This is a genomic window from Ruegeria sp. HKCCA0235A (genome assembly GCF_013033235.1).
In the GTDB taxonomy this organism is placed as follows: Bacteria; Pseudomonadota; Alphaproteobacteria; order Rhodobacterales; family Rhodobacteraceae; genus Ruegeria.
Map to the genome: position 1 here is coordinate 1 of NZ_WQDQ01000006.1, position 223710 is coordinate 223710.

Consider the following 223710-nt stretch of genomic DNA (forward strand, 5'->3'; position numbering starts at 1 on the left):
CTTCGGTCGCTTGTTTGCCATTCTCAGTCCTCCGTTTCCTAAACATAACGGTGGACCCGTTCAGTTGGGGAGGCTCATATCGCAACTTCAAAGAATGTCTGCCATCCGCCTTGTTCTTTAGAAAAACAAAGTGTTCTGGCGCAAAGAGTTACGGCGCAGCCCACACCGCCGCACATCTTTTGGGGACAGTGGGATTTGGACAAGCCAAACGCCCCTGTCCATCAGGGGTAAGACGCTGCCTTCCCCCTCGGGCAACCCTATTAGACAACACCGTGTCCTCGGCTGCGCCTGCGGGCCGCACCACTATTGTCGAATAGCATTGCCTCGCCCCCATCCGCGTTCGCCACGTGGCAGATCAGCAGGAACAAGCGCCTTCGGCGTCTGATCCGCAAATCAGCCCTGATTATCCCAAATGGGAAGTCAGGATCATTGAAATCGGTCTAGGTGCTGGATGAAGGAAGTGAGGCGAAAATGGCAAGGTTCTGTCGCTGGTGGCAGAACTATGTGTCGCCTGACACAAAGGAAAGTGGCGGACCGAGGAGGATTCGAACCCCCGACCCCTTGATTCGTAGTCAAGTACTCTATCCAGCTGAGCTATCGGTCCGCGTTGGTGAGGCGCTGTTTAGACCTGCTGCCCGAGACGTGCAAGCCGATTCTTCAAAAAAAAATCAAAAAGTCATGTCCCCGCGCGGAAGGCTGATTTCGAAGACAGTTCCCTCGGGTCCGGTCTCTTTCAAAACCAGATCCCCGCCATGGCCGCGCACCAGCTCCTGCGAGATTGCCAGCCCCAGACCCGAGCCACCCTTTCGGACCCCGCCCTGGAAAGGCGTGAACAGGTTTTCGCGCGCCTTGGGGGGAAGACCCGGCCCCGTGTCACGGATTTCGATGCACCAAGCATCGTCGTTTTCACACCCCGCAATGGTAACCCGGCCAGGTTTTCCGGAGGCAACCAGAGCCTGTCTTGCGTTGCGCACGAGGTTCATGATGACGCGGTACAATTGTTCGGGGTCGGCGCGGGCCACAAGCGCGTCCGGCACTTCGTTCACGATTTCGACGCAGGCATCGGCGACGGCGAGTTGTTCGCTGGCCGCGACATCCGCCGCGATTGCGCGGATCGGAACCATAGTCAGAGTGGGCGCGGGCTCTTCCGCGCGGCCAAAGGCCAATGTGCTTTCACAAAGGGACACGGCCCGGGTGATGGAATTCACCAGTTTCGGCGCCATCCGCCGCACCAGCGGATCATCGCTGGCCTCGATCCGATCGGTAAACAGCTGCGCCGACGTCAGGATATTGCGCAAGTCATGGCTGACTTTGGCTACGGCCCCCCCAAGCTGCGCCAGCCTTTCCCGCTGTTTGAGCGCCTGGGTCAGGTCCGTTTGCAGCATCTTCAGTGCCTCCTCGGCCTCTCGCAGCTCCGTCACCTTCGAATTCGGCGAGATTATGCCACGCGCGTCCTCTGGCGCACTGGCATAGCGCTGCATGTAGCCGACGACGCTTTTGATGGGCCGCACAAGTACGACGCGTACGGCGAGAAACAGGAAAAACGCCGTGATGATGGAGATCACAAAGGACAGACCGAGAATACGCAACCCGTAGTCAATCATCGCCGTTCGCAACGGTATGCTGTCCATGGTGACTTCGATCAGAAGGCCTGCCCCCTTGACCGGTTCTCCGATGACCCGGATGACTTCGTTTTCGGGTTTGAGAAAGCGGCTGATCGCATCCCGGATAAGAATCCAGGGGCTTGCATCCCGCAAATCGAACGTGCCGGCGATTGGATCGGGAATCGGCGACGACAGCATCAGTTGCCGAACCTCATCCCGTCGCAATACGACATTGTAGACGCCTGCGTTTGCCAGCAGTTCCGCCTCAAGATCTTCGGCCAGCATATCATCCGCCAGCAAAGCCAGCGAGGCGATCTGCGCGCGTTCGAGCCTGTTCAGCAGAAAGTCCTCGCGGAACCGAGCGATCGACGGGACAAAGATCAGAACCTCGGCCAACATGACGAAGACCGTCGTCAGGATCAGAAATCGGCCCGAAAGCGAGTTCAATTTGCGCCCCTCCTCAGGTCAGGGAATCCAGCGCTGGACGAACCTGACCACTCGTTTAACTGTCTGATTCTCAAACAGCCTTGGCGAGAAATAAGCACCCGCCACACGTTTGTTAAGCTCTCCGATCGTCGGATAGGGTGAAACCATGGCGGCGATCTGCCCCATCTTCAGGTTATTGGCCAAAGCCAACGACCACAAGTTGATCAACTCACCCGCCTGATGCCCGACGATTGTGGCGCCGACGGGTCGGCCTTTCACGACCATGACCTTGACGAAGCCTTTGGTTTTGCGCTCGGCAATCGCCCGGTCATTGTGGAGATAGTCAAAGCGGGCGATTTCGAGCTTTTTACCATGCACCTCGCGGGCCTGAGCTTCGGTCAGTCCGATCTGGGCCAGCTCCGGGTCCGTATAGGTGGCCCAAGGAATATGTTCCGTTTTCGCCCTGGACGGCAGACCGAACAGGGCCGAACGAATGATGACACCTGCATGATACCCTGCAACATGGGTGAATTGCAGGCCACCGGCCACATCTCCGATCGCATAGACGCGGCGATTGGTCGTGCGCAGCGCATCATCCGTCATGATGCCGGTTTTCGTGCGTTCAATTCCGGCTGCCTCCAGGTTCAGACGCTCGATATTGGCTTTGCGACCGGCAGCGATCAAAAGATGAGAGCCCCGGTGAATTTCACCGTTTTCGGCAACGACTTCCACAGCGCCCTCTGTTCCGCGCACCTGCGCGATCATGGCGTTTTCCCGGATGTCCACGCCTTCACTGCGCAGGGTATCCAGCACCACGGAGGCAGCCTCGGGATCGTCTTTGCCCAAGGCTTTGAGCCCTTCGACGACCGTCACCCTGCTGCCGAGGCGTATATGGGCCTGCGCCATCTCCATCCCGATCGGGCCGCCCCCGATGATCAGCAGGTGATCTGGCCGCTCTCTCAAGTCAAAGATGGTTTCGTTCGTATAGTAGGGCACCGTGTCCAACCCCGGAATCGGCTGCACCAGCGGTGATGAACCGGTCGCGATGACGATGCGACGTGCACAGATGACATGATCCCCGGCCTGCACCTTTTCAGGGGATAAAAACGTGCCATATTCGCGGATGACCTTCACGCCGAAGCCTTCGAACCGCTGCTGACTGTCCATCGGTTCGATCTGCGCGATCACATCATGAACATAATCCTTTACTGCGGCGTAGTCGACCTGAGGGATTGTATCAGCGATGCCAAAACGAACGGAATGCGCCTGAGCATGGGCCGCTTTGCCACTTGCGATCAGCGCCTTCGACGGGACACAGCCGAAATTCAGGCAATCCCCACCCATCTTGTGCCCTTCCAGCAGGACAACATCCGCGCCCATCTGGCTGACGCCCGCAGCGACGGACAATCCTCCGGACCCGGCGCCAATGACCAGGAGATCGGTTTTCAACTCTTTCATGGTTCAGGTGCCTCTTTTCGCGCGCAGTGCTTTGAAAACGATGGGCAAGGCGGCCAATACGCACAACCCTGTAATCGGCCCGATCACGAACGGTTCCCACAGCAACGAAACATCAGGCGTTTCCCCACGGTCGAATACACCGCCCAAACCGACCCCGATCCACGTGTACACGATACCTCCGGGGATGATGCCCAGCGCGGTCGTCAAAAGAAAATTGCGGAACTTCACACCGACCAAAGCCGGCACGAGATTGGCAACAAAGAACGGCACGACCGGCACCAGTCGCAGCAGAAACAACACCGAGATTTCGTTTTCCCGCAGACCGTCCTTCAGTTTCCTGACCGTGCCTTCTGATGATTCCAAGCGCGACGTCAGGGCTTCGCCCAAGCCCCAGCGCGCCGCCAGAAAGATCGCCGACGCACCGATGGTGGCGGACACGACATTGAAAACGGTTCCCGCAAAAAGACCGAAAAGAAAACCGCCCGTCATCGAAGCCACCGCGGCACCGGGAAGTGAAAAGGCCACAATGACGATGTAAATGGCGACAAAAGCGGCTGCCATGATCCAATAGTGACCGTCCCGCCACGCCAGAAGCGCCTCGCGATTGTCCCGCAAGGTCTCGAAAGTCAGGTAATCCCCAAGTGTGAAAAAGCCGACAACGGCAACGCTCAGGATTACAAGCAACGGAATGTGGCGCGCGAAACCATTGCGCGGCGCCTGGATTGTGTCGGACATCAGATTTTCCGGTTCTTTGTGCTTCATCTTGTGCCCAAGATGCGCTGACTGACGGGCCAGCAACAGGGGGATCACGGGGCCTTGATCTTTGTGGCACCGAATGTGAGAGATTTCGGCGATAAACGGGTATTTTGAAACCTTTTGCCGTTGCCGGTAACAGAATTGTTGCAAAAGCTGCGAAAACCTGGCCGTTGGGGTTTGACTTACCCCCCGCTTGGCAGTAGAGGACGGGCTTCGAACACTAGGGCCAGGCGAATCCGCGCCGCACCCGACCGCTATAGATTGGAGACGGAGCGATGAAACGCACCTATCAGCCTTCGAACCTGGTTCGCAAACGCCGCCACGGTTTCCGCGCGCGCATGGCCACCAAGGCCGGCCGCAAGATCCTGAACGCACGCCGCGCACGCGGCCGCAAATCGCTGAGCGCGTAAACCGCTCACCGATCAGGTTATGAACATGACGCCGCCGGAGGCCCCTGAGGTTGGTAGGAACCACCCCGGGAACAAGCCCCCGGCGGCGTCCGTTTGTGCATCTGCACCCCTGACCGTTCTCAAGAAGCGGTCCGACTTTCTGAAAGCGGCGCGTGCCCGCCGACAAGGCACGTCTTCGATGATGGTTCAGGCCCGCAAGCGCGCGCCCGGCGAGGGCGTCGGGATTCGCGTGGGCTTCACTTGCTCGAAAAAAGTGGGCAATGCCGTGGCCCGCAACCGCGCCAAGCGCCGTCTGCGCGAAGCCGCGCGGGCCGTGTTGCCCGAAGCCGGCCGCGACGGGTGGGATTACGTCCTGATCGGCCGCGCCGAGGTTACCGCCAACCGCCCCTATGACGCACTGTTGGACGACCTGCGCTATGCGCTCCGCAAGGTGCATGCGGCCGAAAAATGACCTTCCTGTCCCATATCGTCGCCCTGCCTGTTCGGGCGTATCGGCTGATCTTCAGCCCATGGGTCGGTTTCAACTGTCGCTACCAACCCACCTGTTCCGCCTATGCGCTTGAGGCGCTGGAGAAACACGGGGCGGTCAAAGGATCCTACCTGGCCGCTCATCGGATCTGCCGTTGCCACCCTTGGGGCGGCGACGGATACGATCCGGTACCTGACGACAAGCATAACGACCCTTCGTCCTGACCCCTCGTCAGACTTGACCGGCAAGTGCCGCGCCTGAACAGTTGGACCAGTCCAACCCGAGGTCCCGATGAAATCCCCAGCGCGCGATACCCTGCCAACCCACGATGTCCTGAACCAACCGCCCGCGCGCGGCGGCACCGATCTTTGGCTGTCTGATCCGGTCCTGCAAGACGCAGCAAAGACAGCGGGCGCGCGCGCTTTGGAGCTGGCGGCATATGGCAAAACACTCGGAACCGAAGAAACGCGGGAACTGGGGCGGGAAGCCAACCGGCATCCTCCAGAGCTGCGGCTGTTCGATCCCGGCGGTAGGCGCCTGGACGAGGTGCGCTTTCACCCGGCCTATCATCAGATGATGCAGATCAGCCAATCGGCGGGCTATGCCGCACTGGCCTGGGATGGACAGCCCGGAGGGCACGCGACCCATGCGGCGATGGTCTATTTGGCCGGACAGGTCGAACCCGGGCATTGCTGCCCGATGACCATGACCTATGCAGCAATCCCTGCACTGGCCGCCAATGAACACATTGCCTCACTCTGGCAGCCAAAACTCATGGCCCGCCACTATGATCCTTCGAAGAAACCGATCGGTCAAAAGACCAGCGTGACGCTGGGGATGGCCATGACCGAGAAACAGGGCGGTTCGGACATACGCGCTAATACGACCATTGCGACCCGCGACGGGGATCACTGGCGCTTGCGCGGGCACAAGTGGTTCTGTTCCGCGCCAATGTCGGATGGGTTCCTGACACTGGCGCAGGCGCCCGGCGGGTTGACCTGTTTTCTGGTGCCCCGCTGGCTCGAGAGCGAACGCAATGCGATCCACCTGATGCGTCTGAAGGACAAGCTGGGCAACAAATCCAACGCATCTTCGGAAATCGAGTATCATGACGCGCTGGCCTATCAGTTGGGCGAAGAAGGCGCGGGCGTGCGCACCATACTGGAAATGGTGCACCACACGCGGCTTGATACAGCCATGGCGCCGGCCGGGCTGATGCGTGCCGCGCTCAGCGCAGCGCATCATTGGGTGGAACACCGCAGCGCATTTCAGCGCCGATTGATTGATCAACCGCTGATGCGAGCGGTCCTGTCCGACCTTGTTCTGGACTGGGAAGGCGCTGTGACCCTGGGAATGCGTGTGGCGCAGGCATTTGACGGCCAGACACCCGAAGACAAGGCCTTTGCCCGGATCAGCGTCGCATTGGCCAAGTTCCTGAACAACAAGCGCTGCCCGGTCGTCGTCGTCGAGGCGATGGAAGTGCTGGGCGGCATGGGGTACGTCGAAGACACGCCCTTGCCCCTGATCTACCGTGAAGCGCCCCTGAACAGCATCTGGGAGGGGTCAGGCAATGTGATCTGCCTCGATATCCTGCGCACCCTGACGCGTGAGCCGCAGGCCGCCGAGGTTCTGGGAGCCGAATTGGATGCGGTGAGAGGCACGGACAGAAGATATGACGCAGCACTGACCGCGCATCGCAGCCGCTGGCCCGGTCTGCCGCCCGAGGCCGAAGCGCGCTGGTACGCTGAACGCACGGCACTGCTGCTGACGGCCTCGCAATTGCTGCGCCATGCGCCCGGCGCTGTGGCTGATGGCTTTGTTGCCACACGTCTTTCCGGTGACAGCGGCCGCATTCCCGGAGCAGTAGCCGGGTTGGATACCGGCGCCCTGCTGGCGCGGCTTGGCTGACCCGCCACTTGCCCGGTTGCGCCATCTGCTGTAGGGGCAGCGCATGTTTGATGATGCAGACGATATCCACCCGCTCTTTGCCGGCGCGCCCTCGACCACCGAGTTCAAGAAACTGCGCAAACGCATCGTGCGCCAGACCCGCGAAGCGATCGAGCAATACGGGATGGTGGACCCCTCCGCCCATGACAAGACCGGCACACCGCCGCGTTGGCTTGTCTGCCTGTCGGGCGGCAAGGACAGTTATACGCTGCTGGCCGTCCTCTACGAACTCAAATGGCGCGGATTGCTGCCTGTCGATCTTCTGGCTTGCAATCTGGATCAGGGACAACCCGGATTTCCGGCAACGGTCCTGCCAGAGTTTCTGGACCGCATGGGTGTGCCACACAGGATCGAGTATCAGGACACATACTCTGTTGTGATGGACAAGGTTCCGCAGGGCCGAACATATTGCGCTCTGTGCTCGCGACTGCGCCGCGGCAACCTGTATCGCATTGCCCGGGAAGAAGGCTGTTCCGCCGTCGTGCTGGGCCACCACCGCGACGATATTCTCGAAACGTTTTTCATGAACCTCTTCCACGGAGGCCGTCTGGCCACCATGCCACCGAAACTGGTGAATGAAGAGGGAGATCTTTTTGTCTTTCGCCCGCTTGCCCACGTCGCCGAAGCCGACTGCGAGAAATTTGCCAAGGCCATGCAGTATCCGATCATCCCCTGCGATTTGTGCGGCAGTCAGGACGGGTTGCAACGGCAGCAGGTCAAACAGATTCTCGATCAATGGGAATCGAACAGTCCGGGTCGGCGTCAGGTTATGTTCCGCGCGTTAACAAATGCACGCCCGTCGCACCTTCTGGATGCGAAACTCTTTGATTTTGTTAATCTTTCCGTAAACTCCGACGAAAAAGCGGAAAATTTGGAAGAAATACCGCTTCTGCGTTAACGACTGACTCAGACTGGTTTCCTAGGCTCGGCATACCATTCATGCCCAAGGTCAGGACCCGATGTGGAATCATCCTTTCGTCGACCGTATTATTGAAGCTTTGAGAAACGTGGCATACGGCCCAGCCGTTCTTGCCTTTGTTCCGGCAACAAGCCTGGGGGCGTTCTGGCTTGGCGGTGAACGCGCTTTGGTCGCGGTGGCCCTGGGCTTGCCCCTGATGATTGCCGGTATAGGCGCAATGGCCCCCAACCCGGCAGACAGGAAACGGCAACAGGGTGGCCTGCTGCCGAATGACCAGTTCGAAACCGTTCTGGCAGAGGTGCTCACGGATAGTCGCCGCAGCGGTGAAACGTCGGCCTGTTTCGCTGTGATCCTGGACGACTATATGCAAATGCTCGATCTGCATGGCCAAGCAGCAGCAAACCATGTGGCACAGCAATTCTGCTCTCGTGTCATGTCCATGATCCGCGCCAGTGACTCCGCGACCCGGATCGATGGAAACAAGATGATGGTTGTTCTGCACCCGGCGCAACAGCTTGATCTGGAAACCTGCATTCAGATGTCGGGACGAATGCAATCCGCGGTCGAAGACCCCATCATGCTGAACGGAACCGGAGTTTACTTGTCCTGCTCTATCGGTTTCTGCCTCAGCAGCAATGTCCCCGACGGCACCGCGGCGGATTGGTGCAACGCTGCAAACAACGCGCTGCAAGAAGCACAGCAAAACGGGCCGTCGACGATTCGTGCCTTTTCGTCCGAAACACGTCGCCGGGCTCAGGTCAGAACCAATCTGCGCAAGGAATTTGATGCGGCGCTGGAAAGCGGTGAAATTCGTCCATGGTTTCAACCGCAGATCTCGACGGATACCGGGCGCGTGTCCGGGTTCGAGGCTCTGGCCCGCTGGGAACACCCGAAAAAAGGAGTGCTGGGTCCCAATGTCTTTCTGCCCTTTGCCGAACAGGCGGAGTTGATGGGCAAACTGGGGCAGGCGATGCGGCATCACGCCTTTTGCGCAATGCGCGAATGGGATCGCGCCGGTCTGACCGTACCACGCATCGGCATCAACTTTTCGTCGGACGAATTGCGTGACCCGGGGCTGATCGACCGCCTGAAATGGGAATTGGATCAATGCGATCTGACCCCGGACAGATTGGCGGTCGAAGTATTGGAGACCGTGTTTTCCAGAGGGCCGGATGACGTAATCACCCGCAATGTCACGGGCTTGGCCGCGATGGGGTGCTGTATTGATCTGGACGATTTCGGCACAGGGCATGCCTCGATCGCGTCAATCAAGCGGTTCAACGTGTCCCGGATCAAAATCGACCGCTCTTTCGTGACAAAGGCGGACCAGGACCCAAGCCAGCAGCAGTTGGCCAGCGCAATTCTGACCATGGCAGAACGGCTGAACCTGGAATCCCTTGCTGAAGGGGTCGAGACACCCGGGGAGCACGCCTTGATGGCGCAATTGGGATGTGACCATGTTCAGGGGTTTGGCATCGGCAAGCCCATGCCTTTCGAAAAAACCAAGGGCTGGATCACGTCTCATTGCAACAAGATTGACGGAATGCGCAAAATCGGGCGGCAAACCGGCTGAAGAACCGGAAACTGCGCCACAGAAGACCAATCCGTGACGAAATGACGAGCGATTCCGCTTGACCTTTGGGCCTGCACTCTGTTGAACCCTGCGGGTGTCTTTCACTGCTCAAGGTGGCTGTCCCAGATGGACGATCAGAACAAGAATCTCATCCTCGCAACCGCGCTCAGCTTTCTCGTGATCCTGGTCTGGTTCGTGCTGTTCCCCCCGCCGGAACCCACACCAACCACGGAACAGGCTGAAATCGCCAGCATCGAAGGGAATGAGGTTCAGACGCCCAGCGCCGCTGATACCGGTACGGTCGGCGAAGCAACTGCAAGCGCCACTGAAGCCGAAGCCGAACCCGAGGCGCCCCGCGTCAGCATCGACACGCCCCGCCTGACGGGCAGCCTGTCGCTTGCCGGTGGCCGAATTGATGAGCTGTCTCTGAAGGATTACAAGGTTTCACTGGCCGAGGATTCTCCGATCGTCGAACTTCTGTCCCCAGTTGGAAGTGACTCGGCCTATTATGCGCTTTATGGCTGGGCCCCCGGCGCGGGCCTTTCGGTCACGGACGTTCCCGGCCCGAACACTCTTTGGACGCTTGAGCAGGGCGAAACTCTGGGTGTTGACACTCCGATCACGCTGGCCTGGGACAATGGAAACGGCCTCACCTTCCGCCGCACCATTGCCGTTGATGAAGACTATATGTTCTCGGTCACCCAGTCGGTCGAGAACACCACGGACGCCGAAGTCGGCATGGCCCCCTACGGCATTCTGGCCCGCCACGGCATGGGCGAAGACGGTGATCTGCCGGGCCTGAAGAACTTCTTCATTCTTCACGAAGGCGTCATGGTCATGTCTGACGGCGTTCTGGATGAGATCGACTATGGCGATGTGCGCGATTTCGATATCGACCCCAATGAACGCGCACAGGCCGAGGTCTATCAGGTCAAAGAAGGCGGCTGGATCGGGTTCACGGATCACTACTGGATGACCACCCTGATCCCGGCCGAGGGTGCAGCGTTCAAGGCCGCTGCCAAATACGATTCACGTCGCAAAATCTATCAAACGGAAACGGTGCTGCCGACACTGACAGTCGCGCCCGGTACGACGGAAGAGGTCACGACCAGACTGTTCGCCGGTGCCAAGGAGTGGGAAACCATCCGGGAGTATCAGGCAGAAGGTGTTCAGAAGTTCATCGACAGCATCGACTGGGGTTGGTTCTACTTCCTGACCAAGCCGATCTTCTGGCTGCTGCACAACATCAATGCCCTGATTGGAAACATGGGCTGGTCAATCATCGGCCTGACGCTGATCATCAAGGCCATCCTGTTCCCGCTGGCCTTCAAGTCCTACGTCTCGATGGCGAAGATGAAGGAATTGCAGCCGCAAATGGAAGCCCTGAAAGAAGCCGCAGGCGATGATCGCCAGAAAATGCAGCAGGGTATGATGGAGCTGTACAAAAAGGAAAAGGTGAACCCTGCCGCAGGCTGCTTGCCAATTCTGTTGCAGATTCCGATCTTCTTCTCGCTGTACAAGGTGATTTTCGTGACGATCGAACTGCGTCAGGCCCCATGGTTCGGCCCGTTCCAGGACCTGAGTGCGCCGGATCCGACGTCGATCTTCAACTTCTTTGGCTTGCTGCCTTGGGCCGCACCTGCACCCGAAAGCCTGATGGCGCTGATCTTCATCGGTATTCTGCCGCTGCTGCTGGGTATTTCGATGTGGTTGCAGCAGAAACTGAACCCGGCGCCAACCGATCCGACGCAGGCCATGATCTTTGCCTGGATGCCTTGGGTCTTCATGTTCATGCTGGGTGGTTTCGCCAGTGGTCTGGTCGTGTACTGGATCGCGAACAACACTATCACGTTCACACAGCAATATCTGATCATGCGCAGCCAGGGCTATAAGCCGGATGTATTCGGAAATATAAAGTCCGGTTTCAAGCGGACGCCAAAAACGGACAACAAATGAGCGGAACGGTCTCAAGCCTTTGGCGCCACCCGATCAAAAGCCATGGGCGAGAAGCCCTGAGCCAAGTCACACTCATCCCCGGGCAGACCATGCCCGGGGATCGCGTTTGGGCGGTCGCTCATGAGGCCGCCAAAACCGATGGTTCGGAATGGGCACCCTGTTTCAATTTCAGCCGCGGTTCAAAAGCGCCTCAGTTGATGGCCATTTCGGCCGAATTGCAGGGCGACCGGGTTACATTGCGCCACCCGCAGCGACCGGATCTCGGTTTTGCGCCGGACACCGAACAAGAGGCTTTTCTGGACTGGGTAAAGCCACTTATGCCGGCGGACCGGGCCGCATCTGCCCGGATCGTTCGGGTTCCGGGGCGCGGTATGACGGACAGCGACTTTCCATCGATCAGCCTGTGCAACATGGCATCGCATCGCGCAGTCGAACAGAAACTGGACCGGACTCTGTCCATTGTTCGATGGCGCGGCAATATCTGGTTCGAAGGTCTGCCGTTATGGGATGAGTTTGACTGGCTGGGTCGTGACGTGCGCATTGGCGAGGCCGTGCTTCGCGTCCGCGAGCGGATCACGCGATGTATGGCCACCACCGCCAATCCCGAAACCGGTGAGAGGGACGCAGACACCCTGCGCGCCCTGAACAGTTGGGACCATCAGGATTTCGGCGTTTACGCCGAGGTAGTCCAGGGTGGCGAAATCCGCGTCAACGATGAGGTGCAGCTGCTATGACCGCGCTTCCCTTCCCCCTGGCCGAAGACCCGGATGAATTCGCCCAGGAGCGAGGCCGCAAACTGTTTGCAGGCCCGTCCGAGTTCGTCAAAGGCGTTGTCGCCATGAATGGCCTTCCCGCCCCTGACCGGTTGGAAGTCTGTTTTGCGGGGCGTTCGAACGTGGGCAAATCCAGCCTGATCAATGCCTTGACCGGCACGAAGGGTCTGGCCCGCGCATCCAACACGCCTGGCCGCACGCAAGAGATCAACTTTTTCACCCAAGGCCCTGAACTCTATCTCGTGGACCTGCCGGGCTATGGCTATGCAAACGCCCCGGTGAAAGTGGTCGAGAAGTGGCAGAAGCTGCTGAAACAATATCTCAGCGGGCGCCAGACACTGCGCCGCGCCTTTGTCCTGATCGACTCGCGCCACGGGGTAAAACCGGTCGATGACGAAATCATGAAGTTGCTGGACACCAGCGCCGTGACATTTCAATGCGTTCTGACCAAGGCAGACAAGGTCAAAGCCAAGGATCGCGAGAAGGTGCTGGAGCAAACCCGGGCCGCGTTGTCCAAACATCCCGCGGCTTTTCCGGAAATTGTACTTACCTCTTCCGAAAAGGGTGATGGCATCGCGATCCTGCGGTCCATCATTGCGCATCTGGAATAGCTTCGCCCTTGGCAGCGTGGGGCAAAGGTCCTAACACGGTTTTCCAGAAGGACTTTAGCTATGAAGACACGAGATATGAACCGGGACTGGATCGCCACCGCAGCCACACTCAACAGTGCCCTGCCCTATCTGCAGCGCTATGATGGAGCCATCGTCGTCATCAAACTTGGCGGACACGCCATGGGCAGCGATGAGGCGATGGAAAGCTTTGCCCGGGACGTGGTTCTGATGCGCCAGGTGGGTGTGAACCCGGTGGTCGTCCACGGCGGTGGTCCGATGATCAATGCAATGCTGGGCAAGTTGGACATTCAATCCGAATTCGTGAACGGCAAGCGAGTGACCGACAAGGCCACGGTTGAAGTGGTCGAAATGGTTCTGTCCGGACTCGTGAACAAGCGCATCGTACAGGCGATCAATGATCAGGGCGGATCAGCCGTGGGCCTGTCCGGCAAGGACGCAGGCCTGATGGTTTGCGATCAAACGGATGCGTCGCTGGGCTTTGTCGGCACCCCTGCCGAGATGAATCCGAAGATCCTGCATGATCTGTTTTCACATGACGTAATCCCGGTCATCGCCCCGCTTGGTGCAGGCCGCGACGGTGAAACATTCAACGTCAATGGTGACACGGCAGCCGGAGCAATCGCTTCTTCGCTCAAGGCAGACCGTCTGTTGCTGCTGACGGATGTTTCCGGTGTCAAGAACGCGGCGGGCGATGTCGTGACCGAACTCAAGGCCGGTCAGATAAGGGAAATGACCCGCGAAGGCACCATTGCAGGCGGTATGATACCCAAGACAGAAACCGCACTGGACGCCCTGCACAGCGGCGTTCGGGCTGTCGTCATACTTGATGGGCGCGCACCCAATGCCGTGCTGCTGGAGCTGTTCACGGAACATGGGGCCGGGTCGCTGATACGCCCGGACTGATCCCCGCAAGAGAGGAGGAGGAGACATGACACATCTTGCACAGCCTTCCTCTGATCCTGACGCGACGCCTTATGAACAGGTTGAAAACGCCGCCCGTGATGCTGGATTGTTGGTCATGGGAGCGCTGCATCCTCGCCACGTTGCAGCCAAAGACCTCGAAACCGGCACGCTGATCCTGTTGGGGGCCGGGCCGGAATTCTGGCCCGTACTAAAGGCCTCACCGGAATGGCACCAGGCCGACCCCGTTGACCGATGGTCGCAAAGGATCGTCGGTCAGATGGCCGAAAGGCTCGGCGCACAGGCGTATTTCCCGTTCGGCGGCCCTCCGTACACGCCATTCATTGACTGGGCGCTCAAATCTGGGCGGACGTTCAGCAGCCCGGTCGGGGCATTGGTGCATGATACCGTTGGGATGATGATTTCCTATCGGGGCGCACTGCATTTTGCCGAAGAGTTCGCCATCCCGGCCCCTTCAGGCGTGTCGCCTTGCGAAAGCTGCGCCGCGCCTTGCACGACGACCTGTCCGGTCAGCGCGCTGAACGCGCAGGAGTTCTATGATGTCGCTGCATGCCACGACTATCTGGGCACCGCTGAAGGTCAAACCTGTATGGCGGGCGGGTGTCTGGCCCGCCTAGCCTGCCCTCTGAGCGCGGGCGCAGGACGCGACGCGGAACAATCGGCCCATCACATGAAAGCCTTTCATCCGTCATGACCCGAATTCTGATCCTGACACGTCATGCGAAATCCAGCTGGGATAGCCCGGGTCTTGGCGATCATGACCGCCCGCTGAACAAGCGTGGACGAAAGTCAGCCCCGGCCATCGCTGCTTGGTTGCGTCACCACGGTTGGTTGCCGGATGAAGTCCTAAGCTCTACATCAACTCGCACCCGCGAGACATGGGATCGCATGGGTTTGCAGGCCGATAAAGTCAGCTTTCACAGCGCGCTCTACCACGCTGATTCAAAGGTCATGCTGCGAGAGCTTTCAGGTGCTACGGAACCGGCGGTATTGATGCTGGGCCACAATCCCGGGATCGCCGATTTTGCCAACCGTCTGGTGCGACAACCGCCAAATCATACACGCTTTTTCGATTATCCAACCTGTGCAACAACCGTCATGTCGTTCGACTTAAACAGCTGGGCCGAGGTCCGATGGCAAACCGGGACGGTGCTGGGGTTCACCATCCCGCGTGAGTTGATCGAATAGAAAAAGGCGGGGCAACACCCCGCCATAATTCTTTCAGCCTTTGTGCAGGTCAGTGACCCAGAATCTGGCTCAGGAACAGTTTGGTCCGCTCGCTTTGCGGGTTGTTGAAGAACTCTTCGGGTTCGTTCTGTTCCACGATCTGACCGGCATCCATGAAGATCACGCGGTTGGCGACCTGGCGGGCAAAACCCATCTCGTGAGTCACGCACAGCATGGTCATGCCTTCCTCGGCCAGTTCGATCATGGTGTCGAGCACCTCTTTGATCATCTCGGGGTCCAGCGCCGATGTCGGTTCATCGAACAACATGATCCGTGGCATCATGCAGAGCGAGCGGGCGATCGCCACACGCTGCTGTTGACCGCCGGATAGCTGACCGGGAAACTTGTCAGCCTGCTCGGGGATTTTCACCTTTTCAAGGAAATGCATTGCACGCTCTTCAGCCTCTTTCTTGGGCGTCTTGCGCACCCAGATTGGGGCCAGCGTACAGTTTTCCAGAATGGTCAGATGCGGGAACAGGTTGAAGTGCTGGAACACCATTCCGACCTCGGAGCGAATCTTGTCGATGTTCTTCAGGTCATTCGACAGCTCGATCCCGTCCACCACGATCTTGCCTTGCTGGTGTTCTTCCAGCGCGTTCAGGCAGCGGATCAGGGTGGACTTGCCCGAACCCGACGGGCCCGCGATCACGATCCGCTCGCCCTGATTGACGGTCAGATTGATGTCGCGCAGCACGTGGAAGGACCCGTACCACTTGTTCATTTGGTTGATTTCGATGGCGACCTCGTCGCTCACCTGCATCTTGGAGCGGTCGATTTCGCGGTCGATTGCAAGTTCAGACATGTGTTGAACTCCTTAACGATGATCTGTGGCAAGGCGACGCTCGAGCCACTGAGAATATTGAGAGATGCCGTAGCAGACGACGAAGAACAGAAGCGCGGCAAAGCCCAGAAGCTCCCAGTAGACGCCGTTCCATTCGGTCGACGCCAGGATGGGTCCCCGGATCATGCCCACCAGATCGAACATCGAAATGACCGAAACCAGTGTCGTATCCTTGAACAGGCCCACGGCCACGTTCACAATCCCGGGGATCGAGATCTTCAGCGCCTGCGGCAAGATGATAAGCCGCATCGCCTGCGGATAATCCAACCCAAGACTGTCTGCGGCCTCGTACTGCCCGCGCGGAAGCGCTGCCAGGCCGCCGCGGATCACCTCGGCGATATAGGCGGACGAGAACATGGTGATCATGATCACAACGCGCAGGAACAGGTCGACCGTGCTGTCAGGCGGGAAGAAATAGGCCAGCATCACCGAAGCCACGAACAGCAGCGTGATCAGAGGCACGCCGCGGATGAACTCGATGAAGATGACGCAGACCCACTTGATCAGCGGCATGTTCGACTGTCGCCCCAAGGCCAGTGCGATCCCAAGTGGTACCGACAGCGACACACAGGTCACGCCCAGCATCATGTTCAGCATGAAACCGCCCAAATCACGGCTGGGAACGGCCGTCAGCCACGCGTTTTCTGATGCGCCTTCCGGGATCAGGGCCCCTCCGACGTTCCAGATGACCAGTGCCGTCACAATCGCTCCGAAGAACCCGGCGGCAAAGTTGTTGTTGCCCAGCTTCTGGAAGACACCACCGGCGGCCATGCAGCCAACAAGCGCAACCAGAGGCACGAGGATCGTGCCACCCCAGATCAGCCAGAAAGCCAGGAAGGGATAGACCGCAGTGAACAACAGCATCTTGCGAGGCAAGTCAAAGAACAGCACCGGCGCAATCGCCACCAGCATCAGCACAAAGGCCAGGTTCGGCCGCCAATAGGCATCGACGGGGTACTTGAACCCATAGATCAGCTGCGGCCAGCGTTCCGTCAGAACCGCGAAACAGGCTCCGGTCTTGTCCCCCAGAATCTCGCGGCATTCCGCGAGCGAGTTGGCATTCCACACTCCGTTCAGAATCCATGGCAAGGTATTCTTGAGAAGAATGTAGATCAAGATCAGCGACAGAACTGTCAGGATCGAGTTGACGACCCCTGAAAACAGATTCTCGCGCAGCCATTTGATGACGCCGGTCTCATTTGCCGGCGGCGGTGAGGGCGGGATGGTGCCTTCGGCCACGAAGGCGATCGGGTTTGTTGCTTGATCACTCATGGCTCAGCGCTCCTTCAGCTTGACGGAAGCGTTGTAGATGTTCATCCCCGTCGAAATCAGCAGCGAGGCCGTGAGGTAGAACAACATCAGCAGAAGAACGCATTCAATCGCCCGGCCGGTCTGGTTCAGAGTAATACCACCCAGTGTTGCGGTGATATCCGCATAGCCAACGGCAATCGCGAGAGACGAGTTCTTGGTGATATTCAGATACTGCGAGATCAGCGGCGGGATGATGACCCGCAATGCCTGGGGCAGGATGACCAGTTTCATGATCCGTCCCTGACGCAGGCCCAGCGCGGCGGCAGCCTCGGTCTGACCTTTGCTGATCGCCTGAATACCCGCACGCACGTTTTCCGCGATAAAGGCACCGGTATAGATCGACAGGGCAAACCACAGCGCAATCAGGGGGCCGCCGGCATTCATTCCACCGCTGAAGTTAAAGCGCTTCAGTTCGGGGACATCCCAGGTCAGGCCCATGATGATCATCAACAGCACAAAAGGCACCAGCCAGATTGCCAGTTTCGGCAACAGCGTCGCGGGACGCTCGCCGGTTTCCTCCTGCTTCTTGGTCGCGCGTTTTTCGACTTCGCCACTGACGAACCACGATCCGATCAGGACGGCGATGACCAGCAACCAGTTCAGGGCTGTCGATGCAAACAGGCCATTGGCGAACTCGGGACGGGGAAAATAAATGCCTCGATTGGTAAAGGCAAAGGACCCAAACAGCATTGAAGACGTCGGGTTTTCCCCCCGGAACGCGCTGGGCGCCGGCAACACGGCCGTCATGATCGTGAAGATGATGATGATCCAGATCAGAACCGGGATGTTCCGAAAGATCTCGACATATACTGCCATCAGCTTCGACACGAGCCAGTTGTTCGACAGTCTCAGAACACCCGCGATCACACCGAAAACCGTTGCGGTGATACAGGCCAGGAAGGCCACGAGCAAAGTGTTCAGCAAACCGACAAGTGCCGCGCGTGCATGCGATGACTGACTGTCATATTCAACAAGACGCTGGTTGATGTCGTACCCGGCGGAATCGCCGAGGAAAGCATAGGAAATATTGAGCCCTGCGGCCCTGAGGTTCTGGATCAGGTTGTTGCCCAGATACCAGATGGAAAGCGCAATGACGATGGCCGCAATCACCTGAAATGTAAGAGAGCGATAGCGGGTATCGTTTATGAGCATAGACAACCGAAAATCAGCTTTCGGTGGGTCAGTCATAGTCGACATATTTTGGGATCCCCGTGGCTTGCGAGCTGTTTCATTTCGGCGAGGTTTTCCCCGCTCTGCATCTGCCCGCAGCAATTTATTGTAGAAGAGGGCGCAGGTTGCCCCGCGCCCTCTTCCATTGATGCCTTAACGGAACGGCGGCGAGTACAGCAGGCCGCCTTCGGTCCACTGTGCGTTCAGGCCGCGCGCCAGGCCGATCGGTGTTTCTTCACCGATGTTCTTGGCGAAGATTTCACCATAGTTGCCGCCAGCTTTGATCGCTTTGGCCGCCCAGTCGGCGTCCAGACCCAGCATTTCACCCAGAGTGCCTTCTGTACCCAGCAGGCGGTTGATTTCCGGGTTGTCGGTGCCAGCGCTCAGCTCGTCGATATTTGCCGAGGTCACGCCCAGCTCTTCAGCCGAAATCAGTGCGTTCAGGGTCCAGCGAACAACGTCGCCCCACTCGTGGTCGCCATGACGGACCAGCGGGCCCAGCGGCTCTTTCGAGATGATTTCGGGCAGCAGGATGTGCTCGTCCGGCGCTTCGAAGGTGGCGCGGGTTGCGGCGAGGCCCGATGCATCGGTGGTGTAAACGTCACATGCACCAGCCAGGTACTGCTGCTGCGCTTCGGCGTTGGTTTCGATCGGAACCGGCTCGTAGCTGATGTTGTTGGCGCGGAAGAAATCGGCCAGGTTCAGCTCGGTGGTGGTGCCGGTCTGGATGCAGACACGGGCGCCGTCCAGTTCCTTGGCCGAGCTGACGCCCAGCGCCTTGGGAACCATGAAGCCCTGACCGTCATAATAGTTCACACCGGTGAATTCGAACTTCAGGTCGACGTCGCGGCTGAAGGTCCAGGTGGTGTTCCTTGCCAGCATGTCGATCTCGCCCGAGGCCAGAGCGGTGAAACGTGTCTTACCAGTGGTCGGAACGAATTCAACGGCGTTGGCGTCACCCAGAACGGCAGCAGCAACGGCGCGGCACAGCGATACGTCAAAGCCTTGCCATTCGCCATTTGCGTCGGGCGCAGCAAAACCAACCAGACCGGTGGTCACACCACAATTCAGCTTGCCGCGTGCTTTAACGTCGTCAACGGTCCCTGCCATGGCTGCGCCAGCAGCAAGACCGGCAATCGTTGCCGCGCCCAAGATTACGGATTTTTTCATTTTTACCTCTTCCTGATTTTCCGCCCCGTCCGAGACGGCTCTGCCCGGCAAGTGGATGCCGGATAGGTTACCCCAAAGGTGTCTCCCCTTTAGTGGCACCGAGTTTGGGCGTATTCATAAACAAACGTCAAGGGCCGGATCATCGAAATCGATGGATCAGGCCCCAAGCTGTTTACAGATTTGCTCAAAAAACCGGAATTTAGGATCAAACCGATAATTCAAAGAAGCGTTTGGCATGCATAAAGGCTGCTTTCTTGGCCTCGGCAACCTGATGGGCTTCTTCGTCATGGCCCCATTGTTCAATCTGCCAGGTTTCATCCAATCTTGAAATGCGCCATATTTCGTCCGGATTGCGCCAATTCATGGCGGCCGCAAAGCCAAGAATCAATGACCCCGACAAGCTGACAAGATCGTGAAAAGCGGCCAGTTGGAACGCATCCAGCCCGTGCACTCGAGAACGCAATGTCGCCAGGGCGGATTCCGGCTGCGGTTGATGCAGGACGCCCGCAACCGGAACCAGACGGGCAGACAGCGCGGTCTCGGCCCAATCCAGGGCGGGGTCCCATTCGGCGCTCTGACGATCCTGCAACTCCTGCGGGTGGGTTGCGCGATAACACAATAAATCGGAATCGCCGTAATCGGCCAGCATGTCGGCCACTTCCCCGTGCTGGATGCGGACTTTGTCAATCGCTGCATTTGCAGAACGGGTGAACGGCATCACGGCAGGATCAACTTCTTTTTCCTGCGCGTCCCATTCCCCTGCCACCGCTTCGGCCATGGGGCGGGTTGGCAGGATCAGGTCTGCCTTGGCGGGTGTTTTGACCCTGCGGCCATCCAGTTCGACGGTGAAGCCGCCATCAACCGCGACAACGGTGCTGTCCTTCCAAAAGCGTTTCGGTTTCCAGTCACTCATCTTTCAATCCCACATCCCAGCCAGCGCATTGGGCAACTGGTCAAAGGTTTCGATAATGCAAGAAGCTGCGGTCAGAGCCGATCGGTCATGATAGCCCCAGGTGACGCCGATGCCGCGAACACCGGCGGCCGCGGCCATATCCATGTCAAAGCTCGTGTCGCCGATCATCACTGCGCAGGCCGGATCGACCCCGGTTTCCGCCAATGCGGTCTGCACCATGGACGGATGCGGCTTTGACGGGTGGTGATCCGCGACCTGCCGGGTCACGAAATACGGTTCCAGCCCGTAGGCTTCGATCAATGCGTCCAACCCGCGCTGCGACTTGCCGGTTGCCACGCCAAGAAGCACTTCGGGCACGGCATGCAACGCTTCAATCGCCTCGCGCGCACCGGGGTACAACGGCGAACTTGCCGCGCCCAATTCAAGACGATGGGCGTGATAGGCCTCTTTATACCCGTCGACCAGATCGTTCTGGACCGAAAGAGGCTGTTCCGGCGCCAACCGGGCGATGGCATGCGGCAGCGACAAGCCGACAATGGACAGGATCGCCTTTCGCGTCGGAACCGGCACGGAGGCGGCCTGAAAGCTGGCGGTCATGGAATGAACGATGCTGCCCTGACTGTCGACCAGAGTGCCGTCGACGTCGAACAGGACCAGCCGCAAGGGTGCGCTCATTGCAGCGCCTCAAACGGGTCGTCGGCCGCCAGATCCTCGCTCCATCCGAACGTGTCCCAGCTATGCTTCATATGCTCGGGCAAGGGCGCCGTCACGGTCACTGGTTTCCGCGTCACCGGATGCAGGAAGGATAGCCGCCGTGCGTGCAGATGCAGCTTTTTGCTGATGATCCCACCCAGTTGCGCGCCCCATCCGTCGCCAAGGTTTTCCTGACCCGAACCGCCGTATTTTCCGTCGCCGATAATCGGATGTCCGATTGCGGCCATATGCGCCCTCAATTGGTGCGTACGTCCGGTGATCGGCTCCATCGCGACCCAGGCGGCGCGGCCGGCAACGCGATAGAGTGTTGCGTAATGCGTATGCGCGCGTTTTGCGCCCGGAGTGCTGTCAATTTCGTTCATATGCACGGGGATCATCTTTTCACCCTCGCCGTGCTTGCCATGACCGGTCGCCTTGACAAGGCCGGTCTTGATCTCACCCAGGTACGGCGTTGGAACACCGGCAACCAGCGCCCAGTAGATCTTGCGCGTATCACGGTGACGGAAAGCGGCCGTCAAACCCTTGGCGGCCTCACGCGTGCGTGCCAGCAGCAGAACACCTGACGTGTCCTTGTCCAATCTATGAACCAGCCGAGGGTTCTCGTCATAGCCGAACCGCAGCGCTTCGGACAAGCTGTCAACATGCCTTGTCTGCCCGCTGCCGCCCTGCACCGGCAGACCATGCGGCTTGTTCAGCGCCAGAATGTGATCGTCGCGGTAGATCACGCAAGATTGGATCATCTTGGCATCCGCATCCGAGATGTGATGCTTGACCTCAGCCGGTTTGTGATCAGCGTCCGGCAAAGGCGGCACGCGAACCACCTGCCCTGCCTCCAGCCGCGTCGAGGCCTTGGCGCGGCTTCCGTCAACACGCAATTCTCCCTTGCGGCACATCTTTTCAATGCGCCCCTGGCTGACATGCGGAAACAGGCGGCGCAGCCAGCGATCCACGCGCTGGTCCCCATCCCCTTCAGCGACTGTAATCATCTGCACGCCACTCATGCCATTACCCCTTGTTCCGCGCGGGTGATCCGCCCAGATTGCGTATTTATCCGTGTCCCAGAAATCATGGGCGTCTGTCGCGCGCAACGCGGCAAGAGTCAAGGTATCTGGCTCTGGATCTCAGATGTTCGAGAAGTCGCCGTGCCGCCCTGCTCCGTCCCGAAAACGGGTCGCACCAGCGGTTCCTTCGCGGCGAATGGCATCCAACCCGTTGGCCCATTCGACCTTGAGAGCGTCACGAACCGGCATTCCACGGGTTTCGATGATCGACCGGCGGTCTGCCCGAACGGCCTCTTGCGGGAAACGGGCGATATCATGTGCCATGTCTTCAGCCGCCTTTCGTGCTGTGCCATGCGGAACGACCTTTTCCGCCAGCCCAATCCTGTAACACTCCTCCGCCTCGACCTTGCGCCCGGTCAGAGCAATCTCCAACGCCTTGCCCTGCCCCACCAGACGCGGCAACCTGACCGAACCACCATCCATCAGGGTAATCCCCCAGCGGCGGCAAAACACACCCAAGTAAGACGTTTCCGCCATGACCCGGATATCGCACCACAAGGCAAGCTCCATTCCTCCGGCCACTGCCGCGCCCTCTATCGCGCCTATGACAGGTTTCGAAAGCTCCAGCCGCGACGGCCCCATGGGCCCCAGCGTTGACGGGGCCGAACCGATGGGAAAGCCATGTTTGTCGAAATACGCCTCGCGCCGTTCGGGATCGGCCAGCGATGTGGCAAGTTTCAGATCCCACCCTGCACAGAAATTGCCACCTTTGCCCCAGAATACCGCAGCCTTGGCCGAACTGGCCTCGAAACTCAGAAATGCCTCGACCAGAGCCTCGGCATGTTCCGTATCAACGGCGTTCCGCGCATCCGGCCTGTCGTGAATGACGGTCCAGACATCTTCGGATTTTTCGATTGAAACCGGCATATCAAGTCCTCCCCTGCAAGCGTTGACCCAAGGGAAGCGTCCAATTTCAATCCTGTCGCCTGTGACGCCGCGGAACCTTTACGACTGACCCTGCGTTACTCGCTGTTCCGCTGTGTCCGCAGCTTGGCAAAGTAATCGAGGCGTTTCTTTAGCTCACGCTCGAAACCGCGCTCGACCGGCTGATACAACACCGGGCGTTTCATCGTCTCGGGGAAGTAGTTCTGACCGGAAAACCCGTCCTCGGCATCATGGTCATAGGCATAGCCCGCGCCGTAACCCTGATCCTTCATCAAAGAGGTCGGCGCGTTCAGGATATGCTTGGGCGGTGGCTCGCTGCCGGATTGCTTGGCCAGCCGCATTGCCGCCTTGTAGCCGACATAGGCGCCGTTGGATTTTGGCGCCAGGGCAAGATAGACCAGCGCCTGAGCAAGCGCCAACTCGCCCTCGGGTGAACCCAGACGTTCGTAGGTTTCCCACGATTGCAAACAAATGGCCTGCGCCTGCGGATCGGCCAGGCCTATGTCCTCGACCGCCATGCGTGTGATCCTGCGCGCAAGATACCGCGGGTCTTCACCCCCGGTCAGCATGCGCGCAAACCAATACAAGGCCGCATCAGGGTCAGATCCGCGCACCGATTTGTGCAGGGCCGAGATCAGGTTGTAATGCTCATCACCAGACTTGTCGTATTTTGCAGCCCGCCGCATCAAACGCGTAGACAGCGCATCGGGGCCCAGCGGCTCGTCTACTTTCCACGCCGAAACCTGTTCGATCAGGTTCAGCAAAGCCCGACCGTCGCCATCGGCCATTTCTTGCAACGCATCGCGGGCGGCAGGCGTCAATGGCAACGCGTGGCCCAACTCTTTCTCAGCCCGCTGGGTCAAACGCTCCAGATCGGCAAGGCTCAGCCGTTCCAGCACCAGCACCTGCGACCGGCTCAGCACAGCGGCATTCAGCTCGAATGACGGATTCTCGGTGGTTGCGCCGACCAACAGGATGGTCCCGTCTTCCATATGGGGCAGAAACCCATCTTGCTGAGCCTTGTTGAAGCGGTGAATCTCGTCCACGAACAACAAGGTACCCTGCCCGTTCTGGCGGCGTATCTTCGCGGCCTCGAAGACTTTCTTCAGATCCGGCACACCGGTAAAGATCGCACTGATCTGAACGAAATGCAGATCGGTTTCCTGTGCCAACAGCCGTGCAATCGTGGTCTTTCCAACTCCGGGTGGGCCCCAGAAGATCAGGCTGGACAAACTGCCTGCCGCCAGCATGACACCCAGAGGGGCCTCGGGGCCCAGCACCTGCTCCTGCCCGATCACCTCGGCCAGGGATCGAGGCCGCAACCGGTCAGCCAGAGGCTGGTGAGGAGAAGCGGCAGGTTCCGCCGCCCCGGTATCGAACAGATCACTCACAGGTCACAACCGGAACCGCAAAGAGACGGACCGCCCCCCGCGCACCAGACCTATCTGCACGTAACGGCCCGGATCGGTCAGCGCGGTCTCAACGTCCCGAGGGCGCTGGATCTCATCGGCATTGATGCTTTCAAGAATATCACCGGTTCGCAAACCCGCCCTTCCGCCATACGGGCCGGGATCCACCACGACGACACCGGTCAGCGACAGCGACAATCCCATCCTGGTGATCACCGCGGGATTGACCCGCGACACCACCAACCCCGGAAGAACGGTTCTGTCATTCAACGTCGTTTCTTCGGCGGCCGGAACATCGGGGGCTTTGATAAGCGCCACCTCGACACTTTCACTTTGGTCGCCGCGTAGACGGGTCAGAACCGAGGTTCCGCCCACTCCGGCGACCGACATCCGAAACTTCATCTCGGCGGGTGAATTGACCTCATCCCCGTCCACATGGGTTACCACGTCTCCCACTCTGAACCCTGCGTCGCGCAAAGGGCTGAGCTCATGCAGATCAGAGATCACAACGCCCAACGGGATGGCCAGACCAAGGGATTCCGCGATATCCGCGCTCATGTGTTGACCCGACATTCCCGCCCACGGGCTGACGAAGGTTTCGTTTCCCTGCTGCGCCTGCTTGAGGAATTGCGCCACCAGATTGGCGGGGATGGCAAAGCCTATTCCGTTTGACCCACCCGATCGGGTCAGAATCGAGGTATTGATCCCGATAAGCTGGCCATTCACATCGATCAGCGCCCCGCCGGAGTTGCCCGGGTTGATTGCCGCATCCGTCTGGATGAAATATCCGCGGCCATTCCCGGTTGCCGTGCCCGTGCGCGCCAGCCCCGAGATGATGCCGGACGATACCGTCTGCCCCACCCCGAACGGGTTTCCGATGGCCAGCGCCAGCTCTCCAACCTCGACCTGATCGGAATCGCGAAGGGTCAGATAGGGCAGATCTTCGGCCTCTTTCAGCCGCAGGATCGCGATATCGCTTTCCTCATGGCCCAGCACAACCTCGGCCGAAAACTCGCGCCGATCCGTGGTGACAACCCGGATCTCGGTCGCGGATCCGACCACGTGATAGTTGGAAACAACATACCCATCGTCAGACAGAATAACCCCAGAACCCAGCGAGTTTTGAACACGCTGACGGGGTTCGCCAAATCCCCGGCCAAAGAAATCCTGAAAGAACGGGTCCGAGAAAAACGGGCTAGCCCGGCCCTGCCGGACGATCTTGGCATAGATGTTCACAACCGCCGGCGATGCCTGTTTCACGACCGGGGCAAATCCCAACGAAATCTCGGCCTGTGACTGCGGAACTTTCGTTTCGGCCATTCCTTGCGTCGCGCAGGTCAAGGCAACAAGGGTCAGCATTACGCGGATCATGGTGGCTCCGTTTTTTGCGATTGGCCCAGATATGCTGACACAAAATCTGAATTGCAAGTCGGCGGTCGGGTATGCCCCGCAACATGTCGGACATGCCATAACGAAAAAACCTCCGTCCGGTTTCCCGAACGGAGGTTCGACCGTGACCTTGGGTCAGATCTTATTCTTCGTCTGCTGCCTCTTCGACGGCAACGCGGGCTTTGTCGGCCGCGCCCTTGGCGTCGACGTCACGATCAACGAATTCGATGATCGCCATCGGGGCCATGTCGCCATAGCGGAAGCCAGCTTTCAGGATGCGGACATAACCGCCCTGACGCTCGGCGTAGCGGGGACCCAGAACTTCGAACAGCTTCGCTACGTCTTTGTCTTCTTTCAGCTGCGAAGCGGCCTGACGGCGGGCGTGCAGGTCGCCGCGCTTGCCCAGAGTGACAAGCTTTTCGATGATCGGGCGCAGTTCTTTTGCCTTGGGCAGAGTTGTTTTGATTTGCTCATGCTCGATGAGCGAGCCAGCCATGTTCGCAAACAGCGCCTTGCGGTGCTCATGAGTACGGTTCAGGCGGCGATAACCACGTGCGTGACGCATTTTCTAGTTCCTTCTTTTGCGTTTTGCTTTGTCTGGCCGGCGATGCGTGTCACCGGCTCTCCTTGGGGCGGGAATGCCCATATGGTCCCCGGATATTCCCACTTCGGGCCGGGCATTGGGGAAGACGCGCTTAGAACGCGTCTTCGAATTTCTTGGCCAGATCTTCGATGTTGTCCGGCGGCCAATCCTCGACGTCCATGCCCAGGTGCAGGCCCATGCCGGACAGCACTTCCTTGATCTCGTTCAGCGACTTGCGGCCGAAGTTCGGGGTGCGCAGCATCTCGGCTTCGGTCTTCTGGATCAGATCACCGATATAGACGATGTTGTCGTTCTTCAGGCAGTTTGCCGAACGGACCGACAGTTCCAGCTCGTCCACCTTCTTCAGCAGCAGCGGGTTGAACTCCAGACCATCGTCTTCGTCCTGGCGGCTTGCCGATTCCGGCTCGTCGAAGTTGACGAAGATCGACAGCTGATCCTGAAGGATACGAGCGGCAAAGGCCAGCGCGTCTTCCGGCGTGATCGAACCGTCGGTTTCGATTTTCAGAGTCAGTTTGTCATAGTCCAGAACCTGACCTTCACGGGTCGGCTGAACGTCATAGGCGACCTTTTTGACCGGCGAATAGATCGCATCAATCGGAATCAGGCCGATGGGTGCGTCTTCGGGCTTGTTCTTCTCGGCCGAGACATAGCCCTTGCCGGTGTTGACGGTCAGCTCCATGAACAGGTCAGCGCCATCGTCGAGGTGGCAGATGACGTGATCGCGGTTCAGAACCTCGATGCCGGCGCTTTCGCTGATGTCACCCGCAGTGACGACCGCGGGGCCCTTGGCATTGATCGACAGGCGCTTGGGGCCCTCGACTTCCATGCGCAGGGCAACCTGCTTGAGGTTCAGGATGATGTCGGTGACGTCTTCACGAACGCCTGCCACGCTCGAAAACTCGTGCAGGACGTTGTCGATCTGCACGCTGGTGATGGCCGCACCTTGCAGCGAGCTCATCAGGACGCGGCGCAGGGCGTTGCCCAAGGTCAGACCAAAGCCACGCTCCAGCGGTTCGGCAACCAGGGTGGCTTGACGTGCAGGATCATTGCCCGGCTTGGCTTCCAGCTGGGTCGGCTTGATCAATTCTGCCCAATTCTTGTGGATCATGTAATCCCTCCATTCCTGTCCGCGCCCCATGACCAACAAGGTGCAGACGCCCGAGGTTCAAAATGACGTGCTGGGGCCGTGCAGAAACACAGCCCCAGCTCAATTCAAAATCGCTTAGACGCGACGACGCTTCGGCGGACGGCAGCCGTTGTGAGCAATCGGTGTCACGTCGCGGATCGACGTGATGTTGAAGCCCACGGCAGCCAGCGCGCGCAGTGCCGATTCACGGCCCGAACCGGGGCCCTGAACTTCGACTTCCAGCGTCTTGACGCCATGTTCCTGCGCTTTCTTGCCTGCGTCTTCGGCAGCCATCTGAGCGGCGTAGGGGGTCGATTTCCGCGATCCCTTGAAGCCCATGGTACCGGCAGACGACCACGAGATGGCGTTGCCCTGTACGTCCGAGATCAGGATCTTGGTGTTGTTGAAGGTCGAATTCACATGGGCAACGCCCGATGCGATGTTCTTACGCTCTTTGCGCTTAACGCGAGTCTTGTCACGTGCCATCGGTCAGACCCTCCCTTATTTCTTCTTACCAGCGATGGCCTTTGCGGGGCCTTTGCGGGTACGAGCGTTGGTGTGGGTACGCTGACCGCGAACCGGCAGGTTGCGGCGGTGACGCAGACCGCGATAGCAGCCCAGGTCCATCAGGCGCTTGACGTTCATCTGAACTTCACGACGCAGGTCACCTTCAACGGTGAAATTTGCATCGATGTGCTCGCGGATGGCCAAAACTTCGGCGTCGGACAGTTCGTTGACGCGACGGTGCGCTTCAATACCTACGGCTTCGCAGATTGCTTTGGCCGAAGTGTTTCCGATACCGGTGATATATGTGAGGGCGATAGGTACCCGCTTTGCAGTCGGGATGTTTACGCCGGCAATACGTGCCACGTGTCACTTTCCTTTTCGTTGCGGTTCCGTAACTCCAGAACCTTTTTTCACAACGCTTTACCGTGGCAGTGTAGCCAGAGGGTTCAGCATTATTCGAGGTGGTCGGGGCGGTTGGGACGAATCCCGCACGCGGTCTTGATTCCCTTTAGGGATGGGGGTCGATATGGGCTTTTGGCGGTGCCGTCAAGCCCATATTGAAATCAGCCGAGAACGGCCTCGATCGACGCTGTGACTTCCTTGATGTCCGCCAGCCCGTTCACGGGGCGCAGATCGCCCTTGGCGTAGTAATAGCCGATCAGCGGAGAGGTCTTCTTGTAGTACTCCATCAACCGCGTGCGCAGACTGTCTTTGTTGTCGTCGGCGCGACGAACGAAGTCATTTTCCTTGCCGCAGTTGGTGCACTTGCCGTCAGCCGGGATCGGCTTGGTCTTGTCGTTATAGACCTCACCACATCCGCCGCAGGTTGACCGTGCGGTAATCCGCTCCACCAGAGCATCGTCATCCACGCGCATCTCGATCACGGTGTGCAGGGACTGGCCCAGCTTGGTAAGCAGAGCCGACAGCGCGTCGGCCTGCGCCAAAGTGCGGGGGAAGCCGTCAAAGATGAAACCGGCGCCCTTTTCGGTGGTCAGTTTCTCTTCAATCAGGCCGATCACGATCTCATCGGTGACCAGCTTGCCCGCGTCCATGATCGCAGCAACCTTCTGGCCCATTTCGGTTCCGCTGGTCTTGGCCTCGCGCAGCATATCCCCGGTGCTGAGCTGCACCATCCCGCGGGTCTCTACCAGGTGACGCGCCTGCGTTCCCTTGCCTGCCCCCGGGGGGCCCAGAAGAATGATGTTCATCGACGAGCAGCTCCCTTTCTGCCGCGTTTCTTGCCTTTGCCGCGCAGCTGGGACTTTTCGATAAGCCCTTCATATTGATGCGCCAACAGGTGGCTCTGGACCTGCTGGATCGTGTCCATGGTCACAGAGACGATAATCAGAACCGAGGTGCCACCGAAATAGAACGGAATGGCAAACTGGCCCCGCAGAATTTCGGGCAGCAGACAGACCGCCGCCAGATAGGCCGAACCCAGAACCAGCACGCGGTTGACCACGTATTCCAGATACTCGGCGGTTTTCTTGCCGGGCCGGATGCCGGGCACAAAACCGTTCTGCTTTTTCAGGTTGTCCGCCACATCGTCCGGTTTGAACGACACGTTGAACGTATAGAAATAGGCGAAGAACACGATCATCGAGGCAAAGAACAGAAGGTAAAGCGGCTGTCCGGGGCCGAAATTGGCCAGCAGCCACGACATGACCGGCCCGTTGGCAGCACCGGACGAGAAGGTCGAGATCGTGACCGGCAGCAGCAGCAGCGAGCTGGCGAAGATCGCCGGAATAACACCCGCAGGGTTGACCTTGACCGGCAAGTGGCTTGAGCCGCCTTCGTAGACTTTCATACCGGCCTGGCGGCGGGGATACTGAATGTGGATCTTGCGCAGGGCGCGCTCCATGAACACCACGAAGGTGATGACCGCGATGACCATGACGATCACGCCAACAATCACGGCAGGGCTGATCGCACCGCTGCGGCCGCTTGCAAAGAACTGCGCCAGAGCAGCCGGAACCTCGGCAATGATGCCGACGAAGATGATCAAAGAGATACCGTTGCCGATCCCGCGTGCAGTGATCTGCTCACCCAGCCACATCAGGAACATGGTACCGCCAACCAGCGTTATCATGGTCGACATGCGGAAATAGAGCCCCGGATCAGTCGCCAGATCGCCCGATTCCAGCGAAACGGCCAGACCATAAGCCTGAACGGTGGCCAGAGCCACGGTGCCGAACCGGGTATACTGGTTGATCTTCTTGCGCCCCTGCTCGCCCTCTTTCTTGAGCTGTTCGAGCGCGGGAACCATGGATGTCAGAAGCTGAACGATGATCGAGGCCGAGATGTAAGGCATGATGCCGAGGGCAAAGATACCCATCCGCCCCAGCGCCCCGCCGGTAAACATCGAAATCATGCCGCCGATGCCCTGCCCCGCCTGTTCCATGAATTCGCGCAAAGCTGCTCCGTCAATCCCCGGCACCGGAATAAAGGTGCCCAGACGATAGACGATCAGCAAACCCAGCGTGAACAGGATGCGGTTGCGCAGATCGGTGGCCTTGCCCAAAGCAGCCCAGCTTGTGTTGGCTGCCATTTGTTCTGCTGCTGATACCATAAATCGGTCTCTCTTATGCAAACGCCGCCCGGAACCGTTTTCCGGCTCGGACGGCGTCTTGGAAAACTCTGAGGTCTATGTAAGCGGGTCTTTGCCCGCTCACAAGCGATTACTCTGCCGCAGCAGCTTTTGTGACCTTCAGTGAACCGCCCGCTTTCTCGACTGCCTCGACGGCAGATTTCGAAGCACCGGTCACTTCCAGGTTCACCTTGGCGCTGATTTCGCCTTTGGCCAGAACGCGGATACCGTCCAGCTTGCGGCGCACCAGACCGGACGCAACCAGAGCGTCTTCGGTGATCGCAGCCGAAGCGTCCAGCTTGCCGGCGTCGACGAATTTCTGGATCAGACCCAGATTGATAACGGCGAATTCCTTGCGGTTCGGCTTGTTGAAGCCGCGCTTGGGCAAACGCTGGTACAATGGCATCTGGCCGCCTTCGTAGCCATTGATGGCCACACCCGAACGGGATTTCTGGCCTTTGATACCACGGCCACCCATTTTACCTTTGCCGGAACCCGGACCACGGCCAACGCGGGTGCGTTTCGGGCTGGCGCCTGGATTGTCGCGCAGTTCGTTCAGTTTCATGTCGCTTCTCCTAAGCCGGATATGACCCCGAAGCGTGATGGGCCAAACACGGCATTTCTTGGTTTTGATTCTCGTGGCGGAAAGCCACCGCAGGCGTATAGGCCCGATAACCGCACTTGACAAGCCTGTAGATTGCCTTGCGCCGCGGGATGCCGGCATGAGGTCTTGAGCCCAGTGTTACGCAAAGGGCACCTCTGCCGGCCTTTGACCGAAAAGTGACCGTGAAATGCAGCAACTTTTGCAAAAACCGCTTGCTATGTCGGGGTGGTCGTCTATCCGGTGGCCAGCAAACACTTGACTGGCAGGCGTATGACTGAACCCTCTCTCTCGCTCCGCGACAAGCCGGAGACCACCGCCGCACGTGACTGGGTAACAACGCTTGCCAAATATCGCGAACCGGACCAAATGCGCAGCGCTTTTGAGCTGGGTGTAAGCATTATCCCCTTTATCGGACTGTGGGCATTGTCCTGGATGTCACTTTCAGTCAGCTATTGGCTGGCCTTTGTGATTTCCGCCCTCAATGCGGCCTTTCTGTTGCGCTTGTTTGCCATCCAGCATGATTGCGGGCACGGCGCATTCTTCAAAAACCGGGCCGTCAGCGACTGGATCGGGCGCGGCATCGGAGTTCTGACACTGACACCATATGATGTCTGGCGCCGCACGCATTCCACGCATCACAACAGTTCCGGCAACCTGGACAAGCGCGGGATGGGCGATGTCCACACCCTGACCGTGGCGGAATACCGCGCCAAAACATCACTGAACAGGTTCTGGTACCGCGTGTACCGGAACCCGATCACTCTGTTCGTGCTTGGCCCCGGTTATCTGTTTCTGTTTCAAAACCGCCTTCCGCTGGGCCTGACAGACAGCGTCAGGTTCTGGGTCAGCGCGATGGCGACCAATCTTGCCATTCTGATTGCCCTTGTGGCCATCTACTATTTTGGCGGGCTGATGCCGATGTTGCTGATCTTTCTGCCGTCGACTCTGATTGCCGCAACGGCCGGAGTTTGGCTGTTTTATGTACAACACCAGTTCGAGAACACGCATTGGGACGCCGATGCAGACTGGCAACTGCATGAAGCAGCGCTGCACGGAAGTTCGCACTATATCCTGCCCTCAGTGTTGCAATGGTTCAGCGCCAATATCGGCATCCACCATGTACACCACCTCTACAGCCGCATTCCGTTCTACCGCCTGACCGAGGTGCTGCGCGATCATGAAGAACTGGCAAACAGCAACCGGATGACCATCCGGGAAAGCCTCGCCAATGCGCGGCTTCACCTGTGGGACGAGAAGAACCGTCGCCTGTTGTCCTTCGCCGAAGCCCGCGCACTTTATGGGTAACAGGCATGCCTAGCGCTTTCGTTTCTGGAATCGCAGCGCGTGCCTTGCGTCAACGGCAGGCGTGTGGCGCGGGACAGCCTCCATCCATCGCGACGACTTTCTCGGGCGCGATTTTGACAAAGAATGCGCGCGTCACAAACCGGTATTCTGCCGGTGCAAACGCAGGCGCGACTAAGGTGCCTTCATCCCGATCGTGACTGGCTTGATCGCCCACGCCTGAACAGGAAAGCGATCGCGATTGGCGCCAACCGTATCGCGACCTGCATTGCTGCGAAAAGGGCGCGTGACCATCTGCCGACATGAACACCACTCTGCACGGTTTCTGTGATGACCAAATGCAGCCGTTCAACCTGTTCGTCGATTCTGGGCAAGGCTGCGGCACCTTGAAAGAATACGCGGCCCCCGGGCATGTGGGCACGGCGGAAATCGCTCATACCCATGCACAAACCCAACAAAATCCCTTGTCACACCCCCGCCCCGATGCCATATGAAAAGAGCTTACGTTTATCTATTCGACCTACTGTCTCCTTCATCGGCAGTCAGTCTATCGATACAGACCGACGACGCCAGGCTGCCGCAACTCCGTGGGCAGCACTCAAACAGGAGACACGGATATGCCAGCAGGCACCGTAAAATGGTTCAACACCACCAAAGGCTTCGGCTTCATCGCACCGGAAGAGGGCGGCAAAGATGTATTCGTACACATCTCGGCTGTCGAACGTTCGGGCCTGACCGGTCTGGCCGACAACCAGAAAGTCACGTACGAGCTGCGCGCCGGTCGTGACGGCCGCGAAAGCGCCGACAGCATCCAGCTGGCCTGAGCTTGATTTCGGGTGAGGGGATCCCCCTCGCCCCTTTCCCGCCACCACCTCGGGTGGCAGGCAGGACACATCACGTCCACGTGATGTCTGCCCTAGAATTGACCAAATATCGTATCATGATGAAATTGGTTTCAGTTTCTTTGGTCATTCGACGAGGGTTTCGATGTTTACACGCCGTGTTTTTCTGGCCGGAACAGCAGCAAGCATGTTGCCGGGCATCGCCCGCGCCAAAAAGGCGGTCGAGTATGATCCGACACCGCAATTCGTGCGCATCAAGAAACAGTTTGTACCAGGTCAGCTGCTGGTCGCGCCCCGGTCGTTCTATCTTTACTTCGTCACGGAACCTCGCAAGGCGATCCGCTATGGATGCGGCGTCGGAAAAGCGGGGTTGGAGTTTACCGGCACGGCCACCATCGATGTGAAAAAGGAATGGCCGACCTGGCGCCCGACCGATGAGATGATCGAACGTGATCCCGTCGCTTACGCCAAATTCAAGGACAATGACTATGTCCAACCCGGCGGCGGAGATAACCCGCTGGGCGCGCGCGCGCTGTATCTGTTCCAGAACGGTGTCGATACCTATTTCCGCATCCACGGCACGACGCAGCCGCAGACCATTGGCCGGGCGGTGTCCAACGGGTGCATACGAATGCTGAACGAGCATGTGATCGATTTGTACAACCGGGTCCCGATCGGAACCGTTGTCACGGTCGTCTAGGTGCCCATGGATGGGCGCCTATTCCGCTCGACCCGCCTGATCAACCAGCTTCAGAACGGACGGCCCCAGTGATTCAACGATCTTTGCCACCCCATCCGCGTTTGGATGTATTCCGTCCGGCTGCATGAACTGCGATACCGCACCGGGGTCGCCCTCGGCCGCAAGACCTTCAAAGAAACTGGCGGCGAAGAGGACGTCGAACTCATTTGCCAGGTCTGGGTACATTCCGTCGAAAGCTTGCTTGTAATCGGCCCCGTAGTTGCCCGGCGCCTGCATACCGATCAGCAGAACCGGTACATTCGTGCCCCGCGCCACGTCCAGGATCCTGCGCAGATTGGCCTTTGATACGGCAGGGTCGATCCCCCGCAGCAGGTCGTTGCCGCCAAGGGCAACGATCATGCCATCCACATCCGGTGTCAGGGTCCAGTCCACACGTGCGGCCCCACCCGCCGTCGTGTCACCCGAAACGCCTGCGTTGATGACGCGGACATCCGCGCCCTGCGTCTGCAACCAGCGTTCAAGCTGTGGAACAAACCCGCTTTCCTCCACCAGCCCATAGCCCTGAGTCAGCGAGTCCCCTAAAGCCGCAATCACCACTTGTTCGGCTGTGGCCGCAAAACCGCACCACGTGAAAAGGCCTGCCATCAAAGCCTTGCGCAACGTGGTGATCGCTCCATATCCCAAAAGACCGCTCCTTTTTCGGGTAGACCCATGACGACTGCTGTTCTCGCCCTCCAAGATGCCTCTTTGTCCCTGGATGGCAATGCCGGGCGGGTCGATATTCTGCACGACATCACTTTGACTGTGAACAAAGGCGAGACGCTGGGGCTTATCGGGCCTTCTGGCTCGGGCAAGTCTTCGCTGCTGATGTTGATGGCGGGGTTGGAGCAGGCGACGCACGGTCAAATCATGGCGCTGGGTCAAGACCTGACCGACATGGATGAGGACGCTCTGGCCCGGTTTCGGCGCGACAGTATGGGGGTGGTGTTTCAGAACTTCCACCTGATCCCGACGATGACCGCGCTTGAAAACGTGGCAACCCCACTGGAACTGGCAGGGCACAAGGATGCGTTCGACCGGGCCAAGCAAGAGCTGGACGCCGTTGGCCTGTCGCACCGTCGCGATCATTACCCGGCGCAACTGTCGGGCGGAGAACAACAGCGTGTTGCCTTGGCACGAGCATCTGCACCGCGTCCCAAAATCCTGTTGGCTGATGAACCGACCGGGAATCTGGACGAAACCAACGGGGCCGCAATTGTTGATTTGCTGTTTGGTCTGCGCCGGAAATACGATGCAACCCTGATTCTGGTGACCCACAGCCATTCATTGGCCGAAAGATGTGATCGGGTCGTTCGGTTGCGTGACGGCAGGATCGCCGAAGAGACCCGGCAGGAGGCCGCGGAATGAGCCTGCGGATGGCCGGGCGGCTCGCCCGCCGCGAGCTACGCGGAGGCCTGAGCGGTTTTCGGATCTTTCTGGCCTGTTTGGCGTTGGGGGTCGCCGCCATCGCAGCCGTCGGGTCGGTGCGGCAAGCCATACAGGCTGGGCTTGCGCAAGAAGGGGCCTCGCTGTTGGGGGGCGATGCCGAACTTGAATTCACCTATCGTTTTGCCGATGAGGCAGAGCGCTCCTGGATGCAACAGACATCCGTCCAGATGTCCGAGGTTGTTGATTTCCGCTCGATGGCCGTTGTGCCCGGCGCGACAGGTCCGGAACGAGCGCTGACTCAGGTCAAGTCGGTCGACAACGCGTACCCACTTGTCGGCTCGGTACGGCTGGAACCCGAGATCCCGCTGGAAAACGCCCTGAACGGCAGTTCCGGCTTGCCCGGGGCCGTGATGGAACCTGTGCTGATGGACCGGCTTGGGTTGTCCGTCGGTGATCGGTTTTCACTTGGGACGCAAGAGTTCATCCTGACGGCTGCCTTGCTGGACGAGCCCGACAGCGCGGCGGATGGGTTTGGCCTTGGGCCGCGCACTCTGGTGCGAACCAAGGCGTTGCAGGCGTCCGGTCTGCTGGAACCCGGAACACTGTTTTCAACAAAGTACAGGATGATCCTGCCCCGGAACGCAGATCTTTCGGATGTATCCGCAAGGGCTGACGCGGCATTCGAAGGCACGGGAATGCGCTGGACGGATGCACGCAACGGTGCCCCCGGGATATCCGAGTTCGTCAATCGCCTGAGTGCATTTCTTGTCCTTGTCGGGCTGTCCGGGCTTGCCGTCGGCGGCATCGGCGTTTCTGCCGCCGTGCGTGCTTATCTGGCGCAGAAGACAGAAACGGTTGCGACTCTGCGTACCTTGGGGGCCGATCGCGCCACCATTTTTCAAACCTACATGATTCAAATTGGCGTTCTGTCCGTCTTCGGGATCGCGATCGGCCTGACGCTGGGTGGATTGGCGCCGCTTGTTCTGGCCCCGCTGCTGGAAAGCCAATTGCCGGTTCCAGCAGTGTTTTCCCTTTATCCACAGCCGCTGATCGAGGCAGCAATATACGGTCTGCTCACAGCGTTCCTGTTCACCCTTTGGCCATTGGCCCGCACCGAAGATGTGCGCGCCGCGACGTTGTTTCGCGACGCGCTGAGCTCGGCCCGCCCCTTTCCACGTCTGATTTACGTCGTGGCAACCGGTGCCGGGCTGTTGTTGCTGATCGCCCTGGCATCATGGTTCAGCGGCTCGACGTGGCTTACTGTCTGGACCGGCGGCGGGCTTGTCGGTGCACTGGCGCTGTTGGCCCTCGCCGCTTATGCCATTCGCAAACTGGCCCGGGCTGGGACTTCGTTGGCCCGCGGGCGACCCACAGTCAGATGGGCGTTGTCGGCCATCTCGGACCCACGCGAAGGTGCAGGATCTGTGGTTCTGTCACTGGGGCTGGGCCTGTCGGTGCTGGCTGCAGTCGGGCAGATCGACGGGACCCTGCGCAACGCCATTTCGGGCAACCTGCCGGATGTTGCGCCGTCGTACTTCTTTGTGGACATCCAGAAAGATCAAATGCTCGGCTTCACCGAACGCCTGCAAAACGACCCCGCGGTCAGCCGCATTGAAAGCGCGCCGATGTTGCGCGGGATCATCACGCAGATCAACGGCCAGCCCGCTCGGGACGTGGCCGGAGGTCACTGGGTGCTGGAAGGGGATCGCGGCGTGACCTATTCGGTTCAACCGCCGCTGAACGCACGCCTGACCGCAGGGGAATGGTGGGCCGAAGATTACGCAGGTGCACCCCAGGTCAGCTTTGCCGCAGAAGAAGCCGAAGAGATGGGCCTGAACCTGGGCGACCAACTGACCGTCAATATCCTGGGGCGAGACATCACGGCAGAGCTGACGTCCCTGCGCGAGGTGGATTTCTCTACCGCGGGAATGGGCTTTGTCATGTCGATGAACCCCTCTGCGCTGGCTGGTGCGCCGCACAGCTTTATCGCGACGGTCTATGCCGAAGAACAGGCCGAGGCGGCCATCCTGCGGGATCTTGCAGGCCAGTTCCCCAATATCACGGCCATCCGGGTGCGCGACGCCATTGATCGTGTCTCGGGCCTGCTGGCAGGCATCGCCGCAGCAACCTCGTACGGTGCAGGAGTATCGCTGCTGACCGGATTTCTGGTTCTGATCGGCGCTGCGGCGGCAGGCGAACCTGCCCGCAGATACGAAGCAGCGATCCTCAGGACATTGGGTGCAGATCGTGGCCGTATCCTGCGCAGCTTCGGCCTGCGATCCGTTCTGCTTGGGACCGCTGCGGGTTGCGTCGCGCTGTTCGTTGGCATTCTGGGCGGCTGGGCCGTTGCCACCTACATCTTCGACACAGAGTTCACGGTCATCTGGTCATCGGCCTTCGGCATCGTACTGGCCGGGATAGGCGTCACGTTATGTGCTGGGCTGGCATTTGCCCTGCGTCCACTTTCGGTGCGTCCGGCGCGCATATTGCGAGCGAGCGATTGAAATCAGCGCACGCAGGCCACGGGCTGCAAGAGCCTCAGCAGCGGATCATTGTCACATACCAGCGCATCCAGTGTAACATCGTCCAGGGACGCATAGAACACCTCTGCCGCGTCCTGAAGCGCAAGCCTCAGCCGGCAGGCATCCGTAAGAGGGCACGTGTTGTCCGCGTCGGCGAAACACTCGGCAATAGGCAAAGCCCCTTCAACATGCCGGAACACCGCACCGATGCGGATCTGATCCGCGGGGCGCGCCAGCGACATGCCACCGTTTCGACCGCGCTGCGTGCTCAGATAGTTCAGCTGGCTCAGCTGATTGATCACCTGCGCCAGATGGTTTTCCGAAATGTTGCACACTTCGGCGATTTCGGATTTCGTGACCAGCCTGTCCGGGTGAGCTGCGCAATACATCAACAGGCGCACAGCGATATTCGTCCTTTTGGTAATCCGCATGAGGGCCTCCCTAAATTCAAGATGCAACCTTATTGCATGTCCGGGAAAAAAGCGGTTTGACATACATCAATCGACCCAAAGGACACTTCTTGGATGGCCGACCCCTATTTCTTTGGCTATGGCAGCCTCGTGAACCTCGCGACGCATGATTTCCCCGATCCGCGCCCCGCGCGACTGAAGGGTTGGCGGCGGGCCTGGCGGCATACCGATCTGCGACCCGTGGCGTTTCTGACTGCCGTGCCCGACCCGAAGTCGGAGATCGAAGGCATGATTGCGCATGTTCCCAATAATGACTGGGCCGCGCTGGATGAACGGGAATGGGCGTATGACCGAATTCCCGCAACGCAGTCGGTTTCACATCCCCTGACGCACGACGTCGAAATAGCTGTCTACGCCGTCCCGCAGGATCGGCACAGCCAGCCCAGCAATCACCACCCGTTGCTGCTCAGCTATATCGATGTTGTCGTGCAGGGTTACTTGCGGGCATTCGGCGAAGACGGCGCGGATCGATTCTTTGAGACGACAACAGGCTGGGATGCCCCGATCCTGAATGATCGCGCCGAACCGCGTTATCCACGCCATCAGCAACTCAAACCTGTCGAACGTGATTTTGTCGATGACCGCCTGACAAGTTTATCGGTGCTGTTCGTACAGCCGGCGTAACAAAAAAAGGGCCACGCCGATGACGTGGCCCAGAAAATTGGTGTGCCACCACGTTAGCCGCGCGCGCGGATCACCTGTAGCAACGGCATCAGCGCAGCCATTTCCGGGCCGCGCTCCATGCCGGTCAACGCTTTGCGCAGTGGCATGAACAGGCCTTTGCCCTTGCGACCGGTTGCCTCTTTCACGGCCTTGGTCCAGGTGCCCCACGTGTCACCATCGAACGGTCCTTCGGGCAGCAACGCCATCGCCTGGGCAATAAATTCCCGATCTTCATCGGCGATCAGGGGATCGGCCCCGTCACGGCACAGCTCCCACCAGCCCTTGAGATCGGCCAGGGTGGTGATGTTTTCGCGGGCCATGGCCCAGAAAGGTTCTGCCAATTCATCGGGAACACCGGCATCCGCAACGGCACTGGCCACCTCGGACAGCGGCAGCGATTGCAAATGCCTGGCGGTCAGCGGGAACAGGTCCTGTACATCGAACTTGGTCGGCGCGGCGCCAAACCGGTTTACATCGAACCCTTCGATCAGCTCGGCCATTTCCGAGCGCAGCTCAACCGGATCAGACGAGCCCAGTCGCGCCATAAGGCTCAGCAATGCCATCGGTTGCACACCCTGTTCGCGAAGATCGCGCAAGGCCAGCGTGCCCAGCCGTTTCGACAATGCCTCGCCCTGCGGACCAGTCAGCAGAGAATGGTGCGCAAAGCGCGGACAACGCCCGCCCAGCGCCTCGATGATCTGGATCTGCGTCGCCGTGTTGGTCACATGGTCCGAACCCCGTACAACATCCGTCACGCCCATTTCAGTATCATCCACAACCGACGCAATCGTATAGAGAACCTGACCATCGCCACGGATCAGAACCGGATCGGAAACCGAAGCCGCATCAATCGAGATGTCGCCAAGAATGCCGTCATTCCATTCGATACGTTCATGATCCAGCTTGAAGCGCCAGACGCCGTTGCCACGTTCGGCGCGCAGCTTCTCTTTCTCGGCCTCGGACAGGTTCAGCGCAGCGCGGTCATAGACCGGCGGCTTGCCCATGTTCAGTTGCTTCTTGCGTTTCAGATCCAGCTCGGTCGGCGTTTCGAACGCTTCGTACAAACGACCCATCGCGCGCAGCTTGTCGGCCGCTTCGGCATAGCGGTCCAGACGGTCCGACTGACGCTCGACCCGGTCCCAATGCAAACCCAGCCATTCCAGGTCCTGCTTGATGGCATCGACATATTCTTCTTTCGACCGCTCGGGGTCGGTATCATCGATGCGCAGGATAAACGTACCGCCTGCCTTGCGGGCAATCAGATAGTTCATCAGGGCGGTGCGCAGGTTGCCCACATGGATGTAACCGGTGGGCGACGGGGCGAAACGGGTGGTTGTCATGGGTGTCTCCTGTTGGCGCGGCTCTTGTCACATGGGGGCGTTTTTGTCCAGCCGCCGCTTGATCCATCAGGTGATTCAGAAAGGTTTCACCGGCCACACCCTGTCGAGGTCGTCCAGTCCGGCGCGAATGAGTTCGCGCAAAACGCCCGTGTCGATATCCGCCAGTTTGTTGACGTAAAGACAGGACTTGCCCAACTTGTGCTTTCCCAATCTGGCCATGAGATCCGCAAAATCTGCGTAACCCGGCATGATGTAAATCACCAAAGCTGATTTGCGCGGCGAAAAACCGGTTGCCAGAAAGACCCCTTCACGACCCGATTTGTAGCGATAGTGGTAGCGGCCGTACCCGACGATCGACGGGCCCCACATGACCGGGCTAAACCCGGTGGTGGCGCGAAACAATTTGTCAAGCTGGTGCGCGTCTTCAGCACGGCGCGCCGGTTGAACCGTTCTCAGGAAATTCTCGACGCTTTGATCTGTCGGAACTGTCTTGTTGTCTGATCGCGCCATGAACAAAAATTAACACGTAATATTCATCCATGCACCCCATCTGAATGGCGTATACACTGGCAACAGACTCTCGACGCCCTAACTGCAACAATGATGTCCTGACAGGGAGAACGAAGATGACAATAAAACTTACACGCCGCGCCGCTTTGGGAACTGCCGCCGCCTTGCCGTTTGCAACCGCAGCTGCACCGGTTCTGGCCGCAAGCCCGGAAACCAAAGCAAACTCGACCATCGCCAAGTCATTTCATGTTGGCGACTTCACGGTCACGACCCTGCTGGATGGCAGCTTTCCACGCGACGGAGCCAAAGAGATTTTTGGGGACGGTGCGACGGACGAAGAATTCGCCAAGGTTTCGGCTGAGAACTTCATTCCCGCAGACGTCGCACAGTTTTTCTTTACCCCCTCACTGGTCAACACAGGCTCAGAGCTGGTTCTGTTTGATACCGGTCTGGGGCAAGGTGGCATACAGGCCGCGCTGGCAGATGCGGGTGTAACCCCGGATCAGATCGATGTGGTCGTGATAACGCATATGCACCCTGACCATATCGGTGGCATGACCACCGAAGGCGCGCCCACCTTCGCCAATGCGCGCTACGTGACGGCTTCTCCGGAATATGATTTCTGGGCTGCGCAGGACGCAGGCAATCGCGTGGGCGATCTGGTCGCTGAAAAAGTCACACCACTGGCCGAGAAAATGACCTTTGTCGAAGACGGGGGCGAGGTTGCCTCGGGCATTACCGCGGTTGCCGCTTATGGCCATACACCGGGCCACACGGTCTATCATCTGGAAAGCAACGGGCAACGTCTGGTGCTGACGGCGGATCTGGCCAACCACTATGTCTGGTCTTTCGCTCATCCCGAATGGGAAGTCCGGTTTGACATGGACAAGGCCGCAGCAACTGCCGCGCGCCGCAATGTCCTTGGCATGCTGGCTGCCGACAAAGTGCCTATGGTCGGCTATCACATGCCTTTCCCCGGTGCAGGCTATGTTGAGGCACGCGGAGAAGGCTTCCGCTTTGTCCCGGTCAGCTACCAGATGATGGGTTAGGCTGTCAGTACCCCGGATCCGGTCGCACTTTTGAACCGTCGCTGAACCGCGACAGGCGAAAGGCAGCCGGGTCCACGCAAGGCACTGTTTCTGAAACCAGATCAGCCATCAGCCGCCCCGCCCCGGGTCCGATCCCAAAACCATGGCCTGAAAACCCGGTGGCAATGTACATTCCCGGCAGATCATCCACACCCGAGATGACGGGAATGGCATCCGGCGTCACATCGATCATACCTGCCCAGCTTTGTACGATCTCGCCCGTTTGCACAGCGGGATATCCCTTGCATGCACTGGCCCAGGCGCGTCGCAACGTTTTTTGCGACGGCTCAGGGTCCAGGATCCGGCACTTTTCGAATGGTGTCACATCGGTTGGCAGCCATCTCCGGTCCTGTTTTGCTTCGATCGTCCAGCGTTTGGACAGGCGAAAGCGCAGAGATTTCCACTCCTGCACAAATGCCGGCAGGAACTGCATCGCCAATCGAAAACTGTCTGGCACGATGTCAACGGTATTCTCATGACCGGACGCAATTGTGTAACCGCCATCGGCCCGCTTTCGGATCGCAAAATCATCCGACCACAACGCCGCCTCAGGCCCCTCTGCGATGGGGGATGTGCGCAGGACCGTATTCAGAACTTTCAGCTGCGGCAGTTCGATCCCCGCATTGCCTGCAAACAGGCGCGACCACGCGCCCCCGGCCAGAACGACGCGCCCGCTGGCAACTCTGCCGCGTTCGGTGAAGACACCGGCGATACGTCCAGCCTGAACGTCCACGCTGCGCACGGCGCAATTCGTCATGATCACCGCGCCCCGAGCCCGCGCAGCTTCGGCAATGGCGGGGGCTGTCCACTGTGGTTCTGCACGACCATCCTGCGGCATGTACAGCGCTGTTTCAAAGCCCGTTTGGTTGCCGCGCAAAAGGTCTGCCAACTCACCGCCCGAAACCATCCGCGCGCCGGTCTGCAAACCCTCCACGTGGTACAGCCAACGCTCCATGTTCCCCGCATCCCGCTTGCCCGATGCGCCAAAAAGGATACCGGATCGGGTATAACCTGTCTTGCGGTCCAGCCGGTCATCCAGCGTCTGCCAGATGCGCAACGATTCCTGCATCAGGGGTATCTCTCTTGGGTCCCGCATCCCAAGACGGACCCACCCCCAATTGCGAGAACTCTGTTCGGCGGCAATCTGCCCTTTTTCGCACAAAAGAACCGAGGCACCCCGCTCGGCCAGTTCCAACGCGGTTGAAACGCCGATGATTCCGCCGCCGATGACCACGACATCAACGGTTTTGGGCAGGGCAAGATCAGGTTCTACAGGAGTCGGTTTGGGCGCGGTCATCGATAGGCCTTACTCTGTCACTTGGACCGTTATGGAGACCAAGAGACAAAGCATAGGCAATACAAACCGTCACCGCGACCACGCGAATTTTGGCATCTGTGACCCAGACGCCCGAGGCTATGATTGCGGGCCGAAGGTTACGCTGCGCCGGACAGTTCCGCCCATTTCTGACGCAAGATCGAGGACAACCGGTTTTCCTTCAGCGCAGCTTGCGCAGACACATCTTCCTGTGGAAGCAATTGCGGAAACTCTGGCCGCAACATCGCCACTCTCTGATCTTCCGACTGCCGCTGCTCATTCAACAAATCGGCAATTGCTGCATCCAGCTTTTCTTCATCCAATTCTTGCGGCGGAGATTCCATCGTACGCCACTTCAAAGGCGCATGAAGCGATCTTTCATAATCCTCGTACATTTTAACACCAAACCATTCACTCAGACATCCAACCCCGGATACGCTGCGTTCGTCACATTTAGCCTTCGCCATCAACGGCAATGCGTCGCATCCGCCCCACATTGGGCAACTTCCAAGCAAAAATGTGTCAGAAAAATGTCACCCAAGCAAGCCAGGGATGGCCTTTTTCGCCCGGTTGCACGGGCTTTGCCCCTCGATCAGGGAACAATGCAAAGCACCGAAACTTCACTGTTTCCGATCTGACGAGTTTGGCTTCGATTTCAGTGACGATCACGCCAGCGATTTACGATCGGGTACCGCCGGTCCAGCCAGAATGCCCGCTTACTCAAGCGCGTGCCCGGAGCGGACTGGAATCGTTTGTACTCGCTGATATAGATCAGGTGCTCGACCTTTCGCGCGTCCGCCTCGTCAAATCCGGCGGCGACGCAATCCGCGATGGAGCCATCCTGATCGACCAGAATGTCAAGTATCGCGTCCAGCACGGGATAGTCCGGCAGACTGTCACTGTCTTTCTGATCTTCGCGCAGTTCGGCGCTGGGGGGTTTGTCAATGACGGACGGGCGAATGACCTCTCCGTCAGGCCCCATCATCCAGTCTCGATGATTGGCGTTGCGCCAGCGGCAGGTTTCGAACACGCGGGTCTTGTACAGATCCTTGATCGGGTTGTAGCCGCCATTCATGTCGCCATAGATCGTGGCATAGCCCACCGCAACCTCGGACTTGTTGCCGGTGGTCAACAGCATTTCACCAAACTTGTTCGAGATCGCCATCAGCAAAAGCCCGCGCAGGCGCGACTGAATGTTCTCCTCGGTCAAGCCTTCGTCCAACCCCGCAAATAGCGGAGCGAGCGTGTTGGTGACGGCAGCCCGGCTTTCCGAAATCGGCACATGGTCATAGTGCACACCCAGCGCCTTGGCGACGGCCTCGGCATCGTCCAATGACGCTTGGCTGGTGTATTCCGACGGCAACATCACGCAGCGAACATTGTCGGCCCCGATGGCATCCACCGCGATGGTCGCCACCAAGGCGGAATCGATCCCTCCGGACAGTCCCAGAAGTGCCTTTTTGAAACCGGTCTTGCCAAAATAGTCCCGCAGGGACTGCACCATCGCGCGATAATCCTGCTCCCACACATCCGGCTGGGGCACGATTTCTGCCGGCACAATGCGCCAGCCATCATCGCCGCGCTCAAGATCCACCTGAGAAACCACTTCGTCGAATACCGGCATCCGGAAGGCCAACTCTCCGCCCGGGTTGAGACCGAAGCTGGCGCCGTCAAAGACCTGATCGTCCTGCCCGCCGACCATGTTCAGGTAGATCAGCGGCAGGCCCGTTTCGACCACGCGCGCGACCATATGGTTCAGACGTACATCGTATTTGTTCCGAAAATAGGGCGACCCATTGGGGATCAGCAGAAACTCGGCACCGGTTTCCTCAAGCGTTTCCGCCACATCCGGGTGCCAGCCATCCTCGCAGATGGGGCTGCCGATCCGGAAGTTGCCAACCGAATACGGACCGCCCAGAGGACCCGCATCATACAGGCGCACTTCGTCGAAAACAGTCTCATTCGGCAGGTGGTGCTTCAGAACCTTGCTGGTGATCCGCCCCCGCTTCAGGATCAGATAGGCATTGTACAACTTGCCATCATCGACCCACGGACCACCCAGGGCAATCGCGGGCCCATCGGCGCATTTCGCCGCCAGAGACTCGACCGCATCCATGGCCGCGCGATGAAACACCGGCTTCAGCACCAGATCCTGCGTGTTGTATCCGGTGATGAACATCTCGGGGAACGCCACCAGATCGGCCCCCGCCGCCTTGCCCTGTTCCCACGCGGAAACGACCTTGGTCGCATTGCCGTCGATATCCCCTAAGGTCGGGTTCAGTTGCGCCAGAGTGATGCGGAAACGGTCGGCCATGCTGCCCTCTTGCCTCGTCAGTCCTATTGCCATTTAGCAGATCATCGCGCGAGTAAAAGGCCAATGCGGCAAAACCCGTTGCCCTGCCCGCGACGGTACCCTAGTTTTGCGCCCAGGGATGCAACCAACGATGATCCGGCAGGCAGGACCAAAATGAACGTGATCCGAAACTCAATTGGGGCTGTGGCCATGAGCCTGGCAGCTGCGACCGCTTTTGCACAGGACGGCACGATTATCGTCAAGGATGACGAAGTGGGCGGCGTCTACGAGGGCACTTATGAGAATGGCCTGCGCCACGGGACGGGTACGTATCGGCTGCCCAACGGGTTCGAATACACCGGCCAGTGGGTGGAAGGCGAAATTCAGGGCCAGGGCGTCACCAAGTACCCGGATGGATCGGTTTATGAAGGCGCGTTCGTCAAAGGTCAGCCGGAAGGGCGCGGCAAGATCGTTTACGCCAATGGCAGCAGCTATGATGGAGAATGGTCCAACGGATCCATCAACGGCACGGGCGTCGCTGAATTTGCCAATGGCTCGCGATATGAGGGTGAGTTCAGGAACGCACAACGGCACGGCAAGGGCAAACTGACCTTTCCCGACGGATATGTCTACGATGGCGACTGGGTGGACGGTCAGCGGCAAGGCAAGGCCACGATCACCTATGCCGATGGCAGCGTTTACGAAGGCGATGTCAACGCCGGCTTGCGCGATGGCACGGGCACCCAGACAATGCCTGACGGAATGGTATACGAAGGCGAATGGACGCAGGACCAGATCACCGGGACAGGTCGCCTGACCTATGCCAATGGCGATGTTTATGAAGGCGAGCTTGTGCAGGGGCGCCGTCAGGGCAAAGGCAAAGTAACTCACGCGTCAGGGGACGTCTACGAGGGCGATTTTGTCGATGATCGCCGCCATGGCACAGGCACGTTCACCGGAACCGATGGTTTTGTGTACACCGGCGACTGGAACCAGGGTCAGATAGAAGGCCTGGGTGAGCTGACCTATCCCGACGGTTCGGTCTATGTGGGCGATTTCGTGGCCGATCTGGCGGAAGGAAACGGCCGCATCACCTATCCCGACGGCTCCACTTACGAGGGTGAGTGGATCGCCGGCGTCATCGAAGGCCAGGGTACGGCGACCTATGCCACCGGCATGATCTATAAGGGTCAGTTCAAAAACGCGCAAAGCCACGGCAAGGGTGTGATGACCCGCGCGGACGGTTCGATATATGACGGAGACTGGGTCAACGGGGTTCGTCAGGGAAAAGGTAAGGCGACATACTCTGACGGCACGGTCTACACCGGGGACTTCGTGAACGGAAAGCGTCACGGCAAAGGAGAAATCGTGACCCGTGCCGGGTTCAAGTATGTCGGCGACTGGTCCGAAGGCAAAATCAACGGCGAAGGCATAGCGACCTATTCGAACGGCGACGTCTATGAGGGCAACTTTGTCGACAACAAAAGGCAGGGCAGCGGAACCATGCGCTATGCCAACGGGCAAGAAGAAACCGGTATCTGGGAAAACGGTGTTTTGCCAAATCAAACCCTGGACCAGCAGGGCGGCGTAGACGCTCCGGCACAGCAGACAGACCCGGACTCAGAGACGGCACAGCCAGATCCGTCTGGCGAATGATCGCTCACCAGGGAACTGGTTTTCCGGCCCAGTCAAAGAACCCACCGGTATCCGCCGGGCGCAACCCGCCGATCACGGACATCAGGTTGCGCGCGGCTTCACCGGGTTCAACGGCAGGATGCCGTCCCAGATATTTCCGAGTAAACTCTGTCTTGACCGTGCCGGGATGCAGCGCAACACATATCGCCTGTTTATGGGTCCGGGCCAATTCAATTGCCGAAGTATGGACGATTTGATTGACCGCGGCCTTGGCCGCGCGGTAGCTGATCCAGCCGCCCATCCGATTGTCGCCAATGGACCCGACCCGCGCGGACAATACAGCAAATACGGAACGCCGATATCGCGGCAACAACTGATGGGCCCGGCTTAGCACCAACGCCGGACCAACGGCATTCAGAGCAAACTGGTCCATCATTGCCCTTGCCGAAACAGATCGAATGGTCTTTTCGGGCGCATTGCCTGAAATTTCCAGCGCCCCGGAAGCGACGAGAACAAGATCGAACGGGCCCGATAGGCGATCAAGCATCCGGCTTGCTCGATCTGGCTCCATCAGATCGAACCCCTCGACAGAGCGCGAGAGGCACGTCACCGCAACGCCCTGTGCCTCCAATTGCTCGCGTACGGCCGCACCAATCCCGCCGGACGCACCAATGATCAAAGCAGTATCCATCTGCGACCAGCTAGCGGCATGGACGGATCAATCAAGGGACGGGAATTTCCAACCCCGTACACCGCAACTTGTCGAAAATTGGTTCTTTTCATTCCCGGCGGCGTCTGTATAACCTCAAACCCATGATCAACTGCGCAGATATCCCTTTTGCCAAAGCCGCCCCTCACGGCGCGGTTCTGCGTGGCCTACTGATCCTAATCCGCCTCTGAGCGTGCCATCCGGCGCGCCCGCTCAGAGGAGGACGCCAGCGCGCCAACAGGCTTTAGGACAGACAAGAAAGAGATTCCCATGACCAACGTGACCGACCAAGACCGCGTCTTGATCTTTGATACCACTTTGCGCGACGGCGAGCAGAGCCCCGGCGCGACCATGACCCATGACGAAAAGCTCGAGATTGCCGAACTGTTGGATGACATGGGCGTCGACATCATCGAAGCGGGTTTTCCGATCGCATCCGAAGGTGACTTCAAAGCGGTGTCCGAGATCGCACAACGATCGAAAAACAGCCGCATCTGCGGTCTGGCCCGCGCCAATTTCGCCGATATCGACCGCTGCTGGGAGGCGGTCAAACACGCGGAACAGAACCGCATTCACACATTCATCGGCACCTCTCCGCTGCACCGCGCCATTCCGAACCTGACACAGGACGAGATGGCTGACAAAATTCACGAAACGGTCAGCCACGCGCGCAACCTGTGCGAAAACGTGCAGTGGTCGCCGATGGACGCGACCCGGACCGAGTGGGATTACCTGTGCCGCGTCATCGAAATCGCGATCAAGGCCGGGGCAACCACCATCAACATCCCCGACACCGTGGGATATACTGCGCCTCTGGAATCCGCTGACCTGATCAAACGCCTGATCGAAACGGTTCCGGGCGCAGATGAGGTGATCTTCGCCACCCATTGTCACAACGACCTCGGCATGGCGACAGCGAATTCGCTGGCGGCGGTCATCGGTGGCGCACGCCAGATCGAATGCACCATCAACGGCCTGGGCGAACGCGCTGGCAACACCGCCCTGGAAGAGGTCGTAATGGCTATGCGCACGCGCAATGACATCATGCCCTTCCACACCGGGATCGACACGACCAAGATCATGCATATCTCGCGCCGGGTCGCTACGGTGTCGGGCTTCAACGTTCAGTTCAACAAGGCCATCGTCGGCAAGAACGCGTTTGCCCACGAAAGCGGCATCCATCAGGACGGCATGCTCAAGAACCGCGACAATTTCGAGATCATGCGCCCCGAGGATATCGGCCTGTCGGGCACATCCCTGCCTCTGGGCAAGCACTCGGGCCGCGCGGCTCTGCGCGACAAACTGGAAACGCTGGGCTTTGAAGTTGGCGACAATCAACTCAAAGACATCTTCGTGCGGTTCAAGGATCTGGCGGATCGCAAGAAAGAAGTGTTCGACGACGATCTCATTGCGCTGATGACGTTGGACGAGGCGGACGACTATCTGCAATTGGTGTCGATGAAAGTCACCTGCGGCACCGGCGGGCAGGCGGAATCGACGGTTGAGCTGGAAGTCGACGGCAAGGACGTCATCGCAACTGAACATGGCGACGGGCCGGTAGACGCGACCTTCAAGGCAATCCGTGCGATTCACCCCAACACGGCCCGTTTGCAGCTGTATCAGGTTCATGCGGTGACCGAAGGCACCGATGCGCAGGCCACGGTTTCGGTCAGGCTGGAAGAAGATGGCATGATCGCCACGGGTCAGTCGGCGAACACGGATACCGTCGTGGCTTCGGCCAAAGCCTATATCCACGCGCTGAACCGCCTGATCGTGCGCCGGGAAAAGACCGGCCCGGGCGCGGATGCCCGCGAAATCAGCTACAAAGACCTGACCTGATCCAAAGTGGCGCGGTGAGGGGCTCCCGCACCTGCGGTTGCCCGGCTGCGCCGAGCACCCTTGCAGCTTTGGGCCCGGCAGCGCGCCTGCGGCGCGCTGCCGGGCCCAACATGCTTGACGGCATCTCTGATGCAGGCAAACAGGGCAGGAGTATCGGTTGCATTTCTGGTGGCTGACCTCAGAGGCTTGCAAATAGCTGCGACAGGCGTGTCGTTTCTTCCTCGATGCCGAATGGTGCGTTCAGAATGAACATCCCTGATCCCACCATCCGATGCCCTTCGCGCACCGGTGGAAATGTCACCTCATGACAAATGGCCTTGGGGAAGTTTTGCGCTTCAAGCGTCGCGATCATCCGGGCGTGGCGTTTGTCCGTCAGAACCGGGTACCACAGCGCGATCACCCCGACATTCCATTTCCGGTGCAGTTTGGCAATCACTCCGGGCAGTCGATCGTAATCGGTCTTCATCTCATAGCTTGGGTCAATCAGCAAAAGCCCCCTTCGCGGCGTCGGAGGCATCAGGGATTGCACCAGTTCAAACCCGTCCTGCCGATACACCTTCGCCCCGAACGGTGACATTGCCAAAGACAGCGCGGCATGTTCCTGGGGGTGCAGCTCGGCAAAATGCAGACTGTCCTGATCCCTCAACAGATGTGCTGCAATCATCGGCGATCCCGGATAGGCCGCGTCGCCGTGCCGGGCCTGTATGTTTTTCAGAACCCGCGCCATCGGATGTCCGGGGCCGAACCACCCTTCTCGTTTCGCGCGCTCGATTCCCGCCGCCGCCTCGCCCGTCCGCATGGATTCGTCCGCGTCCAACTGGTACAGCCCCCGTCCAGAATGCGTTTCGACATAGCTGAGCGGCTTGTCCTTCTGCGTCAAATAATTCAGCACCCAGGCCAGCAATGCGTGCTTTTGGACATCAGCCAGATTCCCGGCGTGGTAAATGTGTTGATAAGAGAGCATTTTGCCTTCTAAAGTCCCATTCAATAAGGCGGAAAGGTGCTGATTGTCGCGGAATCAGCCCTTTTACCGGGCGTGATGGCACCCTATAAGTCATCCGTCCCGGAACCGTCGAGTCGCGGGCAGTAGAAAAACCGACATACAGGATCAGGGGAAACATGGGGATCTTTGGCAATCTGGGCGGCCTGTTCACAGCGGACATGGCCATCGACCTTGGAACGGCGAACACGCTGGTTTACGTCAAGGGGCGCGGTGTCATCCTGTCTGAGCCTTCGGTCGTAGCCTATCACGTCAAGGACGGCGTGAAGAAAGTTCTGGCTGTCGGCGAAGATGCCAAGCTGATGCTGGGCCGGACGCCCGGTTCTATCGAAGCCATCCGCCCCATGCGCGAAGGTGTGATTGCTGACTTCGATACAGCCGAAGAAATGATCAAGCACTTCATCCGCAAGGTTCACAAGCGTTCGACTTTCTCGAAGCCCAAGATCATCGTCTGCGTCCCCCATGGCGCGACACCCGTTGAAAAGCGGGCGATCCGTCAGTCGGTTCTGTCCGCTGGTGCCCGCCGCGCCGGCCTGATCGCCGAACCGATCGCCGCCGCCATCGGCGCGGGCATGCCGATCACCGACCCGACCGGCAACATGGTCGTCGACATCGGTGGTGGTACAACCGAAGTGGCGGTTCTGTCGCTGGGCGACATCGTCTATGCCCGCTCGGTCCGCGTGGGTGGCGACCGCATGGATGAAGCCATCATCTCGTACCTGCGTCGCCAGCAGAACCTGCTGGTCGGTGAATCCACCGCCGAGCGGATCAAGACCACCATCGGCACGGCGCGGATGCCTGATGATGGACGCGGCCAGTCGATGCATATTCGGGGTCGTGACCTGTTGAACGGCGTACCCAAGGAAATCGAGATCAGCCAGGCCCAGGTCGCCGAGGCACTGTCGGAACCCGTCCAGCAGATCTGCGAAGCGGTGATGACTGCGCTGGAAACCACTCCACCCGATCTGGCCGCCGATATCGTGGATCGGGGCGTGATGTTGACCGGCGGTGGCGCGCTTCTGGGTGATCTGGATCTGGCCCTGCGCGAACAGACCGGCCTGGCCGTGTCGATTGCCGACGAAAGCCTGAATTGTGTGGCTTTGGGCACCGGCAAGGCGCTAGAATACGAAAAACAGCTGCGCCACGCGATTGACTACGAAAGCTGAGGCGCGCACCTTTTAGGGGCAGTCTGAATTCGGCACGAGCAGCACGGGAAGGTAACCTGTGGCAAAAGACCGATCACAGCGCGATGACTACACGACCCCTCTGCGCCGCTTGTTGCTGGGGATCGTCATCCTGTGCTTGCTGGGCATCTTTCTGGTCTGGCGGATCGACAGCCCGCGCGTCGAGCGGTTCCGCGCGCAGGTGGTGGACGCGGTCGTACCGTCGATGGATTGGGCCATGGTGCCCGTGACCGCCGCTGTGAACCTTGTGCGCGATTTCCAAAGCTACCAGCGTCTGAGCGAGCAAAACCGCGAGCTGCGCAGCGAACTGCGCCTGATGCGTGCCTGGAAAGAGGCCGCACTGCAATTGGAGCAGGAAAATGCGCGGCTGTTGGATCTGAACAATGTCCGCCTCGACCCGCGCCTGACATACATCACGGGTGTTGTGATGGCCGACAGCGGATCACCCTTCCGGCAGTCCGTCCTGTTGAATGTGGGGGAACGCGACGGGATCGTTGATGGCTGGGCCACGATGGATGGCATCGGGCTGGTTGGCCGAATTTCCGGCGTCGGACCAGATACGGCTCGGGTGATCCTGGTGACGGACGCCACCAGCGCCATTCCGGCAACGATTCAGCCTTCTGGCCAGACCGCGTTGATCAAAGGAGACAATACTCCGGCCCCAGTGGTCGAGTTCCTGGAAAACCGAGAGCTGGTCCGCCCCGGTGATCGGGTGATCACATCCGGCGACGGTGGCGTTTTTCCGGCAGGCCTTTTGATCGGCCAGATCGCCGCGGATCCGGGCGGCCGTTTGCGCGTTCGCCTTTCAGCGGATTTTGAACGGCTCGAGTTTCTTCGCGTTCTGCGCTTCCATTCGCCCCCGCCAATTCAGGATCCGGGTGGGATCGTCGGGCCAACTCGGCCCGAAACTGCGCTTGTACCGGATGAGGTCAGCGATGGATAGGCCCGCCTCATACAACTGGGCAATGCGCGGCCTTTACGTTGCGCTGGCCTTTGTCGTGCTGTTTCTGCATTTGCTGCCGCTTGATGCGCAACCGGATCGCTGGCCTTTTCCTGATGTATTGATTGCGCTGACCTTTGCCTGGGTATTGCGGCGCCCCGATTATGTGCCCACTCTGTTGGTCGCGTTTGTCATGCTGATGGCGGATCTGTTGCTGCAACGCCCGCCCGGCCTTCTGGCTGCGCTGGTGGTGTTTGGCACAGCCTATCTGCGCTCTGCCGCTCCGGGTATGAAGGACACCGGATTTGTCGGAGAATGGATGTCTGTCGGTGTGGTGATTTCCATGGTCTTTTTGACGAATAGAGTCGTTTTGTCGATCTTGTCTGTGCAGCAGGCCGCTTTGTGGCCAGTCGTGATGCAACTTGTGCTGACAATCGCCTTCTACCCGTTCATCGTGCTGTTGAGCCAAAGCGTATTTGGCGTCCACCGTCTGTCTGCTGCGGATGCCGGAGCCGTAGGGGGCGGAGCATGAAACAACGCAAGCCTAAGTCGCAGGGCCTTGCCTATAAACGGCTGCCACGCCGGGCGCTGCTGCTGGGCGGTTTGCAGGCGGCTTTTATCGGCGGGCTGGCCGCACGGATGCGTTTCATGCAGGTGGATCAGGCCGACGAATACCGCCTGCTGGCCGAAGAAAACCGCATCAACATTCGACTCATCCCGCCAACCCGTGGACGTATCTATGACCGCAATGGTCAGATCATCGGTCAGAACTCACCATCCTATCGAATCGTCATCGTGCGTGAGGATGCGGGAGACGTCGACAAGGTGATTGCCAAATTGTCGGAACTCATCCCGCTGAACGATGATGAGATCCAACGCGCCCGGACCGAAATGCGCCGATCAGCGCCGTTCCTGCCGGTGACTCTGGCGGATCAGGTCACTTGGGAAGACATCTCGAAAGTGGCGGTCAATGCCCCGGCCCTGCCGGGTGTGACGCCCGAGGTCGGCCTGACACGGCAATACCCACGCTATGAGGATTTCGCCCATATCGTCGGCTATGTCGGCCCGGTCAGCGACTACGATCTCAGCAAACTCGAAGACCCCGAGCCGGTTTTGCGAATTCCCAGGTTTCAGATTGGCAAGGTCGGGTTGGAAGCCAAGCAGGAAATTGCCTTGCGTGGCAAAGCCGGCGCAAAGCGTGTCGAAGTCAACGCCACAGGGCGCGTAATGCGCGAGCTGGACCGGCAGGAAGGTCAGCCGGGTGCGGACTTGCAATTGGCGATCGATGCCGACCTGCAACAATATGCGCAAGCGCGGCTGGCAGGTGAAAGCGCGGCTGCAATTGTTCTGGATTGCGAAACCGGGGACCTGCGCGCTGTCAGCTCTACACCCAGTTTCGATCCTAATCTGTTTGTGCGCGGTATCTCGGTCGCGGATTATCGGGCTTTGACGGGGGACAAGTATCGCCCTCTGGCCAACAAGTCCGTACAAGGCACTTATCCTCCGGGGTCGACGTTCAAGATGGTCACCGCATTGGCCGCGCTGGAGGCCGGCGTAATAGGCCCTGGAAACACAGTGTATTGCCCCGGACATCTGAAGGTCGGCAGCCGCAGGTTCCACTGCTGGAAGCGCGGTGGGCATGGTACGGTCGATCTGAACCTGTCGCTTAAACGCAGCTGCGACGTCTATTACTACGACGTGGCTTTGCGGGTCGGGATCGACAAGATATCCGAAATGGCCCGTACATTGGGGCTGGGCGTCAAGCACGATATTCCGATGTCGGCGGTTGCCGCTGGACTTGCCCCCAATCAGGAATGGAAGCAGCGGACACACGGTCAGGATTGGCTGGTGGGCGACACGGCCAACGCGTCCATCGGGCAAGGGTTCATGCTGGCATCACCGCTTCAACTGGCCGTCATGACGGCTCGTATAGCCACCGGCCGATCGGTGACACCGCGCCTTGTACGATCGATCGACGGTGTCGAGCAGCCTTCGGGCGCAGGGGAACCGCTGGACATCAACGCCTACAATCTGGAACAGGTGCGCAAGGCCATGTACTCGGTCTCGAATGATCGGCGGGGGACGGCCTATCGCAGTCGCATCATCGCAGACGAGTTCCGCATGGCCGGCAAAACCGGCACCAGCCAGGTCCGCAACATCACTAAGGCCGAGCGTGCCGCCGGCGTTATACGCAACGAAGACCTGCCATGGGAACGTCGCGACCACGCCTTGTTCGTCTGCTTCGCGCCCTATGACAATCCGAAATACGCGGTTGCCGTGGTCGTTGAACATGGCGGCGGCGGGTCCAAGGCGGCGGCACCGGTCGCCCGCGATATCATGCTTCAGGCGCTCTATAACGGTACTCCGCCGCTTGAAGCATATCCGGTTGCCGACCGCGAGCGCATCAAGGAACAGCAAAAACGGCTCGAGGGCGACCGTCGCCCCAAAGCGCGTCCCGATGGAAAGGACCGCGCATGAGCTATCTTGAATATGCCGTGAAATCCACGCCGTCGGGGTTTCGGAAATTCCTGTACATGAACTGGCCGCTGACCCTGTTGCTGATCAGCACGGCCAGCGCAGGGTTCCTGATGCTGTATTCGGTTGCAGGCGGGTCGTGGACACCCTGGGCAGAACCGCAGATGGAGCGGTTTGGGCTTGGCCTGATCGCGATGTTCATCATTGCTTTGGTTCCGATCTGGTTCTGGCGCAACATGTCCGTGCTGGCCTATCTCGGGTCGGTTGCGTTGCTGGTCTTCGTGGAATTGTTCGGCACCATCGGCATGGGTGCGCAGCGTTGGATCGACCTTGGGTTCATGCGCCTGCAACCCTCAGAAGTCATGAAGGTGGCCCTGGTCATGGTTCTGGCGGCATATTACGACTGGCTGCCATCGCACAAGACGTCGCGCCCTCTGTGGGTCTTTATTCCCGTGGCCCTGATTGTCCTACCAACCCTGCTGGTTCTGAAGCAGCCGGATCTCGGCACGTCGATCCTGCTGTTGGCTGCCGGTGGCGGGCTGATGTTTCTTGCGGGTGTCCACTGGGCTTACTTTGCAGCCGTCATTGCCGCCGTCGTGGGCCTGATCGCCGCCGTGTTCAACAGTCGCGGGACCGAATGGCAGTTGCTCAAGGATTATCAGTTCCGCCGGATCGACACGTTTCTTGACCCTTCTACCGATCCTTTGGGTGCCGGATATCACATCACGCAATCCAAGATCGCCCTTGGTTCCGGCGGCTGGAACGGGCGCGGTTTCATGCAGGGTACGCAATCCCGGCTGAACTTCCTGCCCGAGAAACACACCGATTTCATCTTCACCACCCTCGCAGAGGAGTTCGGGTTTGTCGGTGGCATCACGCTCTTGATTCTCTATGCCCTGATCCTTGTGTTCTGCATGGCGACCGCACTGGCCACCAAGGATCGGTTCTCGTCACTGGTTACTCTGGGCATCGCGCTGAACTTCTTCTTGTTCTTTGCCGTCAACATGTCGATGGTGATGGGCATGGCACCGGTTGTGGGCGTCCCTCTGCCAATGGTCAGCTATGGCGGATCGGCCATGCTGGTGCTGATGGCCGCGTTCGGCATCGTCCAAAGCGCTCATATCCATCGTCCCCGCTGATCTGAAAGGCCCCCGATGCCCGTAAACGTTCTGTTTTCCGCGCGCCCTGCCCTGTGGCCCGTCTATGAACCGCTGCTCACTCGATACCTTGCGGAAACTGGCGTTGAGGCGCGGCTCGGTACGGAATTTGACCCGGATCAGGTCGATTACGTTGTCTACGCTCCAAATGGCGGGTTACTGGATTTTTCGCCCTTTACACGCCTGAAGGCGGTTCTGAGCCTCTGGGCCGGGGTTGAAAAGATCGCGGACAATGACACGCTGACCGTCCCCTTGGCGCGAATGGTGGATCACGGGCTGACGCAGGGTATGACCGAATGGGTGGTGGGCCATGTGCTGCGCTATCATCTGGGAATGGATCGCCACATCACCATCCAGGATGGCGTCTGGGCCCCGGATGCCCCACCTTTGGCGCAAGAGCGCAAAGTGTGCATTCTGGGCCTCGGCGCGTTGGGCGAAGCCGCGGCCCGCGCCCTGGCCTCGCTGAATTTCACGGTCACAGGCTGGAGCCGCACCGCCAAGGACATCCCCGGCGTAAATTGCCTGCATGGTCCTGACGGTCTACGTGACGCGCTTTCCCAGGCCGAGATACTGGTTCTGCTGCTGCCTGACACCGCTGCCACCGAAAACGCGTTGAATGCTGAAACGCTGGCCCTGCTGCCCAAGGGCGCGCGGATCATCAACCCGGGTCGCGGACCTCTGATCGATGACGATGCGCTGCTGGATGCCTTGAACGCGGGTCAGGTCGGTCACGCGACGCTGGATGTGTTCCGGGTCGAGCCCCTGCCCCCCGATCATCCGTATTGGGCACATCCGAACGTGACGGTGACCCCTCATATCGCGTCCGAGACCCGCCCGGCCACAGCCGCGCAGGTCATTTGCGAAAACATCCGGCGCGGCGAAGCCGGAGAGCCCTTCGTGCACCTGGTGGATCGCGCTTTGGGCTACTGATTTCAGGCCGCGATCAGACCGCGGCCTTTCAACAGGGCGTCAACCCCCGGCAATCTTCCCCGGAACGCCAGATACAGGTCTTCTGCCTCGCGCGAACCGCCAGTGGACAGTATGTTGTCCTCCAACGCTTTGGCGCGTTCGGGGTCAAAGGCACCTCCCGCCTCTTCAAAGGCGGCAAAGGCGTCGGCATCCATCACTTCGGACCACATATAGCTGTAATACCCCGAGCTGTAGCCATCGCCTGCGAAGACATGCGCGAAATGCGGAGTAGCGTGGCGCATTCCAATGGCCTTCGGCATCCCCAACCCGGCCAAAACTTCTGACTGTTTCGCCATCGGATCTGTCGGCGCCTCGCCATCGTGGAAGGCCAGATCAACAAGGGCCGAGGCGACATATTCCACCGTCTGGAATCCCTGATCGAAATTGGCCGCCTTAAGCACCTTTTGCAGCATTTCCTGCGGCATCGGCTCGCCCGTTTCCGCATGGGTCGCAAACTCGGCAAGAACCTCGGGCACTTCCAGCCAGTGTTCGTAAAGCTGGCTGGGCAATTCTACGAAATCGCGCGCCACAGACGTGCCCGAGATGCTTTCATATGTCACGTTGGACAGCATCTGGTGCAGGGCATGGCCGAATTCATGAAACAGAGTCCGCGCGTCATCATAGGACAGCAGGGCGGGATCCCCCTTGGCAAAGTTGCAGACATTGATGACAACCGGTGTCTGCTTCTTTGGGAATTTGGCCTGCGCCCTCATCGCGCTGCACCAGGCACCTGACCGCTTGGACCCTCGTGCAAAGTAGTCTCCGATAAATACGGCAACATGCTGCCCGTCGCGGGTAACGTCCCAAGCCCGGCAATCCGGGTGATAGAGGGGTACGTCCAACGGTTTGAATTCCAGCCCGAAAAGCCGGTTGGCGCAGGCAAACGAAGCCTCGATCATACGATCCAGTTGCAGATAGGGTTTCAACGCGGCCTCATCCAGATCATGTTCCGCCTTGCGCCGCTTTTCAGCATAGTACCGCCAATCCCAGGCTTCCAGCGGGCCGTTGATGCCGTCTTCCTGCATCATCTGCGTCAGAACATCCGCGTCGGTGTCGGCGCGGGACTTGGCCGGTTCCCAAACCTGCATCAACAGTTCACGCACCCGATCCGGCGTGCGCGCCATCTCGGTTTCCAGCTTGTAGTCGGCGAACGTGTCATAGCCCAGAAGCTTGGCACGCTCTTCGCGCAAGGCCAGGATCTCGGCCGCGATATCTCGGTTGTCTGTCTCGCCCCCATTGGCACCGCGTGCGGCCCAGGCGCGATAGGCTTTTTCACGCAGGTCCCGGCGGGGCGAGAATTGCAGAAACGGCACGATCAGCGACCGTGACAAGGTGACCACCGGCCCCTTGGCTTTCTTCTCCTGCCCCGCGGCACGCGCCGCGTCCACGACGAAATCCGGCAGGCCGTTCAGATCTTCTTCGGTCAGATCCATGTACCAGTCCCGCTCATCCGCCAGCAAGTTCTGGGTAAACGACGTGCCCAGCGACGCGAGGCGCGACTTGATCTCTTGCATGCGGGCGTCTTCGTCCCCTTCCAAAGCCGCGCCGGCACGCACAAAGCCCCGGTGGGTCAGCATCAGCACACGCGCCTGCTCCTCGGTCAGGTCAAGATCATCGCGCCGTGCCCATAGGTCGGCCACACGTTTGAACAGCGACTTGTTGGAAGAAATGCCCGAAAAATGCGCCGAAAGCCTGGGGGAAAACGCGCGTTGCAGTTCTTCCCGCTTGGGGTTGCTGTCCGCGCCCGCAATCGTGAAGAAGACCGACAGAACCTTGTCCAGTTGCCCGCCCGCAGCCTCGAGCGCCTCGATCGTGTTGGCGAATGTGGGGGTATCCGGATTTGCCGCTATCGCGTCAATCTCGGCGTTATGCTCTTTCATCGCCTGCTCCAGTGCCGGCGAGAAATCATCATCCGAGATATCGGAAAAAGGGGCGATTTCAAACGGTGTGGTCCAGTTGGACAGGATCGGGTTGGTCATGCGGATCTCCTTTGATCCCATAGCTATGTCGCCATGGCCGGGTGTTCCAGAACACCCATCCCATGTGAAGAAAGGTTAATCGTTTCTCATGCCACAAACGGGGCAATCGTCCCGGCGGGTCAGAACAATCTTTCGGCTTTCGCCGTACAGCGCGTCATAGATCAGCATCTCGCCGCGCAGCGCCACGCCGGCGCCCGTTATCACCTTGATCGCCTCGACCGCCATCATCGATCCGACGACGCCCGGCAGCGGGCCGATCACGCCGGCCTCGGAACAGGACGGGGCCAGACCGGGGGCCGGGGCCTCTGGGAAGATGCACTGATAGCAGGGGCTGCCATTGGCCGGGTCAAACACACTCAGCTGACCTTCCCACTGCGACAAAGCCCCCGAGATCAGCGGTTTGCCCAGCGCGACGGCGGTTCGGTTTGCCAGATACCGGGTCTCAAAATTGTCGGTTCCGTCAAGAATCAGATCGAAGTCTGCAAACAGGTCGGTGGCGATTTCCTCGCTCAAGCGGCGGTGATAGGGCAGAACAACGACGTTCGGGTTTTGCGCCTCCATCGCCTGCTGCGCCGAAAAGACCTTGGGCATTCCAATATCCGCGTCCCGGTGAATGACCTGTCGTTGCAGGTTGGCATTCTCGACAACGTCATCGTCGATGATCCCGATCGTGCCGACACCCGCAGCCGCCAGATATTGCAGCGCAGGTGCACCCAGACCACCTGCTCCGATCACCAGTACGCGGGCTTTTTTAAGTTTTTTCTGACCGGGCCCACCCAGTTCGCGCAAAACGATATGGCGGGCATAGCGGTCCAGCTCGGCCTCGGTAAATCGGTCCGAGGGCATGTCGGGCTCCGGTTCCGAAGTTGAAACTGCGCGGTTACGCAAGGCTTTGAGTATTCTGCCATACAGCAAAGCCAGCGCCGCGAAACCCACGAGGATCAGCCAAAGCGCCGCAGACCCACCCGTTGCTTCGCGAAGAGGGTGCCCATCCGGCAAGATCAGATGGGACAGTATGACGCCGGCCAGCAACATACTCACGGAAACCACCCGCGCTTTTTTCGACGTGCCGGCGATATAACCGACACCCCAAAGCCCAGCAGCCAGGATGAAAACCAACAGCATCAGCCGCGCCCGGTCGAGCCGAAACCGCCAGCCCCGCGATCGGTTTCGCCCAGAGCCTGAGCCAGTTCAAACGTTGCCTGCACTACCGGCGCGACCACAAGCTGCGCGATACGATCTCCGTGGGCGATCTCGAACCGTTCCTGTCCCGCATTCATCACGATCACGCCCAAAGGCCCACGATAGTCGCTGTCGATAGTGCCCGGCGTGTTGGGCAGTGTAATCCCATGCTTCAACGCAAGGCCCGAGCGGGGCCGAACCTGCACCTCATACCCTTGTGGGATTTCAATGCGCAGGCCGGTCGGCACCAGCGCCCGCTGACCGGGGTCCAGCGTAATCGGCGCGCCGCCGGGCAGATTGGCACGCACGTCCGCGCCGGCCGCCCCCGAGGTTTCGTAAGAGGGAAGCGCCACGGCGGGGTCTGCCCCGTCTTCGCGGATCACCCGGATTGCAACCATGCCCTTGCCTTTCCTTCAGCCTGCCAACGCGTCCGCGATTTTCGCCGCCAGACGCCGGGCAACTTCGTCTTTACCCATACGGGGCCATTCCTCGGCCCCGTTGTCCGAAATCAGGGTGACCGCATTTTCCGACCCGCCCATAATGCCTGTTGCAGGGCTGACATCGTTTGCGACGATCCAGTCGCAGCCTTTGCGCAGACGCTTGGCCGTGGCGTGTTCAATCACATTGTCCGTCTCGGCCGCAAAGCCGACAACCAACGGCGGACGGTTCGCGCCCATCCCGGAAACACGTTTCAGAATGTCCGGGTTTTCGGCGAATTCCAGTACCGGCAGGCCATCGCGACTTTTCTTCAGCTTCTTGTCCGACGCGCTGGCGACACGCCAGTCCGCGACCGCAGCCGCGAATATTCCGGCATCGACGGGCAGAACTGCATCAACTGCATCAGACATCTGTTGCGCGGTTTCGACAGGTACGACCCGCACACCCACCGGGGGCGGCACGTCTGCCGGGCCGGTCACAAAGGTCACCTCGGCCCCCAATTCCGCCAGCGCCCGGGCCACGGCGGCACCTTGGGCCCCGGACGAACGGTTGGCTATGTACCGGACCGGATCTATCGGCTCATGCGTCGGGCCGGACGTCACCAGCACCCGCCTGCCCGCCAAGGGCCCCGCAGACAACCGAGCCTCAACCGCCGTGACAATTTCCAGCGGCTCTGACATGCGCCCCGGACCGTATTCGCCACAGGCCATGTCGCCTTCGTTCGGGCCCACAAAGCGCACGCCATCCGCTTGCAGCTGCTTCAGGTTTCGCTGTGTTGCCGGGTGGGTCCACATGCGCACATTCATCGCGGGCGCACACAGAACGGGTGTGTCCGTGGCCATAAGAAGGGTCGAGGCCAGATCGTTGGCCAGCCCTGCGGCCATCTTGCCCATCAGATCCGCCGTTGCGGGGGCCACAACGATCAGATCCGCAGAGCGCGACAGTTGAATATGCCCCATCTCGGCCTCATCAGTGAGGTCAAACAGATCGCGATAGCCTTTTTCACCTGCCAGAGCCGAAACGGACAGCGGTGTCACAAACTCTTCCGCAGCGCGCGTCAATACAGGGGTTACGTCCGCGCCACGCTCGCGCAATCTGCGGATCAGGTCCAGCGATTTGTAGGCCGCGATTCCGCCACCGATAATCAGCAGAATGCGTTTGGATGACAGCATGTTCAGCCCTTCCCGTCCCGGTCGGCCCCGACATTAGGCAAGGCCCGCAGGTAGTTCCAGCGATTAATTCTGAACCTGAAATGCCGCACAGGGGTCTTCGCGCTCGGCCGTAGGGCTATCAATCACGATATCGAATTCTCCGTCGATCACTCCATCCTCGGATTGTCCGACGGCCACGACTTTCCAACCAGGTCTGAGGCGCGCAAGATAGGTCGGTATGCCCCGATCTTTTCGCGCATGACCATTTCCGGTGATCACGGCAACCGGACCCCCGGTTTCGTCCATCGCACGGACCACGGCACGGGCCAGCACAGCATCGCGCAATCGTTGGATCGCTACCATCTGGGGCAACATTTCAGCCGGAAGCGCATCGCAATGCGCCGCCAACTGGTCGGCTTCGCGCGCGGCCTGTTCTTCAGGCGATAGAGGCACCGTCAGACCATAACGCGCCGCGTCTGCACCCAACGCCGTGGCGGCACCGCGTTCCATCGCGGCACGCGCAGCAGCACGCGGAACCATGGCCCCGTAAACCGGCGCGCCCGACGCTTCGAACACCGGATAATACATGCTGAGCGGCGGCCAGCCACTTTCAGCCCATTCCAGAATACGGCTCAGTTCTTCTGGGTTGGACACAGCTTTCTGAGCGAGCCTCTGCGCGCCCTCTTCCGTGACCATTTCCCAGACGACGGCCGAGGGTGAAACAGCTTCAAGCGCCTCGGCCTGCACCAGATGATGCGTCGGGTTGTCGTGAACTTCCCCCAATATCACGACATCGGCGACCCGCATCGCGGACATGGCATCAGCGGGAACAAGTCTATCTGCCAGCCCCGGTCGCGCTGCCGCAACCGTAAGACCCAGAAGGCACACAAGAATCGCAAACTGTTTCATGCGATGAAGTGTTGCACCTCGCGCGACTGGGCTTCAAGGTTCTTGCGCATTTTCGCGAAGGCTGCGGCCTCAAGCTGTCGTACACGTTCCTTGGACAGGCCCAGCTCGGTTCCCAGGCTTTCCAGGGTTCGCGCGGGGTCTCGCAGCTTGCGCTCGCGCACAATGAAACGCTCGCGATCATTCAAGGCATTCATCGCCGTCAACAGCCACTTGCGCAATTGTTCGGTATCATGGCTGTGTTCAACTGCTTCGGCTGCCTGCTCGCGGTCATCTTCCAGAGCATCGATCCACTCGCGCCCATCCTCATCAGCGGATTGCACCGCATTCAGCGAAAAATCAGAGCCGGACAGACGACCTTCCATCATCTCGACGTCGCGCAGCGGCACACCGATTTCCGTGGCGATCATCTGATGCAACTGATGACGGTCCAGTTCCTGACCTTCAGTGGCGGCTTCACGTTCCAGCCGGGCCTGAACTCGCCGCATGTTGAAGAACAGCGACTTCTGAGATGAGGTTGACCCGGTCCGAACCATGGACCAGTTCCGCATCACATAGTCCTGAATGCTTGCCTTGATCCACCATACGGCATAGGTCGAAAACCGCACGCCGCGATCTGGATCGAACTTGTCTGCGGCCTTCATCAGGCCAAGGCCTGCTTCCTGAATGAGATCATTCATCGGCGCGCCATAGCGCTTGAACTTGGCCGCCATCGAAATCGCCAAACGCATATAGGCGGTGATCAGACGGTGCAACGCCTGTTCATCACGCTCGTCACGCCAGGCATAAGCCAGTTTCAGTTCGGTTTCCGCATCCAGCAGCTCGGCCTTCATTGCTTGCCGGGACATCGAAAAGTCCGTCGCATTATCCAGTGCCATAAACCTCTCCCCTGTTTGCAGGTACTGGTCAGACTTGCTTTGCCGACCTATGACCATTACGCAAAACAGCACCAAACGGATCAACTATAGGTAAGTACTGTGTCGCCGGATTTAACCTTGGTTCTGGGCGGGGCCGCGTCAGGCAAGTCGGTTTTCGCCGAAGAACTGGTTGTTTCTCAGGGGAAAAGCCGAGTTTACCTTGCGACATCACAAGTGTTTGATGACGAGATGCGCCAGAAGATTGAGCGCCATCTTGAACAACGCGGCGACGGGTGGACTACGGTTGAAGAACCCTTCGATCCGGGGCCGGTTCTGGCCACGTTGTCGCCCGATCAGATTTGCCTGATTGACTGCGCCACCATGTGGCTGAGCAACCACCTGTTGACGGATACCGATCTGGAAGCGGCACAAACCGCCCTGCTTGACGCCCTTCGTGCATGCCCCGCGCAAATCGTGATGGTCTCGAACGAAGTTGGCCACGGTATTGTCCCGGACAACGACCTGGCCCGGCGGTTTCGCGAAGCCCAGGGGCGGTTGAATATAGCACTTGCAGCGCAGGCCGATCTGGTGGTGCAGATCACCGCCGGATTGCCCTTGGTTCTGAAAGGGCAATTGCCGTGACGCGCCTTCACCTTGTTCGACACGGGCCGACGCACGCGAAAACCATGGTCGGCTGGTCCGACCTGCCCGCCGACCTGAGTGATACAGCCGCACTGAAACGTCTGAACGACCATTTGCCGCCCGAGGCGCTTGTGATCTCGTCCGATCTGTCACGGGCAGTTGAAACCGCCACGGCCATACAAGGCCAACGTCAACGTCTTCCTCATCATCCGGGCTTGCGGGAAATCCATTTTGGTCACTGGGAGTTGCGCGGATTTGCCGAAATCGAAGCCGAAGACCCGGAACTGGCCTTTGCATATTGGGACAACCCCGGCGATGTCCGCCCGCCGCAGGGTGAAAGCTGGAACGACGTCCGCAATCGGGTCGACGCGGCGATCGACACGCTTGTTTCAGCACATTCAGGCGGCGATCTGGTCATCGTTGCGCATTTCGGCGTTATCCTAACTCAGGTGCAGCGCGCCCTTGATCTGGACGGACAACAGACTTTTTCACACCGAATCGACAACTTGTCGGTGACGGATATCCTGATCGACGCAGACAGGTGGTCCGTCGGTACAATCAATCACCTTCCGTGAACAGACCCCGCACAAATCACTGTTTTACCGAACTGCGAACCTGCGGCATCGTCTGCGCATGACATATGATTTGTATATCGGCGACCGCCTCTTCTCCAGCTGGTCAATGCGTGGCTGGTTGATGCTTGAGAAATTCAACCTGCCCTACAGAAGCCACATGATTGGCCTGTATTCGGGCACCATGGCACAGGATATGGAGCCCTTGGCCCCAGCGCGACTTGTTCCTGCCCTGCGCTTACCGGAAGGAACTGTGGTGGGCGAAAGCCTGGCCATCGCTGAAACCCTGGCCGAGCGCCACCCTGATGCCGGGTTGTGGCCATCAGATCCCGCCGCCCGGGCAACCGCCCGCTGGCTGTGCGCCGAGATGGTGGCAGGGTTTGTTTCCTTGCGGGGTGAATGCCCGATGCAATTGCTGCACGTCTGGCAGGGTTTCGACCCATCAGATGAAACACTGGCAGATCTGGCACGCATCGAAACACTCTGGGATCATGCGCGCACAGTGTCAGGTGTGGAACAAGGCCCGTTGTTTGGCACGTATTCGCTGGCGGACGTGTTTTACACACCTGTCGCAGCGCGGATCATCGGATATGGGCTGCCAGTATCCAAGGTGAACCGGACCTATTGCCTGGACCTTTTGTCAGACCCCGCCGTCAGACAATGGCGCGCAATGGGCCTGACTGTCAGATACGACCCTTTTCCCTATCGTCAGGATTTGCCGTCCAAGCCCTGGCCGATCAGAGGGGTTTCAACCGCCAAGCCGGCCTCCGGCCCGTCAATCAACCAAGTTTGCCCGTATTCCGGCAAACCCGTTGCGGAATTTCTGGAGTTAGATGGCAAATGCTGGGGCTTCTGCAATCCATTCTGCCGCGACAAAACCGTTGCCGATCCCGACGCGTGGCCAAAATTCGCTGCATTGCGCGCAACCGTTAACGACTCTTAAACCACAATCATGGCAGCAACACCCTGTTAACCAAGAACAGGACTGCCATGGTCGCCCGCGCCCACACTGTTGCCTTTCACGGCGTCGAAGCCCGCCCGGTCGAGGTGCAATGTGCCGTATCGCCCGGCTTGCCGGCCTTTTCCATCGTTGGCCTTCCCGACAAGGCCGTGTCCGAAGCCCGCGACCGTGTCCGCAGCGCGCTGAGTGCGATGGCCATCGCTCTGCCCTCGAAACGAATTACGATCAACCTGTCTCCTGCCGATATGCCCAAGGAAGGCAGCCATTTCGACCTGCCCATCGCAGTCGCGCTGTTGTCGGCACTCGAGGTCATCCCAGCCGATGCCGCCGAAGGAACGGTCGCACTGGGAGAGTTGTCGCTTGATGGATCTCTGGTACCTGTCGTCGGCGCCCTGCCCGCCGCCATGACGGCCGCGTCCGAAGATCGCATGTTGCTGTGTCCCAAAGCCTCCAGCGCCGAAGCGGCATGGGTCGACGCCACTCAGGTTATCGGCGCGGGTTCCCTGGGCGATGTTGTCCGCCATTTCTCGGGACAGTCCCCTTTGCCCGCGGCACAACCCGGCGAGGTGAATCTGACGCCCAGCGTGCGAGATCTGCGCGACGTAAAGGGGCAGGAACGCGCCAAGCGCGCTTTGGAAATCGCAGCAGCCGGGCGTCACCATCTGATCATGATCGGCACGCCGGGGTCGGGCAAATCCATGCTGGCTGCACGGCTTCCGGGCATCTTGCCTCCGCTGACCGCAGTCGAAGCGTTGGAAACTTCGATGATCCAATCCCTGTGCGGGTTGCTGGATGAAGGCGGAATCAACCGCACGCGTCCTTTTCGGGAACCGCATCATACGGCCTCGATGGCAGCCATTGTCGGCGGGGGCAAAGGTGCCAAGCCCGGTGAAATCTCATTGGCGCATAACGGCGTGCTGTTCATGGATGAGTTTCCCGAGTTTCCGCGTACGGTTCTGGAAACCCTGCGCCAGCCAATAGAATCCGGAGAAGTCATGGTGGCGCGGGCCAACGCCCATGTGAAATACCCTTGCCGTTTCATGCTGGTGGCCGCTGCGAACCCGTGCAAATGCGGCTACCTGACGGATCCATCGCGCGCCTGCTCTCGTGCACCCGGCTGCGGCGAGGATTATCTGAACCGTATCTCGGGGCCCCTGATGGACAGGTTCGACCTGCGGATCGAAGTTCCGCCTGTGGGCTTCACCGATCTTGATCTGCCCCAATCCGGCGACAGCTCGGCGACAGTTGCCGCGCGGGTTGAAAACGCCCGCGCCGTACAGACAGAGCGGTTTCGGGGAATGCCAGAGATGCGTCAGAATTCCGACGCCGAAGGCAAAGTTCTGGAACAGATCGCAACACCCGATGCAGAAGGAAAAGCGGTTTTGCTGAAGGCCGCAGATCGGTTCGGCCTATCGGCCCGTGCCTTTCATCGCATTCTGAGGGTGGCGCGGACGATCGCCGACCTGGACGGCTCAGCCGACATCCGCAGGCCACATGTCGCAGAGGCGCTGAGCTTTCGCATCAGCGCCCGCGTGATGGCTTAGATCTTGGCTTCAATCGCCTGCCAGATCTTTTCGGCAATGTTCACGCCGTCGAACCGTTCCAGCTCTTGAATACCGGTCGGCGAGGTCACGTTGATCTCGGTGAGATAGTCGCCAATGATGTCGATCCCGACAAAAATCTGCCCTTTTTCCTTCAGCAACGGTCCGATGGCGGCACAGATCTCCAGATCACGCTCTGACAACCCGATCTTTTCCGGGCGCCCGCCCACATGCATGTTTGACCGCGTTTCGCCCGCGGCCGGCACCCGGTTGATTGCGCCAACCGGTTCACCGTCCACCAGAATCACCCGCTTGTCGCCATTGCTAACATCCGGCAGGAATTTTTGCACGATCAGAGGCTCGCGCGAGAACCCCGTGAACAGCTCGTGCAGAGAGGTCAGGTTGCGGTCATTGGCATCCAGTCGGAACACGCCCGCACCGCCGTTGCCATAAAGCGGCTTTAGGATGATATCGCCGTGCTTTTCCTTGAACGCCTTGATCGTTTTTATGTCACGGGCAATCGTTGTCGGCGGCGTCAGGTCAGGGAAATCCAAAACCAGCAGTTTTTCAGGATAGTTCCGAACCCAGAACGGGTCGTTGACCACCAGCGTTTGCCCTTTCAGTCGGTCCAGCAGATGGGTGGACGTGATGTAATGCATGTCAAAGGGTGGATCCTGACGCAGCCAGACCACGTCGAAATCGGCCAGGTCAACTTCACGTTCGGGGCTCAGAACCGCCGGATCGCCGGCGACCCGCTGCACGGTCATGTCATGGCCGCGCGCCGTGATACGACCTTCCTGATAGGCCAGCTGATCCGGCCCATAGAAAAACAACGAATGACCGCGCGCCTGCGCCTCTTCCGCCAGACGGAATGAGCTGTCGGCGTTGATGTCCACGGCCCCGATCGGGTCCATTTGAAAGGCGATTTTCATGGCGTGTCCCTCAGTTTCACGCAAGATACATGGCCCAGCAGGCCTGAGGGTTCAATGGGGCTTAGGCGTGACCGAAGGCGTTTTCGATGATTTGAACCGCGCCAGTACCATCTACCAGTGCCGCGTCAAATCGGACATTGGTCAATTGCCCACCCGGTTCGTTTTCCAGGTATTGCGCGGCCGAGGCACAGATTCGGTCAATTTGTCTTTGGCTGATCCGGGCTGCAGCATTTTCGAAACTGGAGCTTTTCTTGACCTCGATGAACACTAGCCCATCGCCGTCCCGCGCAATCAGATCGATTTCACCACCGGCACCCCGCCACCGATGATGCGCAATTGCAAACCCCCGGCGCTCGTAGTCCGAGGCGACCCGAAGCTCGGCCGACTGCCCCGCCTGGTAGGAAACCGAGCCCTGAATTGCACGCCGCCCCATGTCATCCCTTTCCCAGTTTCAGAGCTTTCTGGTAAATTGGACGGCGCGGCAGATCATACATTTCTGACACAAGATCCGCTGCGTCCCTGACCGAATGAGTTTCCAAAGCTCGCTTCAAAGCCTCTTCTACGTCGGATTCGTTAACACTTTGCGAATGGCTACGGTCAACCAGCAGAACGATCTCACCCTTGACCGGTTTTTCCTGAATTTCTGCCGCCAGATCGGCCAGTCTTCCACGGCGAATTTCTTCGAACTTTTTCGTCAGTTCACGGCACAAAGCCGCCTGACGGTCTGCCCCCAGGCATTCCGCAAGATCTGCAAGGCTGGCCGAGACGCGTTTTGGGGATTCATAGAACACCAAGGTGCCTGGTATGTTTTTCAAAGCCTCAATCCGGGTCCGGCGTGCGCCCGATGCATTGGGCAAGAAACCTGCGAAAAAGAATGAATCCGTTGGCAGGCCCGCCAGGGTCAGCGCTGTTATGGCAGCGGATGCCCCGGGCGCACAGGTCACCATATGCCCGGCTTCGGCCGCCTGCTTGCCCAGATCATATCCCGGATCAGCGATCAGCGGCATACCCGCCTCGGATGCATAGGCGACCGATTGCCCCTGCGCCAGGGCATCCATAAGCTTGCCACGCGCCCCGGCGCCGCTGTGATCATGGTAGGCTTGGATATGCCGACCCTCCAGGGGAATGCCATGGATTTCCATCAACCGCCGCAGGCTCCGGGTGTCCTCCGCCGCTATCACATCAGCCGAGGCCAGAACATCCAGCGCCCTGAGCGTAATATCGCGCGCGGTTCCGATCGGAGTGGCAACAAAATACAGGCCCGCAGCCAATCTGATCTTTTGGAAATTCAAAGCTGGACCCTCACAGCATGACGTTTATTATCGCGGCTCAACAGAACAGAAGCATTCACAGCCGCCGGATCAGGGAGTTTTCATTTAGATGTTTACCGTTTGCAAGCCCGTAAGCAAGCTGGCGAAAGCCGCCATTGCCCTGACGACCGCAGCGTTTCTGGCCGCTTGTGAGCCGGGCGGCGTTGGGGGTGGCCCTTCGATTGACACGTCGAATCCTGTTCCGGTTGCTTTGCTGGTTCCCCGCTCGGGCGACGCCGCGCTGGCGCAGAGCCTTGAGAATGCGGCCCGTATGGCAATGTCCGATCTGCCTAACGTCAAAATCGACCTGCGTGTTTACGATACGGCAGGAAACCCGACCACGGCGACAGCGGTGGCCCAGCAGGCCGTTGCCGAAGGCGCCAAGATCATTGTCGGCCCTGTTTACGCCCAGGCGGCAAACGCTGCCGGACTGGCCGTACTGAACAATAACGTGAATGTTCTTTCGTTCTCGAACAACACCAGCATTGCGGGTGGCAATGTATTTGTACTTGGACCGACCTTTGAAAACACCGCCAACCGGCTGGTGAATTATGCGGGCAGGCAAGGCAAAACGAACACGGTTATCGTGCACAGCAATGATGCCGCGGGGCAAGTGGGGCAAGCTGCCATCGCCAATGCTCTGGCAAACAGCCGGGTCAACAATGCGGGAACGGTCGGATACGACCGGTCGCAACAGGGTGTCATCAACTCGGTTCCCACCATCAAGGCCACCGTCGATTCGACAGGGGCGGACTCGATTTTCATGACGGCAACGACAGCGGGTGCCTTGCCACTTTTCTCGCAATTGCTGCCTGAGGCCGGCGTTTCTCCGGCGACGACACAATTCATCGGTCTAACCCGTTGGGATATCCCCCCGCAAACGCTGGAGCTGCCGGGCGTGCAAGGGGGATGGTTCGCCCTGCCCGACCCGTCAAAGGCCCAAGCCTATCGTCAACGCTATAACGCGACATATGGAGAAGCCCCTCATCCGATCAGCGGTCTGGCCTATGACGGAATAGCGGCGATTGGTGCTTTGGTCAGCCAGGGCAAATCCAATGCTCTGACCGGTGCTGCCCTGACCCAAAATGCCGGTTTCCAAGGTGTTGGCGGTATCTTCCGCCTCCGCCCGAACGGCACCAATGAACGCGGCCTTGCCGTAGCGACGATTCAGAATAAACAGGTGGTTGTGATTGACCCTGCCCCGCAAAGCTTCTCTGGTGCCGGTTTCTGAGCGATCGGGCGAGACCATGGCGCCGGATGGCGCGCTAATTTGCCCTGCCGAAAACATCTTTGACAGCGTCAGCGTCAATGATGCGCTGGCTGAGGTGTTCGAGACCAGCTCTGACAACAGCAAAATGCGCTCTGAAACAGTGCGCATCCTGCGTGACGCTCAGAAAGCGGGTCGAAAAGCCATTGCCGATGCCTTCAGCGAACGTCCGTTCGACGCGCGCGCGCTGACCCGGTCCTATACCTACCTGACGGACCAGCTGGTCGGAACGGCAATGCTGGTCTCCAGCACGCGCTTGCATCCGCTTGCGACGCCAACACAAGGTGAAAAGATCGCCGTACTGGCCGTTGGCGGATACGGGCGCGGTGAAATGGCGCCGTCTTCGGATGTCGATCTGCTGTTTCTGACCCCCTACAAAATCACCGCCTGGGCCGAGAGCGTCATCGAATCGATGCTTTATATCCTTTGGGATCTCAGGCTCAAGGTCGGGCATTCTTCGCGCACGATCAAAGACTGCCTTCGGCTGGGCACCGAGGATTTCACGATCCGCACCGCAATGCTTGAACAACGCTATCTGGCGGGCGACAAGGCGCTGGCCGACGAGCTTGAGCGGCGCCTGAAAACCGAGCTGTTCAAAGGAACCGAGCGGGAATTCATCGAAGCCAAACTGAACGAACGAGATGAGCGGCACCTGAAACAGGGAGAGCGCTACAAGGTCGAACCCAATGTGAAAGAGGGCAAAGGGGGGTTGCGCGACCTCCAATCCCTCTACTGGATCGCAAAGTACATCTATGGCGTTCAGGACGTGGCCGAGCTTGTGCCTTTGGGTCTGTTCACCCCGGAAGAGTTCAAGACTTTCGTTCAGGCCGAAGAATTTCTTTGGGCTGTTCGTTCGCATTTGCATCTGGTGACGGGTCGCGCCACCGAGCAACTGACTTTTGACATGCAGGTCGAGGTTGCCGCGCGCATGGGCTATGAGGATCACGCCGGTCGCCGGGCGGTCGAAGTGTTCATGCAACGCTATTTCCGCGAAGCCACGCGTGTGGGCGAGTTGACGCGGATTTTTCTGACGAAGCTTGAGGCGCTGCACGTGAAAGGCGCACCTTTGCTGGAGCGTATTTTCCGCAGGCGCCGGCGGGTCAAAGCGGGATACCGGGTTGTTCACGGTCGTCTGGACGTAGCGGACCCTGACAAATTTCTGTCCGACAAGGTAAACCTTCTGCGCCTGTTCGAAGAAGGCTTGCGAACGGGAATGCTGATCCATCCTGACGCTATGCGTCTGGTGGCGGCAAATCTGCATCTGATCGACGACGAAATGCGCAATGACAAAGAAGCGCGGCGCATCTTTCTTGACCTGATGCTGAAACACGGCAACCCAGAGCGAGCCTTGCGGCGGATGAACGAACTGGGTGTACTGTCCGCCTTCCTGCCCGAGTTCGAGCCCATCGTGGCAATGATGCAGTTCAACATGTACCACAGCTATACGGTGGACGAGCATACCATCCAGTGCATCGTGAACCTGGCCCAGATCGAACGCGGAGAGCTGATTGAATCGCTGCCTCTTGCCTCTTCGATTCTGAAAGGTGGGGTCAATCGCAAGGTGCTGTATGTCGCCCTGTTGCTGCATGATATCGCCAAAGGACGACCCGAAGATCACTCGATCCTTGGGGCACAGATCGCACGCAAGGTCGCGCCACGATTGGGTCTGAACAAAGCGGATTCGGAGACGGTGGAATGGCTGGTGCGCTATCACCTGCTGATGTCCGACATGGCACAGAAACGCGACATTTCGGACCCCCGCACAGTGCGTGATTTTGCCAAAGCAGTCCAAACAGTCAAACGGCTGGACCTGTTGACCGTTCTGACCGTCTGCGACATTCGCGGCGTGGGGCCGAATACCTGGAACAACTGGAAAGCCACGCTGCTGCGTGCCCTTCACGCTGAAACCAAGCGCGCGCTGGAAACCGGGATGGAGGACCTCAACCGCGCCAATCGCGGCGCCGAGGCAAAGAAAGCCCTGCGCACCGAACTGGCAGCTTGGTCCAAGGCCGACCTCAAATCCGAGACGGGGCGCCACTACGACCCGTATTGGCAGGGTCTCAATCTGGCCACACATGTCGAGTTTGCGAACATGCTGCGTGCGCTGGAACAAAGCGGCGACCCCGGCGCGATGGAGATCCGCCTGCAACCGGACGAGGATCGCGACGCAACCCGAGCCTGTTTTGCCATGGGCGACCACCCCGGTATCTTTGCCCGCATTGCCGGCGCGCTGGCCCTGGTCGGCGCGAATGTCGTGGATGCGCGCAGCTATACGACCAAAGACGGCTATGTCACCGATGCATTCTGGATTCAGGACGCCGAAGGGCACCCGTTTGAAGCCTCGCGCCTGCCACGTCTGACGCAGATGATCCACAAGACGCTGCGCGGAGAAGTGGTAGCCAAAGAAGCGCTGAAGTCACGCGACAAAATCAAGAAACGTGAACGTGCCTTCAACGTGCCGACGCATATCACTTTCGACAACGAAGGCTCTGAGATCTACACGATCATCGAAGTGGACACCCGTGACCGTCCCGGTCTGCTGTTCGATTTGACCCGGACCCTTGCCGCAGCGAATGTTTACATCGCCAATGCCGTGATCGCGACCTATGGCGAACAGGTGGTCGATACGTTTTATGTCAAGGACATGTTCGGCCTGAAGTACCATTCGGAAAGCAAACAGCGCGGGCTTGAGGCGAAACTGCGCAAAGCGATCACCGAAGGCGCCGAGCGTGCGGCCTCATGAAGCAAATCCGGTTGTTTTCGGGCCTGTTCACGGTCGGCTTCTGGACGCTCGCCAGTCGAATTCTGGGGTTCCTAAGGGAAATTCTGTTGACCGCCTTCATCGGTCCCGGACCGGTGATGGACGCCTTTGTTGCGGCCTTTCGCCTGCCGAACATGTTCCGCCGCTTCTTCGCGGAAGGCGCTTTTAACGCGGCCTTTGTGCCGATGTTCTCAAAACGGCTGGAAGCGGACGAGAACCCGCAGGGGTTCGCGCAGGACGCGTTCAGCCTGCTGGCAGTGGCGGTTCTGGCACTGGTCGGGCTGGCCATGGTGTTCATGCCCGGCCTTGTGTGGCTGACGGCCGAAGGGTTCTATGGCGATGAGCGGTTCGATCTGGCCGTGGATTATGGGTATGTCGTGTTCCCATATATCCTGTTCATGTCTCTGGCAGCGCTGTTTTCCGGTGTCCTGAACGCGACCGGCCGGTTCGCGGCAGCGGCGGCAGCACCAGTTCTGCTGAACATCTTTGCCTGCACCGCGCTGATCGCCGGGGCCATCTCTGGCGGCGAGGTGATACGATGGCTGATCTCGGTCATTCCGGTCGCCGGTGTCGCACAACTGGTGCTGGTCTGGGTGGCGACCGAACGTGCAGGTATCCGTATCCGCCCCGGCCTGCCCCACCTGACGCCCGAGATGCGCCGGATGGTCCGCATCGCGGTTCCCGCCGCCTTGGCCATGGGGGTTACGCAGGTCAATCTGGTGGTCGGACAACTGGTGGCATCAAAAACTGAAAAGGCCGTGAGTTGGTTGTTCGCCGCGGATCGCCTGTACCAACTGCCTTTGGGCGTCGTCGGAATCGCCATTGGCATTGTCCTGCTGCCTGACCTGTCCCGCCGCCTGCGCGCCGACGACAAGGAAGGGGCCCGCAACGCGTTTTCCCGCGCCGGTGAATTCATGCTGCTGTTGACGCTGCCCTCGACCGTGGCATTCCTGATCATCCCGAACCCGCTGGTTTCGGTGCTGTTCGAACGGGGACAGTTCAGCCCCGAGGATACCGCTGCGACAGCGCTGGCGGTCGCGATCTATGGCATCGGTCTGCCTGCATTCATGCTGCAAAAACTGCTGCAACCCCTTTTCTTTGCGCGCGAGGATACACGTTCCCCGTTCCGCTATGCGGTGGTCGCAATGGTCGTGAACGCGGCATTGGCGTTTGGCCTTTTCCCGCTGGTGGGTTGGATCGCCCCTGCGATTGCCGCGTCAACTGCCGGCTGGGCCATGGTTGTTCTTCTGGCGATCGGGGCACGTCGCATGGGCGAAGAAGCGCGTTTCGATGATCGTTTCAGGGCACGTGCGGGCCGGATCGTTCTAGCCTCGGTCGGTATGGGCGCGGTTTTGTTTGCGTTGATCCACTTCTTAGGTTGGACGCTGGACATTCCCGGTTGGCGCTATCTTGCGCTTTTGGTCCTGATCGTGGTCGCCGCCGTCTCGTATTTCTGTCTTGGTCATGTCCTGGGAGCGTTCAAATTGTCAGAGTTCAAACGCGCCTTGCGCCGGGCCTGATCAATCGCGGCGGATGCGCCCGACGATCCGGGCCCAGGCCCCCGGCGCCACCAGAAATGACATGCCAAAGCCAGTGGCAAACCCGCCCAGATCGGCGACCCATTCCGCGTTTCCGCCGAAGATCAGACCAAACAGGAACTGAATGCCCATCAGAACGGCGATCAGTTGGAACGCTCTTGCCTGATTTGCCCCCACAAGCGACAGTTTGCGCCACAACAACCACGTGAATGCTCCGATCAAGCCATAAACAGGTGGAAACCCTCCGATCAGGGGATAGCGCGGGTCCAGCAAAACGGCATAACTCAACGCGCCGCCAATCCCCGAGACGACGAAGATCAGCAGCATGGGGACACCACCGAAAACCTCACCAACCATTTTTCCCATCGCCAGAACGAAGACACAGACAAAAATCGCCTGCGTAAAGTTGGCGGATACAAAGGGATAGGTCACGAACCGGACCAGATGTTCGAACGGCCAACGCCCGTTCAGCACCATCCAATCGAAAATATCCGCCGAGAAGGCATAGTGCTGTATCGCGTCTAGACGCCAACCCACGGCCGCCGGCCCTCCGATCAAACCGCGCGATCCCAGCGTGAAGGCCAGTTCGACGCCGATGATGAACAGAACCAGCGCCACCACAACGGGCGGCAACGGGTTTACGGCGGGTGTGTAATGCTCACTGCTCATCGGGCTGGCCTTTCGCGGCTGTTGACGTCCCTTTGCCTCATGGGTAAGCGACGGGGGCTGATTTTTCCAGACAGGAGTTCCCTTTGATGACCGAGACCCAGTTCACGCCCCGCGTGTTTTCCGGCGCACAGCCTTCGGGTAACCTGCACCTCGGCAATTATCTCGGTGCGCTTCGGAACTGGGTGAGAATGCAAAGCGAGGAATTTGAAACCATCTATTGCATGGTCGATCTTCATGCAATCACGGTCTGGCAAAATCCAACCGAGTTGCAGCATGCAACGCGGGAGCTTTGTGCCGGTTACATCGCTTCTGGGCTAAACCCCGAAAAATCGATTTTGTTCAATCAAAGCCAAGTGCCGGAACACGCGCAACTGGCTTGGATATTTAACTGTGTTGCTCGTATGGGTTGGATGCAGCGCATGACCCAGTGGAAGGACAAGGCCGGCAAGAACCAGCAGAACGCTTCGCTTGGCTTGTTTGCCTATCCTGCTCTGATGGCTGCGGACATCCTCATCTACCACGCGACCCACGTACCGGTCGGGGAAGACCAGAAACAGCATCTTGAGCTGACTCGCGACATCGCCATCAAGTTCAACAACGATTTCGGCGTCGATTTCTTTCCCGTCACCGAGCCGGTGATCGAAGGTGCGGCCACACGGGTCATGAGCCTGAGGGACGGATCAAAGAAGATGTCGAAATCCGATCCTTCTGACATGAGCCGGATCAACCTGACGGATGACGCCGAAGCGATTGCCAAGAAAATCCGCAAAGCCAAGACCGACCCTGATGCTCTCCCGTCAGAGGCCGAAGGGCTCGAGGACCGCCCCGAGGCGCGTAACCTGGTCAATATCTACGCGGCCCTGAACGATCAAACCATCGAACAGGTTCTGTCCGAAGTAGGCGGCAAGCAGTTCGGTGAGTTCAAACCGATGCTGGCCGATCTGGCAGTGGCGAAACTGGCTCCGATCTCGACCGAAATGTCACGCCTGATGGGGGATCAGGCCGAGATTGACCGGATTCTCGCCCGCGGCGCCGAGCGCGCACGTGAAATCGCTGCTCCGATCCTGCAAAAGACCTACGAAATCGTTGGCATGGTCGGCGCCGCATCACGCTGATTGCACTGGACCTTCGCCTGACGCCCTCCTAGGGTTTGCCTGAATCAAAGGAGGGCGTCATGGCAACCGGCACGAACATCCGGACCTATTTTCAAGGCCAATGGCATGAGGGGGACGCACCCATCATGCGCGCGGCGGATCATGGCGCCTGGCTGGGATCTTCGGTCTTTGACGGCGCGCGATATTTTGACGGCGTGGCCCCGGATCTGGAGGCCCATTGCGCACGGGTGAACCGGTCAGCCGAAGCCTTGATGCTGACGCCGACCATGACGACCGAACAGATGGTCGAGTTGGTACGCGAAGGGTTGCAGGCCTACAGCCCGGACACAGCCGTTTACATTCGTCCGATGTACTGGGGGATCGACGGTGACAGCACGGCCATAGTTCCGCAGGAAAACAGCACCGGTTTTGCCATCTGCCTGGAAGAAATCCCAATGGCCCCGGAAACCGCGTCGGCCACTCTGTCGACCACGCGCTTCCGCCGCCCGGTTCTGGAAAGCGCGGTCGTAAACGCCAAGGCGGGGTGCCTTTACCCCAACAACGCCCGCATGCTGCAAGAGGCGCGCTCGAAAGGCTTTTCCAACGCTTTGGTGGCCGATGCGATGGGGCATGTGGCGGAAACGGCGACGGCCAACATCTTCATGGTGAAGGATGGCGAAGTCTTTACACCGATCCCGAACGGAACCTTCCTGGCTGGAATTACCCGAGCACGGCATATCAAAAACCTGCGCGCAGATGGAGTAAAGGTCCACGAAACGGTTCTGAGCTACGAGGATTTCCACGAGGCCGACGAGGTCTTCATGTCCGGCAACATGAGCAAGGTCACACCGGTAACTGCGCTGGAGGATACGCAATTTCAGGTGGGTCCTGTTGCTCGCCGTGCCCGCGCGCTCTATTGGGATTGGGCTGCAAGCGAACGCTAGCGCAAAGCCTCAGGCTTGCCCGAGTTGCCAGCGTGCGATCGGTCGGGCATGATCCCGGAAACCTAAAGAGGATACCCATGCGTAAGTTCCTAGTCGTTCTGGATGACAGCCGCGAATGCCTCAACGCGATGCGGTTCGCCGCGATGCGGGCTGCCCATACCGGAGGTGGTGTGACGGTCCTGTCTGTCATCCCGCCCGACGAATTCAATCACTGGATCGGTGTGGCCGAAACCATGCGTGAAGAAGCCCGCGAACGTATCCACGCGCATTTCGAAGTGTTTGCCAAATGGATGCGGGACAAGCAGAACGTGGAACCGGAACTGGCCATTCGCGAAGGCGATCCCGTGGCACAGATCATCGAACATGTTCAGTCCGATCCCGAGATTGGTGTTCTTGTACTTGGGGCAGGGACCGACAAGAAAGGTCCTGGTCCGTTGGTGACTCAACTGACGAAGAATTCGGGTAGCCTGCCGATTCCGATCACGATCGTTCCGGGCAATCTGAGCAAAGAGAAACTGGAAGAAATAACCTGAGGAGCGGCGATGGCGAAGACGATACAGTTCTGGTTCGAATTCGCCTCGACCTATTCCTACCTCAGCGCGATGCGGATCGAAGCGGCCGCGCAAGACAAAGGCGTTGACATTGAATGGCACCCGTTCCTGTTGGGTCCGATTTTCGCGGATCAAGGATGGCACACCTCACCTTTCAACCTGTATCCGGCCAAAGGGCGGTACATGTGGCGCGATATGGAACGTCTGTGCAAGGCGCGCGGGCTTCCTTTTGCAAAGCCTGATCCATTTCCGCAGAATTCGCTCAGGGCAGCACGTTTGGTTCTGGCCATCGAGGATCATCGGGAACGGGCGGCATTTGTTCGGGCCGTCTTGAGCGCCGAATTCGGCGCCGGGCAGAATATCTCCGAGGACAGCGTACTGGCCTCCTGCCTCGACGAAGCAGGGGTGCACAGCGGCGTGCTGAACCGCGCAGGGGACCCGGACATAAAACAGGCCCTGTTCGAACAATCTGCCCGCGCCAAGGCGCTTGGTCTGTTTGGTGCACCAAGTTTTCTGGCCGGGGAAGAGTTGTTCTGGGGCGATGACCGTCTGGATGACGCATTGGAATACTCTTCCACAATTTAGAATTGTTCCAAATCTTGACTTCCCGTGCGCCTGCGCGCATATCAGAAGCACATCAGACGGAGCGCCCTCATGTTCATCCAGACCGAATCCACCCCCAATCCGGCCACGTTGAAATTCCTGCCCGGCCAAACGGTGCTGGAAGCTGGAACAGCGGATTTCCCAACTGCGGAAGCGGGCGAAAAATCCCCTCTGGCCAAACGCATATTTGCGGTCAATGGTGTGACTGGCGTGTTTTTTGGCAACGATTTTGTCACCGTCACCAAATCGGACGACGTTCAGTGGGACCACATCAAACCGGCCATTCTTGGCGCAGTGATGGAGCATTATCAATCCGGCCAGCCTGTTATGGGCGCAGATTCCGCCGGGGCCTCGGGCCATGCCGAGCACTCTGGTGAGGACGCTGATATCGTCAACCAGATCAAGGACTTGCTGGACAGCCGTGTGCGTCCTGCCGTGGCTCAGGATGGGGGTGATATCACGTTCCACGGGTTTGATCGCGGCGTGGTCTATCTGCACATGCAGGGGGCCTGCGCGGGTTGCCCGTCTTCGACATTGACCCTGAAGATGGGTATCGAAAACCTTCTGCGCCATTACATTCCGGAAGTGACCGAGGTTCGCCCTGTTGCCGTCTAACCCGACGATTCTGGCATTTGACACATCGGCCGCGCATTGCGCGGCCGCTTTGTTGCGCGATGGCGAAATCGTGACGTCTCGTGCCGAAGCAATGTCACGCGGACAAGCCGAACGATTGATTCCGCTGTTGGAAGACGTTCTGGCGGAGACCGGATGTGATTGGGCCGGTTTGGACGCGATCGGCGTCGGGATAGGGCCCGGTAACTTCACCGGCATCCGTATTTCGGTTTCGGCCGCGCGGGGTCTTGCACTTGGGCTGGAAATCCCTGCGGTCGGAGTTTCCGGCTTCGATGCCTTGCGTGAGCTGGCGGAAGGCGGGCAGACACCGGCGATCCCTGCCCCGCGCGACCAGGTTTATGTGAAAATGCCCGGTGCCGATCCGTGTCTCTTGCCTCGGGCCGAAGCTGAACTTGGCGGGCCGTTGTATTCCTGCTCTGACCCTGCCTTGCTGGCACAAGCCATCGCCCGGCTGGCCGCGCGGCGCTGGGATCGTACCAGCTTGCCGCCTGCACCTTTGTACGTAAGGCCCGCCGACGCGGCTCCGTCCCGCGATACCCCCCCTGTTCTGCTGAACGAATGACACCGCACGAGATGGCATCGACCCATGCCGCAGCGTTTTCGCACTCGCGCGGCTGGACAGAAGATGAATTCGCCGCCCTTCTTGAAAACCGCTTTACTCATGCCGTCGGAGATTCCCAGTGCTTTGCACTGTTTCAGGTGATTGCGGGCGAAGCCGAGTTGCTGACAATTGCAACCCACCCTTCGTTTCAAAGGCAGGGCCTGGCACTTCGTCTCATGCAGGAATGGCATGATCAAGCGATCGATTTGCAGGCAACGCGTGCCTTTCTGGATGTCGCGGCCGACAACATTGCGGCCATTTCCCTGTACAATCGATGCGGATATCGGCAGTGCGGGTTGCGCAGGGCGTACTATGCACGCGAAACGGGCCAGAAAACTGATGCACTCGTAATGGAATGCCGCCTGCCCCTACGGCAATCGCCCGTTTTTTAGACCATTTGGTCAGAATTCAGTTGACCATGGTGGTTGCAAACCCCCTTAATACCCGCCATCACAACAGTTATGCTCGCTAAAAGTGGGTGAACGGGGCTAATCTGACCCTGTGCCAACAAAATAAAATTGGGAGACTGAAATGACCCTGATGAAATCCTTGATGGGTGCTGCCGCTGCCGTCGCAATGTCAGCCGGAGCGGTTCTGGCCGAACCGGCGGTGATCTTTGACCTGGGCGGCAAGTTCGACAAGTCCTTCAACGAGGCCGCCTATAACGGCGCGCAGCGCTGGGCGAATGAAACCGGCGGCAAGTATCTGGAAATCGAAATTCAGGCAGAACCGCAGCGCGAACAGGCCTTGCGCCGGTTTGCGGAATCCGGTGCAAATCCGATCATCACCATGGGGTTCGGAATCGCTGACGCCCTGGCGGCTGTTGCAAGTGATTACCCCGACACCAAATTCGTCGCTGTTGACGTGACTTGGCTGGACGCTCCAAACATCCGCCAGATTGGCTTTGCCGAGCACGAAGGGTCCTACCTGGTCGGCATGATGGCCGCCATGGCGTCGAAATCCGGCACCGTTGGTTTCATCGGAGGTATGGACATCCCGTTGATTCGCCATTTCGGATGCGGCTATGCCCAGGGCGCTAAGGCCGTGAACCCAGACATCAATGTTGTTGCCAACATGACAGGAACAACGCCTGCTGCCTGGAACGATCCCGTAAAGGGTTCAGAACTTACAAAAGCACAGATCAGCCAGGGCGCTGATGTGATTTACGCTGCGGCCGGCGGAACCGGCGTTGGCGTTCTGCAAACTGCGGCTGACGAGGGCATCCTGTCGATTGGTGTGGACAGCAACCAGAATCACCTGCACCCAGGCAAAGTGCTGACTTCGATGCTGAAGCGTGTGGACGTCGCTGTTTATGAAGCAATGAAAGCAGGCGAAAATGTTGAAACCGGCGTTTTCATCATGGGTCTGGCCGAAGATGGGGTCGGCGTTGCCATGGATGAAAACAACAAAGAGCTTGTTTCGGTTCGCATGAGCGACGCCGTAGACGAAGCCCGCAAGGCGATCATCAACGGCGACATCAATGTTGTAAGCTATTACGAGAACGACAGCTGCCCGGCGCTGCAGTTCTGATAACGCGCGGGGCGGGAGAGTGCCTTCCGCCTCGCCACCCACTTCGCCATCCGGGCGGACAGCCGGATGGGTTTCTCGGCAGTTGAGGGCAAGACATGACCGTCCCAGCCATTGAGCTCAAAGGGATATCCAAAGCCTTTGGGCCAGTTCAGGCCAACAAAGACATCTCGATCAGCGTTGCACCCGGTACGATCCATGGGATCATCGGTGAAAACGGCGCAGGCAAATCCACGTTGATGAGCATTCTCTTCGGCTTTTACAAAGCCGACAAAGGTGAGATCTGGATCAATGGAACCAAGACCGACATCCCGGACAGCCAGACGGCCATCGCCTCAGGCATCGGGATGGTGTTCCAGCATTTCAAGCTGGTGGAAAATTTCACCGTTCTGGAAAACATCGTACTGGGCGCCGAGGATGGCGGGTTGCTGGCGCCATCACTGGCAAAAGCCCGCAAAGAGCTGAAAGAGCTCGAGGAAGAATACGAACTGTTCGTCGATCCCGACAAGCGCATCGACGAGATCGGCGTGGGGATGCAGCAGCGGGTCGAGATCCTGAAGGCGCTGTACCGCAAGGCCGAAATTCTGATTCTGGACGAACCGACCGGCGTGTTGACCCCAGCCGAAGCCGATCAGCTGTTCCGCATTCTCGACCGGCTGCGGTCCGAGGGCAAAACAGTCATCGTGATCACCCACAAACTGCGCGAGATCATGGAAAACACCGACACGGTATCGGTTATGCGGCGCGGGCAAATGACGGCCACGGTCAAAACATCCGAGACCAGCCCCGAGGAGCTGGCCGAACTGATGGTCGGCCGCAAGGTTCTGCTGCAAGTCGACAAAGTGCCCGCGACGCCCGGCAAACCCATTCTCGAGATCGAAAATCTCAGCGTTTTCGATTCGGCCGGTGTTGAACGGGTCAAAAATATCGACCTGACCGTACGCGCAGGTGAGATCGTCGGCATTGCCGGCGTGGCCGGCAATGGTCAATCCGAACTGCTGGAAGTTCTGGGCGGAATGCGTCCCGGACAGGGCACGATCAAGCTGAATGGCGAACCGCTGGCACTGAGTGGGGCCGGATCAGATGGTCAGGCCCGCCGCGCGCATCACATCGCCCACGTGCCCGAGGACCGGCAGCGCGAAGGCCTGATCATGGACTTCCACGCCTGGGAAAACGTGGCCTTCGGATATCACCGCGACCCGGCCTATAAACGCGGTATTTTCATGGACAACGCGGCGTTGCGCGCCGATACCGAAGCCAAGATCGAAAAATTCGACGTCCGCCCGCCCAATCCCTGGTTGGCAGCCAAGAGTTTCTCGGGCGGCAACCAGCAGAAAATCGTTGTCGCCCGCGAGATTGAACGCAACCCTGACCTGCTGCTGGTCGGGCAACCCACGCGGGGCGTGGACATCGGCGCCATCGAGTTCATTCACAAACAGATTGTCGCGCTGCGTGATCAGGGCAAGGCAATCCTGCTGGTATCGGTCGAACTGGAAGAAATCTTCTCGCTCTCGGACCGGATCGCGGTGATGTTTGACGGACATATCATGGGAGAACGCCTGCCCCATGAGACAGATGAAAAAGAACTGGGCCTTCTGATGGCCGGTGTTGCGGGAGAGGCCGCGTAACATGGAAAAAATGCCTAAATGGGCCGATGTCATTCTGATCCCCCTGATCAGTCTGATACTGGCCGCAATCCTTTCGGCGCTGGTCATCCTCGCCATCGGCGAAAACCCTGTCGAGGCCGTCAAATTGATGGTCACTGGTGCGCTGGGATCGACCTATGGCTGGGGCTATACGCTCTATTACGCGACCAACTTCATGTTTACCGGTCTTGCGGTGGCCGTCGCCTTCCATGCCCGTATGTTCAACATCGGGGGCGAAGGTCAGGCGATGCTGGGCGGGCTGGGCGTGGCCATGGTCTGTCTTTATGTCGACTGGCCGCATTGGAGCATTGCCTTGCTTGCCGCCTGCGCGGCATCGATGCTGTTCGGCGCGCTCTGGGCGGCCATTCCGGCCTATCTTCAGGCAAAGCGTGGCAGCCATATCGTGATCACCACAATCATGTTCAACTTCATCGCCGCTGCTTTCCTGAATTACATGCTGGTCAATGTCATGCGGCCCCAAGGGTCGCAGGATCCGGCCACCGCGCGGTTCTCTGAAAGCGTGCATCTGCCCTCTTTCCAGGAGATGTTCTCGACCGCAGAGAACGTTGTTTTCCGCGGCGCCCCTGCGAACATCACCTTCTTCATCGCGTTGCTTGCCTGCGTCGTTGTCTGGGCGCTGATCTGGCGCACGCGTCTGGGTTATGAAATCCGGGCTTACGGCCATTCCGAGACCGGCGCTGTCTATGCCGGTATTTCACCTGTGCGCATCACGATTGTCGCGATGCTGATTTCCGGCGGGCTGGCAGGGCTGATGGCCATCAACAATGTCATGGGCGAAGCCGAGCGACTTGTTATGAACTCGACCGAGGGCGCGGGGTTCATTGGCATCGCCGTGGCTCTGATGGGGCGTTCACATCCGTTCGGCGTGTTTCTGGCCGCGCTCTTGTTCGGATTTCTGTATCAGGGCGGCGCCGAGCTGGCGCTGTGGGCTTCGATTCCGCGGGAACTGATCGTGGTCATTCAAGCCCTGGTCATCCTGTTCACCGGCGCATTGGACAACATGGTGCGAATGCCGCTTGAAAAACTTTTCCTGGGTATGCGGAAGAGGGCTGAGTGATGGAATTTTTTGTAACCCTCATTCAGGTTCTGGATTCGACCATTCGCCTGTCCACGCCACTGCTGCTTGCCTGTCTGGCCGGTCTGTTTTCGGAACGGGCCGGGATCTTCGACATCGGCCTCGAAGGCAAAATGTTGATGTCAGCGTTCTTTTCGGCTGCAATCGCTGCTGTCACAGGGTCGGTTTGGCTGGGCCTGCTGGCTGGTATCGCATCCTCTTTGTTGCTGTCGGGCCTGCACGGGCTGGCGTCGATCACCTTCCGGGGCAACCAATTGATATCGGGCGTGGCCATCAACTTTCTGGCCTCGGGCCTGACCGTCCTGGTCGCGCAAAGCTGGTTTCAGCAAGGTGGGCGGACACCCTCCCTGTTTGGCGGGGGCCGGTTCGAACCGATCAACTTTCCATTCGCCGAGTCCCTCAGCGGTGTGCCGATTGTTGGTCCCATCTATTCCGAATTGCTCTCGGGCCACTCGATCCTGGTTTATGTCGCGTTCCTGATGGTTCCGGCCACTTGGTGGATTCTGTATCGCACCCGGTTCGGTCTGCGCCTGCGGGCGGTGGGTGAGAACCCGGCCGCAGTGGACACCGCCGGTGTCTCGGTGGTTGGCCTGCGGTTCGCCGCTGTCGCCATCTGTGGTGTGCTGTGCGGTATTGCAGGAGCCTATCTGGCTACGGCCTTGCAGGCAGGGTTTGTCAAGGAAATGACCGCCGGTCGTGGCTTTATCGCCTTGGCCGCCCTGATCTTTGCCAAGTGGCGCCCGTGGCATGCCATGTGGGCCTGCTTGCTGTTTGGTCTGCTGCAAGCGATCGCGCTGCGTTTCCAAAATATCGATCTGGGTGGCGTCGTGATTCCCGTGCAGGTGATGGACGCCCTGCCCTATATTCTGACGGTGGTGATCCTTGCCGGCTTCGTCGGCAAAGCCATCCCACCTCGGGCAGGCGGAGAACCCTACGTCAAAGAGCGCTGATAAGGCCAGTTCCGAACTGAGTTTCAGTCCTATTCGCTGCGGAGCGGCATGCAGAGTTGATTTTGCATGCCGCAACCGTTCTAAGAGGGTATGAGTGTGTACCTTCCTGCAAACTGGCAGTTGTCCGCAGACCCGATCAGCGCAAACAGGCAGGTCTGGTCGTATGTGCCGATTAGTCACATTCAATTTTTTAAATATTTAGGCGAATGCGACGCTATGGCGTTGCGCCTCTCAACTCAGTGCGACTAGAAGAGCCCATGCAGATATACCTTCCCATCGCCGAAGTCTCAGTAAACGCCTTTCTCTTGTTGGGGTTGGGCGGCATGGTTGGCATCCTGTCCGGAATGTTCGGTGTCGGTGGCGGCTTTTTGATGACCCCGCTGCTGTTCTTCATCGGTATTCCGCCGGCGGTGGCTGTTGCTACCGAAGCCAATCAGATCGTCGCATCATCCTTTTCCGGAGTTCTGGCACATTTCCGACGAAAGACCGTGGACCTCAAAATGGGAACGGTATTGCTGGTTGGCGGGCTTGTTGGGGCCGCTTTGGGCGTGGTTGTCTTCAACTATCTCAAAAGCCTGGGTCAGGTCGATCTGCTGGTGACACTCTGTTACGTTGTTTTTCTTGGCGTCATTGGCAGCCTGATGTTTGTCGAAAGCCTGAGGGCACTGCGTAAAGCCAAGAAAGGCGGCGCGGCCCCTGCCAAGCGCCGGCAGCGGGGCTGGGTCCATGCCATGCCCTTCAAAATGCGTTTTCGCACCTCGGGCCTGTATATCTCGGTCATCCCGCCGGCCTTGGTCGGTCTGTGCGTTGGGGTTTTGTCGGCGATCATGGGCGTTGGCGGCGGCTTTATCATGGTCCCTGCCATGATCTACTTGCTGGGTATGCCGACCAAGGTCGTTGTCGGCACGTCGCTGTTTCAGATCATCTTTGTGACAGCCTTCACCACGATGCTGCACGCCACCACCAACTATACGGTTGATGTTGTTCTGGCGGTCTTGTTGCTGGTGGGCGGCGTCATTGGCGCCCAGATCGGAACCGTGATCGGAGCCCGAATGCCGGCGGAACAATTGCGCGTGCTGCTTGCCGCTCTGGTGCTGGCCGTATGTGGCAAGCTTGCACTTGATCTGCTTATCGAACCCGCCGAGCTCTACTCGCTTGGCAACGGCGGAGGGCACTGAGGATGCTGCGTTCGCTTATCGCCGCCCTGTGCTTGTTCTGCACGCCCGCTTCGGCAGCGGAAGAACAGGTTGTTCTTGGTCTCAGCCAGGACCGGGTTGCCATCACCGCGACATTCGACGGATCGGAACTTTTGATTTTTGGGGCTATCAAGCGGGAAACCCCAATCCCTTCCGGCCCTCCGGTCGAAGTCATCGTCGCGGTTGCGGGTCCGTCCGAGCCTGTCACCGTGCGACGCAAGGAACGCAAGCTTGGGATCTGGGTGAACACCGACAGTGTTCTTGTCGACCTTGCACCCAGCTTTTACGCCGTTGCAACCAGCGGACCCTTTGACGACATCCTGTCCGACACCGAAGACCTGCGTTTCCGGATTTCGATCGAACGCGCGATCCGCTCGGTCGGTGCCGCGATGCATATCCGGGGCGCACAGGACTTTGCAGACGCCGTAATAAGAATTCGAGAACACGAACAACTGTATTCGATCCGCGAAAACACCGTAGCAGTGGACGAACAGACCCTGTTCCGCACCTCGATCGATATGCCCGCCGACCTGACCGAAGGCGATTATTCCGCCCGGATTTTTCTCACCCGTGGCGGAGAGGTCGTCTCGCAATATGAAGCGATCATTGATGTCCGGAAAGTCGGCCTGGAACGTTTTTTGTACAATATGTCCCGCCAGCAGCCCGTCTGGTACGGCCTGATGTCGCTGGTCATAGCGATTGCGGCAGGCTGGGGCGCCTCGACAGCCTTCCGGCTGTTGCGAGAAAAGTAACCGTTACCCTCGGCCGATATAGGGCATGGTCGTGGCCATGACGGTCATGAACTGCACGTTGGCCTCGGGCGGCAGGCTTGCCATATGCAGGACCGAACGCGCGGCGTCTTCCACGGCCATCGTCGGGTCTGGTGTCTCGCCCGCGGCTTGCGCGGCGTCCCCAAGGCCCTGAACCATCTGCGTGCGCGCGTTTCCGATATCGATCTGCCCGCAGGCGATTCCAAAGCGACGCCCATCCAGCGAAAGGCTGCGCGTCAGCCCTGTAATGGCATGCTTTGTGGCCGAATAATGTACCGAATTCGGGCGCGGAACATGTGCCGCTATCGAGCCGTTGTTTATGATCCGGCCGCCCTGCGGGTTTTGGTGACGCATGATTTTGAAAGCTTCACGCGCGCATAGGAACATGCCGTTCAGGTTCACGTTGACGCTTTGATACCAATCGTCCAGAGCGATCTCGTCGATCGTACCGCCTGGCGCAAAGATTCCGGCGTTGTTGAACAGAACATCCAGCCGCCCGGTGCGGTCTGTAAAAGACCGAAAAGCCCGTTCAACCGCATTCGGGTCGGTCACATCCGCAGGCAGGACGATGGCTGCCTGATGCTCTTTTGCCAGAGCTTCCAGCTTGTCCTTGCTGCGCGCCAACAGCCCGACCGTCCACCCTTGGGACAAGAACAGCAGGGCCGTTGCCCGGCCGATACCTGAACTGGCACCCGTTACGATGATGGATTTCATGTCTCTTCCGCCTCCAATGTCAGCGAAGCCGCCGGAATCGCCCTCAAGTCATCCACACGCAGGGGGTGCGTGGGTTTCGACAGGCGATTGCGCACCACCCAGATCAGCCGCTCTTGCGCGCGTGTGATCGCGACATATGCCAAACGCTTCCACAATGGCTGTCCGGCCTCGGTCCGGCCCATACGAGCGGCGGCATAGACGTCCGGAGCGAAGACCTGAACCGTATCCCATTGTGACCCCTGCGCCTTGTGGATCGTCACGGCCGCTCCGTGCAAAAAGGTCGCCCCCATGCGGGCGGCATAGGGAATAAACGGCTCTTCCTCGTCCGGTTTTTCGATCTGCACAATAGACGCTGCGCTGACCTGCGGGTCTTCGGCCCCCATCACGTGAAGACGCGAGAAGCCCGGCTTTCGTCCCGGCCCCAGATATACCACCTGAGCTCCTTTGATCAGCCCGCGCGCCTCAAGGTCCAGCCGTTTCTTGCGATGTTTCAAGGGCAATTCGATCCCATCACAAATAAGCGGTTCACCTTCCAGCAATTCCGTATCCGGTGCGCCGTGAACTTGCCTGAAGGCCTGTATCAAACGAATGCGCGTGGCGTTGCGCCAGACGAGAACCGGGCTTCGGGCCATCAGATCGACCTCAACCCGCTGGCCCCAGACAACCCGATCATCCCGACGGGCTGTTTCTTCGATCAGTCGCTCGAAATCCTCGAAGCCTATTGCCGGGTCAGCCAGCGCATGCGCAAGATCCAGAATTGGGTTGTCTGCATCCTGGCGGTGCACGCGCTGAAGTGTCAGCTTCCTGGGCTCGGGCAATCCCTCAAACACCATGCTGCCGGACTGATTTACCGGTGCCAGCTGAGCCGGATCGCCGAACAACAGAAGGGTCGGGAAAATCTCTTTGAGATCATCGAACTGGCGGTCATCCAGCATCGACGCCTCATCGACGAACCCGATATCCAGCGGTTCGTCACGGCGCTTCCACCCGGTGATGAAATCCGACCCTCGCAAACCGGCGGCGGCCAGCGCCCCGGGGATAGATTTGTTGTTTTGGTAAAAAGCAGCCGCACGATCCAAGGCTTCATCCGTCAAACCTTCGATATCGGGGCGTTCGTCATTGCCAGCCAGCCATTCCGCAATACGCTCGTATTCCGGATCATAGACCGGCGTGTACAATATGCGGTGAATCGTGGTCGCAGGCACGCCGCGCAATCGCAGAACGCTTGCAGCCTTGTTCGTCGGGGCCAGGATGGCAAGGCTGCGCTTGTCTTTCGATTTGCGGCTTTCATAATCGCCGGACACGATCTGAACACCCGTCTCTGCCAGTGCCTTGTACAGCTCGGCCAACAGCAGCGTTTTGCCCGAACCAGCCTTGCCGATCACGGCCATCACACCTGATTTTCCTGCGCCTGGCAGTTTCAGAAGGGCATCATCTTCGAGATCAACACCTGCTGCCCGCAGCATCTCGGCGATGCTGTCATACGCGGCGGCCTGATCATCTGAGAACGTTACATTCGGCAAGGACATGGCGCGACCCTACAGGGCCGCGCCGACCACCACCAGATGTGGATTAGCGTTTTCCGACACTTAAGCGGACAGGGCGAACCGGTGCTGTTTCTTCGGCCCGAATGCGGCCTTGAACCACATCCGAGACAGGTCGCGCGGGATGCCCGCACGCTCGGCCACCCGGTTGCAGTCGTCCGCGGAATAGGGCCACAATCCGACTGAAATCTGATCGCGCCCGCTGCCCTGGGTTCCCAGAACCTCGGGCGAGGACCCGATCAGGCGATAGATTCTGATCATCCTTGCATCGAATACGCCGGCGATATGCGTCAGGCCGAAACCTTCCATCATTTCACCGCCGCTCAACATGATGGCGCCGGCAGTATGCGGGCTGGCTGTTCGGGACAGGCAGAACCGGGTGACTTCCCAGATCAGGGGGCTGCAAATCGGCTTGCCGCCATTCAGATGACCAAAAACCTCATTGATCATCACCCGACCGGTCGTAGGCAATACACGCATCGACCCTCCGTGGCTGCCATCCGGCTCTTCCCAGATGACATAAAGCGGATTGAGATCATCGTATTCGTCCCGTTCTTCGCCCTTCTCGTTGACGTGGACATCCCACCCCAACCTGGTCTTGAACTGATCCGCACGATCTTTGAACATCCCCTCTGCCAGAGTCGGAAATCTGTGTAACTCATCGGCATATAGATAACGCAACATGACTTGTTCCCCTTGTCGTCCTGTGCAGGAACGAAGGGAGTACAGAGTCGTGGTTAATTTTGCGTGTGGAGGCCGTTCGCCTCTTAAACCACTATTAATCCCCGGCTGAGTGCCGTGGCGATTGCGTGGGTTGTGTTATGTGCGCCCAGCTTTGAGCGCGCGCTTTCAATGTAAACGCGCAACGTATGCTCGGAAATCGTCAGGGAATGGGCCACTTGGGCGCGGCTGTATCCCAACGCCAAAAGTGTGATCGCGTCGATTTCCCTTGGCGACAAGCTGCGCGGGCAGTCCGGCTGCCTGTCTTTTTCAAACTCCAGCGCCTTGCGATTTATGTAATGCGCAACAAGAATCAAATCACGCCCGTAAGCCGAGACAAAGTTCTTCCAGGTTTGATCATCACAACTGTGGTTGACCGTGAACAGTGCGAACTGACCATTTGGACCCCGAATTGGGATGGAATACCCCTGATTTCCAACGCCATGGTTTTGCGCATCCAGAAGGAAGGCCTTTGCCACCTTGCCGGACCAATCCAACGACTTCCAGTCAACCGGATGAAACCGCTGGAAACACCCCAAGATCACAGGGTCGATACGGTGATAGTTTTTTTCCCTGTAGCGCTCATCCCAGGCGTCTGAATAGGTGGTGTAGCCGTATTGATCTCCGGCACCGTCAACCCAGTGATACGTCAGGTGCTCGACCTTCAACGCGTCCCGCAAACGCTCAGCTGCGGCGCTGAGTTCTTCAAGCGTGTTGGTGTTTTCCAAATCCTGAAGGATTTGACCCAAATCGACCTTCGTTGCCATCCGCGGGCGCCCGTACCTCGTTCTTCAAGGACGCAATCTCGGCAGCCGCGATCAGTCTTGTGTCATCAAGCTGCTCTGCAAGCGCGCTCAAACCATTCGCAACGGCGAAAGCATTGAGATCCGACAATACGTCCAATATCCACTCATTTTGCGCCATCAGGGTCTCTCTGAAACAGTTAACGAAGGGTTAACACAACCATAACATGTATGATCTTTTTCAGCCTATTCGCCGGTTTCTACTCCCCAAAAATAGCGATGGGCAAAAATGCAAGCATTTGAAAGATCGTCAGAGGCCCGAAAAACGCAAAACACCCGCGAACCAGCAAGGTGATTCGCGGGCGTTTTTTGTCTACAACCCTGGCGGGTTGTTAGCCTGCGTCCAGGACTTCCTCGAGGGTACGCAGACCAGTACGCGACGCCTGAACAAGAACGGACATATTGCCCGGCTTGTGCTCGTTCCGCAGCATTTTCATATGGGCCTCGGGCAGGTCATTCCACGTGAACACTTCGGACATGCAGGGGTCCAGGCGGCGCTCGACCATCAGCTTGTTCGCGGCTGCCGCCTGCTTCAGATGAGCAAAGTGCGAGCCCTGCAAACGCTTTTGGTGCATCCACATGTAGCGCACATCGAATGTACAGTTGAAACCCGATGTTCCGGCGCAAATCACGACCATACCGCCTTTTTTCACAACGAAGGTCGACACTGGGAAAGTGCTTTCACCCGGGTGTTCGAACACCATGTCAACATTGTTGCCTTTGCCGGTTATGTCCCAGATCGCCTTGCCGAATTTGCGGGCCTCTTTGAACCATTCGGCATATTCCGGTGTGTTGACCGTGGGCAACTGACCCCAGCAGTTGAAATCACGACGGTTCAGAACACCTTTGGCGCCCAGACCCATAACGAAATCACGCTTGCTTTCGTCTGAAATCACACCGATCGCATTTGCGCCTGCGGTATTGATCAATTGGATCGCGTAGGACCCCAGACCGCCCGACGCACCCCAGACCAGGACGTTCTGACCCGGTTTCAGATCGTGCGGTTCGTGGCCAAACAGCATCCGGTACGCGGTTGCCAGCGTCAGGGTGTAGCACGCCGCTTCTTCCCATGTCAGATGCTTGGGGCGCGGCATAAGCTGCTGGGCCTGCACGCGGGTGAACTGGCTGAACGAGCCATCCGGTGTTTCATAGCCCCAGATCCGCTGGCTGGGCGAATACATCGGATCACCGCCGTTGCATTCCTCGTCATCGCCGTCGTCCTGGTTGCAGTGGATCACAACTTCATCGCCAACTTTCCAGCGCTTCACCTTGTCGCCAACGGCCCAAACGATGCCCGACGCATCCGAACCCGCGATGTGGTAGGGTGCTTTGTGGCCATCAAACGGGCTGATCGGCTGCCCCAGAGCAGCCCAGACGCCGTTGTAGTTGACCCCGGCAGCCATAACCAGAACCAGCACTTCGTTGCTGTCCAGGGTCGGAACATCCACAACTTCCTGCTGCATGGCGGTGTTCGGCTCACCATGACGTTCTTTGCGGATGGCCCAAGCGTACATTTGCTTTGGGACATATCCCATGGGCGGGATTTCACCCATTTCATACAGATCTTTTTCAGGTGCCTCGTACGACGCGATACCACTTTCGGTGTCCAAAGCCATGCCGGCCTCCTCTGTTCAGTGCCTTTGCCGCGACGCAGAATCGCGCGCTTCACAGACTGGAATATTGGGCGATGAGTAATATTGCAACCGTTTTTGGCGCCATATTGTAATTTTATGACCCAGCGGTTGCAGAAAGTTATTTTGCGGATGCAGAAACCTGGTTACCTGAATCCGCCGGGGCGGATGCGGCGTAATAGTCCAGAAGATCGCCGCGCTGACCTGATACGGACAGCATATTCCCCTGTCGGTTCAGAATCCGGCGTTCAACCAGTTGATCCAAAGCATTTGATATGGCCTGCGAATTGTCCTTGGTCTGCGGATCATCGCGCTCCATCATCTGTCGGATTCGTGACAGCACGTCTTCTTCGGACATCGGGCCCTTGTCGCGCACCAGCAAACAGGCCGCTGGTGCCGGCACAAGCGGAATAGCATGCTGGATACGCTGCATCAGCGCCCGGGCCAAATCCGTCATCATGTCGTCGCTGCCCTTGGCCCGGAATTCTCTCAGAGAGATCGGCCTGCCGTACCGGACGGACGCCAGACCGAACCGCTTGTATCGGCCGATCAAACGACGCCAGATCTGTTTCACTATCCAGCGCGTGATGACGCCGATCCGCGCGCGAAACCGCCGCTCTGTTCCAAGTGCCGCGCGGGTCAGGATGGTATCTTCCAACACACGGTCGTAATTCAGGGCAACCGGGACAAACACCACATCGCGCCCCTGTGGCGACGTTCCATCCATAATGTATTTGAGCAGTCCAAGCTTGGGGCGCGCAATGGCCCCGGTCAGGCTCAGCCCGCCTTCTGGAAACATGGCTTGAGTTACGCCGGCTTCGGTTGCGTGGCGTACATAGGTGGACAGAACCTGACGATAGAGTTCGCTGCCGGACTTGCGCCGGATAAAATACGCCCCCATCGCCCGGATCAATCGGCTGAGCGGCCAGACCCGGGCCCACTCTCCGACAGCATAAGACAGCGCAGAATGCCGGGCTGCAAGATACGTGACCAAAACGTAATCCATGTTGCTCCGGTGGTTCATGACAAAGACAACCGTAGCTTCGGGGTCAATGTTCCTGACGGATTCTTCGTCCTGATAGCTAAGCCGTACCTCGTAGAATGTGTTGCTCAGCAAGCGGGCCAACCGGATCGCAAAGCTGAAATAGGCGAAGGCCGAAAATGACGGAACGATCTCTCGGGCATAACGACGTGCCTGCTCCGAGGCGACGGCCTCGGGCATGCCGGTTTCACGGGCATGTTGCTGAACCGCCTGGCCGACCTGCGGATCATAAATCAAGCGCTGGATCATGTCATGTCGACGCGCCAGCTTGAAGGGCTGGATCGGGCGTTGAAGGCGCTGGTTCAGGCGCGCCACCGCGCGTTCCAGCCTGCGACGGAAAAACCAGCGGACGGACGGAAACAGGAAATGCGATGCGAAAGTGACCATGGCAAAGACCACGATCAGCACGAAAAGCCAAAGCGGAAGTTCCACGGTTTGCGTCATGGCGGCAGATTGCCACCAATCACAGCCGCCCACAATCTGAACAATTGCGGCATGCCGCAACGCAGCGAATTGACATGTCCCGAAAATTGCGCTTTAGAACCTCAAGACGAAATTTTATTGCCCACTGAAACGCGAGGCCCCGCTATGACGCAGACGCAGAAAGATCGCCCCTGGCTCATCCGAACCTATGCCGGTCATTCCACGGCCAAAGCCTCGAACGCGCTTTATCGGGGGAATCTTGCGAAAGGCCAAACCGGCCTGTCGGTGGCCTTCGATCTGCCCACTCAAACGGGCTATGACAGCGACCACACTTTGGCCCGCGGTGAAGTCGGCAAGGTTGGTGTGCCGGTCTGTCATCTGGGCGACATGCGGGTTCTGTTCGACCAGATCCCGCTGGAGCAGATGAACACCTCGATGACGATCAACGCCACTGCGCCATGGCTTTTGGCGCTTTATGTCGCCGTCGCGGAAGAGCAAGGCGCGGATGTATCCAAACTACAGGGCACGGTTCAAAACGACCTGATCAAGGAATACCTGAGCCGCGGCACTTATGTTTGCCCGCCCAAGCCGTCGCTCAAGATGATCGCGGACGTGGCCGAGTATTGCTATACCAATGTTCCGAAATGGAACCCGATGAACGTGTGCTCGTACCACCTGCAAGAGGCGGGGGCGACGCCAGAGCAGGAACTGGCCTATGCCCTGGCCACTGCCATCGCCGTGCTGGACGAATTGCGCCCACGTGTACCTGCCGAGGATTTCCCGGCGCTCTGCGGTCGGATTTCCTTCTTTGTAAATGCTGGCATCCGCTTTGTCACCGAAATGTGCAAAATGCGTGCCTTCGTGGATCTTTGGGATGAGATCCTGCAACAACGCTATGGCGTTGAAAATCCGAAATTCCGTCGATTCCGCTATGGCGTGCAGGTGAACTCTCTGGGTCTGACCGAGCAGCAGCCCGAAAACAACGTCTATCGCATCCTGATCGAGATGCTGGCCGTAACCCTGTCGAAGAATGCCCGCGCCCGAGCGGTGCAGTTGCCCGCCTGGAACGAGGCGCTGGGTCTGCCGCGCCCGTGGGACCAGCAGTGGTCGATGCGGATGCAGCAGATCCTGGCCTATGAGACCGATCTGCTGGAATACGACGACCTGTTCGATGGAAACCCCGCAGTCGATGCCAAGGTGAAAGAACTGAAAGAAGGCGCACGGGCCGAACTGGCCAACCTGGATTCGATGGGCGGCGCGGTCGCTTCGATCGAATACATGAAGTCCCGACTGGTAGATTCCAACGCTGAACGCCTGAACCGGATCGAGCGCAACGAAACCGTTGTTGTCGGTGTGAACAAATGGATCGAAGGCGAGGCATCACCGCTTCAAACCGACGACGGTGGCATCATGGTTGTCGATCCTGCCGTGGAACAAGAACAGATCGACCGCCTAAATACGTGGCGCGCAGAACGGGACGAAGCGGCCGTAGCAGCGGCCCTGGCCGCGCTGCGCGAAGCGGCACAGACCGGGGCAAACATCATGGAACCGTCCATTGCCGCCGCAAAGGCCGGCGCGACGACGGGCGAATGGGCCGAAGAGATGCGTAAAGTCTATGGAACCTATCGCGGCCCAACCGGTGTTTCCGGGTCTGTTTCGAACAAGACCGAAGGGCTGGACGACCTGCGTGCCGCTGTTGATGCCGTCAGCGACAAGCTGGGCCGGCGTCTGAAGTTCCTTGTAGGCAAACCCGGACTGGACGGCCATTCCAACGGTGCCGAACAGATCGCCTTCCGTGCCCGCGATTGCGGTATGGACATCAGCTATGAGGGCATTCGTCTGACACCCGAAGAAATCGTTGCGGCCGCCAGCGAAGATGATGCGCATGTCATTGGATTGTCGATCCTGTCTGGCAGCCACCTGCCACTGGTCAAAGACGTCATGGAACGTCTGCGGCAGGCGGGGTTGTCTCATATCCCAGTCGTGGTGGGTGGCATTATTCCGGACGAAGATGCCGAAAAACTGAAATCCATGGGTGTGGCCAAGGTCTACACCCCGAAAAACTTCGAACTCAATTCGATAATGGGCGATATCGTTACTCTGGCGGATCCTCGGAACCTCGCGGCAGAGTAAATTAGCTTAAAGGCACTTTTTCTCCTGTTTCCGTCTCTGAAAAATTCGGGATGGAATAAGCTGATATTTGGAATTACGGTGCGCGCTCATGTGCACCGTAATTATTATCTGATGGAGAAGAATGATGGGGATCAATCTTGAGAATATGTCACGCAAAGACCTTTTGGCTTTGCGCAATGACATTGAAAAAGCTTTGGTCAGGGCAGAAAAACGCGAACGTCAGGAAGCTTTGAAAGCCGCAGAAAAGGCTGCGGCAGAATTCGGCTTCTCTTTGTCTGAGCTGTCCGGAGAAGCGTCGCGCAGCGTTAAGCCAACAAAAACAAAGGCTAAATACCGCAACCCGGAAAACCCAGATCAAACTTGGACCGGTCGCGGCCGCAAGCCTCAATGGGTGCATGACGCGCTGACCGCAGGCGTGGATATTTCTGATCTGGAAATCTAATCTGAGCGTTTTTGAAAATGACAATTCATATTGGCGCCGAAAAAGGCGAAATAGCTGAAACCGTTCTTTTGCCCGGTGATCCCTACCGGGCGAAATGGGCGGCCGAAACGTTTTTGGACGATGTCAAACAGGTCAATAACGTTCGGGGAATGCTCGGCTTTACCGGAAACTGGAAGGGAAACCCCGTAACAATTCAGGGAAGCGGCATGGGAATGCCGTCTCTTTCCATTTATGTAAACGAGTTGATCCGCGATTACGATGCGAAAACCCTGATCCGCATCGGATCCTGCGGGGGGATGCAGGACAGCGTCAAAATTCGTGACGTTATTCTGGCCATGACATCAACCACGCTGAGCACGCCGTCGCGCGGCATCATGAAAGAGCTCAACTTTGCACCCTGCGCCGATTGGGGGCTGCTGCAAGCTGCCGCCACCGCGGCTGCCGCCAAGGGAACGCCGACCCATGTTGGTGGAATTTACTCGTCAGATGTCTTTTATGACGAGCGTCCAGATCTCAATGAACAGATGGTGCGTCACGGCATTCTGGGGGTCGAGATGGAAGCGGCCGAACTCTATATCCTGGCGGCGCGCCACAAGTGCCGCGCTCTGGCCGTTCTGACTGTTTCCGACCACCTGTTGACCGGAGAGGCTCTGCCATCGTCAGAACGTGAAAGCAGCTTTGGTGAAATGGTGGAAATCGCGCTTCAGGCTGCGTTCCCCAACAGCTGATGGTGGGCAAGCACGAGGAAACGGGCGCCTGCCGTTGCTAACGCCCGTGCGAGCGATCATAACCATTGCTCGCAGGGCTATCCCACCCCTTCAAATCACCACTGGCAGGAGCGAACACCTCCACCAGCAAGGGGTGGCATGCAGCCGTGTCCGAGGAATGTTCCGAAGAACAATCCCCGCCCGGGCAGGCGCTGAGGTTGCCCCGCAAATCAATCTCGGCAAAAAATTCCAGAAAATCTCCGGGGCGCACGGGTGAGGCTTTCATGAAGTACTGACCCGTGTCGCGGGTGAAACCGGTACACATGAAGACGTTCAATACGTCGTGCACCGCGGGTTCGGCTTCGGCCAGCGGAATATTGAGGTGATCCGCAAGCGCGCGTGTCAGGTTGGAATGGCAACAATGGTGGTATTGCGTACCGGACAAAAGGTTGCCCGTATACGGATCGCATCGCGTACCGATGACGTCATGAACCGACCCCCCATAGGAATCGATCCCGTACCACTCCAGCGTATCCGCAATAATCGTGGCCATCGGGCGTAGATGAGGAAAACTGGACCACATCCGCTCTCCGGTGGTCAGATGCGTGCCATGCAGCGCCCGGGTTTTTCCGGAATAGAAGCGTTCCGAAAGGTCGTTTCGGTTCCAGAGGTTCAGATCGCCAACCTGCGGCCCCTCGACGGAAGTGATGCGAAAGAAATGGCCGGCAGGCACTTCAAAACAACGCGCATCGCGTGGCGGCACCAGCACTTCGCCCGTTTTGCTTGCGCGTGCGCGAAGGGACTTCATCCAAGGTACATCCGGTCGCGGCAATGCCTCGTTCGGGTAACAGATGACAGGGGCGACCGCGCGACGGGCTTCGGCATCTTCGGGCGGTTGTAGAGTGTTTTCTGAAACGGTCATGCCGGGCAGAGTGGCGCATTATTCAGCCCTCGGAAAGCCCTATCTTTCAGGGGTCACGCGCCTTCAAGCACCGCAATGGTTGGTCCAGTGCAGTTATTTCGGCACCGCAGAAGCTGCACCGCCAGATGCCGTGGCTCTTGTCCTGCCGCCACCTGCAATCACGTGTCAGCCCGGAATGGCGCGAGCGCCAGAGGAAATAGGCAAACACGCCGGCCGCCAGAAGAAGCAGAAGAACAGGCATCCCTCTGCTTTGCCGATAAACCGTCAGTTTGCAAGCCTTGCCGCCTGTATCAGGCTGCGTTTGCGTATTCGAAAAGCTCTGGTTCCTTGTCAGCCTTCGCAGGTTCGGGCGTGTAATAGGCCCATGCCTGTTCAAGCAGTTCCAGCGCGTCTTGGGCGTCGGTTTTCCGTTTGGATGTGTCTTTGCTCATTGGAGTGATCCTGACTAAAGCTCATCACTCCTCCCTGCCCAAAAAATAAGGCAATGCAGCCGGGGCTGCATCGCCTATTTATGCAAGATGGACATGCGAAAATCGCAAATCGGGTCTGTGTTTAGACCGCGCGTTCGACCATCATCTTCTTGATCTCGGCAATCGCCTTGGCCGGGTTCAGACCTTTCGGGCAGGTCTTGGCACAGTTCATGATGGTGTGACAGCGGTAGAGCTTGAACGGATCTTCCAGCTCATCCAGACGTTCACCGGTGGCTTCATCCCGGCTGTCGATGATCCAGCGATAGGCATGCAGCAAAGCCGCGGGGCCAAGATAGCGGTCGCCATTCCACCAGTAGCTGGGGCATGAGGTCGAGCAGCTGGCGCACATCACGCATTCATAGAGACCGTCCAGCTTCTTGCGATCTTCGATGGACTGTTTCCATTCTTTCGCGGGACGATTGGTCTTGGTTTCCAGCCACGGCATGATGGACGCATGCTGGGCATAGAAATGAGTCAGATCAGGGATCAGGTCCTTGACCACCGGCATATGCGGCAGCGGATAGATTTTCACATCGCCCTTGATCTCATCCATGCCATAGATACAGGCCAGCGTATTGATCCCGTCGATGTTCATCGCGCAAGATCCACAGATGCCTTCGCGGCAGGACCGTCGGAACGTCAACGTCGGATCGATCTCGTTTTTGATCTTGATTAGCGCGTCCAGTACCATCGGACCGCACGTATCCATATCAACGAAATAGGTGTCGACACGCGGGTTCTGCCCGTCATCGGGGTTCCAACGATAGATCTGGAACTTGCGCACGTTCGTGGCGCCGTCCGGCTTTGGCCAGGTCTTGCCGGTGGTAATCCGGGAATTCTTGGGCAGGGTCAGTTGAACCATGTCAATTCTCCATTCAGCACAAGGCCGCCTTTCAGCCTGTCCGGGCGCATTCAGACGCCCCTCGGTTATAATGCCCCCAATGGGCGATGTTCACGTCGAAATCCGGCGAAAGCCAATCCGCAAGGCTTTGCGGATCGTCCCGGTCGATATCAAAGCGCAGAAAGCGCGGGTTGTCGTCAAAGAAAGCTTCGACCTCGGAATGGTGCACGTCATACATATGCGCCCAGCCCCGTTTTACCTCGTCGGCCGTCTGTCCATTGGCCTTGCAGCATCGCTCTAGGTACCTACCGCCGGAATGGTTGGCACGTGATGCGATCCAGTCATCGCGATTGCGCGTGTTCAGCAAGAAATAGGCGTCAGGGTAAGCCGCGTGCAGCTCTCGAAAGAACCGCGCGCCGTCCAGCATGAAGCGCGAATTGACAAAGGCGATATCGGTGAAGGCCCGAACGGCACCAAACCCATCCAGCGGTCTGCGCCCCATGGCAATATTGGTTACCATGCGATGTGCAAGGTTTAGACCCTGTTCATCTTCCCAATGCACAGATGGAATCCCGTTGTTCTGAAACAGCTTGTGATACGAGGTCGTCGCACAGCGGTTCAAGCCGATCAGGATGATCTTGGGATCGCTTTGCCCGGATTGGAGTTTCTCGACCGTCATTGCAGGCACCAGCAAAGCATACGCCTCGGCACGCCTGGGATTTCACCATGACTCGCGCTTTTTTGAACGCCCTTCCGGCATGTGACTGGATCAAAAGCGGCTTGTTTGGCTTTCCGGGTCGATATGGTGCTTGCGCCAGTCACACGTTCAACTCCGCTCGAACACTTTGAACGCGGCAAAGCTGTTCTTTGAGGCATGCGCATGCCCTTTGACGGCAAACGGGTTCTCTTCTTCACAATAGAGCTGCCAGCCGGGCATGAATTCTTCAACCCACAGGGAATACGGGCGATGGCGCACATGCTGGTTGGAAGGGTTCTGGTCAAAATCAGACGAATAGATAACGACAAAACGCTTTGCCAGCCCGAACAACCGCCGCATGTAGTTCTCGAAAACGCTGTCTTCGGTCAGATGATAAATGACATCCAGCGAAAGAGAAACGTCATGCGGCTCAACCTCGGAATCGGCGTTTTTGAACACCCAATTGGTGCGGGATCGAAAAACTTCGTTGCAGCGACGAACGCAGAGGTCCGAGATGTCAAGACCGGTATATTTCGGGATATCAAACAATTGCGCCTGATTTCCGTCGCCCGATCCCAATTCTACAACCGAGTCCACGCCTTCCATCTCGACCATCGTGTTGATGAAATTCGCTTTGTAGACGGCAAGACGCCCGTAAGACCCCGCCCCCGAGGTCTTGCCGCGCTCATATCGGCGTTGCCAATAATCGGTCGAAGAAAACTCTGCCATCTCGCCCCTGTTCCTGACCCGCCCTTTAGAACGTCCGCGCTTTGGGCGCGATTTTCTGCAAGCTGATACCGCCTTGGTCCTCGGTCGTCAGCGGATCAACGATGACCGGACGATAGCTGAGCTCAACCTTGCTGCCCTCAACCCGGCTGACCGTGTGAACACGCCAGTTTTCGTCATCACGCTCGCTGAAGTCCTCATGCGCGTGGGCCCCTCGGGATTCCTTGCGGGCCTCGGCGCCGACGATGGTGGCAAGCGCGTTTGGCATCAGGTTGGTCAGTTCAAGGGTTTCCATCAGATCGCTGTTCCAGACCAATGAACGGTCTGTGACTTTCAGGTCGTCCATCTTTGCGGCAATCGCCGTCATCTTCTCGACGCCTTCGGCCATGGTCTTGGCGGTTCGGAACACGGCCGCATCCGCCTGCATGGTCTTTTGCATCTCAAGCCGAAGATCAGCGGTTGGGGTTGAACCGCTGGCGTTACGCACCGCATCAAAACGGTCAAACGCCTTGTCGACCGACGCCTGGTTCAGAACCGGGTTGGGGGATTCGGCGTCGACAACCTTGCCAGCCCGGATCGCTGCCGCCCTGCCAAAGACCACAAGGTCAATCAGCGAGTTCGACCCCAGTCGGTTCGCACCGTGGACCGAGGCACAACCGGCTTCGCCAACGGCCATCAAACCGGGAACAACCGCAGTCGGATCGTCGGCAGTCGGGTTCAGAACCTCACCCCAATAGTTCGTGGGGATACCGCCCATGTTGTAATGCACGGTGGGCAGAACCGGGATCGGTTCCTTGGTGACATCCACACCCGCAAAAATCTTGGCGCTTTCCGAGATACCGGGCAGGCGCTCTGCCAGAGCTTCGGCGGGCAAGTGGCTGAGGTTCAGGTGAATGTGATCCCCTTCGGCCCCAACGCCACGTCCCTCGCGGATTTCCATGGTCATCGAGCGCGAAACGTAATCGCGTGGTGCGAGGTCCTTGTACTGGGGCGCATAGCGCTCCATGAACCGTTCACCTTCCGAGTTTGTCAGATACCCGCCTTCGCCGCGCGCACCTTCGGTGATCAGACAGCCCGAACCGTAGATGCCTGTGGGGTGGAACTGAACGAATTCCATATCCTGCAAGGCCAGCCCAGCACGGGCCACCATGCCGCCGCCATCGCCGGTGCAGGTATGGGCCGAGGTGGCGCTGAAATAGGCACGGCCATAGCCGCCGGTCGCCAATACCACCATCTTGGCGTTGAAGACATGCATGGTGCCATCGTCCAGCTTCCAGCAGACGACACCCTGACACTGACCGTCTTCGGACATGATCAAGTCGATGGCGAAATACTCGATATAGAACTCGGCGTTGTTCTTGAGCGACTGTCCGTACAGAGTATGTAGGATCGCGTGGCCGGTCCGGTCGGCGGCTGCACAGGTGCGCTGTACCGCAGGACCTTCTCCGAATTCAGTGGTGTGTCCACCGAAGGGGCGCTGATAAATCTTGCCCTCTTCCGTCCGGCTGAACGGAACGCCATAGTGCTCCAGCTCGTAGACCGCCTTGGGCGCCTCGCGGGCAAGGTACTCCATCGCGTCGGTATCGCCCAACCAGTCCGAGCCCTTGACGGTATCGTACATGTGCCATTGCCAATGATCGGGGCCCATATTCGACAGCGACGCGGCAATGCCACCCTGTGCAGCCACGGTATGAGAACGGGTTGGGAAAACCTTGGTCACGCAGGCCGTACGCAGGCCTTGTTCCGCCATACCCAATGTCGCCCGCAGACCGGCCCCACCGGCGCCGACAACGACCACGTCATATTCATGCGTTTCGTATTCGTATGCAGCCATTTCTTTCAGCTCCGGGAATTAAAGGGCAATGCGCGCGATGGCGAAGATGCCGGCCGCGGCCGCACCGTAGGACAGGCAGGTCACCAGAATGATCAGGACCTTCTCAAGCGTGCCGTGAACGTAGTCTTCAAGCATCACCTGCGCACCGTCCGCGAAGTGTTTGAAGCCAACCGCCAGCGTCAGTGCTGCCACGATGGCCGGGAAGGGCCGCGAGTAGTATTCAAGCACCACGTCAAACGGCTGACCCAGAACCGGGCCGAAGGTGAAAACAAACAAAGGCACAAGGATCAGCAGAGCCACCGAGCTGACTTTCATCGCCCAGAAATGAGCGGTGCCGGATTTCGCCGAGCCGAGGCCAGCGGCGCGTTTGCGGTCGGTCAGATAACGCATGTCAGGCCTCCAATCACGCGACGATGACAAGGGTCAGAAGGGTCAGCACGACCGATCCGATGACAACGGCCCAGCCCAGCTTTGTCGCTGTGGGAAGGTCCAGCCCAATCGCATTGTCCCAGATCAGGTGCCGTACACCGGCCAGCGTGTGATACCAAAGACCCCAAACGGACAGAGCCATCACCAGATCGCCAAGCACCGAAGTAATCACTCCGTTCGCAACGGCGAAGGCCTCGGGCGACGTTGCTGCGGCCAGAAACCACCAGACGATCAGCAGCGCCGCCAGCAGTAGCGCGTTTCCGGTGATGCGTGTCAGGATGGATGTGACCGACGTCAGCTGTGGACGATAGATCGACAGGTGCGGCGAAAGTGGGCGGTTGCCCCGATTTACATCGGCCATGGCGGCTCCTTTTCGGTTGGCTACCGAACGTTTTACTGTTTTTTGCGACACTGTCACGTGCTGCGGGTGCAAAAACCACTAAATTCAGCGCAATTTGACGGATTATTCCGGTATGTGATCACACAAAATATTGTCGTGATCACATTTAACATTCCCCTTCATCAATGTTAGCGATTTCAAGACCAAAGGCATGTGATCACGAATCTCCTGACTGTCATTTCAGGCCCGCCGTTTGCTGCGTCACTTCGCGCAGCAGTTTCTTGCGAATTCGCTCTGGGTAGTCCGCGAAGCCCGAGGCCGAAACGACAAAAGCGCCTTCACCCACGATGACATTCTCAAAGAAATAGGCCGTCAGGTCCGGTTCACTTTCTTCGATGGCCAACGCATTGACGACAATGCCGCGGTTGCGCAAAGCCGCGTGAACTTGCGTCGGTTCGACGCCTTCATTGGATACGCCGTCCCCCGACAGATCGATCAGTCGCCGTTTGCAATCGGAAACGGACTCAAATGCGTCCAGCGTCGTGTGCAGCGCCTCGCCAATCGCGGTCGAGAAGTTCCGCCAGATGCGTGGATCTTCGGCAACCTGATCGGCAAAACGATCCAGCGCCGCGAAACTGTCGACTCGGGTCCAGGGGATCGTGACCTGCTGGCGCGACGACCCGGTCCATTGCACCAGCATCAACTGCGCCTGACCACGAACCAATGCCTCGGACACGATCGGGTCGCGCAGACCAGCGGCCAGCCCGTCCATCTGGATACGAAACTCGCTGGCGTCGACCGAGCCGGAAACGTCAACCGCCAGGGCCAGCGCCAGATCGCAGGCCTGAGCCGCCGGCGCCAGACAAACGCTGGTCAATATCGCGCGCAGAATATGCATGGTGCAAGCCTAGCACGGCTTGCACGCGAATGGCTCACAATACCGTCAGCACGCCTATTGCGGCATGAGCGCCCAATAGTCGAGGTCCAGAAGCACATCCGGCAAATACCGCCCCTCGTCATTCTTCAACACGAACGGATCACCACCCTTTGTCGCCACCAGACGCAGGCGGATCGCACCCACGCCGGGAACACCGGTTTCCGCCTTATCCAGAACTTCGGACCAGGCCTTGATCGTGTCGCCCGCGAAACACGGGTTGGCATGCGCGCCGCCATTCAGGCCGACAATCATCTGCGCGTTCGCAAGCCCATTGAACGACAATGTCCGCGCCATCGAGATCACGTGCCCGCCATAGATCAACCTGCCTTCCGGGCGGAACGTCAGGTCGAAATGCACCTTGGCGGTGTTCTGCCACAATCGCGTGGCCAGCATGTGTTCGGCCTCTTCCACGGTGACGCCGTCCACGTGGTCGATTTTCTCACCGATCTCATAATCGCCCCAACGATGCGCTTCACCGGCCAACGCAAAATCGTAATTCGAGAAATCCAGACCTTCGGGCACGATCAGATCCTGGGGCGTCAAGGCCTTCTTCAATTCGGGAACAACCGTTTCGGGCGCTGGCGCATTCACGTCTGCCTTGCGCACCATCACCCAACGGACATATTCGATGACGACTTCGTCCAATTGGTTCAATCCACGGGTGCGGACCCAGACGACACCTGTTTTCCCGTTGGAATTCTGTTTGACGCCAATAACCTCGGATACAGATCGCAGGGTATCACCGGCGTAGACGGGTTTCAGCCAACGGCCTTCGCCATAACCAAGATTGGCAACCGCGTTCAACGAGACATCCGGAACCGTTTTACCGAAAACCAGATGAAACGCCGCCAGATCATCAAGCGGACTTTCCGGCAAACCGCAATCCCGGGCAAATTCGTCCGAGGAATACAGCGCGTGACGCGCGGGATAAAGCGCGTGATACAAACCGCGTTCCCCCTCGGTCACTGTGCGCGGCACGGCGTGTTGCAACACCTGCCCTACGGAATAATCCTCGAAAAATCGGCCCGGATTTGTTTTTACCATTACTGCTGTCCCAGTTTCATGTCGGGGGAATAGTCGGCTTCGACCTCTTTGGTCACAGCCTGCGCACACCGCATTACATTGTTGGCTGAGTCAAAGGCATAGGACGGGTCGCCGTACAGCGCCCATCCCTTCGCCAGCGCATCTGACACCTTGTGGCAGAAGGCTGACGTGTCTTCTTCGGTCAACAAACGATAGAGTTTCGCCATGGGGTCAGGTCCTCATGAGCCAAACGGAGACGGACCGACCAGGCCGTGGATATATCCGATAATCACCAGCAGCACGATCGACGCCACAAAGAACATCGCATCCTTGCCATAGGTTCCCGGTTCACCGGGCGTCCAGTCGGGTTCGGCCTTGTTGATCACAACAACTTCGACCACGGCCCATGCCAGAAGACCGCCGAACAGGATGATCGAGGCCAGATCTCCGTTCACCAGCAAATGCGCAAAGGCCCACAGCTTGAATCCACCAAGCATCGGATGGCGAAGCTTGTTCAGCACCCGGCCTTTTGTGCCCGCGGGGCTCATCATGAAAATCGCGATCAGAACCAACAGATTATTGACGTGAATCAGGAAGGTCGGCGGTGCCCAGACATAGATGAAGTCGGTCATGCGATAGCCGAACACCATCAGCAGGATCGACGCGACCAGCGCCAGGGCAACCACCCCCTTGCCCCCGTCGCCCATCGCGGCGCGGCGTTCAGGCGCCACACGTTTGAACAGATGTGCGGCCCACCACAGCGCCACGCCTAAAATCAGAAGAACAAAGCCCATGCTGGCTTACCCCGCTTGCAAAGCTGAAATCGCCTCTGCTTTTGCCAGAATTTCACGGGCCGTTGCAACGTGCAGGTTTTCAACGATCTTGCCATCCACGACGGCAACACCCTGCCCTTGCGCTTCGGTCTCTTCGAATGCCGAAATTTGGCGGCGGGCCAGCTCGATCTCGTCATCTGATGGTGCGAAGGCTGTGTTGGCCACATCGACCTGGGCCGGATGGATCAGTGTTTTGCCGTCAAAGCCCATGTCGCGACCCTGCGCACACTCGGCGGCCAGACCCTCGGCATCCTTGAATGCGTTGTACACGCCATCGATGATGATCAGCCCTTCGGCCTTGGCGGCCAACAGGCACAGACCCAGCGAAGTCATCATCGGCAGGCGATCGGGACGAAAGCGGGTTTGCAGTTCTTTGGCCAGATCGTTTGTGCCCATCACGAACCCGGCCATCAGCGGATGCGCGGCGATCTCGGCAGCGTTCAACATTCCGCGCGACGTTTCCATCATGGCCCAGATCGGCAATTCTCCGGTGATCGCCGCCAGAGCATCCACGTCAGCCGCCGAATTCACCTTGGGCAACAGGACAACATCGGCATCCATGTCGCGCACCGCCTCGGCATCGGCACGCCCCCATTCGGTGTCCAGCCCATTGATCCGGACGATCTTGACCCGCGCACCATAGCCCCCAGCGGCCAAGGCCCCTTTCAGCGTTTCGCGAGCGTTTTCTTTTTCGTCCGCTGCAACTGCATCTTCCAGATCGAAGATGATCGCATCCACAGGCAAAGAACGGGCCTTGTCCAGGGCCCGGTCCCTCGAACCAGGAATGTAGAGAACCGAACGATAGGGGCGCAGACGAGGATCCATGGACCACTCCCATTGAAATAAAGTTGCGCGGAATGGGACATTTTTTGCAGGAAAGTTCAAGCACAAAATCGCCGCACCGCAGCAAACCCGACGCAACGTGCGTTCCCTTAACCGGATTTCGTCCCTTGCCACCCACCCTGATCGGCAGTTGGAATCAAAAAGAGGTACGGGATGCGAAAGACGGTGTTCAAGATGACGATGGGGCTTGGGATCATGGTCCTGGCCGCGCAACATGTGCACGCTCAGAGTCAAAACTGTGCGCCCAGAGAAGCTGTACTGGAACGGTTGCACGAGGCCTATGGTGAAACGCGCAGGGGTTTGGGACTGGCCCGGAAAGGCGCCGTCATGGAGCTTTTTGCCTCGAACGAAACCGGCAGCTGGACGATCACGGTGACGTTGCCCAACGGGATCACCTGCCTTGTGGCTTCTGGTCAGGCTTTTGAAGAGGTGGCCGAGGCGCTGCGACCCAATGCCTGATCAGGTAAGCGCGTCCCAGATCAGCTTGCTGCCGGTGAGTGTCAGCAGCACATAGGCAAGCCCGAAGAACAGGCGTTCGGACAACATGAAATGTGCCCGGACGCCCAGCCATGCCCCCAGGATCGCAAAGGGTGCCAGCAGCAAATCCGCCCATAACGTCTGCCATGTGAACATACCCAGATAAGCATAAGGTATGAATTTCGCGATATTGATCACCCAGAAAACCAGTACCGTACTGGCTTGAAATTCGGTTTTCGTCAGGCGTTGCGACAAAAGATAGACCGCTGCCGGGGGGCCACCGGCGTGGCTGACGAAGCTTGTGAAACCCGCGACCAGCCCGGCAAATAAACCGGAAGACGGCGGCAGTCGCCTGGCAAACCCGCGCACCCACCCTTTCGACTGCGCGATGTGCCAGATTACGAACCCGACCGAGATGCCACCGATCAGCAGACGCAACAGATTATCATCTGTTGCACGATAAAGCCACGCACCCATCGCCACACCGGGCACGGCGCCAAGGATCAGCAGACGGGAATCCGGCCAGCTCCACCGCCTCCAATAGGGACCTAACGTGGCCACGTCGATCACCATCAAGATCGGCAGCATCAGGGCCAAAGCCTGCCCGGGCGTCAGGATCAAGGCCAGAATCGACGACGAGGCAAAGGCCACGCCGGAACCGAAACCGCCCTTTGAAATACCGGCAAAGATCACGGCAGGGATCGCCACGGCAAAAAACATCAAGTTCAATTCGAACATGTGACAGTCCCGGTTTTGGCTTGTCTCAAAGGCCGTTTAGCGCAATCAAAGCGGGGCCTGCAAACAGTATGCGGTTGTATGCCACGTCGCAGAACTCTTGCCTATTGATGTTTTAACGACTAGCACAACCGCGATTTCAATACCGACCGGATATGGAGAAATTCCAAATGGCCAGACCCAAGATTGCGCTGATCGGCGCGGGGAACATCGGCGGCACGCTCGCACATCTCGCAGCTGTCAAAGAACTGGGTGACGTTGTCCTGTTTGACATCGCAGACGGGCTGCCTCAGGGCAAGGCGCTTGACATCGCTGAATCCGGCCCTTCGGAAGGGTTCGACGCCTCGATGAAAGGCACCAGCGACTATGCCGATATCGCTGGCGCGGATGTGTGCATCGTGACCGCAGGCGTGGCCCGCAAACCGGGCATGAGCCGCGATGATCTGCTGGGCATCAACCTGAAAGTCATGAAGTCGGTTGGTGAAGGCATCGCAGCCCACGCACCCGGCGCGTTCGTGATCTGCATCACCAACCCGCTGGACGCGATGGTCTGGGCCTTGCGCGAATTCTCGGGCCTGCCGCACAACAAGGTCTGCGGCATGGCAGGGGTGCTTGACTCGGCGCGCTTTGCACATTTCCTGTCGGAAGAGTTCAACGTCTCGATGCGCGACGTCACCGCCTTCGTTCTGGGCGGCCACGGCGACACCATGGTACCGTCGGTCCGTTACTCGACCGTTGCCGGCATTCCGCTGCCTGATCTGGTCGAGATGGGCTGGACCACGCAAGAGAAACTGGACGCCATCGTGCAGCGTACCCGTGACGGCGGCGCCGAAATCGTTGGCCTGCTGAAAACCGGTTCGGCCTATTACGCGCCTGCAACATCGGCGATCGAAATGGCCGAAGCCTATCTGAAAGACCAGAAACGCGTTCTGCCATGCGCGGCCTACTGCAACGGCGAACTGGGTGTAGACGGGCTCTACGTCGGTGTTCCGACCGTGATCGGCGCAGGCGGCGTCGAGCGTATCGTTGACATCAAGCTGAACGAAGACGAGCAGGCAGGGTTCGACAACTCGGTGAACGCCGTGAAGGGTCTGATCGACGCGTGCAAGGGCATCGACAGCTCGCTGGCGTAAAACAGCCCTGAACTCCGAATAACAGACCGGCCCGTTTCAGGGCCGGTTTTCTTTTGGTCCGCGCATGTCCCGGTCGCAAATGTTGGCGCAAACGCCGCAAATCCCTTTTTTCGAATGTGATTTTCTGACGCTGCGCAGTTTTTTCGAATCGTTTTGCCATATCAGAAATTTTGTGATCACACCCTAAAATCCCGTGATCACAAATGTTGAAAATCTTCGCTAAAAACCTATCGAGCTTAAAAAAACCCTTTAAACTTGCCCGCTAGACACCCCTATAACGATTAAACGCAGTCAGACGGGACAGTTTCGATGAACATTCACGAATATCAGGCCAAAGCCCTCCTTCGCAGCTATGGCGCACCGGTGTCCGATGGTCGCGCCGTGTTGCGCGCCGAAGAAGCCAAAACCGCAGCAGGTGAGCTGGACGGCCCGCTCTGGGTTGTCAAAGCACAGATCCACGCGGGTGGTCGCGGCAAGGGTTCGTTCAAAGAGGCCGACGCCGGTGAAAAAGGCGGTGTTCGTCTGACCAAATCGGTTGAAGAAGCCGCTGAAGAAGCCAAAAAGATGCTGGGCCGTACACTGGTCACGCATCAGACCGGTCCGGCAGGCAAGCAAGTCAACCGCATCTATATCGAAGCAGGCTCGGGCATTGAACGGGAACTGTACCTGGCCCTGTTGGTAGATCGCCAAACCAGCCGCATTTCTTTCGTCTGTTCGACCGAGGGCGGTATGGACATCGAAGAGGTGGCCGCCGCAACGCCCGAGAAAATCCTGTCCTTCTCGGTCGATCCGGCCACCGGTTACATGCCGTATCACGGTCGCCGCATCGCCTTCTCGCTGGGTCTGGAAGGCCCGCAAGTCAAGCAATGCGTCAAACTGATGGGTCAGCTCTATCAAGCCTTCGTCGAGAAGGACATGGAGATGCTGGAGATCAACCCGCTGATCGTTTCCGACAGCGGCGATCTCAAGGTGCTGGACGCGAAGGTCGGCTTTGACGGCAACGCGGTCTACCGCCACCCCGACATCGCCGAGCTGCGCGACACGACCGAGGAAGACCCCAAGGAGCTGGAAGCCAGCAAATACGACCTGAATTACATCGCGCTGGATGGTGAGATCGGCTGCATGGTCAATGGCGCCGGTCTGGCGATGGCGACGATGGACATCATCAAGCTGTATGGGGCCGAGCCTGCCAACTTCCTCGACGTGGGTGGCGGTGCGACCAAAGAGAAAGTGACTGAGGCGTTCAAGATCATCACCTCAGACCCGCAGGTCAAAGGCATTCTGGTCAACATCTTCGGCGGCATCATGCGCTGTGACGTCATCGCCGAGGGTGTCGTGGCCGCGGTGAAAGAGGTCGGCCTGAAAGTCCCGCTGGTCGTGCGTCTGGAAGGCACGAATGTCGAAAAAGGCAAAGAGATCATCAACACCTCTGGCCTCGACGTGATCGCGGCGGACAACCTGAAAGACGGTGCCGAAAAGATCGTGAAAGCGGTCAAGGGTTAAGCTTGTTCAAGTGGGGCTGGCCTCGGGCCCGCCCCATCGCGGCTAAAACCAAGCTGAAAAGCATTGCCGCGCAAGGCCGAAAGAAGCAATCGATCTGATGACCATCCCAATCTTCCTCATAGGCTTGGAACGCGCCACAGGGCGGGCGCGTTTGATGGAGCAGGAGCTGCAAAAGGCAGGCCTGTCGGCGACGCGCGTCAATGCTGTTGATTGCGACGCCGCCACCCGTGAGGATTTCCTGCGCGACTGTCGGGCCGAAGGGCCGTGGGGCTATTTCCATACCAAGGACATGGCCTGCACCCTCAGCCATGCCAAAGCATGGGAGGCGCTGATCGCCTCGGGCGCGGAACAGGCGTTGATCCTTGAGGATGATGTGTTTCTGACACCGGAACTGGCAGACTGGCTGAATGATGCCTCATGGTGGCCCGCAGATGCCGATATCGTCCGGTTCGAACGCTGGCGCAGCACGAAGCTTTACGTGGCACTTGGACGCAAGCGGTTGTCCCATTTGGGGCGGGAACTGCGCCTGATGCGCTCGCGCCATCCCGGTGGTGCAGCTTATGCTCTGACACGCGAAGCGGCCCGGCACTTCCTGGCCCAGAAACCCTTTGACATTACGCTGGATGGTTTGTTGTTCAACCCTTCCGCCTCGCCGGCGGCGCGCCAGATCAACACCTATCAGGTGATCCCGGCCATGGTCGAACAGGGCAACGAAGCGCCCGGCGAATACAATTTGGGTGCGCCGCGCGCGCGGCCAACAGGCTGGCCCCTGATCCGGCAAAAAGTAAGGCGTGGCATCGCTGAAATCAGCAGCGGCCTGCGCACGGCGGCCAACCTGGCCCTGGGACGTGCCACGCTCGAGAAAATTACCTATGCGCCGCAGGTTCTGCCGGCGACCGAACCCAATCAATCCAACACCGCCTAGAGAAAGGGACAAAATGGCAGTCCTCATCGACGAAAACACCAAAGTGATCTGTCAGGGCTTTACCGGCTCGCAGGGTACATTCCACAGCGAACAGGCCATTGCCTATGGCACCAAGATGGTCGGCGGCGTCACCCCCGGCAAAGGCGGGATGGAGCATCTGGGCCTGCCCGTGTTCAACTCGGTCCACGAGGCCAAGCACGTGACCGAAGCCAATGCCAGCGTGATCTATGTGCCGCCGCCGTTTGCTGCGGATTCGATCCTCGAAGCGATTGATGCCGAGATGGAAGTGATCGTCTGCATCACCGAGGGCATCCCGGTTCTGGACATGATGAAGGTGAAGCGCGCGCTGGAAGGCAGCAAATCCCGCCTGATCGGCCCGAACTGCCCCGGTGTGATTACACCCGACGCCTGCAAGATCGGCATCATGCCCGGCCATATCCACAAGCGCGGCTCGGTCGGCGTTGTGTCCCGCTCGGGCACCCTGACCTATGAGGCCGTCAAGCAGACCACCGATGTGGGTCTGGGCCAGTCCACCTGCGTGGGTATCGGCGGCGACCCGATCAAAGGCACCGAGCATATCGATGTGCTGGAATGGTTCCTGGCCGATGACGAGACCGAGTCGATCATCATGATCGGTGAGATCGGTGGCTCGGCCGAGGAAGAAGCCGCGCAGTTCCTGGCGGATGAGGCCAAGAAGGGCCGCAAGAAGCCGACCGCCGGTTTCATCGCAGGCCGCACAGCCCCTCCGGGCCGCCGTATGGGCCACGCAGGCGCGATTGTCGCCGGTGGCAAAGGCGGCGCCGAAGACAAGATCGAAGCCATGCGCTCGGCCGGTATCGTCGTGGCCGAAAGCCCGGCGCAGCTGGGCGAAGCCGTGCTGGAAGCGATTGGGTAAGTGATCAAGAACCGGGCATATGCTTTTGGGGCAACGCCCGGCTCGGGGGTGGGCGAGACGCGCCCGCCCATCAATCCTGAAGTTTGCCTTTGGCAATTCCGGGCGGAACAGTAACGATGGGACCAAAGCAAGCCATATCGACCGGCATCCGAAAGACATTTGTCTTTTCGGGCAGAGCGTCGCGTTCTGAGTTTTGGTGGTTTGCCCCTATTGCAATTGTTTTGCCGATCTCCGCCGCATTACTGTTTGACTGGAGCGTTCTCGTAAACTGGGGCACCTCGAGGCTTTTGGTGATCACCGCCGCGTCTTTGCCCCTGCTTTCGGCAATGTGCAGACGGCTGCAGGATACTGGCGAAGATGGGCATCCAGCGCTCTATCCGTTCGCAACAGTATTTATCGTTTGGCTGGGGTATCATGTCTTTCTTGGCTTCGGGTTGCTGATCGGCGGACCGATTCTCCTGTTTCTTCTGGTCATCTTTCTTTTTGTTCCAGTGTTCCTAATCGCGATAGTGACAAGCGCGCTGGCTGCGTCCAATGTTATCGGGTTGATGCTGGTTGCTTCCGACCCAGACAAAAACCGATTTGGGGTGCCGCGTGAAGAGGGCTTCGCATGACCTTCTTCGACGCCATACGCACCTGTTTCTCCAAGTTTTTCACCTTCTCAGGTCGTGCCTCGCGGCCCGAGTACTGGTTCTTTTTCCTGTTCATCGTGATCTGGAACATCATCGCCGGGATCATCGACTGGCAGTTCTTCACGCAGGTCGCGATCACGGAAAGCGATGAGATCAAAGCCGTCACCGCAACATCCAGCCAACCGGTGCAGAGCATCGTCGGCCTGATCGTGTTCTTCCCGCATCTGGCCGTTGCGTGGCGGCGGATGCACGATACCGGGCGCAGTGGGCTGTACGCTCTGCTGCCGATCCTGCTGATCCTTGGGGCCTTTGCCGTCCTGATCTTTGGTATCGGGATCGCCTCGAGTTTTCAGCATGGCGGAACGCTCGACATTTTGTTTACCCGCGCAACATTGCTGATCGTCATCCCGACACTTATCGTTCTGGTGGTGTCGCCCCTCCTGGTGCTGTGGTGGCTGACCCGCCCCAGCCAGCCAGGCACCAATCAATACGGTCCCAACCCACATGAGGTAGCCCAATGACCGAACACTCGCCCAATACTGCCTTTCACGCCTCGAGCTTCATGCAGGGGCACAACGCCGAATACCTGGAACAGCTTTATGCGCAGTACACCAAGAACCCCGGTGCGGTAGACGCTGCCTGGGTCGAGTTCTTCAAGGCCATGGGCGACGCCGCGCCTGATGTGCAGCGTGAGGCCGAAGGGCCTTCGTGGGCGCGCACGGACTGGCCTCCGATGCCAGCCGATGATCTGACCGGTGCGCTGACCGGTGAGTGGGCCGAGATTGACGCCAAGGCCGCAGGCAAGAAGATCAAGGAAAAGGCCGCCGACAAAGGTGTCGAAGTCAGCGATGACCAGATCAAGCGTGCGGTGTTGGACAGTCTGCGGGCACTGATGCTGATCCGGGCCTACCGGATCCGGGGCCATCTGGCCGCCAACCTTGACCCCCTTGGCATGCGCGCGGCCAGCAATCATCCGGAACTGGATCCCAAAACCTACGGCTTCACCGATGCCGACATGGATCGCCCGATCTTCATCGACAACGTTCTGGGCCTTCAGGTCGCCTCGATGCGACAGATCGTCGAGATCGTTAAACGGACCTATTGCGGTACTTTTGCGCTGCAATACATGCATATCTCGAACCCGGAAGAGGCCGCATGGCTGAAAGAGCGGATTGAGGGCTATGGCAAGGAAATCCAGTTCACCAAGGAAGGCCGCAAAGCCATCCTGAACAAGATGGTCGAGGCCGAAGGCTTTGAGAAATTCCTGCACGTCAAGTACATGGGCACCAAGCGCTTTGGTCTCGATGGCGGTGAGGCGCTTATTCCGGCGATGGAGCAGATCATCAAGCGTGGCGGCGCGCTCGGCCTCAGTGATATCGTGATCGGGATGCCGCACCGGGGCCGTTTGAACATTCTGGCCAATGTGATGGGCAAACCGTACCGCGCCATTTTCAACGAATTCCAGGGCGGCAGTTTCAAACCCGAAGACGTGGATGGTTCGGGCGACGTGAAATACCACCTCGGTGCATCAAGCGATCGCGAGTTCGACGGCAACAGCGTGCACCTGTCGCTGACGGCGAACCCGTCGCATCTTGAGGCGGTGAACCCTGTGGTTCTGGGCAAGGTCCGCGCCAAGCAGGATCAGTTGGGCGACACGGACCGCACCAAGGTCATGGCCATTCTGCTGCACGGCGATGCAGCCTTTGCCGGTCAGGGCGTCGTGGCCGAAGGCTTTGGCCTGAGCGGTCTGCGCGGGCATCGCACCGGTGGGACAATGCATATCGTGGTGAACAACCAGATCGGCTTTACCACCGCGCCGCATTTTTCACGCTCCAGCCCATATCCGACGGATATCGCGCTGATGGTCGAGGCGCCGATCTTCCACGTGAACGGGGATGACCCCGAGGCCGTTGTTCATGCAGCCAAGGTGGCGACCGAGTTCCGCCAGAAATTCCACAAGGACGTGGTTCTGGATATCTTCTGTTATCGCCGGTTTGGTCACAACGAGGGCGACGAGCCCATGTTCACCAACCCGATCATGTACAAGAAGATCAAGACGCATAAGACCACGCTGTCCTTGTACACGGAACGCCTCGTCAAGGATGGCCTGATCCCCGAGGGTGAGATCGAGGATATGAAAGCGGCCTTCCAGGCTCATCTGAACGACGAATTCGAGGCCGGTAAGGACTATAAACCCAACAAGGCCGATTGGCTGGATGGGCGCTGGTCGCATCTTGACAAGAACAAAGACGAATACATGCGCGGCGAGACGGCGATTACGCCGGAAACCATGGCCGAAATCGGCGATGCCCTCACCCGCGCACCAAGCGGATTTGCCATGCACAAGACGGTTGGTCGTCTGCTTGAGCACAAGAAACAGATGTTTGAAACCGGTAAGGGCTTTGACTGGGCCACTGGTGAGGCGCTGGCCTTCGGATCCCTGCTGACCGAGGGCTACCCGGTACGCCTTGCAGGGCAGGACGCCACGCGCGGCACCTTCAGCCAACGCCATTCCGGATTCGTTCATCAGGAAACCGAAGAACGGTATTACCCGCTGAACAACATTCGCGCAGGTCAGTCGCATTACGAAGTGATCGACTCGATGCTGTCCGAATATGCAGTGCTCGGCTTCGAATACGGATACTCGCTGGCCGAACCAAATGCGTTGGTCCTGTGGGAAGCCCAGTTCGGGGACTTCGCCAACGGCGCGCAGATCATGTTCGACCAATTCATCAGTTCGGGTGAATCGAAATGGCTGCGGATGTCCGGCCTGGTCTGTCTGCTGCCGCACGGGTTCGAAGGGCAAGGCCCCGAACATTCGTCGGCAAGGCTGGAGCGGTTCCTGCAAATGTGCGGTCAGGACAATTGGATCGTGGCGAACTGCACGACGCCTGCGAACTATTTCCACATCCTGCGCCGCCAACTGCACCGGACATTCCGCAAGCCGCTGATCCTGGTGACGCCGAAATCACTGCTACGCCACAAGCTGGCAGTCAGCACCGCCGAGGATTTCACCACCGGATCCAGCTTCCACAGGGTACTGTGGGATGATGCCCAGAAGGGCAATTCCGACACCAAACTGGTGGCGGATGACAAGATCAAACGCGTGGTGATGTGTTCCGGTAAAGTCTATTTCGACCTGCTGGAGGAACGCGATGCTCGCGGCATCGACGACATTTATCTGATGCGGATCGAACAGTTCTATCCCTTCCCGGCGCATTCTCTGATCAACGAGCTTGAACGGTTCAAGAATGCCGAAATGGTCTGGTGTCAGGAAGAGCCCAAAAACCAAGGTGCGTGGACCTTTATTGAACCTAATATCGAATGGGTTCTTTCCCGGATCGGCGCGAAACATACCCGTCCGGCTTATGTCGGTCGCGCAACCTCGGCCTCGCCCGCGACGGGCCTGGCCAGCCAACACAAAGCCCAACAAGAAGCGCTGGTTAACGAAGCGCTGAGCCTCGAAGGAAAATAAGCGATGACGATTGAAGTTCGTGTTCCCACGCTTGGCGAGTCGGTCACCGAAGCCACTGTTGCAACATGGTTCAAAAAGCCCGGTGATGCGGTCGCCGTGGATGAGATGCTGTGTGAGCTGGAGACTGACAAGGTGACGGTCGAAGTGCCCTCTCCCTCAGCTGGCGTGATGGGTGAGATTGTGGCCGCCGAAGGCGACACGGTTGGTGTCGATGCTCTGCTGGCGACGATTGCTGCCGGTGAAGGTGCAGCCGCGCCTGCCCCGGCAACAGCCGCAGCAACCCCCGAGGCCGCACCCTCTGCATCGGGCGGGTCGGTTGACGTGATGGTGCCCACGCTTGGCGAATCCGTGACAGAGGCGACTGTTTCGACCTGGTTCAAGCAAGTCGGCGACAGCGTCGCGCAGGACGAGATGCTGTGTGAGTTGGAAACCGACAAAGTCTCGGTCGAGGTACCCGCCCCGGCTGCGGGTGTTCTGGCGGAAATCGTCGCGCCGGAAGGTGCAACTGTTGATGCAACCGCAAAGCTGGCAGTCATCTCGGGCGCGGCCGCAGGCGCAGCCCCTGCACCGGCTGCTGCTGCGGCGGCTCCTGCTGCGGCAAGTCCCGGCAAGGATGTTGCAAATGCGCCGTCTGCCGAAAAGGCGATGGCCGAGGCCGGGTTGTCAGCCGATCAGGTCACCGGCACCGGTCGCGATGGTCGCATCATGAAGGAAGATGTCGCCAAGGCGGTCGCGACTGCTTCGGCCCCCGCACCTACGGCGGCTGCGCCGGCACCCGTTTCTCAGGTTCCGCGCGCACCGGTTGCCGCCGAAGATGAAGCCCGCGAAGAGCGTGTACGCATGACCCGTCTGCGTCAGACCATCGCCAAGCGCCTGAAGGATGCGCAGAACACCGCCGCGATCCTGACCACCTATAACGAGGTGGACATGACCGAGGTCATGGCCCTGCGCAATCAGTACAAGGACCAGTTCGAAAAGAAGCACGGTGTGCGCTTGGGCTTCATGTCCTTCTTCACCAAGGCATGCTGCCATGCCCTGAAAGAAGTGCCCGAGGTCAATGCCGAGATCGATGGCACCGACATCGTCTACAAAAACTTCGTTCACATGGGCGTTGCGGCCGGCACGCCGCAGGGTCTGGTGGTTCCGGTCATTCGCGACGCGGACAGCATGTCCTTTGCAGCCATCGAAAAAGCCATCGCCGAAAAGGGCAAGCGCGCCCGCGATGGCAAGCTTTCGATGGCCGAGATGCAGGGCGGTACGTTCACAATCTCGAACGGTGGTGTTTACGGCTCGCTGATGTCCTCGCCGATCCTGAACCCACCGCAGTCGGGCATTCTGGGCATGCACAAGATCCAGGAACGGCCGATGGTCATCAATGGCGAGATCAAGATCCGTCCGATGATGTATCTGGCGCTGTCCTATGACCACCGCATTGTTGACGGCAAGGGCGCGGTCACCTTCCTGGTTCGCGTGAAAGAGGCGCTTGAAGATCCGCGCCGCCTGCTGATGGATCTTTAACCATGGCGACACATGTACTCTGGCAGGCCGATGTGGCCGATTTCGACGCCTGGCTGAAAGTGTTCCGCGAGGACAAGCCGATGCGCAAGGCCGCGGGTATCCGCGACCTGCATGTCTGGCGCGATCCCGATCAGAAGGACCATGCGATCGCGATGTTCGAGGTGATCAACCTGGACAAGGCCAAGGCATTTTTCGGATCCGAGGAATTGGCAATGCACCATGAACGAGGCGGCATTGCGCATATCTCGATCAAGCTGCTGGAACCTGTTTGATAATAGATATTCCCGACCCGCCAGATCGGGTCGGAAAAGCGCCGGATCGTCCGGTCGGTTTAGGAGAATGTAATGGCAAACTATGACGTCATCGTAATCGGCGCCGGACCCGGCGGCTATGTCTGCGCGATCCGCTGCGCTCAACTGGGCTTGAAAACCGCTGTAGTCGAGGGGCGCGAAACGCTGGGTGGCACTTGCCTGAACGTGGGCTGCATCCCGTCAAAAGCTCTGCTGCATGCCAGCCATCAGCTTCATGAAGCCGAACACAACTTTGCCAAAATGGGCCTGAAGGGTAAATCGCCTTCGGTCGATTGGAAACAGATGCAGGCCTATAAAGATGAGGTGATCGAGGGCAACACCAAGGGCATCGAGTTTCTGTTCAAGAAGAACAAGATCGACTGGCTGAAAGGCTGGGGCTCGATCCCTGCGGCCGGCAAGGTTCAGGTTGGCGATGAAATCCATGAAACCAAGAACATCATCATTGCGTCAGGCTCCGAACCGTCCTCGCTGCCCGGTGTCGAAGTGGATGAGAAAGTCGTTGTGACCTCAACCGGCGCGCTGTCTCTGGGCAAGATCCCGAAGAAGATGGTGGTGATTGGCGCGGGTGTGATTGGGCTGGAACTGGGTTCGGTGTACAGCCGCCTGGGTGCCGAGGTGACGGTGATCGAGTTCCTCAAGGAAATCACGCCGGGCATGGACCCGGAAGTACAGAAGACATTCCAGCGTATCCTCAAGAAACAGGGGCTGAATTTCATCATGGGTGCAGCGGTGCAGAAAACCGAAGCAACCAAGACCAAGGCCAAAGTGACATACAAGCTGCTCAAGGACGACAGCGAGCATGTGATCGACGCCGATACCGTGCTGGTGGCCACCGGGCGCAAACCTTATTCCGATGGTCTGGGGCTGGACGCTCTGGGCGTCGAGATGACCCCGCGCGGCCAGATCAAGGTGGGTGCGGACTGGCAAACCAACGTACCGGGGATCTATGCCATCGGTGACGTGATCGAAGGCCCGATGCTGGCGCACAAGGCCGAAGATGAAGGAATGGCCGCCGCGGAACAGGTTGCGGGCAAGCATGGCCATGTAAACTATGGTGTCATTCCGGGTGTGATCTATACGTGGCCCGAGGTCGCCAATGTCGGTGAAACCGAGGCGACGCTCAAAGAACAAGGCCGTGCCTACAAGGTCGGCAAGTTCATGTTCATGGGCAACGGCCGCGCCAAAGCCAACTTTGCCTCTGACGGGTTCGTCAAGATCCTGGCCGACAAGGAAACCGACCGTATCCTGGGCGCCCATATCATCGGCCCCGCAGCAGGCGATCTGATCCATGAGGTCTGCGTGGCGATGGAATTCGGCGCATCCGCCGAGGATCTGGCCCTGACCTGCCACGCGCATCCGACCTATTCCGAGGCCGTGCGCGAGGCCGCACTGGCTTGCGGCGATGGTCCGATCCACAGCTAGGCAGGTCGGGCTCCGCCCGTTTGACGCGTGAAAGGTCCACCGGACCTTTCATCGGCTGCGCCGAACCACGTCAAACCCTGCCACGCGCATCCGACCTATTCCGAGGCTGTACGCGAGGCCGCACTGGCTTGCGGCGACGGCCCGATCCACAGCTGACAACCTTGATCCCGACAGCGATCAGCCTGTCGGGGTCAACCAGGCATCCAGATAGGTCTCCAACCTGTCGGTGAATGTCGTCGCGGAATGCAACGCGCAGAATCTTAGTGACATGGCCTGAATGGCAAAGGCCTGCACACCTTCGGCCAATAACTCGGGTGGCACGTCTTTGCGCACCTCTGCATCTTCGAGCCACAGCATCACGACACGGAAGTATCGCTCAAAACAATAGGCCACCGGTCCTATCTCGGCGACAGCCGTAGCACCGGAATACCTGATCAACAGATCGAATACATATCGCTCGGACGTCATGAAACTGTGAACCGGTTCCAGCGCCGCGATGATTTCTGCAACAGTTTTGGGTGGCGTTCCGGCCTCGGCCTGATCCAGACAGGCGTTCAGCTCGTCAGCAATCAGAATTTCCATCAGCGCATCCTTGTCGTGAAAATGCGCGAAAAAAGTACCCTTCGCGACCCCTGCGGCCTTTACGACTTCTTCCACCCGTAACGCTTCATATCCGCCATTGCGGATGACCTCTTCAGCGGCCGCAAGAAGCTTGGCGCGGGTCTTGATCGTACGTTTCTGAATTGTCTTTTGCATGTGGCTCAATCGCATAATTTTTGACCGTGGTCAAATTTTTATTGACCGTGGTCATTTTTTGATTCTATAAACTGACCACGGTCACTTTTTCAGGAGATACCCGATGCAACCGAAAAAGATTCTCATCCTTGACGGACACCCCGCAGAAAGCAGCCTGTCACGCACATTTGCCGAAACGTACAGGGACGCGGCCCGCAAAAACGGGCACGATGTACGGTTGGTTCATCTGAGCGATCTGCAATTCGATTTTGATTTCGGTCAGGGCAATTATCACGACTTCAAACCACTTGAGCCGGTTCTGGAACAAGTGCTGCAAGACTTTGAGTGGAGCGACCATCTGGTCCTGACCACCCCCATGTGGTGGGGCGGCCTTCCAGCCAAACTCAAAGGACTGATCGACCGGATGTTCATTCCGGGGCGAACCTTTGACACACGGAACACTACCAAGATCGGGTTTCCGGCCCCGATGCTGACAGGGCGGACTGCGCGCGTCATCCTGACGTCAGACACGCCGGGATGGTTCATGCGCCTGATATACCGGCAGGCGCTTATCCGTCAGGTACGGGACCAGATTCTTGGGTTCGTCGGCTTCAAACCAACCCGTTTCACCTATTTTTCCGGCGCTAGCTATCCCAAGCCCGGCAGCGTAGATCGCTGGGTGGAAAAAGTATCCAGGATCGGGGCCGCTGCGGTTTGAACCACAGCCGACACCCACATCTACCACATCGTTTTTGCGGCGCGTACAGGCCATTCCTCGTCATATTGCGCGCCGCCTTCCGCGCCGTCTGATGCCTCGGACAGAAGCTGGCCTATCGTAGGAAGATTGCCGCTTTCGTCACCACTTGACCAGATACGCGCCCGGATCAGAGCACGGGCACATTGGCTGTATATCTCGGCGATTTCAACGACGATAACGGTCGCTGGGCGTTTGCCGGCCTTCTCGAATTGATGCCGCAGGGTCTCATCCGCCGTTACCCGCGCCAACCCGTTCACCCGAACGACGTTGTTGGACCCCGGAACAAGGAACATCAGCGAAACACGTGGATCGCGCACGATATTGCGCAAACTGTCCAGACGGTTGTTGCCGCGCCAGTCCGGCAGAGCCAGCGTATTCGCATCCAGCTCTTTAACCACCGGGCCATCATCGCCCCGAGGGCTGCCATCCACACCTTCAGGACCAACCGTGCTGAGCACACACAGGCGCGATGCAAGGATCCACTTTCGATAGAGAGGCGTCAGTTGATGAACGACCTTTCGCAAGGACGGAGCACCGGGCCGACCATACAAAGCTTCAAGCGTTTCAATGTCACGAATGTGCTCCATCCGGATCAAACCCCACTTCCCGCATCAACTCGTTGGAACGTGTTTCTATCACATCTTCCAGCCGGGCAAGGAATTCGTCCCGGCCAACACCCGGCTCGATTGGGTCGAGGAAATCGACGATCGCAAGGCCCGGTTTGCGCATGACACCCGTTCGGGGCCAGAAAACGCCGGCATTCGTCGCGACCGGAACGCAGGGAAAGCCGAGCCCTTCGTAAAGAACGGCTGTTCCAACCTTGTAAGGTTTCTTCGCACCGGGCGCCACACGTGTCCCTTGCGGGTAGATCACAAGCTGCCCGGGTTCCGAAAACTCTTTCGATACATCCTTGACCATCTTGGTCACGGCAGCACCGCGCTTGCCGCGATTGACCGGAATACAGCCAAGTCGCCGCGCATACATTCCAATGACGGGCGTAAACAAAAGCTCGCGCTTCATGATGAACTTGCCGTGCGGAATGGCATCAAAAATGATGATGATATCAAGAAACGACTGGTGTTTTGCGGCTATGACCACCTCATTCGTTGGGACCCTACCCCGCACTTCACACCGAATGCCAACCATCCAACGAGCCAGCCACATGGTGCTGCGCGCGTAGGTCTTGCACGCCCTCAGGGCGCCAGCCTTGGAAAACAGTGCATAGGGCAGAAAGACAATGCCAAGGATCAGCATCCAGGCGTAGATCACGATCATGAAGATCAATGACCGAACCCATTGAACAGCCATCAACATCAGGAAAGCTCCTTCAATTTGCGTCGGGCCGCAGCCCAGGTGGCAAAAAACGCGACCATGGCACCAAGGATTGGAATAAGAACCGGCAACGCCCAGTCTTTGCCCTGAAAGCCGACGCCAGCCAGAAAACCACCCGATTCCGAGGCTTCGGGCAGCATCAGAACACCGGTCATGCCCAGCAATGTACCGACCGATGCCCCAAAGAATGCGCGATATGTAAACCGCCTTACGAATGCGCCCGCTATGAACCCATCGCGTGCACCGACCAGGCGCAGCACTTCGATGATCTGGGCATTTGCGGCAAGCGACGCGTTGGCGGCAAGGGTAATCATGGCAGCGGTCGCACCTCCGATCAGCAGGATCGAAATCCACCCCAGACGACGCAGGGACATCGCCGCATCAACCAAAGGCTCCCGCCACCGCGTATGATCATCCAGCACGGCGCCCGGCACTTCGGCCCCCAGTCGCAAACGCAACCCAGCCACGTCGATGCCCGGTTCGGTTTCAATGATCTCGATAAGCTGCGGCACGGGCAACGTATCCAGCGGCAGATCCGGCCCGAACCACGGGGCAAGCAACGCCGCCTGCTCTTCCTGCGTCAAAGCACGGGCCGAGGCCACGCCGGGCGTCTGGCTCAGAACGGTCAGCGCGGCCTCGGTCTGGGCCGCACGCTGTTCCGTTGGCGCGTTGATGCGCAGGGTTGCAGCTCCGGCCAGTTCCGAGGCCCAGCGATCCGCAATGCGCCCCGACGCCAGAGACAGGGCCAGGGCGAATACCGCAAGAAACGCCATCGCACCCGCGACAAACAGAGTCAGGTGTGCCGTGTATCCCGTTGGGGGAACAACCCGGTCTGCCCGTTTGTCACCGCGCAACAGATTTCTGAGGTCAGGACTGATCATAGATCCGCCCCCGCCAGTTGCAGCTTGCGCTGCGAAATACGCAAGACACGGGCCTGTACCTGGCTTTTGGCCGCGCGGATCAGGCTCAGATCATGGGTGGCGATCAGGACGGTTTTGCCCATCCGGTTCAGTTCGATCAGAAGACGCAGCAGCCGTTGCGACATTTCCCAGTCGACATTGCCCGTCGGCTCATCCGCCAAAACCACGTCAGGCGACAATATGACGGCACGCGCCAGAGCGGCCCTTTGCCGCTCGCCGCCGGACAGTTCAGGCGGGAGCGCTTCGAGCCTGGCGCCAAGACCCACCCAGCTGAGCAGCTCGGTCAGGTTTTCCTGCTCGGATGTTTCCGAACGCCCGGACACCATCAGCGGCAACGCGACGTTTTCTGCAAGCGTCATGTGGTCAAGGAACTGACAATCCTGATGCACGACACCAACGCGGCGACGCAATACGGCCAGCTGGTCGCGATCAAGCGTTGAAATATCCTGGTCAAACACGCTCAACCGCCCCGAGCTCGGCAGCAGGGCACCATAGCACAGCTTGAGCAACGTGGTCTTGCCCGCCCCGGAAGGCCCGGTCAGAAAGTGAAACGAACCCGGCTGCAATTGTACCGAGACATCACTCAGCAATTCGCCACCACCGTAGGTGTAGCTGACATTTTCCAGCTCGATCACACGTGCCCCCGTTATTTTGCCGCTCTTCTTGCCCGAGCATGGTGATGGTTTCAATGGCTCTACCGAGTCCAATTGGTGACACTTGACCCGCGAAACCGAAAACGCTCTTTGCTGTTGGGTCTTAACCGAATATCATTCCTGAAAAAACTATTATCGGCCCTTCGCCCGGCCGAGGAGGCAGCATGCGTCTTACATGTCCGAATTGCAGCGCGCAGTACGAGGTTCCTGACGAGGTCATCCCCGAGGAAGGCCGCGACGTACAGTGTTCCAACTGCGATCAGACCTGGTTCCAAGCGAAGCACCCTGCCGAAGCCGCAGAGGCACCGAACGAAAAAGCGGAAACCCCTGAACAGGATGACGCATCGCCCGACGTGGTCGACGCTCCGCAGGGCGTTGAACCGGAACCTGTTGAAGAAGCGGTATCCGAAGACAAGCCAGAAATTGATGAACCCGCCGAGCCCACCGGGAATGTCGATCCGTCCGTCGCCAGCATTCTGAGAGAGGAAGCTGCCCGCGAAGCGGAATTGCGGGCGCAGGAAGGCAGCAGCCTCGAAAGCCAGCCCAATCTGGGGCTGGATACGCCGCCAGAACCCAAGGTGCGCCCCAAGCGGCCTTCGGCTTCGGAAACCGCTGTCGATGCCGGGCAGAAAGACGCACTGCCGGATGTCGAAGCCATCAATTCGACCATGCGATCAGATGAGCCGGAAGAGGTCCCGCAGCCACCCCGCAAATCGGGCGGATTCCTACGCGGCTTCGCGTTGATGCTGATCATCGGCGTGGTTCTGTATCTGATCTATGGAAATGCCCAACAGATCAGCGAAGCGGTCCCTCAGGCCGACCCGTTGCTGAGCTCATACGTGTCGCTTGTGGATCAGGCGCGTATCTGGCTTGAGGCACAGGCTGGATCCGGTGCCCAGAACTGAGGTCTAGAACCGCTCCAACAAACGTTTCAGGTATTCCAGCTCGATCTGGGGGCGGTCCGATTCCCCGGTTCTGCGCCGGATTTCATCCAGCAGTTCCCGCGCCCGGCGATACACGTCTTCGCCTTGCAGCAAATTCTCATCTGTTGAAATCGAACCGGCGGCACCCGGGTTTCGGCCCAGCGGATCGCGGTTGTTGGCTTGCATATCGCCATCCTGCGTTCCCTGACCCGGCTGATTCTGCTGGTTCTGCGCCATCGCCTCACCCAGCGAGCGCATCCCTTCGCGCAGGGCTTCCATCGCCTCGGATTGCCGGTCGATGGCTTCGGCCAGATCATCCCCACGCAGGGCCTGTTCCGCCTCGTCCATGGCGCGCCCGGCCCGATCCAGCGCCTCGCGCGCGGCGTCGCCTTCGGGCGTACCGGCACCGGGCAACCCCTGTTGCTGGCGGCTCAGCTCATCTCTCAGCGCCTGCTGCCGATCCGCAAGTGTGCCTTGACCCTGCTGGCCTTCGCCAGCCTGATCCGAGCCTTCCCCCTGACCGCCCTGACCTTCGTGGCTTTGCCCCCGGCCTTGCCCGCCATTGCGTCCCTCATTGCCCTGGCTTTCACCGGATTGAGCGCCCGGGTTGAACTGTTCCTGCAAATCACGGAAGGCCTGATCGCTCAGACCTTGTTGCTCGCGCAGAGTTTCCGCAAGACCTTCCATGGCCTGCTGACCTTCGGACTGCTGCCCACCGCCCTGGCCCTGAGTCACACGCATGTTTTCCATCATCTGCTGGAACTCTTCCAGCGCCTGCTGGGCTTCGGCCATCCGGCCCTGTTCCATGAGCTCCTGAATGCGGTCCATCATGCGTTGCAGATCATCCTGCGTCATTTGCAGGGACTCGCCGTTCTGCCCCTGCTGACGCTCGCCATCTTCGCCGTTTGGCTGAGCCAACCGTTGCAGTTGTTGGAGGTAATCCTGCGTCGCTTCGCGCAATTCCTGCATCAGTTCCGCGATTTCCTCGTCGCTGGCGCCGTTCTTCATTGCTTCGGTCAGACGTTCCTGCGCGCGCCGCATCCGTTCCAGCGCATCCGCAAGCGTGCCGTCCTCGATCAACACGGCAAGATCCCAGAGGGCCTGGGCGATCTCTGCCTGCTGTTCGGGTTTCAGCCCGTATTGATCAAAGGTCTCTAGCCGCCGCAGCACGACCCTCAGACGCAAATAGGCAGTTTCCGAACGAAACAGATCCTCTGGCAGATGAGATACAGCCCGCAGCAGCTGCGCGATCCGAGGCGCATTTGACCGCGACCACAGCAGATCGCGTCGTTGTTCAATCACCGCAGCGGCCAGCGGATCAAAAAACCGACGGGCCGGAAGGTCGGTCACATAAGGTTCGGAAGACGATTGCTGATCCGCCGCGTCCGTGGCCATCAAGGTGATCCGGACCGGCAAATGCGCCCACGGGTGTTGCGAGAAGTCCTCGATCAGATCTTCTGCAAAATCCGCCCGGTCGCCGGTGATCGGCATAGGCAGTTCAACTGCGATCGCTTCGCGTGGCTCGGGCTCTGCTGCCAGACCATAGCGGCGGTCAACGGCAGCCAGATCCAGTTCGATCAAGGCAGAGCCTGCAACCACACCATAGTCGTCTCCTGCGACGAATGGCAGCTTCATCTGCCCGCCCGCTTCGGCCTCAGCCGATCCAGCCACGGCTATCTGTGGTGCCGTGTCGTCAATGATCTCAACGGCCCATTCCCGCCCCGCTGGCCCGTCGATGCGCAACTGGCCAGAACGTTCTGCCACGAACTCCTGCTCGGGGTCGGTCGCCGCCTCGGCCCCCAGGGCCGAGCTGTTTTCCGTCAGGCTATGTGCGCCAACCTCACCATAAAGCCGCAAGGTAACGCGACTGCCTTTGGGAACGGCAAGCTCTGCATCCGTTTGGTCCGCAAGATACAGCGTTGGAAGGCCCGTATAGCGCGGGGGTTCGACCCATCCTTCCCAAGTCGGCCCCTGCCCGGCGACGGCAGTGCCCGGGGCCATGTCCGCCACAGACCCCAAGCGCCACAAAGAGCCGAAAACCAGCGCTACGACAAAAGCCAGCAACGCCGCGTAGCGCAGTGCATAAGGATCTCGCGATGCCAGCCGAAGATCTGGTTTCACAGCCTCGGCCGTTGCGACCCGTTGCGCCATCCGGTCTTTGTGGGCTTGCCACAGCGCCACGGAATCCCGATCGGCCGCACCGATAGCCTGATCATCCATCAAGGCCTGAATTGGGCGTCCCGGCAAGGTCTCATCCAGCCGCACCAAAACGTCGGCGCGCAAGGGCAACTTGAGACCCCTCAGGCCAAGCACCGCGGCCGTCAACAACAACCCCAGGGACAGCGCGCCAACTGCCCAGACGATTTCCACGGAAACAACATCTTGAAGCCCCAGCATCAATGCCGCAAGCAGAACAAGTGCAATCGAGAATGCCGGCCAGAACGCGCGCAACACCTGTTCAGCCACCATGCCGACATGGGTCAGCCAAACGGACAGGCGCGGAATGGGCAGGTTTGAACGGTCGGACAAGACGGGCCTCCGGGGTTAGGCCCGCGCGGTCATCGCGTCAAAGCCATGAAGGTATGGTATCGCGGTTTATGATTTCGTCAAAGCTTGGTCGTTCACGAATGACTGCAAATTGATCACCATTGACCAGAACCTCGGGGATCAGCGGGCGGGTATTGTACTCGCTGGCCATCACCGCGCCATAGGCACCCGCGCTGCGGAAGGCGATCAGGTCACCCGATTTCAGCGGCGGCATGCTGCGTTGTTTGGCAAAAGTGTCACCGGATTCGCAAACCGGGCCCACGATGTCATAGGCTTGCTGCTCCACGCCTGCCGCTGGTTCCTGCACCGCGACGATATCATGATGCGCCTCATACATCGCCGGGCGGATCAGATCATTCATGGCGCCGTCGACAATCAGGAAATCACGGCCTTCGCCCGACTTCACATAGATCACTTTGCTGACCATTAGCCCCGCATTGCCTGCGATCAGGCGGCCCGGCTCGATCTCGATCTCACAGCCCAGATGGCCCAGTGTTTTCTTGATCAACGCGCCATATTCCACCGGCAGCGGCGGCGCGTCATTCGAGCGGGTATAGGGGATGCCTAATCCACCGCCCAGGTCAAGACGGCGGATGTTGTGGCCTTCAGCCCGCAACTGCTCGGTCAGTTCGGCCACTTTCGTATAGGCCAGCTCGAATGGCTCGAGTTCCGTAAGCTGCGAGCCGATATGGACGTCGATGCCGATCACCTCCAGTCCCGGCAGGCTGGCCGCATGCGCATAGACGTCCGAGGCGCGGGATATCGGAATTCCAAATTTGTTCTCGGACTTGCCGGTCGCGATCTTGGCATGGGTCTTGGCATCCACATCCGGATTCACCCGGACCGTGATCGGAGCAACCACACCCAATTCCAGTGCAACGGCATTGATCACTTCCATCTCGGGCTCGGATTCGACGTTGAACTGACGGATGCCGCCGGTCAGCGCGGTACGAATCTCATCCGCCGTTTTGCCCACGCCAGAGAACACGATCTTGTCGCCCGGAACGCCCGCTGCCTTGGCGCGCAGGTATTCCCCGCCCGAGACCACGTCCATCCCCGCGCCCGCCTGTGCCAGAGTTTTCAGGATCGCCTGATTGCTGGCCGCTTTCATCGCATAGCAGACAAGGTGGTCCGTGCCGTCAAGCGCATCGTCGAACAGCTGGAAATGCCGCAGCAAGGTCGCGGTGGAGTAGACATAGAACGGCGTTCCGACCGCGGCAGCGATTTCGGAGACAGGGACATCCTCGGCGAAAAGCGCGCCGTCGCGGTAGAGAAAATGATCCATGTCTGCGCGCTTAGACCAGAAGATGGCTTCGAATCAATGGATTCCGAACCCATCGACCAAGTTTAATTTCGGGTCGAAACTCCAACCCGGCCATAGCCCGAGATCGAAACTCCGGTGCCCGATTGCTTGGGCTCTGCCGCAGGTTCCGGGCGTCTTGCCGATGTAGGTTCGCAAGCCGTCAAAGCCGCAAATACCAGAATCAGTCCTAGTGTTCTCATTTCAGTATCTTTTCTTTGGATGGCATGCGCACCGACATGCCACCTCACGTTGGTGGATACAAAACCGATGCGCAATATGAAAGTGGCTTAGAATCCCAGGTAAATCCCCAGCGGCCCACGGCTTAGACCTACGCCACCGCCTACATACGCTCCGCCAGAGCCAACGCCAACGGTTGCACTGACAGTTGGCTGAGCGGGCGCAGGCTGAACGGGCTCGCCGTCGGCTCCGCATCCGGCCAGCATTAGGCCGGATCCTGCAATCAGAATCGCGCGCAGCTCGGTCATCACACCATTGCCTTCCATCGTTCAACCTGAGCACGCACCTGATCCGGGGCCGTGCCACCATAGGACTGGCGTGAGTTTACAGAATTTTCGACACCAAGGACAGAGTAGACGTCATTTGTGATCTCGGCATGGACCGATTGCATGTCGTCCAGCGTCAGATCCGGCAGGTCGCAGCCCTTCTTCTCGGCCATGGCCACCAGCGATCCGGTAACATGATGCGCGTCGCGGAAGGGCAGGCCCAGCACCCGCACCAGCCAGTCGGCCAGATCAGTTGCAGTCGAGAAACCCGAACCCGCCGCAGCGGCCAAGCTGTCGCGATTGGCGGTCATGTCCTTGACCATGCCTTCCATCGCCGCCAGCGCCAGCATCCAGTTGTCGGCGGCGTCAAAGACCTGTTCCTTGTCTTCCTGCATGTCCTTTGAATAGGCCAGCGGCAGGCCCTTCATCACCATCATCAGCGCCGTGTTGGCGCCAAATATCCGACCCACCTTGGCACGGATCAGCTCTGCCGCATCAGGGTTTTTCTTCTGCGGCATGATCGACGAGCCGGTCGAGAACCGATCCGACAGGGTAACGAAACGGAACTGCGCCGAGGACCAGATCACCAGTTCCTCGGCAAAGCGCGACAGATGCACGGCGCAGATCGAGGCCACCGACAGGAACTCCAGCGCGAAGTCACGATCGCTGACGGCGTCCAGCGAGTTGGCTGCAGGCCGGTCAAAGCCCAGCGCCTGTGCCGTCATGTGGCGATCGATGGGAAAGGACGTTCCGGCCAGCGCCGCAGCACCCAGTGGCGATTCGTTCATCCGGGCGCGGGCGTCACGAACGCGGGACAGATCACGGCCAAACATCTCGACATAGGCCATCATGTGATGGCCCCATGTCACCGGCTGCGCCGTTTGCAGGTGGGTAAAGCCGGGCATGACCCAATCGGCCCCGGCCTCGGCCTGCGCCAAAAGCGCGCGGATCAGGGCCAGCAAGCCGCTCTCAGCGGCGTCCAGCTGATCACGAACCCAGAGTTTGAAATCGGTTGCGACCTGGTCATTGCGTGACCGGCCTGTGTGCAAACGGCCTGCGGGCTCTCCGATGATCTCTTTCAGACGTGCCTCGACATTCATGTGGATGTCTTCCAGCGCGGTCGAGAACTGGAACTCTCCGTTCTGGATTTCTGACAAAACGGTGAGCAGCCCTTCCCGAATGGCTTCGGCATCACTATCACTTATGACGCCTGTGGCTGCCAGCATGGCCGCATGGGCGCGCGAGCCTGCGATGTCCTGGGCTGCCATCCGCTGATCGAACCCGATCGAGGCGTTGATTGCCTCCATGATCGCGTCTGGACCGGCGGCAAAGCGGCCGCCCCACATCTGGTTCGAGGATTGATCGGTCATGTAAGAAAACCCGGAGTTGATATGCGCCTATTTCGTTTGATCCCCCTTTATATGGCCCTTGCGCTGGGTGCAAATGCCGCCTTGGCGACCGATGCCGAGACGCTGGCCCCTCTGCGGGAAGACAGCCTGAAACGTCTGATCCTGCACAAGGAACCGAAACCCGCCAAATCAATCGAATTCCAGCTGGAAGATGACGGCGGTGTCGGCACGCTTGCCGATTATGAGGGCAAGTATGTGCTGCTGAATTTCTGGGCCACCTGGTGTGCGCCTTGCCGCAAAGAGATGCCTCAGATCGCTGAACTTCAGGAAGAGTTCGGCGGCGACAAGTTTCAGGTTCTGACACTGGCCACGGGCCGCAACTCGCCAGCCGGCATCAAAAAGTTCTTTGCAGAGAACGGCATCGCCAACCTGCCCCGTCACCAGGACCCCAGTTCGGCCGCTGCCCGTGAGTTCGGCGTCATCGCCTTGCCGATCACGGTCATCCTGAACCCCGAAGGGCAGGAAATCGCCCGGCTGATCGGCGACGCCGAATGGAACTCGGACAGTGCGAAGGCGATCATTTCGACGCTTGTTGGCGCCGAAAGTTAACGCATTCAGAAAAATTCGCGGAATTATGCTACCCTCCCACGCATTAAGAGTGGGAGGTTTTTAATGAAACATACGATTTTATTCCTTGCTGTTTCAGGCACATTGGCAATCGCTGGCACCGCACACGCGGACTACAAACGGATCAAGACCGCAAAGCAGTTCAATTCTGATATTGTTGGGAAAAAGCTGACAGACGAAAAAGGCAATGTTTTTGTCGCGAATGCTGATGGCACGATTTCAGCCAAACTCAAAAGTGGAAAAAAGTTCAGCGGAACCTGGGTCTGGAACAAAAAATTCTGGTGCCGAAACGGAGTATTGGACGGCAAGGCACTGGGCACGGATTGTCAGCTTTGGGAAATTGACGGGGCCACGGCCCGAATGACCCGTGAAAAAGGCAAGGGCAAAACAACCATTTATTCGATCAACAACTAAAGGCGTCAGCCCGTTTCAATCTCGTGATATACTGTTCCTGCCCTGCCGGGCAGGGCCGGCATATTTTTTTGGAATGGAGGCAATGATGAAACCCGTCGTACTGCTGATCGGACGGTTGCCAAATGTAATCGGTGACGTGGCGCGGCAACTGGATCATCTGCCGATTCAGTGGCTGGGCGCACATGACACGGACGAGGTTCGGAAACAGCTGGATGGCGAGCCCCGGATTGCCTGCGCCATCTTGGGCGCGGGGCTTGACGACACGATCCGAGGTGAAATGGTGGGCATTATTGCCGCCCGCCGCCCAGATATCTGCATCCATCTGAAGGATCGTACATCCGGCCCCGAGGGGCTGGTGCCCTTCGTCGAACGTGTGGTGCAACACGAGATACTGGAACGGCTGGAAAACAGCTGACGCAACGCCACCTTTGACAGAGTTTCAACTCCTTTGCACTCTGCGCTCAGGAGGATGGAATGCCACTTGAAATTCTACTGGCGCTGGTCGTCGGCGGCATAGCTGGTGTCACCCTGTTATTGCATCTCACCGGCAGGTCGCAGCAGGTAAGGCTTACGCCCGACATTGCACGATCACAATGGGCACGTCACTTTCCGGACGATGATGTGGTCGACGTCACGGTTTCCCATGATGGCCACGCCGCGGTGGTGCGCACCAGTTCGGGCAATGGGTTGCTTTGGTCCTTCGGGGCCGACACCGTGGCCCGGCATCTGCTGGACTATGATCTTCTGGATCATCCGGAAGGCTTTGAGATCCTGTTTCACGAATTCTCGGTGCCCAAGACACTCATCCGACTGGACGATTTCGAACGCCATCACTGGCGTGACCTGATGGAGCCCGCATGACAGACCAAATTAGTTTTCCCGATGCGGTACAATGGGCCGTTCCCTTTTTCATCGCAGCGATTCTGGCCGAGTTTCTGTGGATCGCAGTCAAAGGCAAAGGCGGGCGTTATGAAACACGCGATGCGGTGACCTCTTTGATCATGGGGGCCGGAAACATCGCATCGGGCTTTTTGCTGGGCTTTATCGCCTATGCGTTTTTCATGTGGCTGTGGCAGATCACACCGATGAACCTGGGTACGTCAATTCCGGTTATCATCCTGTGCTTTGTCCTGGACGATCTGCGTTACTACTGGGTCCACCGCTTTGGCCATCGCATCCGCTGGGTCTGGGCCAGCCACGTAAACCATCACAGCTCGCAGCACTACAACCTGACGACCGCGCTGCGGCAGACCTGGACCTATACGTTCACTTTCATGATGGTCGTACGCGCCCCGCTGATCCTGCTTGGGTTCCATCCTGCGATGGTTTTGTTCGTCGGTGGCCTCAATCTTATCTATCAGTTCTGGATTCACACCGAGGCCATCGGCAAGATGCCCCGCTGGTTCGAGGCCATAATGAACACGCCCAGTCACCACCGCGCCCATCACGGCCGCAACGCGCGCTATCTGGATTGCAACTATGCCGGGGTGTTCATCATCTGGGACAAGCTGTTCGGCACCTTCGTCCCCGAGCAGGAGGACGACCGGGTGGACTATGGCCTGGTGCACAATATCGGCACTTTCAATCCCCTGCGGGTGGCCTTTCACGAATGGGTGGCCATCTGGCGCGACGCGACCCAGCCGGGTCTGACCCTGAAACAGCGGCTGGCCTACTGCTTTGCCCCACCTGGGTACAGCCATGACGGCAGCCGGGACAGTTCGGAACAGATCAAGGCCAAGCATCTGGCGCGCCACCCGGAAGACCGCGGAACGCCAGGATTTGAGCATCTGGACAAAAAACCGCCCAGCGGACAAGCAGAACAGGCCTGAAACGGCCGGCTGGAACCTGCTTGTGCCTTGAATCTCGGCCGTTGAACGCCATATCAGACGACAGGCGCCATGTATGAGTGAGCGAGGGTCGGTATGAATCGTTTGGCAACCATTTCAACATTTTTCGGCCTGTTCGGCCTGTTGATGGCCATGCTCGCAGCCCTTGGGGGCGCCATTGCAGCCCTGATCGCGTTGGGTTTTGCAATGATGGCCCTAGGTGCGATGGGCGCGATACTTGGAGCGGCAGCTTCTTTGACGCGCGCGTGGCAATCCACCCGCTGAGCCCGCGAGACGGAAATTTTTCCGAACCCTTAACCGCAGATTCATCTCTTTGCCCCGAGACTGTGACCGGACACCTGTCCCGGACACATGGGAATCCGCGCTTATGGGAAACAAAAAACTGGCAAATCTGCCTGAGGGGTCGGACAGCCCGTTGAATGCGGCCGTTTCGACGCGGGATCGTTCGGTTGTGCAGATGGCAACCGATGCCGTGAAGCATAAGCAATGCAAACTGGCTTTTCAGCCGGTGATACAGGCGCACGCCCCGTACCGAGTCGCGTTTTACGAAGGGTTCATTCGGGTTCTGGACGAAACCGGCCGCGTCATCCCGGCGCGAGAATTCATGCCTCAGGTCGAAAACACTCCTATCGGCCGCGATCTGGACTGCGTCGCGTTGGAGCTTGGGTTGCGCACATTGGCGAGGAACCCGGAAATACGCCTGTCGATCAACATGTCTGCTCGTTCGATCGGTTATTCCAACTGGTCCAGAATACTGGACAGATTCCTGAAACGAGACGCCGGATTGGGCGAACGCTTGATCCTCGAAATCTCCGAAAGCTCGGCCATGCAGGTGCCTGAGCTGGTTGTCGACTTCATGGACCGCTTGCAGGATCGCGGCATCGCTTTTGCGTTGGATGACTTTGGCGCCAGCAATTTCAGCTTTCGCCATTTTCGCGAGTTTCTGTTCGACGCAGCCAAAATCGATGGACAGTTCGTTCGGGGCATCAGCCACGATCCCGACAACCAGACTTTGGTGCGGGCTCTGATCGCGGTGGCCCGTGAATTTGAAATTCTGGTTACGGCCGAATCGGTTGAAACGCAGGAGGATGCCGCTTTTTTGGTGGCAAGTGGCGTGGATTGCCTGCAAGGATTCTTGTATGGCGCACCCAGTGTCGTGGAACCCTGGAAGCAGGAAAACAGATCAAAAACAGGAAGTTAATTGCCTGTTCATCGACATTTTCCTACCATTTCCGACACTGAGACAAGCTGCCCGTTGCTGCATGTGCAGCGTTACGCTATTGCAAGGGTACTTGAGCGGGGGATCACGGGGCGCTCTTGTTTCGAAAGGACACCTTTCGACCTGCGCCGTCAGAAATTCCGCTGGCCCATGACGGTAAAGGACTGATCATATGACCAACGTAGTAATCGCATCCGCCGCACGAACAGGTGTTGGCAGCTTCAGTGGTTCGTTTGCGAACACACCTGCCCATGATCTGGGCGCTGCCGTTCTGGAAGCAGTTGTCGAGCGCGCCGGAGTGGAAAAAGGCGAAGTCAGCGAAACCATTATGGGTCAGGTTCTGACTGCCGCCCAAGGCCAGAATCCCGCGCGTCAGGCGCATATCAATGCCGGCCTGCCACAGGAAAGCGCCGCATGGGGCATCAATCAGGTTTGTGGCTCGGGCCTGCGCGCCGTTGCTTTGGGCGCCCAGCATATTCAGCTGGGAGACGCGGAAATCGTCGCTGCAGGTGGTCAGGAAAACATGACGCTGTCACCCCACGCCGCCGCGCTGCGCGCCGGTCACAAGATGGGCGACATGAAGTATATCGACACGATGATCCGCGATGGCTTGTGGGATGCTTTCAACGGCTATCACATGGGTCAGACTGCCGAGAATGTTGCAGAGAAATGGCAGATTAGCCGCGAGATGCAGGATGAATTCGCCGTTGCTTCGCAGAACAAGGCCGAAGCAGCCCAAAAGGCCGGCAAGTTCGCAGACGAAATCGTGCCCTTCACCATCAAGACCCGTAAGGGCGACATCGTGATGGACAAGGACGAATACATTCGTCATGGCGCAACCATGGAGGCCATGGCCAAACTGCGTCCGGCCTTCACCAAGGACGGTTCGGTCACAGCTGCCAATGCCTCGGGATTGAACGACGGCGCGGCCGCGACGCTGCTGATGTCAGCCGAAAACGCTGAAAAGCGGGGAATCGAACCTCTGGCGCGCATCGCGTCCTATGCGACCGCCGGTCTGGACCCGTCAATCATGGGCGTCGGCCCGATCTACGCATCGCGCAAGGCACTGGAAAAAGCAGGCTGGTCGGTAGACGATCTGGACCTGGTCGAGGCCAACGAAGCCTTTGCCGCGCAGGCGTGCGCGGTTAACAAGGATATGGGCTGGGATCCGTCGATCGTGAACGTAAACGGCGGCGCCATTGCCATCGGCCATCCGATCGGTGCTTCGGGGTGCCGTGTTTTGAACACCCTGTTGTTCGAAATGAAGCGACGCGATGCTAAAAAGGGTCTGGCGACCTTGTGCATCGGTGGTGGCATGGGCGTTGCCCTTTGTGTGGAGCGCGACTAAGCGCTTTGACAATCAAATAGAATTAGGCGCCCAGTGGGCGCCTTTTTTTGTTACATTGAGGTTCTAACCCTTGGATGCGACGATATTGCCGCCCGGAAACCGAGATTCAAAACGAAACAATATTGCGCACAGCCATCTCTCAGAGTAACAGCATTACTAAGACGACTAAAATTGAAGGAGTCATAAATGGCACGAACAGCACTCGTAACCGGCGGTTCCCGCGGCATTGGCGCAGCAATTTCCAAGGCGCTAAAAGCCGAAGGATATAACGTTGCGGCCACCTATGCAGGAAACGACGAAGCAGCCGCAAAATTCACCGAAGAAACCGGGATCAAGACCTACAAGTGGAACGTCGCGGATTATGACGAATCCAAAGCGGGCATCGAAAAGGTCGAAGCTGAGGTTGGCCCCATCGATGTGGTCGTTGCCAATGCTGGCATCACCCGCGATGCACCGTTCCACAAAATGACGCCGGATCAGTGGAAAGACGTGATCGACACCAACCTGACTGGCGTGTTTAACACCGTGCACCCCATTTGGCCCGGCATGCGCGAGCGCAAGTTCGGCCGTGTCATCGTCATCAGCTCGATCAACGGTCAGAAAGGCCAGTTCGCTCAGGTGAACTATGCTGCGACCAAGGCGGGTGACCTGGGCATCGTGAAATCCCTGGCGCAGGAAGGCGCGCGGGCGGGGATCACTGCCAACGCGATCTGCCCCGGCTATATCGCAACCGAAATGGTTATGGCTGTGCCCGAGAAGGTGCGCGAGTCCATCATTGGTCAGATCCCAGCCGGCCGCTTGGGTGAGCCGGAGGAAATCGCGCGCTGCGTGGTCTTCCTGGCATCGGACGATTCGCAGTTCATCAACGGTTCGACGATCTCGGCCAACGGTGCGCAGTTCTTCGTCTGATCCAGAGTTGTGAACAAAAAACGGGCCGGTCCTTTTGGGCCGGCCCTTTCTGATCCCGTAAGAACGCGCGCGCTGCGATCAGCGGGAACCGAATATCCATCCCCAAAACTGCCAGACCACCCTGCTGCGCTCTTGGTGGGCACGCAGGATCGCCATCTGGGCGGCGGTATTCGTCGTCATCTCGATCATGGCAGTCTCCTTTTCAAATCAGTTTTATTTGACCTGATGTGAATATGATTGCTAAAAACAGACGCGACAAACGAGCTTTCTTGAGACTTCAGTTAAGTTTTTCTTCACTATGAGTGACTATCTGCCTCCGCTGACCGCGTTGCGTGCTTTTGACGCCGCAGCCCGGCACATGTCTTTTTCGAAGGCGGCGGAAGAGCTGCATGTGACGCCAGCTGCCCTGTCCTTTCAGATCAAGTCGCTTGAAGAACACCTTGGCCGGCCGCTGTTTCGTCGTCTGAACCGCGCCGTAGAACTGACCGAGGCGGGCCGTGCCCTTGCGCCTGGTGCGGCAGAAGGGTTTGCCACCTTGCAAGCCGCATGGCGTGCGGTGCGCAGACAGGAAGATGACACAAGCCTGACCGTCACCGCGGGCCCAGCTTTGACCGCCAAGTGGCTGGCGCCGCGGCTTTACGAATTTGCTCGGGCGCATCCCGAGATCGATCTGAAATTCTCGGCCACGCTGCGCAACATGGATCTGGAGCGGGACGACGTGGATGTCGCCATCCGCTTCGGGAATTCGGCCGATGACGGGCTGTATTCCGTTCCCGTCAGAAAGGAATGGCTGACCCCTGTCATGACCCCCGAACTTGCGGAACAATTCACCACGCCGGCAAGCCTTGAAGGGGCCCCGCTGATCCATGACGATTCGATCAGCTTTCTGACCCCGCCTTGTGATTGGCCCGCTTGGTTCCGTGCTGTCGGAATGGATTTCACTCCGACCCATGGCGCGCATTTTTCCAATGCAGATCACGCGATTGATGCCGCTGTTGCCGGTGTCGGCGTGGCACTGGGGCGACGCGCCATGATTCTCAAGGACCTGACCGAAGGCCGCTTGGTTGCGCCGTTCAAGGTGGCCCTGGAAACACAAGGCCGGTTCCGGTTTCTGTGCCTGCCGGGGGCTGAAAAGAAACCTCAGATCGCGGCGTTTCGCGATTGGTTCCTGACCGAGATTGAAAAAACCGCGCATATATCGGATGAGTTCAAAATCATACCGATTGAAGAGGTTTCCCGCCCATGACCAAAATGCGCGCAACGGCCATCGGCTTCGTGGCTGTCTTGCTATGGGCCTTGCTGGCGTTATTCACTGTCGGGTCGGCGCCCACGCCGCCCCTGCTGCTGAACACGATCTGCTTTTCGATTGGTGGAGCGCTTGGGCTTGTCTGGGCGACGGCGACAGGTGGTCTGAGCGATCTAAAGCAAGTTCCTTGGACAACCTACCTGTTTGGCGCATTGGGCCTGTTTGGCTATCACGCGCTGTATTTTTCGGCCCTGCGCATGGCGCCGGCTGCCGAGGCCGGGCTGATCGCATATCTCTGGCCTCTGCTCATTGTGCTTCTGTCGGGCCTGCTTCCAGGTGAACATCTGCGTATCGGCCACCTGATCGGGGCCTGCCTTGGATTCGCAGGGGCCGCTGTCATCATTGCCGGGGGTGGCGGCGCGGGCTTTCAGGCCCAATACCTGCCCGGATACGCATTGGCTTTGCTTTGCGCACTGACATGGTCGGGCTATTCCGTTCTATCACGCAAACTGGAGGGCACGCCGACCAGTTCCGTCGCAATATTCTGCCTTGCGGCTGCACTGGCTTCGGGTCTGCTGCATCTGGCTGTGGAAGATACTGTACTGCCCGATACGGCACTGGTCTGGGCGTCGGTGCTGGCACTCGGCCTTGGGCCCGTCGGGCTGGCGTTCTACGTCTGGGACATTGGCGTCAAGCAAGGCGACATTCAAATCCTCGGAACCTCATCCTATGCGGCCCCGTTATTGTCGACCCTTGCTTTGGTGGTGGCCGGGATCGCGACCCCGTCCTGGGGGCTTGCGATCGCGGCCTTTCTGATCACCGGCGGGGCCTTGATCGCGGCCCGCGCCAGCCTGAAAACTTAAGCGGACAGGCGTTCGATCTCTTCTTTCAGCTTGAGCTTCTGTTTTTTCAACTGAGCAATATGGAGATCATCGATACCTGGCGAGCGTTGGGCTTGTTCTACTTCTAGACCGAGAGATTCGTGCTTTTTCTTCAGTTCCGTCAGATGTGCGCTCACGCTCATTGCGATCCTCCTTGTTTATGTGTCTGTATGTCACGTAAGAATTTGACCACATCGTTTCCACCCTGTCACGCTGCAGACGCACAGAATCTGTAACAAATCCGACAAATTCGGCTGGTCATTGCCGATGGCACAAGTTCCGAGGCAACGGAGCGGCCTGTCGAAGCACGGCAGAGACCGCCTCGGTATAGCTGTCACCGTCCTTTTCGTGGCGCTCACCGGCGTGCAGAATCAAAGGCGCATGCAGAAGAAATGCCGCGCGTCCCCCTTTGCGGGCGCTCAGGATGACAAGCTCTGCCTCGCGGCCCACCCGCGCGCTGAGCGGCAGCACCTCGATTGAACCCAGTTTCCCCTCACATGCCGACAGCATATCGGGAAGACGGTCGGCTTTCTGGATCATGTGCAGGAACCCCCGAGGGGCAAGGCGTTTGGCCGCAACAGTGATCCAGTCGATCAGCGGCGTATCTTCGCCCAGGGCAATGCTCCGCCCTGTGTCGCTGGCGGGGCTATGCGCCCCTGCACGGTAATAGGGCGGGTTCGCTATAACGTGATCAAAGTGACGCTGTCGGAGGTCATCAGGCAAAGCGTTCAGGTCAGCCTCGATCACGTCCAGATCACAGCCGTTGATTTCCGAGTTGCGGCGGGCCAGATCCGCATAGGCCGGTTGCAATTCGATCCCAACCAATTGCAGCCCCGGTACCCGCGCGGACAGGCACAGAATGGCGGCCCCCGCGCCACACCCCAGCTCTAACACGGTTTGACCGGCCTTTGCAGGGACGGATGCGGCAAGCAGAACAGGGTCTACCCCGGCGCGGTAACCTGACGCAGGTTGCAGCAATCGCACCCGACCACCAAGGAAATCGTTGCACCTCAATTCATTGTCGTCGAAGCGCATCATCGGCCCAGCGGGATCTCGTTGTCGCGCATCACACGCTCGGCCCGGGTCAGGTCTTCGGACCGAACCATCAGACGTCGGGGGAATATTCCGATACCACCTTCGAGGATGCTCATATTTACGTCCATCTGAAAGCAGTCTATATCCTCGCCCTCAAGGAGAGCGGATGCAAAGGCCAGGATCGTCGGATCGGTACTGCGCAACAGTTCTTTCATGGGGATGGATGTAAGGGCAAGGCGAGGCGAAAGTCGAGCCTTGTATCAGGAGTGTGATGACCGTCGACATGATCACAAAACCGCATGAGCGTCTCGCTGAAATTCTGGCGGGTGAGATGGAGGCCGTGAACGGGCTGATCCGCACGCGGATGGCGTCGGACCATGCGCCACGTATCCCCGAAGTGACGCAGCACCTGGTCGAAGCCGGTGGAAAACGCCTGCGCCCGATGCTGACACTGGCCGCAGCACGCCTGTTTGGCTATTCCGGCGACCACCACGTGCGCCTTGCTGCGACGGTCGAGTTCATTCACACCGCCACCCTGCTGCATGACGACGTCGTGGATGAAAGCGCACAGCGACGGGGCCGCCCGACCGCCAATCTGCTTTGGGACAACAAATCCAGCGTTCTGGTTGGCGATTACCTGTTTTCACGCAGTTTCCAGCTGATGGTGGAAACGGGCTCGCTGCGCGTTCTGGATATCCTGGCCAATGCCTCTGCAACCATTGCCGAAGGCGAAGTGCTGCAAATGACGGCCGCAACCGATCTGCGTACGGATGAAAACGTTTATCTTCAGGTCGTACGCGGCAAGACGGCTGCATTGTTTTCAGCCGCGACCGAAGTGGGCGGCGTGATCGCAGGTGCCTCGGAAGAGCAGGTCAAAGCGCTTTTCGACTATGGCGATTCACTGGGCATCGCGTTCCAGATTGCCGATGACCTGCTGGATTATCAGGGCGACAGCAAAGCGACCGGGAAGAATGTTGGCGATGACTTCCGTGAACGGAAACTGACCCTGCCCGTCATCAAAGCCGTGGCGCAATCCACGCCGGAAGAACGCGCCTTCTGGGAGCGTGCGATCGAAAAGGGCCGCCAACAGGATGGGGATCTGGATCAAGCGCTGGGTCTGATGAACAAATACGCCACGCTGGAAGAAACCCGGCAAGACGCTTTGGGCTGGGCCAACAAAGCCAAGGCGTCGCTGGAGGTGCTGCCGGATCATGAGATTCGCAGCCTGTTGCGCGAATTGGCCGATTACGTGGTTTCACGTCTCAATTGAGCTGTGTGGCGCGGCACCACCAATCAGGATGGGCTGCGCCGATCTCATAGGCCGCGAAATGCGCGTCTTTCATCGTCGGATACAGCGCAAAACAGGTTGATCCTGACCCTGACATGCGCACCACGAGCGCGCGATTGGTCATCGTCAACTCGTCCAACACCTGATCGATCTCAGGTGCGACGTTCATGGCGGGCACTTGCAGATCGTTGCGCTGATTGCGCAGCCACTGGGCGCACTCATCGGCGCTTTCAAACTCAGGTGTGCTTTCAGGCATTGGCGGATTGTCTCTGATCGCCAGCGCGTTGAAAACGGCGCCAGTGGGCACCAGTGCATTCGGGTTGACCAAAAGGGCGGGCAGGTGCGGAAGGTTCACCGCCGTCAAACGATCGCCAATGCCCTGCATTCTGATCGCCCGACCTCCCAGGCAGACGGGGACATCCGCCCCCAATGACAACGGCAGGCCCTGCGGGAGGTCGTGGCCCTGATCTGCCAGGGCCCCAAGCGTGGCCGCAGCATCAGACGACCCTCCGCCAATGCCCGCCCCATGGGGTAAGGACTTGGTCAGTTGAATATGACCGGTCCAGCCGACAGCTTCTGCCGCCTTCCAGACCAGATTTCGGCTGTCCGTGGGGACTCCGTCGGCAAACTCGCCGCGCACATCCATGGACAATTCGGGACCGGGGGTGAATGTCAGCCGATCACCCAGATCGGCGAATACAACCAGCGAATCCAACAGGTGATAGCCATCGTCTCGACGGCCAGTCACATGAAGGGTCAGGTTGATCTTGGCGGGCGCAAACGCCTTAATTTCCATTGGCGACTTTCAATGGCTCCGAACCTTCTTCGGCCAGAACGGCATCCAGCCCGACTTCGATCTTGCGCCGGATTCGATCCGGATCGGCTTCGCCGTCCGTGTCTTCCGGGTCGATAAAGGACAAGGCGCGGCTCCACTGAAACTCGGCCTCGCGCGCGCGCCCGACAGCCCAATAGACGTCACCCAGGTGATCGTTGACCACCGGATCCACCGGCATCAGCTCAACCGCACGTTCCATGTGTTCGACGGCCTCGTCGTAACGCCCCAGACGGAACAGAACCCAGCCCAGACTGTCCACGATATAGCCACTGTCCGGACGCGCAGCTACTGCGCGCTCGATCATATCCAATGCTTCATCCAGCTTTTCTTTGCGCTCAACCAGCGAATACCCCAGGTAATTCAGAACCTGAGGCTGATCCGGGTTCAGTTCCAGCGCCCGACGGAAATCAGCTTCGGCCTGGTCCCATTGCTTCAGCCTTTCATGACTGATTCCACGAGCATAATGCAGGAACCAATTCCCACCCGCCGCGCTGTCCGTCAGCGCGATCGCAGTGTCATAAGAGGCCACGGCAGCGGCATAGTTTTCCTGTCGGCGCTGCAAGTCTGCCAAAGCGACATGCACACCCGGAAAATCAGGATCTTGCGCAGCCAGGTTCTGCAACACCTCGACGGCCGCATCGGTTTTTCCCGAACGGTCCAGAACTTCGGCCCGGCCCAATTCGGCCGCATGGTGATCGTTGCTGTCCGCCGGGACCAGGCGGTATGCCTCAACCGCCAGATCATATTGCTGCAAGTTGTCCAGCAGATCCGCGCTCAGCAAAATGGCATCCACATGATCGGGGCGCAGGAAACTGGCCAAGCGTGCGTACAGCAGAACGTAATCGGCCGAAGCTTCGCTGTTCAATGCGGCACCGACGGTGAAGAAAATCTCGGCCATGCCGTCCTGAGCGGATCGGACATGGGTGAACGGCAGTGTTTCACCCGCCGCCAACTGGCTCAAATACGCCTCGATGGTCGGGTCACTGCCCGCTACAAACACATCGTCCAGAAACTGAATGGCGTCTTCGTTGCGATCCAGCTGCGACAGAATCTCGGTGCGGGCCAAAGCAGCACGACGAGAGAACCGGGCAACCGTTCCATCATTATCCGCAAGTATCGCCTCGGCGCCTTCGAAATCACCGATAGACGCCAATGCCATCGCCTTGTGGTAAAGCGCGAATTCCCTGAGGCCATCCTGTGTAGCGACAGAATCGAACTGTTCCATCGCCTTGGTCATCTCACCCTGTCCCAGATGGGCCCAGGCGATCATCAGGCCGTCAACAAGGGGGCCAACTCCCTGTGTTTCAGGGTCCCGGGCCAGCAGGTCGTCAAATTTCCCATCGGCGATCAGATTGGCCGAAATCACCATACGCGCTGCTTGGCTGGGCAGGTTTGCTTCCTCGATCTGCTGGGCGATCGGCAGCGCGCGCGCCACTTCCCCCAAAGCGATGCGTGCAACGACAACGCTTTCCTGCAACAGCGCATTTTGGGGATCAAACCTGAGGGCCTGAGCGTAATATCTTTCAGCGGCAGAATAGTCGTTTTCGTAAATCGCCTGCCGCCCGGCCAGATAAGACCCGGCACCCGTTTCCGAAAAGGCCGGAAGCGCGACCGACGACATGAACAGCACGGACAAAGCCGCGCGACGAACCAGGGAAAACACCGAAATCCTGCCTTGCTATCGTTGACTGAGGGGTAAGCTAGGGCTTCGGCAGGCAAGAGGCAATGGCAGAGCCTTCACAGCGCCGCCATTGCCCGTTTTTTGCTTACATGTTCGGATAGTTTGGACCGTCGCCGCCCTGCGGCGTGGTCCAGGTGATGTTCTGGCTGGGATCCTTGATGTCGCAGGTTTTGCAGTGAACGCAGTTCTGGAAGTTGATGACGAATCGTGGGCCGCCCTCATCCTCGACCACCTCATACACACCCGCAGGGCAATACCGCTGCGCCGGCTCATCGTATTTGGGCAGGTTGACCTTCACGGGGATCTCGGGATCGTCCAGACGCAGATGGCAGGGCTGGCTTTCCTCGTGGTTTGTCGCTGCGAACGAGACATTCGTCAGACGATCGAAGGACAGCGTTCCATCCGGCTTTGGGTAATCGATTGGCTGGTGCTTGCTGGCATCTTCGGTCGATTCCGCGTCGTTCTTGCCATGGCCCAACGTGCCGAAAAGCGAAAAGCCAAACGTGTTCGTCCACATGTCCAGACCACCCAACATCAGGCTGGCGGTCAGACCCCATTTCGACCACATCGGCTTGACATTGCGAACCTTCTTCAGGTCGGAGCCAATCGCGCCATTGCGAACGTCGGTCTCGTAAGCCGTCAGTTCATCGCCCGAACGCTCGGCCTTGATCGCTTCGAAAGCAGCCTCGGCCGCAGCTTTGCCCGACAGCATCGCGTTGTGGTTGCCCTTGATACGCGGCACGTTGACCATGCCTGCCGAACAGCCCAACAGCGCCACGCCCGGCGCGACCAGTTTCGGCATCGACTGATAGCCGCCTTCCGTAATCGCACGGGCGCCGTAAGCCACGCGCTTGCCGCCTTTCAGCAGATCAGCCACCATCGGATGGTGCTTGAAACGCTGGAACTCCATATAGGGGTACAGATGCGGGTTCTTATAGTTCAGGTGAACCACGAAGCCGACGTAAACCTGATTGTTCTCAAGGTGATAGATGAAGGATCCGCCGCCTGCGTTGCTGCCCAAAGGCCAGCCCATCGTGTGCGTCACGCTGCCTTCCTTGTGCTTGGCAGGGTCGATCTCCCAGATCTCTTTCATGCCGACACCGTATTTCTGCGGCTCTTTGCCGGCAGACAGGTCGTATTTGGCGATCACTTCCTTGGACAGCGACCCGCGCACACCTTCTGACAGGAAGACATATTTGCCGTGCAGCTCCATCCCCGGTTCGGTGTTGGTGCCATAGGAACCGTCTGCCTCAAGGCCAAAAACGCCCGCTACGACGCCTTTGACTTCGCCATTGTCGCCATAGACCATTTCCGAGCACGCCATGCCCGGAAAGATCTCGACACCCAGTTCTTCAGCCTGTTCCGCCATCCAGCGGCACACATTGCCCATCGAAACGATGTAGTTGCCGTGGTTGTGCATCAGCGGCGGCATCGGGAAGTTCGGGATGCGGACCTGGCCTGCTTCACCCAGCATGTAGAACTTGTCGTCCTTCACGGGCACATTCAGCGGCGCGCCTTTTTCCTTCCAATCCGGGATCAGCGCGTTCAGACCACAGGGATCTAGAACCGCGCCCGACAGGATATGCGCGCCAACCTCGGACCCTTTTTCCAGAACGACAACGTTCAGGTCGGCATCCAGCTGTTTCAGACGAATGGCCGCCGACAGTCCCGCAGGACCTGCACCCACGATCACCACATCGTATTCCATCGCTTCGCGTTCAATCTCGGCCATCGCGGGCTCCCTAGCTAACTTTCCGAATTGGCGCTGTCACCGCATGATCTGCGCAATTTTGTTTCACGGCTGATTACATGGTCGGAAAGACATTGGTCAATCGAAACACGGCGTAACAAGGGCGCTATTCGACACATCACCCCTCTGGTGCATCCCCCATCAGGTACCTGGGACCGCTACCATGCGATTTTGCCCGGTCATCGGGGTTGTAGAGCGCGCATTTCGGCAGGCTCAGACACCCGCATCCGATGCAGCCATCCAGATTGTCGCGCAACCGCTTCAGGGTGTCGATTCGCTGATCCAGATGGGCCCTCAGATGTACGCTGATCGCCTTCCAGTCCTGAGGCGTCGGCGTGCGGTTTCCGGGCAGGCCCGACAGCACCCGCCGGATTTCCGGCAGCGTCAGGCCGAACTGCTGCGCAATCATGACAAAGCTCAGCCGCCGAATATCGGCCCGCTGATAGCGCCGCTGTCCGCCCGCGTTGCGCCAGGGCGAAATCAGACCCTGCGCTTCGTAATACCGGATGGCCGACACGGCCAGACCTGTGCGCCGGGCCAATGCGCCAATCGCCAGCCCCTCTGATGCCGCCATCAAACCCTCATGAAAAATTCATTGACCTAAAGTTAGGTTTAGAAATTACGCTGAGTCGGGACAAGCCAAAAAACACAGGAGATCCCATGATGGCGACGCTTGAACACACCAACTTCACTGTCCGCGACCCGAAGGCCTCGGCCGATTGGATGCAAAAGGTCTTTGGCTGGAAAACCCGTTGGGAAGGCCCCGCAATTGCCGGCGGATACACGGTGCATGTCGGTTCGGCCCATACGTATCTGGCACTGTACAAACCTGACGACCCGAAGCAGTCGGATGAAAGCAGCTATGATGTGATCGGCGGGCTGAACCACGTGGGTGTTCTGGTCGAAGACATCGATGCCACCGAAGACAAGGTTCGCAAGGCAGGATTCGAGCCCCACAACCATGCCGATTACGAACCAGGGCGCCGGTTCTATTTTCGCGATGACAACGGGATCGAGTTCGAAGTGGTGCAATATGATTGAGATGATTTGGCTTTGCACCCCATCGCAGCGTTGGCGCAGGTCGCGGCATCCCGATCATCGGCACAGGCCCCACCCCAAATCAAAACGGCGCGAAGTCGCGAATTGATCGCTGCTGACGCTGTCACCTCTTGCAATTCACGTGGCATTTGGGTCAGGTAACTGCCAATCTAACATTCGCCCCGACGCTCCTGTGCGGCGGGGCGACTCAATTTATGCGTGGACGTAGAGAGTATGGAAAAGATCCCGATGACGCCTGCGGGCAATGCCGCGCTCGAGGCTGAGCTGAAGAACCTCAAATCCGTTGAACGCCCGGCGATCATCGAAGCCATCGCCTCGGCGCGCGAGCTGGGCGACCTGAAGGAAAACGCCGAATATCATTCTGCCCGTGAAAAACAGGGCTTCATCGAAGGTCGCATCAAAGAACTGGAAGGTATTCTGTCGCTGGCCGATGTCATCGATCCGGCAAAATTGTCGGGTGCGGTCAAGTTTGGCGCAAAAGTCACATTGGTCGACGAAGATACCGATGAAGAAAAGACCTGGCAGATCGTCGGTGAATACGAGGCCAATATCGAAAACGGCCTGCTGAACATAAGATCCCCCATCGCCCGCGCCCTGATCGGCAAAGATGAAGGGGACAGTGTCGAAGTGCGCACACCCGGCGGCGTGCGCTCTTACGAAATCCTGAGTATCGAGTACGCCTGACCGGAGCGCATGTAATGTCGGGGCCAAAACCTGACCCGGAAACCGAAAAGCCGACGTCGCTGGGCATCTATGATCGCCCGAAAACTCCGGCTGTCACCGAAATCGAGATTGCCGCACTGGTGCTCAGCCTGATCTGGCTGGTGGTGTCGGTCGTCTTTCTCGTGCTGCCCGGTCAGGGGCAGAACGGTGGCTTTGTCGTCGCCTTTCTGGCCGTGTTCATGCCCGTGGCGATGATCTGGGTTGCGGCCACCGCGATGCGCGCCAGCCGGGTGATGCGAGAGGAAAGTGCGCGGTTGCAAACGGCAATCGACGCGATCCGGCAGACCTATGTGGCGCAGCAGCAGCGCGCCTCCAGCACCTATGAACCTGCGGTGACCAAAAAGCTGGATGAAATCGCTGCGGCCACACGGAAAACCGAAGACGCCCTGGCAACGTTCTCGACCAAACGCACGGCGCGTTCTGCCACGGCCGCGCAGAGTTCCTCTCAGGACGACCAGACCTCGTTGGAACTGGGCACACCTGCGGAAGAGATCACACCGCCGCTGAGTACCGAGGTTTTCATCCGCGCCCTGAACTTCCCCGAAACGCAGGATGACACCGAGGGTTTCAATGCGCTGCGTGTTGCTTTGAAGGACCGCAAGACGTCACAGCTTGTGCAAGCTTCGCAGGATGTACTGACGCTGCTCAGCCAGGAAGGCATCTACATGGATGACCTGCGGCCCGACAAGGCCCGGCCAGAAATCTGGCGCCAGTTCGCCCAGGGCACACGCGGGCGCGCCGTGGCGGCGCTGGGGGGCGTGCGCGACAGATCCTCACTTGCGCTGACGGCAGCCCGGATGAAACAGGATCCGATTTTCCGCGACGCCGCGCACCATTTCCTGCGTCGGTTTGACAAGATGATGGCCGAGTTCGAACCCACGGCAAGCGATGCGGAACTGAGTGAACTGGGTGAAACCCGAACGGCCCGCGCGTTCATGTTGCTGGGTCGCGTGGCGGGCACGTTTGATTAATCCGGCCCGACAATCCACGACATTTTGGTCGCGCTGCTGAAATTGAACAGATACTTCAGCGGTCCGGTTTTTTCTTGACCCATGGGCTGGAATCCCTCGCGCTCGTAAAGGCTGCGGGCGCGGGGGTTCGTGTCGATGACATCAAGCTGAACCTCTGACATGTTGCGGTTGCGGGCCTCGGACTTGATGGCATTCAGCAATGCCGTGCCCACTCCTTTGCCGCGCGCCTCGGCAGCGACAAAAATACCATCCATCTGGAACACGCCCGGTTTCAATTCGCGCTCCAGAACGCTCAGAACCGACGCGCGCCAGGTCGCCCCGAACCAACCATAGACCTGCGCCAGACCAGACATATTGCCCCCCGCAAAAGAGCCGTCACGTGTCTTGAAGCCTGCCAGACCCAGTATCCGGCCCGTTTTATCCCGTGCAACCAGCGCGAAATCCGGGTTCAATGCGATTTCAAAGAAAGCCAATCCTTTTTCGTCCGGCCCCATGACTTTGCCCAGTTTTGCCGCAAATGCCTGCCAGAACAGTGCCGCCGTTTGCGCGCGTTCCTGATTGGCGAACCCTCTTGAAATCGTGACCGTCACAACCCGAAACTTCCATACGGAAGGAACCGGACCATATCGCCCGGTTTGACATGGCGCGCACCGTCCTCGATTTCGACCAACCCTTCAGCCCAGCTGAGGCCACTGATCCGGCCTGATCCTTCCGAGTGGAAAACCTCGGCCCGCCCATCCCGCATTCTTGCTCGCAGATATTCCCGGCGACCGGGCTTCTTGCGCTTTTCAAAGGCGGCAGGCACTTCGAAACCTTGCGGTTCAGCCCAGCCTTCGCCGGACATCAGCCCCAAAGCCGGACGCGCGAAAATCAATGTACAGACCATGGCGGCAACCGGATTTCCGGGCAGGCCAAACACCGGCACGCCAGACCACAAACCCAAAGCCAGCGGCCGCCCGGGTTTCAACGCAATGCGCCAGTGCTGCATCGCTCCGGCCTGACGCAACAGCGCCGAAACATGGTCTTCGTCACCCGCTGACGCGCCACCACTGGTCAAAATCACATCCGCCTGTTCCGCGGCCTGATCCAATCGATTCCGCAAGGCGTCCCGATCATCCGAAACACGCCCCATATCCACGGGTACGAACCCCATACGGTCGATCAATGACAGCAGCATCGGGCGATTGGCGTCGAAAATCTGACCCGGACCAGCGCTCTCTCCGGCTTCGACCAATTCATCACCCGTAGAGACCACGGCCACGCGAAGCGGTTTGCGCACGTTGACTTCGGCAATCCCCACGGCAGACAGCAGCGCAAGATCGGCAGGGGTCAGCCTGCGCCCGGCAGCAAGGGCGATTTCGCCTGCGGCCACATCTTCTCCCGCGCGCCGTGTGTTGGCGCCTTTTTTCAGCGGACCGAGGAAGGCTATGTGGCCGTCCTTGACCGTGACATCCTCTTCCAGAATGACCGTATCGACACCGGCAGGCAGCGCCGCCCCCGTCAGCACGCGCAAGGCCCGACCTTCAGGCACGTCACCGTCGAACGGGATCCCTGCCGCCGCGCGCCCGTCAATCAATGGCATGATCTGCGGGCCATCAGCGACGGGACCGGCAAACCCGTACCCATCCACGGCCGTATTCGGTTGCGGCGGGTTCGAACGTCGGGCGACTACATCCCCAGCCAGAACGCGCCTGCATGCCTTGGTCAGCGCCATCGTCTCAGATGCGGTAATCGGGTGCAGCCTGTCACGCAAACAGGCCAGCGCCTCATCCACCGGTGTCCAGTTGACCCCGGCGGGCAACGCGAAGCAATCGTTCCGCAACGGGGGCGGGGTTATGTTCGGCTTGTCCTGAGGCACACCCAATATCCAACCTTCCTCTGCCGCTGAGACGTTCAATTGCGCATCCAACTCCTGCTCTGTCAAACGCGACAGAGTCAAGGCGACCTGTTCAACCTGCCAGGCATCCTTGATCCGCCCATCCGGTGCCGCGCCAAGGGTTAAAGACGGCCAGATTTCCACGAAGGCGACAGGTTTATCCAGCGGCTCGAACGGCCAGACCGAGATTTGCCCGGCAAGCCGGTGGCGAAGCCGGTTCAGAATCGGCAGCCCCATCATGACTTGGCCACCAACCGCGCCTGCCCCTGCCATCTGCCAGCAGGTGAAGCTTCCTTTTGCCAGAGTTTCAACAGCGCGACGGTTCGGGAACGGGTTAGAATAGTCTGATTTGGTACGCGGCAGGCCGTCAATATCTCGGCGCAATCCATTCATCCAGAACGGACCACGGCCGCCAAACTGACGGTTGATCCGACCCGCCAGATCAAAGCGGTTGTTGGCCTTCGGGGAATCCTCGACTTGTTGGTCGAACCAATCCCACAACGCCAGCGGATCGTCCGTTCCGGTCATCGCCCGTGCGAAGCCGCAAGGATATCCAAAAGGAAAATCGAACCCAAGAAGCAGGCGGCGACCGGCCTTAAGTTCGGCGCGGATCAGAGCATCCAACCTCTGCTCGGCTATCCGCCTGTTACGCAGGTATTCGGGGTCAAGCGCTTTTCCGTTTCGTGCAATGCAGGCCCAGATCGCATCCTTGCGCGGGGTCGGTCCGGTGTCGTTTCCGCCAGACCAATCCACCATTGCAAAGGTCTGGAACAGGCTCACAATCCGACCTCTTTCAGGATGAAGTCAGCAATCCCGACGGTATAGTCCAGATCATAGACCGGGCGGTCCAGATTCAGCGGAGTGTCGCTGGCCACCGCGCGGATGGTGCCATTTTCCGGTGCCATCAGCGCATGGCCCGCCGCGGCGCGATACGCTTCGATCTTGGGGTGGTCCTCGCGCTTGAAGCCTTCGACCAACACCAGATCGACCGGCGAGAGCCGCGCCAGAAGCTCGGCCAGCGGCGGTTCAGGCGCGCCCCGCAATTCCTGCATCAAAGCAATGCGTTGCCCCGAGGCAAGCAGCACCTCGCTGGCCCCCGCAACGCGGTGCCGGTGACTGTCCGTGCCCGGCTGATCCACATCGACGCCGTGATGCGCGTGCTTGACCGTAGAGACCGTTAAGCCCCGGCTGGTGATCTCGGCCACCAGCCGTTCCATCAGCCCGGTTTTGCCGGCATTCTTCCAGCCCGTGACGCCATAGACCCTCATGCCTGCTCCAACAATGTTCGGGCACGATCCAATTCTTCAGGCGTGTTGACGTTGAAAAACGGATCAAACGGGTCGGCGCTGAACAATGCCTCGCGTCCTTCATGTTTGTCGGTCCACAGCACCACCTTGCGCAACCCGTCCATCAGCGCCGCCCGCAGATCATCGCGCAGCGCCACGGGCCAAAGCCCGAACGTCGGGTGTCGGTTGACTCGCTTGCCGCCACCGGATTTCAGCGCCTCGTCGCCCGAACGCGGCGTGGTGGCCAAGACCAACGGGTGTACCTGCCCTTCCGCAGCCTGCGTCAGTCGCGTAACCAGATCACGCGGGAAAAATGGCGTATCCGCAGCAGCTGTGACGATGCTGTCCGCCCCCTGCTCTGCCGCCCAGTCGAGCCCGGCCAGCACACCGGCCAGAGGCCCGGCGAACCCTTCGATCGTATCAGGCAGGACGGGCAGGCCCAGATCAGCGAACCGCCCAGAGTCGCCATTGGCGTTCAGCGCCAGCCCATCGACCTGTGGCGCAAGCCGATTGATCACATGAGACAGCAGGCTCTGCCCCCCGATCTGCAACAGGCCCTTGTCGCCGCCGCCCATACGGGTGGCCTGCCCGCCTGCGAGAATGACGCCAAGCGGTTTGGTCATGATGGGTCCTCGATGTCCGGCCATTTTCGGAATTTCTCCAGCGGTGTGAAAATCCAAACCCCGTTGCCCGCACCCAGCAAGATGAAACACAGGCTCAAAGGAAGTCCGGAAAAACCGGCCAAGACATGGCTCAAGCGAATGAAAGCGAAAAAGAGCACCAAAACCGCCACAGGCGCGAAAAACGACCAGAAATAGCACCGATACCTGCGGAGTGATCGACGGATCTCGTCGGGTAATACAACTGAGTCCGGTAAACCTTGAAGGAGGATACGTTGCAATACAGCGCTTTGTTTTTGCACCGCCAATCCCCAAGCCGCCCACCCCATCCGGAATGGGGCAAACAGGTCAAATGTGCCGATATAGTCTCTTGCTTCCCATCCCAATCGATCCAGAGTTTCTTCGTCCAACCGTGCCATGCCGTCTACGATTGTCCGTTTGCTGCGTGCGTAGTTTCGCGCAGCAAGAATGCTCAGCGGCAAGATACCGACCGTCACAACAAACAGGAGAAAGAGTCTAAGGGTTTCCAAAATCATCCTGCACTTTTCCGGCGGTGTTTCCTGTCTTCGACAGCAACGGTTGACGGATCCACGTCGCGCAGCAGACGGTCGTCGCCCGACAGGCAGACAAAGCGCTGGCCGCGCATCCGCCCGATCAATGTCAGCCCGACCTCGCGCGCGATCTCGACGCCCCAGGCGGTGAAGCCCGAGCGGGAGGCCAAAACGGGGATTCCCATCATCGCCGTTTTGATCACCATCTCGGATGTCAGGCGACCGGTGGTATAGAGGATCTTGTCCTCCGCCGCCTCATTCTCGGACAACATCCAGCCAGCAATCTTGTCGACGGCATTATGACGGCCCACGTCTTCCATATAGACCAGCGGGCGGTTTTCACGGCACAGGACCGTGCCGTGAATCGCTCCGGCCTCAAGGTACAGCGACGGAGTGCGGTTGATCTTCGAGGCCAGATCATACAGCCACGAGGTGCGCACCTGAACCTGCGGCAGCTGTACGTCTTCTAGCCCCTCCATCATGTCGCCAAACACAGTACCCACGGCACACCCGCTGGTGCGGGTCTTTTTCTTCAGTTTGTCTTCATAAGATGTTTCGCGCGCGGTTCGGACGATCACGGTTTCAAGATCGTCGTCATATTCCACGCGCGTGATTTCGTCATCCGACAGCAGCATCCCCTGATTGCGCAGAAAGCCCAGCGCAAGATATTCGGGATAATCGCCAATCGTCATCGCCGTCACGATTTCCTGCGAGTTGAGGAAGATCGTCAGCGGGCGTTCCTCGACCACAGATATCTGGCTGATTTCACCGTTCTGGTCCACACCCTCAACCGCTCGGGTCAGGCGCATCGCACCCGGATCAGGGGCGATAAGATAGTCCGACAGATCGAATTCCGTGGCCAATTGCAACCCCTTCCCAAGACAGTTACTGCTGCATGAATTACCATAGGATTTAGCCATGGCCTCTGCCACATCCAAGTCATACTTCTGGAAAGGTTTTCGGGACGGGACGCCGTTTATCTTCGTCGCCGTGCCCTTTGGCCTTCTGTTTGGTGTTTTTGCGACCGAAGCCGGGTTGACCCTTGTCCAGACGATGGCCTTTACATCGACCGTTTTTGCAGGTGCCGCGCAATTCGCGGCGTTGCAATTGTTGCAGGACAACACCCCGACCGTGATCATCATAATCTCGGCGCTGGCCGTGAATCTGCGTATGGCGATGTATTCCGCATCACTGACACCTTACCTGGGTTCCGCGCCCATGTGGCAGCGTGCCTTTGCGGCATATCTAACCGTGGATCAATCTTATGCCTGCTCGATCGTGCGGTTCGAGAAAGAGCCCGACCTGTCAGTGCCACAACGCATGGCCTATTTCGTGGGCTCTGTCACGCCGATCACACCGCTTTGGATTCTGAGCACTTATCTGGGCGCGGTGCTGGGTGCGCAAATACCGGAAAGCTGGGCGCTGGATTTTGCCTTGCCGATCACCTTTCTGGCCATGATAGGGCCGATGATGCGGACCTTTGCACATGTGGTCGCGGCCCTTGTGGCCATCACGGTATCGTTGTTGACCGTCGTAATCCCGTTCAATCTGGGTCTGCTTATCGCCGGATGCGCTGGAATGGTTGCCGGAGCACAAGCGGAACTGATCCTCGAACGCAGAAAGACGCGACAATGACACAGCCCGCTTCCGTCACCATCTGGACCATTATCATCGGGCTTGCCATCGGCAGCTATGCGCTGCGCTTTGTCTTTATCGGTTTTGTGGGTGATCGCCCGATGCCGCCTTGGCTGCTGCGTCACCTGCGATATACAGCGGTGGCCATCCTTCCCGCATTGATCGCACCGCTGGTCGTTTGGCCCTCTGCCACCGAAGGGCAGCCTGATCTGCCCCGTATGTCGGCGGCAGCCGTTGCCCTGGCGGTCGGAGTGATCAGCAAAAACGTGATAGCGGCCATCTTTTCCGGGGCCGCCACGCTCTATGGTCTGCTTTATCTACTGAGTTGAGACAGCGTCGAGCTGGTTGAGACGCGCATTGTTTGCCGCCAAACCCTTTTGCAGATCCGCATCGTCATTTTCCCGATATTCTTCGGTCACGACGCCCGGAATCTGCGCAAACTGTTCCGACAGGTTAACCGGATAGAACGTCACATCAATCTGCTCGAACCCCGGCACCTGCTTCAACAGTTGAGAAGTCGAGTTGGTACAGAATGCGCCAGCGACCGGACCGGATTGCTTTGCCAGTTGCAAGGCGATTTCAGCCTGTTGCGGGCTCACCTGAATGGTCTGTATGCGGGCATAATGCGTCTCGCGCGCGTGCGAGCTGCGATAAGCTCGTTCGACTGCAGGGGTAATGCCGTAAAGCACATCATCCTTCACCGGAACCACATCCGCCCGGAACGAACCGGCAGGGTCAAAGATCACCCGCTCGCTGCCCGAGATCATCAGCGACGTATGCGCGCCCGATCCGGTGCGTGTGTTGATCATTGTGTACAGCGTCAGGGTCGCTGGCCCCGGATCACGGTAGGACCGGGACACGATTTCGTTCCGATCCGCCTGTGGACGGTTCGAATTGGCGCAGCCCGCCACTGTCGCTGCCAGCAAGCAGGCAATCAATATCCTGAGCAAGTCAGCCCCCGAAATGATTAGGAGGCGAAAACCGCCAGGAACAGGCACAGGAAGGCAATGGCGACCACACACCACGTGGTGGCCTTGATGAAACCGTTGAATGTCTTGGTTTGGACCGTGATGTCCATTTCGCCGTGCTTGTGTTCAGCCATGAGTCTCAGATTCCCAATTCGCGTGTTTGATCTGTTGGATAATAGAAAACAGAACGCCTGTCACCACGTCATTCGCGCGCAGGACGCTGTTACTTGAGAACCGAACAACCGGGATACCCGAACCCCCACCGCCAGGGCAGGCCGCTGCACGGCCCGCCACCGAATCGCACCGCCCCGTACATTGCATCCGCAGTGATCGCGTGCACGCTGCGAATCTGTTCAGGCGACATGTCGTACTGGTCGGCATAGTCCTCGGCATGGTTGTCTCCGTGCTGCACCACACAGGCGTGCAAGGCGTCATCCGCTGCCAGACGTGCCTCATAGCTTTCGCTGGCTGTCTCTGCACCGCCAGCATTGTGATATGCCCGGTCGTGGATGACGCAGCAGTACTCCCACGGCGGGTGCTCTTGATATAGCGCGCCAACCTGTGGGAATTGCTTTGCCACCCAGCGCCAACTGGCTGACAACCCGCCTGAACAGCCATCGGTTTCAAACGGCGTCAGTTCGGCGTCCTTGCTTTGCTCGATCAGGGCGCGGTGGCCCGGCATCTCAAATCCGCGCATCAGATCCTGTGCCCATGCCGACAGTGGCAGCAGAGACAGAAACAGCGCCATGTTAAGGACTTTCATCGCGCATTGCCTCTGTATCGACCTGCAATCCAAAGGTGGTTGCCAGCCACAGCAACAGCCGCTCGCCCGGCCCCATTTCAGCGCGGACGCGCAAAACCTCATTGGCCATGGCCGGGCGGTCGGTAATCAAACCATCCACACCCATCGAGGCCATCCTGGACATCTGCAACGGATCATTCACCGTCCAGACATAGATATCCTTACCAGCGTCCTGCACTTTGCGGATCAGCCCAGGTGTAACCATGCCTGCATTGACGGCGACAAATTCACCTTCCAGCCCCGACAGATCCCCAATGGCCGTGGCCGCCAGCACACCAGAGCGCCAGTCGGGCCGCAACTTTTCCATCTTTTGCACGGCCGGGTATTTCAGCGACATGGTGGCAACGTCGTTCTGCATCCCTAGCTCTTCGACAAGGCCGATCACCCGATTTTCCAGATCGACGTCGTGACCATAATATTTCAGCTCGATAAGAACCTTCGACTTGCCCTTGGCCGCTTCCAGAACCTCTCGCAGGGTCGGGGTCCGCTCTGCGGCGTATTCCGGTCCGAACCAGCTGCCAATGTCGATATCAGCAACATCCTGCATCGTCGCATCCCAGACCTTCAGGTTGACGCCGGCCAACTTCATGAAATCGCTGTCATGGGCCACGACAACTACATCATCCGCCGTTTCCTGAACGTCTATCTCAACCCAGTCCGCTCCATCCTCGATCGCTTTCAGGACCGAGGCCATTGTGTTTTCAGGTCGCAAGGCCGCAGCGCCCCGATGGCCGATGACCTCGGCTTGATCCGGCGCCTGCACGCGTTCCAGCAAGCTTTGCCCAAGCCAGAAGCCCACGCCCAATGCGGCCAAGGCCGTCGCGACAGTGACAAGAACCGGCACGCGAATCCTTCGGGGTTCGGGATGGGGAACGTCCTTGGTCTCAGCTTCAAAGAAGCCGTCCAGCAAGACCGCCAATGCGCCCAGCGCCGTCGCCGCCAGAACCAACCCCGCCAGGGACCAAAGCCCCGCAATGATCAGGCTGAGGATCAACGCCAGTCTGAGGCTGCCGCCTTCCTGCAAGGGCACAACTGCAAACAACAGACTGGCCACCGCCGCAATCAAAGCTGCAATGACAAGCCGCAGTCCCAGCCAAAGGGCAAGCTCGATCTTCAAACGCCCGCGCTTGCCTTCCATCTTTTGTTCGCTTTTCGCAAATGCTCCGCGTGGTGAGGCCCCCTCGAACAGGACCAGATGCAACGCCAGCGCCCATCCCGACAGACGGCGGATCAACACCCATGCCAACGCAAGAACGACAAGCCCGATCAGTACCACGGCCACCTGAAAGGCCGGAGGGTGGAATGTCAGGTAATAGTTGATGTCATATTCCGTCAGCGTCCACCATGCGATCAACCCCGCGACGGCCACAAACGGCAGGGCAAGCAGCAGGACGCGCAGGATGAACCGAACGGCAAATCCGAACAGCGCCGGAAAGCGGGACAGGTTCAGTGCCAGTGCCGCACTGCCTGCGCGCCAAGGGTCATTTTCTCCCATACGCAAGGACCCGGCCATGACCGCGAACACAATAACCTCAGCCAGCAAAAACAGACTGAGCACCGCAACACCCGCAATGAACCCTGCCGGAGACAGCAGGAACATCGCAATGTCCTGATCGGTCAGAGCGGTCTGATTTGACAGAGAGACCGCCAGATTGACAGCCACAGCCACACCCGGCGCGATCAGCGCCACCAACAGCAAGCGCACAGCGATATAGATTGGAACAAAGACCCGGCGCCGTTCCCAGGCACCTGCATAGGCATGTGTTACTGCTTGAAAAAACCTTGTCACGTGGGCGCCTCCGGACCGATGCAGTCATTCAAAGGCGCGCAAGCGTGAATTGCAAGTCAGCTGTCTTCCAGATCCGCTGCCAGACGGAAACCGATGCGGTTGGCGGGTTTGTCCTCGACCGATTTGGGCAGGGCGCGCAGCATCACGTTCAACTGGCTGACATGCTGCACCAATTGCGTGCGGGCCCCGGTTCCGTCGGACCCGTAAAAGGTGATCATGTCGGGGTCGAAATACCCCATCCCTTCGATCCGCATGACGCCGGCATCGCCCCCGGTAAAGCCCATGGCGACTTCGTGATCGCCGTCCAGCGTCTTTTCAAAGTTCTGGATATACATGATCAGACGCTCGTAAGCCCATTGCGCCGGGCTTTTGTTGGCAACAGGCTTCTTCAACCCCTCGGGCAGGTCCTTGGCCCCGGATTCGGCATTGGGATCCGCGTGCACCTCGTGACACCGCGGCAAAGCGGCGGCTTCGGCGGCCTCGGCCGAGGTTTCGATCTGGTCCTGCATTCTTCTACCCTTTGCGCTGATACAGCCATGCCCCGTCAGCGCGTTGCGTCCGAGTTACTGCACCAATGTGGTAGAGATGATTCACATGCGCAACCGCCTCAACCAGCGCAAGCCCATATTCGCCTTCGCGGATCGTACGTTTGAACAGGGGCAGAAAACAGTCTGCGGCCGCTCTGGGTTGATCCAGATGCTTCAACAGGCGGTCCAACGCGCCGTGATGGTTGTCGATCAGTTGTTTCATCCTCAGCGGCAGGCCCGAAAACGGCAGCTTGTGCCCGCCCAGAACCAGATGATCCGGTCGGGCAAGCGTCTGCAACCGCTCGCAGGCTTCCAGCCACGCTGAAACCGGATCGGCCATCGGTTCCGTGGCATAGACGCCCAGATTGGGACTGATCGAGCTGAGGATCTGATCACCGCTCAACACCAGATTGTCGTCACGGCTCCAGAAGGTGGCGTGTTCCGGCGCGTGGCCATTGCCCATATGCACGTCCCAGTCGCGCCCTCCCATTCGGATCACGTCGCCCTGCTTGATCCGGGCAAAGCCCAACGGCATGGGGTAAACCGTGTCGGCAAAGTTGAACGGACGATCCTTCATTCGCGCATTCAGAACCTCGGGTGCCATACCGGCGCTGCGATAGAAATCAAGCGTTTCCTGCGGCCATGTCTCTTGCACATCCAGCGTCAGCATCCGCGCGAACAGCCATGAGGTGCGGCTTGTGACCAGCTCAGCCCCGTGTTCCGACTGAAACCACCCGGCATTGCCGACATGGTCTGGATGATGATGCGTCACCACAACACGGGTGATCGGTTTGCCTTTCAAAGGCCCGCCCATCAGGGTTTCCCAGATACGCCGCGTCTTGTTTGACGACAGCCCGGTGTCAATCACCGTCCAACCTTCGCCATCGTCCAGCGCGTAGATATTGACGTGATCCAGCGCCATCGGAAGAGGCAGGCGCATCCACAGGACGCCCTCGGCAACTTCGACGGCTTCGCCCGGCGCGGGCGGTTCAGCCCACGGATATCTGATCCCCGATACGCGATCCCCGTCCATCACGCCGCCAACTCATCCGGGGTGAGCGAAAAGAGGTCACCCGCACCGCTTTGCACCCGCGCCAGAAGCCCGGAATGCTCGGGCAACAAGGCGTTGATGTAGTAGCGCGCCAGTTTGGCCCGTGGTCCTTCCGGGTCAGCCAGAGCCGCGGACAGGTGATAATGCCCGCCAAGAACCCGGGCAAACGCCTGAAGATAGGACGTTGCGCCTGCAAATCGGTCGTTCATGTCGTCCTGTGCCACCAACCATTCGGTTGCCTCGCGCAGGGTTTCTGTTGCTTCCCACACTGGACCGGCCAGATCGGGCATCGTCGCGCGCGCGCGCTCGGCCTGTTCTTCGATCTCGTCCAGAAGGTTCGACGCCGCCTCGCCCCCGTCCATCATTTTGCGTGCAACAAGGTCCATGGCCTGAATGCCGTCGGTTCCCTCGTAAATCGCGGTCACGCGAACATCGCGGGAATATTGCGCCGCGCCTGTTTCTTCGACAAAGCCCATTCCGCCATGCACCTGTACGCCGGTTTCGGCCACGCGTATCCCGGTCCGGGCCCCAAAGTTCTTGCCGATTGGCGTCAACAACGCAGCCCGCGCGGCCCAATCGGCGTCGCCTGTGGCTTTCGCCATATCAATCGCCGTTGCGTTGGCCAGAAGAATCGCCCGAGCTGCAAAGATATCGGCGCGCATATCCATGATCATGCGACGCACATCCGCATGATCGATGATCGTACCCGAAGGCGTCCTGCCCTGCTTGCGTTCCAGCGCATAGGCCAAAGCGTGCTGATAGGCGCCTTCCGCAACGCCCACACCCTGGCCACCCACGCCCAGGCGGGCGTTGTTCATCATGGTAAACATGGCCGCCATACCACCATGTTCCTTACCGACAAGCCATCCTTTGGCGCCCTCATATTGCATCACGCAGGTGGGTGAGCCGTGCAGACCCATCTTGTGTTCGACAGATACAACCTTCAGGTCGTTGGCCACGCCGGGATTGCCATCCGCATCGGGGATGTATTTCGGCACCAGAAACAAGGAAATGCCCTTGGTGCCTGGCACACCGTCCGGCAGACGGGCCAGAACCAGATGGCAGACATTTTCAGCAAAGTCGTTGTCGCCCCAGGAGATGAAGATCTTCTGCCCGGTCACCGAGTATGTGCCATCACCATTTGGCTCAGCCTTCGAGGTCAGCGCACCCACATCCGATCCGGCCTGAGCTTCGGTCAGGTTCATGGTAGCAGACCATTCACCCGAAATCATTTTGGGCAGATACAGTGACTTCAATTCGTCGCTGGCGTGGTGTTCCAACGCCTCGATCTGGCCCTGCGCCATCAGCGGAGCAAGTTGCAGCGACAGGCAAGCGGCGCTCATCATCTCGTTCACGGCAGTGGTGACAGCCATCGGCAGGCCCATTCCGCCAAATTGGGGATCAGCGCTGATCCCGATCCACCCGCCTTCGGCAATCGCCTTCCAGCCATCGGCATAACCCGGAGAGCTGCGGAGCACGCCATTCTCAAGCCGCGCCGGTTCCAGATCACCGGCACGCTGCAACGGGGCCAGAACCTCTTCGCTCATCTTGGCGGCTTCGGTCAGGATGGCCGTGACGACATCGGCGCTGGCATCTGCAAAAGTCTCGGTGGCGGCGACCTGGTCGAACCCGACGACATGGTGCAGCAGAAATTGATAATCTGAGATTGGGGCGCGATATGGCATGATTTCTCTCGGGGTCTAACGGATCAGAATACATCGGCGGGCTTGGAATCAAATGCAAGCGCCGGTAAGCGTGTGGGCCTGAACCGATTACGTACCTTACCTCAAGTTCCAGGCAACCAAAACGCGGCGTCATCAGATATGATCTCATCCGGCACACAGGAATTGACGGCAGATCCCGGCGGCATCGCGCAGGCTGCCGATTTTTTGCGCCAGGGTCTTCTGGTCGCTTTTCCGACCGAAACGGTCTATGGCCTTGGCGGCGACGCCCGCAACGGACAGGCCGTCGCATCGATTTACGAGGCCAAGGGACGGCCCAGCTTCAACCCGCTGATCGCCCATGTCGCCTCGGTCGAAGCGGCCCAGCGCTTTGTGCAATGGTCGGATCTGGCCGAGCAACTCGCACAGGCCTTCTGGCCTGGTCCTCTGACCCTGGTTTTGCCGTTGCGCGAAGGGCACGGGGTTTCCTCGCTGGTGACCGCCGGGCTGGACACTCTGGCCGTGCGGGTACCTGCGCATCCGACGGCGCGTGCGCTGCTGGCCGACTTTGACGGACCGGTCGCGGCCCCTTCGGCTAATCCCTCGGGTCAGATCAGCCCCACGACGGCGGCTCATGTGTGGTCCGGTCTTGGCGGAAGGATCGCGGCTGTTCTGGACGACGGTCCCTGTGCGGTGGGGCTGGAATCCACCATTGTCGGTCTGGCCGGAGAGCCCACATTGCTGCGTCCGGGCGGCGTTGCGTTGGACCGGATCGAAAGCGTGCTGAACCTGCACCTGCACCTGCACCAATCCGGCGATCTGCTGACCGCTCCGGGGCAGTTGCAGTCGCATTATGCGCCCGACGCCCCGGTCCGCCTGAACGCCACTGCGCGTCACGGGGATGAGGTTCTGCTGGGCTTTGGAGCGGTGGATTGCGACCTGAACCTGTCTGTCCAAGGACGTCTGACCGAGGCGGCCGCGAACCTCTTTGCAGCCCTTCACAGGTTGAACGAGACCGGTCGACCCATTGCCGTATCTCCGATCCCGAACACCGGATTGGGGGCCGCAATCAACGACAGGCTGCGCCGCGCCGCCGCACCACGCAACAGCTGATCAGGCCCGGCCTGCGCTGGCGGACAACGTCAGAGGGTCCACCCCGAGCGTCGCCAAGGCAGCTTCCCATTTTTCGTCATCAGGCACGTCGAAGACAAGTTTCGTCGTCGCTTCGGTGGTCAGCCAGCCGTTCATCGCGATTTCGTCCTCAAGCTGACCCGGGCCCCAGCCGGAATAGCCCAGCGTCAGCATCGAATTCAGTGGTCCGCTGCCAGAGGCCAGATCTTCAAGCACATCCAGTGTCGCCGTCATGCTGAAATCCGCGGAAATATGCATCGAATGCAGATTGGCCTCATAATCGGCGCTGTGCAGGACAAATCCGCGCGACATCTCGACCGGGCCACCGAAATGCACAAGGCGCTCTCCGATCACCGGGATACGGCAGGCGATGTTCAGTTGCCCCAGCAACGTCTTGATTCGCAGATCCGAAGGCTTGTTCACGATCAATCCCATGGCGCCATCGTCGCCATGGCTGCACATATACACCACCGAATGGTCGAATCGCGGATCGCCCATTCCGGGCATCGCAATCAACAGTTTTCCGGTCAGGTCCATGGGCCGTCATCTCTTTGTCAGTTCACGTCAACAATGGCCCTGCCGCACCCCAGTTTGCAAGAGACCAACCCGTATTTCGACAGATTTCAGCGCGGTGACCGGATCGTGACTTGGAATCCGCGCCATCGACGCGCATTTATGGGGTATGAAGATGCCGATCAAACCCACCGCCGTCGCCGCGCTCGCGTGTCTGAGCCTGTCCGTTCCAGTTGCCGCGCAGGACTTGGACAACGTGGTTCGGCTGGATGTTCTGGATGGTGGACGGACGACCAACGGCACCTACATGACCGCGCTGAAACTGACGCTCAAGGATGGCTGGAAGACCTACTGGCGCGCGCCAGGAGATTCCGGCATCCCGCCCGAGTTCGACTGGAAGCGATCCAGCAATGTCGGCCAGGTGGAAATCATCTGGCCCTCGCCCGAAGTCTTTGACCAGAATGGCCTGCAATCGATTGGCTATGAAAATCAGCTGGTCCTGCCCATCAAGGTCACTCCGCGCAACCCGGCAAAACCGGTCCGTCTGAAAGGTAAGATGGATCTGGGGGTCTGCAAAGACGTTTGCATCCCGGAACGCCTGGATTTCGACCACACGCTGGACGCCGAAGCTGATCGCAACCCGGCGATTGCCGCAGCGATGGCGCAAAGGCCCTATTCTGCACGCGAAGCTCGTGTCACCAAGACCACCTGCAATCTGACGCCCACGAAAGATGGGATGCGGATCGAGGCGCGGATGACGATGCCGTCCGCGGGTGGCCGAGAAGTCGCCGTGATCGAACCTGGCAATCCTTCGCTTTGGGCCTCGCAACCCGTATCTCAGAGGCAGGGGGATACATTGGTGGCCGAAGCGGAAATCATACACGCATCAGGTGCACCTTTTGCGCTGGACCGGTCCGAGATCCGGATCACTGTTCTGGGGTCCGACCACGCGGTGGATATTCTGGGCTGTAGCGCGGGCTGAATGCATGAGCCAATCCCCCAAGATCGGTGCATTGGCGGTTGTTCTGCATCAGGACAAGGTACTTCTGGTTCAGCGCAGCAAACAGCCGGACAAGGGCCTGTGGGGGTTCCCCGGCGGCCACGTAGAGTGGGGTGAAACCGTTCTGCAGGCGGCGCAGCGCGAGTTGCGGGAAGAAACCTCGGTGATTGCGGAACCGTCTCATTACCTGAGAAATCTGGATCTGCTGCGTCACGACAAGGCGGGGCAGGTTTTGTCCCATTACCTGTTGGTCGGTGTTGCCTGCCGCTATCGCTCCGGCAAACCACAGGCTGGTGACGACGCGCTGGATGCCCGCTGGTTCGCTATCGAGCAGATACGCCGGGGCGACCTGCCGATGAGCGCGCGGGTCATCGACCTTTTGGAACACGCGATCCGCGCGGATCAGGCATCGGCCGATCTTGTCAGCCGCCCATAAAGCAAACCTGACAGGACCACGCTCAGGACCACGATCAGAATTGCCCCGGCCAGGAATGCACCCAACCCCATTCGCAGCACCGCAATGCCATCTCCACCCGCATAGAGGCCTTGCAGCACGCCAAGCGGCGCGCCTGTAACCGCGGGCCAAATCATCGTCAGGCCGAACCAAACAGCCAATGCGGCCCCGGTTGCCGCCAGCGCCCCGCGAACAACCCGGTCCGGTGCCCGCGCGGCACGGCGCATGGCTGTCATAGGACGCGCCACGTCATTGAGGATCGCCAACAGGGCAGGCACCAGGATCAGAACCAGCAACATCCCGAACCCAAGCCCGTAAACCAGCGTGATCACGGTCGGCTTGAGGAATTGCGCTTGTTGCGAGCCTTCGTAAAGCAACGGTGCAAGTCCAAGAACCGTGGTCAAAGTGGTCAACATCACGGGACGCAACCTGTCCGCTGCACCTTCGACAATGGACGGAACCAGACCACGGTCTCTTTGATACGCATCTATCGTCGTCACCAGAACGATCGAGTCGTTGATGATGATCCCCGTCATGCCCAGCAACCCGACCACCGTGAACATGCTGAGCGGCACATCCCAGATGTAGTGGCCCCAGATCGCACCAACGAGGCCAAAAGGTATGATTGCCATGACCACCACAGGCCGTGTCCAGCTGGCGAACACCCAGGCCAGAACAAGGTAGATACCTGTCAGGCACAGGATCAAACCGGTGCGGGCTTCGGCAAGGAATTCATTTTCCTGTTCGCTCAGGCCCGACATGCGCCATTCCACCTGTCGTTCCGCCGCTATGTTGGGCAGGATCTCATCCTGCATCGCCCGTTCGATTTCAGCCGCGCGCGCCGGATCGTCCTCGGAGATATCGCCGTTGACTGAAACAACTCGCACGCCGTTTTCCCGCCGAACCGTCGAGAAACCGGACTTACGCTCAACAGAGACAATGTCCGCCAAAGGCACATAGACACCTTCCGGTGAGCGCATGAGCGTGCGCTCCAGGAAATCAGCCGTCAGTTCACCTTCGGGCAGTTCCACACGAATCGCGGTACTGCGTGGTCCATCAGGGAAGGTTGCAGCCTCGATCCCGTTCAGGCGGTTGCGCAAGGCACGCCCCAGTGTTTCTATCCGAAAGCCCAGCGCCTGCCCCTGTTCGGTTAGGTCCAGAATGAACTCTTCCTTGTCATAGGCCAGATTATCCTCAAGCGCCGAAACTTCGGGAAATTTCGACAGCGCGGCCCTCAGATCCTCTGATGCCCCCTTCAGAACGTTTACGTCCGAGCCAAAGAACTGCACGTCGATGGCATCTCCACCGGGACCGGATCGCCACCCCCGGAACGTAAGCACTTCGACGTTCGGGTGACGCGGCACGAAGTCCTGCAACTCGCCTACAAACTCGAAACTGGAATAGGGTCGCAAGTCGGCATCAATCAATTCGATTGATATGCCACCCAAAACACTTCCATCTTTGCCATCTGCCGCCGCGAGCCCGCGGCCGGCAGTGCCGCCGACTTCTGCCAGAACAAACTCGATCGGATTCTGACCATAGCGTTCTTCATAGATCTGGCCCAGTTCATTGGTCGCCTGCTGTAACATATGCATCATTTCAAGCGTATCGGACCGGGTCGACCCCTCGCGCATGATAAAGCCACCACTGACTGAACTGCGTTCAGGCGCATTGAAAAATCGCCAATTCACATCCCCTCGGATGAACAGGGCAACCTGGCTTGCCAATATGGCGATCATTAGCGCCACAACAACGTAGCGCGCCCAAATCACCCAGCCGATCAGCGGGCGGAAAAGATGGTCTCGCACCCAACGAAAACCTCGATTGACGACGCGATTTGGCAGATCGTACCAGTGCTCCTTTGTTGAATGGGCAATCGCGTGCGCCATGTGATTGGGCAGGATCAGAAAACACTCGATCAGCGACGCAATCAGAACCGCGATCACTGTGAAGGGAATATCACGGATCAGCTCTCCGAAGCGTCCGCCGACCAGTGTCAAACCAAAAAACGCAATCACCGTCGTTACGGTAGCAGCCAGTACCGGCATCGCCATACGTCGGGCCGCGCGTTCAGCAGCCACCACCGGCACTTCGCCCAGTCGGCGGGCGCGGAAATCGGCATGTTCTCCCACGACAATGGCGTCATCCACCACGATCCCCAAGGTGATGATCAGGCCGAACAGCGAGACCATGTTCAGCGACAAGCCGCCCAGATACATGAATGCAATGGCCGCCGACATGGCTACCGGAATCCCAGCAGCGACCCAAAAGGCGATGCGTGCGTTCAGAAACAGAAACAACAAGCAGACGACAAGACCAAGGCCCATCAACCCGTTGTCGACAAGGATGTTCAACCGATCTGTAATGGCCTGAGCCCGGGTGCGGATCAGTTCGATCTTCACGCCTTCAGGAACGCTGGCTTGCATATTGCGCGCAACGTCCTCGACAGTGTGTTGAATTTCTATGGCATCACCCAGGTTCGATCGGTCGACCCGGATCGACATGGCCGGGTGGTCTCCGACATAATAGCTGTGGTCGCGTGTGACCCCCTCAACCACGATGCGGGCGATATCGCCAACCCGCAGCTTCGATCCGTCCGCATTTGTTCGCAGCGCAATTTCTTCGATCTGATCGGGCCTGCGCTTTTCCGTTCCAGCGCGAACCCGCGCACCCGCGCCTTCCACCTGGCCTGCGGGGTCCGTGTTGACCTCGGCCCCAATGGCCGAGGCGATATCCGCCATCGTGATGTCATTGGCAATCAGTTGCGCCGTTGGAACCTCGACAATGATCTGCGGTGCCGCGAGACCGCGTATACTTGTGCGCGTGACCCCGGCAGCGAACAGGCGATTGATCAGTTCATCGGTCAGTTTTGCCAGTTGTGCAGGATCGGTTGGTCCGCTGATGATAAGATCCGTCACCCGATCTCGCCATACACCACGCTGGATTTTGGGTTCGTCGGCACCTTCGGGCAGGTCCGTAACTCCATCTATCGCGGTTCTGACATCTTCAACCGCGCGTGACACGTCCCAATTGGGTTCGAATTCCAGCCGAATACGGGTCCAGGTCGGGTAAGAGCTGGCCTCGGTGCTGGTCACACCTTCGACAGCCTGCAACGCGGGTTCCAGCAGCTGGACAATCCCAGCGTCCATGTCTTCCGGCCCGCCATCATCCCATGTGACGGTGACATCCACACGTTCCAGAACAACATCCGGAAAGAACTGCGCCCGCATGTTCGGGATAGCCGCTGCACCCAGAACCAGCATCACCAGCAGCAGCAAATTGGCGACCGTCCGGTGCCGTGTGAAATAGCTGAGAAGGCCACCCGCTGCGCCAGGTATCTCGCGCATCATGACGCTCAGCCCCCGGCCTTGGTTTCAATGCGCCGCACCAGAGATGAAGGGACGCGCGCTTCCCGCAACTGACCGAGAACCTGAGTTTTTTCATCCTGAGGCATGGATTCGTTGGCCTCGACCCGGGCCACGAGTTCAGCGCGTTTCGCATCTGAAAGTTCGACCATGCCCGGGTCTGCCCCGGCCTCAAGCCGCAAGGGCCGCACCCGCACGCCAGATCCAAGCAACGGCGTGCGTCCGATCACAACCTCGCGCCCTTCCAACCCGTCGCCCCGCAGCAAAACCTCGTCACCCTGTCTGCGGACAAGCTGCACCGGCAAACTTTCCAGACGGTCATCCGCACCCAGCACCAGAACCGTTCCCGATGCATCCAATGCCGAAGACGGCAAGCGGAACACATTGGCAAGCGGTTGTTCCTGAACCGAGACGGTGACGAAATCTTCGGGCTTGAAACCGGATGCCTCTTGCAGACGCGCATAGATCAGTCGTCCGGTCTGACCCTCGCCCGCAGAACCGCTGTCGCGGCTGATATGACCAGTCGCGGTCAGATCGGTGCCCGTCACCTCAAGAGAAACCGTGACCGGTGCGTTGATCAGCCTGTCATTCTCGTCCAACAGACGTACATATTGTGCCGTCGACACCCGGAACGCCACTTCAAGAGCGTTTGGATCAACCAATTCAGCCAGTTTTTCATTCGCCGACACCAACCGCCCTTCCACAAGCGTAACATCGGTCAGGGTACCGCTGAAACCGGCCCGAATGGTCATATCGTCAAGATCGCGTTCCGCCGCCTCCAAGGCGATCACCGCGCGCGCCAACAACGTCGTTGCCTGATCGACGCGGGATTCAGCCTGTGCAAGCGCGATACGACGCGCCAGCACGGCCTGTTGTGCCGAAGCAGCCGCCAGTTCCGCCTCTTCCACGCTGGCGGCGGCGCCTACCCCTCGAGCCTCCAGATCGCGTTGCCGTTGCAGCGCCCGTTCCCGCAGTTCGGCTTGCGCCTCGGCCGATTTCAATTCGTCCTGCGCCAGCAGCAAAGACCGTTCGGCATCACGTTCTTCGAATTGTGCGTCCAATAGATCGGACTTGGCCCGATCCAGCGCGGATTGGGCATCCGCCGGATCCAGTTCAACCAGAACTTCCCCGGCAGTCACCGTTCCGCCATCCACAAAATCCTCTGCCAAGGCGACAACGCGGCCACCCAGTGCCGCGCGCAATTCAAGTCTGCGCCGGCTCTGGACCTCTCCGAATGCTTCGAGATATGGGATTACGGTTTCCGCTTCGGCCTGACGTACGGCAACCGCAAAGACCCGTTCGCGGGCGGCGGGCGCCTGGTCCTCACGCGTCAGGACGTCCTGAACGGCACCCATGATGATCTGCGCGGCAATAAACAGCAGAGCAAGCGTCAGGAACGCCAGAAAGATACCGACAAGACTCTGCCGTAGAAATCGCATCAAACAGTTACCCCGGTTGCACCAAGCTGCCGTCCACAACATGTAGCCGGATTACGAATTATGCCAAGCCACAAAGCGGTTATACGGAATTGAACGTACGACCAGTCTACTTCCGTCGCAGATGTTCGTCCAATCTGGGCATTATTTCCACAAAATTGCAGGGGCGATGTCGGTAATCGAACTGTTTTTCCAAAATCCCATCCCACGCATCCTTGCAGGCCCCCGGGCTGCCGGGCAATGCAAAAAGATATGTTCCCCCCGCAACCCCCCCGGTTGCACGGGACTGCACCGCCGAAGTGCCGATTTTCTCCATCGAAATGATGGTGAAGACAGTAGCGAATGCGTCGATCTCTTTTTCGTACACGTCCCGATGCGCCTCGACCGTCACGTCCCGCCCCGTCAGACCCGTTCCACCGGTCGAGATCACGACATCGATCTGTTCATCAGCCACCCATGCCCGCAACTGATCGGCGATCTGGTCGCGCTCATCCCGGATGATCTGGCGATCCGCAACAACATGGCCCGCTTTTTCGATCCGGTCCACTAATGTCTGCCCCGAGCGATCTTCGTCCATCGATCGGGTGTCCGAAACGGTCAGAACGGCAATTCTGACGGGGATGAACTCCTTGGTTTCGTCAATGCGTGACATCTTGCGTCAGGCCCTTTCCATCATGACAAGCCGGATCGCGAGGGCGGAATATATACCCCCTGTGACCCAACCAATAATACGCGAGGCGCGCGGGTTGCCGATCAGCACCTTGCCTGCCCCGCCGGCAAAAATTCCGACCAGCCCGTTCACCAAGAACCCGCCAAACGCGATGATCAGTCCAAAGATCAGGAACTGCACCAGAACCGATCCCGCAGTCGGGTCGACGAATTGCGGTATGAACGCCAGCACGAACAGAATGACCTTGGGATTGGTCAGGTTGACCAACAACCCATCCCGAAAGGCCATGCGCGTCGACCGCATAGGCGCATCCCCTGTCGAAGCGCCGTTCCGGACCGCTCCCCAAGCCAGATACATCAGGTAAGCGGCACCCATCCAGCGGATCACTTCGAAAAGCCAGGGCAGCGCCGACACCGCAGCGCCCAGCCCAAGCCCTGCCAGCAGCACGTGAATCATCGAACCCACGGACACGCCGGCGCTTGCCGATACCGAAGGCCACGCCCCGGATCGCAGCCCTTGGCCAAAGCAGAACATCATATCAGCACCGGGCGTCAGGTTCAGTGCCAGTGCCGCTGGAACAAAGACCAGCAAAGTCTGGAATTCGATCACGCATCCACCTCAAACCAACTTGGCATCGGGCCCAGATTGGCCAAATGCGTTCGCCCCAAGGACCCGCGATAGCCCCAGCTTTCATGCACATGACCGAAGAACGCAAATCCCGGCTGAAGGCGTTCCACCGCATCCCGTATGGCAGTCGATCCGACCGAAAGGCCTTGCGATGTCTGATCCCCATACCCTTTGGGCGGAGAATGAACGATCAGGACATCAGCCGTTTCACACCGGTCGAGCATCTCGGTCGCCTCACCTTCCGTCAGGTCACAGGACCAGTCTCCGAACGGAGTAGGTGGTACGCCGTAGCCAAGACCAAACAAGCGCAAGCCGTCTATGGTCATGCCAGACCCATGCAGGACATGAACACCGTCCGGGGCCGCATTGCCCAGCTCTTCTGCACTTTCCGCGTTTCCCGGGATCAGGACCAGCGGGGCCGAAATGCCGGACAGCATCTGCATCGCCTCGTCCAGCCCCTGACGCGAATTGCAATAATCACCGGCACCGATGACAAGATCAGCCTCGGCGCTGGCGGCAACAAGATCGGCTGCCCGGTTGCGCGCCATGTGCAGATCAGAGAACGCCAGAACCTTCATGTTGCACCTCGCAGCCACGCTTTCAGTTCCAGCAGATCCGCCCAGGCCTGCCGTTTCGTCTGCGGTTGCCGCAGCAGGTAAGCCGGGTGGAACATCGGGATCACCGGCAGATCCATTGCCTGATCCCATTTGCCGCGCAGGCGGGTGATGCCGCGTTTGCCCAGCACCGCCTGACAGCTGATATTCCCCATCACAACCAGAACCTCGGGTCTGGCCAGGGCCACGTGGCGTTCCAGAAACGGCTTCATCATCCCGATCTCTTCGGGTTTGGGATCGCGGTTCTGCGGGGGCCGCCATGGCAGCACGTTGGTGATATAGACGTTCTCGCGACGATCCAGATCAATTGCCGCCAGCATCCGGTCCAGCAACTGACCCGCACGACCGACAAAGGGTTTGCCCTCGCGGTCCTCATCGCGACCCGGCGCCTCGCCAATGATCATCAAGCGCGCGCCGGGGGTCCCGTCGGCAAAGACCAACTGCCGCGCACCGCGCTTGAGCTCGCAATGCTCGAACGCGTCCATCGCTGCGCGCAGCTGATCCAGCGATCCTGCGCCCCGTGCTGCGGATCCTGCGATTGCTACCGGGTCCACATCCCTGGGCTTTGCCGGGGCGGCAGCGGGCGTTTCCGGTTTCCTGGGTTTGGCCGAGGTGTCGGGCAACGCGTACCGGTCAACCGGCACATCACCGATTGCCTCGGTCGCGCCCAGTTCGATCTGCCATTCCAGCAGCGCCCGCGCAGAATAATAGTCCAAGCCCGATTCCATAGGGATAACTTACCCGCCTGAGGGCTGAGGGAAAGCGAATAGGGCTTGATCGGTCGCTCTGTCGCGCCGACCATCGGCATGCGATGCTCAGATTTCTGCGATTCCTCATCATTGGATTAGTGCTGGTTGTCACCGATGATCCGGCATGGGCCACGTTTCATGACAAACACGGGCAGTGCCGTGCGGGTCAGTTCAAATGTGGCAGCACATGTTGTTCAGGCGGGCAAAGATGCAGTTTTGATGGCCATTGCATTCCACTGGGCGGCACCTATTGCGGCGGCGGGCGCAGTTGCGGTCCGTTCGAACGCTGCGTTGCCGGTGGACTCAGATGCGCGCCCGCAGGCCTGAACAAATGCGCATCACGGCTGGATTGTCCGGGCGACAGTTTCTGCAATGGCCGTGGCGAGTGTGAACGAAGCGCACCCGAACTGGATACGACACCACCGGCCACATGTGCTGATGGCAGAACCTGCGCGCGCGGTTCGGCCTGCCTGCCCGGCGGGGGCTGCTCTCGTCCAGGGTGGTTCCTGTGCGAGGAAACCGGATCACAATGCCGCCCCGGTTTCAAATGCTCGGCGCATCAAGGCTGCGTACCGATCAAGGCCATCGACTGTGGTTATGGCAAGTGGTGCAAGCCGGGCGAGCAATGCCTGCCCGAAGGCGGCTGCGAAAAACTGCCTGAGGGTACGGAACCTTAGGTTGCCTTGCGCCGCCCGGCTTCCTATAAGCGGCGCGATTGTCAGACAGGAGCCCGCCCATGCGTTTCGCCCATCGTCACCTACTTGGCATCGAGCATCTGTCGCAATCCGATATCACCGACATTCTGGATCTGGCCGAGACCTATGTCGACATGAACCGCCAGTCGACCAAGCATTCGGACGTTCTGTCGGGGCTGACCCAGATCAACATGTTCTTTGAAAACTCGACCCGCACACAGGCCAGTTTCGAACTGGCGGGCAAGCGTCTGGGCGCGGATGTGATGAACATGGCGATGCAGGCCAGTTCGATCAAAAAAGGCGAGACCCTGATCGACACCGCGATGACGCTGAACGCGATGCACCCGGATCTTCTGGTGGTTCGGCACCCGCATTCCGGCGCAGTCGATCTGCTGGCGCAAAAGGTCAATTGCGCCGTTCTGAACGCCGGCGACGGCAAACATGAACACCCCACGCAAGCCCTGCTGGACGCCCTGACCATCCGTCGCGCCAAGGGCCGCCTGCACCGGCTGAACATTGCCATTTGCGGCGATGTCGCCCATTCCCGCGTCGCCCGATCGAACCTGATCCTGCTGGGCAAGATGGAAAACCGCATCCGCCTGATTGGCCCGCCGACGCTGGTGCCCGCGCAATTCGCCGAGTTCGGGGCCGAGATCTATGACGACATGAACGAGGGCCTCAAGGACGTTGACGTCGTCATGATGCTGCGCCTTCAGAAAGAGCGGATGGATGGCGGGTTCATCCCCTCGGAACGCGAATATTACCACCGCTACGGGCTGGACGCCGCAAAGCTGGCGCAGGCCAAGCCGGACGCGATCGTGATGCATCCCGGCCCGATGAACCGCGGGGTCGAGATCGACGGCACGTTGGCGGACGACATCAACCGATCCGTCATTCAGGAACAGGTGGAAATGGGTGTCGCCGTCCGCATGGCCGCGATGGATTTGCTGGCCCGCAACCTGCGCGAGGCCGCATGAGCGATCTGACCGTCGCCCCCCATGAACGCGGCGTTTTGCGCCTGTTCACGCTGGACATGCGCCCGGAAGAGGCGAAATTCCTGCGCGAACCGTGTGCCGCCGATCAGGTGCTTGGGGTCGACGGGCTGGACCCCAGCCATATCGATATTTTCCCGGTCTCCGACCTCGAAGAGCTCGGCCTGTACGGCTACATGACCGAGGGCTGCGGCGTGTCTGCGGACCAGCTGGACCGGAACGCTCTGGCCTCTGTCGACGGTTGGGTCATGGTCCTTCGCAGCGCGGCTTTCAACGGACACCCGGCGACGCTGAACCCCGATCCGCGACTGCGCCTGATCGGCCTGTTCACGGAAGAGGCCACGAACTGGACCGGGGGGATCATCGAAACCGAAAGCGCCAAACCCTTTTCCGCCCCGCAAACCGTCACAGCGGGTGACACCCCCCGCCGCGTCGGATCTGCCATTCTGGCACTGGTCGCGCTTGTGGTCATCGGAGGCATCTTATGGCTGATCCTGTGATCTTCGCCCCGGACAAAGGGGCCTATATCCGCACAAATGCATGGCTGGCTGCTGTGGCCATGGCCGGTGCAATGGCCGTGCTGTGGCTGATCGGCAATCCTTACGTCTGGACCGGAGCCCCAGCTGGCCTGGCCGCCATCGGCTTTCGCGCGTGGTATCTGGCCTCGGAAGAACTGGTCTCGAATTGGCAATTGTCAGACACCGCGCTGACCGGTCCCGGTGGACGCAGCGTGCCGCTGAACCAGATCACCGCCGTGAATGTCATGGGCAGCTTCGTCCAGGTCGTCACCAAAAGCGGCGACAAGCATCTGATCAAATACCAGTCGGACCCGGCCGCCACCAAAGCCGCGATTGAAAGGGCGATGGGATGAGCGACGAATGGTGGCGCGAGAATATACCAGAGGGCGAGCAGGTTCTATGGTTCGGGCGGCCGCATAACGGTTTCTTCCCACCTCATCTGGGTTGGTCCTACAGAATTCTGATCGGCTCTTTCGGTCTGGCGTGGTTCGCCAGCCCTTGGTTTGCCGACACCGTGCGAGATTTTTGGAAGCTGATCAGTTGCACGGGCGTGTTGGCATTTGTGATGTGGGCGGACCGCTTTGTTCGCTCGCAAAGAGTCTACGTTGTGACCTCGCAGAACGCTTGGGAAATCAACAAGGAGCTGAAAACCAAGAAACTGGAAATCAACCGGTTCCTGAATTTCCGCACTGTGCCCTCAGCGGTGGTTTTTAACCGCCACCCCTTTTTCAGATTCGACCATCTGCCCGACCCGGATGCCGCGTTGGCTGCGCTGACCCAAGCCCGAGAGACCCATACATGACCGCCCTGATCTTCACCAACGCCCGCCTGATCGACCCTGAAACCGGCACGGACAGTTCCGGCTGGCTGCACATTGCCGACGGCCTCATTCACGGCAAGGGCAACGGCGACGCGCCCGTTGCTGACGCCCAGGTCATCGACTGCGGGGGCAAGTGCCTCGCCCCCGGCATCGTCGATATCGGCGTCAAGGTGTGTGAGCCGGGCGAACGGCACAAGGAAAGCTACAAATCCGCAGGCCTCGCTGCCGCAGCCGGTGGTGTCACCACCATTGTCACCCGCCCGGATACACTGCCCGCGGTCGATACGCCGGAAACGCTGGAATTCGCGACCCGGCGCGCGCAGGCGGATGCGCCGGTCAACGTGCTGCCGATGGCCGCGCTGACCAAGGGGCGCGAAGGGCGTGAGATGACGGAAATCGGGTTCTTGCAGGACGCAGGCGCCGTGGCCTTTACCGATTGCGATCACGTCATCACCAATACCAAGGTGTTTTCCCGCGCACTGACCTATGCAAAATCCTGCGGCGCGCTGGTGATTGCCCACCCGCAAGATCCGGGCCTGAGCCATGGCGCCGCGGCCACCAGCGGCAAATTCGCCGCCCTGCGCGGATTGCCTGCGGTCTCGCCCATGGCCGAGCGCATGGGGCTGGACCGTGACATCGCGCTGTTGGAAATGACGGGCGCGGCCTATCACGCCGACCAGATCACCACCGCCCGCGCCCTGCCCGCGCTGGAACGGGCCAAGCGCAACGGGCTGGACATCACTGCCGGCACCTCGATCCATCACCTGACGTTGAACGAGTTGGACGTGGCCGATTATCGCACCTTCTTCAAGGTCAAGCCTCCGCTGCGGTCCGAAGATGACCGGCAGACGGTGATCGAGGCGGTGCGCACCGGCCTGATCGACACGATCAGTTCGATGCACACGCCGCAGGACGAAGAAAGCAAACGCCTGCCGTTTGAAGAGGCCGCCTCGGGCGCGGTGGCGCTGGAAACGCTCTTGCCAGCGGCATTGCGCCTGTATCATGCCGACCAGTTGGACCTGCCGACCCTGTTCCGGGCGATGGCATTGAACCCGGCCAAACGGCTTGGTCTGGAAAGCGGCCGATTGTCGGAAGGCGCACCGGCGGATCTGGTTCTGTTCGACCCGGATGTGCCTTTTGTGCTTGATCGCTTTGCCTTAAAATCCAAATCTCAGAACACGCCATTTGACGGCCAGCGGATGCAAGGTAAGGTCATTTCGACCTATGTTGCAGGTAAAGAAGTGTTCCGGAGTTCCTGATGCCCCCGATCGACAACTCGACCAGCGAACTGCTCCAATGGGCGGTGGTTGGATATCTCTTGGGCTCCATTCCCTTCGGCCTGCTGCTTGCAAAGGTCATGGGGCTGGGAAATCTGCGCGAAATCGGATCCGGAAATATCGGCGCAACCAATGTCCTGCGCACCGGCAACAAAGCCGCCGCGGCGCTGACCTTGCTGTTCGACGCGGCCAAGGGCGCGGCGGCGGTTCTGATTGCCCGTGCTTATGCCGGAGAAGACGCCGCGCAGATCGCAGCCCTTTTTGCTTTTCTGGGTCATTGCTTTCCCATCTGGCTGGGGTTCAAAGGCGGAAAAGGCGTGGCCACCTTTCTGGGCCTCTGGCTGGCGCTGGACTGGCGCGTCGGTGTTGCGTGCTGTCTCAGCTGGCTGGTGGCGGCGGCGATCTGGCGGATATCCTCGGTCGGCGCGCTGGCTGCGGCCGCGCTTTCAACGACCTGGGTACTGGTTCTGACAAACGGACAATCCTTTATCCTTGGGATTATCCTGACCCTTCTGATCTATTGGCGTCACAGCACCAACGTCGCACGGATCAAGGCCGGGACTGAACCGAAAATCGGAAAATCGTGACACCGCCGGACGCTTTTGTTTCCGCGTTTTTCGCACTGCCCGAGGGCAGGTTTGCCGGTACATCGGGGGACCGGCGCTATGTCGTCGTGCGCCAACAGTTGGCAAAGGGGAAATCCCACAAGCTGGTTGCGCACGAACTGGGCGGCACCGACTATATCAGCATGAACCTGTATCAGACACGCATCAGCGGCGCGCTGCTGAGACCTTGTGAAAGGGCGGCCAGCAAAGTCATCGCGTTTGTTCTGGATTTTGAACCGGACGCGTAATGTCAGGCCTGCATTTTTGAACAGACGTTCCTCTCTGACGCACAATCACGATTCATTGTTTTGAACGTGATCCGCCTGCTTCCCAGATCGCTGTCGTGACGGTCAATTACGGGCCACACAGGACAACAATCCGGGGCCTTCGATCCGCACACAGACGAGGCTCCTTTCACGAAAGGTGGAACAATGAACAAGTTTAAATCTCTGATCGGTGGCGTCGCTCTGTCCGTTGCACTGGCAACATCCGCTCTGGCCGCTGGAGTGGACATCAACGCAAGCTCGACCGGTCTGGCCATGCAGGGTTATGACCCGGTTGCCTATTTCACCGTCGGTGAAGCGACCAAAGGCGACTATCGCATCACCGCGCTGCACGACGATGCGCTGTACCGTTTCTCGTCCGAGGAAAACAAAGCCGCCTTTGAAGCCAACCCGGAAGCTTACCTGCCTGCCTATGGCGGCTATTGTGCCTTTGGTACAGCCATGGGCTTCAAGTTCGACGGTGACCCGAACCACTGGAAAATCGTCGACAACAAACTGTACCTGAACCTGTCGGAAGACATCCAGGAACGCTGGGAAGGCGACATCCCGGGCTTTATCGAAAGCGCAAGTGCAAACTGGGAAAACATCGCGGACAAGACCCCTGCTGAATTGCAAAAGCAATAATCCGCCTAAATCTTCAGATGTGTCGGCGGCGGAATGTTCCGCCGCCGCATATCGTTTGAAGACCTCTCATCTCTACCTATCTCATCCGTATCAGAAGTGCCCGATTTCAAAGGCCCCCGGCGTGTCTTTTCACGTTTCAGAGGTGAAATTCGGGCAGCGGTTCGTAGGTATCACTGATCCGATGACGTTGGCGGATCGTAATCGTCTGCATAGGTGAACAGAATTTAACTGGAGCAGAGTGACAATCGAAAGGAAATGAGATGACTTTGAAATTGGCTCTCATCACTACTGTCGCAACCGTGGTCGCGGGATCGGCAATGGCACAATCCTCGGGCAACTGGACCGGGTTTTATGGCGGTCTGCAACTGGGTTATGCCGATGTAGACACCAGCCTGTCCGGTGTCGATGGCGATGGCGTGATCGGTGGTATCATTCTGGGCTACGACTATGATCTGGGCGACTGGGTCGTTGGCGGCGGATTTGACTATGACTGGACTGACGTGGGCCTGTCCGGCGCCGCAACTGTCGAAGATGTCTGGCGGCTGAAAGCGCGCGCCGGCTACAAGGTAAACCCGCAAGGTCTGCTGTACGGCACGGCAGGCTACGCCGAAGCGGGCACCGACACTCTGGGCAGTGATGACGGGTGGTTCATCGGCGCAGGCTATGAACAGATCGTGGCCCCAAATGTCAGCATTGGCGGAGAGCTGCTGTACCACGAATTCAATAACTTCAACGGAAGCAATGTGGATGTCGACGCAACCACATTGCAGGTTCGTGTCTCTTACCGCTTCTGAACGGCACTCAGGATCAAGTTTGACCCGGCCTGACAGGCCGGGTTTCGCGTCAAAGGTCCAGAATCGTACTGCCGGTCGTCTGCCGCGCTTCCAACGCGCGATGTGCGTCGGCCACCTGATCCAGCGCAAAGCGCTGATCGATGTGGATCTTGACCTCTCTGCCCTCGACCTTGCCGAACAAGCGGCGCGCCATTGCCTGACAGACGGAGTGGTCCGCAATATGGGTGAACAAAGTGGGGCGGGTAATCTTGAGCGATCCTTTCTGGCCCAGAACACCGATATCGAATGGCGGCACTGGCCCTGAGGCGTTGCCGAAGGAAATCATCATTCCCAAGGGTTTCAGGCAGTTCAACGATCCGTCGAACGTGTCCGCCCCCACGGAATCCATGACCACATCCACACCCTTGCCTTTGGTGATCTCGGCCACCCGTTCGGCGAAATTCTCAGAGCGGTAGTTGATGCAATGCGCGGCCCCGTTGAACCGGGCGAGGCTGCACTTCTCATCGGTTCCCGCCGTGCCAATCAGAGTGATCCCTTCGGACTTCGCCCATTGGCAGGCGATCAGTCCGACCCCACCCGCCGCTGCGTGGAACAGCACCGTATCCCCGCGTTTCAGCGGAGTGGTTCGGTGAAACAGGTATTCAACCGTCAAACCCTTCAACATCATTGCCGCAGCAGCTTCGAACGGGATGCTATCCGGCAACGGGCACACCTGTGCCGCAGGCATTACGCGGGCCTCGCAATACGCGCCGGGTGGGGCTGCGGCATACGCGGCCCGTTGACCGGGATGCAGGTGGGTTACCCCTTCCCCGACGGCCTCGACGACACCTGCCGCTTCCATCCCCAAAGCATGGGGGAGTTCCAGGGGATACAATCCAGTGCGTTGATAAACATCGATAAAGTTTAGACCGCAGGCATGATGACGGATACGTATTTCATCCGGTCCGGGGTCGCCCAATGGCCTGTCTTCGATCCGCAGTACCTCGGGCCCGCCGAATTCGTGCAATACCACCGTTTTCGCTGTTGTCTGCATCCTGACCTCCTCTTGCCTGACATCAAGCTAACATGACTGCGATGCGGAGCAATCGTCAGATATCAGAGTGTTGATCAGGATTCCGCCAAACTGTGCTACACTGCGATCAGGCGTTGTCGGCTGGTCCGGCCACGGACAACTTAATGCCGGATCCATTCCGCGGCGCAAATCTCGCCAGGAAAGGGGATGAAAATGGCTAAAACAATCGGAAATCCGATCAGTTGGGCTGCCCAGAATCTGGGGGCGGCCAGTGATCATGTCTCGGACAGCGTTTCAAAACTCGGAAGCGCAGATACCACGCATTTGCCGATGGTGCAGACATTGACGATGCAAGATCTGCGCGCCTGTCTGAAGGCGGGGTATCACGACTTTGTCGAAACACGGGCGGATGCCATATTCATTGTGCTGATATACCCGATTGCGGGGCTTTTGATGTTCGGCTTTGCCCTGAACGTCAACATGGTGCCACTTCTGGCGCCTCTGGTCGCCGGTTTTGCCTTGATCGGTCCAGTCGCAGCTGTGGGGCTGTATGAGATCAGCCGCAAGCGAGAACAAGGCAGCACGGTGCATTGGTTGGATGCGTTCGGTGTATTCCGCTCTCCGGCTTTCGGCGCAATTCTGGTTTTGGGTTTTTATCTGGTGATGCTTCTGCTGATCTGGCTGATGGTGGCGCAGAGCATTTACACGCATACAATGGGGCCAGAAGCCCCCGCGTCACTTGGCACTTTTGCCAAGCAGGCCGTCACTACGGTTGCCGGCTGGACCATGATGGTTGTCGGACTCGCCGTTGGGTTCGTGTTCGCTCTTTGCGCTCTGGCGATCAGCGTTGTCAGCTTTCCGTTGCTTCTGGACCGGCAAGTCGGATTGCCGGTGGCGGTCGTGACATCGTTTCGCGTGTTGCGTCACAACCCCGGCGTCATCTTGACCTGGGGGTTCATCGTGGCGGCCCTTCTGTTTCTGGGTGCCCTGCCGATGCTATTGGGCCTGATCATAGTGATGCCGGTTCTGGGCCATGCCACATGGCACCTGTACCGCCGCGCGGTTGCGTGAACGCGCGGGTCTGCCCCGCGCGCGCGGAGTTCAGCCCGCCACGTTCAGGACGATCTTGCCAATATGGCCCGAGCTTTCCATGCGTGCATGGGCGGCCGCAGCCTCGGCCAGATCAAATTCGCTGTCCATGACAGGCGCAACCTTGCCTGCCTCAAGCAGAGGCCAGACAGCTTCGCGCAGGTCCTGCGCAATCCGGGCCTTGGCCAGATCGCTTTGCGGGCGCAGGGTGCTGCCGGTCAGGGTCAGGCGCTTGACCATCATCAGGGCAAAGTTCAGCTCGACCACCGGGCCTTGCAGGAAGGCGATCTGGACCAGCCGCCCATCCTCGGCCAAAGCTTTGACGTTGCGCGGGATATAGTCGCCTCCGACCATGTCGAGGATCAGGTTTGCCCCGCCTTCGGCCCGTATGACGGCCACAAAATCCTCATCGCGGTAGTTGATCGCCCTTTCCGCACCCAGCTTGACGCAAGCCTGACATTTTTCATCCGACCCTGCGGTGGCAAAAACGCGGGCGCCAAAGGCATTGGCCAACTGGATGGCCGTCGTGCCAATCCCGCTCGAGCCGCCATGGACCAGAAATCGTTCACCGGCCTTCAGCCCGCCCCGCGTAAATACATTGGACCACACGGTGAAAAAGGTCTCGGGCAGGCAGGCCGCCTCTTTCATTCCCATGCCGGCAGGAACCGGTAGGCAATGGGCCGCAGGGGTGGCGACATATTCGGCATAGCCGCCGCCCGGCAGCAACGCGCAGACCTGATCCCCAACGGACAGTCCTTCGACCCCGGCCCCGACCGAGACCACTTCGCCCGAAGCCTCAAGCCCCGGCAGGTCGCTGGCACCGGGCGGCGGATCGTAAGCGCCCGCACGCTGCAACGCGTCCGGCCGGTTCACCCCGGCATAGGCCACTTTCAGAACGACCTGCCCCGCACCCGGTTCAGGAATCGGTCGCTCGGTCAGTTGCAAAACATCGGGACCACCCGGTTCGGTGATCTCAACAGCGCGCATCATCTGGGTCATAGGCACCTCCTTTGCCCAATGCCTAGCAGGCATCAGGGCCAAGGCCCAGCATCAAGACGCGCTACTTTCGGGGGTTCAGCATTCCCGGAAGATCGGCCCGCATTTTGACCGGAGCCTTCACCTGACCCGCCAGCCAGTTCGGAACCGCCAGAAACGGTTTCAACACCGGGTTGTCGCGCAACTGCGCCTTGAGCTTTTCAAACTCCATGACATTTGCGATCCGGCGATCCAGAAACTCCCACGTGTTCTGATGATCCGGGCTGTCATCACCCAGCCAGAACAGCAGGGTCGAGGAATAGACACCAGACAAAGTGGCCCGCTTCGTGTACCAGTTCACATCATCCGAGCTGTCGCCCAGCGCATCCCAGATCAGATCGCAGGTCTGCCAAACCGCCTTGGCACCGTCGGCCGCATGGGTTGGCAGGGAAAACAGCGTCATGCCCCGGCGCACCAGTTCTTTGTCCTCGACGGCCTGCAACCGGAACCGAACCGCTGCGGCAATCCTGTCGCGGAATTTCAGTTCGCTCAGGTCCTCGGACCTGATGCGGTCCAGCATCGCCTGATCCCCGCGCGCGTGGTAGGCCAGCGCCAAATCCACCGCGCCGCGCGGACAAATCGCGCGCGCCAGACCGTCATCCAGACCACAGTCGGAAATGGAGGCGCGGAAACTGGATTCCGACCACCCATCGAAGGGAACATGGATCAGCATCGCATCCAAAAGCTGCTGTTTTGCATCTTCATATGTGGTCGTCATGGCGGTTCTCCGGTTGTCGGACCCAGTACTAGACAAGTTAGAGCGGCTTTGCTATACGGCCAACTCCTGCAATTTCCTTGCAACTCTATCTAGAAAGGTGGTGACAACCACATGCAGGTTAGTGTTCGCGACAACAACGTCGATCAGGCGCTTCGTGCCCTGAAGAAAAAGCTGCAGCGCGAAGGCGTGTTCCGTGAAATGAAGCTGAAGCAACATTTCGAGAAACCGTCCGAGAAAAAAGCGCGCGAGAAGGCTGAAGCGATCCGTCGTGCCCGTAAACTGGCACGTAAGAAAGCACAGCGCGAAGGTTTGCTCTAAGACCTTTGGTCTCGTCCAGCTTTGGATGACACTATTTGACGACCCCCGAGGCATCGCCCGGGGGTTTGTCGTTTCGGCGATCGGTTTCAATCCGCCGACTCGTGGTACCGGCTGTGCGACAAGCCGCCATTTCCTCACCAGCAACATTTTGCCCGGCATTTTGCAGCGCAGCGAATCCCGCATCGGTAGCATCGCGTCGCCAAAACTCGCCTGAAGTGAAACACCCTCTACCACCGTCGATATCCCGACCTCTAAGTGAGCCCGTCCGGAAGGGCACAAACACAAACGGAGGCAAAAATGTCGACTGCAAGTACATTCGAACGCGAGATGCTGGAGCTGATCAACCAGGAACGCACATCCCGCGGGCTCAACCCGCTTCAGCTTGAGACGCAGCTGAACGATTCATCCGAAGATCACAGCACCTGGATGCTGGATACAGACACGTTCAGCCACACCGGCTCGGGCGGTTCCAGTGCGACCCAGCGGATGCAAAACGCCGGGTTCGATCTTGAGGGCAACTGGCGGACCGGCGAAAACATCGCATGGCAGTCCGAACGCGGGCAGCCCGGCATCAGCGATGACGTGGCTCAGTTGCACCAGAACCTGATGAACAGCCCGGGCCACCGCGCCAATATTCTGAACCCGGATTTCAAATATATCGGGATCGGGATCGAAACCGGCGATATGCAGGGTTTTGATGCGGTGATGGTCACCCAGAACTTTGCCGCAACCGACGCGGCAGTCATGCTGGACAACGGCAATACGAACACACCGCCCGTTCCGCCAACCACGCCGGACGAAGTTGCCGTTCCGGAAGAGCCGGAGCCCGAAACACCCGATACTGACGTCACCGAGACCGAGGAACCGGAACCCGAAACGCCCGATACCGACGTCACCGAAACCGAAGAACCGAAACCCGAAACACCTGACACCGACGTCACCGAGACCGAAGAGCCGGAGCCCGAAGCACCCGATACCGACGTCACCGAGACCGAAGAACCAGAACCCGAAACACCTGACACCGACGTCACCGAAACCGAAGAGCCGGAACCCGAAACACCCGACACCGACGTCACCGAAACCGAAGAGCCGGAACCCGAAACGCCCGATACCGACGTCACCGAGACCGAGGAACCGGAACCCGAAACGCCGGACGTGGACGTGGTTGACGGAGGTGAGGCCGAGACGTTCTGCTTTGACGTTCAGGCCTTCCTGGATGAAATCGCCAGTTTCCTCGAAAACCTGCAAGCGCAGTTTGACGAGTTCAACTGGGGTGACGATATGAACGGCGACACGGACGTGGCAGACACCGATGATATCGACATGATGCCGACCGTCGACGTCACGCCGGAAACGGAATCCGAGCCTGCGGGCACCGAAACAGCCGACGTCGATGACTGTGACATCACAATGGTCAACTTCTTCCACTTTAACTGCATGATGGATGCAGCCTGATCATTTGACCCTGTGCGAGGCCGGCCGTGTCGGCCTCGCATATTCCGGCTCAGAGCCTGATTTTGCTTCAATAGATCTTTGGTACGTAAAGCTCATCCGGCAAAACGCGGCGTTCGTATTCCGGGTTGTACTTGCGATCGGGCAGATTGACCTTTTCCTGAGGCACGTCCTCGTAAGGGATTTTTGTCAAAAGATGCTCGATACAGTTTAGCCTTTCGCGTTTTTTGTCATTGCCTTCGACGATGTACCACGGGGCCTCGGGGATATTCGTTCGGAAAAGCATATCCTCTTTGGCCTTTGTGTAGGATTCCCAGCGGATGCGGGATTCAAGATCCATCGGTGACAGCTTCCATTGCTTCATCGGATCGTGAATACGCATGAGGAATCGCAACTGCTGTTCCTCGTCCGTGATCGAGAACCAGTATTTCAGCAGAATGATCCCTGACCGCACCAGCATCCGCTCGAACTCAGGAACGTCCTGAAAGAATTGTTCAACCTGGTCCTCGGACGCAAAACCCATCACCCGCTCGACGCCGGCCCGGTTGTACCAGGAGCGGTCGAACAGAACGATTTCACCCGCTGCCGGCAGGTGCGGTACGTAGCGCTGGAAATACCACTGGCTTTGCTCTCGGCGGCTGGGTGCCGGCAACGCCACCACGCGCGCGACGCGCGGGTTCAGACGCTGGGTGATCCGCTTGATCACGCCCCCTTTACCGGCACTGTCACGGCCTTCAAACAGGATACAGACCTTGGCTCCGGTATGCTGTACCCAGTCCTGAACCTTGATCAGTTCGGCTTGCAGGCGCAGCAGGTTGCGGAAGTAAACCTTGCGATCCAACATGTCCGGATGCTGTTCCCGATAGATTTTCCGGACTTCCATCGACAGCATCGGCTCACTGAATTCTATCTCGAAATCTTCGTCCAGCGTGTCCTCCAGCTCGGCTTCCAGCCAGTCTTTGGGGGCGCCAGTGTTTTCGTTGTCCAAGGTCAGCTCCTTCTCGGTCTTCGGGTTCGGACCATATCGGGCCCGTGTAACAACCTGATGCCACCAGATAAATTGACGCTAGGGTCACGAGTCCTGCGGCTGTTGTCGTGCCTGCAAATCAGGTCCAGCGCGGGTATACGGTCTTTCCCCTGAATTTGTACATCTGGCCCGGGGGATACAAGCGTCTGAATTGACGCAATGCACGGCGCTTGGCCACGGATGCTTGCATTGCCTCGTTTTGGTGCGGCATCACGGTGCGCATGACAAAGACGAGGCGATTGTGACATTCCTTCTTTCCGTGATGCCCGCGATCTGGCCCTGGCTTGTTCTGATATCAGCGCAATTGATGGTGCTGACCCGGCGGACAGGCATCGGCTTGTCGCTGCTGGTTTTGTTCATAAGCATTGCCTCGGTGACAGGATTGATGTCACCCATGGCGATCGCCGCGGTGGCCATTGGTCTGGTCGGAGCTTCATTGCTGCCCCATCTGAAAGGATGGCCTGCTGTCGCCGGACACTTGTTGTTGATCCTGTGGTGTCTGGTGATGGGTGCACATCTGCTGCCGGGGTTCGAAAATGTGAAAATTCTGGATCAGGTACAGGCGGGTACGGGAAGCGCCAGTTTCACCCTGCATCTGAACCTGGACAAACCGATGGTCTTCTTTGCCGTACTTCTGGCCTGGCCCGGGATGCTGCGCGGCAAAACGCAGATCAAACGCACGGCCTTGCTGGCAGGGTTGCTGCTCCTGCCGGGGCTGTTTCTGTTGGGGCTTTCCTTCGGCGCGGTGCGCCCGGAATTTGCGATCCCGCCCTGGTGGCTGGTATTTGCCCTGTCCAACCTGTTTCTGACCTGCCTGACGGAAGAAGCCTTCTTTCGTGGCTATCTGCAATCGGCCATCTCGTCACGTTTTGGGGCTGTTGGCGGTGTAATAGCAGCCAGTCTGCTGTTCGGGCTGGCCCATGTCGCCGGGGGTCCGGCGCTGGTGGTTTTTGCTTCTATTCTCGGGCTGGCCTGCGGATTGGGATACTATGCAACCAGACGCCTGTGGGTGCCTGTGATGGTGCATTTCGGGTTCAACCTGACCCACCTTTTTCTGTTCACCTATCCCGGGCCTTTATGACAATTAGACGGGTAAGGCAGTGGTCTTGAACACGGTACGCAAGGCAAACGAGCTTTGCATTTGCGCCACCCCGGGCAGGCGCGACAGGTATTGCCGATGGATGCGGGCGAAATCTTCGGTGTTTTCCGCCACAACTTTCAGAATGTAATCCGCCGTACCGGCCATCAGATGGCATTCCAGCACATCCGGTATCCGGGCCACCGCCTTTTCAAACGCATCCAGAACCTCTTCGGCCTGACCCTGTAGCGTGATCTCGACAAAGACCGTTGTCGGCACGTTCATCTTCCGCGCATCCAGCAGGGCCACGTAGTTGCGAATGTAGCCTTCAACCTCCAGCCGCTGAACACGCCGGTGGCAAGCCGACGGAGACAAGTTGACCTGTTCAGACAATTCCGAATTCGACATCCTACCGTTTTTTTGTAATGCCGCCAGAATCTTTCGATCAGTCGTATCTAAGCTCATTTATGCAATTCCTTTGCAAGGTTTTTGTATATTACGCGATATTCTCCCAAAGAAAAATGTACTGACACGTTTTCTTTCACAGAAATTGCACTGCGAAATGCACATAATTTAAGCAGTTTATGTACGGAGAACCCCATGAAAATCGGTTGCCCCAAGGAAATCAAACCTCAGGAATTCCGCGTCGGGATGACGCCCAATGCTGCTCAGGAAGCAGTCGCACGTGGCCACGAAGTTCTGATCGAATCCGGCGCAGGCATCGGCGCGGGATTTGACAACGACGCCTATGTCGCGGCTGGCGCGCGTATCATTGACACTGCGGAAGAGGTGTTTGCTACCGCCGACATGATCGTCAAGGTCAAGGAACCCCAGGCCGTGGAACGCAAGATGCTGCGTGAAGGGCAGTTGCTGTTCACCTATCTGCACCTGGCCCCGGACCCGGACCAGACGCATGACCTGCTGGAATCGGGTTGCACCGCAATCGCCTATGAGACTGTGACCGATGCGAACGGCGGCCTGCCCCTGCTGGCACCGATGTCCGAAGTCGCCGGTCGTCTGGCCCCTCAGGTCGGGTCGTGGACACTGCAAAAGGCCAATGGCGGGCGCGGCGTTCTGATGGGTGGCGTACCCGGTGTCGGCCCTGCCAAAGTGGTCGTAATTGGCGGCGGCGTCGTTGGGACCCATGCGGCGAAGATCGCTGCCGGAATGGGCGCGGATGTCACCGTTCTGGATCGCTCCTTGCCGCGGCTGCGCTATCTGGACGACGTCTTTGGCGGAACCTTCAAGAATCAGTATTCGACGGCGGGTGCCACGGCCGAGCTGATCCAGGATGCCGATATGGTCATCGGTGCCGTTCTGATCCCCGGCGCTGCGGCCCCAAAACTTGTCTCGCGCGCCCAGTTGTCGACGATGAAACCCGGTGCCGTACTTGTCGATGTTGCCATCGATCAGGGCGGGTGCTTCGAGACGTCGAAAGCCACCACCCATGCCGACCCGATCTACGACGTCGACGGCATCATGCATTACTGCGTTGCCAACATGCCGGGCGCAGTGGCGCGCACCTCGACCATCGCCCTGGGCAACGCAACAATGCCGTTCATGCTGTCTCTGGCGGACAAAGGCTGGAAACAGGCGTGTCAGGACGATCCGCATCTGCTGGAAGGTCTGAACGTCCACGCTGGCAAGCTGACCTACTATGCGGTCGGCAAGGCCCTTGGTATTGACGTCGTCTCGCCCAACGTAATCGTCAAGTCGTAACCACTCCCGCTCCTGAAATCGCTTTTGAAAAGCGATTTCCAGCGTTGGGCATAGCGCCACGCCACAGGCGTGGCGCGGTCGGACCCAAAGCGATGGTTTGAACAAAGAAAAGGGCACCGCGCCCTTGCGCGGTACCCGGCCTAACGGGAGGAGGGCATTTTCGAATGCCCGATCGACGGGCGGGAGCCGTCACCCCTGTTTCTGGATTTCCACCGAATGAGGGTAAGGGATCGAAATACCCTTGTCGTCAAAGGCTTCCTTGATCGTTTTCGTCAGCTCGAATTTGACATCCCAATAGTCTGGCGCCGAGCACCACAGCCGTGCCGTCAGATCCACCGAGCTGTCACCCAGGTTCGTAACCCGAACCCAGGGTTCCGGGTCGCTGTGAATGCGACTGTCCGCTTTGGCCACATCCAGAATGATCTGCATGGCTTTGTCCGCGCTGTCACCATAGTCGATTCCGAATACCAGATCGACACGACGCGTGTCATGGGCAGAGTAGTTCGTGATGATCGAGCCCCATGCCTGACCGTTCGGAACAATGATCTGCACGTTGTCCGGCGTCACCAGCTCGGTGGTGAACAGGTTCAGGTCCTTTACGGTGCCTGACGTGCCGCCGATATCAACGAATTGACCCAGCTTGTAAGGCCGGAAGACAACCAGCATCACACCGGCCGCCAGATCGCTGAGCGTGCCTTGAAGCGCCAGGCCGATAGCCAGGGACGCGGCACCCAGAATGGCGACGATGCTGGTGGCTTCAATTCCGAAGATGCCCAGAACGGCGACCAGAACCATGGCGAGAATGGCCCATTTGACCAGGCTTGCCATAAAGTTCCCAAGCGTCGGATCAATATGCGGCGTCGAATTGATCCGGCGGCGAACCATGCCCCCGATTGCACCAGCCACGATCCAGCCCAGGATCAGAACGACAAGCGCCTTGACGGCACTCATGATCAGCGGGGCAAATGCGCCCACCTGTGTTACGACCTCATCCACGCCCATCTCCTTTCAACAGCAAGAAACCCGCGAGGTTATCGCGGGGGTCACCAGATTGTGAGCCAAGTTTGGCTTCCGGTCTAGGTGCGAGTTTCGTTGGATTTCCCCTTTGTTCGCCAGAAAACACGGCCTGACCGGAAATGCACATCGCCAAGGGCTTATATAAATCAGGCGTGGCCCCTAGCTTTTACAGGGACAGCCAAACAGGAGCCCCCAATGCTGGACAACAAACCTCATCCGATCATGGCGCGCTGGCCCGCGCAATCCCCGGACAAGATTCAACTGTATTCCTATCCGACTCCAAACGGCGTAAAGGCATCGATTATGCTGGAGGAAACCAGCCTGCCCTATGAGCCCCATCTGGTGACGCTATCGGATGCGGATGTCAAAAGCCCCGAGTTTCTGTCGCTGAACCCAAACAACAAAATCCCAGCCATCATCGATCCCAACGGGCCGGACGGTGAGCCGCTGGCCCTGTTCGAAAGCGGGGCAATCCTGCTGTATCTGGCCGAGAAATCAGGCAAGTTGCTGGGACAAAGCGCGGCAGACAAGCATCGCATTACACAATGGCTGATGTTCCAAATGGGGGGCGTAGGGCCGATGTTTGGCCAGCTTGGCTTCTTCTACAAATTCGCGGGCAGCGAAATCGAAGACCCCCGACCGCGCGAACGCTATGTCAACGAGGCCAAACGCCTTTTGAACGTGGTCAACACGCAACTGGAAGGGAAAGACTGGATCGCCGGCGATTACTCCATCGCCGATATCGCTCTTGCTCCCTGGTTGAATGCTCTGGACTTCTACAGCGCGAAAGAGGTTGTTGGCTGGGACGACTACGCCAATGTCGTCGCCTATGTCGACCGTTTCATGCAGCGCCCGGCGGTGCAGCGCGGCAAGGCCATACCCTCACGCGCTTGATCTGTTTCGCGATTGACAGGGTGCCGAAACCGGCACCCGCATTGAAAAACTCAGCCCGGCAGTGCACCCGTCAGCACATACCGCAGGATTTCGACAACCTGCGCGGGCTTTTCCGCCACGGCCAGCGCGGCTGCATCCACTTCTTTCAACGCGTGCTGATGCTCGGGGCCGTGCAGCACGATGATGGATTTGCCCAGCGCTGCGGCATAGCCCGCATCAAAAGCCGCGTTCCACTGTTTGTACTTGTCGCCAAACCGTACAACCACAACGTCAGCATCCGAAATGCCCTTGCGGGTCCGGATCGCGTTGACCATCGCACCCTTGTGGTCATGCCAGTATTTGTTCGGCTCTTCCCCCAGAATGGCAACGCCGCAATCGTCGCTGGCCGCGTGGTCCGTCACCGGGCTGTTGAATGTGATGTCCAACCCCTGCGCGCCGTCGATGATCTGTTCGCGCCAATCGGTGTGGATTTCGCCAGAGAGGTACACGTTCAGCATCTTTAGTCCTCCGCAAGAACGAAAAGGGCGCGCCGCCCCTTCATATTTTCAATAATGCGCCTCCGGAACCTGCGCGGCATCAACCCCGCAGAACGCCGCCGGTTGCCTTGGTGACCTTGGTGATGATCTTTTCGGCCACCGCTTCGATGTCCTTTTCCTTCAGCGTCTGCTCTTTCGGCTGCAAACGTACCGTTATGGCCAACGATTTTTTACCTTCACCCAGGCTGCCACCGATGAATTCGTCAAAGACACGCACATCTTCGATCAGCGCCTTGTCGGCACCTGCCGCCGCGTTCACCAATGTCAGCGCCTCGACGTTTTCATCAACGACAAAGGCAAAGTCACGTTCGACCGCTTGCAAGTCACGCAATTCCAATGCGGCACGTGTGGCACCGGACTTGCGGGGCGAGGGAACCTCGTCGGGCCAGATCGAAAAGGCCATTGCCGGACCCTTGATATCCATCGCCTGCAACACGCGCGGGTGCAGCTCACCAAAAACACCCAGCACCTTTTTGGGACCCAGGCAGATCTTGCCGTGACGACCCGGATGCCACCAGGCATCGCCGTCGCGCAGAATCTGTACCTTGGCCGGTGCTCCGATCGCCGCAAGAACGGCCTCGGCATCCGCCTTGGCATCAAAGACATCCACCGGGCGCGAGGCCCCGTGCACATCCTTGGGGCCGTTGCGGCCAACCAGCAGGCCGGCGATCTGGGTTTTCTGGTCGCCGGGTTCGCCATCGTGGAAAACAGGGCCAACTTCGAACAGGGCGACGTCGGCATATCCGCGTGCCTGATTGCGCGCCGCGGCCTGCAACAATCCGGGCAGCAGATCCGGGCGCATGTGGCTCATCTCGGACGAGATCGGATTTTCAAGCATGGTCGCGTCATCCCCGCCACCGAACAAAGCAGCCGAAGCCTGATCGATGAACGTATAGGTGACGCATTCGTTGTAACCCAGCGCGGCGCAGGTGCGGCGCGCCATGGACTGGCGGCGCTGAGTCGGTGTCATCACCGGCTTGGGAATACCATCGGTGACACGCGGCAAGGGCTTGCCCTGCAACTTGGTCAACGAGGCGATCCGTGCGACCTCTTCCACCAGATCGGCCTCACCCATGATATCGGGGCGCCAGCTTGGCACGTGGGCCATTTCGCCCTCCAGACGGAAACCCAGACGGGTCAGCGTCTGACGCTGCTCGCTTTCGGGAATGTCCATCCCGACCAGAGACTGCACCCGTTCGGCATCCAGCTTGTACGCACGCGCGTGGTTCGGCGCTTTGCCCGCCTCGACCACTTTGGACGCTTCGCCGCCGCAGATGTCCAGAATCAACTGGGTTGCGTGCTCGAGCCCTTCCAGCGTGTATTCAGGGTCCACGCCGCGTTCGAACCGGTACCGCGCGTCTGAATTGATTTTCAGCGCCCGACCCGTCAGCGCGATCTGCACATGATCCCAAAACGCGCTTTCCAGGAACACATTCACAGTATCCTCGGTGCAGCCGGTTTCCTGACCGCCCATGATGCCTGCGATGGATTCCGGGCCTTTGTCATCTGAAATGACCATCATGCCGGGCTGAAGAGTGTATTCCTTCTCGTCCAGCGCCACCAGGGTTTCACCGCCTTTGGCGCGATGAACGCGAAGGTTGCCCTGCACCTTGTCCGCGTCAAACACATGCAGCGGGCGGTTATGGTCAAAGGTCATATAGTTGGTGATATCCACCAGCGCCGAAATCGGACGCAGCCCGATCGCCTTCAACTGATCCTGCAACCACTGCGGGCTGGGGCCGTTCTTGACGCCCTTGATAAGGCGGCCCGTGAAATGCGGGCAGCCATCCAGCGTATCCTCGTCAATCGATACTTTGATCGGGCTTTCGAAATCACCGGGCACCGGCACGTAGTCGCGCTGTTTCAGAGTGCCGATCCCACGCGCCGCCAGATCACGCGCGATGCCTTCCACGCCCAGCGCATCGGGCCGGTTCGGAGTGATCGCGATCTCGATCACGGGATCGACTTTCGACGGGTCATTCTCGGCAAGCCAATCAACGAACCTGTCACCGACCTCGCCCGAGGGCAATTCGATGATGCCGTCATGTTCGTCCGACAATTCCAGCTCGCGCTCGGACGCCATCATGCCAAAGCTTTCGACGCCGCGGATCTTGCCGACGCTGATCGTCAGGTCCAGACCGGGGATATACATGCCCGGCTTGCAGACGACGACAGTAATCCCTTCGCGGGCGTTGGGCGCGCCGCAGATGATCTGCAACTCGCCTTCATCCGTGTCCACCTTGCAGACACGCAGCTTGTCGGCGTCAGGGTGTTTTTCCGCGTGTTTCACATAGCCCAGCGTAAAGTCCTTGAGCTTGTCAGCCGGGTTGATGACCTCTTCGACCTCAAGGCCAAGGTCGGTCAGCGCCTCAGTGATCTCATCAACCGACGCATCGGTGTCGAGGTGGTCTTTCAGCCAGGACAGAGTGAATTTCATTGCTCGGGGCCTTTTTTGGCAGATATCCAGTCGGCACAGGCAATGACAAAGAATGCGCCAAGGTGCAAGCGCTGCGGGTCACGGATAGGTGGGGGTGCGGCCCAAAAGCTCGTCCAATTGCCGCCCGATCCAGCCATGCGGGATGAAATGCCCGCCCGGATGGGTGTCCAGCACCACCTGCCCCTGCGCACAATCGGTCCATTCCACCCGGCTGAGCGTCAGGAACGGTCTCACGCTCCAATCCGCGCGCGGGGTGGCACCGTTGCAGTTGTATTTCTTTCGCCACAGCGCCACCGGATAGGTGGTATCGCCGCCCGGTCCAAAGGGAAAATCCATCACCGTATCGTCCAGCCCATGCACATGGCGCACCTCGCGCGGGGCTTCGGGGCAGGCTTCGGTTTGGCGGATGCTGCCCGCAACGGCCAGCAGGGCGGCGATGTCATTGCCCGACTGGCACACATAGCGCCAAGCCATCGCGCCACCATAGGAATAGCCCGAGACATAGATGCGTTTCGGATCAATCGGATAGCGCTTGGCGACATCCTCCAGCACCGCATCGGCAAAGGGCACATCGCCCGTGTCCGAGGTCCAAAAATCCCAGCTTTTGCCCAGCCCGTTCGGGGCCACCAGCAGCACGCCCCGCAGCTTGGTCGCGCCTGCGATGCGTTCATGGTTGACGACAACAGTCCCCTGCCGCGCCCAGCCGTGGAAATGTAGCAATACGGGCAGAGGCGTTTCGCCGTCCCATTCATCCGGTTCCAGCACATGGTATGAGCGGTCACCGACCTGACAGGCGGTATCGCCGTGGCACGTGTCCACGGCGGCGGCTTGGGTTGCGGTCAGCAGAAGAAGGCAGAGCAGTCGATAGATCATAAGCCGGAGCCTACTCGGCCTTAGGCCAGTGTCACGTCACAACCCCGTGGGACATTGTGACAAGCCACGCCATCGCCAGACCGCGGAGTGGCGATCCTCAGGGCGTATCGGGCAATCTATAATGACCAAATCAGAGCTCTGTTCGAGCGTGCGGCTAACGGAGACAAATCGCCAGCCCGTGCGTGCGGTCTGGCGATGGCGCGGCGGCCTTTCGGCATTTAATCCGCACAGCTAGAGCAAGCTAGGTGCGTCACTCTAACTTGAGCATATCCAGACTGTAAGCTCTCACTCGGATTTCGTTCACTAGCTTTTCTATTGCCTTATCGAATTCAACTACAGCGTCATCTACTACTAACTTGCAACGGTCGCTTAGATCTTTCTTTTCTATTTTGCCACCGGGGCCCGCCTCTTGAGCAATGCTTACAAGCTCCTCAGCGATTTTTTTGAGTATGTCTGAAGTCGACTGGTAACACTCACGCACAAACGGTAGGATTTCAGCATGCATAAGGACAGTTGCCGCGTTAATTTGCACCTGCAATTTGCGGCGAGCTTTGATGGTTTCTGACAAATGGCCTCTTAAGGAAGCTAAATCTTCGAACTTCATGTCGACAAACGCCAGTTTCGTTTCGGTAAACTGTTTCACCAGAGTTTCGTAAGCTCTACGCTGCTCCAACCCGATTTGCAGTTTTCGATCTTCTTCCTTTTGCCGTGGATAAGCTCTGAAAGCGATAAGCAACGCTGTGGCTGAAGCCATTAGAGCTGGCCCCCAATCGGAAAACGACCCAAGCCAGTTGAAATCACGACACACATTTTCGCATGCCGTGATTACTTCTGCACTATTCACCGAGACAAACCACCATGCAGGTTCGGCATATCCAGTGCCGCGAACCCGTAGTGGCGCAGCCAGCGCAGGTCGGAATCAAAGAAAGCCCGCAGATCAGGGATACCGTATTTCAGCATCGCCAGACGGTCGATGCCGATGCCGAAGGCAAAGCCTTGATAGACCTCCGGGTCGATGCCACCGGCGGCGATCACCTTGGGGTGGACCATGCCCGAGCCCAGAATCTCCATCCAGTCGTCGCCCTCGCCGATTTTCAACTGACCGTTATCCCAGGAACAGCGGATGTCAACCTCGGCCGACGGCTCGGTGAAGGGGAAGTGCGACGCGCGGAAGCGCAGTTCGACATCGTCGACCTCAAAGAACGCTTTCACGAACTCTTCCAAAACCCATTTCAGGTTCGCCATCGAGATGTCCTTGTCGATGGCCAGCCCTTCGACCTGATGGAACATCGGCGTATGGGTCTGGTCATAGTCGGCGCGGTACACACCGCCCGGACAGATAACGCGGATCGGCGCGCCTTGTTTCTCCATCGAGCGGATCTGCACCGGAGACGTATGGGTGCGCAGCACATGCGGCGGACGGTTATCGCCCTCGGCGCGGTGCATATAGAACGTGTCCATCTCGGCCCGCGCGGGGTGGTGGCCGGGGATGTTCAGGGCGTCAAAGTTATACCAGTCATCCTCGATCCGCGGCCCTTCGGCCACCGAGAAGCCCAGTTCGGCAAAGATCGCGGTCAGTTCCTCGGTCGCCTGGCTGATCGGGTGGATCGAGCCCTGACGGCGCGCGCGGGTCGGCAGGGTGACGTCCAGCCATTCGGTGCGCAGACGTTCATCCAGCGCGGCGTCGGCCAAAGCGGCCTTTTTGGCGGACAGGGCCGCGTTGATCTCATCCTTCAGGGCATTCAGCGCAGGGCCTGCCACCTGGCGTTCCTCGGGCGTCATTTTACCCAACTCGCGCATCTTCAGCGCGACCTCGCCTTTTTTACCCACGGCGGCGACACGGATCGCCTCAAGCGCGTTCTCGTCGCCTGCCTCGGCGATTTGGCCCAGATATTTTGCCTTAAGATCGTCCATGACGCCCTCTGAATTTGGTCGCCAACCTGCTATCGGGCCAGCCCCGCGAATGCAAGCGGGACCGGGCGGATCAATAGCTGTATTCGGGGAAAATCCGGGTCAGATCACCGTTCCAGTCGCCGTTGTAGTGTTCCAGCAACTCATCCGCAGGCACTTTCCCGCTTTGGATGCTGTCCTTGAGCGCGTTGAGGAAATGGGTCTCGTCCGGCACCAGGCCACCGGCACCGGGATAGGCGCGGGCTTTCAGGCCGGCCTCGGAGATCGCCACAACCTCACGCGCCAGATCGTGCATGTTGATGGTGCCGACCTTCGCTTGCAGACCGTCTTTGGCAGCCGCGACACGCAGCGCCTCGCGGGTCTCGGTGTCCCAGCCTTTGACCAGATCCCAGGCCGCGTCCAGGGCCGTCTGATCGTAAGTCAGGCCAACCCAGAAGGCGGGCAAGGCACACAGGCGCCGCCATGGTCCACCATCGGCCCCGCGCATTTCCATGAATTTCTTGATCCGTGCTTCTGGGAAGGCGGTGGTCAGGTGGTCGGCCCAATCGCTGAGCGTGGGCGTTTCCCCCGGCAAGGCGGGCAGTTCGCCTTTCAGGAAGTCGCGGAAAGACATGCCCAGCGCATTGATGTACTGGCCGTCGCGATAGACGAAATACATCGGAACATCGAGCGCGTATTGCACGTAACGTTCGAACCCGAAGCCGTCTTCGAACACGAAAGGCAGCATGCCCGTACGCGCATCGTCCAGATGCCGCCAGATGTAACTGCGCCAGCTTTTCTGGCCATTTACCTTGCCTTCGAAAAAGGGCGAGTTCGCAAACAACGCCGTTGCCACCGGCTGCAAGGCCAGCGCCACGCGCAGTTTCTGCACCATGTCGGCCTCGGACCCGAAATCAATGTTGACCTGAACCGTGCAGGTCCGCCGCATCATGGCGCGGCCCATGGTGCCGACCTTTTCCATGTAATCGTTCATCAGCCGATACCGCCCCTTGGGCATCAACGGCATTTCCTCATGTGTCCAGGTCGGTGCCGCGCCCAGACCGATGAAACCCACGCCGATCTCATCTGCGATGTCTTTCACCTCGCGCAGGTGGGTGTTCACCTCATCGCAAGTTTCGTGGATGGTCTCGAGCGGAGCACCCGACAGCTCCAGCGCGCCGCCCGGCTCCAGGCTGACATTGGCGCCGTCCTTTTCCAGACCGATCAGATGACCCGCTTCACGGACTTCGGCCCAACCGTGCCGATCCCGCAGACCTTCCAGCACGGCCACAATCGAACGGGTGCCCTCGAAGGGCAACGGTTTCAGCGTGTCCTTGCAGTAGCCGAATTTCTCATGCTCGGTGCCGATGCGCCAGTCTGCCTTGGGCTTGCAGCCCGACTCCAGATATTCGGCCAATTGCTCGTGGCGTTCGATTGGTCCGCCGCCGGACTGGGGGATGGACATGAGACCCGTGCTCCGATCCTGATGTGTCTGTCTTTTGGCCAGTCGTGGGGGCAAACCGCGCCGGTGTCAATGCAGCCGAAGGTGTGGAGGGCGCGAGGGCGTACGCTCCCAAATCACGACCGGATGGGCCGATCCACCGTTCAGTTCGGCCAGCATATGCTCGGTTTTCAGGCCCGGAAGCGCCGAGAAGACATCGAACAGCGCCTCGGCCCCTTCCGCATTCACAGGAATGTGAAGCACCGCCTGACCCGGTTGTTCCAACACCCAATGCGCCGGCGTCGAGGTCGGATCGAGCGCCAGCCGCTCAATCTCGCGCGTGGCGATGATGCCGCCATCCAGTGGGCCGAAATAGGTGATCTGACCTTCATCGACTGTCACGACACCCTGTCCGCCAGTGCCGGTTCTGAACCGCGCGCGCTGCACCCCGATCACCGCCAGGACGATTGCGACAGCGACAAGCAGCCAGCCGATCCACCCCAACAGACCACCGGGCCCGTTGATCCAGCTGAGACCGAGGATCAGGACAAACCCGGCTACCAGCACTTCGCGCCAGCGCCACAGGGCGAGTTTGGCCTCGGGTCGGATGAAACTCATGACAAAGCCTCGAACGCAAACGAAACCGAGTAACGAACCAACGTTAGGTTGGGGACTGCCTTTGAGGCCGAGATCGTGCGCCGGTCAAACTCATGAGCGACGATAATCCCTCTGACGGCTTCTTCGCCTTCGTCGACCAAATCACCCATGTACCCCAATATCTGGGCGACAACCTTCGAATCGGTTTTGCCGGCTTTCAACTCCACAACGACCAGGCTGCCATCCGCGCCGCGGCACAGAATATCGATAAAGCCCGAGGTCACTGCCCGTTCAGCACCGTCATCCACGATTTCGAATCCGGCATCCAACAAAGAGATATTTTGCCGAATTGCGGTTTGCATATCTCGCTCAAGCGAAAACCGCTGCCTTTCAGGCTTCGTCTGTCCTGTAGTTTCAAGTCTTTCGTTCGCGGCTGTCAAACTGCTTCCAGCTTGGATTTCACGCAAGAACCGTGCGTAGCGCTGAACTGCGTTCTTGTAGGATTGCAACCCGTTTCGCAGATTTCCATTGATCGGAATCCGTGAGGGGTTCTCTTTGTCGCTGCGCTCGTCCGAAGTCGAGTAGTTCAGACTTGCCAGAACGTCTTCCAGTTTCCCAAGGCCAAAGGCTTCGTCCAATGAGCCATAATGCGTTTCGACTTTTTGGACCCGGTGAATTTGAGCGACACAGGTGTTTTCTGCATAGCCCTCGGCAATAAGCCAATCCCGATATTGCGCTTTCATTGTTCCAACCTAACCCCAATCCCCCAGCGCCTGCTGCCACATGGTCAATGCAGCCACCGCTGCCGTGTCGGCCCGCAGGATACGAGGGCCAAGGCTGACCACATGCGCGAATGGCAACCCTGTCAGACGCGCGCGTTCCTGGTCCGAAAACCCGCCTTCCGGGCCGATGAGAATCGCCCAGGGCCGTCCTTTCTCATTGGCGGCCAGTCGCAGGGCCGATCCAACCTCGGCTTCGTTGCAGAACATCAGTTGCCGATCTTCGGGCCATGCATCCAGCAGCCGATCCAACCGCTGCAAATCGGCAACCTCGGGCACGTAGGTTCCGCCGCACTGCTCGGCCGCCTCGACCGCATGGGCCTGCAGGCGGTCCTGACGAATGCGTTCGGAATTGGTGAACTCGGTCTGCACCGGCAGGATACGCGCCGCGCCCATTTCGGCGGCTTTTTCCACGATGAAATCGGTGCGGGCCTTTTTTATGGGTGCGAACAGGAACCACATATCGGGTGGCAACTGCAACGGTTTCGTCTGTTCGATACAGGTCAGCTTCCCGCCGCGTTTTCCCGCCTCGGAGACTTCGGCCAACCACTCTCCGTCCCGCCCGTTGAACAGGGCGACCTGCCCTTTGACTGCAAGTCGCATGACACCAAAGAGGTAGTGCGCCTGGTCGCGCGTCAAAGGAACCGATTGCCCCTGACCCAAGGGCTGCTCTACATACAGTCTGATCTTCGCACTCATGAGACCCTACATATGCAAGGCAATGCCCCAACACCAGATGGTCAAGTCGCCGATGCCGTCAGCGGCAACTGGGTCGACACCCACGCCCCGGCCTTTGCTCGCCCCTATCTGCGCCTCAGCCGCGCGGACCGACCCATCGGGACATGGCTGCTGCTGATTCCCTGTTGGTGGGGGCTGGCGCTGGCGATCCTGCATGATGGTCAGCCGCGTTGGGAAGATCTGTGGATCGCCGTGGGATGCGCATTTGGGGCCTTCCTGATGCGGGGCGCCGGTTGCACGTGGAATGACATTACGGATCGGGAATTCGACGGGCAGGTCGAACGCACACGCTCGCGCCCGATTCCTTCGGGTCAGGTCAGTGTCCGGCAGGCCGCGGTCTGGATGGTCCTGCAATGCATTCTGGCGCTTGGCATCCTTCTCAGCTTCAATCAGGCGGCAATCGCAATGGGTGTTCTGTCCCTGCTGCCCGTGACGATCTATCCGTTTGCCAAACGGTTTACCTGGTGGCCTCAGGTGTTTCTGGGGCTGGCCTTCAACTGGGGCGCCCTTCTGGCCTGGGCGGCGCATAGCGGTTCCGTGGGATGGCCAGCGGTGACGCTTTACCTGTCTGGAATCGCGTGGACCCTGTTCTACGATACAATCTATGCGCATCAGGATGCCGAGGATGACGAACTGATCGGCATCAAATCAACCGCTCGTCTGTTCGGAGCTGATACAGCGCGGTGGCTGAAGTACTTCTTGGTGGCGACCGTGTCGCTTATGGGGCTGGCCATCGTCGATGCAGGGGTGCCGGATGCCTCGATGCTGGCATTGGGCGTTGCGCTCTGTGGGCCTTGGGCAATGGGCTGGCACATGATGTGGCAACTCCGCGCGCTGGACATCGAAGACAATGCCAGGCTGTTGCAATTGTTCAGGCTCAACCGCGACACTGGCTTGATTCCGCTGATCTTCCTCTGCGTCGCCCTGTTGCTCTGATTGCACCTGCTGAACGCGGCCTGTAAAGATCGGCCCAACCGCCTGAGGAGTGTCAAACCCAAACATGCGTCTGCCGTATTTTATCGTTGTTTCCCTGATCTTTCTTGTGTCAGCCGGGCTGTCGCTTTTGGCAGCCAGCTATGCCGTCACAAAGATCGAAGAAACATCGGAATTCGCCGTGCGCCGGGCGCTTGATCTCAAAGGACACGACTGGGCCGAGGTCGAGTCAGACGGCTTGCGCGTGGTCCTGACCGGGATTGCACCCGATGAGGCGACACGATTCAACGCACTGACCGCAGCCGGAACCGAGGTCGATGCGTCCCGTGTAATCGATGAAATGGAGGTCGAAGCGACCTCTGCCCTGGCGCCGCCGCGCTTTTCGGCGGAAATTCTGCGCAACGATCGCGGCATATCGATCATCGGCTTGATCCCCGCCAGCGAAGACAGAGATGACCTGATCAGAAGGCTGGGCAACCTCGACCCCAACATCGCGGTTTCGGACCTGATGGAAACCGCGGATTACCCCAAGCCCGATGGTTGGGATGCCGCGATATCATATGCCATCGAGGCGCTGGCCAGCCTGCCGCGTGCCAAAATTTCCGCAAACGCCGATTTGGTCAAAATCACCGCCATTGCGGACAGCCAACAGGAAAAACAACGTCTTGAACGCGATCTGACCCGCGCCGCGCCGCCCAGCCTGCGGATCGGGCTGGCGATCTCGGCACCTCGTCCCGTCATAACGCCCTTTACGCTGCGTTTTCTGATCAACGAAGACGGTGGGCAATTTGACGCCTGTTCGGCACAGGATGCAAAGGCACGCGACCGGATCGTGACCGCTGCGCGCGATGCCGGCTTGTCGGGAACATATTCCTGCACCATCGGTCTGGGCGAGCCCTCGCCACGCTGGCCCGAAGCCGCCGAGAAGAGCATTCAGGCACTGGCCAGAATCGGCAAAGGCTCGGTCACGATGTCGGATGCGGACATCACCCTGGTTGCGGCGCAAGGCACGGATCCAGCCTTGTTCGACCGGGTTGTAGGTGAACTTGAAACAGCGTTGCCTCAGGTCTTTGCCCTGCATGCTGTGCTGCCGGAACCTGAAACCAGCGAACAGACCGGACCCGTCGAGTTCTCGGCGACCCGCAGCCCCGAAGGGCTTGTGCAACTGCGAGGGCGTCTGGGGGATGAAACGTTGCGGGACATGGTCGACAGCTATGCCCGCGCGGCCTTCGGCTCGGATCAGGTCTATACCGCGACCCGCATCGCGTCGGGGCTTCCGGCAGATTGGCCGGTGCGTGTTCTGGCCGGCCTCGAGGCGTTGGCCCAGCTTCACAACGGGGCCTTGACCGTAACACCAGGCTCGGTCGAACTGACCGGCCTCAGCCATGAAGAGGATGCCAAAGCCCGTATCGCAGGTCAGTTGTCGGACAAGCTGGGCGAAGGGCAGGAATTCACCCTGACGATCACCTATCAGCCTCCGCCAGAGCCCGAAGACGCGCTGCCCGATCCTGAAGTCTGCGAAGCGCAGATCGCCGAAATCCAGACCGTCAGCAAAATCGCGTTCGAACCCGGATCAGCGACGATCGCATCCGACTCGCGCGATACGGTGAACCAGATCGCCGACATCCTGCGTGACTGCGGGCCGATCCGGCTGGAGATCCAGGGCCATACGGACAGCCAGGGCCGCGAAGAGATGAACCAGCAGCTCAGCCAGGCACGGGCGCAATCGATTCTGAACGAGCTGCGCGGGCGGCGCATTCCCACCAGCAGCTACACTGCCGTTGGATACGGTGAAACACAGCCTATCGCGGACAACGACACCGAAGAAGGCCGCGAAGCAAACCGGCGGATCGAGTTCCGGCTGATTCGTCCCGAGCCGGTCGAAGCCTCCGAAACAGGCCTCGAAGCGCTCGAGGCTGAGGCCGAGGTTGGGGCTGAGGCCGACGCGCCTGAAACGGATCAGACCGAATCGACCGCACCAGACACGGACGCAGAGGACCAGTAAGTTGAACAGAACCGAATTCATCATCGCCACAGCCGTCATTCTGTTTGCGGCCTTCTGCATGGGCTGGTTTGCCAACTGGCTGGCACACCGCCTGTCCCGCGTCCGCCAAAGCGACGTTGCCGATCTGGATCGCATGAGCCAGGAACTGCACGAAGCGGAAGAAACCCGCGATCAGGCCATAACCTACCTTCAGCAACGTGAAGCCGAGTTGACCAATCAGCTGACCCAGACAGAGGCAGAGCTGGCCGCGGCCATGGACGGTCTGCGCGCCGCGCGGCAAGAGGCCGAGGAAATGCGCGGTCGGATCAACAACGCCGACTGAGAAACCGCCTTCCCGGACGGCTCACAGGACCTGCGCCAAATCTGCGATCAGGTCTTCGGGGTCTTCCAGACCAACCGACAGCCTGAACACGCCGTCGCCTGCGAAATCCCGGTAACTTGCCAATTGCGCCCCTTCCAATCGGAAGGACGATTGCATCAAAGCTTCGGTTCCCATCCAGAATATCAGACTGCGATGGTGGCCAAGCGACACGGCATAGTGAACGATCCGGAGTTTATCGATCATCTGCTGGGCCAGTGCCTCGCCTGTTGCGTGATCACCCACCTGAAAAGCGATCATGCCGGATGTGTTGCGCATCTGTTGTTGGGCCAGCTCGTATTGGGGGTGCGATTTCAGCCCCGGATAGATCACTCTGGTCACGCGCGCGCGTGCCTCAAGCCAATCGGCAACGACGGTGGCACCCGCCTGATGCGCTGTCATCCGCAGCGGCAGAGTGGCCATGCCCCGCGCGATCATCCACGCGTTGAAGGGGGACATGATGCTGCCGTGGTGGATCGCGGATTCGGTGCGGATTTTCGCGATCAGGTCCTTTCGCCCGGCCACCGCACCACCGATGGCATCACCATGGCCGCCGATATACTTGGTCACCGAATGCATGATCAGATCAACGCCCAGCTCTTTGCTTGGCTGACCAAGCGGAGACGCAAAAGTCGCATCGCAGGACAGCAACGCCCCCGCGCTTTTGGCAATTGCTGAGACCGATGCCAGATCGGTCAGACGACCGATCGGGTTCACGGGTGTTTCCGTGTGGATGAGACGCGTGTTCGGCCTGATGGCTGCTGATACCGCCGAAAGATCGGACATGTTGACCGTGCTGACATGGATCCCCAGACGCGGCAGCGTGTCCCGCGCCAGCTCTGCCACGCCCGCGTAAGAGACGTCGGAAACGATCAAATGATCCCCGGCAGACAGGAACGTCAGGAAGATGGCGGTGGCCGCCGCCATACCGGACGCCAGACACAGGCAATCTTCGGTGCCTTCCAACATGCTGATCTTGGCCTCCAGCGTCCTGACGTTGGGATTGGCCCAGCGCCCATAAAGATAAGGGGCTTCTTCCTCCAGATCGTGGGCCGAGAACCCCGCCACCTGATCCGTGACGAATGTCGAAGACATATGCAGGGCCGGCGCAGACGCACCGCTGGTCGGGTCCGGGGCTTCGCCTGCATGGATTGCCCGTGTCGCTAGGCCCTTGTTTCTCAGTCCGTCATGCATGGCGCCATCCTCTTGATCCTCTTGCGCAGATTTAGCGCAGGCTCGTGAACCGGCGTCCAGAGAAGAATTGAAACCGCTCGGATTCCAGAACCCCGGGGTGGTCGCGCGACGCTACCAGCGGGTCAGAGCATCTTCGTCCTGATCTTTGGCCGCAACCCATTCGGCGCCGGAACGGGTAATTTCCTTTTTCCAGAACGGTGCGCGGGATTTCAGGTAGTCCATCAGATATTCGGCCGCCTCGAACGCGTCCTTGCGATGCGGGGCCGCCGTGGCCACCATCATGATGCGATCCCCCGGAACCAAGCGTCCAAAACGGTGTATGACCAGCACGTCACCCAATGCCCAACGCGCCTGCGCCTCTTCGGCGATCTTGGTCAGGGCGCGTTCGGTCATACCGGGATAGTGCTCGATCTCCATCACATCCAGATCACCGCTCGCCAGGTCACGCACAACGCCGGTGAAAGTGACGATGGCGCCGTTGGAATCATCCCCGGCGGCAAAGGCATTGGCCTCGGCCCCCAGATCAAATGCCTCTTGCTGAACCGCGATCCGCATCGGTCAACCGCCCGTCATCGGCGGGAAAAACGCAACTTCCCGAACACCTGCCAGCGACGCATCGAAATCCGACAGCTCCTGATCCAACGCAACGCGCAGCGCGGACAGATCGGCAAATGCCGCGGCATAGCGCTCTTCCCGAGCGCTCAGTTCAGTCACCAATTCGCTGACCGTGGCCGCTTGCGTTTCGACCTTTTCCTTTGGCAAGCCGATGCGTTCGCGCACCCAGGCGAAATACAGAACATCCATCGGTTAGCTCTCCTTCAGATGAGGCATGGCTTTACGTAGGTAGTCATAGCCGGTGATCAATGTAAGCGTTGCCGCAATCCACAACAGCCACAGCCCGACCTGACCCGCCCAATACATGCCATCGACATTCAGGCGCAGGTGGTTCACGTCGTCGACCTGACCCGCAATGATCTGCTCGACCAGCTCGGCATCCATGCCAAAACTCGCCATCACGGCATAGTGCTCGAAGATACCCTGCGAAAACAGAACCGCGATGGCGACCATCTGGGCCGTGGTCTTCCATTTGGCCAGTTTGGTGACTTTGAGCGTCCCGGCCACATCGCCCAGATATTCCCGCAGGCCCGAGACAAAAACTTCGCGAAACAGGATCACGGTTGCAGGAAGGACAAGCCACGGCGTCCAGTGCTCGGTCGAATAGCCCACAAGGATCATAAGCGCGATCACCACCATGGCCTTGTCGGCGATCGGATCCAGCATCGCTCCGATCTTGGTCTCCTGCTTCCATGCGCGGGCCAGATACCCATCGAACCAATCGGTAATCGCCGCCGACAGGAACAGGATCAGTGCAAACCAGTCCGCATAGGGACGGGTGAAATACAGAAACATGACTGCCAGCCCGGGCGCGGCCAGCAGGCGCAGGACGGTCAGGAGATTAGGCAAATTCCACTTCATGGCTTGGACCCTATATCGCCGGTCCGGGACAGAAAAGCCAATCAGACAAAAAACTGTATCATTCAAAAGCGCTTGGTCAAAGCGCCGCAGGCCCGACGTCTCAGAACAGTACCTCTTGGCCTTTCCCGGCTTTGCGGTCAGATTGCCGCGCAAGCCCAGCCGGAAAGAACCAGATGACAGCGCATATTCAAACCGACACACGGTCAAACATGATCGGCAGCCTCTGGATGGTCGCCGCGATGGCCGGTTTTGCGCTGGAGGATGCGATGCTGAAGGCAGCTTCAGCCGCGCTGCCGATCTGGCAGGTCCTGGTTCTTTTCGGCGCGGGCGGGTCGGTGATTTTCGCTGCGGTGGCCCGGGCCCGTGGGCAGCGGCTGCTGCAACCTGACGTTCTGTCCCGCCCGATGAAAATTCGGGTGCTGTTCGAGGTCTTTGGTCGGTTGTTCTATGTTCTGGCCATCGCACTGACGCCGTTGTCCTCGGCCACGGTGATCCTGCAAGCCACGCCTCTGGTCGTTGTTGCAGGCGCCGCGTTGTTCTTTGGCGAGACAGTCGGTTGGCGGCGTTGGAGCGCTATCTTTGTCGGCATGATCGGCGTTGTCGTCATCCTGCAACCCTCCGGAGACAGCTTTTCGTTGCTGTCGATACTGGCGGTGCTGGGAATGCTGGGATTTGCCGGACGTGATCTGGCCAGCCGCGCAGCACCTGCCACGCTTGGAACCGAAGTCCTGGGGTTTTACGGCTTCCTCAGCATCATCGTGGCCGGGGTGGCCTATCGGTTCTGGGAGGGCGCGCCGATTGCACCGGTTGGCCTTCACACCAGCCTGCATCTGATCGGTGCGGTGCTGATGGGCGTAATAGCCTATGCGTCGCTGATGAAGGCGATGCGCACCGGCGAAGTGTCCGCCGTGACCCCGTTCAGATACACCCGGCTGTTGTTCGGCATCGGGCTTGGCGTAGCCATGTTTGGTGAGAGGCTGGATCCCAACATGTGGATCGGCAGCGCGCTGATCGTCGCGTCGGGCCTATATATCCTGTGGCGGGGCCGGCAAGCCTAGCCCTTGTCGTGGAAGAAATCGTAAACCTTTTGCGCCAACCCGGCCGAGATTCCTTCGACCGCTTTCAGATCGGCCAGATTGGCCCGGCTGACGGCTTTGGCGCTGCCGAAATGGGTCAACAGAGCACGTTTGCGCGCAGCCCCTACCCCTGGGATTTCATCCAACGGCGTTGCACCCACGGCCTTGGCGCGTTTCGCACGATGGGTGCCGATGGCGAACCGGTGCGCTTCGTCTCTGAGGCGTTGAATGAAATACAACACAGGGTCGTTGCGTTTCAGCGCAAAGGGGCGCTGGCCGATCCGGTGAAACTCTTCCTTGCCGTGGTCGCGGTCGACCCCCTTGGCGACGCCGACCATGGGAATGTCTTCGACCCCATGTTCGACCATGATCTGATGCACCGCGCTTACCTGCCCGGCACCGCCATCGATCAGCAACAGATCGGGCCACAGCCCTTTGTCGCGGTCCGGGTCTTCCTTTTGCAGTCTGGTGAAGCGGCGGTTCAGCACCTCTTTCATCATGCCGAAATCGTCACCCGGTGTCAGGTCATCACCGCGAATGTTGAACTTGCGGTAAGCGTTCTTCATGAACCCCTCGGGGCCGGCCACGATCATGCCGCCGACAGCATTGGTGCCCTGAATATGAGAGTTGTCATAGACTTCGATCCGTCCCGGTGGACCATCCAGATCGAACGCCTCGGCCAGCCCGCGCAGCAACTTGGCCTGCGTGGCACTTTCCGACATGCGGCGGGCCAGAGCCTCGCGCGCGTTGCGCAAGGCACCGGCAACAAGTTCCTGTTTTTCGCCACGCTGCGGCACAAGGATTTCAACCTTGCGCCCGGCTTTTTCAGTCAGCGCGTCCTGCATCAGATCCACGTTTTCGATCCCATCCGACAGGATCAGCTGCCGCGGCGGTTCCTTGTTGTCGTAGAACTGGCCCAGAAAGGCCTCCATCACCTCGGCAGGTGAAACATCCGGGCCGACGCGGGGATAGAAATCCTTGTTGCCCCAGTTCTGGTTCGCACGGATGAAAAACACCTGCACGCAGGCCTGACCGCTGTCCATATACAGGCCGATCACGTCCGCCTCGGCCACACCGCGCGGGTTGATGCCCTGAGAGGTCTGCACCTGCGTCAGAGCCCGGATGCGGTCACGCAGACCTGCGGCGCGTTCGAACTCCATCGCCTCGGACGCGGCCATCATCTGCTCGGCCAACTCCTCCTGTACCTTGGTTGAGCGGCCCGACAGAAAACGTTCGGCGTCCTTCACGCTTTCACGGTAATCCTCCTCCGAGATCAGACCGACACACGGCCCGGAACACCGCTTGATCTGATACAGAAGGCATGGCCGCGTTCGGCTGTCGAACATCGAATCCGAGCAGTTGCGCAGCAGGAACGCTTTTTGCAACTGGTTCAGCGTCCGGTTCACCGCACCGGCACTGGCGAAGGGGCCGAAATAGGCACCTTTTTCCTTCTTCGCCCCTCGGTGTTTCTTGATCTGCGGAAAGTCATGATCCTTGGCGACCAGTATGTTCGGAAAGCTTTTGTCATCCCGCAACAATACATTGTACTTGGGTTTGAGCTGCTTGATCAGGTTCTGCTCAAGCAGCAGGGCCTCGGTCTCGGTTCGCGTGGTCAGGAACATCATCGAGGCCGTCGCGGCGATCATCTTTTCGATCCGCCCCGAATGACCCGGCCGTGTGTAATTCGACACCCGTGCCCTGAGATTTCGGGCTTTGCCGACATACAGAACCCGGCTGTCTGCATCGAGCATGCGGTAAACGCCCGGAGAACTGTCCAGCGTTTTTACATAGCGCTGAATGCAGGCATAGCCGGTGGGGGATGATTCGCTGTCGGTGGTCATGATCCTGAGATATGATTCTCTGGCAATGGCTGCAATCTCACGCCTTCCAGATCAAGAGAAAACAAATCCACGGTTTCTGTGGATAAGTGTGAAGATAAAATTCCGGAAGATCGGAAATCCCCTTGTTTCCTTGCCTTTTCCTTTACTTGCACAAAAAATAGGCAACTTATCAAGTGCTTGTTTTTAAATGTTATTTTTTTGTATACTTAGCAAGTGTATGAAAAAAAAGACATTTTTGTAACGCGCGTGTAACACAATTGCGAGCGGTGCAAAACTTGCAGCAGAATTACTTATTCTACCCCCAGAACATCCGGAGTTTTCCAACCCAGATGCTGACCGCCGTCCACACATAAAAGCTGTCCGGTGACCGCGTGTGCATCCAGAAAGTACCCAAGCGCAGCGGTTATGTCAGACGGGTTGGATCCCCGCTCCAAAACGGTATTTGAACGCTGTGTCTGGAAATGCTCTTCGCTTTGGCGGTGGCCCTGCATCGTGGGGCCCGGCCCGATCGCATTGACACGGATCGTCGGAGACAACGCCTGCGCCGCCGTTCGGGTCAGTGCCCACAAACCCATTTTTGCGATGGTGTATGACATGAACTCGGGCGTCAGTTTACGCACGCGCATGTCCACCATGTTGACGATGAGGCCGGTTGCAAGCGGCTCGCCCTTTTCATCTGTTCCGGCGCTCAGCCCCTGACCTGCCATGGCCTGCGTCAGCACAAAGGGCGCGCGCAGGTTGCTGTCGAGATGTCGATCCCAGCTTTGCCGGGTTGCCGTGCGGATGTTGTCGTATTCGAAGATCGAAGCGTTGTTCACCAGACACGTGATCGGCCCGCCCAACGCCTCGGCCGCTTTAGGCAGCAGCGCCTGAACCTGAGCTTCGTCCAGCAGATCGGCCTTCAGGGTCACGGATTTTCGGCCCAGGGCCTGTACCTCTGCCGCCGTCTCCTGCGCCGGACCTTCGGATGAGGCGTAATGCACCGCCACATCGTAACCTCGATCTGCCAGATACAATGCCATGGCCCGGCCCAGACGAATACCGGCGCCGGTGACTAGGGCTCGGGTCATGCTTCACCTCGTTTTGTCAGATCACACCAGCAATACGGTGACATAAAGCACATAAAGGAAAGTCAACACCAACCCCCAGATGCGCGAGATATCTTGTTTGAAAAATACAAACGGTATCAGCAGCAGCGATGCGCCCAGCATGACCCAAAGATCGAATTGCAGGAACTCGGGATCAACCGGGATACGACCAAACCAGGTTGCGATCCCGATGATGGCCAAAAGGTTGAACATGTTCGAACCGATCACGTTACCCAGCGCAACGTCGGCCTGTCTGCGCAAAGCGGCCATAACTGTTGTCGCCAATTCGGGCAAAGACGTTCCAACTGCGATCAACGTCAAACCAATGACCGTCTCACTGACCCCGTAGGTCCGCGCGATGATCGTTGCGTTATCTACCAAAAGATGCGCACCCATTGGCAGACCAATCAGCCCGAGGATCAGATACACCGACACCTTCCAATAAGGCATGTCAGGATCAGCTTCTTCCAGCCCCTCAAGCTCTTCGTCCACACAGGCTTCACCGCAGGCTTTGCGATGGGCTTTTGCCTCGCGGAAGGCGTTCAGAAGAACAAGACCCAACGCCGCCAGCAAGATCAGGCCGCTGAAGAACGTGAACGTTCCCAAGAATGCCAAACCAATGAACAGAACCGTCGCCATCAGCATGAAGACATAGTTCCGGCGGCTGTTGCATTCACTGGTGTGTAGAGTCGCCAGAAGCGCGGGAAGGCCCAGAACCAGCAAAATATTCGCCGTGTTTGATCCGACCACATTGCCCAGTGCGATACCGGGGGCGTTCTCTTTCAAAGCGCTGATGGCAATCAAAAGCTCAGGCGCGGACGTTCCGAATGCCACAATCGTCAGGCTGACGATCAACGCAGGAACGCCCAGGCGCAGGCTCAGGTTCACGGCACCACGCACAAGGGCGTCGCCTGCCAGCAGCAGAATCAACAGACCCAGACCGGACAACAGCCATGTGGTAATCAAGTCCGGCCTCCTTTTTCACAGGCGCAGGGGCCTTTGCCGATACGATACCGACCGCAGCGCGGACATTTCGCCGAACTCAATTTCTTTTGTCCGGGAAAGCGAAGCTTACCGAACATTGCCAATACGCCCATGGCAATCAGGAAAAGGGTGACGGCCTTGATGATCACGTCACAAACCGAAACGCGCATATGCTGCACGCTCCTCCAGGCCAGCAATGGCATCCTGTGCGAAGCTGGCCCCAAAACGCGTCCAGATCGGTTTGCGCACACCGTAGCGGCGGAACTTGACCTTGTCGCCAAAGCGTTCCTGCATCTTGGGCTTGAGATGAGCGATGCCATCAATCAGGCCCAATTCTTGCGCGCGGCGCGCCAGCCAAACCTCACCGGTGAACAAATCTGCACTTTGATCCAGCTTGTCCCCACGTCGCGCTTTGACATGATCAATGAAGTTTTCGTGGATATCCCCCAGCAAACCTTGCAGGCGGGCCACATCCTCTTTCTTTTCCGGCGCAAACGGGTCCAGCATGGATTTCGACTGGCCCGCCGTATGCACGCGCCGCTCAAACCCTTGCCGCGCCAGAAAGACATGCGCGCCAAACCCGGCCGAGATTACACCGATTGACCCAAGAACCGAACTATCATCGGCCCAGATCTCGTCCGCTGCGGCAGCCAGCCAATAGCCGCCGGAGGCCGCAACATCCTCGACAAAGGCAATCACCGGCACATCCAGCTCTTCCGACAAACGCCGGATGCGGGCACCGATCAGCGAACTTTGCACAGGGGACCCGCCCGGGGAATTAAGCTCAATCGCCACGGCGGCTGGTTTTCCCTTGCGAAACGCTTTTTCCAGAACAGGCGCCAGGGTTGTGTCGTTCAACGCCCCACGCCCCGCCATTCCAATGGAACCGGACAAACGGACAACGGCCACGCAAGGGTGCTTTTTTACGAACGGCAGGCTGAGCTTCATGGGTGCCGATGTAGAGTGCCCCCAACCCGTAAACAAGGGACTCTGCCGGCGTTAAACGCGACGTGAACCAAATTCACACACCCGATGGGCAAAAATGCAACGCCTTGGCGAGGGTCAGCTGCGAATGCGCCAGCCGGTTTTGAATATCCAGCCGATAACCGCCAGGCACAGAGCCGTAAAAGCGACAATGGCAAGAAGGCTGAAAACGATCGGCACATCTGCCAGCCCGTAAAAGGACCAGCGGAAACCCGAAATCAGATAGACCACGGGATTGAACAGCGTGATGGTCTGCCACAATGGCGGCAGCATCGAGATCGAATAGAACGTACCCCCCAGAAAGATCAGTGGCGTCACCACCAACTGCGGCACCAGCGACATCTGCTCGAAGTTGCTGGCCCAGATGCCGATGATGAATCCCAGCAACGAAAAGCTGAGACAGGACAGGATCAGAAACGCGGCCATGGCGAATGGATGCTCGATCCGAATATCGACGAAAAACGTCGCGGTGACCAAAATCACCAACCCCACGAACAACGCCTTGGTTGCGGCGGCACCGACATATCCGATCACGATCTCGATGAAATTGACCGGAGCGGACAACAGCTCGTAGATGGTGCCCAGAAACTTGGGGAAGTAAATTCCGAACGACGCGTTCGAAATCGACAGCATCACCACCGACAACATGATCAGCCCCGGCACGATGAATGCACCGTATGAAACGCCCTCGACCTCTTGGATACGGCTGCCGATGGCGGTGCCAAACACCACGAAATAAAGCGACGTGGACAGAACCGGCGACAGAAAACTCTGTGCCAGAGTTCGAAAGAAACGGGTCATTTCGAACCGGTAGATGGCAGCGATCGCGGTCCAGTTCATGCGGCCTCTCCCGATACCAGATTGACAAAAATCTCTTCCAGGCTTGATTGCCTGGTCTGTACGTCGCGCAACACCAACCCGGCCTCGGACACGTCATTCAGCAAGGTCGTTATGCCGGTACGATCCGCATTGGTATCGTAGGTATAGATCAGACAATCACCTGCGCCGTTGAGGGCCAGATTGTGGCTGACCAGACTATCGGGAATTCGGTCGATGGGTTCGGTCAGCATGACTTCGATCTGCTTTTTTCCCATCTGCGACACGAGTGTGTCTTTGTCCTGCACCAGCAAAAGCTCACCCTTGTCGATGACGCCGACACGATCCGCAATCGCTTCTGCTTCTTCAATGTAATGGGTGGTCAGAATGATGGTGACACCGTCCCGTTTCAGTTCCGCCACAAGCTCCCACATGTCCTTGCGCAACTCGACATCCACTCCGGCAGTCGGCTCGTCCAGAAAAAGCACACGGGGTTCATGGGCCAGCGCCTTGGCGATCAGCACCCTCCGCTTCATGCCGCCGGACAATTCCTTGATCGCGTTGTTGCGCTTGTCCCACAGGGACAGCTTGCGCAAAATCTCTTCGATCCGCGCGTTGTCCTTGCCAAGCCCGAACAGCCCGCGCGACAACCGGACCGTGTTCCAGACCTTTTCAAACGGTTCCAACGCGATCTCTTGCGGTACAAGCCCTATCATCCTGCGCGCTGCGCGATAATCGGACTGTGTGTCATGCCCGCCAACCGTGACCACCCCCGAGGTCGGAGTCGTTATTCCACAAATCGTCGAAATCAGGGTTGTCTTTCCGGCGCCATTTGGTCCCAGAAGCGCAAGTATCTCACCCTCTTCAATATCCAGAGACACACCCTTCAGCGCCTCGAACCCATCCGCGTAAGACTTGCGAAGGTTTTTGATGGACAAAATGGTCGTCATATCCGTTCCCCGTTCCGACCGAGACCCTATCGCGCGGAACCAGCCTGTAACAGGTCAATTTCGCACAACGGGCTGCGCATTCTGTAATGGTTGTCAGAACCATGCTCAATTCCAACTTGCAATCCGTCAACCCACCCGCAAACTCTGCCACAACGGAGGGCGCCGATGCTGAATGGAATACGCATAGTCGAAATCGAAGGGCTGGGCCCCGGCCCGTTTGCCGCCATGCAGTTAGCTGATCTGGGCGCCGACGTCATCACGATCCACCGCAAAGGCCAGGCAGTAACACCGGGCATGCCGGACAGCTCGCTTCTGGACCGCGGCAAACGATCGATCGCGCTTGATCTGAAGGATCCCGAAGATCTGGCGACCGCCCGCCGCCTGATTGACACGGCAGATGCACTGATCGAAGGCTTTCGCCCGGGCGTGATGCAGAAGCTGGGACTTGGCCCGGATCTTTGCCTGACCCGCAACCCAAAACTGATATATGGCCGCATGACAGGCTGGGGGCAGGATGGTCCGCTGGCCGAAACGGCTGGGCATGACCTGAACTACATCGCCTTGTCCGGTGCGCTCTGGTACGCCTCTCTCCCGGATCAGCCGCCTCAAACCCCTGCAACCCTGGTCGGCGATATCGGCGGAGGCGCCATGTACCTTGTCGCGGGCATCCTGGCAGGTTTGATCAACGCGCAAAGAACCGGAAAAGGCACCGTGGTCGACGCCGCCATCTACGACGGCTCGGCCCATATGATGAACCTGCTGATGACGATGCGCCAAACCGGCAACCTGTCCGAGACCCGCGGCCAAAGCCTGCTGGACGGCCCGCATTGGAGCCGAACCTACGCCTGCGCGGATGGTGGGTTTGTTTCGGTCCAATGCCTCGAACCAAAATTCTACGCCCGATTTCTGGAAATCCTGGACCTGTCCCATGACCCGGCGTTCCAACAACAATACACCCGCAAGCTCTGGCCCGACCTGACCCGGCGCCTGGCCGAAATCTTCTCATCCAAGCCGCGCGACCATTGGGCCAAATTGTTCGACGGGTCAGATGCCTGCGTCGCCCCGGTTCTCAGCCCCGACGAGGCCGCAGCCCATCCGATGAATGCGGCCCGTCAATCCTGGCGCAAGACAGACGGCACCCTACAGGCCGCCGCCGCCCCACGCTTCTCCACACATCGGTGGCAACCGAAGCCCAGCCCGGCTCGCGGCCAGCACACAACCGAGATCCTGAACGACCTCCAAGCCCCCGAAAGCACCTGACGCACGCTTCATCTGGCCGGAAATATCCCGGGGGTGAATTGGCCAGCGGCCAAGAGGGGGCTGGCCCCCTCCTACGCGCCCTACCCGCCGCGCACCGTATCGATCATCAGCTGAACATTCTCAGGATCTGCATCCGGTGTGATCCCATGGCCGAGGTTGAAAATATGCGGCCCCCTGGAAAATGCGCGCACGATGCGCCGGGTCTCATCCACCAGCGCCTGCCCGCCCGTAACCATGTGCGACGATGCCAGATTGCCTTGCACACAGCCATCAATCTGCACCTTCTCAGCTGCCCATTCGGGCGACACGGAATTGTCCAGCGCCACGCAATCCACGCCGGTCGACCTTGCAAACCCTATGTACCCGTCGCCTGCTTCCCGCGGAAATCCAATCACGGGGATGCCGGGATGACGTTCCTTGATGGCGTGCGTGATCACCCGGCACGGCTCGACCGCGTATTTGCGGAAAGCTTCGCCCTTCAAAGACCCCGCCCAACTGTCAAATATCTTGACCACCTCGGCCCCGGCGTCGATCTGAGCGGACAGATATTCAATCGTTGCCGCGGTGATGCGATCCAACAGCGCCTCGAACAAAGCAGTATTACCTTCGCGCAGCGCATGGGCGGGACCCTGATCCGGCGTGCCGCGCCCTGCGATCATGTATGTGGCAACTGTCCACGGGGCGCCTGCGAATCCGATCAAGGTGGTCTCGGACGGCAATTCCCGCGACAGAATGCGCACCGTTTCGTAAACCGGTGACAATGTCTCGTGAATCGCGTCAACCGGTTTCAACGCATCAAACTCGGCCTGCTGCGTGATGGTAGACAAACGCGGGCCTTCGCCGGTCACGAACCAAAGATCAGCCCCCAGCGCCTGTGGAACCAGCAGGATGTCGGCAAACAGGATCGCCGCATCGAACCCATATCGCCGAATTGGCTGCAAGGTGACTTCTGCTGCCAGTTCAGGATTGTAGCACAGTGACAGGAAATCCCCGGCCTGAGAACGTGTGGCTCGGTATTCCGGCAAATACCGGCCTGCCTGACGCATCATCCAGATCGGCGGCACATCCTGAACTTCGCCCGCCAGCGCCCGCAGCAATTTCTTTGTCTCTGCCATATTCGCCCCCAGCATTCAGGTTTTGGCAACGGGTCGTCCTTCGGCGGCAATTTGTCAAGCTCAGCCCCCATTGTCAGGGCAATGTGACGCGACTAAAGCTGTGCACATGACTTTGACCCTGCCCACCCCCGCATCGCCCCTCAGAATCGGCACCCGTGGTTCGCCACTGGCTCTGGCTCAGGCCTATGAAACGCGCCAGCGCCTGAGCGATGCGTTCGATCTGCCACAGGATGCGTTCGAAATCGTGGTGATCAAGACGACCGGTGACAATCGCGCCATGATCGACGCGGATCGCCCGCTGAAGGAAATCGGCAACAAGGGCCTGTTCACCAAGGAAATCGAAGAGGCGATGCTGCGCGCCGAGATCGACATCGCCGTGCATTCAACAAAGGACATGCCCGTTGAACAACCCGAAGGGCTGGTCCTGGATACGTTCCTGCCGCGCGAGGATGTGCGCGACGCCTTCATCTCACCGCGGTTGGGCTCGATCCACGATCTGCCCGAAGGCGCCGTTGTGGGCACCTCGTCCTTGCGGCGGCGGGCGCAGCTGCTGAACCGGAGGCCGGATCTGAAAGTGGTCGAGTTTCGCGGAAACGTGCAGACACGGCTGAAAAAGCTTGAAGACGGGGTTGCCGATTGCACGTTTCTGGCAATGGCAGGCATTCGCCGTTTGGGAATGGATGAGGTTCCGGCCAGCGCCATTTCCCCTGACGACATGCTGCCGGCGATCGCGCAGGGCACCATCGGCATCGAACGGCGCAGCGACGACATGCGCGCGGCCGAAGTGCTGGACGCGATTCATCACACGGAAACGGGATGGCGTCTGGCGGCTGAACGCACATTGCTGGCCGCGCTAGACGGGTCCTGCGAAACCCCGATCGCCGGCCTTGCCGAACTTGACGGCGACACCCTAAGGTTGCGGGGCGAAGTGCTACGCCCGGACGGAACGGAAACCGCCAGCAGGGATATGACCGGCCCCGTCGAGGATGGGCCTGAGATGGCCCGCGCGATGGCGGCTGAACTGCTTGAACAGGCGGGGCCTGATCTATTCGATTGGAAAAATTCAAAATAAATTCGTTTAGTGTGAACTTGATCACTGTAGCAGGCGGCGCGATCAGGCATTACTGTGACATACCGAAGAGGAAGTCGGGTCAGTCTCGAAAGTATCGAAAAGTTTTCAGATTGCCGGTGTTTTAATCAGTATTCGAGGGGGCGAGGCTGACCCCCGGCTTCCAAAGGTAGCGGGTCGCTGTTGAGTTCAACAGCGACCCGTTTACGTTGTGCCAGATTGCGTTGTGCCAGACCCGCGTTCAGGAAATCGCTTCGACGGCGTGACGAACGGCCTCTCTGGTCTGTTCCAGATCCGCTTCGGTAACCGCCAGCGACGGGTACAGTTTGCCCGGAGCCTTGAAGACCCCATGCGCCCGCAACGTTGCATTGTAAGTGGCATTGCGCTGCGGATCATCATGGTTTGCGCTGCGATAATCCCGACATTCGGCCTTGGTGAAATAAATGTCGAACAAGGTCTCGTTACCGCAGATGCGATGGGCGATGCCCGCCTCATTCAAAGCGTCCGATTGCATCTGCTGCAACTGCCTCCCAATCGAGCGCAGGTGTTCATAGGTGCCGTCGCGACGCAAAACCTCCATCGTCTTCAGCCCCGCCGCTGAGGCTATGGGGTTGCCGGACAAAGTGCCCAACTGCATCAGCCAGCCCTGTTCTCCGACTTTCGATTTGTCGAAATGCTTCATGATCTCGGTGCTGGCACCCAATGCCGCCAGAGGGAAACCACCACCGGTGATCTTGCCAAGCGTACAGATATCCGGGGTCACGCCATATCGCTCTTGTGCGCCGCCATAAGCCAGACGGAACCCGGTGACGATCTCATCAAAAATCAGCAGCACACCAAATTTGTCGCACAAGGTCCGCAAGCCCTGCAAAAACCCCGGCTCGGGCGGGATGATCCGCTGCAAGGGTTCGACCATGATCGCAGCGACATCATCATGTTCGTCCAGCAGCGCCGCCACCGCGTCAAGATCATTGAAAGGCGCGATCAGCATCTGCTCGGCCACGCTTTGGGGGATACCGGCGCTGTCGGGAACGGCCTGCGGGAAATTGACCCGGCGGCTGGGGGCCAGGCTCATCTGCGCCTCGGCGCTCATTCCGTGATACCCCCCTTCGAACTTGAGGATCTTGTCGCGCCCGGTATAGGCACGCGCCAGCCGCATGACGTACATGTCTGCTTCGCCCCCAGAGGCAACAAAACGCACCTGCTCGCAACAGGGGACGGCTTCGATGATGGCCTCGGCCAGTTCGATGCCCTTGCTGTTGTTGGCGAAGAAGGTCATACCTTTGGGCAATTGCTCCAGCACCGCTTCCATCACCTCGGGGTGGCCATGGCCCAGCAGCATCGGGCCGGACCCGATCAGATAGTCGATATATTCGTTCCCGTCCTCGTCCCAAACATGGCTGCCCTCGCCACGGGCGATGATGATGCCCGGATCGAAGTTGCCGAAACCGCCAGCTGGCAGAACCTCTTTTGCGCGTGCTATCCACTCGGACTGTGTCTGGATCTTCAGCATCTCAATCAATCTCCAAAATCGGGGCGCCAAGAATTTCGAGGTCAGGTGTCACACCTAAACCCGGGCCTTCGGGCGATGCAATCCGGCCGTTTTCACGGTTTGGTGCGTCGGGACACAGGCGCGGAGCAACGTAAGAGGACAAGTCGCAAGTGTTCATCAGCGATCCATGCGGGGTCGAAGCCGCAAAATGCAGCGAAGCCGCCGTTACGATATCCGATCCCCAGGTGCATTCTGCACAAATCTCGGCACCCAGCTGCACGGTCAGATCGCGTGCGCGGCGCATTGCCGAAAGACCACCGAACTTCGACAGTTTCAGCGCCACCGCGTCCATGCAACCCAGCTCATGCGCCCGCATCAGCGATGCAAGATCAAAGGCGTTTTCGTCGATCTTCATGGGCAGACCCGTCGACTGACGAACAGCGGCGCAGTCTTCCAGTGTTTTACAGGGCTGTTCCAGCATCACATCCAGATGCGCCACCGCGCGCCCGGTTCGCGTTGCCTGAAGGCGCGATGCGCCGCAGTTCCAGTCGCCATACACAAGCGGTCCGGTTCCGACGGCTTCGCACACTTTGATCAGCCGCTCGGCATCGGCTTGCCAATCACCCTCGACACCCAGCTTGAGCTGGAATTGCCGAATGCCCGTCTGAAAGGCTGCCTTGGCGATGCGCGCCATTTCGTCCGGCGCGATACATGTGATCGAATGATAAAGCGGCATATCCGCCCGAGTCCGCCCGCCCAGCAACGCGTAAACCGGCACCCCCGCCGCGCGACCGAACAGATCCCACAGCGCAATGTCGACGATCGATTTCGCGTAGCTGTGGCCTTGCAGAAACCCGTCCAGCTTTCGCATCGGTGCGTCGACCCCAATTGGCGAAATCCCGAGAATCTCGGGCCCCATTTCAGCGATGGCCCCCGGTACTCCATTTGCATAGGCGGGCAGATAATGCGGGATCGGGCAGACCTCGCCCCAACCTGTCAGACCTGTATCCGTCTCAAGGCGCAGGATATGAGACGTCACGGTCGCGCAGGTCTTGCCGCCAGCCATGTGATAGGTTTCATGGCTGGTCAGATCGACGGACCAGAGTGTAATCTTGTCAATTCTCAAGCATATTCTCCTACTGGATCACCCAATGCGGCTTCGTCCGGATGCACGCCCAGCCCCGGCGCTTCGGGCAGATGCAGATGGCCATCGACGTTGCGGGGCCCTCGACCACCTGCAACATCAACCGTGATCATGTCCTGACAGGCCCAAACCGCGTGGCAATGGTCATCCGGGATCGTGGCGGCCAGATGCAGCGCTTCGGTATCGGCCAGAACCGTTCCACCGGTGGCCATCACGAACATGTCTATTCCATGGGCCAGCGCGATATCGCGCATCCGCGCGGCCTTGGTCAAACCGCCCACGCGATTCAGCTTGATCCCGAATATCTGGGCCAGACCATCGTGGGCAATCCGGACGGCATCCTGCAAGGTCACAAGGGACTCGTCCACAGACACAGGGGACGCATGAAGCCCCGAGATCGCCGCGATATCATCCAGTGTTTCGCAGGGTTGCTCGAACATCACGTTCAGGTCTTCGCAGGTGCTCATCACCCGCAAGGCCTGCTGGCGCGTCCAGCCACGGTTGACATCATACAGAACAATCTCTCCGGGCTGCCGGATGCTTTCCACATCCCGCACACGGGCAATGTCCCGCTCGACATCACCGCCGATCTTCACCGAATGCGCGACATAGCCGCGCTTGCGATACCGCTCCATAACCTCGCGTGTTTCCTCGACGGTTTTTGCCCCGACCGAGGACGCAATCGGGCGCGGTGTCCGCGATCCGCCGCCCATCAGATCGGCAATCGGCAAGCCCGCCGCCTGACCGGCAATATCCCAGCAGGCCATGTCTATGGGGCTTTTAGCATAGAGATGTCCGGGCAAGGCTAGATCCATGGCCCGTTCCACGTCCAGCACGCGACGCGGATCAAGGCCCAGGATGAAGGGGGCCATCGTTTCGATCCCGGCCCGGATGCCCGGCCCGTGCGCGGGTACATAGGTGTGCCCCCAGGGCGTGCCCTCGCCCCAGCCGACCAGACCGGTATCGGTTTCGAGCTTGACCAGCGTCGCATCAAGCGTTTCGAACTTCAGGCGCCCCCCTGAAAGCCAATAGGGATGCTCGAGCGGCAAATCGACCTGAAAAACGGTAATGGTTTCAATCTTCATAAAGCATACTCCGCCACGGGTGCGCCGAGGCTTTCAAAATCGGGGGTTGCACCCAATCCCGGCGAATTGGTTGCATATAGCTTTCCGTCTTTCACGACAGGACCGCCGACGCCCGTAGATCGCGTGTTGTAGTTCATCAGATCCGTGGTGTTCTGCAGGTATTCAGGCGGGGTCGACGCCGCAAAATGGGCGACAACCGAAGACGTGATCTCTCCTCCCCAGGTGTCCTCGCTGACCACAGGGATGCGGTTGTCGATCAGGTAGTCCCGTACCCGCCGGGCTTTGCTGATTCCGCCAAGGTTCGAGATCTTGAGACAACAAATCTCTGCCCCCCGGTCTGCGACGATACGCTGGGCCATATGGATCCCGGTCACGCATTCATCCAGCTTCAATGGCTGCTCGGCAATCCGGCGCACTTGCTGGCATTCCTCATACGTGCGGCAAGGTTGTTCGAGAATGAAATCCAGATCCCGGGTCTCGCGTGCAACGCGGATCGCATCGTCCACGCGCCAGCCCTGATTGGCATCGGCCATGGCTTTCTCGCCGGGTTTCAGCAACGGTACAGTGGTGCGTATCCGGTCAATGTCACTGGCCCAGTCGCTGCCCACTTTGATCTGAAACTGCCGATAACCCTGTTCCCGGTACCGGTCCATCTCGGCCACGGTTTCCTCGACCGCTTTCTGCGGAGCGACCCGGTACATTGGCGCGCCATCCGTCAGCTTGCCGCCCAACAGCATCCAGACCGGCTGATCACACGCCTGACCCAGGATATCCCAGCATGCCGCATCGAACGGCGCCTTGGCATAGCCATGCCCCTGTACCAGATGGTCCATCAGGTGCTCGATCCGCCCCACCTGACGCGGATCCTCGCCCAGCAGTTTGCCGGCGACGAGACGCGCCAGCGCAGCCACACCTTCGGAATGGGCCACCATGTAGTTTTCGCCACAGGGCGTGAACTCACCGCAGCCCCGCAAACCCGCGTCAGTGTCGATTACCACCACCGATGCGATGGCAGTTTCAATTGCGTTTCCCGCACCCCAGGCATAGGTACCGCCGACATAGGGAAGCCCGGTCTGGTAAATTCGGATGCGGGTGATTTTCATGCGGCGTCCATTCTGGGCAGGTCGCCCATCCCTTCGCCTCGCCACAGGACAAAGGTCAGGATCGGTTGGTCCGTCGTTATCATGGCGTGGCTTTGCCAGCTTTTGTGCTGTCGTGTCTGGTTCGGGCCGACGAAGGTTTCATCCTCGTCGCTTCTAAAAACTGCTCCGCCCGCAAGGGTCAGATACAGCTCTTCCGCCTGATGGCTGTGCCAGTCATAATCCAGACCCGCGCCCCAATATCCCACGTAGCCGCGCAATTGGGTCGAGTGGAAATGCCCGGTCGGTCCGAACAGTTCGTAATACCCGTACCGATTCAGGAAATCCGCACCGACTTCCTCTTCGGTATATGTGTGTTTCCATTCCGCCAGATGCGCGCTGGCCTTGATCGCCGCGACCAGATCACGGGTTGGCGCCACGCCATCAAGGCCAAAATCGCCCACCAGATTGGTCGCCGGAATGTGAGCAGGCTGCAAACCCGTCGGTGTCAGATCGTCCGGCCATGATGCAAACGCGGCAAGGTCAGGATGCGCCTGATGCAATTGGCGGGCCGCCTCGAGAACATCATCCAGCGTCATGGCACCACCACGATATTGCCGGTGTGCTGTTTGGCGATGAACGCCGCTTGAGCTTCCCGCAACTCCTCCAAAGGATAGGTTGCGGCCAGAGCCGGCTTGATTTCGCCGGCTTCAATATATGCCACGAGGTTCTTCATGACCTCGGGTCCGATCACGGTCGAACCGGTGAAGGTCAGATCGCGCAGATAGAACGTCCGAAGGTCAAGTTCGACCATCGGACCTGCAATGGCCCCCGAACAGGTGTAGCGCCCGCCGCGCTCCAGTACGTCGATCAGGTTCGGCCAGTAAGGGCCACCGACCACATCGGCGACCACGGTGATCTTCTCGTCGCCCAGCGCCGACCGCAGATCTTCAGGTGTGCGGGGCAATATCACATCAGGGCCAAGATCGGCGACGTCGGCGTGTTTGGATTCGGATGCCATCGCAATCACACGCGCGCCACGGCGTTTGGCCAATTGAACCAAAGCACCACCCACCCCGCCAGAGGCACCGGGCACAAGAACGGTGTCTTTTTCCGTCACGTTGGCACGGGACAGCATCCCTTCGGCGGTAGAATAGGAACAGGAGAATGTGGCCAGTTCAG

Annotated in this window: 235 protein-coding genes and 1 tRNA gene (1 of these 236 only partly in view); 106 read left to right on the top strand and 130 right to left on the bottom strand. The window is 59.0% G+C overall.

Annotated features, from left to right (window positions below; all coding sequences use genetic code 11):
* Positions 1-527: 527 nt before the first annotated feature.
* From GOW56_RS11560 to GOW56_RS11575, 4 genes are all read right to left on the bottom strand, one after another.
* Positions 528-604: transfer RNA gene (locus GOW56_RS11560), tRNA-Arg, on the bottom strand.
* A gap of 64 nt (positions 605-668) precedes the next feature.
* Positions 669-2051 carry a HAMP domain-containing sensor histidine kinase gene (locus GOW56_RS11565; RefSeq protein ID WP_253283963.1) on the bottom strand — a complete coding sequence of 461 codons (1383 nt, stop codon included), beginning with the start codon at positions 2049-2051 and terminating at the stop codon, positions 669-671.
* 18 nt (positions 2052-2069) lie between these two features.
* Positions 2070-3488, bottom strand: a complete 1419-nt coding sequence (locus tag GOW56_RS11570; RefSeq protein ID WP_171205984.1) for an NAD(P)/FAD-dependent oxidoreductase — start codon at positions 3486-3488, stop codon at positions 2070-2072.
* 3 nt (positions 3489-3491) lie between these two features.
* Complete coding sequence (locus GOW56_RS11575; protein WP_171205985.1) at positions 3492-4223, bottom strand: TVP38/TMEM64 family protein; 732 nt, start codon at positions 4221-4223, stop codon at positions 3492-3494.
* Positions 4224-4519: 296 nt separating this feature from the next.
* Between GOW56_RS11575 and rpmH the strand changes: the two genes are divergently transcribed.
* The 12 genes from rpmH (at position 4520) to GOW56_RS11635 (ending at position 15032) form a co-directional block, all read left to right on the top strand.
* Entirely contained in the window at positions 4520-4654 is a 135-nt protein-coding gene (gene rpmH, locus GOW56_RS11580; RefSeq protein ID WP_005980833.1) for a 50S ribosomal protein L34, read from the top strand.
* A gap of 25 nt (positions 4655-4679) precedes the next feature.
* Positions 4680-5105 carry a ribonuclease P protein component gene (rnpA, locus tag GOW56_RS11585; protein WP_171205986.1) on the top strand — a complete coding sequence of 142 codons (426 nt, stop codon included), beginning with the start codon at positions 4680-4682 and terminating at the stop codon, positions 5103-5105.
* Entirely contained in the window at positions 5102-5347 is a 246-nt protein-coding gene (gene yidD / locus GOW56_RS11590) for a membrane protein insertion efficiency factor YidD (protein ID WP_152456928.1), read from the top strand. Before rnpA ends, yidD begins: the two co-directional genes overlap by 4 nt.
* Positions 5348-5414: 67 nt before the next feature.
* Positions 5415-7031 (top strand): acyl-CoA dehydrogenase family protein, encoded by a 1617-nt coding sequence (locus GOW56_RS11595; protein ID WP_171205987.1) that lies wholly within the window; start codon positions 5415-5417, stop codon positions 7029-7031.
* A 43-nt stretch (positions 7032-7074) separates the two neighbouring features.
* Entirely contained in the window at positions 7075-7968 is an 894-nt protein-coding gene (gene ttcA, locus GOW56_RS11600) for a tRNA 2-thiocytidine(32) synthetase TtcA (protein WP_171205988.1), read from the top strand.
* Positions 7969-8029: 61 nt separating this feature from the next.
* The gene (locus tag GOW56_RS11605) at positions 8030-9562 is read left to right on the top strand and encodes a bifunctional diguanylate cyclase/phosphodiesterase (protein ID WP_171205989.1); all 1533 of its coding nucleotides are present in this window, start codon (positions 8030-8032) and stop codon (positions 9560-9562) included.
* 126 nt (positions 9563-9688) lie between these two features.
* Positions 9689-11518: a membrane protein insertase YidC gene (yidC, locus tag GOW56_RS11610; protein WP_171119628.1), complete on the top strand. Its 1830-nt coding sequence runs from the start codon at positions 9689-9691 to the stop codon at positions 11516-11518.
* The gene (locus tag GOW56_RS11615; RefSeq protein ID WP_171205990.1) at positions 11515-12252 is read left to right on the top strand and encodes an MOSC domain-containing protein; all 738 of its coding nucleotides are present in this window, start codon (positions 11515-11517) and stop codon (positions 12250-12252) included. Before yidC ends, GOW56_RS11615 begins: the two co-directional genes overlap by 4 nt.
* Entirely contained in the window at positions 12249-12902 is a 654-nt protein-coding gene (gene yihA / locus GOW56_RS11620; RefSeq protein ID WP_171205991.1) for a ribosome biogenesis GTP-binding protein YihA/YsxC, read from the top strand. The genes GOW56_RS11615 and yihA overlap by 4 nt, the downstream gene beginning before the upstream one ends.
* A 60-nt stretch (positions 12903-12962) precedes the next feature.
* Positions 12963-13826, top strand: coding sequence for an acetylglutamate kinase (argB, locus tag GOW56_RS11625; RefSeq protein ID WP_171119631.1), 864 nt, complete (start codon positions 12963-12965; stop codon positions 13824-13826).
* A gap of 25 nt (positions 13827-13851) precedes the next feature.
* On the top strand, positions 13852-14538 hold the full coding sequence (locus GOW56_RS11630; RefSeq protein WP_171205992.1) for a ferredoxin: 687 nt from the start codon (positions 13852-13854) through the stop codon (positions 14536-14538).
* A complete protein-coding gene (locus GOW56_RS11635) occupies positions 14535-15032 on the top strand; it encodes a histidine phosphatase family protein (protein ID WP_171119633.1) in 498 nt (165 codons plus the stop codon). The genes GOW56_RS11630 and GOW56_RS11635 overlap by 4 nt, the downstream gene beginning before the upstream one ends.
* A gap of 49 nt (positions 15033-15081) precedes the next feature.
* On the opposite strand, the gene GOW56_RS11640 is transcribed toward GOW56_RS11635, so the two are convergent.
* The 17 genes from GOW56_RS11640 to rplO form a co-directional block, all read right to left on the bottom strand.
* Positions 15082-15873, bottom strand: coding sequence for an amino acid ABC transporter ATP-binding protein (locus tag GOW56_RS11640; protein WP_171119634.1), 792 nt, complete (start codon positions 15871-15873; stop codon positions 15082-15084).
* A gap of 12 nt (positions 15874-15885) precedes the next feature.
* Positions 15886-17184 carry an amino acid ABC transporter permease gene (locus GOW56_RS11645; protein ID WP_171205993.1) on the bottom strand — a complete coding sequence of 433 codons (1299 nt, stop codon included), beginning with the start codon at positions 17182-17184 and terminating at the stop codon, positions 15886-15888.
* A 3-nt stretch (positions 17185-17187) separates the two neighbouring features.
* Positions 17188-18420, bottom strand: a complete 1233-nt coding sequence (locus GOW56_RS11650) for an amino acid ABC transporter permease (protein WP_171205994.1) — start codon at positions 18418-18420, stop codon at positions 17188-17190.
* Between the two features lie 126 nt (positions 18421-18546).
* Complete coding sequence (locus tag GOW56_RS11655; protein WP_152456916.1) at positions 18547-19563, bottom strand: amino acid ABC transporter substrate-binding protein; 1017 nt, start codon at positions 19561-19563, stop codon at positions 18547-18549.
* Positions 19564-19768: 205 nt separating this feature from the next.
* The gene (locus tag GOW56_RS11660; RefSeq protein ID WP_171171038.1) at positions 19769-20476 is read right to left on the bottom strand and encodes an ATP12 family chaperone protein; all 708 of its coding nucleotides are present in this window, start codon (positions 20474-20476) and stop codon (positions 19769-19771) included.
* Positions 20477-20479: 3 nt separating this feature from the next.
* Positions 20480-21151, bottom strand: coding sequence for an HAD-IA family hydrolase (locus tag GOW56_RS11665; protein ID WP_171205995.1), 672 nt, complete (start codon positions 21149-21151; stop codon positions 20480-20482).
* Positions 21148-22191 carry an RluA family pseudouridine synthase gene (locus GOW56_RS11670; RefSeq protein ID WP_152456913.1) on the bottom strand — a complete coding sequence of 348 codons (1044 nt, stop codon included), beginning with the start codon at positions 22189-22191 and terminating at the stop codon, positions 21148-21150. Before GOW56_RS11670 ends, GOW56_RS11665 begins: the two co-directional genes overlap by 4 nt.
* Before the next feature lie 120 nt (positions 22192-22311).
* On the bottom strand, positions 22312-23118 hold the full coding sequence (locus GOW56_RS11675) for a crotonase/enoyl-CoA hydratase family protein (RefSeq protein ID WP_171205996.1): 807 nt from the start codon (positions 23116-23118) through the stop codon (positions 22312-22314).
* Between the two features lie 95 nt (positions 23119-23213).
* Positions 23214-24527 (bottom strand): replication-associated recombination protein A, encoded by a 1314-nt coding sequence (locus GOW56_RS11680; protein WP_171205997.1) that lies wholly within the window; start codon positions 24525-24527, stop codon positions 23214-23216.
* A gap of 3 nt (positions 24528-24530) precedes the next feature.
* Positions 24531-25916, bottom strand: coding sequence for a trypsin-like peptidase domain-containing protein (locus GOW56_RS11685; RefSeq protein WP_171205998.1), 1386 nt, complete (start codon positions 25914-25916; stop codon positions 24531-24533).
* A gap of 160 nt (positions 25917-26076) precedes the next feature.
* Positions 26077-26499 (bottom strand): 50S ribosomal protein L17, encoded by a 423-nt coding sequence (gene rplQ / locus GOW56_RS11690; protein WP_171205999.1) that lies wholly within the window; start codon positions 26497-26499, stop codon positions 26077-26079.
* Between the two features lie 130 nt (positions 26500-26629).
* Positions 26630-27646 (bottom strand): DNA-directed RNA polymerase subunit alpha, encoded by a 1017-nt coding sequence (locus GOW56_RS11695; RefSeq protein ID WP_117870179.1) that lies wholly within the window; start codon positions 27644-27646, stop codon positions 26630-26632.
* Positions 27647-27760: 114 nt separating this feature from the next.
* Positions 27761-28150 (bottom strand): 30S ribosomal protein S11, encoded by a 390-nt coding sequence (gene rpsK / locus GOW56_RS11700; protein ID WP_008757289.1) that lies wholly within the window; start codon positions 28148-28150, stop codon positions 27761-27763.
* 15 nt (positions 28151-28165) lie between these two features.
* Complete coding sequence (gene rpsM, locus GOW56_RS11705) at positions 28166-28534, bottom strand: 30S ribosomal protein S13 (RefSeq protein ID WP_008757392.1); 369 nt, start codon at positions 28532-28534, stop codon at positions 28166-28168.
* Positions 28535-28734: 200 nt separating this feature from the next.
* On the bottom strand, positions 28735-29379 hold the full coding sequence (locus GOW56_RS11710; RefSeq protein WP_171206000.1) for an adenylate kinase: 645 nt from the start codon (positions 29377-29379) through the stop codon (positions 28735-28737).
* A complete protein-coding gene (gene secY / locus GOW56_RS11715; protein ID WP_152456907.1) occupies positions 29376-30740 on the bottom strand; it encodes a preprotein translocase subunit SecY in 1365 nt (454 codons plus the stop codon). The genes GOW56_RS11710 and secY overlap by 4 nt, the downstream gene beginning before the upstream one ends.
* A 109-nt stretch (positions 30741-30849) precedes the next feature.
* Positions 30850-31323, bottom strand: coding sequence for a 50S ribosomal protein L15 (gene rplO, locus GOW56_RS11720; protein WP_152456906.1), 474 nt, complete (start codon positions 31321-31323; stop codon positions 30850-30852).
* Positions 31324-31632: 309 nt separating this feature from the next.
* Here rplO and GOW56_RS11725 point away from each other — a divergent pair, with 309 nt between their 5' ends.
* The 4 genes from GOW56_RS11725 to GOW56_RS11740 all read left to right on the top strand — a co-directional run bounded on the left by GOW56_RS11725 (position 31633) and on the right by GOW56_RS11740 (position 34206).
* The gene (locus GOW56_RS11725) at positions 31633-32667 is read left to right on the top strand and encodes a fatty acid desaturase (RefSeq protein WP_171206001.1); all 1035 of its coding nucleotides are present in this window, start codon (positions 31633-31635) and stop codon (positions 32665-32667) included.
* Between the two features lie 299 nt (positions 32668-32966).
* Positions 32967-33158, top strand: coding sequence for a hypothetical protein (locus GOW56_RS11730; RefSeq protein WP_171206002.1), 192 nt, complete (start codon positions 32967-32969; stop codon positions 33156-33158).
* A 123-nt stretch (positions 33159-33281) separates the two neighbouring features.
* Positions 33282-33488, top strand: a complete 207-nt coding sequence (locus tag GOW56_RS11735) for a cold-shock protein (protein ID WP_152456904.1) — start codon at positions 33282-33284, stop codon at positions 33486-33488.
* A gap of 163 nt (positions 33489-33651) precedes the next feature.
* Positions 33652-34206, top strand: a complete 555-nt coding sequence (locus GOW56_RS11740) for a L,D-transpeptidase (protein ID WP_171206003.1) — start codon at positions 33652-33654, stop codon at positions 34204-34206.
* An 18-nt stretch (positions 34207-34224) separates the two neighbouring features.
* Here the strand turns inward: GOW56_RS11740 and GOW56_RS11745 are convergent, their stop codons facing one another.
* Entirely contained in the window at positions 34225-34851 is a 627-nt protein-coding gene (locus GOW56_RS11745; RefSeq protein ID WP_171206145.1) for an arylesterase, read from the bottom strand.
* Between the two features lie 66 nt (positions 34852-34917).
* On the opposite strand from GOW56_RS11745, the gene GOW56_RS11750 reads away from it, so the two are divergent.
* Together GOW56_RS11750 and GOW56_RS11755 are read left to right on the top strand one after the other, a co-directional pair.
* Positions 34918-35613 carry an ABC transporter ATP-binding protein gene (locus GOW56_RS11750; RefSeq protein WP_171171056.1) on the top strand — a complete coding sequence of 232 codons (696 nt, stop codon included), beginning with the start codon at positions 34918-34920 and terminating at the stop codon, positions 35611-35613.
* The gene (locus GOW56_RS11755) at positions 35610-38138 is read left to right on the top strand and encodes an ABC transporter permease (protein ID WP_171206004.1); all 2529 of its coding nucleotides are present in this window, start codon (positions 35610-35612) and stop codon (positions 38136-38138) included. Before GOW56_RS11750 ends, GOW56_RS11755 begins: the two co-directional genes overlap by 4 nt.
* 2 nt (positions 38139-38140) lie before the next feature.
* Here GOW56_RS11755 and GOW56_RS11760 read toward each other — a convergent pair whose 3' ends face one another.
* The gene (locus GOW56_RS11760) at positions 38141-38587 is read right to left on the bottom strand and encodes an Rrf2 family transcriptional regulator (protein WP_170346430.1); all 447 of its coding nucleotides are present in this window, start codon (positions 38585-38587) and stop codon (positions 38141-38143) included.
* Positions 38588-38680: 93 nt separating this feature from the next.
* Here GOW56_RS11760 and GOW56_RS11765 point away from each other — a divergent pair, with 93 nt between their 5' ends.
* Positions 38681-39250, top strand: a complete 570-nt coding sequence (locus tag GOW56_RS11765) for a gamma-glutamylcyclotransferase family protein (protein ID WP_171206005.1) — start codon at positions 38681-38683, stop codon at positions 39248-39250.
* A gap of 53 nt (positions 39251-39303) precedes the next feature.
* Here GOW56_RS11765 and gltX read toward each other — a convergent pair whose 3' ends face one another.
* Both gltX and GOW56_RS11775 read right to left on the bottom strand, forming a co-directional pair.
* A complete protein-coding gene (gene gltX, locus GOW56_RS11770; protein WP_171119648.1) occupies positions 39304-40629 on the bottom strand; it encodes a glutamate--tRNA ligase in 1326 nt (441 codons plus the stop codon).
* A 75-nt stretch (positions 40630-40704) separates the two neighbouring features.
* Positions 40705-41139, bottom strand: coding sequence for a DUF1801 domain-containing protein (locus GOW56_RS11775; RefSeq protein WP_171206006.1), 435 nt, complete (start codon positions 41137-41139; stop codon positions 40705-40707).
* A gap of 116 nt (positions 41140-41255) precedes the next feature.
* Between GOW56_RS11775 and GOW56_RS11780 the strand changes: the two genes are divergently transcribed.
* Complete coding sequence (locus GOW56_RS11780) at positions 41256-42188, top strand: MBL fold metallo-hydrolase (RefSeq protein ID WP_171206007.1); 933 nt, start codon at positions 41256-41258, stop codon at positions 42186-42188.
* A 4-nt stretch (positions 42189-42192) separates the two neighbouring features.
* Here the strand turns inward: GOW56_RS11780 and GOW56_RS11785 are convergent, their stop codons facing one another.
* The 3 genes from GOW56_RS11785 to GOW56_RS11795 all read right to left on the bottom strand — a co-directional run bounded on the left by GOW56_RS11785 (position 42193) and on the right by GOW56_RS11795 (position 45856).
* Positions 42193-43524, bottom strand: a complete 1332-nt coding sequence (locus tag GOW56_RS11785; protein ID WP_171206008.1) for an FAD-binding oxidoreductase — start codon at positions 43522-43524, stop codon at positions 42193-42195.
* Between the two features lie 137 nt (positions 43525-43661).
* Entirely contained in the window at positions 43662-43886 is a 225-nt protein-coding gene (locus GOW56_RS11790; RefSeq protein WP_254447215.1) for a hypothetical protein, read from the bottom strand.
* A gap of 311 nt (positions 43887-44197) precedes the next feature.
* Positions 44198-45856, bottom strand: a complete 1659-nt coding sequence (locus GOW56_RS11795; RefSeq protein WP_171206009.1) for an NAD+ synthase — start codon at positions 45854-45856, stop codon at positions 44198-44200.
* Between the two features lie 153 nt (positions 45857-46009).
* Between GOW56_RS11795 and GOW56_RS11800 the strand changes: the two genes are divergently transcribed.
* The gene (locus GOW56_RS11800; RefSeq protein WP_171206010.1) at positions 46010-47491 is read left to right on the top strand and encodes a 2-isopropylmalate synthase; all 1482 of its coding nucleotides are present in this window, start codon (positions 46010-46012) and stop codon (positions 47489-47491) included.
* A gap of 4 nt (positions 47492-47495) precedes the next feature.
* Here the strand turns inward: GOW56_RS11800 and GOW56_RS11805 are convergent, their stop codons facing one another.
* Positions 47496-48161, bottom strand: a complete 666-nt coding sequence (locus GOW56_RS11805) for an SDR family NAD(P)-dependent oxidoreductase (protein ID WP_171206011.1) — start codon at positions 48159-48161, stop codon at positions 47496-47498.
* Between the two features lie 288 nt (positions 48162-48449).
* Here GOW56_RS11805 and GOW56_RS11810 point away from each other — a divergent pair, with 288 nt between their 5' ends.
* Complete coding sequence (locus tag GOW56_RS11810; protein WP_171119655.1) at positions 48450-50018, top strand: 2-isopropylmalate synthase; 1569 nt, start codon at positions 48450-48452, stop codon at positions 50016-50018.
* A 178-nt stretch (positions 50019-50196) separates the two neighbouring features.
* Here the strand turns inward: GOW56_RS11810 and GOW56_RS11815 are convergent, their stop codons facing one another.
* Complete coding sequence (locus tag GOW56_RS11815; RefSeq protein ID WP_171206012.1) at positions 50197-50982, bottom strand: 23S rRNA (adenine(2030)-N(6))-methyltransferase RlmJ; 786 nt, start codon at positions 50980-50982, stop codon at positions 50197-50199.
* A gap of 155 nt (positions 50983-51137) precedes the next feature.
* Here GOW56_RS11815 and GOW56_RS11820 point away from each other — a divergent pair, with 155 nt between their 5' ends.
* Genes GOW56_RS11820 through GOW56_RS11845 form a run of 6 tightly spaced genes read left to right on the top strand, consistent with a single transcriptional unit; the run spans position 51138 to position 57704 of the window.
* A complete protein-coding gene (locus GOW56_RS11820; protein ID WP_039523195.1) occupies positions 51138-52184 on the top strand; it encodes a rod shape-determining protein in 1047 nt (348 codons plus the stop codon).
* A gap of 58 nt (positions 52185-52242) precedes the next feature.
* Positions 52243-53145 carry a rod shape-determining protein MreC gene (mreC, locus tag GOW56_RS11825; protein WP_170346418.1) on the top strand — a complete coding sequence of 301 codons (903 nt, stop codon included), beginning with the start codon at positions 52243-52245 and terminating at the stop codon, positions 53143-53145.
* Positions 53138-53674, top strand: coding sequence for a rod shape-determining protein MreD (locus GOW56_RS11830; protein WP_171206013.1), 537 nt, complete (start codon positions 53138-53140; stop codon positions 53672-53674). Before mreC ends, GOW56_RS11830 begins: the two co-directional genes overlap by 8 nt.
* Complete coding sequence (mrdA, locus tag GOW56_RS11835) at positions 53671-55620, top strand: penicillin-binding protein 2 (RefSeq protein ID WP_171206014.1); 1950 nt, start codon at positions 53671-53673, stop codon at positions 55618-55620. The genes GOW56_RS11830 and mrdA overlap by 4 nt, the downstream gene beginning before the upstream one ends.
* Complete coding sequence (gene rodA / locus GOW56_RS11840; protein ID WP_171206015.1) at positions 55617-56756, top strand: rod shape-determining protein RodA; 1140 nt, start codon at positions 55617-55619, stop codon at positions 56754-56756. The genes mrdA and rodA overlap by 4 nt, the downstream gene beginning before the upstream one ends.
* A 15-nt stretch (positions 56757-56771) precedes the next feature.
* A complete protein-coding gene (locus tag GOW56_RS11845; protein WP_171206016.1) occupies positions 56772-57704 on the top strand; it encodes a glyoxylate/hydroxypyruvate reductase A in 933 nt (310 codons plus the stop codon).
* A gap of 2 nt (positions 57705-57706) precedes the next feature.
* Here GOW56_RS11845 and GOW56_RS11850 read toward each other — a convergent pair whose 3' ends face one another.
* The 6 genes from GOW56_RS11850 to GOW56_RS11875 all read right to left on the bottom strand — a co-directional run bounded on the left by GOW56_RS11850 (position 57707) and on the right by GOW56_RS11875 (position 64277).
* Positions 57707-59722: a M3 family metallopeptidase gene (locus tag GOW56_RS11850; protein ID WP_171206017.1), complete on the bottom strand. Its 2016-nt coding sequence runs from the start codon at positions 59720-59722 to the stop codon at positions 57707-57709.
* Positions 59723-59797: 75 nt separating this feature from the next.
* Positions 59798-60847 (bottom strand): HesA/MoeB/ThiF family protein, encoded by a 1050-nt coding sequence (locus tag GOW56_RS11855; protein WP_171171086.1) that lies wholly within the window; start codon positions 60845-60847, stop codon positions 59798-59800.
* Positions 60847-61302 carry a dUTP diphosphatase gene (gene dut, locus GOW56_RS11860; protein ID WP_171119662.1) on the bottom strand — a complete coding sequence of 152 codons (456 nt, stop codon included), beginning with the start codon at positions 61300-61302 and terminating at the stop codon, positions 60847-60849. The genes GOW56_RS11855 and dut overlap by 1 nt, the downstream gene beginning before the upstream one ends.
* Positions 61303-61317: 15 nt before the next feature.
* Positions 61318-62514: a bifunctional phosphopantothenoylcysteine decarboxylase/phosphopantothenate--cysteine ligase CoaBC gene (gene coaBC, locus GOW56_RS11865; RefSeq protein ID WP_171206018.1), complete on the bottom strand. Its 1197-nt coding sequence runs from the start codon at positions 62512-62514 to the stop codon at positions 61318-61320.
* 63 nt (positions 62515-62577) lie between these two features.
* Positions 62578-63402 (bottom strand): ChaN family lipoprotein, encoded by an 825-nt coding sequence (locus GOW56_RS11870; protein ID WP_171206019.1) that lies wholly within the window; start codon positions 63400-63402, stop codon positions 62578-62580.
* On the bottom strand, positions 63399-64277 hold the full coding sequence (locus GOW56_RS11875; protein ID WP_152456879.1) for an RNA polymerase factor sigma-32: 879 nt from the start codon (positions 64275-64277) through the stop codon (positions 63399-63401). Before GOW56_RS11875 ends, GOW56_RS11870 begins: the two co-directional genes overlap by 4 nt.
* A gap of 99 nt (positions 64278-64376) precedes the next feature.
* Here GOW56_RS11875 and cobU point away from each other — a divergent pair, with 99 nt between their 5' ends.
* The 4 genes from cobU to GOW56_RS11895 are packed head-to-tail and all read left to right on the top strand — an operon-like array spanning position 64377 to position 67975.
* Complete coding sequence (cobU, locus tag GOW56_RS11880; RefSeq protein ID WP_171206020.1) at positions 64377-64898, top strand: bifunctional adenosylcobinamide kinase/adenosylcobinamide-phosphate guanylyltransferase; 522 nt, start codon at positions 64377-64379, stop codon at positions 64896-64898.
* The gene (locus tag GOW56_RS11885) at positions 64895-65473 is read left to right on the top strand and encodes a histidine phosphatase family protein (RefSeq protein ID WP_171171094.1); all 579 of its coding nucleotides are present in this window, start codon (positions 64895-64897) and stop codon (positions 65471-65473) included. The genes cobU and GOW56_RS11885 overlap by 4 nt, the downstream gene beginning before the upstream one ends.
* Positions 65474-65531: 58 nt before the next feature.
* Positions 65532-66413, top strand: a complete 882-nt coding sequence (locus tag GOW56_RS11890) for a glutathione S-transferase (RefSeq protein ID WP_171206021.1) — start codon at positions 65532-65534, stop codon at positions 66411-66413.
* A 47-nt stretch (positions 66414-66460) separates the two neighbouring features.
* Entirely contained in the window at positions 66461-67975 is a 1515-nt protein-coding gene (locus tag GOW56_RS11895) for a YifB family Mg chelatase-like AAA ATPase (RefSeq protein ID WP_171206022.1), read from the top strand.
* Here the strand turns inward: GOW56_RS11895 and gshB are convergent.
* From gshB to rsmI, 3 genes are all read right to left on the bottom strand, one after another.
* Positions 67972-68904: a glutathione synthase gene (gene gshB, locus GOW56_RS11900; protein WP_171206023.1), complete on the bottom strand. Its 933-nt coding sequence runs from the start codon at positions 68902-68904 to the stop codon at positions 67972-67974. The genes GOW56_RS11895 and gshB overlap by 4 nt on opposite strands.
* 61 nt (positions 68905-68965) lie before the next feature.
* On the bottom strand, positions 68966-69337 hold the full coding sequence (locus GOW56_RS11905; protein WP_171119670.1) for a YraN family protein: 372 nt from the start codon (positions 69335-69337) through the stop codon (positions 68966-68968).
* A gap of 1 nt (position 69338) precedes the next feature.
* Complete coding sequence (gene rsmI / locus GOW56_RS11910) at positions 69339-70196, bottom strand: 16S rRNA (cytidine(1402)-2'-O)-methyltransferase (RefSeq protein ID WP_171206024.1); 858 nt, start codon at positions 70194-70196, stop codon at positions 69339-69341.
* An 88-nt stretch (positions 70197-70284) separates the two neighbouring features.
* Between rsmI and GOW56_RS11915 the strand changes: the two genes are divergently transcribed.
* The 3 genes from GOW56_RS11915 to murJ are packed head-to-tail and all read left to right on the top strand — an operon-like array spanning position 70285 to position 75762.
* Positions 70285-71445: a penicillin-binding protein activator gene (locus GOW56_RS11915; protein ID WP_152456871.1), complete on the top strand. Its 1161-nt coding sequence runs from the start codon at positions 70285-70287 to the stop codon at positions 71443-71445.
* Positions 71405-74224, top strand: coding sequence for a [protein-PII] uridylyltransferase (locus GOW56_RS11920; protein WP_371807905.1), 2820 nt, complete (start codon positions 71405-71407; stop codon positions 74222-74224). The genes GOW56_RS11915 and GOW56_RS11920 overlap by 41 nt, the downstream gene beginning before the upstream one ends.
* Positions 74221-75762 (top strand): murein biosynthesis integral membrane protein MurJ, encoded by a 1542-nt coding sequence (gene murJ / locus GOW56_RS11925; RefSeq protein ID WP_171206025.1) that lies wholly within the window; start codon positions 74221-74223, stop codon positions 75760-75762. Before GOW56_RS11920 ends, murJ begins: the two co-directional genes overlap by 4 nt.
* On the opposite strand, the gene GOW56_RS11930 is transcribed toward murJ, so the two are convergent.
* Positions 75763-76449, bottom strand: a complete 687-nt coding sequence (locus GOW56_RS11930; protein WP_171171106.1) for a rhomboid family intramembrane serine protease — start codon at positions 76447-76449, stop codon at positions 75763-75765.
* A gap of 86 nt (positions 76450-76535) precedes the next feature.
* Between GOW56_RS11930 and trpS the strand changes: the two genes are divergently transcribed.
* The 13 genes from trpS to GOW56_RS11995 all read left to right on the top strand — a co-directional run bounded on the left by trpS (position 76536) and on the right by GOW56_RS11995 (position 88042).
* Positions 76536-77564 (top strand): tryptophan--tRNA ligase, encoded by a 1029-nt coding sequence (gene trpS / locus GOW56_RS11935; protein WP_171206026.1) that lies wholly within the window; start codon positions 76536-76538, stop codon positions 77562-77564.
* A 59-nt stretch (positions 77565-77623) separates the two neighbouring features.
* On the top strand, positions 77624-78487 hold the full coding sequence (locus tag GOW56_RS11940; RefSeq protein ID WP_171206027.1) for a branched-chain amino acid aminotransferase: 864 nt from the start codon (positions 77624-77626) through the stop codon (positions 78485-78487).
* A gap of 77 nt (positions 78488-78564) precedes the next feature.
* The gene (locus GOW56_RS11945) at positions 78565-79020 is read left to right on the top strand and encodes a universal stress protein (RefSeq protein ID WP_152456865.1); all 456 of its coding nucleotides are present in this window, start codon (positions 78565-78567) and stop codon (positions 79018-79020) included.
* A 9-nt stretch (positions 79021-79029) separates the two neighbouring features.
* Positions 79030-79623: a 2-hydroxychromene-2-carboxylate isomerase gene (locus tag GOW56_RS11950; RefSeq protein WP_171206028.1), complete on the top strand. Its 594-nt coding sequence runs from the start codon at positions 79030-79032 to the stop codon at positions 79621-79623.
* A 69-nt stretch (positions 79624-79692) separates the two neighbouring features.
* On the top strand, positions 79693-80256 hold the full coding sequence (locus GOW56_RS11955; RefSeq protein ID WP_152456863.1) for a NifU family protein: 564 nt from the start codon (positions 79693-79695) through the stop codon (positions 80254-80256).
* Entirely contained in the window at positions 80246-80836 is a 591-nt protein-coding gene (tsaB, locus tag GOW56_RS11960) for a tRNA (adenosine(37)-N6)-threonylcarbamoyltransferase complex dimerization subunit type 1 TsaB (protein WP_152456862.1), read from the top strand. The genes GOW56_RS11955 and tsaB overlap by 11 nt, the downstream gene beginning before the upstream one ends.
* Complete coding sequence (locus GOW56_RS11965) at positions 80833-81267, top strand: N-acetyltransferase (RefSeq protein WP_171206029.1); 435 nt, start codon at positions 80833-80835, stop codon at positions 81265-81267. The genes tsaB and GOW56_RS11965 overlap by 4 nt, the downstream gene beginning before the upstream one ends.
* A 139-nt stretch (positions 81268-81406) precedes the next feature.
* Positions 81407-82405, top strand: coding sequence for a BMP family protein (locus GOW56_RS11970; protein WP_171119679.1), 999 nt, complete (start codon positions 81407-81409; stop codon positions 82403-82405).
* A 95-nt stretch (positions 82406-82500) separates the two neighbouring features.
* Entirely contained in the window at positions 82501-84030 is a 1530-nt protein-coding gene (locus GOW56_RS11975) for an ABC transporter ATP-binding protein (RefSeq protein ID WP_171206030.1), read from the top strand.
* A gap of 1 nt (position 84031) precedes the next feature.
* Positions 84032-85126: an ABC transporter permease gene (locus tag GOW56_RS11980; RefSeq protein WP_152456858.1), complete on the top strand. Its 1095-nt coding sequence runs from the start codon at positions 84032-84034 to the stop codon at positions 85124-85126.
* Positions 85126-86094 carry an ABC transporter permease gene (locus GOW56_RS11985; RefSeq protein ID WP_171206031.1) on the top strand — a complete coding sequence of 323 codons (969 nt, stop codon included), beginning with the start codon at positions 85126-85128 and terminating at the stop codon, positions 86092-86094. The genes GOW56_RS11980 and GOW56_RS11985 overlap by 1 nt, the downstream gene beginning before the upstream one ends.
* A 257-nt stretch (positions 86095-86351) precedes the next feature.
* The gene (locus GOW56_RS11990; RefSeq protein WP_171171123.1) at positions 86352-87272 is read left to right on the top strand and encodes a sulfite exporter TauE/SafE family protein; all 921 of its coding nucleotides are present in this window, start codon (positions 86352-86354) and stop codon (positions 87270-87272) included.
* A 2-nt stretch (positions 87273-87274) separates the two neighbouring features.
* Positions 87275-88042 (top strand): TIGR02186 family protein, encoded by a 768-nt coding sequence (locus GOW56_RS11995; protein ID WP_171206032.1) that lies wholly within the window; start codon positions 87275-87277, stop codon positions 88040-88042.
* 3 nt (positions 88043-88045) lie between these two features.
* Here the strand turns inward: GOW56_RS11995 and GOW56_RS12000 are convergent, their stop codons facing one another.
* The 6 genes from GOW56_RS12000 to GOW56_RS12025 form a co-directional block, all read right to left on the bottom strand.
* Positions 88046-88774, bottom strand: a complete 729-nt coding sequence (locus GOW56_RS12000) for an SDR family oxidoreductase (protein ID WP_171206033.1) — start codon at positions 88772-88774, stop codon at positions 88046-88048.
* Positions 88771-90303, bottom strand: a complete 1533-nt coding sequence (locus GOW56_RS12005) for an ATP-dependent RecD-like DNA helicase (RefSeq protein WP_171206034.1) — start codon at positions 90301-90303, stop codon at positions 88771-88773. Before GOW56_RS12005 ends, GOW56_RS12000 begins: the two co-directional genes overlap by 4 nt.
* 60 nt (positions 90304-90363) lie before the next feature.
* Positions 90364-91002: an acyl-homoserine-lactone synthase gene (locus tag GOW56_RS12010; RefSeq protein WP_152456852.1), complete on the bottom strand. Its 639-nt coding sequence runs from the start codon at positions 91000-91002 to the stop codon at positions 90364-90366.
* 83 nt (positions 91003-91085) lie between these two features.
* Positions 91086-91805 (bottom strand): LuxR family transcriptional regulator, encoded by a 720-nt coding sequence (locus GOW56_RS12015; RefSeq protein WP_171206035.1) that lies wholly within the window; start codon positions 91803-91805, stop codon positions 91086-91088.
* A 368-nt stretch (positions 91806-92173) separates the two neighbouring features.
* Positions 92174-93457, bottom strand: a complete 1284-nt coding sequence (gene ccrA / locus GOW56_RS12020) for a crotonyl-CoA carboxylase/reductase (RefSeq protein ID WP_171206036.1) — start codon at positions 93455-93457, stop codon at positions 92174-92176.
* Positions 93458-93593: 136 nt separating this feature from the next.
* The gene (locus tag GOW56_RS12025; RefSeq protein ID WP_171206037.1) at positions 93594-94958 is read right to left on the bottom strand and encodes a 1-acyl-sn-glycerol-3-phosphate acyltransferase; all 1365 of its coding nucleotides are present in this window, start codon (positions 94956-94958) and stop codon (positions 93594-93596) included.
* Positions 94959-95102: 144 nt separating this feature from the next.
* On the opposite strand from GOW56_RS12025, the gene GOW56_RS12030 reads away from it, so the two are divergent.
* The 3 genes from GOW56_RS12030 to deoD all read left to right on the top strand — a co-directional run bounded on the left by GOW56_RS12030 (position 95103) and on the right by deoD (position 98240).
* On the top strand, positions 95103-97070 hold the full coding sequence (locus tag GOW56_RS12030; RefSeq protein ID WP_171119688.1) for a protein meaA: 1968 nt from the start codon (positions 95103-95105) through the stop codon (positions 97068-97070).
* Between the two features lie 124 nt (positions 97071-97194).
* Positions 97195-97512 carry an H-NS family nucleoid-associated regulatory protein gene (locus tag GOW56_RS12035; RefSeq protein ID WP_171206038.1) on the top strand — a complete coding sequence of 106 codons (318 nt, stop codon included), beginning with the start codon at positions 97195-97197 and terminating at the stop codon, positions 97510-97512.
* Positions 97513-97529: 17 nt separating this feature from the next.
* Positions 97530-98240, top strand: a complete 711-nt coding sequence (gene deoD / locus GOW56_RS12040; RefSeq protein ID WP_171119690.1) for a purine-nucleoside phosphorylase — start codon at positions 97530-97532, stop codon at positions 98238-98240.
* Positions 98241-98277: 37 nt separating this feature from the next.
* On the opposite strand, the gene GOW56_RS12045 is transcribed toward deoD, so the two are convergent.
* From GOW56_RS12045 to GOW56_RS12110, 13 genes are all read right to left on the bottom strand, one after another.
* Positions 98278-99141 (bottom strand): DUF1989 domain-containing protein, encoded by an 864-nt coding sequence (locus GOW56_RS12045; protein ID WP_171206039.1) that lies wholly within the window; start codon positions 99139-99141, stop codon positions 98278-98280.
* 290 nt (positions 99142-99431) lie between these two features.
* Positions 99432-99572 (bottom strand): hypothetical protein, encoded by a 141-nt coding sequence (locus tag GOW56_RS12055; RefSeq protein ID WP_171119692.1) that lies wholly within the window; start codon positions 99570-99572, stop codon positions 99432-99434.
* 121 nt (positions 99573-99693) lie between these two features.
* The gene (locus GOW56_RS12060; protein WP_152456842.1) at positions 99694-100473 is read right to left on the bottom strand and encodes a succinate dehydrogenase iron-sulfur subunit; all 780 of its coding nucleotides are present in this window, start codon (positions 100471-100473) and stop codon (positions 99694-99696) included.
* A 31-nt stretch (positions 100474-100504) separates the two neighbouring features.
* Positions 100505-101131: a sulfotransferase gene (locus GOW56_RS12065; protein WP_171206041.1), complete on the bottom strand. Its 627-nt coding sequence runs from the start codon at positions 101129-101131 to the stop codon at positions 100505-100507.
* Positions 101132-101278: 147 nt separating this feature from the next.
* A complete protein-coding gene (locus tag GOW56_RS12070) occupies positions 101279-101878 on the bottom strand; it encodes a class I SAM-dependent methyltransferase (RefSeq protein WP_171206042.1) in 600 nt (199 codons plus the stop codon).
* Positions 101879-101903: 25 nt separating this feature from the next.
* Positions 101904-103709, bottom strand: coding sequence for a succinate dehydrogenase flavoprotein subunit (gene sdhA / locus GOW56_RS12075; RefSeq protein ID WP_171206043.1), 1806 nt, complete (start codon positions 103707-103709; stop codon positions 101904-101906).
* A gap of 18 nt (positions 103710-103727) precedes the next feature.
* Positions 103728-104099, bottom strand: a complete 372-nt coding sequence (gene sdhD / locus GOW56_RS12080; RefSeq protein ID WP_117870336.1) for a succinate dehydrogenase, hydrophobic membrane anchor protein — start codon at positions 104097-104099, stop codon at positions 103728-103730.
* Positions 104100-104112: 13 nt separating this feature from the next.
* Entirely contained in the window at positions 104113-104499 is a 387-nt protein-coding gene (gene sdhC, locus GOW56_RS12085) for a succinate dehydrogenase, cytochrome b556 subunit (protein WP_152456838.1), read from the bottom strand.
* Between the two features lie 214 nt (positions 104500-104713).
* Complete coding sequence (locus GOW56_RS12090) at positions 104714-105376, bottom strand: DUF1194 domain-containing protein (RefSeq protein WP_152456837.1); 663 nt, start codon at positions 105374-105376, stop codon at positions 104714-104716.
* Between the two features lie 54 nt (positions 105377-105430).
* Positions 105431-106459 carry a MaoC family dehydratase gene (locus tag GOW56_RS12095; protein ID WP_152456836.1) on the bottom strand — a complete coding sequence of 343 codons (1029 nt, stop codon included), beginning with the start codon at positions 106457-106459 and terminating at the stop codon, positions 105431-105433.
* Positions 106459-106665, bottom strand: a complete 207-nt coding sequence (locus GOW56_RS12100; protein ID WP_171206044.1) for a DUF1737 domain-containing protein — start codon at positions 106663-106665, stop codon at positions 106459-106461. Before GOW56_RS12100 ends, GOW56_RS12095 begins: the two co-directional genes overlap by 1 nt.
* Positions 106666-106677: 12 nt before the next feature.
* The gene (locus GOW56_RS12105) at positions 106678-107232 is read right to left on the bottom strand and encodes an NnrU family protein (RefSeq protein ID WP_171206045.1); all 555 of its coding nucleotides are present in this window, start codon (positions 107230-107232) and stop codon (positions 106678-106680) included.
* Positions 107233-107238: 6 nt separating this feature from the next.
* On the bottom strand, positions 107239-108096 hold the full coding sequence (locus tag GOW56_RS12110) for a CoA ester lyase (protein ID WP_171206046.1): 858 nt from the start codon (positions 108094-108096) through the stop codon (positions 107239-107241).
* Positions 108097-108267: 171 nt separating this feature from the next.
* On the opposite strand from GOW56_RS12110, the gene GOW56_RS12115 reads away from it, so the two are divergent.
* Entirely contained in the window at positions 108268-108573 is a 306-nt protein-coding gene (locus GOW56_RS12115; RefSeq protein ID WP_171206047.1) for a hypothetical protein, read from the top strand.
* Here the strand turns inward: GOW56_RS12115 and GOW56_RS12120 are convergent, their stop codons facing one another.
* Entirely contained in the window at positions 108574-109329 is a 756-nt protein-coding gene (locus tag GOW56_RS12120; protein ID WP_171206048.1) for a sulfite exporter TauE/SafE family protein, read from the bottom strand.
* Between the two features lie 167 nt (positions 109330-109496).
* Here GOW56_RS12120 and mdh point away from each other — a divergent pair, with 167 nt between their 5' ends.
* The 10 genes from mdh (at position 109497) to lpdA (ending at position 121140) form a co-directional block, all read left to right on the top strand.
* On the top strand, positions 109497-110459 hold the full coding sequence (gene mdh / locus GOW56_RS12125; protein WP_171206049.1) for a malate dehydrogenase: 963 nt from the start codon (positions 109497-109499) through the stop codon (positions 110457-110459).
* Positions 110460-110768: 309 nt separating this feature from the next.
* Positions 110769-111962 (top strand): ADP-forming succinate--CoA ligase subunit beta, encoded by a 1194-nt coding sequence (gene sucC, locus GOW56_RS12130; protein WP_152456830.1) that lies wholly within the window; start codon positions 110769-110771, stop codon positions 111960-111962.
* A gap of 97 nt (positions 111963-112059) precedes the next feature.
* Positions 112060-112887 carry a glycosyltransferase family 25 protein gene (locus GOW56_RS12135; RefSeq protein ID WP_171119701.1) on the top strand — a complete coding sequence of 276 codons (828 nt, stop codon included), beginning with the start codon at positions 112060-112062 and terminating at the stop codon, positions 112885-112887.
* A 13-nt stretch (positions 112888-112900) separates the two neighbouring features.
* Complete coding sequence (gene sucD, locus GOW56_RS12140) at positions 112901-113782, top strand: succinate--CoA ligase subunit alpha (RefSeq protein WP_152456828.1); 882 nt, start codon at positions 112901-112903, stop codon at positions 113780-113782.
* A 116-nt stretch (positions 113783-113898) separates the two neighbouring features.
* A complete protein-coding gene (locus GOW56_RS12145) occupies positions 113899-114396 on the top strand; it encodes a DUF805 domain-containing protein (RefSeq protein ID WP_171206050.1) in 498 nt (165 codons plus the stop codon).
* Complete coding sequence (locus GOW56_RS12150; protein ID WP_171206051.1) at positions 114393-114935, top strand: DUF805 domain-containing protein; 543 nt, start codon at positions 114393-114395, stop codon at positions 114933-114935. Before GOW56_RS12145 ends, GOW56_RS12150 begins: the two co-directional genes overlap by 4 nt.
* On the top strand, positions 114932-117889 hold the full coding sequence (locus GOW56_RS12155; RefSeq protein WP_152456825.1) for a 2-oxoglutarate dehydrogenase E1 component: 2958 nt from the start codon (positions 114932-114934) through the stop codon (positions 117887-117889). Before GOW56_RS12150 ends, GOW56_RS12155 begins: the two co-directional genes overlap by 4 nt.
* Before the next feature lie 3 nt (positions 117890-117892).
* Complete coding sequence (odhB, locus tag GOW56_RS12160) at positions 117893-119407, top strand: 2-oxoglutarate dehydrogenase complex dihydrolipoyllysine-residue succinyltransferase (RefSeq protein ID WP_171206052.1); 1515 nt, start codon at positions 117893-117895, stop codon at positions 119405-119407.
* Between the two features lie 2 nt (positions 119408-119409).
* Positions 119410-119679 carry a hypothetical protein gene (locus GOW56_RS12165; RefSeq protein WP_152456823.1) on the top strand — a complete coding sequence of 90 codons (270 nt, stop codon included), beginning with the start codon at positions 119410-119412 and terminating at the stop codon, positions 119677-119679.
* A gap of 72 nt (positions 119680-119751) precedes the next feature.
* On the top strand, positions 119752-121140 hold the full coding sequence (gene lpdA, locus GOW56_RS12170; RefSeq protein ID WP_171206053.1) for a dihydrolipoyl dehydrogenase: 1389 nt from the start codon (positions 119752-119754) through the stop codon (positions 121138-121140).
* A gap of 177 nt (positions 121141-121317) precedes the next feature.
* Here the strand turns inward: lpdA and GOW56_RS12175 are convergent, their stop codons facing one another.
* On the bottom strand, positions 121318-121896 hold the full coding sequence (locus GOW56_RS12175) for a TetR/AcrR family transcriptional regulator (RefSeq protein WP_171206054.1): 579 nt from the start codon (positions 121894-121896) through the stop codon (positions 121318-121320).
* 103 nt (positions 121897-121999) lie between these two features.
* On the opposite strand from GOW56_RS12175, the gene GOW56_RS12180 reads away from it, so the two are divergent.
* A complete protein-coding gene (locus GOW56_RS12180) occupies positions 122000-122593 on the top strand; it encodes an NAD(P)H-dependent oxidoreductase (RefSeq protein ID WP_171171173.1) in 594 nt (197 codons plus the stop codon).
* 20 nt (positions 122594-122613) lie between these two features.
* On the opposite strand, the gene GOW56_RS12185 is transcribed toward GOW56_RS12180, so the two are convergent.
* From GOW56_RS12185 to GOW56_RS12200, 4 genes are read right to left on the bottom strand one after another with little or no spacing between them, the layout of a single operon-like run.
* The gene (locus GOW56_RS12185; protein ID WP_171206055.1) at positions 122614-123219 is read right to left on the bottom strand and encodes a pyridoxamine 5'-phosphate oxidase family protein; all 606 of its coding nucleotides are present in this window, start codon (positions 123217-123219) and stop codon (positions 122614-122616) included.
* Positions 123203-123946 (bottom strand): 1-acyl-sn-glycerol-3-phosphate acyltransferase, encoded by a 744-nt coding sequence (locus tag GOW56_RS12190; RefSeq protein ID WP_171171175.1) that lies wholly within the window; start codon positions 123944-123946, stop codon positions 123203-123205. Before GOW56_RS12190 ends, GOW56_RS12185 begins: the two co-directional genes overlap by 17 nt.
* Entirely contained in the window at positions 123946-124845 is a 900-nt protein-coding gene (locus GOW56_RS12195) for an ABC transporter permease (RefSeq protein ID WP_171171176.1), read from the bottom strand. The genes GOW56_RS12190 and GOW56_RS12195 overlap by 1 nt, the downstream gene beginning before the upstream one ends.
* A complete protein-coding gene (locus tag GOW56_RS12200; RefSeq protein ID WP_152456816.1) occupies positions 124842-125519 on the bottom strand; it encodes a cell division ATP-binding protein FtsE in 678 nt (225 codons plus the stop codon). Before GOW56_RS12200 ends, GOW56_RS12195 begins: the two co-directional genes overlap by 4 nt.
* A gap of 182 nt (positions 125520-125701) precedes the next feature.
* On the opposite strand from GOW56_RS12200, the gene GOW56_RS12205 reads away from it, so the two are divergent.
* Entirely contained in the window at positions 125702-126442 is a 741-nt protein-coding gene (locus GOW56_RS12205; protein ID WP_171206056.1) for a zinc-ribbon domain-containing protein, read from the top strand.
* A gap of 3 nt (positions 126443-126445) precedes the next feature.
* On the opposite strand, the gene GOW56_RS12210 is transcribed toward GOW56_RS12205, so the two are convergent.
* The 5 genes from GOW56_RS12210 to argH form a co-directional block, all read right to left on the bottom strand.
* Entirely contained in the window at positions 126446-128989 is a 2544-nt protein-coding gene (locus tag GOW56_RS12210) for a TIGR02302 family protein (RefSeq protein ID WP_371807906.1), read from the bottom strand.
* A gap of 37 nt (positions 128990-129026) precedes the next feature.
* The gene (gene lysA / locus GOW56_RS12215; RefSeq protein ID WP_171119712.1) at positions 129027-130292 is read right to left on the bottom strand and encodes a diaminopimelate decarboxylase; all 1266 of its coding nucleotides are present in this window, start codon (positions 130290-130292) and stop codon (positions 129027-129029) included.
* Positions 130293-130354: 62 nt separating this feature from the next.
* Positions 130355-130510, bottom strand: coding sequence for a hypothetical protein (locus GOW56_RS12220; RefSeq protein WP_171119713.1), 156 nt, complete (start codon positions 130508-130510; stop codon positions 130355-130357).
* An 87-nt stretch (positions 130511-130597) separates the two neighbouring features.
* The gene (locus GOW56_RS12225) at positions 130598-130795 is read right to left on the bottom strand and encodes a hypothetical protein (RefSeq protein WP_171119714.1); all 198 of its coding nucleotides are present in this window, start codon (positions 130793-130795) and stop codon (positions 130598-130600) included.
* The gene (argH, locus tag GOW56_RS12230; RefSeq protein ID WP_171119715.1) at positions 130795-132183 is read right to left on the bottom strand and encodes an argininosuccinate lyase; all 1389 of its coding nucleotides are present in this window, start codon (positions 132181-132183) and stop codon (positions 130795-130797) included. The genes GOW56_RS12225 and argH overlap by 1 nt, the downstream gene beginning before the upstream one ends.
* A 21-nt stretch (positions 132184-132204) precedes the next feature.
* Here argH and GOW56_RS12235 point away from each other — a divergent pair, with 21 nt between their 5' ends.
* From GOW56_RS12235 to GOW56_RS12285, 11 genes are all read left to right on the top strand, one after another.
* Positions 132205-132771: a TlpA disulfide reductase family protein gene (locus GOW56_RS12235; RefSeq protein ID WP_171119716.1), complete on the top strand. Its 567-nt coding sequence runs from the start codon at positions 132205-132207 to the stop codon at positions 132769-132771.
* A 63-nt stretch (positions 132772-132834) separates the two neighbouring features.
* Positions 132835-133203: a hypothetical protein gene (locus GOW56_RS12240; protein ID WP_171206057.1), complete on the top strand. Its 369-nt coding sequence runs from the start codon at positions 132835-132837 to the stop codon at positions 133201-133203.
* An 85-nt stretch (positions 133204-133288) separates the two neighbouring features.
* Positions 133289-133618, top strand: coding sequence for a hypothetical protein (locus GOW56_RS12245; RefSeq protein WP_171171181.1), 330 nt, complete (start codon positions 133289-133291; stop codon positions 133616-133618).
* A gap of 59 nt (positions 133619-133677) precedes the next feature.
* Positions 133678-134064, top strand: coding sequence for a hypothetical protein (locus GOW56_RS12250; protein WP_171206058.1), 387 nt, complete (start codon positions 133678-133680; stop codon positions 134062-134064).
* The gene (locus tag GOW56_RS12255; RefSeq protein ID WP_171206059.1) at positions 134061-135032 is read left to right on the top strand and encodes a sterol desaturase family protein; all 972 of its coding nucleotides are present in this window, start codon (positions 134061-134063) and stop codon (positions 135030-135032) included. The genes GOW56_RS12250 and GOW56_RS12255 overlap by 4 nt, the downstream gene beginning before the upstream one ends.
* A 93-nt stretch (positions 135033-135125) precedes the next feature.
* A complete protein-coding gene (locus GOW56_RS12260; protein WP_171171185.1) occupies positions 135126-135314 on the top strand; it encodes a hypothetical protein in 189 nt (62 codons plus the stop codon).
* 103 nt (positions 135315-135417) lie between these two features.
* Positions 135418-136251: an EAL domain-containing protein gene (locus GOW56_RS12265; protein ID WP_171206060.1), complete on the top strand. Its 834-nt coding sequence runs from the start codon at positions 135418-135420 to the stop codon at positions 136249-136251.
* A 190-nt stretch (positions 136252-136441) separates the two neighbouring features.
* The gene (locus GOW56_RS12270; RefSeq protein ID WP_170346332.1) at positions 136442-137617 is read left to right on the top strand and encodes an acetyl-CoA C-acetyltransferase; all 1176 of its coding nucleotides are present in this window, start codon (positions 136442-136444) and stop codon (positions 137615-137617) included.
* A 186-nt stretch (positions 137618-137803) separates the two neighbouring features.
* The gene (gene phbB / locus GOW56_RS12275) at positions 137804-138526 is read left to right on the top strand and encodes an acetoacetyl-CoA reductase (protein ID WP_152456804.1); all 723 of its coding nucleotides are present in this window, start codon (positions 137804-137806) and stop codon (positions 138524-138526) included.
* A gap of 298 nt (positions 138527-138824) precedes the next feature.
* Entirely contained in the window at positions 138825-139772 is a 948-nt protein-coding gene (locus GOW56_RS12280) for a transcriptional regulator GcvA (protein WP_171119722.1), read from the top strand.
* On the top strand, positions 139769-140635 hold the full coding sequence (locus GOW56_RS12285; RefSeq protein WP_171206061.1) for a DMT family transporter: 867 nt from the start codon (positions 139769-139771) through the stop codon (positions 140633-140635). The genes GOW56_RS12280 and GOW56_RS12285 overlap by 4 nt, the downstream gene beginning before the upstream one ends.
* On the opposite strand, the gene GOW56_RS12290 is transcribed toward GOW56_RS12285, so the two are convergent.
* The 3 genes from GOW56_RS12290 to GOW56_RS12300 form a co-directional block, all read right to left on the bottom strand.
* Positions 140632-140796 carry a YdcH family protein gene (locus tag GOW56_RS12290; protein ID WP_083445267.1) on the bottom strand — a complete coding sequence of 55 codons (165 nt, stop codon included), beginning with the start codon at positions 140794-140796 and terminating at the stop codon, positions 140632-140634. The two genes, GOW56_RS12285 and GOW56_RS12290, sit on opposite strands and share 4 nt — an antisense overlap.
* Positions 140797-140911: 115 nt before the next feature.
* Positions 140912-141691, bottom strand: a complete 780-nt coding sequence (locus GOW56_RS12295) for a tRNA1(Val) (adenine(37)-N6)-methyltransferase (protein ID WP_171206062.1) — start codon at positions 141689-141691, stop codon at positions 140912-140914.
* Positions 141688-141903 (bottom strand): DUF2007 domain-containing protein, encoded by a 216-nt coding sequence (locus tag GOW56_RS12300; RefSeq protein WP_152456800.1) that lies wholly within the window; start codon positions 141901-141903, stop codon positions 141688-141690. Before GOW56_RS12300 ends, GOW56_RS12295 begins: the two co-directional genes overlap by 4 nt.
* 56 nt (positions 141904-141959) lie before the next feature.
* Between GOW56_RS12300 and GOW56_RS12305 the strand changes: the two genes are divergently transcribed.
* A complete protein-coding gene (locus tag GOW56_RS12305) occupies positions 141960-142958 on the top strand; it encodes a polyprenyl synthetase family protein (RefSeq protein WP_171206063.1) in 999 nt (332 codons plus the stop codon).
* On the opposite strand, the gene GOW56_RS12310 is transcribed toward GOW56_RS12305, so the two are convergent.
* The 4 genes from GOW56_RS12310 to soxR all read right to left on the bottom strand — a co-directional run bounded on the left by GOW56_RS12310 (position 142951) and on the right by soxR (position 147816).
* On the bottom strand, positions 142951-143772 hold the full coding sequence (locus GOW56_RS12310; RefSeq protein ID WP_171206064.1) for a 4-(cytidine 5'-diphospho)-2-C-methyl-D-erythritol kinase: 822 nt from the start codon (positions 143770-143772) through the stop codon (positions 142951-142953). The genes GOW56_RS12305 and GOW56_RS12310 overlap by 8 nt on opposite strands.
* A complete protein-coding gene (locus tag GOW56_RS12315; protein ID WP_171206149.1) occupies positions 143762-145432 on the bottom strand; it encodes a tetratricopeptide repeat protein in 1671 nt (556 codons plus the stop codon). Before GOW56_RS12315 ends, GOW56_RS12310 begins: the two co-directional genes overlap by 11 nt.
* Positions 145433-145577: 145 nt before the next feature.
* Entirely contained in the window at positions 145578-147224 is a 1647-nt protein-coding gene (locus GOW56_RS12320) for an electron transfer flavoprotein-ubiquinone oxidoreductase (RefSeq protein WP_171206065.1), read from the bottom strand.
* Positions 147225-147360: 136 nt separating this feature from the next.
* On the bottom strand, positions 147361-147816 hold the full coding sequence (soxR, locus tag GOW56_RS12325) for a redox-sensitive transcriptional activator SoxR (RefSeq protein WP_171206066.1): 456 nt from the start codon (positions 147814-147816) through the stop codon (positions 147361-147363).
* A gap of 86 nt (positions 147817-147902) precedes the next feature.
* Here soxR and GOW56_RS12330 point away from each other — a divergent pair, with 86 nt between their 5' ends.
* From GOW56_RS12330 to GOW56_RS12340, 3 genes are all read left to right on the top strand, one after another.
* Positions 147903-148283: a VOC family protein gene (locus GOW56_RS12330; protein WP_171206067.1), complete on the top strand. Its 381-nt coding sequence runs from the start codon at positions 147903-147905 to the stop codon at positions 148281-148283.
* A 231-nt stretch (positions 148284-148514) separates the two neighbouring features.
* A complete protein-coding gene (gene greA / locus GOW56_RS12335; RefSeq protein ID WP_171206068.1) occupies positions 148515-148985 on the top strand; it encodes a transcription elongation factor GreA in 471 nt (156 codons plus the stop codon).
* A gap of 14 nt (positions 148986-148999) precedes the next feature.
* Positions 149000-149995 (top strand): hypothetical protein, encoded by a 996-nt coding sequence (locus GOW56_RS12340; protein WP_171206069.1) that lies wholly within the window; start codon positions 149000-149002, stop codon positions 149993-149995.
* On the opposite strand, the gene GOW56_RS12345 is transcribed toward GOW56_RS12340, so the two are convergent.
* Genes GOW56_RS12345 through fdhD form a run of 6 tightly spaced genes read right to left on the bottom strand, consistent with a single transcriptional unit; the run spans position 149992 to position 155197 of the window.
* Positions 149992-150585 (bottom strand): GNAT family N-acetyltransferase, encoded by a 594-nt coding sequence (locus GOW56_RS12345; RefSeq protein WP_367397109.1) that lies wholly within the window; start codon positions 150583-150585, stop codon positions 149992-149994. The two genes, GOW56_RS12340 and GOW56_RS12345, sit on opposite strands and share 4 nt — an antisense overlap.
* Positions 150582-152627 (bottom strand): gephyrin-like molybdotransferase Glp, encoded by a 2046-nt coding sequence (gene glp, locus GOW56_RS12350; RefSeq protein WP_171206150.1) that lies wholly within the window; start codon positions 152625-152627, stop codon positions 150582-150584. Before glp ends, GOW56_RS12345 begins: the two co-directional genes overlap by 4 nt.
* A gap of 20 nt (positions 152628-152647) precedes the next feature.
* The gene (gene mobB / locus GOW56_RS12355; protein WP_171206070.1) at positions 152648-153139 is read right to left on the bottom strand and encodes a molybdopterin-guanine dinucleotide biosynthesis protein B; all 492 of its coding nucleotides are present in this window, start codon (positions 153137-153139) and stop codon (positions 152648-152650) included.
* Positions 153136-153780: a molybdenum cofactor guanylyltransferase MobA gene (mobA, locus tag GOW56_RS12360; RefSeq protein WP_171206071.1), complete on the bottom strand. Its 645-nt coding sequence runs from the start codon at positions 153778-153780 to the stop codon at positions 153136-153138. Before mobA ends, mobB begins: the two co-directional genes overlap by 4 nt.
* Complete coding sequence (locus tag GOW56_RS12365; RefSeq protein ID WP_171206072.1) at positions 153777-154313, bottom strand: hypothetical protein; 537 nt, start codon at positions 154311-154313, stop codon at positions 153777-153779. Before GOW56_RS12365 ends, mobA begins: the two co-directional genes overlap by 4 nt.
* Positions 154310-155197 (bottom strand): formate dehydrogenase accessory sulfurtransferase FdhD, encoded by an 888-nt coding sequence (fdhD, locus tag GOW56_RS12370; protein WP_171206151.1) that lies wholly within the window; start codon positions 155195-155197, stop codon positions 154310-154312. The genes GOW56_RS12365 and fdhD overlap by 4 nt, the downstream gene beginning before the upstream one ends.
* 49 nt (positions 155198-155246) lie before the next feature.
* On the opposite strand from fdhD, the gene GOW56_RS12375 reads away from it, so the two are divergent.
* Complete coding sequence (locus tag GOW56_RS12375) at positions 155247-155963, top strand: AzlC family ABC transporter permease (RefSeq protein WP_171206073.1); 717 nt, start codon at positions 155247-155249, stop codon at positions 155961-155963.
* A complete protein-coding gene (locus tag GOW56_RS12380) occupies positions 155960-156292 on the top strand; it encodes an AzlD domain-containing protein (RefSeq protein WP_171119734.1) in 333 nt (110 codons plus the stop codon). Before GOW56_RS12375 ends, GOW56_RS12380 begins: the two co-directional genes overlap by 4 nt.
* On the opposite strand, the gene GOW56_RS12385 is transcribed toward GOW56_RS12380, so the two are convergent.
* The 7 genes from GOW56_RS12385 to GOW56_RS12415 form a co-directional block, all read right to left on the bottom strand.
* Complete coding sequence (locus tag GOW56_RS12385; protein WP_171206074.1) at positions 156281-156913, bottom strand: hypothetical protein; 633 nt, start codon at positions 156911-156913, stop codon at positions 156281-156283. The two genes, GOW56_RS12380 and GOW56_RS12385, sit on opposite strands and share 12 nt — an antisense overlap.
* 17 nt (positions 156914-156930) lie before the next feature.
* Complete coding sequence (locus GOW56_RS12390; RefSeq protein ID WP_050604020.1) at positions 156931-157065, bottom strand: aa3-type cytochrome c oxidase subunit IV; 135 nt, start codon at positions 157063-157065, stop codon at positions 156931-156933.
* An 89-nt stretch (positions 157066-157154) separates the two neighbouring features.
* A complete protein-coding gene (locus GOW56_RS12395; protein WP_171206075.1) occupies positions 157155-157694 on the bottom strand; it encodes a hypothetical protein in 540 nt (179 codons plus the stop codon).
* Positions 157681-159522, bottom strand: a complete 1842-nt coding sequence (locus tag GOW56_RS12400) for a glycerophosphodiester phosphodiesterase (protein WP_171206076.1) — start codon at positions 159520-159522, stop codon at positions 157681-157683. Before GOW56_RS12400 ends, GOW56_RS12395 begins: the two co-directional genes overlap by 14 nt.
* 56 nt (positions 159523-159578) lie before the next feature.
* Complete coding sequence (locus GOW56_RS12405; protein WP_170346311.1) at positions 159579-160031, bottom strand: DUF6173 family protein; 453 nt, start codon at positions 160029-160031, stop codon at positions 159579-159581.
* Between the two features lie 4 nt (positions 160032-160035).
* Positions 160036-161082, bottom strand: coding sequence for an MBL fold metallo-hydrolase (locus GOW56_RS12410; protein WP_171171218.1), 1047 nt, complete (start codon positions 161080-161082; stop codon positions 160036-160038).
* Positions 161082-162785: an acyl-CoA dehydrogenase gene (locus GOW56_RS12415; RefSeq protein ID WP_171206077.1), complete on the bottom strand. Its 1704-nt coding sequence runs from the start codon at positions 162783-162785 to the stop codon at positions 161082-161084. The genes GOW56_RS12410 and GOW56_RS12415 overlap by 1 nt, the downstream gene beginning before the upstream one ends.
* A gap of 138 nt (positions 162786-162923) precedes the next feature.
* Between GOW56_RS12415 and GOW56_RS12420 the strand changes: the two genes are divergently transcribed.
* The gene (locus tag GOW56_RS12420) at positions 162924-163874 is read left to right on the top strand and encodes an L-threonylcarbamoyladenylate synthase (RefSeq protein WP_171119741.1); all 951 of its coding nucleotides are present in this window, start codon (positions 162924-162926) and stop codon (positions 163872-163874) included.
* On the opposite strand, the gene GOW56_RS12425 is transcribed toward GOW56_RS12420, so the two are convergent.
* Positions 163875-164429 carry a YqgE/AlgH family protein gene (locus GOW56_RS12425; RefSeq protein ID WP_152456781.1) on the bottom strand — a complete coding sequence of 185 codons (555 nt, stop codon included), beginning with the start codon at positions 164427-164429 and terminating at the stop codon, positions 163875-163877.
* A 145-nt stretch (positions 164430-164574) separates the two neighbouring features.
* Between GOW56_RS12425 and GOW56_RS12430 the strand changes: the two genes are divergently transcribed.
* Together GOW56_RS12430 and GOW56_RS12435 are read left to right on the top strand one after the other, a co-directional pair.
* On the top strand, positions 164575-165387 hold the full coding sequence (locus GOW56_RS12430) for a protein-disulfide reductase DsbD domain-containing protein (protein WP_371807907.1): 813 nt from the start codon (positions 164575-164577) through the stop codon (positions 165385-165387).
* A gap of 4 nt (positions 165388-165391) precedes the next feature.
* Positions 165392-165841, top strand: coding sequence for an NUDIX hydrolase (locus GOW56_RS12435; protein WP_171206078.1), 450 nt, complete (start codon positions 165392-165394; stop codon positions 165839-165841).
* On the opposite strand, the gene GOW56_RS12440 is transcribed toward GOW56_RS12435, so the two are convergent.
* The 6 genes from GOW56_RS12440 to GOW56_RS12465 all read right to left on the bottom strand — a co-directional run bounded on the left by GOW56_RS12440 (position 165808) and on the right by GOW56_RS12465 (position 173299).
* Positions 165808-169209, bottom strand: a complete 3402-nt coding sequence (locus GOW56_RS12440) for an efflux RND transporter permease subunit (RefSeq protein WP_171206079.1) — start codon at positions 169207-169209, stop codon at positions 165808-165810. The genes GOW56_RS12435 and GOW56_RS12440 overlap by 34 nt on opposite strands.
* 5 nt (positions 169210-169214) lie before the next feature.
* Complete coding sequence (locus tag GOW56_RS12445; RefSeq protein WP_171171228.1) at positions 169215-170663, bottom strand: efflux RND transporter periplasmic adaptor subunit; 1449 nt, start codon at positions 170661-170663, stop codon at positions 169215-169217.
* 106 nt (positions 170664-170769) lie between these two features.
* On the bottom strand, positions 170770-171312 hold the full coding sequence (moaB, locus tag GOW56_RS12450; RefSeq protein ID WP_171206080.1) for a molybdenum cofactor biosynthesis protein B: 543 nt from the start codon (positions 171310-171312) through the stop codon (positions 170770-170772).
* A gap of 6 nt (positions 171313-171318) precedes the next feature.
* Complete coding sequence (locus GOW56_RS12455; protein ID WP_171206081.1) at positions 171319-171939, bottom strand: LysE family translocator; 621 nt, start codon at positions 171937-171939, stop codon at positions 171319-171321.
* A complete protein-coding gene (locus tag GOW56_RS12460; RefSeq protein ID WP_171206082.1) occupies positions 171936-172535 on the bottom strand; it encodes a metallophosphoesterase in 600 nt (199 codons plus the stop codon). The genes GOW56_RS12455 and GOW56_RS12460 overlap by 4 nt, the downstream gene beginning before the upstream one ends.
* Positions 172532-173299: a uracil-DNA glycosylase family protein gene (locus GOW56_RS12465; protein WP_171206083.1), complete on the bottom strand. Its 768-nt coding sequence runs from the start codon at positions 173297-173299 to the stop codon at positions 172532-172534. Before GOW56_RS12465 ends, GOW56_RS12460 begins: the two co-directional genes overlap by 4 nt.
* Positions 173300-173382: 83 nt before the next feature.
* On the opposite strand from GOW56_RS12465, the gene GOW56_RS12470 reads away from it, so the two are divergent.
* From GOW56_RS12470 to GOW56_RS12515, 10 genes are all read left to right on the top strand, one after another.
* Positions 173383-173997: a scavenger receptor class F, member 2 gene (locus tag GOW56_RS12470; protein WP_171206084.1), complete on the top strand. Its 615-nt coding sequence runs from the start codon at positions 173383-173385 to the stop codon at positions 173995-173997.
* A 59-nt stretch (positions 173998-174056) separates the two neighbouring features.
* The gene (locus GOW56_RS12475; protein WP_152456771.1) at positions 174057-174992 is read left to right on the top strand and encodes an aspartate carbamoyltransferase catalytic subunit; all 936 of its coding nucleotides are present in this window, start codon (positions 174057-174059) and stop codon (positions 174990-174992) included.
* Positions 174989-175507 carry a hypothetical protein gene (locus tag GOW56_RS12480; RefSeq protein ID WP_171206085.1) on the top strand — a complete coding sequence of 173 codons (519 nt, stop codon included), beginning with the start codon at positions 174989-174991 and terminating at the stop codon, positions 175505-175507. Before GOW56_RS12475 ends, GOW56_RS12480 begins: the two co-directional genes overlap by 4 nt.
* On the top strand, positions 175492-175878 hold the full coding sequence (locus GOW56_RS12485) for a hypothetical protein (RefSeq protein ID WP_171206086.1): 387 nt from the start codon (positions 175492-175494) through the stop codon (positions 175876-175878). Before GOW56_RS12480 ends, GOW56_RS12485 begins: the two co-directional genes overlap by 16 nt.
* The gene (locus GOW56_RS12490) at positions 175875-176327 is read left to right on the top strand and encodes a hypothetical protein (protein ID WP_171206087.1); all 453 of its coding nucleotides are present in this window, start codon (positions 175875-175877) and stop codon (positions 176325-176327) included. Before GOW56_RS12485 ends, GOW56_RS12490 begins: the two co-directional genes overlap by 4 nt.
* Complete coding sequence (pyrC, locus tag GOW56_RS12495; RefSeq protein WP_171206088.1) at positions 176324-177604, top strand: dihydroorotase; 1281 nt, start codon at positions 176324-176326, stop codon at positions 177602-177604. The genes GOW56_RS12490 and pyrC overlap by 4 nt, the downstream gene beginning before the upstream one ends.
* Positions 177604-178209, top strand: coding sequence for a glycerol-3-phosphate 1-O-acyltransferase PlsY (gene plsY / locus GOW56_RS12500; protein WP_171206089.1), 606 nt, complete (start codon positions 177604-177606; stop codon positions 178207-178209). The genes pyrC and plsY overlap by 1 nt, the downstream gene beginning before the upstream one ends.
* Positions 178206-178475, top strand: a complete 270-nt coding sequence (locus GOW56_RS12505) for a hypothetical protein (protein ID WP_171206090.1) — start codon at positions 178206-178208, stop codon at positions 178473-178475. The genes plsY and GOW56_RS12505 overlap by 4 nt, the downstream gene beginning before the upstream one ends.
* A gap of 183 nt (positions 178476-178658) precedes the next feature.
* A complete protein-coding gene (locus tag GOW56_RS12510) occupies positions 178659-179135 on the top strand; it encodes a YHS domain-containing (seleno)protein (protein ID WP_171119757.1) in 477 nt (158 codons plus the stop codon).
* A gap of 260 nt (positions 179136-179395) precedes the next feature.
* Entirely contained in the window at positions 179396-179929 is a 534-nt protein-coding gene (locus GOW56_RS12515; protein WP_171171245.1) for an outer membrane protein, read from the top strand.
* 49 nt (positions 179930-179978) lie between these two features.
* Here the strand turns inward: GOW56_RS12515 and GOW56_RS12520 are convergent, their stop codons facing one another.
* Positions 179979-180962 carry a quinone oxidoreductase gene (locus tag GOW56_RS12520; RefSeq protein ID WP_171206092.1) on the bottom strand — a complete coding sequence of 328 codons (984 nt, stop codon included), beginning with the start codon at positions 180960-180962 and terminating at the stop codon, positions 179979-179981.
* Between the two features lie 192 nt (positions 180963-181154).
* On the opposite strand from GOW56_RS12520, the gene GOW56_RS12525 reads away from it, so the two are divergent.
* The gene (locus GOW56_RS12525) at positions 181155-182012 is read left to right on the top strand and encodes a DUF2189 domain-containing protein (protein ID WP_171206093.1); all 858 of its coding nucleotides are present in this window, start codon (positions 181155-181157) and stop codon (positions 182010-182012) included.
* A gap of 30 nt (positions 182013-182042) precedes the next feature.
* On the opposite strand, the gene GOW56_RS12530 is transcribed toward GOW56_RS12525, so the two are convergent.
* Both GOW56_RS12530 and GOW56_RS12535 read right to left on the bottom strand, forming a co-directional pair.
* The gene (locus tag GOW56_RS12530; protein WP_171119761.1) at positions 182043-183029 is read right to left on the bottom strand and encodes an NAD(P)H-quinone oxidoreductase; all 987 of its coding nucleotides are present in this window, start codon (positions 183027-183029) and stop codon (positions 182043-182045) included.
* 61 nt (positions 183030-183090) lie between these two features.
* The gene (locus GOW56_RS12535; RefSeq protein WP_171206094.1) at positions 183091-183783 is read right to left on the bottom strand and encodes a COQ9 family protein; all 693 of its coding nucleotides are present in this window, start codon (positions 183781-183783) and stop codon (positions 183091-183093) included.
* Between the two features lie 111 nt (positions 183784-183894).
* Here GOW56_RS12535 and rpsU point away from each other — a divergent pair, with 111 nt between their 5' ends.
* Positions 183895-184101 (top strand): 30S ribosomal protein S21, encoded by a 207-nt coding sequence (gene rpsU / locus GOW56_RS12540; RefSeq protein ID WP_005614280.1) that lies wholly within the window; start codon positions 183895-183897, stop codon positions 184099-184101.
* Between the two features lie 297 nt (positions 184102-184398).
* Positions 184399-185556 carry a CAP domain-containing protein gene (locus GOW56_RS12550; RefSeq protein WP_254447217.1) on the top strand — a complete coding sequence of 386 codons (1158 nt, stop codon included), beginning with the start codon at positions 184399-184401 and terminating at the stop codon, positions 185554-185556.
* 67 nt (positions 185557-185623) lie between these two features.
* Here the strand turns inward: GOW56_RS12550 and ppk2 are convergent, their stop codons facing one another.
* Positions 185624-186541, bottom strand: a complete 918-nt coding sequence (gene ppk2 / locus GOW56_RS12555; protein WP_371419726.1) for a polyphosphate kinase 2 — start codon at positions 186539-186541, stop codon at positions 185624-185626.
* Between the two features lie 280 nt (positions 186542-186821).
* On the opposite strand from ppk2, the gene GOW56_RS22100 reads away from it, so the two are divergent.
* Positions 186822-187661, top strand: a complete 840-nt coding sequence (locus tag GOW56_RS22100) for a CPBP family intramembrane glutamic endopeptidase (protein ID WP_217358820.1) — start codon at positions 186822-186824, stop codon at positions 187659-187661.
* Between the two features lie 3 nt (positions 187662-187664).
* Here GOW56_RS22100 and GOW56_RS12565 read toward each other — a convergent pair whose 3' ends face one another.
* Positions 187665-188123, bottom strand: a complete 459-nt coding sequence (locus GOW56_RS12565; protein ID WP_152456756.1) for an Lrp/AsnC family transcriptional regulator — start codon at positions 188121-188123, stop codon at positions 187665-187667.
* A 135-nt stretch (positions 188124-188258) separates the two neighbouring features.
* Here GOW56_RS12565 and ald point away from each other — a divergent pair, with 135 nt between their 5' ends.
* The gene (gene ald, locus GOW56_RS12570; protein ID WP_152456755.1) at positions 188259-189377 is read left to right on the top strand and encodes an alanine dehydrogenase; all 1119 of its coding nucleotides are present in this window, start codon (positions 188259-188261) and stop codon (positions 189375-189377) included.
* Positions 189378-189566: 189 nt separating this feature from the next.
* Here ald and GOW56_RS12575 read toward each other — a convergent pair whose 3' ends face one another.
* The gene (locus GOW56_RS12575; RefSeq protein WP_245218130.1) at positions 189567-190328 is read right to left on the bottom strand and encodes a mechanosensitive ion channel family protein; all 762 of its coding nucleotides are present in this window, start codon (positions 190326-190328) and stop codon (positions 189567-189569) included.
* A 261-nt stretch (positions 190329-190589) separates the two neighbouring features.
* Here GOW56_RS12575 and GOW56_RS12580 point away from each other — a divergent pair, with 261 nt between their 5' ends.
* Positions 190590-191288, top strand: coding sequence for a glutathione S-transferase family protein (locus GOW56_RS12580; RefSeq protein ID WP_171206096.1), 699 nt, complete (start codon positions 190590-190592; stop codon positions 191286-191288).
* A 50-nt stretch (positions 191289-191338) separates the two neighbouring features.
* Here the strand turns inward: GOW56_RS12580 and GOW56_RS12585 are convergent, their stop codons facing one another.
* The 9 genes from GOW56_RS12585 to GOW56_RS12625 all read right to left on the bottom strand — a co-directional run bounded on the left by GOW56_RS12585 (position 191339) and on the right by GOW56_RS12625 (position 200540).
* A complete protein-coding gene (locus GOW56_RS12585) occupies positions 191339-191785 on the bottom strand; it encodes a YtoQ family protein (protein ID WP_171119768.1) in 447 nt (148 codons plus the stop codon).
* A gap of 79 nt (positions 191786-191864) precedes the next feature.
* Entirely contained in the window at positions 191865-194261 is a 2397-nt protein-coding gene (gene pheT, locus GOW56_RS12590) for a phenylalanine--tRNA ligase subunit beta (protein ID WP_171206098.1), read from the bottom strand.
* 78 nt (positions 194262-194339) lie between these two features.
* Entirely contained in the window at positions 194340-195134 is a 795-nt protein-coding gene (locus GOW56_RS12595) for a PHB depolymerase family esterase (protein WP_171206099.1), read from the bottom strand.
* 250 nt (positions 195135-195384) lie between these two features.
* A complete protein-coding gene (locus GOW56_RS12600; RefSeq protein WP_171206100.1) occupies positions 195385-195888 on the bottom strand; it encodes a hypothetical protein in 504 nt (167 codons plus the stop codon).
* A gap of 86 nt (positions 195889-195974) precedes the next feature.
* Positions 195975-197048 carry a phenylalanine--tRNA ligase subunit alpha gene (pheS, locus tag GOW56_RS12605; RefSeq protein WP_171206101.1) on the bottom strand — a complete coding sequence of 358 codons (1074 nt, stop codon included), beginning with the start codon at positions 197046-197048 and terminating at the stop codon, positions 195975-195977.
* A 70-nt stretch (positions 197049-197118) separates the two neighbouring features.
* Positions 197119-198489 carry a glutamate--cysteine ligase gene (locus GOW56_RS12610; protein WP_171206102.1) on the bottom strand — a complete coding sequence of 457 codons (1371 nt, stop codon included), beginning with the start codon at positions 198487-198489 and terminating at the stop codon, positions 197119-197121.
* 66 nt (positions 198490-198555) lie between these two features.
* The gene (locus GOW56_RS12615; protein ID WP_171206103.1) at positions 198556-199083 is read right to left on the bottom strand and encodes a hypothetical protein; all 528 of its coding nucleotides are present in this window, start codon (positions 199081-199083) and stop codon (positions 198556-198558) included.
* Positions 199080-199805 carry an endonuclease NucS domain-containing protein gene (locus tag GOW56_RS12620; protein ID WP_171206104.1) on the bottom strand — a complete coding sequence of 242 codons (726 nt, stop codon included), beginning with the start codon at positions 199803-199805 and terminating at the stop codon, positions 199080-199082. The genes GOW56_RS12615 and GOW56_RS12620 overlap by 4 nt, the downstream gene beginning before the upstream one ends.
* Positions 199806-199814: 9 nt before the next feature.
* Complete coding sequence (locus GOW56_RS12625; protein ID WP_171206105.1) at positions 199815-200540, bottom strand: 16S rRNA (uracil(1498)-N(3))-methyltransferase; 726 nt, start codon at positions 200538-200540, stop codon at positions 199815-199817.
* A 12-nt stretch (positions 200541-200552) separates the two neighbouring features.
* Here GOW56_RS12625 and ubiA point away from each other — a divergent pair, with 12 nt between their 5' ends.
* From ubiA to GOW56_RS12640, 3 genes are all read left to right on the top strand, one after another.
* Entirely contained in the window at positions 200553-201515 is a 963-nt protein-coding gene (ubiA, locus tag GOW56_RS12630) for a 4-hydroxybenzoate octaprenyltransferase (protein WP_152456743.1), read from the top strand.
* Positions 201516-201579: 64 nt separating this feature from the next.
* Entirely contained in the window at positions 201580-203517 is a 1938-nt protein-coding gene (locus GOW56_RS12635) for an OmpA family protein (protein ID WP_171206106.1), read from the top strand.
* 1 nt (position 203518) lies between these two features.
* Positions 203519-203839 (top strand): hypothetical protein, encoded by a 321-nt coding sequence (locus GOW56_RS12640; RefSeq protein ID WP_117870533.1) that lies wholly within the window; start codon positions 203519-203521, stop codon positions 203837-203839.
* 21 nt (positions 203840-203860) lie between these two features.
* On the opposite strand, the gene GOW56_RS12645 is transcribed toward GOW56_RS12640, so the two are convergent.
* From GOW56_RS12645 to pgsA, 4 genes are all read right to left on the bottom strand, one after another.
* Complete coding sequence (locus GOW56_RS12645) at positions 203861-205069, bottom strand: PLP-dependent aspartate aminotransferase family protein (protein ID WP_171206107.1); 1209 nt, start codon at positions 205067-205069, stop codon at positions 203861-203863.
* A gap of 111 nt (positions 205070-205180) precedes the next feature.
* Complete coding sequence (locus GOW56_RS12650; protein WP_171119781.1) at positions 205181-205624, bottom strand: molybdenum cofactor biosynthesis protein MoaE; 444 nt, start codon at positions 205622-205624, stop codon at positions 205181-205183.
* A gap of 3 nt (positions 205625-205627) precedes the next feature.
* Entirely contained in the window at positions 205628-205873 is a 246-nt protein-coding gene (moaD, locus tag GOW56_RS12655; protein ID WP_171119782.1) for a molybdopterin converting factor subunit 1, read from the bottom strand.
* Positions 205874-205876: 3 nt separating this feature from the next.
* Positions 205877-206545 (bottom strand): CDP-diacylglycerol--glycerol-3-phosphate 3-phosphatidyltransferase, encoded by a 669-nt coding sequence (gene pgsA / locus GOW56_RS12660; protein WP_152456738.1) that lies wholly within the window; start codon positions 206543-206545, stop codon positions 205877-205879.
* 173 nt (positions 206546-206718) lie between these two features.
* Here pgsA and GOW56_RS12665 point away from each other — a divergent pair, with 173 nt between their 5' ends.
* Positions 206719-207603, top strand: coding sequence for a DMT family transporter (locus GOW56_RS12665; RefSeq protein WP_171206108.1), 885 nt, complete (start codon positions 206719-206721; stop codon positions 207601-207603).
* Here the strand turns inward: GOW56_RS12665 and uvrC are convergent.
* The 7 genes from uvrC to GOW56_RS12695 all read right to left on the bottom strand — a co-directional run bounded on the left by uvrC (position 207600) and on the right by GOW56_RS12695 (position 214284).
* Entirely contained in the window at positions 207600-209462 is a 1863-nt protein-coding gene (gene uvrC, locus GOW56_RS12670) for an excinuclease ABC subunit UvrC (protein ID WP_171206109.1), read from the bottom strand. The genes GOW56_RS12665 and uvrC overlap by 4 nt on opposite strands.
* A gap of 290 nt (positions 209463-209752) precedes the next feature.
* Complete coding sequence (locus GOW56_RS12675) at positions 209753-210532, bottom strand: SDR family oxidoreductase (protein ID WP_171206110.1); 780 nt, start codon at positions 210530-210532, stop codon at positions 209753-209755.
* 21 nt (positions 210533-210553) lie between these two features.
* Complete coding sequence (locus tag GOW56_RS12680; RefSeq protein ID WP_171119832.1) at positions 210554-211513, bottom strand: calcium/sodium antiporter; 960 nt, start codon at positions 211511-211513, stop codon at positions 210554-210556.
* The gene (locus GOW56_RS21830) at positions 211513-211704 is read right to left on the bottom strand and encodes a hypothetical protein (RefSeq protein ID WP_253282532.1); all 192 of its coding nucleotides are present in this window, start codon (positions 211702-211704) and stop codon (positions 211513-211515) included. Before GOW56_RS21830 ends, GOW56_RS12680 begins: the two co-directional genes overlap by 1 nt.
* A complete protein-coding gene (locus tag GOW56_RS12685) occupies positions 211685-212482 on the bottom strand; it encodes a S49 family peptidase (protein ID WP_171171301.1) in 798 nt (265 codons plus the stop codon). Before GOW56_RS12685 ends, GOW56_RS21830 begins: the two co-directional genes overlap by 20 nt.
* Positions 212483-212596: 114 nt before the next feature.
* Positions 212597-213358, bottom strand: a complete 762-nt coding sequence (locus tag GOW56_RS12690) for an ABC transporter permease (protein ID WP_171119787.1) — start codon at positions 213356-213358, stop codon at positions 212597-212599.
* Positions 213355-214284, bottom strand: a complete 930-nt coding sequence (locus tag GOW56_RS12695; RefSeq protein ID WP_171206111.1) for an ABC transporter ATP-binding protein — start codon at positions 214282-214284, stop codon at positions 213355-213357. Before GOW56_RS12695 ends, GOW56_RS12690 begins: the two co-directional genes overlap by 4 nt.
* A 165-nt stretch (positions 214285-214449) precedes the next feature.
* On the opposite strand from GOW56_RS12695, the gene GOW56_RS12700 reads away from it, so the two are divergent.
* A complete protein-coding gene (locus GOW56_RS12700) occupies positions 214450-215544 on the top strand; it encodes a CaiB/BaiF CoA-transferase family protein (protein ID WP_171206112.1) in 1095 nt (364 codons plus the stop codon).
* Positions 215545-215624: 80 nt separating this feature from the next.
* Here GOW56_RS12700 and hemE read toward each other — a convergent pair whose 3' ends face one another.
* A complete protein-coding gene (gene hemE, locus GOW56_RS12705) occupies positions 215625-216659 on the bottom strand; it encodes a uroporphyrinogen decarboxylase (RefSeq protein ID WP_171206113.1) in 1035 nt (344 codons plus the stop codon).
* A gap of 106 nt (positions 216660-216765) precedes the next feature.
* Between hemE and hemC the strand changes: the two genes are divergently transcribed.
* Entirely contained in the window at positions 216766-217731 is a 966-nt protein-coding gene (hemC, locus tag GOW56_RS12710; RefSeq protein ID WP_171206114.1) for a hydroxymethylbilane synthase, read from the top strand.
* 238 nt (positions 217732-217969) lie between these two features.
* On the opposite strand, the gene GOW56_RS12715 is transcribed toward hemC, so the two are convergent.
* The 6 genes in view from GOW56_RS12715 to GOW56_RS12740 are tightly spaced (at most 1 nt apart) and all read right to left on the bottom strand, a layout consistent with a single transcriptional unit that may run on beyond the window.
* Positions 217970-219241 (bottom strand): aspartate aminotransferase family protein, encoded by a 1272-nt coding sequence (locus GOW56_RS12715; RefSeq protein ID WP_171206115.1) that lies wholly within the window; start codon positions 219239-219241, stop codon positions 217970-217972.
* Between the two features lies 1 nt (position 219242).
* A complete protein-coding gene (locus tag GOW56_RS12720; protein ID WP_171206116.1) occupies positions 219243-220346 on the bottom strand; it encodes a mandelate racemase/muconate lactonizing enzyme family protein in 1104 nt (367 codons plus the stop codon).
* Positions 220343-221449 carry a mandelate racemase/muconate lactonizing enzyme family protein gene (locus GOW56_RS12725; protein ID WP_171206117.1) on the bottom strand — a complete coding sequence of 369 codons (1107 nt, stop codon included), beginning with the start codon at positions 221447-221449 and terminating at the stop codon, positions 220343-220345. Before GOW56_RS12725 ends, GOW56_RS12720 begins: the two co-directional genes overlap by 4 nt.
* On the bottom strand, positions 221446-222552 hold the full coding sequence (locus GOW56_RS12730) for a mandelate racemase/muconate lactonizing enzyme family protein (protein WP_171206118.1): 1107 nt from the start codon (positions 222550-222552) through the stop codon (positions 221446-221448). Before GOW56_RS12730 ends, GOW56_RS12725 begins: the two co-directional genes overlap by 4 nt.
* On the bottom strand, positions 222549-223127 hold the full coding sequence (locus GOW56_RS12735) for a dimethylsulfonioproprionate lyase family protein (protein ID WP_171171316.1): 579 nt from the start codon (positions 223125-223127) through the stop codon (positions 222549-222551). Before GOW56_RS12735 ends, GOW56_RS12730 begins: the two co-directional genes overlap by 4 nt.
* Positions 223124-223710, bottom strand: partial view of an alcohol dehydrogenase family protein gene (locus tag GOW56_RS12740; protein WP_253282531.1) — the 3' portion only. The gene runs 496 nt beyond the window's last position; only the last 587 of its 1083 coding nucleotides appear in the window; its start codon lies beyond the right edge, outside the window; its stop codon occupies positions 223124-223126. The genes GOW56_RS12735 and GOW56_RS12740 overlap by 4 nt, the downstream gene beginning before the upstream one ends.

What these genes read in the sequence shown, in the direction of transcription:
- GOW56_RS11570 (WP_171205984.1), bottom strand. Translation starts at nt 3,488, where the DNA reads ATGAAAGAGTTGAAAACCGATCTCCTGGTCATTGGCGCCGGGTCCGGA.
- GOW56_RS11575 (WP_171205985.1), bottom strand. Translation starts at nt 4,223, where the DNA reads ATGTCCGACACAATCCAGGCGCCGCGCAATGGTTTCGCGCGCCACATT.
- rpmH (WP_005980833.1), top strand. Translation starts at nt 4,520, where the DNA reads ATGAAACGCACCTATCAGCCTTCGAACCTGGTTCGCAAACGCCGCCAC.
- rnpA (WP_171205986.1), top strand. Translation starts at nt 4,680, where the DNA reads ATGACGCCGCCGGAGGCCCCTGAGGTTGGTAGGAACCACCCCGGGAAC.
- yidD (WP_152456928.1), top strand. Translation starts at nt 5,102, where the DNA reads ATGACCTTCCTGTCCCATATCGTCGCCCTGCCTGTTCGGGCGTATCGG.
- GOW56_RS11595 (WP_171205987.1), top strand. Translation starts at nt 5,415, where the DNA reads ATGAAATCCCCAGCGCGCGATACCCTGCCAACCCACGATGTCCTGAAC.
- ttcA (WP_171205988.1), top strand. Translation starts at nt 7,075, where the DNA reads ATGTTTGATGATGCAGACGATATCCACCCGCTCTTTGCCGGCGCGCCC.
- GOW56_RS11605 (WP_171205989.1), top strand. Translation starts at nt 8,030, where the DNA reads ATGTGGAATCATCCTTTCGTCGACCGTATTATTGAAGCTTTGAGAAAC.
- yidC (WP_171119628.1), top strand. Translation starts at nt 9,689, where the DNA reads ATGGACGATCAGAACAAGAATCTCATCCTCGCAACCGCGCTCAGCTTT.
- GOW56_RS11615 (WP_171205990.1), top strand. Translation starts at nt 11,515, where the DNA reads ATGAGCGGAACGGTCTCAAGCCTTTGGCGCCACCCGATCAAAAGCCAT.
- yihA (WP_171205991.1), top strand. Translation starts at nt 12,249, where the DNA reads ATGACCGCGCTTCCCTTCCCCCTGGCCGAAGACCCGGATGAATTCGCC.
- argB (WP_171119631.1), top strand. Translation starts at nt 12,963, where the DNA reads ATGAAGACACGAGATATGAACCGGGACTGGATCGCCACCGCAGCCACA.
- GOW56_RS11630 (WP_171205992.1), top strand. Translation starts at nt 13,852, where the DNA reads ATGACACATCTTGCACAGCCTTCCTCTGATCCTGACGCGACGCCTTAT.
- GOW56_RS11635 (WP_171119633.1), top strand. Translation starts at nt 14,535, where the DNA reads ATGACCCGAATTCTGATCCTGACACGTCATGCGAAATCCAGCTGGGAT.
- GOW56_RS11640 (WP_171119634.1), bottom strand. Translation starts at nt 15,873, where the DNA reads ATGTCTGAACTTGCAATCGACCGCGAAATCGACCGCTCCAAGATGCAG.
- GOW56_RS11645 (WP_171205993.1), bottom strand. Translation starts at nt 17,184, where the DNA reads ATGAGTGATCAAGCAACAAACCCGATCGCCTTCGTGGCCGAAGGCACC.
- GOW56_RS11650 (WP_171205994.1), bottom strand. Translation starts at nt 18,420, where the DNA reads ATGTCGACTATGACTGACCCACCGAAAGCTGATTTTCGGTTGTCTATG.
- GOW56_RS11655 (WP_152456916.1), bottom strand. Translation starts at nt 19,563, where the DNA reads ATGAAAAAATCCGTAATCTTGGGCGCGGCAACGATTGCCGGTCTTGCT.
- GOW56_RS11660 (WP_171171038.1), bottom strand. Translation starts at nt 20,476, where the DNA reads ATGAGTGACTGGAAACCGAAACGCTTTTGGAAGGACAGCACCGTTGTC.
- GOW56_RS11665 (WP_171205995.1), bottom strand. Translation starts at nt 21,151, where the DNA reads ATGAGCGCACCCTTGCGGCTGGTCCTGTTCGACGTCGACGGCACTCTG.
- GOW56_RS11670 (WP_152456913.1), bottom strand. Translation starts at nt 22,191, where the DNA reads ATGAGTGGCGTGCAGATGATTACAGTCGCTGAAGGGGATGGGGACCAG.
- GOW56_RS11675 (WP_171205996.1), bottom strand. Translation starts at nt 23,118, where the DNA reads ATGCCGGTTTCAATCGAAAAATCCGAAGATGTCTGGACCGTCATTCAC.
- GOW56_RS11685 (WP_171205998.1), bottom strand. Translation starts at nt 25,916, where the DNA reads ATGATCCGCGTAATGCTGACCCTTGTTGCCTTGACCTGCGCGACGCAA.
- rplQ (WP_171205999.1), bottom strand. Translation starts at nt 26,499, where the DNA reads ATGCGTCACGCACGTGGTTATCGCCGCCTGAACCGTACTCATGAGCAC.
- GOW56_RS11695 (WP_117870179.1), bottom strand. Translation starts at nt 27,646, where the DNA reads ATGATCCACAAGAATTGGGCAGAATTGATCAAGCCGACCCAGCTGGAA.
- rpsK (WP_008757289.1), bottom strand. Translation starts at nt 28,150, where the DNA reads ATGGCACGTGACAAGACTCGCGTTAAGCGCAAAGAGCGTAAGAACATC.
- GOW56_RS11710 (WP_171206000.1), bottom strand. Translation starts at nt 29,379, where the DNA reads ATGAACATCATTCTTCTGGGCCCCCCGGGGGCAGGCAAGGGAACGCAG.
- secY (WP_152456907.1), bottom strand. Translation starts at nt 30,740, where the DNA reads ATGGTATCAGCAGCAGAACAAATGGCAGCCAACACAAGCTGGGCTGCT.
- rplO (WP_152456906.1), bottom strand. Translation starts at nt 31,323, where the DNA reads ATGAAACTGAACGAACTGCGCGACAATCCAGGCGCCAGCCCGAAACGC.
- GOW56_RS11725 (WP_171206001.1), top strand. Translation starts at nt 31,633, where the DNA reads ATGACTGAACCCTCTCTCTCGCTCCGCGACAAGCCGGAGACCACCGCC.
- GOW56_RS11730 (WP_171206002.1), top strand. Translation starts at nt 32,967, where the DNA reads ATGAACACCACTCTGCACGGTTTCTGTGATGACCAAATGCAGCCGTTC.
- GOW56_RS11735 (WP_152456904.1), top strand. Translation starts at nt 33,282, where the DNA reads ATGCCAGCAGGCACCGTAAAATGGTTCAACACCACCAAAGGCTTCGGC.
- GOW56_RS11740 (WP_171206003.1), top strand. Translation starts at nt 33,652, where the DNA reads ATGTTTACACGCCGTGTTTTTCTGGCCGGAACAGCAGCAAGCATGTTG.
- GOW56_RS11745 (WP_171206145.1), bottom strand. Translation starts at nt 34,851, where the DNA reads ATGGCAGGCCTTTTCACGTGGTGCGGTTTTGCGGCCACAGCCGAACAA.
- GOW56_RS11750 (WP_171171056.1), top strand. Translation starts at nt 34,918, where the DNA reads ATGACGACTGCTGTTCTCGCCCTCCAAGATGCCTCTTTGTCCCTGGAT.
- GOW56_RS11755 (WP_171206004.1), top strand. Translation starts at nt 35,610, where the DNA reads ATGAGCCTGCGGATGGCCGGGCGGCTCGCCCGCCGCGAGCTACGCGGA.
- GOW56_RS11760 (WP_170346430.1), bottom strand. Translation starts at nt 38,587, where the DNA reads ATGCGGATTACCAAAAGGACGAATATCGCTGTGCGCCTGTTGATGTAT.
- GOW56_RS11765 (WP_171206005.1), top strand. Translation starts at nt 38,681, where the DNA reads ATGGCCGACCCCTATTTCTTTGGCTATGGCAGCCTCGTGAACCTCGCG.
- gltX (WP_171119648.1), bottom strand. Translation starts at nt 40,629, where the DNA reads ATGACAACCACCCGTTTCGCCCCGTCGCCCACCGGTTACATCCATGTG.
- GOW56_RS11775 (WP_171206006.1), bottom strand. Translation starts at nt 41,139, where the DNA reads ATGGCGCGATCAGACAACAAGACAGTTCCGACAGATCAAAGCGTCGAG.
- GOW56_RS11780 (WP_171206007.1), top strand. Translation starts at nt 41,256, where the DNA reads ATGACAATAAAACTTACACGCCGCGCCGCTTTGGGAACTGCCGCCGCC.
- GOW56_RS11785 (WP_171206008.1), bottom strand. Translation starts at nt 43,524, where the DNA reads ATGACCGCGCCCAAACCGACTCCTGTAGAACCTGATCTTGCCCTGCCC.
- GOW56_RS11790 (WP_254447215.1), bottom strand. Translation starts at nt 43,886, where the DNA reads ATGGAATCTCCGCCGCAAGAATTGGATGAAGAAAAGCTGGATGCAGCA.
- GOW56_RS11795 (WP_171206009.1), bottom strand. Translation starts at nt 45,856, where the DNA reads ATGGCCGACCGTTTCCGCATCACTCTGGCGCAACTGAACCCGACCTTA.
- GOW56_RS11800 (WP_171206010.1), top strand. Translation starts at nt 46,010, where the DNA reads ATGAACGTGATCCGAAACTCAATTGGGGCTGTGGCCATGAGCCTGGCA.
- GOW56_RS11805 (WP_171206011.1), bottom strand. Translation starts at nt 48,161, where the DNA reads ATGGATACTGCTTTGATCATTGGTGCGTCCGGCGGGATTGGTGCGGCC.
- GOW56_RS11810 (WP_171119655.1), top strand. Translation starts at nt 48,450, where the DNA reads ATGACCAACGTGACCGACCAAGACCGCGTCTTGATCTTTGATACCACT.
- GOW56_RS11815 (WP_171206012.1), bottom strand. Translation starts at nt 50,982, where the DNA reads ATGCTCTCTTATCAACACATTTACCACGCCGGGAATCTGGCTGATGTC.
- GOW56_RS11820 (WP_039523195.1), top strand. Translation starts at nt 51,138, where the DNA reads ATGGGGATCTTTGGCAATCTGGGCGGCCTGTTCACAGCGGACATGGCC.
- GOW56_RS11830 (WP_171206013.1), top strand. Translation starts at nt 53,138, where the DNA reads ATGGATAGGCCCGCCTCATACAACTGGGCAATGCGCGGCCTTTACGTT.
- mrdA (WP_171206014.1), top strand. Translation starts at nt 53,671, where the DNA reads ATGAAACAACGCAAGCCTAAGTCGCAGGGCCTTGCCTATAAACGGCTG.
- rodA (WP_171206015.1), top strand. Translation starts at nt 55,617, where the DNA reads ATGAGCTATCTTGAATATGCCGTGAAATCCACGCCGTCGGGGTTTCGG.
- GOW56_RS11845 (WP_171206016.1), top strand. Translation starts at nt 56,772, where the DNA reads ATGCCCGTAAACGTTCTGTTTTCCGCGCGCCCTGCCCTGTGGCCCGTC.
- GOW56_RS11850 (WP_171206017.1), bottom strand. Translation starts at nt 59,722, where the DNA reads ATGACCAACCCGATCCTGTCCAACTGGACCACACCGTTTGAAATCGCC.
- GOW56_RS11855 (WP_171171086.1), bottom strand. Translation starts at nt 60,847, where the DNA reads ATGCTGTTGGTTTTCATCCTGGCTGCTGGGCTTTGGGGTGTCGGTTAT.
- dut (WP_171119662.1), bottom strand. Translation starts at nt 61,302, where the DNA reads ATGGTTGCAATCCGGGTGATCCGCGAAGACGGGGCAGACCCCGCCGTG.
- coaBC (WP_171206018.1), bottom strand. Translation starts at nt 62,514, where the DNA reads ATGCTGTCATCCAAACGCATTCTGCTGATTATCGGTGGCGGAATCGCG.
- GOW56_RS11870 (WP_171206019.1), bottom strand. Translation starts at nt 63,402, where the DNA reads ATGAAACAGTTTGCGATTCTTGTGTGCCTTCTGGGTCTTACGGTTGCG.
- GOW56_RS11875 (WP_152456879.1), bottom strand. Translation starts at nt 64,277, where the DNA reads ATGGCACTGGATAATGCGACGGACTTTTCGATGTCCCGGCAAGCAATG.
- GOW56_RS11890 (WP_171206021.1), top strand. Translation starts at nt 65,532, where the DNA reads ATGACATATGATTTGTATATCGGCGACCGCCTCTTCTCCAGCTGGTCA.
- GOW56_RS11895 (WP_171206022.1), top strand. Translation starts at nt 66,461, where the DNA reads ATGGTCGCCCGCGCCCACACTGTTGCCTTTCACGGCGTCGAAGCCCGC.
- gshB (WP_171206023.1), bottom strand. Translation starts at nt 68,904, where the DNA reads ATGAAAATCGCCTTTCAAATGGACCCGATCGGGGCCGTGGACATCAAC.
- GOW56_RS11905 (WP_171119670.1), bottom strand. Translation starts at nt 69,337, where the DNA reads ATGGGGCGGCGTGCAATTCAGGGCTCGGTTTCCTACCAGGCGGGGCAG.
- GOW56_RS11915 (WP_152456871.1), top strand. Translation starts at nt 70,285, where the DNA reads ATGTTTACCGTTTGCAAGCCCGTAAGCAAGCTGGCGAAAGCCGCCATT.
- murJ (WP_171206025.1), top strand. Translation starts at nt 74,221, where the DNA reads ATGAAGCAAATCCGGTTGTTTTCGGGCCTGTTCACGGTCGGCTTCTGG.
- GOW56_RS11930 (WP_171171106.1), bottom strand. Translation starts at nt 76,449, where the DNA reads ATGAGCAGTGAGCATTACACACCCGCCGTAAACCCGTTGCCGCCCGTT.
- trpS (WP_171206026.1), top strand. Translation starts at nt 76,536, where the DNA reads ATGACCGAGACCCAGTTCACGCCCCGCGTGTTTTCCGGCGCACAGCCT.
- GOW56_RS11940 (WP_171206027.1), top strand. Translation starts at nt 77,624, where the DNA reads ATGGCAACCGGCACGAACATCCGGACCTATTTTCAAGGCCAATGGCAT.
- GOW56_RS11945 (WP_152456865.1), top strand. Translation starts at nt 78,565, where the DNA reads ATGCGTAAGTTCCTAGTCGTTCTGGATGACAGCCGCGAATGCCTCAAC.
- GOW56_RS11950 (WP_171206028.1), top strand. Translation starts at nt 79,030, where the DNA reads ATGGCGAAGACGATACAGTTCTGGTTCGAATTCGCCTCGACCTATTCC.
- GOW56_RS11955 (WP_152456863.1), top strand. Translation starts at nt 79,693, where the DNA reads ATGTTCATCCAGACCGAATCCACCCCCAATCCGGCCACGTTGAAATTC.
- GOW56_RS11965 (WP_171206029.1), top strand. Translation starts at nt 80,833, where the DNA reads ATGACACCGCACGAGATGGCATCGACCCATGCCGCAGCGTTTTCGCAC.
- GOW56_RS11970 (WP_171119679.1), top strand. Translation starts at nt 81,407, where the DNA reads ATGACCCTGATGAAATCCTTGATGGGTGCTGCCGCTGCCGTCGCAATG.
- GOW56_RS11975 (WP_171206030.1), top strand. Translation starts at nt 82,501, where the DNA reads ATGACCGTCCCAGCCATTGAGCTCAAAGGGATATCCAAAGCCTTTGGG.
- GOW56_RS11980 (WP_152456858.1), top strand. Translation starts at nt 84,032, where the DNA reads ATGGAAAAAATGCCTAAATGGGCCGATGTCATTCTGATCCCCCTGATC.
- GOW56_RS11985 (WP_171206031.1), top strand. Translation starts at nt 85,126, where the DNA reads ATGGAATTTTTTGTAACCCTCATTCAGGTTCTGGATTCGACCATTCGC.
- GOW56_RS11990 (WP_171171123.1), top strand. Translation starts at nt 86,352, where the DNA reads ATGCAGATATACCTTCCCATCGCCGAAGTCTCAGTAAACGCCTTTCTC.
- GOW56_RS11995 (WP_171206032.1), top strand. Translation starts at nt 87,275, where the DNA reads ATGCTGCGTTCGCTTATCGCCGCCCTGTGCTTGTTCTGCACGCCCGCT.
- GOW56_RS12000 (WP_171206033.1), bottom strand. Translation starts at nt 88,774, where the DNA reads ATGAAATCCATCATCGTAACGGGTGCCAGTTCAGGTATCGGCCGGGCA.
- GOW56_RS12005 (WP_171206034.1), bottom strand. Translation starts at nt 90,303, where the DNA reads ATGTCCTTGCCGAATGTAACGTTCTCAGATGATCAGGCCGCCGCGTAT.
- GOW56_RS12010 (WP_152456852.1), bottom strand. Translation starts at nt 91,002, where the DNA reads ATGTTGCGTTATCTATATGCCGATGAGTTACACAGATTTCCGACTCTG.
- GOW56_RS12015 (WP_171206035.1), bottom strand. Translation starts at nt 91,805, where the DNA reads ATGGCAACGAAGGTCGATTTGGGTCAAATCCTTCAGGATTTGGAAAAC.
- ccrA (WP_171206036.1), bottom strand. Translation starts at nt 93,457, where the DNA reads ATGGCTTTGGACACCGAAAGTGGTATCGCGTCGTACGAGGCACCTGAA.
- GOW56_RS12025 (WP_171206037.1), bottom strand. Translation starts at nt 94,958, where the DNA reads ATGACGCAAACCGTGGAACTTCCGCTTTGGCTTTTCGTGCTGATCGTG.
- GOW56_RS12030 (WP_171119688.1), top strand. Translation starts at nt 95,103, where the DNA reads ATGACGCAGACGCAGAAAGATCGCCCCTGGCTCATCCGAACCTATGCC.
- GOW56_RS12035 (WP_171206038.1), top strand. Translation starts at nt 97,195, where the DNA reads ATGGGGATCAATCTTGAGAATATGTCACGCAAAGACCTTTTGGCTTTG.
- deoD (WP_171119690.1), top strand. Translation starts at nt 97,530, where the DNA reads ATGACAATTCATATTGGCGCCGAAAAAGGCGAAATAGCTGAAACCGTT.
- GOW56_RS12045 (WP_171206039.1), bottom strand. Translation starts at nt 99,141, where the DNA reads ATGACCGTTTCAGAAAACACTCTACAACCGCCCGAAGATGCCGAAGCC.
- GOW56_RS12055 (WP_171119692.1), bottom strand. Translation starts at nt 99,572, where the DNA reads ATGAGCAAAGACACATCCAAACGGAAAACCGACGCCCAAGACGCGCTG.
- GOW56_RS12060 (WP_152456842.1), bottom strand. Translation starts at nt 100,473, where the DNA reads ATGGTTCAACTGACCCTGCCCAAGAATTCCCGGATTACCACCGGCAAG.
- GOW56_RS12065 (WP_171206041.1), bottom strand. Translation starts at nt 101,131, where the DNA reads ATGACGGTCGAGAAACTCCAATCCGGGCAAAGCGATCCCAAGATCATC.
- GOW56_RS12070 (WP_171206042.1), bottom strand. Translation starts at nt 101,878, where the DNA reads ATGGCAGAGTTTTCTTCGACCGATTATTGGCAACGCCGATATGAGCGC.
- sdhA (WP_171206043.1), bottom strand. Translation starts at nt 103,709, where the DNA reads ATGGCTGCATACGAATACGAAACGCATGAATATGACGTGGTCGTTGTC.
- sdhD (WP_117870336.1), bottom strand. Translation starts at nt 104,099, where the DNA reads ATGCGTTATCTGACCGACCGCAAACGCGCCGCTGGCCTCGGCTCGGCG.
- sdhC (WP_152456838.1), bottom strand. Translation starts at nt 104,499, where the DNA reads ATGGCCGATGTAAATCGGGGCAACCGCCCACTTTCGCCGCACCTGTCG.
- GOW56_RS12090 (WP_152456837.1), bottom strand. Translation starts at nt 105,376, where the DNA reads ATGCATATTCTGCGCGCGATATTGACCAGCGTTTGTCTGGCGCCGGCG.
- GOW56_RS12095 (WP_152456836.1), bottom strand. Translation starts at nt 106,459, where the DNA reads ATGGTAAAAACAAATCCGGGCCGATTTTTCGAGGATTATTCCGTAGGG.
- GOW56_RS12100 (WP_171206044.1), bottom strand. Translation starts at nt 106,665, where the DNA reads ATGGCGAAACTCTATCGTTTGTTGACCGAAGAAGACACGTCAGCCTTC.
- GOW56_RS12105 (WP_171206045.1), bottom strand. Translation starts at nt 107,232, where the DNA reads ATGGGCTTTGTTCTTCTGATTTTAGGCGTGGCGCTGTGGTGGGCCGCA.
- GOW56_RS12110 (WP_171206046.1), bottom strand. Translation starts at nt 108,096, where the DNA reads ATGGATCCTCGTCTGCGCCCCTATCGTTCGGTTCTCTACATTCCTGGT.
- GOW56_RS12115 (WP_171206047.1), top strand. Translation starts at nt 108,268, where the DNA reads ATGCGAAAGACGGTGTTCAAGATGACGATGGGGCTTGGGATCATGGTC.
- GOW56_RS12120 (WP_171206048.1), bottom strand. Translation starts at nt 109,329, where the DNA reads ATGTTCGAATTGAACTTGATGTTTTTTGCCGTGGCGATCCCTGCCGTG.
- mdh (WP_171206049.1), top strand. Translation starts at nt 109,497, where the DNA reads ATGGCCAGACCCAAGATTGCGCTGATCGGCGCGGGGAACATCGGCGGC.
- sucC (WP_152456830.1), top strand. Translation starts at nt 110,769, where the DNA reads ATGAACATTCACGAATATCAGGCCAAAGCCCTCCTTCGCAGCTATGGC.
- GOW56_RS12135 (WP_171119701.1), top strand. Translation starts at nt 112,060, where the DNA reads ATGACCATCCCAATCTTCCTCATAGGCTTGGAACGCGCCACAGGGCGG.
- sucD (WP_152456828.1), top strand. Translation starts at nt 112,901, where the DNA reads ATGGCAGTCCTCATCGACGAAAACACCAAAGTGATCTGTCAGGGCTTT.
- GOW56_RS12145 (WP_171206050.1), top strand. Translation starts at nt 113,899, where the DNA reads ATGGGACCAAAGCAAGCCATATCGACCGGCATCCGAAAGACATTTGTC.
- GOW56_RS12150 (WP_171206051.1), top strand. Translation starts at nt 114,393, where the DNA reads ATGACCTTCTTCGACGCCATACGCACCTGTTTCTCCAAGTTTTTCACC.
- GOW56_RS12155 (WP_152456825.1), top strand. Translation starts at nt 114,932, where the DNA reads ATGACCGAACACTCGCCCAATACTGCCTTTCACGCCTCGAGCTTCATG.
- odhB (WP_171206052.1), top strand. Translation starts at nt 117,893, where the DNA reads ATGACGATTGAAGTTCGTGTTCCCACGCTTGGCGAGTCGGTCACCGAA.
- GOW56_RS12165 (WP_152456823.1), top strand. Translation starts at nt 119,410, where the DNA reads ATGGCGACACATGTACTCTGGCAGGCCGATGTGGCCGATTTCGACGCC.
- lpdA (WP_171206053.1), top strand. Translation starts at nt 119,752, where the DNA reads ATGGCAAACTATGACGTCATCGTAATCGGCGCCGGACCCGGCGGCTAT.
- GOW56_RS12175 (WP_171206054.1), bottom strand. Translation starts at nt 121,896, where the DNA reads ATGCAAAAGACAATTCAGAAACGTACGATCAAGACCCGCGCCAAGCTT.
- GOW56_RS12180 (WP_171171173.1), top strand. Translation starts at nt 122,000, where the DNA reads ATGCAACCGAAAAAGATTCTCATCCTTGACGGACACCCCGCAGAAAGC.
- GOW56_RS12185 (WP_171206055.1), bottom strand. Translation starts at nt 123,219, where the DNA reads ATGGAGCACATTCGTGACATTGAAACGCTTGAAGCTTTGTATGGTCGG.
- GOW56_RS12190 (WP_171171175.1), bottom strand. Translation starts at nt 123,946, where the DNA reads ATGTTGATGGCTGTTCAATGGGTTCGGTCATTGATCTTCATGATCGTG.
- GOW56_RS12195 (WP_171171176.1), bottom strand. Translation starts at nt 124,845, where the DNA reads ATGATCAGTCCTGACCTCAGAAATCTGTTGCGCGGTGACAAACGGGCA.
- GOW56_RS12205 (WP_171206056.1), top strand. Translation starts at nt 125,702, where the DNA reads ATGCGTCTTACATGTCCGAATTGCAGCGCGCAGTACGAGGTTCCTGAC.
- lysA (WP_171119712.1), bottom strand. Translation starts at nt 130,292, where the DNA reads ATGGATCATTTTCTCTACCGCGACGGCGCGCTTTTCGCCGAGGATGTC.
- GOW56_RS12220 (WP_171119713.1), bottom strand. Translation starts at nt 130,510, where the DNA reads ATGAGAACACTAGGACTGATTCTGGTATTTGCGGCTTTGACGGCTTGC.
- GOW56_RS12225 (WP_171119714.1), bottom strand. Translation starts at nt 130,795, where the DNA reads ATGACCGAGCTGCGCGCGATTCTGATTGCAGGATCCGGCCTAATGCTG.
- argH (WP_171119715.1), bottom strand. Translation starts at nt 132,183, where the DNA reads ATGACCGATCAATCCTCGAACCAGATGTGGGGCGGCCGCTTTGCCGCC.
- GOW56_RS12235 (WP_171119716.1), top strand. Translation starts at nt 132,205, where the DNA reads ATGCGCCTATTTCGTTTGATCCCCCTTTATATGGCCCTTGCGCTGGGT.
- GOW56_RS12240 (WP_171206057.1), top strand. Translation starts at nt 132,835, where the DNA reads ATGAAACATACGATTTTATTCCTTGCTGTTTCAGGCACATTGGCAATC.
- GOW56_RS12245 (WP_171171181.1), top strand. Translation starts at nt 133,289, where the DNA reads ATGAAACCCGTCGTACTGCTGATCGGACGGTTGCCAAATGTAATCGGT.
- GOW56_RS12250 (WP_171206058.1), top strand. Translation starts at nt 133,678, where the DNA reads ATGCCACTTGAAATTCTACTGGCGCTGGTCGTCGGCGGCATAGCTGGT.
- GOW56_RS12255 (WP_171206059.1), top strand. Translation starts at nt 134,061, where the DNA reads ATGACAGACCAAATTAGTTTTCCCGATGCGGTACAATGGGCCGTTCCC.
- GOW56_RS12260 (WP_171171185.1), top strand. Translation starts at nt 135,126, where the DNA reads ATGAATCGTTTGGCAACCATTTCAACATTTTTCGGCCTGTTCGGCCTG.
- GOW56_RS12265 (WP_171206060.1), top strand. Translation starts at nt 135,418, where the DNA reads ATGGGAAACAAAAAACTGGCAAATCTGCCTGAGGGGTCGGACAGCCCG.
- GOW56_RS12270 (WP_170346332.1), top strand. Translation starts at nt 136,442, where the DNA reads ATGACCAACGTAGTAATCGCATCCGCCGCACGAACAGGTGTTGGCAGC.
- phbB (WP_152456804.1), top strand. Translation starts at nt 137,804, where the DNA reads ATGGCACGAACAGCACTCGTAACCGGCGGTTCCCGCGGCATTGGCGCA.
- GOW56_RS12280 (WP_171119722.1), top strand. Translation starts at nt 138,825, where the DNA reads ATGAGTGACTATCTGCCTCCGCTGACCGCGTTGCGTGCTTTTGACGCC.
- GOW56_RS12285 (WP_171206061.1), top strand. Translation starts at nt 139,769, where the DNA reads ATGACCAAAATGCGCGCAACGGCCATCGGCTTCGTGGCTGTCTTGCTA.
- GOW56_RS12290 (WP_083445267.1), bottom strand. Translation starts at nt 140,796, where the DNA reads ATGAGCGTGAGCGCACATCTGACGGAACTGAAGAAAAAGCACGAATCT.
- GOW56_RS12295 (WP_171206062.1), bottom strand. Translation starts at nt 141,691, where the DNA reads ATGATGCGCTTCGACGACAATGAATTGAGGTGCAACGATTTCCTTGGT.
- GOW56_RS12300 (WP_152456800.1), bottom strand. Translation starts at nt 141,903, where the DNA reads ATGAAAGAACTGTTGCGCAGTACCGATCCGACGATCCTGGCCTTTGCA.
- GOW56_RS12305 (WP_171206063.1), top strand. Translation starts at nt 141,960, where the DNA reads ATGACCGTCGACATGATCACAAAACCGCATGAGCGTCTCGCTGAAATT.
- GOW56_RS12310 (WP_171206064.1), bottom strand. Translation starts at nt 143,772, where the DNA reads ATGGAAATTAAGGCGTTTGCGCCCGCCAAGATCAACCTGACCCTTCAT.
- GOW56_RS12315 (WP_171206149.1), bottom strand. Translation starts at nt 145,432, where the DNA reads ATGTCGTCGGTCGCGCTTCCGGCCTTTTCGGAAACGGGTGCCGGGTCT.
- GOW56_RS12320 (WP_171206065.1), bottom strand. Translation starts at nt 147,224, where the DNA reads ATGGCCGAGATTGAACGCGAAGCGATGGAATACGATGTGGTGATCGTG.
- soxR (WP_171206066.1), bottom strand. Translation starts at nt 147,816, where the DNA reads ATGGCGGCATCAGAGGGGCTGGCGATTGGCGCATTGGCCCGGCGCACA.
- GOW56_RS12330 (WP_171206067.1), top strand. Translation starts at nt 147,903, where the DNA reads ATGATGGCGACGCTTGAACACACCAACTTCACTGTCCGCGACCCGAAG.
- greA (WP_171206068.1), top strand. Translation starts at nt 148,515, where the DNA reads ATGGAAAAGATCCCGATGACGCCTGCGGGCAATGCCGCGCTCGAGGCT.
- GOW56_RS12340 (WP_171206069.1), top strand. Translation starts at nt 149,000, where the DNA reads ATGTCGGGGCCAAAACCTGACCCGGAAACCGAAAAGCCGACGTCGCTG.
- glp (WP_171206150.1), bottom strand. Translation starts at nt 152,627, where the DNA reads ATGGTGGATTGGTCTGGCGGAAACGACACCGGACCGACCCCGCGCAAG.
- mobB (WP_171206070.1), bottom strand. Translation starts at nt 153,139, where the DNA reads ATGAGGGTCTATGGCGTCACGGGCTGGAAGAATGCCGGCAAAACCGGG.
- mobA (WP_171206071.1), bottom strand. Translation starts at nt 153,780, where the DNA reads ATGACCAAACCGCTTGGCGTCATTCTCGCAGGCGGGCAGGCCACCCGT.
- GOW56_RS12365 (WP_171206072.1), bottom strand. Translation starts at nt 154,313, where the DNA reads ATGATTTTGGAAACCCTTAGACTCTTTCTCCTGTTTGTTGTGACGGTC.
- GOW56_RS12375 (WP_171206073.1), top strand. Translation starts at nt 155,247, where the DNA reads ATGGCCTCTGCCACATCCAAGTCATACTTCTGGAAAGGTTTTCGGGAC.
- GOW56_RS12380 (WP_171119734.1), top strand. Translation starts at nt 155,960, where the DNA reads ATGACACAGCCCGCTTCCGTCACCATCTGGACCATTATCATCGGGCTT.
- GOW56_RS12390 (WP_050604020.1), bottom strand. Translation starts at nt 157,065, where the DNA reads ATGGCTGAACACAAGCACGGCGAAATGGACATCACGGTCCAAACCAAG.
- GOW56_RS12395 (WP_171206075.1), bottom strand. Translation starts at nt 157,694, where the DNA reads ATGAAAGTCCTTAACATGGCGCTGTTTCTGTCTCTGCTGCCACTGTCG.
- GOW56_RS12405 (WP_170346311.1), bottom strand. Translation starts at nt 160,031, where the DNA reads ATGCAGGACCAGATCGAAACCTCGGCCGAGGCCGCCGAAGCCGCCGCT.
- GOW56_RS12410 (WP_171171218.1), bottom strand. Translation starts at nt 161,082, where the DNA reads ATGGACGGGGATCGCGTATCGGGGATCAGATATCCGTGGGCTGAACCG.
- GOW56_RS12415 (WP_171206077.1), bottom strand. Translation starts at nt 162,785, where the DNA reads ATGCCATATCGCGCCCCAATCTCAGATTATCAATTTCTGCTGCACCAT.
- GOW56_RS12420 (WP_171119741.1), top strand. Translation starts at nt 162,924, where the DNA reads ATGATCTCATCCGGCACACAGGAATTGACGGCAGATCCCGGCGGCATC.
- GOW56_RS12425 (WP_152456781.1), bottom strand. Translation starts at nt 164,429, where the DNA reads ATGGACCTGACCGGAAAACTGTTGATTGCGATGCCCGGAATGGGCGAT.
- GOW56_RS12430 (WP_371807907.1), top strand. Translation starts at nt 164,575, where the DNA reads ATGAAGATGCCGATCAAACCCACCGCCGTCGCCGCGCTCGCGTGTCTG.
- GOW56_RS12435 (WP_171206078.1), top strand. Translation starts at nt 165,392, where the DNA reads ATGAGCCAATCCCCCAAGATCGGTGCATTGGCGGTTGTTCTGCATCAG.
- GOW56_RS12440 (WP_171206079.1), bottom strand. Translation starts at nt 169,209, where the DNA reads ATGATGCGCGAGATACCTGGCGCAGCGGGTGGCCTTCTCAGCTATTTC.
- GOW56_RS12445 (WP_171171228.1), bottom strand. Translation starts at nt 170,663, where the DNA reads ATGCGATTTCTACGGCAGAGTCTTGTCGGTATCTTTCTGGCGTTCCTG.
- moaB (WP_171206080.1), bottom strand. Translation starts at nt 171,312, where the DNA reads ATGTCACGCATTGACGAAACCAAGGAGTTCATCCCCGTCAGAATTGCC.
- GOW56_RS12460 (WP_171206082.1), bottom strand. Translation starts at nt 172,535, where the DNA reads ATGAAGGTTCTGGCGTTCTCTGATCTGCACATGGCGCGCAACCGGGCA.
- GOW56_RS12465 (WP_171206083.1), bottom strand. Translation starts at nt 173,299, where the DNA reads ATGGAATCGGGCTTGGACTATTATTCTGCGCGGGCGCTGCTGGAATGG.
- GOW56_RS12470 (WP_171206084.1), top strand. Translation starts at nt 173,383, where the DNA reads ATGCTCAGATTTCTGCGATTCCTCATCATTGGATTAGTGCTGGTTGTC.
- GOW56_RS12475 (WP_152456771.1), top strand. Translation starts at nt 174,057, where the DNA reads ATGCGTTTCGCCCATCGTCACCTACTTGGCATCGAGCATCTGTCGCAA.
- GOW56_RS12480 (WP_171206085.1), top strand. Translation starts at nt 174,989, where the DNA reads ATGAGCGATCTGACCGTCGCCCCCCATGAACGCGGCGTTTTGCGCCTG.
- GOW56_RS12485 (WP_171206086.1), top strand. Translation starts at nt 175,492, where the DNA reads ATGGCTGATCCTGTGATCTTCGCCCCGGACAAAGGGGCCTATATCCGC.
- GOW56_RS12490 (WP_171206087.1), top strand. Translation starts at nt 175,875, where the DNA reads ATGAGCGACGAATGGTGGCGCGAGAATATACCAGAGGGCGAGCAGGTT.
- pyrC (WP_171206088.1), top strand. Translation starts at nt 176,324, where the DNA reads ATGACCGCCCTGATCTTCACCAACGCCCGCCTGATCGACCCTGAAACC.
- plsY (WP_171206089.1), top strand. Translation starts at nt 177,604, where the DNA reads ATGCCCCCGATCGACAACTCGACCAGCGAACTGCTCCAATGGGCGGTG.
- GOW56_RS12510 (WP_171119757.1), top strand. Translation starts at nt 178,659, where the DNA reads ATGAACAAGTTTAAATCTCTGATCGGTGGCGTCGCTCTGTCCGTTGCA.
- GOW56_RS12515 (WP_171171245.1), top strand. Translation starts at nt 179,396, where the DNA reads ATGACTTTGAAATTGGCTCTCATCACTACTGTCGCAACCGTGGTCGCG.
- GOW56_RS12520 (WP_171206092.1), bottom strand. Translation starts at nt 180,962, where the DNA reads ATGCAGACAACAGCGAAAACGGTGGTATTGCACGAATTCGGCGGGCCC.
- GOW56_RS12525 (WP_171206093.1), top strand. Translation starts at nt 181,155, where the DNA reads ATGGCTAAAACAATCGGAAATCCGATCAGTTGGGCTGCCCAGAATCTG.
- GOW56_RS12530 (WP_171119761.1), bottom strand. Translation starts at nt 183,029, where the DNA reads ATGACCCAGATGATGCGCGCTGTTGAGATCACCGAACCGGGTGGTCCC.
- GOW56_RS12535 (WP_171206094.1), bottom strand. Translation starts at nt 183,783, where the DNA reads ATGACGACCACATATGAAGATGCAAAACAGCAGCTTTTGGATGCGATG.
- rpsU (WP_005614280.1), top strand. Translation starts at nt 183,895, where the DNA reads ATGCAGGTTAGTGTTCGCGACAACAACGTCGATCAGGCGCTTCGTGCC.
- GOW56_RS12550 (WP_254447217.1), top strand. Translation starts at nt 184,399, where the DNA reads ATGTCGACTGCAAGTACATTCGAACGCGAGATGCTGGAGCTGATCAAC.
- GOW56_RS12565 (WP_152456756.1), bottom strand. Translation starts at nt 188,123, where the DNA reads ATGAGCTTAGATACGACTGATCGAAAGATTCTGGCGGCATTACAAAAA.
- ald (WP_152456755.1), top strand. Translation starts at nt 188,259, where the DNA reads ATGAAAATCGGTTGCCCCAAGGAAATCAAACCTCAGGAATTCCGCGTC.
- GOW56_RS12575 (WP_245218130.1), bottom strand. Translation starts at nt 190,328, where the DNA reads ATGAGTGCCGTCAAGGCGCTTGTCGTTCTGATCCTGGGCTGGATCGTG.
- GOW56_RS12580 (WP_171206096.1), top strand. Translation starts at nt 190,590, where the DNA reads ATGCTGGACAACAAACCTCATCCGATCATGGCGCGCTGGCCCGCGCAA.
- GOW56_RS12585 (WP_171119768.1), bottom strand. Translation starts at nt 191,785, where the DNA reads ATGCTGAACGTGTACCTCTCTGGCGAAATCCACACCGATTGGCGCGAA.
- pheT (WP_171206098.1), bottom strand. Translation starts at nt 194,261, where the DNA reads ATGAAATTCACTCTGTCCTGGCTGAAAGACCACCTCGACACCGATGCG.
- GOW56_RS12595 (WP_171206099.1), bottom strand. Translation starts at nt 195,134, where the DNA reads ATGATCTATCGACTGCTCTGCCTTCTTCTGCTGACCGCAACCCAAGCC.
- GOW56_RS12600 (WP_171206100.1), bottom strand. Translation starts at nt 195,888, where the DNA reads ATGGCTTCAGCCACAGCGTTGCTTATCGCTTTCAGAGCTTATCCACGG.
- pheS (WP_171206101.1), bottom strand. Translation starts at nt 197,048, where the DNA reads ATGGACGATCTTAAGGCAAAATATCTGGGCCAAATCGCCGAGGCAGGC.
- GOW56_RS12610 (WP_171206102.1), bottom strand. Translation starts at nt 198,489, where the DNA reads ATGTCCATCCCCCAGTCCGGCGGCGGACCAATCGAACGCCACGAGCAA.
- GOW56_RS12615 (WP_171206103.1), bottom strand. Translation starts at nt 199,083, where the DNA reads ATGAGTTTCATCCGACCCGAGGCCAAACTCGCCCTGTGGCGCTGGCGC.
- GOW56_RS12620 (WP_171206104.1), bottom strand. Translation starts at nt 199,805, where the DNA reads ATGAAAGCGCAATATCGGGATTGGCTTATTGCCGAGGGCTATGCAGAA.
- GOW56_RS12625 (WP_171206105.1), bottom strand. Translation starts at nt 200,540, where the DNA reads ATGAGTGCGAAGATCAGACTGTATGTAGAGCAGCCCTTGGGTCAGGGG.
- ubiA (WP_152456743.1), top strand. Translation starts at nt 200,553, where the DNA reads ATGCAAGGCAATGCCCCAACACCAGATGGTCAAGTCGCCGATGCCGTC.
- GOW56_RS12635 (WP_171206106.1), top strand. Translation starts at nt 201,580, where the DNA reads ATGCGTCTGCCGTATTTTATCGTTGTTTCCCTGATCTTTCTTGTGTCA.
- GOW56_RS12645 (WP_171206107.1), bottom strand. Translation starts at nt 205,069, where the DNA reads ATGCATGACGGACTGAGAAACAAGGGCCTAGCGACACGGGCAATCCAT.
- GOW56_RS12650 (WP_171119781.1), bottom strand. Translation starts at nt 205,624, where the DNA reads ATGCGGATCGCGGTTCAGCAAGAGGCATTTGATCTGGGGGCCGAGGCC.
- moaD (WP_171119782.1), bottom strand. Translation starts at nt 205,873, where the DNA reads ATGGATGTTCTGTATTTCGCCTGGGTGCGCGAACGCATCGGCTTGCCA.
- pgsA (WP_152456738.1), bottom strand. Translation starts at nt 206,545, where the DNA reads ATGAAGTGGAATTTGCCTAATCTCCTGACCGTCCTGCGCCTGCTGGCC.
- GOW56_RS12665 (WP_171206108.1), top strand. Translation starts at nt 206,719, where the DNA reads ATGACAGCGCATATTCAAACCGACACACGGTCAAACATGATCGGCAGC.
- uvrC (WP_171206109.1), bottom strand. Translation starts at nt 209,462, where the DNA reads ATGACCACCGACAGCGAATCATCCCCCACCGGCTATGCCTGCATTCAG.
- GOW56_RS12675 (WP_171206110.1), bottom strand. Translation starts at nt 210,532, where the DNA reads ATGACCCGAGCCCTAGTCACCGGCGCCGGTATTCGTCTGGGCCGGGCC.
- GOW56_RS21830 (WP_253282532.1), bottom strand. Translation starts at nt 211,704, where the DNA reads ATGCGCGTTTCGGTTTGTGACGTGATCATCAAGGCCGTCACCCTTTTC.
- GOW56_RS12685 (WP_171171301.1), bottom strand. Translation starts at nt 212,482, where the DNA reads ATGAAGCTCAGCCTGCCGTTCGTAAAAAAGCACCCTTGCGTGGCCGTT.
- GOW56_RS12690 (WP_171119787.1), bottom strand. Translation starts at nt 213,358, where the DNA reads ATGAACTGGACCGCGATCGCTGCCATCTACCGGTTCGAAATGACCCGT.
- GOW56_RS12695 (WP_171206111.1), bottom strand. Translation starts at nt 214,284, where the DNA reads ATGACGACCATTTTGTCCATCAAAAACCTTCGCAAGTCTTACGCGGAT.
- GOW56_RS12700 (WP_171206112.1), top strand. Translation starts at nt 214,450, where the DNA reads ATGCTGAATGGAATACGCATAGTCGAAATCGAAGGGCTGGGCCCCGGC.
- hemE (WP_171206113.1), bottom strand. Translation starts at nt 216,659, where the DNA reads ATGGCAGAGACAAAGAAATTGCTGCGGGCGCTGGCGGGCGAAGTTCAG.
- hemC (WP_171206114.1), top strand. Translation starts at nt 216,766, where the DNA reads ATGACTTTGACCCTGCCCACCCCCGCATCGCCCCTCAGAATCGGCACC.
- GOW56_RS12715 (WP_171206115.1), bottom strand. Translation starts at nt 219,241, where the DNA reads ATGCTGAAGATCCAGACACAGTCCGAGTGGATAGCACGCGCAAAAGAG.
- GOW56_RS12725 (WP_171206117.1), bottom strand. Translation starts at nt 221,449, where the DNA reads ATGAAGATTGAAACCATTACCGTTTTTCAGGTCGATTTGCCGCTCGAG.
- GOW56_RS12730 (WP_171206118.1), bottom strand. Translation starts at nt 222,552, where the DNA reads ATGAAAATCACCCGCATCCGAATTTACCAGACCGGGCTTCCCTATGTC.
- GOW56_RS12735 (WP_171171316.1), bottom strand. Translation starts at nt 223,127, where the DNA reads ATGACGCTGGATGATGTTCTCGAGGCGGCCCGCCAATTGCATCAGGCG.